General features: G+C 60.2%; 213 protein-coding genes, 2 tRNA genes, 5 pseudogenes and 1 riboswitch (2 of these 221 cut by a window edge). Of the genes and pseudogenes, 107 read left to right on the top strand and 113 right to left on the bottom strand.

Annotated elements, in window-relative coordinates:
- Together ACQY8Q_RS18465 and ACQY8Q_RS18460 are read right to left on the bottom strand one after the other, a co-directional pair.
- A protein-coding gene (locus tag ACQY8Q_RS18465) for a serine hydrolase domain-containing protein (RefSeq protein ID WP_428429814.1) crosses the window boundary here: on the bottom strand, nt 1-124 show its 5' portion. 1,109 nt of this gene lie to the left of the window's left edge; 124 of the gene's 1,233 nt are visible here — the first part of the coding sequence; the start codon lies at nt 122-124; the stop codon falls past the left edge of the window.
- Between the two features lie 67 nt (nt 125-191).
- On the bottom strand, nt 192-1,592 hold the full coding sequence (locus tag ACQY8Q_RS18460; RefSeq protein WP_428427905.1) for an alginate export family protein: 1,401 nt from the start codon (nt 1,590-1,592) through the stop codon (nt 192-194).
- Between the two features lie 328 nt (nt 1,593-1,920).
- On the opposite strand from ACQY8Q_RS18460, the gene ACQY8Q_RS18455 reads away from it, so the two are divergent.
- Nucleotides 1,921-3,882 carry an elongation factor G gene (locus ACQY8Q_RS18455; protein WP_428427904.1) on the top strand — a complete coding sequence of 654 codons (1,962 nt, stop codon included), beginning with the start codon at nt 1,921-1,923 and terminating at the stop codon, nt 3,880-3,882.
- A 71-nt stretch (nt 3,883-3,953) separates the two neighbouring features.
- A complete protein-coding gene (tsaA, locus tag ACQY8Q_RS18450) occupies nt 3,954-4,478 on the top strand; it encodes a tRNA (N6-threonylcarbamoyladenosine(37)-N6)-methyltransferase TrmO (protein ID WP_428427903.1) in 525 nt (174 codons plus the stop codon).
- A 7-nt stretch (nt 4,479-4,485) separates the two neighbouring features.
- On the opposite strand, the gene ACQY8Q_RS18445 is transcribed toward tsaA, so the two are convergent.
- The 5 genes from ACQY8Q_RS18445 to ACQY8Q_RS18425 form a co-directional block, all read right to left on the bottom strand.
- Nucleotides 4,486-4,698: a TOBE domain-containing protein gene (locus tag ACQY8Q_RS18445; RefSeq protein ID WP_428427902.1), complete on the bottom strand. Its 213-nt coding sequence runs from the start codon at nt 4,696-4,698 to the stop codon at nt 4,486-4,488.
- 116 nt (nt 4,699-4,814) lie between these two features.
- On the bottom strand, nt 4,815-5,414 hold the full coding sequence (locus ACQY8Q_RS18440; protein ID WP_428427901.1) for a YdeI/OmpD-associated family protein: 600 nt from the start codon (nt 5,412-5,414) through the stop codon (nt 4,815-4,817).
- A gap of 15 nt (nt 5,415-5,429) precedes the next feature.
- The gene (locus tag ACQY8Q_RS18435; protein ID WP_428427900.1) at nt 5,430-6,128 is read right to left on the bottom strand and encodes a gamma-glutamylcyclotransferase; all 699 of its coding nucleotides are present in this window, start codon (nt 6,126-6,128) and stop codon (nt 5,430-5,432) included.
- Nucleotides 6,129-6,316: 188 nt separating this feature from the next.
- Entirely contained in the window at nt 6,317-6,922 is a 606-nt protein-coding gene (locus ACQY8Q_RS18430) for a dihydrofolate reductase family protein (RefSeq protein ID WP_428427899.1), read from the bottom strand.
- Between the two features lie 51 nt (nt 6,923-6,973).
- Complete coding sequence (locus ACQY8Q_RS18425; RefSeq protein ID WP_428427898.1) at nt 6,974-7,870, bottom strand: LysR family transcriptional regulator; 897 nt, start codon at nt 7,868-7,870, stop codon at nt 6,974-6,976.
- A gap of 165 nt (nt 7,871-8,035) precedes the next feature.
- Between ACQY8Q_RS18425 and ACQY8Q_RS18420 the strand changes: the two genes are divergently transcribed.
- The gene (locus ACQY8Q_RS18420) at nt 8,036-9,217 is read left to right on the top strand and encodes an MFS transporter (RefSeq protein WP_428427897.1); all 1,182 of its coding nucleotides are present in this window, start codon (nt 8,036-8,038) and stop codon (nt 9,215-9,217) included.
- A 96-nt stretch (nt 9,218-9,313) separates the two neighbouring features.
- The gene (locus ACQY8Q_RS18415; RefSeq protein ID WP_428427896.1) at nt 9,314-10,147 is read left to right on the top strand and encodes an aldo/keto reductase; all 834 of its coding nucleotides are present in this window, start codon (nt 9,314-9,316) and stop codon (nt 10,145-10,147) included.
- A 287-nt stretch (nt 10,148-10,434) separates the two neighbouring features.
- On the opposite strand, the gene ACQY8Q_RS18410 is transcribed toward ACQY8Q_RS18415, so the two are convergent.
- Nucleotides 10,435-12,120, bottom strand: a complete 1,686-nt coding sequence (locus ACQY8Q_RS18410; protein WP_428427895.1) for a calcium-binding protein — start codon at nt 12,118-12,120, stop codon at nt 10,435-10,437.
- A gap of 253 nt (nt 12,121-12,373) precedes the next feature.
- Here ACQY8Q_RS18410 and ACQY8Q_RS18405 point away from each other — a divergent pair, with 253 nt between their 5' ends.
- On the top strand, nt 12,374-13,540 hold the full coding sequence (locus ACQY8Q_RS18405; protein ID WP_428427894.1) for an MFS transporter: 1,167 nt from the start codon (nt 12,374-12,376) through the stop codon (nt 13,538-13,540).
- Between the two features lie 4 nt (nt 13,541-13,544).
- Here the strand turns inward: ACQY8Q_RS18405 and ACQY8Q_RS18400 are convergent, their stop codons facing one another.
- Both ACQY8Q_RS18400 and ACQY8Q_RS18395 read right to left on the bottom strand, forming a co-directional pair.
- A complete protein-coding gene (locus tag ACQY8Q_RS18400) occupies nt 13,545-13,916 on the bottom strand; it encodes a DUF4440 domain-containing protein (RefSeq protein ID WP_428427893.1) in 372 nt (123 codons plus the stop codon).
- Between the two features lie 16 nt (nt 13,917-13,932).
- Nucleotides 13,933-14,331, bottom strand: coding sequence for a hypothetical protein (locus ACQY8Q_RS18395; protein ID WP_428427892.1), 399 nt, complete (start codon nt 14,329-14,331; stop codon nt 13,933-13,935).
- Nucleotides 14,332-14,614: 283 nt separating this feature from the next.
- Between ACQY8Q_RS18395 and ACQY8Q_RS18390 the strand changes: the two genes are divergently transcribed.
- Nucleotides 14,615-16,168: a helicase HerA-like C-terminal domain-containing protein gene (locus tag ACQY8Q_RS18390; protein ID WP_428427891.1), complete on the top strand. Its 1,554-nt coding sequence runs from the start codon at nt 14,615-14,617 to the stop codon at nt 16,166-16,168.
- A gap of 66 nt (nt 16,169-16,234) precedes the next feature.
- On the opposite strand, the gene ACQY8Q_RS18385 is transcribed toward ACQY8Q_RS18390, so the two are convergent.
- Entirely contained in the window at nt 16,235-18,163 is a 1,929-nt protein-coding gene (locus ACQY8Q_RS18385; protein WP_428427890.1) for a M10 family metallopeptidase C-terminal domain-containing protein, read from the bottom strand.
- Between the two features lie 309 nt (nt 18,164-18,472).
- On the opposite strand from ACQY8Q_RS18385, the pseudogene ACQY8Q_RS18380 reads away from it, so the two are divergent.
- Nucleotides 18,473-18,640: pseudogene (locus ACQY8Q_RS18380) on the top strand (helicase HerA-like domain-containing protein); the annotation flags it as partial.
- Between the two features lie 135 nt (nt 18,641-18,775).
- On the opposite strand, the gene ACQY8Q_RS18375 reads toward ACQY8Q_RS18380, so the two are convergent.
- Complete coding sequence (locus ACQY8Q_RS18375) at nt 18,776-21,064, bottom strand: beta strand repeat-containing protein (protein ID WP_428427889.1); 2,289 nt, start codon at nt 21,062-21,064, stop codon at nt 18,776-18,778.
- 346 nt (nt 21,065-21,410) lie between these two features.
- Entirely contained in the window at nt 21,411-21,833 is a 423-nt protein-coding gene (locus tag ACQY8Q_RS18370) for an organic hydroperoxide resistance protein (RefSeq protein ID WP_428427888.1), read from the bottom strand.
- 135 nt (nt 21,834-21,968) lie between these two features.
- Here ACQY8Q_RS18370 and ACQY8Q_RS18365 point away from each other — a divergent pair, with 135 nt between their 5' ends.
- Nucleotides 21,969-22,454 (top strand): MarR family winged helix-turn-helix transcriptional regulator, encoded by a 486-nt coding sequence (locus ACQY8Q_RS18365; protein ID WP_428427887.1) that lies wholly within the window; start codon nt 21,969-21,971, stop codon nt 22,452-22,454.
- Between the two features lie 316 nt (nt 22,455-22,770).
- Here the strand turns inward: ACQY8Q_RS18365 and ACQY8Q_RS18360 are convergent, their stop codons facing one another.
- Nucleotides 22,771-23,559, bottom strand: a complete 789-nt coding sequence (locus tag ACQY8Q_RS18360; RefSeq protein ID WP_428427886.1) for a L,D-transpeptidase family protein — start codon at nt 23,557-23,559, stop codon at nt 22,771-22,773.
- 196 nt (nt 23,560-23,755) lie between these two features.
- On the bottom strand, nt 23,756-26,062 hold the full coding sequence (locus tag ACQY8Q_RS18355; protein ID WP_428427885.1) for an EAL domain-containing protein: 2,307 nt from the start codon (nt 26,060-26,062) through the stop codon (nt 23,756-23,758).
- Between the two features lie 233 nt (nt 26,063-26,295).
- Between ACQY8Q_RS18355 and ACQY8Q_RS18350 the strand changes: the two genes are divergently transcribed.
- Together ACQY8Q_RS18350 and ACQY8Q_RS18345 are read left to right on the top strand one after the other, a co-directional pair.
- Nucleotides 26,296-27,669, top strand: coding sequence for a TIGR03808 family TAT-translocated repetitive protein (locus ACQY8Q_RS18350; protein ID WP_428427884.1), 1,374 nt, complete (start codon nt 26,296-26,298; stop codon nt 27,667-27,669).
- 104 nt (nt 27,670-27,773) lie between these two features.
- On the top strand, nt 27,774-28,439 hold the full coding sequence (locus ACQY8Q_RS18345) for a glutathione S-transferase family protein (RefSeq protein WP_428427883.1): 666 nt from the start codon (nt 27,774-27,776) through the stop codon (nt 28,437-28,439).
- Between the two features lie 3 nt (nt 28,440-28,442).
- Here the strand turns inward: ACQY8Q_RS18345 and ACQY8Q_RS18340 are convergent, their stop codons facing one another.
- Complete coding sequence (locus ACQY8Q_RS18340; protein WP_428427882.1) at nt 28,443-29,345, bottom strand: LysR substrate-binding domain-containing protein; 903 nt, start codon at nt 29,343-29,345, stop codon at nt 28,443-28,445.
- 92 nt (nt 29,346-29,437) lie between these two features.
- Between ACQY8Q_RS18340 and ACQY8Q_RS18335 the strand changes: the two genes are divergently transcribed.
- Together ACQY8Q_RS18335 and ACQY8Q_RS18330 are read left to right on the top strand one after the other, a co-directional pair.
- On the top strand, nt 29,438-29,635 hold the full coding sequence (locus ACQY8Q_RS18335; RefSeq protein WP_426228745.1) for a hypothetical protein: 198 nt from the start codon (nt 29,438-29,440) through the stop codon (nt 29,633-29,635).
- 66 nt (nt 29,636-29,701) lie between these two features.
- Nucleotides 29,702-30,073, top strand: coding sequence for an MmcQ/YjbR family DNA-binding protein (locus tag ACQY8Q_RS18330; protein WP_428427881.1), 372 nt, complete (start codon nt 29,702-29,704; stop codon nt 30,071-30,073).
- Here the strand turns inward: ACQY8Q_RS18330 and ACQY8Q_RS18325 are convergent.
- Both ACQY8Q_RS18325 and ACQY8Q_RS18320 read right to left on the bottom strand, forming a co-directional pair.
- Nucleotides 30,070-30,690, bottom strand: a complete 621-nt coding sequence (locus ACQY8Q_RS18325) for a glutathione S-transferase family protein (RefSeq protein WP_428427880.1) — start codon at nt 30,688-30,690, stop codon at nt 30,070-30,072. The genes ACQY8Q_RS18330 and ACQY8Q_RS18325 overlap by 4 nt on opposite strands.
- Nucleotides 30,691-30,774: 84 nt before the next feature.
- Complete coding sequence (locus ACQY8Q_RS18320) at nt 30,775-31,146, bottom strand: DUF4406 domain-containing protein (RefSeq protein WP_428427879.1); 372 nt, start codon at nt 31,144-31,146, stop codon at nt 30,775-30,777.
- Nucleotides 31,147-31,248: 102 nt separating this feature from the next.
- Between ACQY8Q_RS18320 and ACQY8Q_RS18315 the strand changes: the two genes are divergently transcribed.
- Entirely contained in the window at nt 31,249-32,001 is a 753-nt protein-coding gene (locus ACQY8Q_RS18315) for a DeoR/GlpR family DNA-binding transcription regulator (RefSeq protein WP_428427878.1), read from the top strand.
- A gap of 3 nt (nt 32,002-32,004) precedes the next feature.
- On the opposite strand, the gene ACQY8Q_RS18310 is transcribed toward ACQY8Q_RS18315, so the two are convergent.
- Entirely contained in the window at nt 32,005-33,009 is a 1,005-nt protein-coding gene (locus tag ACQY8Q_RS18310; protein WP_428427877.1) for an asparaginase, read from the bottom strand.
- Between the two features lie 75 nt (nt 33,010-33,084).
- Between ACQY8Q_RS18310 and ACQY8Q_RS18305 the strand changes: the two genes are divergently transcribed.
- Nucleotides 33,085-33,822 carry a DUF3750 domain-containing protein gene (locus ACQY8Q_RS18305; RefSeq protein WP_428427876.1) on the top strand — a complete coding sequence of 246 codons (738 nt, stop codon included), beginning with the start codon at nt 33,085-33,087 and terminating at the stop codon, nt 33,820-33,822.
- A 263-nt stretch (nt 33,823-34,085) separates the two neighbouring features.
- Here ACQY8Q_RS18305 and ACQY8Q_RS18300 read toward each other — a convergent pair whose 3' ends face one another.
- On the bottom strand, nt 34,086-35,084 hold the full coding sequence (locus ACQY8Q_RS18300; RefSeq protein WP_428427875.1) for an NAD(P)H-quinone oxidoreductase: 999 nt from the start codon (nt 35,082-35,084) through the stop codon (nt 34,086-34,088).
- Nucleotides 35,085-35,147: 63 nt separating this feature from the next.
- On the bottom strand, nt 35,148-35,414 hold the full coding sequence (locus ACQY8Q_RS18295; RefSeq protein WP_428427874.1) for a hypothetical protein: 267 nt from the start codon (nt 35,412-35,414) through the stop codon (nt 35,148-35,150).
- Nucleotides 35,415-35,652: 238 nt separating this feature from the next.
- Here ACQY8Q_RS18295 and ACQY8Q_RS18290 point away from each other — a divergent pair, with 238 nt between their 5' ends.
- On the top strand, nt 35,653-35,913 hold the full coding sequence (locus tag ACQY8Q_RS18290; RefSeq protein ID WP_428427873.1) for a DUF1344 domain-containing protein: 261 nt from the start codon (nt 35,653-35,655) through the stop codon (nt 35,911-35,913).
- Nucleotides 35,914-36,038: 125 nt separating this feature from the next.
- Here ACQY8Q_RS18290 and ACQY8Q_RS18285 read toward each other — a convergent pair whose 3' ends face one another.
- The 3 genes from ACQY8Q_RS18285 to ACQY8Q_RS18275 all read right to left on the bottom strand — a co-directional run bounded on the left by ACQY8Q_RS18285 (nt 36,039) and on the right by ACQY8Q_RS18275 (nt 39,070).
- Nucleotides 36,039-37,844, bottom strand: a complete 1,806-nt coding sequence (locus ACQY8Q_RS18285) for a GGDEF domain-containing protein (RefSeq protein WP_428427872.1) — start codon at nt 37,842-37,844, stop codon at nt 36,039-36,041.
- Nucleotides 37,845-37,990: 146 nt separating this feature from the next.
- Complete coding sequence (locus ACQY8Q_RS18280; protein ID WP_428427871.1) at nt 37,991-38,539, bottom strand: HdeD family acid-resistance protein; 549 nt, start codon at nt 38,537-38,539, stop codon at nt 37,991-37,993.
- A 93-nt stretch (nt 38,540-38,632) separates the two neighbouring features.
- Nucleotides 38,633-39,070 (bottom strand): EamA family transporter, encoded by a 438-nt coding sequence (locus ACQY8Q_RS18275; RefSeq protein WP_428427870.1) that lies wholly within the window; start codon nt 39,068-39,070, stop codon nt 38,633-38,635.
- A gap of 869 nt (nt 39,071-39,939) precedes the next feature.
- On the opposite strand from ACQY8Q_RS18275, the gene betI reads away from it, so the two are divergent.
- From betI to cysN, 8 genes are all read left to right on the top strand, one after another.
- Nucleotides 39,940-40,542: a transcriptional regulator BetI gene (gene betI / locus ACQY8Q_RS18270; RefSeq protein WP_428427869.1), complete on the top strand. Its 603-nt coding sequence runs from the start codon at nt 39,940-39,942 to the stop codon at nt 40,540-40,542.
- A complete protein-coding gene (betC, locus tag ACQY8Q_RS18265; protein ID WP_428427868.1) occupies nt 40,539-42,062 on the top strand; it encodes a choline-sulfatase in 1,524 nt (507 codons plus the stop codon). Before betI ends, betC begins: the two co-directional genes overlap by 4 nt.
- A gap of 2 nt (nt 42,063-42,064) precedes the next feature.
- A complete protein-coding gene (gene betB, locus ACQY8Q_RS18260) occupies nt 42,065-43,528 on the top strand; it encodes a betaine-aldehyde dehydrogenase (RefSeq protein WP_428427867.1) in 1,464 nt (487 codons plus the stop codon).
- A 216-nt stretch (nt 43,529-43,744) separates the two neighbouring features.
- Nucleotides 43,745-45,397 (top strand): choline dehydrogenase, encoded by a 1,653-nt coding sequence (gene betA / locus ACQY8Q_RS18255; protein WP_428427866.1) that lies wholly within the window; start codon nt 43,745-43,747, stop codon nt 45,395-45,397.
- 367 nt (nt 45,398-45,764) lie between these two features.
- Complete coding sequence (locus ACQY8Q_RS18250) at nt 45,765-47,672, top strand: methyl-accepting chemotaxis protein (protein WP_428427865.1); 1,908 nt, start codon at nt 45,765-45,767, stop codon at nt 47,670-47,672.
- Between the two features lie 294 nt (nt 47,673-47,966).
- Nucleotides 47,967-48,767, top strand: coding sequence for a phosphoadenylyl-sulfate reductase (locus ACQY8Q_RS18245; RefSeq protein ID WP_428427864.1), 801 nt, complete (start codon nt 47,967-47,969; stop codon nt 48,765-48,767).
- A gap of 41 nt (nt 48,768-48,808) precedes the next feature.
- Entirely contained in the window at nt 48,809-49,762 is a 954-nt protein-coding gene (gene cysD / locus ACQY8Q_RS18240; RefSeq protein WP_428427863.1) for a sulfate adenylyltransferase subunit CysD, read from the top strand.
- Complete coding sequence (gene cysN, locus ACQY8Q_RS18235) at nt 49,762-51,270, top strand: sulfate adenylyltransferase subunit CysN (RefSeq protein WP_428427862.1); 1,509 nt, start codon at nt 49,762-49,764, stop codon at nt 51,268-51,270. Before cysD ends, cysN begins: the two co-directional genes overlap by 1 nt.
- A gap of 133 nt (nt 51,271-51,403) precedes the next feature.
- Here cysN and ACQY8Q_RS18230 read toward each other — a convergent pair whose 3' ends face one another.
- Both ACQY8Q_RS18230 and ACQY8Q_RS18225 read right to left on the bottom strand, forming a co-directional pair.
- The gene (locus tag ACQY8Q_RS18230) at nt 51,404-51,649 is read right to left on the bottom strand and encodes a hypothetical protein (RefSeq protein ID WP_428427861.1); all 246 of its coding nucleotides are present in this window, start codon (nt 51,647-51,649) and stop codon (nt 51,404-51,406) included.
- 64 nt (nt 51,650-51,713) lie between these two features.
- Nucleotides 51,714-52,193: a DUF2938 domain-containing protein gene (locus tag ACQY8Q_RS18225; protein ID WP_428427860.1), complete on the bottom strand. Its 480-nt coding sequence runs from the start codon at nt 52,191-52,193 to the stop codon at nt 51,714-51,716.
- A gap of 377 nt (nt 52,194-52,570) precedes the next feature.
- Between ACQY8Q_RS18225 and ACQY8Q_RS18220 the strand changes: the two genes are divergently transcribed.
- Entirely contained in the window at nt 52,571-52,759 is a 189-nt protein-coding gene (locus ACQY8Q_RS18220; protein ID WP_428427859.1) for a hypothetical protein, read from the top strand.
- A gap of 193 nt (nt 52,760-52,952) precedes the next feature.
- Here the strand turns inward: ACQY8Q_RS18220 and ACQY8Q_RS18215 are convergent.
- Nucleotides 52,953-53,029 (bottom strand) — tRNA-Pro (locus ACQY8Q_RS18215).
- A 378-nt stretch (nt 53,030-53,407) separates the two neighbouring features.
- Between ACQY8Q_RS18215 and ACQY8Q_RS18210 the strand changes: the two genes are divergently transcribed.
- On the top strand, nt 53,408-53,818 hold the full coding sequence (locus ACQY8Q_RS18210) for a hypothetical protein (RefSeq protein WP_428427858.1): 411 nt from the start codon (nt 53,408-53,410) through the stop codon (nt 53,816-53,818).
- 84 nt (nt 53,819-53,902) lie between these two features.
- On the opposite strand, the gene ACQY8Q_RS18205 is transcribed toward ACQY8Q_RS18210, so the two are convergent.
- Together ACQY8Q_RS18205 and ACQY8Q_RS18200 are read right to left on the bottom strand one after the other, a co-directional pair.
- A complete protein-coding gene (locus tag ACQY8Q_RS18205; protein ID WP_113316089.1) occupies nt 53,903-54,079 on the bottom strand; it encodes a YegP family protein in 177 nt (58 codons plus the stop codon).
- A 270-nt stretch (nt 54,080-54,349) separates the two neighbouring features.
- Nucleotides 54,350-54,423: transfer RNA gene (locus tag ACQY8Q_RS18200), tRNA-Gln, on the bottom strand.
- A 385-nt stretch (nt 54,424-54,808) separates the two neighbouring features.
- Between ACQY8Q_RS18200 and ACQY8Q_RS18195 the strand changes: the two genes are divergently transcribed.
- The 5 genes from ACQY8Q_RS18195 to ACQY8Q_RS18175 all read left to right on the top strand — a co-directional run bounded on the left by ACQY8Q_RS18195 (nt 54,809) and on the right by ACQY8Q_RS18175 (nt 59,295).
- Nucleotides 54,809-55,105, top strand: a complete 297-nt coding sequence (locus ACQY8Q_RS18195) for a cupin domain-containing protein (protein WP_428427857.1) — start codon at nt 54,809-54,811, stop codon at nt 55,103-55,105.
- 11 nt (nt 55,106-55,116) lie between these two features.
- Nucleotides 55,117-56,049 (top strand): MBL fold metallo-hydrolase, encoded by a 933-nt coding sequence (locus ACQY8Q_RS18190; RefSeq protein ID WP_428427856.1) that lies wholly within the window; start codon nt 55,117-55,119, stop codon nt 56,047-56,049.
- Entirely contained in the window at nt 56,049-56,504 is a 456-nt protein-coding gene (locus ACQY8Q_RS18185) for a thiol-disulfide oxidoreductase DCC family protein (protein ID WP_428427855.1), read from the top strand. The genes ACQY8Q_RS18190 and ACQY8Q_RS18185 overlap by 1 nt, the downstream gene beginning before the upstream one ends.
- The gene (locus tag ACQY8Q_RS18180) at nt 56,501-58,195 is read left to right on the top strand and encodes a DUF4166 domain-containing protein (protein ID WP_428427854.1); all 1,695 of its coding nucleotides are present in this window, start codon (nt 56,501-56,503) and stop codon (nt 58,193-58,195) included. The genes ACQY8Q_RS18185 and ACQY8Q_RS18180 overlap by 4 nt, the downstream gene beginning before the upstream one ends.
- A gap of 203 nt (nt 58,196-58,398) precedes the next feature.
- Nucleotides 58,399-59,295 carry a LysR substrate-binding domain-containing protein gene (locus ACQY8Q_RS18175; RefSeq protein WP_428427853.1) on the top strand — a complete coding sequence of 299 codons (897 nt, stop codon included), beginning with the start codon at nt 58,399-58,401 and terminating at the stop codon, nt 59,293-59,295.
- Between the two features lie 10 nt (nt 59,296-59,305).
- Here the strand turns inward: ACQY8Q_RS18175 and ACQY8Q_RS18170 are convergent, their stop codons facing one another.
- On the bottom strand, nt 59,306-60,214 hold the full coding sequence (locus ACQY8Q_RS18170; RefSeq protein ID WP_428427852.1) for a DUF1499 domain-containing protein: 909 nt from the start codon (nt 60,212-60,214) through the stop codon (nt 59,306-59,308).
- Between the two features lie 294 nt (nt 60,215-60,508).
- On the opposite strand from ACQY8Q_RS18170, the gene ACQY8Q_RS18165 reads away from it, so the two are divergent.
- Together ACQY8Q_RS18165 and ACQY8Q_RS18160 are read left to right on the top strand one after the other, a co-directional pair.
- Nucleotides 60,509-60,892 (top strand): hypothetical protein, encoded by a 384-nt coding sequence (locus ACQY8Q_RS18165; protein ID WP_428427851.1) that lies wholly within the window; start codon nt 60,509-60,511, stop codon nt 60,890-60,892.
- A 39-nt stretch (nt 60,893-60,931) separates the two neighbouring features.
- On the top strand, nt 60,932-61,183 hold the full coding sequence (locus tag ACQY8Q_RS18160) for a hypothetical protein (RefSeq protein WP_428427850.1): 252 nt from the start codon (nt 60,932-60,934) through the stop codon (nt 61,181-61,183).
- A 94-nt stretch (nt 61,184-61,277) separates the two neighbouring features.
- On the opposite strand, the gene ppdK is transcribed toward ACQY8Q_RS18160, so the two are convergent.
- The 5 genes from ppdK to ACQY8Q_RS18135 all read right to left on the bottom strand — a co-directional run bounded on the left by ppdK (nt 61,278) and on the right by ACQY8Q_RS18135 (nt 71,004).
- Complete coding sequence (gene ppdK, locus ACQY8Q_RS18155; RefSeq protein ID WP_428427849.1) at nt 61,278-63,944, bottom strand: pyruvate, phosphate dikinase; 2,667 nt, start codon at nt 63,942-63,944, stop codon at nt 61,278-61,280.
- Between the two features lie 134 nt (nt 63,945-64,078).
- Nucleotides 64,079-65,701 (bottom strand): diguanylate cyclase domain-containing protein, encoded by a 1,623-nt coding sequence (locus ACQY8Q_RS18150; RefSeq protein WP_428427848.1) that lies wholly within the window; start codon nt 65,699-65,701, stop codon nt 64,079-64,081.
- A gap of 92 nt (nt 65,702-65,793) precedes the next feature.
- Nucleotides 65,794-69,258, bottom strand: coding sequence for a chromosome segregation protein SMC (smc, locus tag ACQY8Q_RS18145; RefSeq protein ID WP_428427847.1), 3,465 nt, complete (start codon nt 69,256-69,258; stop codon nt 65,794-65,796).
- Nucleotides 69,259-69,447: 189 nt separating this feature from the next.
- Nucleotides 69,448-70,374, bottom strand: a complete 927-nt coding sequence (locus ACQY8Q_RS18140; protein WP_428427846.1) for a DsbA family protein — start codon at nt 70,372-70,374, stop codon at nt 69,448-69,450.
- A gap of 117 nt (nt 70,375-70,491) precedes the next feature.
- Nucleotides 70,492-71,004, bottom strand: coding sequence for a DUF721 domain-containing protein (locus ACQY8Q_RS18135; RefSeq protein ID WP_428427845.1), 513 nt, complete (start codon nt 71,002-71,004; stop codon nt 70,492-70,494).
- An 82-nt stretch (nt 71,005-71,086) separates the two neighbouring features.
- Here ACQY8Q_RS18135 and mutY point away from each other — a divergent pair, with 82 nt between their 5' ends.
- From mutY to ACQY8Q_RS18110, 5 genes are all read left to right on the top strand, one after another.
- Nucleotides 71,087-72,214 carry an A/G-specific adenine glycosylase gene (mutY, locus tag ACQY8Q_RS18130; RefSeq protein ID WP_428427844.1) on the top strand — a complete coding sequence of 376 codons (1,128 nt, stop codon included), beginning with the start codon at nt 71,087-71,089 and terminating at the stop codon, nt 72,212-72,214.
- On the top strand, nt 72,214-72,831 hold the full coding sequence (locus ACQY8Q_RS18125; protein ID WP_428427843.1) for an HAD family hydrolase: 618 nt from the start codon (nt 72,214-72,216) through the stop codon (nt 72,829-72,831). The genes mutY and ACQY8Q_RS18125 overlap by 1 nt, the downstream gene beginning before the upstream one ends.
- Nucleotides 72,828-73,199, top strand: a complete 372-nt coding sequence (locus tag ACQY8Q_RS18120; RefSeq protein ID WP_428427842.1) for a nuclear transport factor 2 family protein — start codon at nt 72,828-72,830, stop codon at nt 73,197-73,199. The genes ACQY8Q_RS18125 and ACQY8Q_RS18120 overlap by 4 nt, the downstream gene beginning before the upstream one ends.
- A gap of 119 nt (nt 73,200-73,318) precedes the next feature.
- A complete protein-coding gene (locus ACQY8Q_RS18115; protein WP_428427841.1) occupies nt 73,319-74,419 on the top strand; it encodes a calcium-binding protein in 1,101 nt (366 codons plus the stop codon).
- Between the two features lie 595 nt (nt 74,420-75,014).
- Nucleotides 75,015-75,215 (top strand): hypothetical protein, encoded by a 201-nt coding sequence (locus ACQY8Q_RS18110; protein ID WP_428427840.1) that lies wholly within the window; start codon nt 75,015-75,017, stop codon nt 75,213-75,215.
- A 99-nt stretch (nt 75,216-75,314) separates the two neighbouring features.
- Here the strand turns inward: ACQY8Q_RS18110 and ACQY8Q_RS18105 are convergent, their stop codons facing one another.
- From ACQY8Q_RS18105 to ACQY8Q_RS18095, 3 genes are all read right to left on the bottom strand, one after another.
- Nucleotides 75,315-76,445, bottom strand: a complete 1,131-nt coding sequence (locus tag ACQY8Q_RS18105; protein ID WP_428427839.1) for a site-specific DNA-methyltransferase — start codon at nt 76,443-76,445, stop codon at nt 75,315-75,317.
- 171 nt (nt 76,446-76,616) lie between these two features.
- Entirely contained in the window at nt 76,617-76,979 is a 363-nt protein-coding gene (locus ACQY8Q_RS18100; RefSeq protein ID WP_428427838.1) for an antibiotic biosynthesis monooxygenase family protein, read from the bottom strand.
- Nucleotides 76,976-77,305: an NIPSNAP family protein gene (locus tag ACQY8Q_RS18095; protein WP_428427837.1), complete on the bottom strand. Its 330-nt coding sequence runs from the start codon at nt 77,303-77,305 to the stop codon at nt 76,976-76,978. Before ACQY8Q_RS18095 ends, ACQY8Q_RS18100 begins: the two co-directional genes overlap by 4 nt.
- Before the next feature lie 117 nt (nt 77,306-77,422).
- Here ACQY8Q_RS18095 and ACQY8Q_RS18090 point away from each other — a divergent pair, with 117 nt between their 5' ends.
- The gene (locus tag ACQY8Q_RS18090; protein ID WP_428427836.1) at nt 77,423-78,151 is read left to right on the top strand and encodes an ArsR/SmtB family transcription factor; all 729 of its coding nucleotides are present in this window, start codon (nt 77,423-77,425) and stop codon (nt 78,149-78,151) included.
- A gap of 82 nt (nt 78,152-78,233) precedes the next feature.
- A complete protein-coding gene (locus ACQY8Q_RS18085; RefSeq protein ID WP_428427835.1) occupies nt 78,234-79,448 on the top strand; it encodes a multidrug effflux MFS transporter in 1,215 nt (404 codons plus the stop codon).
- A 71-nt stretch (nt 79,449-79,519) separates the two neighbouring features.
- Here ACQY8Q_RS18085 and ACQY8Q_RS18080 read toward each other — a convergent pair whose 3' ends face one another.
- Together ACQY8Q_RS18080 and ACQY8Q_RS18075 are read right to left on the bottom strand one after the other, a co-directional pair.
- A complete protein-coding gene (locus ACQY8Q_RS18080) occupies nt 79,520-79,972 on the bottom strand; it encodes a DUF1284 domain-containing protein (protein ID WP_428427834.1) in 453 nt (150 codons plus the stop codon).
- A 154-nt stretch (nt 79,973-80,126) separates the two neighbouring features.
- The gene (locus ACQY8Q_RS18075) at nt 80,127-81,002 is read right to left on the bottom strand and encodes an aldo/keto reductase family oxidoreductase (protein ID WP_428427833.1); all 876 of its coding nucleotides are present in this window, start codon (nt 81,000-81,002) and stop codon (nt 80,127-80,129) included.
- Between the two features lie 96 nt (nt 81,003-81,098).
- Here ACQY8Q_RS18075 and ACQY8Q_RS18070 point away from each other — a divergent pair, with 96 nt between their 5' ends.
- The 3 genes and pseudogenes from ACQY8Q_RS18070 to ACQY8Q_RS18060 all read left to right on the top strand — a co-directional run bounded on the left by ACQY8Q_RS18070 (nt 81,099) and on the right by ACQY8Q_RS18060 (nt 83,223).
- Entirely contained in the window at nt 81,099-82,010 is a 912-nt protein-coding gene (locus ACQY8Q_RS18070) for a LysR family transcriptional regulator (RefSeq protein WP_428427832.1), read from the top strand.
- 147 nt (nt 82,011-82,157) lie between these two features.
- Nucleotides 82,158-82,853 carry an HAD family hydrolase gene (locus ACQY8Q_RS18065; protein WP_428427831.1) on the top strand — a complete coding sequence of 232 codons (696 nt, stop codon included), beginning with the start codon at nt 82,158-82,160 and terminating at the stop codon, nt 82,851-82,853.
- A gap of 95 nt (nt 82,854-82,948) precedes the next feature.
- Nucleotides 82,949-83,223: pseudogene (locus ACQY8Q_RS18060) on the top strand (GIY-YIG nuclease family protein).
- Nucleotides 83,224-83,374: 151 nt separating this feature from the next.
- Here the strand turns inward: ACQY8Q_RS18060 and ACQY8Q_RS18055 are convergent.
- Nucleotides 83,375-83,929, bottom strand: a complete 555-nt coding sequence (locus ACQY8Q_RS18055) for a hypothetical protein (protein WP_428427830.1) — start codon at nt 83,927-83,929, stop codon at nt 83,375-83,377.
- A gap of 333 nt (nt 83,930-84,262) precedes the next feature.
- Between ACQY8Q_RS18055 and thrC the strand changes: the two genes are divergently transcribed.
- The 5 genes from thrC to ACQY8Q_RS18030 all read left to right on the top strand — a co-directional run bounded on the left by thrC (nt 84,263) and on the right by ACQY8Q_RS18030 (nt 92,623).
- Nucleotides 84,263-85,669, top strand: coding sequence for a threonine synthase (thrC, locus tag ACQY8Q_RS18050; RefSeq protein WP_428427829.1), 1,407 nt, complete (start codon nt 84,263-84,265; stop codon nt 85,667-85,669).
- 16 nt (nt 85,670-85,685) lie between these two features.
- The gene (locus ACQY8Q_RS18045) at nt 85,686-86,987 is read left to right on the top strand and encodes a M16 family metallopeptidase (RefSeq protein WP_428427828.1); all 1,302 of its coding nucleotides are present in this window, start codon (nt 85,686-85,688) and stop codon (nt 86,985-86,987) included.
- 88 nt (nt 86,988-87,075) lie between these two features.
- Nucleotides 87,076-87,687: a GNAT family N-acetyltransferase gene (locus ACQY8Q_RS18040; RefSeq protein WP_428427827.1), complete on the top strand. Its 612-nt coding sequence runs from the start codon at nt 87,076-87,078 to the stop codon at nt 87,685-87,687.
- Nucleotides 87,687-90,599: an EAL domain-containing protein gene (locus ACQY8Q_RS18035; RefSeq protein WP_428427826.1), complete on the top strand. Its 2,913-nt coding sequence runs from the start codon at nt 87,687-87,689 to the stop codon at nt 90,597-90,599. Before ACQY8Q_RS18040 ends, ACQY8Q_RS18035 begins: the two co-directional genes overlap by 1 nt.
- A 377-nt stretch (nt 90,600-90,976) precedes the next feature.
- Complete coding sequence (locus ACQY8Q_RS18030) at nt 90,977-92,623, top strand: ATP-dependent nuclease (protein ID WP_428427825.1); 1,647 nt, start codon at nt 90,977-90,979, stop codon at nt 92,621-92,623.
- Between the two features lie 295 nt (nt 92,624-92,918).
- On the opposite strand, the gene ACQY8Q_RS18025 is transcribed toward ACQY8Q_RS18030, so the two are convergent.
- On the bottom strand, nt 92,919-93,995 hold the full coding sequence (locus ACQY8Q_RS18025) for a zinc-binding metallopeptidase family protein (RefSeq protein WP_428427824.1): 1,077 nt from the start codon (nt 93,993-93,995) through the stop codon (nt 92,919-92,921).
- 58 nt (nt 93,996-94,053) lie between these two features.
- On the opposite strand from ACQY8Q_RS18025, the gene ACQY8Q_RS18020 reads away from it, so the two are divergent.
- Nucleotides 94,054-94,209 (top strand): hypothetical protein, encoded by a 156-nt coding sequence (locus ACQY8Q_RS18020; protein ID WP_428427823.1) that lies wholly within the window; start codon nt 94,054-94,056, stop codon nt 94,207-94,209.
- On the opposite strand, the gene ACQY8Q_RS18015 is transcribed toward ACQY8Q_RS18020, so the two are convergent.
- Nucleotides 94,206-94,397 (bottom strand): CsbD family protein, encoded by a 192-nt coding sequence (locus ACQY8Q_RS18015; protein WP_428427822.1) that lies wholly within the window; start codon nt 94,395-94,397, stop codon nt 94,206-94,208. The genes ACQY8Q_RS18020 and ACQY8Q_RS18015 overlap by 4 nt on opposite strands.
- 117 nt (nt 94,398-94,514) lie before the next feature.
- Nucleotides 94,515-95,117, bottom strand: a complete 603-nt coding sequence (locus tag ACQY8Q_RS18010; RefSeq protein WP_428427821.1) for a YqgE/AlgH family protein — start codon at nt 95,115-95,117, stop codon at nt 94,515-94,517.
- 295 nt (nt 95,118-95,412) lie between these two features.
- Between ACQY8Q_RS18010 and ACQY8Q_RS18005 the strand changes: the two genes are divergently transcribed.
- Both ACQY8Q_RS18005 and ACQY8Q_RS18000 read left to right on the top strand, forming a co-directional pair.
- Complete coding sequence (locus tag ACQY8Q_RS18005) at nt 95,413-96,123, top strand: protein-disulfide reductase DsbD domain-containing protein (protein ID WP_428427820.1); 711 nt, start codon at nt 95,413-95,415, stop codon at nt 96,121-96,123.
- Between the two features lie 77 nt (nt 96,124-96,200).
- Entirely contained in the window at nt 96,201-96,686 is a 486-nt protein-coding gene (locus tag ACQY8Q_RS18000; RefSeq protein WP_428427819.1) for a peroxiredoxin, read from the top strand.
- A gap of 24 nt (nt 96,687-96,710) precedes the next feature.
- Here ACQY8Q_RS18000 and ACQY8Q_RS17995 read toward each other — a convergent pair whose 3' ends face one another.
- Nucleotides 96,711-97,595, bottom strand: coding sequence for a LysR substrate-binding domain-containing protein (locus ACQY8Q_RS17995; protein ID WP_428427818.1), 885 nt, complete (start codon nt 97,593-97,595; stop codon nt 96,711-96,713).
- Nucleotides 97,596-97,809: 214 nt separating this feature from the next.
- On the opposite strand from ACQY8Q_RS17995, the gene ACQY8Q_RS17990 reads away from it, so the two are divergent.
- A complete protein-coding gene (locus ACQY8Q_RS17990) occupies nt 97,810-99,150 on the top strand; it encodes an MFS transporter (RefSeq protein WP_428427817.1) in 1,341 nt (446 codons plus the stop codon).
- A gap of 61 nt (nt 99,151-99,211) precedes the next feature.
- Here ACQY8Q_RS17990 and ACQY8Q_RS17985 read toward each other — a convergent pair whose 3' ends face one another.
- Together ACQY8Q_RS17985 and ACQY8Q_RS17980 are read right to left on the bottom strand one after the other, a co-directional pair.
- Nucleotides 99,212-99,691 carry an SRPBCC family protein gene (locus tag ACQY8Q_RS17985; RefSeq protein ID WP_428427816.1) on the bottom strand — a complete coding sequence of 160 codons (480 nt, stop codon included), beginning with the start codon at nt 99,689-99,691 and terminating at the stop codon, nt 99,212-99,214.
- Nucleotides 99,692-99,693: 2 nt separating this feature from the next.
- Nucleotides 99,694-100,047, bottom strand: coding sequence for an ArsR/SmtB family transcription factor (locus tag ACQY8Q_RS17980; RefSeq protein WP_428427815.1), 354 nt, complete (start codon nt 100,045-100,047; stop codon nt 99,694-99,696).
- 156 nt (nt 100,048-100,203) lie between these two features.
- Here ACQY8Q_RS17980 and ACQY8Q_RS17975 point away from each other — a divergent pair, with 156 nt between their 5' ends.
- Nucleotides 100,204-100,500 carry a hypothetical protein gene (locus ACQY8Q_RS17975; protein ID WP_428427814.1) on the top strand — a complete coding sequence of 99 codons (297 nt, stop codon included), beginning with the start codon at nt 100,204-100,206 and terminating at the stop codon, nt 100,498-100,500.
- Between the two features lie 31 nt (nt 100,501-100,531).
- The gene (locus tag ACQY8Q_RS17970) at nt 100,532-100,933 is read left to right on the top strand and encodes a VOC family protein (protein ID WP_428427813.1); all 402 of its coding nucleotides are present in this window, start codon (nt 100,532-100,534) and stop codon (nt 100,931-100,933) included.
- A 3-nt stretch (nt 100,934-100,936) separates the two neighbouring features.
- Here the strand turns inward: ACQY8Q_RS17970 and rnhA are convergent, their stop codons facing one another.
- The 12 genes from rnhA to coxB all read right to left on the bottom strand — a co-directional run bounded on the left by rnhA (nt 100,937) and on the right by coxB (nt 110,702).
- Nucleotides 100,937-101,380: a ribonuclease HI gene (rnhA, locus tag ACQY8Q_RS17965; RefSeq protein WP_428427812.1), complete on the bottom strand. Its 444-nt coding sequence runs from the start codon at nt 101,378-101,380 to the stop codon at nt 100,937-100,939.
- The gene (locus ACQY8Q_RS17960; protein ID WP_428427811.1) at nt 101,377-102,357 is read right to left on the bottom strand and encodes a homoserine kinase; all 981 of its coding nucleotides are present in this window, start codon (nt 102,355-102,357) and stop codon (nt 101,377-101,379) included. The genes rnhA and ACQY8Q_RS17960 overlap by 4 nt, the downstream gene beginning before the upstream one ends.
- A 227-nt stretch (nt 102,358-102,584) precedes the next feature.
- Nucleotides 102,585-103,595 carry a 4-hydroxy-3-methylbut-2-enyl diphosphate reductase gene (ispH, locus tag ACQY8Q_RS17955; RefSeq protein ID WP_428427810.1) on the bottom strand — a complete coding sequence of 337 codons (1,011 nt, stop codon included), beginning with the start codon at nt 103,593-103,595 and terminating at the stop codon, nt 102,585-102,587.
- Between the two features lie 3 nt (nt 103,596-103,598).
- Nucleotides 103,599-103,964 carry a DUF1304 domain-containing protein gene (locus tag ACQY8Q_RS17950; RefSeq protein ID WP_428427809.1) on the bottom strand — a complete coding sequence of 122 codons (366 nt, stop codon included), beginning with the start codon at nt 103,962-103,964 and terminating at the stop codon, nt 103,599-103,601.
- A 33-nt stretch (nt 103,965-103,997) separates the two neighbouring features.
- Complete coding sequence (locus ACQY8Q_RS17945; RefSeq protein WP_428427808.1) at nt 103,998-104,768, bottom strand: SURF1 family protein; 771 nt, start codon at nt 104,766-104,768, stop codon at nt 103,998-104,000.
- Nucleotides 104,737-105,120 (bottom strand): DUF983 domain-containing protein, encoded by a 384-nt coding sequence (locus ACQY8Q_RS17940; RefSeq protein ID WP_428427807.1) that lies wholly within the window; start codon nt 105,118-105,120, stop codon nt 104,737-104,739. The genes ACQY8Q_RS17945 and ACQY8Q_RS17940 overlap by 32 nt, the downstream gene beginning before the upstream one ends.
- 164 nt (nt 105,121-105,284) lie before the next feature.
- Nucleotides 105,285-106,163: a cytochrome c oxidase subunit 3 gene (locus tag ACQY8Q_RS17935; RefSeq protein WP_428427806.1), complete on the bottom strand. Its 879-nt coding sequence runs from the start codon at nt 106,161-106,163 to the stop codon at nt 105,285-105,287.
- 65 nt (nt 106,164-106,228) lie between these two features.
- Nucleotides 106,229-106,837: a cytochrome c oxidase assembly protein gene (locus ACQY8Q_RS17930; RefSeq protein ID WP_428427805.1), complete on the bottom strand. Its 609-nt coding sequence runs from the start codon at nt 106,835-106,837 to the stop codon at nt 106,229-106,231.
- Between the two features lie 9 nt (nt 106,838-106,846).
- On the bottom strand, nt 106,847-106,987 hold the full coding sequence (locus tag ACQY8Q_RS17925; protein WP_113243049.1) for a hypothetical protein: 141 nt from the start codon (nt 106,985-106,987) through the stop codon (nt 106,847-106,849).
- Nucleotides 106,987-107,943 carry a heme o synthase gene (locus tag ACQY8Q_RS17920; RefSeq protein WP_428427804.1) on the bottom strand — a complete coding sequence of 319 codons (957 nt, stop codon included), beginning with the start codon at nt 107,941-107,943 and terminating at the stop codon, nt 106,987-106,989. Before ACQY8Q_RS17920 ends, ACQY8Q_RS17925 begins: the two co-directional genes overlap by 1 nt.
- 144 nt (nt 107,944-108,087) lie before the next feature.
- Complete coding sequence (ctaD, locus tag ACQY8Q_RS17915; protein ID WP_428427803.1) at nt 108,088-109,782, bottom strand: cytochrome c oxidase subunit I; 1,695 nt, start codon at nt 109,780-109,782, stop codon at nt 108,088-108,090.
- 35 nt (nt 109,783-109,817) lie between these two features.
- Nucleotides 109,818-110,702 carry a cytochrome c oxidase subunit II gene (coxB, locus tag ACQY8Q_RS17910; RefSeq protein WP_428427802.1) on the bottom strand — a complete coding sequence of 295 codons (885 nt, stop codon included), beginning with the start codon at nt 110,700-110,702 and terminating at the stop codon, nt 109,818-109,820.
- A 437-nt stretch (nt 110,703-111,139) separates the two neighbouring features.
- On the opposite strand from coxB, the gene ACQY8Q_RS17905 reads away from it, so the two are divergent.
- The gene (locus ACQY8Q_RS17905) at nt 111,140-111,679 is read left to right on the top strand and encodes an invasion associated locus B family protein (RefSeq protein ID WP_060636419.1); all 540 of its coding nucleotides are present in this window, start codon (nt 111,140-111,142) and stop codon (nt 111,677-111,679) included.
- A gap of 5 nt (nt 111,680-111,684) precedes the next feature.
- Here ACQY8Q_RS17905 and ACQY8Q_RS17900 read toward each other — a convergent pair whose 3' ends face one another.
- Complete coding sequence (locus ACQY8Q_RS17900; RefSeq protein ID WP_428427801.1) at nt 111,685-112,008, bottom strand: type II toxin-antitoxin system PemK/MazF family toxin; 324 nt, start codon at nt 112,006-112,008, stop codon at nt 111,685-111,687.
- Entirely contained in the window at nt 112,005-112,226 is a 222-nt protein-coding gene (locus ACQY8Q_RS17895; protein WP_428427800.1) for an antitoxin MazE family protein, read from the bottom strand. Before ACQY8Q_RS17895 ends, ACQY8Q_RS17900 begins: the two co-directional genes overlap by 4 nt.
- A 144-nt stretch (nt 112,227-112,370) precedes the next feature.
- Between ACQY8Q_RS17895 and tldD the strand changes: the two genes are divergently transcribed.
- Nucleotides 112,371-113,786, top strand: coding sequence for a metalloprotease TldD (gene tldD / locus ACQY8Q_RS17890; protein ID WP_428427799.1), 1,416 nt, complete (start codon nt 112,371-112,373; stop codon nt 113,784-113,786).
- Nucleotides 113,787-113,863: 77 nt separating this feature from the next.
- Here the strand turns inward: tldD and ACQY8Q_RS17885 are convergent, their stop codons facing one another.
- Nucleotides 113,864-115,126 (bottom strand): serine hydrolase, encoded by a 1,263-nt coding sequence (locus ACQY8Q_RS17885; protein ID WP_428427798.1) that lies wholly within the window; start codon nt 115,124-115,126, stop codon nt 113,864-113,866.
- A 426-nt stretch (nt 115,127-115,552) separates the two neighbouring features.
- Here ACQY8Q_RS17885 and ACQY8Q_RS17880 point away from each other — a divergent pair, with 426 nt between their 5' ends.
- Nucleotides 115,553-116,446, top strand: a complete 894-nt coding sequence (locus tag ACQY8Q_RS17880) for a hypothetical protein (protein ID WP_428427797.1) — start codon at nt 115,553-115,555, stop codon at nt 116,444-116,446.
- A 156-nt stretch (nt 116,447-116,602) separates the two neighbouring features.
- The gene (locus ACQY8Q_RS17875) at nt 116,603-117,634 is read left to right on the top strand and encodes a polysaccharide deacetylase family protein (protein WP_428429813.1); all 1,032 of its coding nucleotides are present in this window, start codon (nt 116,603-116,605) and stop codon (nt 117,632-117,634) included.
- A gap of 12 nt (nt 117,635-117,646) precedes the next feature.
- On the opposite strand, the gene pdxH is transcribed toward ACQY8Q_RS17875, so the two are convergent.
- Nucleotides 117,647-118,267, bottom strand: a complete 621-nt coding sequence (pdxH, locus tag ACQY8Q_RS17870) for a pyridoxamine 5'-phosphate oxidase (protein WP_428427796.1) — start codon at nt 118,265-118,267, stop codon at nt 117,647-117,649.
- Nucleotides 118,268-118,393: 126 nt separating this feature from the next.
- On the opposite strand from pdxH, the gene ACQY8Q_RS17865 reads away from it, so the two are divergent.
- The 4 genes from ACQY8Q_RS17865 to ACQY8Q_RS17850 all read left to right on the top strand — a co-directional run bounded on the left by ACQY8Q_RS17865 (nt 118,394) and on the right by ACQY8Q_RS17850 (nt 121,915).
- Nucleotides 118,394-118,843, top strand: coding sequence for an RT0821/Lpp0805 family surface protein (locus tag ACQY8Q_RS17865; RefSeq protein ID WP_428427795.1), 450 nt, complete (start codon nt 118,394-118,396; stop codon nt 118,841-118,843).
- A gap of 230 nt (nt 118,844-119,073) precedes the next feature.
- Nucleotides 119,074-120,168 (top strand): DnaJ C-terminal domain-containing protein, encoded by a 1,095-nt coding sequence (locus ACQY8Q_RS17860; protein ID WP_428427794.1) that lies wholly within the window; start codon nt 119,074-119,076, stop codon nt 120,166-120,168.
- Nucleotides 120,169-120,419: 251 nt separating this feature from the next.
- On the top strand, nt 120,420-121,238 hold the full coding sequence (gene fabI, locus ACQY8Q_RS17855; RefSeq protein ID WP_428427793.1) for an enoyl-ACP reductase FabI: 819 nt from the start codon (nt 120,420-120,422) through the stop codon (nt 121,236-121,238).
- A 92-nt stretch (nt 121,239-121,330) separates the two neighbouring features.
- The gene (locus tag ACQY8Q_RS17850; RefSeq protein ID WP_428427792.1) at nt 121,331-121,915 is read left to right on the top strand and encodes a histidine phosphatase family protein; all 585 of its coding nucleotides are present in this window, start codon (nt 121,331-121,333) and stop codon (nt 121,913-121,915) included.
- Nucleotides 121,916-122,011: 96 nt separating this feature from the next.
- Here ACQY8Q_RS17850 and ACQY8Q_RS17845 read toward each other — a convergent pair whose 3' ends face one another.
- Nucleotides 122,012-122,272, bottom strand: coding sequence for a DUF1344 domain-containing protein (locus ACQY8Q_RS17845; RefSeq protein WP_428427791.1), 261 nt, complete (start codon nt 122,270-122,272; stop codon nt 122,012-122,014).
- A gap of 250 nt (nt 122,273-122,522) precedes the next feature.
- Between ACQY8Q_RS17845 and ACQY8Q_RS17840 the strand changes: the two genes are divergently transcribed.
- The 3 genes from ACQY8Q_RS17840 (at nt 122,523) to ribB (ending at nt 128,073) form a co-directional block, all read left to right on the top strand.
- The gene (locus ACQY8Q_RS17840) at nt 122,523-125,702 is read left to right on the top strand and encodes a bifunctional diguanylate cyclase/phosphodiesterase (protein ID WP_428427790.1); all 3,180 of its coding nucleotides are present in this window, start codon (nt 122,523-122,525) and stop codon (nt 125,700-125,702) included.
- Between the two features lie 155 nt (nt 125,703-125,857).
- On the top strand, nt 125,858-126,955 hold the full coding sequence (gene aroC / locus ACQY8Q_RS17835) for a chorismate synthase (RefSeq protein ID WP_428427789.1): 1,098 nt from the start codon (nt 125,858-125,860) through the stop codon (nt 126,953-126,955).
- Nucleotides 126,956-126,972: 17 nt separating this feature from the next.
- Nucleotides 126,973-128,073, top strand: coding sequence for a 3,4-dihydroxy-2-butanone-4-phosphate synthase (gene ribB, locus ACQY8Q_RS17830; RefSeq protein ID WP_426228855.1), 1,101 nt, complete (start codon nt 126,973-126,975; stop codon nt 128,071-128,073).
- A gap of 162 nt (nt 128,074-128,235) precedes the next feature.
- On the opposite strand, the gene ACQY8Q_RS17825 is transcribed toward ribB, so the two are convergent.
- Nucleotides 128,236-129,390 (bottom strand): IS4 family transposase, encoded by a 1,155-nt coding sequence (locus ACQY8Q_RS17825; RefSeq protein WP_428426546.1) that lies wholly within the window; start codon nt 129,388-129,390, stop codon nt 128,236-128,238.
- A 281-nt stretch (nt 129,391-129,671) separates the two neighbouring features.
- On the opposite strand from ACQY8Q_RS17825, the gene ACQY8Q_RS17820 reads away from it, so the two are divergent.
- Nucleotides 129,672-130,319, top strand: a complete 648-nt coding sequence (locus ACQY8Q_RS17820) for a GNAT family N-acetyltransferase (protein ID WP_428427788.1) — start codon at nt 129,672-129,674, stop codon at nt 130,317-130,319.
- Here the strand turns inward: ACQY8Q_RS17820 and ACQY8Q_RS17815 are convergent.
- The gene (locus tag ACQY8Q_RS17815; RefSeq protein ID WP_428427787.1) at nt 130,316-131,506 is read right to left on the bottom strand and encodes a winged helix-turn-helix domain-containing protein; all 1,191 of its coding nucleotides are present in this window, start codon (nt 131,504-131,506) and stop codon (nt 130,316-130,318) included. The two genes, ACQY8Q_RS17820 and ACQY8Q_RS17815, sit on opposite strands and share 4 nt — an antisense overlap.
- A gap of 112 nt (nt 131,507-131,618) precedes the next feature.
- Between ACQY8Q_RS17815 and ACQY8Q_RS17810 the strand changes: the two genes are divergently transcribed.
- The 10 genes from ACQY8Q_RS17810 to dxs all read left to right on the top strand — a co-directional run bounded on the left by ACQY8Q_RS17810 (nt 131,619) and on the right by dxs (nt 139,717).
- The gene (locus ACQY8Q_RS17810) at nt 131,619-132,299 is read left to right on the top strand and encodes an energy-coupling factor ABC transporter ATP-binding protein (RefSeq protein WP_428427786.1); all 681 of its coding nucleotides are present in this window, start codon (nt 131,619-131,621) and stop codon (nt 132,297-132,299) included.
- Nucleotides 132,293-132,928, top strand: coding sequence for an energy-coupling factor transporter transmembrane component T family protein (locus tag ACQY8Q_RS17805; RefSeq protein WP_428427785.1), 636 nt, complete (start codon nt 132,293-132,295; stop codon nt 132,926-132,928). Before ACQY8Q_RS17810 ends, ACQY8Q_RS17805 begins: the two co-directional genes overlap by 7 nt.
- A gap of 68 nt (nt 132,929-132,996) precedes the next feature.
- Nucleotides 132,997-133,560, top strand: coding sequence for a biotin transporter BioY (locus ACQY8Q_RS17800; RefSeq protein WP_428427784.1), 564 nt, complete (start codon nt 132,997-132,999; stop codon nt 133,558-133,560).
- 6 nt (nt 133,561-133,566) lie between these two features.
- On the top strand, nt 133,567-134,559 hold the full coding sequence (locus ACQY8Q_RS17795) for a zinc-dependent alcohol dehydrogenase family protein (RefSeq protein WP_428427783.1): 993 nt from the start codon (nt 133,567-133,569) through the stop codon (nt 134,557-134,559).
- Nucleotides 134,560-134,622: 63 nt separating this feature from the next.
- Nucleotides 134,623-135,549 (top strand): histone deacetylase family protein, encoded by a 927-nt coding sequence (locus tag ACQY8Q_RS17790; RefSeq protein WP_428427782.1) that lies wholly within the window; start codon nt 134,623-134,625, stop codon nt 135,547-135,549.
- 2 nt (nt 135,550-135,551) lie between these two features.
- A complete protein-coding gene (locus ACQY8Q_RS17785; protein WP_426228862.1) occupies nt 135,552-135,818 on the top strand; it encodes an exodeoxyribonuclease VII small subunit in 267 nt (88 codons plus the stop codon).
- Between the two features lie 78 nt (nt 135,819-135,896).
- Nucleotides 135,897-136,163: a type II toxin-antitoxin system Phd/YefM family antitoxin gene (locus ACQY8Q_RS17780; protein WP_428427781.1), complete on the top strand. Its 267-nt coding sequence runs from the start codon at nt 135,897-135,899 to the stop codon at nt 136,161-136,163.
- Entirely contained in the window at nt 136,160-136,606 is a 447-nt protein-coding gene (locus ACQY8Q_RS17775; RefSeq protein ID WP_428427780.1) for a type II toxin-antitoxin system VapC family toxin, read from the top strand. Before ACQY8Q_RS17780 ends, ACQY8Q_RS17775 begins: the two co-directional genes overlap by 4 nt.
- 109 nt (nt 136,607-136,715) lie before the next feature.
- Nucleotides 136,716-137,639 carry a pirin family protein gene (locus ACQY8Q_RS17770; protein WP_428427779.1) on the top strand — a complete coding sequence of 308 codons (924 nt, stop codon included), beginning with the start codon at nt 136,716-136,718 and terminating at the stop codon, nt 137,637-137,639.
- 164 nt (nt 137,640-137,803) lie between these two features.
- Nucleotides 137,804-139,717 carry a 1-deoxy-D-xylulose-5-phosphate synthase gene (gene dxs / locus ACQY8Q_RS17765; protein ID WP_428429812.1) on the top strand — a complete coding sequence of 638 codons (1,914 nt, stop codon included), beginning with the start codon at nt 137,804-137,806 and terminating at the stop codon, nt 139,715-139,717.
- A gap of 146 nt (nt 139,718-139,863) precedes the next feature.
- Here dxs and ACQY8Q_RS17760 read toward each other — a convergent pair whose 3' ends face one another.
- Nucleotides 139,864-140,604 carry an SDR family oxidoreductase gene (locus ACQY8Q_RS17760; RefSeq protein WP_428427778.1) on the bottom strand — a complete coding sequence of 247 codons (741 nt, stop codon included), beginning with the start codon at nt 140,602-140,604 and terminating at the stop codon, nt 139,864-139,866.
- Between the two features lie 100 nt (nt 140,605-140,704).
- Between ACQY8Q_RS17760 and ACQY8Q_RS17755 the strand changes: the two genes are divergently transcribed.
- Nucleotides 140,705-141,313 (top strand): TetR/AcrR family transcriptional regulator, encoded by a 609-nt coding sequence (locus tag ACQY8Q_RS17755; protein WP_428427777.1) that lies wholly within the window; start codon nt 140,705-140,707, stop codon nt 141,311-141,313.
- A gap of 36 nt (nt 141,314-141,349) precedes the next feature.
- On the opposite strand, the gene ACQY8Q_RS17750 is transcribed toward ACQY8Q_RS17755, so the two are convergent.
- Together ACQY8Q_RS17750 and ACQY8Q_RS17745 are read right to left on the bottom strand one after the other, a co-directional pair.
- Nucleotides 141,350-142,453, bottom strand: coding sequence for an OpgC family protein (locus ACQY8Q_RS17750; RefSeq protein ID WP_428427776.1), 1,104 nt, complete (start codon nt 142,451-142,453; stop codon nt 141,350-141,352).
- A 131-nt stretch (nt 142,454-142,584) separates the two neighbouring features.
- The gene (locus ACQY8Q_RS17745) at nt 142,585-143,586 is read right to left on the bottom strand and encodes a DUF4424 domain-containing protein (RefSeq protein ID WP_428427775.1); all 1,002 of its coding nucleotides are present in this window, start codon (nt 143,584-143,586) and stop codon (nt 142,585-142,587) included.
- A 243-nt stretch (nt 143,587-143,829) separates the two neighbouring features.
- Here ACQY8Q_RS17745 and ACQY8Q_RS17740 point away from each other — a divergent pair, with 243 nt between their 5' ends.
- Nucleotides 143,830-144,636, top strand: coding sequence for a TlyA family RNA methyltransferase (locus tag ACQY8Q_RS17740; RefSeq protein ID WP_428427774.1), 807 nt, complete (start codon nt 143,830-143,832; stop codon nt 144,634-144,636).
- Complete coding sequence (locus tag ACQY8Q_RS17735) at nt 144,633-145,883, top strand: class I SAM-dependent RNA methyltransferase (protein WP_428427773.1); 1,251 nt, start codon at nt 144,633-144,635, stop codon at nt 145,881-145,883. The genes ACQY8Q_RS17740 and ACQY8Q_RS17735 overlap by 4 nt, the downstream gene beginning before the upstream one ends.
- A 130-nt stretch (nt 145,884-146,013) precedes the next feature.
- Here the strand turns inward: ACQY8Q_RS17735 and ACQY8Q_RS17730 are convergent, their stop codons facing one another.
- From ACQY8Q_RS17730 to ACQY8Q_RS17710, 5 genes are all read right to left on the bottom strand, one after another.
- Complete coding sequence (locus ACQY8Q_RS17730) at nt 146,014-147,012, bottom strand: carbon-nitrogen hydrolase family protein (protein ID WP_428427772.1); 999 nt, start codon at nt 147,010-147,012, stop codon at nt 146,014-146,016.
- 275 nt (nt 147,013-147,287) lie between these two features.
- Nucleotides 147,288-149,366, bottom strand: coding sequence for a methyl-accepting chemotaxis protein McpU (mcpU, locus tag ACQY8Q_RS17725; RefSeq protein ID WP_428427771.1), 2,079 nt, complete (start codon nt 149,364-149,366; stop codon nt 147,288-147,290).
- 282 nt (nt 149,367-149,648) lie between these two features.
- The gene (locus tag ACQY8Q_RS17720; protein WP_428427770.1) at nt 149,649-150,746 is read right to left on the bottom strand and encodes an extracellular catalytic domain type 1 short-chain-length polyhydroxyalkanoate depolymerase; all 1,098 of its coding nucleotides are present in this window, start codon (nt 150,744-150,746) and stop codon (nt 149,649-149,651) included.
- 314 nt (nt 150,747-151,060) lie between these two features.
- Nucleotides 151,061-151,813 carry a crotonase/enoyl-CoA hydratase family protein gene (locus tag ACQY8Q_RS17715; RefSeq protein ID WP_428427769.1) on the bottom strand — a complete coding sequence of 251 codons (753 nt, stop codon included), beginning with the start codon at nt 151,811-151,813 and terminating at the stop codon, nt 151,061-151,063.
- Between the two features lie 31 nt (nt 151,814-151,844).
- Nucleotides 151,845-153,626, bottom strand: a complete 1,782-nt coding sequence (locus ACQY8Q_RS17710; RefSeq protein ID WP_428427768.1) for an acyl-CoA dehydrogenase — start codon at nt 153,624-153,626, stop codon at nt 151,845-151,847.
- 204 nt (nt 153,627-153,830) lie between these two features.
- Here ACQY8Q_RS17710 and ACQY8Q_RS17705 point away from each other — a divergent pair, with 204 nt between their 5' ends.
- Nucleotides 153,831-154,823, top strand: coding sequence for a transporter (locus ACQY8Q_RS17705; RefSeq protein WP_428427767.1), 993 nt, complete (start codon nt 153,831-153,833; stop codon nt 154,821-154,823).
- A gap of 64 nt (nt 154,824-154,887) precedes the next feature.
- Here the strand turns inward: ACQY8Q_RS17705 and ACQY8Q_RS17700 are convergent, their stop codons facing one another.
- Complete coding sequence (locus tag ACQY8Q_RS17700; protein WP_428427766.1) at nt 154,888-155,370, bottom strand: BA14K family protein; 483 nt, start codon at nt 155,368-155,370, stop codon at nt 154,888-154,890.
- Nucleotides 155,371-155,585: 215 nt separating this feature from the next.
- Here ACQY8Q_RS17700 and ACQY8Q_RS17695 point away from each other — a divergent pair, with 215 nt between their 5' ends.
- From ACQY8Q_RS17695 to ACQY8Q_RS17685, 3 genes are all read left to right on the top strand, one after another.
- A complete protein-coding gene (locus ACQY8Q_RS17695) occupies nt 155,586-156,563 on the top strand; it encodes a glycoside hydrolase family 25 protein (protein ID WP_428427765.1) in 978 nt (325 codons plus the stop codon).
- A gap of 130 nt (nt 156,564-156,693) precedes the next feature.
- Complete coding sequence (locus ACQY8Q_RS17690) at nt 156,694-158,364, top strand: hypothetical protein (RefSeq protein ID WP_428427764.1); 1,671 nt, start codon at nt 156,694-156,696, stop codon at nt 158,362-158,364.
- 228 nt (nt 158,365-158,592) lie between these two features.
- A complete protein-coding gene (locus ACQY8Q_RS17685) occupies nt 158,593-160,215 on the top strand; it encodes a phosphoethanolamine transferase (RefSeq protein ID WP_428427763.1) in 1,623 nt (540 codons plus the stop codon).
- 28 nt (nt 160,216-160,243) lie between these two features.
- Here the strand turns inward: ACQY8Q_RS17685 and ACQY8Q_RS17680 are convergent, their stop codons facing one another.
- The 4 genes from ACQY8Q_RS17680 to ACQY8Q_RS17665 all read right to left on the bottom strand — a co-directional run bounded on the left by ACQY8Q_RS17680 (nt 160,244) and on the right by ACQY8Q_RS17665 (nt 163,527).
- Nucleotides 160,244-160,459, bottom strand: coding sequence for a hypothetical protein (locus tag ACQY8Q_RS17680; protein WP_428427762.1), 216 nt, complete (start codon nt 160,457-160,459; stop codon nt 160,244-160,246).
- Between the two features lie 171 nt (nt 160,460-160,630).
- The gene (locus ACQY8Q_RS17675; protein WP_428427761.1) at nt 160,631-161,728 is read right to left on the bottom strand and encodes a 2Fe-2S iron-sulfur cluster-binding protein; all 1,098 of its coding nucleotides are present in this window, start codon (nt 161,726-161,728) and stop codon (nt 160,631-160,633) included.
- Nucleotide 161,729: 1 nt separating this feature from the next.
- Nucleotides 161,730-162,980 (bottom strand): aromatic ring-hydroxylating oxygenase subunit alpha, encoded by a 1,251-nt coding sequence (locus ACQY8Q_RS17670; RefSeq protein ID WP_428427760.1) that lies wholly within the window; start codon nt 162,978-162,980, stop codon nt 161,730-161,732.
- 123 nt (nt 162,981-163,103) lie between these two features.
- A riboswitch (cobalamin riboswitch) is annotated at nt 163,104-163,302 on the bottom strand.
- Between the two features lie 3 nt (nt 163,303-163,305).
- A complete protein-coding gene (locus tag ACQY8Q_RS17665) occupies nt 163,306-163,527 on the bottom strand; it encodes a hypothetical protein (protein ID WP_428427759.1) in 222 nt (73 codons plus the stop codon).
- A gap of 128 nt (nt 163,528-163,655) precedes the next feature.
- On the opposite strand from ACQY8Q_RS17665, the gene ACQY8Q_RS17660 reads away from it, so the two are divergent.
- Complete coding sequence (locus ACQY8Q_RS17660) at nt 163,656-164,261, top strand: DUF6656 family protein (protein ID WP_113243100.1); 606 nt, start codon at nt 163,656-163,658, stop codon at nt 164,259-164,261.
- On the opposite strand, the gene ACQY8Q_RS17655 is transcribed toward ACQY8Q_RS17660, so the two are convergent.
- Nucleotides 164,262-165,323, bottom strand: a complete 1,062-nt coding sequence (locus tag ACQY8Q_RS17655; protein WP_428427758.1) for a diguanylate cyclase domain-containing protein — start codon at nt 165,321-165,323, stop codon at nt 164,262-164,264.
- Nucleotides 165,324-165,561: 238 nt separating this feature from the next.
- Here ACQY8Q_RS17655 and ACQY8Q_RS17650 point away from each other — a divergent pair, with 238 nt between their 5' ends.
- Entirely contained in the window at nt 165,562-166,536 is a 975-nt protein-coding gene (locus ACQY8Q_RS17650; protein WP_428427757.1) for an L-threonylcarbamoyladenylate synthase, read from the top strand.
- Between the two features lie 4 nt (nt 166,537-166,540).
- Nucleotides 166,541-167,971 carry an FAD-binding oxidoreductase gene (locus ACQY8Q_RS17645; protein ID WP_428427756.1) on the top strand — a complete coding sequence of 477 codons (1,431 nt, stop codon included), beginning with the start codon at nt 166,541-166,543 and terminating at the stop codon, nt 167,969-167,971.
- 11 nt (nt 167,972-167,982) lie between these two features.
- Here ACQY8Q_RS17645 and ACQY8Q_RS17640 read toward each other — a convergent pair whose 3' ends face one another.
- Entirely contained in the window at nt 167,983-170,586 is a 2,604-nt protein-coding gene (locus tag ACQY8Q_RS17640; protein WP_428427755.1) for a DUF1217 domain-containing protein, read from the bottom strand.
- Between the two features lie 349 nt (nt 170,587-170,935).
- On the opposite strand from ACQY8Q_RS17640, the gene ACQY8Q_RS17635 reads away from it, so the two are divergent.
- On the top strand, nt 170,936-171,502 hold the full coding sequence (locus ACQY8Q_RS17635; protein WP_037106261.1) for a DUF6101 family protein: 567 nt from the start codon (nt 170,936-170,938) through the stop codon (nt 171,500-171,502).
- A 355-nt stretch (nt 171,503-171,857) separates the two neighbouring features.
- Here ACQY8Q_RS17635 and ubiA read toward each other — a convergent pair whose 3' ends face one another.
- From ubiA to ACQY8Q_RS17620, 3 genes are all read right to left on the bottom strand, one after another.
- The gene (gene ubiA, locus ACQY8Q_RS17630; protein WP_428427754.1) at nt 171,858-172,817 is read right to left on the bottom strand and encodes a 4-hydroxybenzoate octaprenyltransferase; all 960 of its coding nucleotides are present in this window, start codon (nt 172,815-172,817) and stop codon (nt 171,858-171,860) included.
- Nucleotides 172,818-172,884: 67 nt separating this feature from the next.
- The gene (locus tag ACQY8Q_RS17625; RefSeq protein ID WP_428429811.1) at nt 172,885-173,679 is read right to left on the bottom strand and encodes a MipA/OmpV family protein; all 795 of its coding nucleotides are present in this window, start codon (nt 173,677-173,679) and stop codon (nt 172,885-172,887) included.
- A 270-nt stretch (nt 173,680-173,949) separates the two neighbouring features.
- Nucleotides 173,950-174,765 (bottom strand): AraC family transcriptional regulator, encoded by an 816-nt coding sequence (locus tag ACQY8Q_RS17620; protein ID WP_428427753.1) that lies wholly within the window; start codon nt 174,763-174,765, stop codon nt 173,950-173,952.
- Between the two features lie 111 nt (nt 174,766-174,876).
- Between ACQY8Q_RS17620 and ACQY8Q_RS17615 the strand changes: the two genes are divergently transcribed.
- The 5 genes from ACQY8Q_RS17615 to ACQY8Q_RS17595 all read left to right on the top strand — a co-directional run bounded on the left by ACQY8Q_RS17615 (nt 174,877) and on the right by ACQY8Q_RS17595 (nt 181,758).
- A complete protein-coding gene (locus ACQY8Q_RS17615; protein ID WP_428427752.1) occupies nt 174,877-176,076 on the top strand; it encodes an MFS transporter in 1,200 nt (399 codons plus the stop codon).
- A 185-nt stretch (nt 176,077-176,261) separates the two neighbouring features.
- Nucleotides 176,262-177,305: a polyamine ABC transporter substrate-binding protein gene (locus ACQY8Q_RS17610; protein ID WP_428427751.1), complete on the top strand. Its 1,044-nt coding sequence runs from the start codon at nt 176,262-176,264 to the stop codon at nt 177,303-177,305.
- On the top strand, nt 177,302-179,695 hold the full coding sequence (locus tag ACQY8Q_RS17605) for a putative bifunctional diguanylate cyclase/phosphodiesterase (RefSeq protein WP_428427750.1): 2,394 nt from the start codon (nt 177,302-177,304) through the stop codon (nt 179,693-179,695). The genes ACQY8Q_RS17610 and ACQY8Q_RS17605 overlap by 4 nt, the downstream gene beginning before the upstream one ends.
- A gap of 98 nt (nt 179,696-179,793) precedes the next feature.
- Complete coding sequence (gene purD, locus ACQY8Q_RS17600) at nt 179,794-181,065, top strand: phosphoribosylamine--glycine ligase (protein WP_428427749.1); 1,272 nt, start codon at nt 179,794-179,796, stop codon at nt 181,063-181,065.
- A gap of 165 nt (nt 181,066-181,230) precedes the next feature.
- Nucleotides 181,231-181,758 (top strand): plant virulence effector HPE1-like domain-containing protein, encoded by a 528-nt coding sequence (locus tag ACQY8Q_RS17595; protein ID WP_428427748.1) that lies wholly within the window; start codon nt 181,231-181,233, stop codon nt 181,756-181,758.
- 170 nt (nt 181,759-181,928) lie between these two features.
- Here ACQY8Q_RS17595 and ACQY8Q_RS17590 read toward each other — a convergent pair.
- A pseudogene (locus tag ACQY8Q_RS17590) lies at nt 181,929-182,419 on the bottom strand (DUF523 domain-containing protein).
- 216 nt (nt 182,420-182,635) lie between these two features.
- Between ACQY8Q_RS17590 and ACQY8Q_RS17585 the strand changes: the two are divergent.
- On the top strand, nt 182,636-183,115 hold the full coding sequence (locus ACQY8Q_RS17585; RefSeq protein WP_428427747.1) for a hypothetical protein: 480 nt from the start codon (nt 182,636-182,638) through the stop codon (nt 183,113-183,115).
- A 147-nt stretch (nt 183,116-183,262) separates the two neighbouring features.
- Here the strand turns inward: ACQY8Q_RS17585 and ACQY8Q_RS17580 are convergent.
- The 7 genes and pseudogenes from ACQY8Q_RS17580 to ACQY8Q_RS17550 form a co-directional block, all read right to left on the bottom strand.
- Nucleotides 183,263-183,778: pseudogene (locus ACQY8Q_RS17580) on the bottom strand (DALR anticodon-binding domain-containing protein); the annotation flags it as partial.
- 399 nt (nt 183,779-184,177) lie between these two features.
- A pseudogene (gene glyS, locus ACQY8Q_RS17575) lies at nt 184,178-185,776 on the bottom strand (glycine--tRNA ligase subunit beta); the annotation flags it as partial.
- A gap of 94 nt (nt 185,777-185,870) precedes the next feature.
- Nucleotides 185,871-186,170, bottom strand: coding sequence for a HigA family addiction module antitoxin (locus ACQY8Q_RS17570; RefSeq protein ID WP_428427746.1), 300 nt, complete (start codon nt 186,168-186,170; stop codon nt 185,871-185,873).
- 17 nt (nt 186,171-186,187) lie between these two features.
- Nucleotides 186,188-186,469 carry a type II toxin-antitoxin system RelE/ParE family toxin gene (locus ACQY8Q_RS17565; protein ID WP_428427745.1) on the bottom strand — a complete coding sequence of 94 codons (282 nt, stop codon included), beginning with the start codon at nt 186,467-186,469 and terminating at the stop codon, nt 186,188-186,190.
- Nucleotides 186,470-186,566: 97 nt separating this feature from the next.
- Nucleotides 186,567-188,510 carry a DUF2207 domain-containing protein gene (locus tag ACQY8Q_RS17560; protein WP_428427744.1) on the bottom strand — a complete coding sequence of 648 codons (1,944 nt, stop codon included), beginning with the start codon at nt 188,508-188,510 and terminating at the stop codon, nt 186,567-186,569.
- A 45-nt stretch (nt 188,511-188,555) separates the two neighbouring features.
- A complete protein-coding gene (aroA, locus tag ACQY8Q_RS17555) occupies nt 188,556-189,824 on the bottom strand; it encodes a 3-phosphoshikimate 1-carboxyvinyltransferase (RefSeq protein ID WP_428427743.1) in 1,269 nt (422 codons plus the stop codon).
- Between the two features lie 98 nt (nt 189,825-189,922).
- Complete coding sequence (locus ACQY8Q_RS17550; protein ID WP_428427742.1) at nt 189,923-190,471, bottom strand: LemA family protein; 549 nt, start codon at nt 190,469-190,471, stop codon at nt 189,923-189,925.
- A 201-nt stretch (nt 190,472-190,672) separates the two neighbouring features.
- On the opposite strand from ACQY8Q_RS17550, the gene ACQY8Q_RS17545 reads away from it, so the two are divergent.
- Nucleotides 190,673-190,870, top strand: a complete 198-nt coding sequence (locus ACQY8Q_RS17545) for a hypothetical protein (protein ID WP_428427741.1) — start codon at nt 190,673-190,675, stop codon at nt 190,868-190,870.
- A gap of 82 nt (nt 190,871-190,952) precedes the next feature.
- On the opposite strand, the gene ACQY8Q_RS17540 is transcribed toward ACQY8Q_RS17545, so the two are convergent.
- Nucleotides 190,953-191,939 (bottom strand): GGDEF domain-containing protein, encoded by a 987-nt coding sequence (locus ACQY8Q_RS17540; protein WP_428427740.1) that lies wholly within the window; start codon nt 191,937-191,939, stop codon nt 190,953-190,955.
- 269 nt (nt 191,940-192,208) lie between these two features.
- Nucleotides 192,209-193,171: a glycine--tRNA ligase subunit alpha gene (locus ACQY8Q_RS17535; protein ID WP_428427739.1), complete on the bottom strand. Its 963-nt coding sequence runs from the start codon at nt 193,169-193,171 to the stop codon at nt 192,209-192,211.
- Nucleotides 193,172-193,338: 167 nt separating this feature from the next.
- Between ACQY8Q_RS17535 and ACQY8Q_RS17530 the strand changes: the two genes are divergently transcribed.
- Both ACQY8Q_RS17530 and ACQY8Q_RS17525 read left to right on the top strand, forming a co-directional pair.
- The gene (locus tag ACQY8Q_RS17530) at nt 193,339-193,599 is read left to right on the top strand and encodes a hypothetical protein (protein WP_428427738.1); all 261 of its coding nucleotides are present in this window, start codon (nt 193,339-193,341) and stop codon (nt 193,597-193,599) included.
- The gene (locus ACQY8Q_RS17525; RefSeq protein WP_428427737.1) at nt 193,556-193,927 is read left to right on the top strand and encodes a type II toxin-antitoxin system RelE/ParE family toxin; all 372 of its coding nucleotides are present in this window, start codon (nt 193,556-193,558) and stop codon (nt 193,925-193,927) included. The genes ACQY8Q_RS17530 and ACQY8Q_RS17525 overlap by 44 nt, the downstream gene beginning before the upstream one ends.
- 2 nt (nt 193,928-193,929) lie before the next feature.
- On the opposite strand, the gene ACQY8Q_RS17520 is transcribed toward ACQY8Q_RS17525, so the two are convergent.
- The 4 genes from ACQY8Q_RS17520 to ACQY8Q_RS17505 all read right to left on the bottom strand — a co-directional run bounded on the left by ACQY8Q_RS17520 (nt 193,930) and on the right by ACQY8Q_RS17505 (nt 196,107).
- Complete coding sequence (locus ACQY8Q_RS17520) at nt 193,930-194,118, bottom strand: hypothetical protein (protein ID WP_113243126.1); 189 nt, start codon at nt 194,116-194,118, stop codon at nt 193,930-193,932.
- A 27-nt stretch (nt 194,119-194,145) separates the two neighbouring features.
- Entirely contained in the window at nt 194,146-195,012 is an 867-nt protein-coding gene (locus ACQY8Q_RS17515; RefSeq protein WP_428427736.1) for a S49 family peptidase, read from the bottom strand.
- Between the two features lie 94 nt (nt 195,013-195,106).
- The gene (locus ACQY8Q_RS17510) at nt 195,107-195,886 is read right to left on the bottom strand and encodes a tRNA1(Val) (adenine(37)-N6)-methyltransferase (protein ID WP_428427735.1); all 780 of its coding nucleotides are present in this window, start codon (nt 195,884-195,886) and stop codon (nt 195,107-195,109) included.
- On the bottom strand, nt 195,883-196,107 hold the full coding sequence (locus ACQY8Q_RS17505) for a DUF2007 domain-containing protein (protein ID WP_068957401.1): 225 nt from the start codon (nt 196,105-196,107) through the stop codon (nt 195,883-195,885). Before ACQY8Q_RS17505 ends, ACQY8Q_RS17510 begins: the two co-directional genes overlap by 4 nt.
- A 109-nt stretch (nt 196,108-196,216) precedes the next feature.
- Here ACQY8Q_RS17505 and ACQY8Q_RS17500 point away from each other — a divergent pair, with 109 nt between their 5' ends.
- From ACQY8Q_RS17500 to moaB, 4 genes are all read left to right on the top strand, one after another.
- Nucleotides 196,217-197,233 (top strand): polyprenyl synthetase family protein, encoded by a 1,017-nt coding sequence (locus ACQY8Q_RS17500; RefSeq protein ID WP_428429810.1) that lies wholly within the window; start codon nt 196,217-196,219, stop codon nt 197,231-197,233.
- 267 nt (nt 197,234-197,500) lie between these two features.
- Nucleotides 197,501-199,333, top strand: a complete 1,833-nt coding sequence (locus ACQY8Q_RS17495) for a tetratricopeptide repeat protein (RefSeq protein ID WP_428427734.1) — start codon at nt 197,501-197,503, stop codon at nt 199,331-199,333.
- 12 nt (nt 199,334-199,345) lie between these two features.
- A complete protein-coding gene (locus ACQY8Q_RS17490) occupies nt 199,346-200,278 on the top strand; it encodes a 4-(cytidine 5'-diphospho)-2-C-methyl-D-erythritol kinase (RefSeq protein WP_428427733.1) in 933 nt (310 codons plus the stop codon).
- Entirely contained in the window at nt 200,265-200,807 is a 543-nt protein-coding gene (gene moaB, locus ACQY8Q_RS17485) for a molybdenum cofactor biosynthesis protein B (protein WP_428427732.1), read from the top strand. The genes ACQY8Q_RS17490 and moaB overlap by 14 nt, the downstream gene beginning before the upstream one ends.
- Before the next feature lie 320 nt (nt 200,808-201,127).
- On the opposite strand, the gene ACQY8Q_RS17480 is transcribed toward moaB, so the two are convergent.
- Nucleotides 201,128-201,664 carry a glycosyl transferase gene (locus ACQY8Q_RS17480; protein ID WP_428427731.1) on the bottom strand — a complete coding sequence of 179 codons (537 nt, stop codon included), beginning with the start codon at nt 201,662-201,664 and terminating at the stop codon, nt 201,128-201,130.
- A 231-nt stretch (nt 201,665-201,895) separates the two neighbouring features.
- On the opposite strand from ACQY8Q_RS17480, the gene ACQY8Q_RS17475 reads away from it, so the two are divergent.
- The 3 genes from ACQY8Q_RS17475 (at nt 201,896) to ACQY8Q_RS17465 (ending at nt 204,385) form a co-directional block, all read left to right on the top strand.
- Nucleotides 201,896-203,053: a PA0069 family radical SAM protein gene (locus tag ACQY8Q_RS17475; protein WP_428427730.1), complete on the top strand. Its 1,158-nt coding sequence runs from the start codon at nt 201,896-201,898 to the stop codon at nt 203,051-203,053.
- Between the two features lie 132 nt (nt 203,054-203,185).
- On the top strand, nt 203,186-203,887 hold the full coding sequence (locus tag ACQY8Q_RS17470; protein ID WP_428427729.1) for a ribonuclease HII: 702 nt from the start codon (nt 203,186-203,188) through the stop codon (nt 203,885-203,887).
- A 186-nt stretch (nt 203,888-204,073) separates the two neighbouring features.
- A complete protein-coding gene (locus tag ACQY8Q_RS17465) occupies nt 204,074-204,385 on the top strand; it encodes a hypothetical protein (RefSeq protein ID WP_428427728.1) in 312 nt (103 codons plus the stop codon).
- Between the two features lie 178 nt (nt 204,386-204,563).
- On the opposite strand, the gene ACQY8Q_RS17460 is transcribed toward ACQY8Q_RS17465, so the two are convergent.
- From ACQY8Q_RS17460 to ACQY8Q_RS17400, 13 genes are all read right to left on the bottom strand, one after another.
- The gene (locus tag ACQY8Q_RS17460; protein WP_428427727.1) at nt 204,564-205,055 is read right to left on the bottom strand and encodes a F0F1 ATP synthase subunit B; all 492 of its coding nucleotides are present in this window, start codon (nt 205,053-205,055) and stop codon (nt 204,564-204,566) included.
- A 10-nt stretch (nt 205,056-205,065) separates the two neighbouring features.
- Nucleotides 205,066-205,674: a F0F1 ATP synthase subunit B gene (locus ACQY8Q_RS17455; RefSeq protein WP_428427726.1), complete on the bottom strand. Its 609-nt coding sequence runs from the start codon at nt 205,672-205,674 to the stop codon at nt 205,066-205,068.
- A 74-nt stretch (nt 205,675-205,748) separates the two neighbouring features.
- Nucleotides 205,749-205,976 (bottom strand): F0F1 ATP synthase subunit C, encoded by a 228-nt coding sequence (locus tag ACQY8Q_RS17450; protein WP_037106138.1) that lies wholly within the window; start codon nt 205,974-205,976, stop codon nt 205,749-205,751.
- An 81-nt stretch (nt 205,977-206,057) separates the two neighbouring features.
- The gene (locus tag ACQY8Q_RS17445; protein ID WP_428427725.1) at nt 206,058-206,819 is read right to left on the bottom strand and encodes a F0F1 ATP synthase subunit A; all 762 of its coding nucleotides are present in this window, start codon (nt 206,817-206,819) and stop codon (nt 206,058-206,060) included.
- 62 nt (nt 206,820-206,881) lie between these two features.
- A complete protein-coding gene (locus tag ACQY8Q_RS17440) occupies nt 206,882-207,247 on the bottom strand; it encodes an AtpZ/AtpI family protein (protein WP_428427724.1) in 366 nt (121 codons plus the stop codon).
- 290 nt (nt 207,248-207,537) lie between these two features.
- Nucleotides 207,538-208,716 (bottom strand): cell wall hydrolase, encoded by a 1,179-nt coding sequence (locus tag ACQY8Q_RS17435; protein ID WP_428427723.1) that lies wholly within the window; start codon nt 208,714-208,716, stop codon nt 207,538-207,540.
- 393 nt (nt 208,717-209,109) lie between these two features.
- Nucleotides 209,110-211,011: a potassium transporter Kup gene (locus tag ACQY8Q_RS17430; protein ID WP_428427722.1), complete on the bottom strand. Its 1,902-nt coding sequence runs from the start codon at nt 211,009-211,011 to the stop codon at nt 209,110-209,112.
- Nucleotides 211,012-211,028: 17 nt separating this feature from the next.
- On the bottom strand, nt 211,029-212,006 hold the full coding sequence (locus tag ACQY8Q_RS17425; protein WP_428427721.1) for a magnesium transporter CorA family protein: 978 nt from the start codon (nt 212,004-212,006) through the stop codon (nt 211,029-211,031).
- Nucleotides 212,007-212,425: 419 nt separating this feature from the next.
- The gene (gene apbC / locus ACQY8Q_RS17420) at nt 212,426-213,631 is read right to left on the bottom strand and encodes an iron-sulfur cluster carrier protein ApbC (protein ID WP_428427720.1); all 1,206 of its coding nucleotides are present in this window, start codon (nt 213,629-213,631) and stop codon (nt 212,426-212,428) included.
- A 439-nt stretch (nt 213,632-214,070) separates the two neighbouring features.
- The gene (locus ACQY8Q_RS17415) at nt 214,071-216,467 is read right to left on the bottom strand and encodes a methyl-accepting chemotaxis protein (RefSeq protein ID WP_428427719.1); all 2,397 of its coding nucleotides are present in this window, start codon (nt 216,465-216,467) and stop codon (nt 214,071-214,073) included.
- Nucleotides 216,468-216,791: 324 nt separating this feature from the next.
- Nucleotides 216,792-217,547 (bottom strand): LuxR family transcriptional regulator, encoded by a 756-nt coding sequence (locus ACQY8Q_RS17410; protein WP_428427718.1) that lies wholly within the window; start codon nt 217,545-217,547, stop codon nt 216,792-216,794.
- 112 nt (nt 217,548-217,659) lie between these two features.
- Nucleotides 217,660-218,400, bottom strand: coding sequence for a helix-turn-helix transcriptional regulator (locus ACQY8Q_RS17405; protein ID WP_428427717.1), 741 nt, complete (start codon nt 218,398-218,400; stop codon nt 217,660-217,662).
- A 217-nt stretch (nt 218,401-218,617) separates the two neighbouring features.
- On the bottom strand, nt 218,618-219,433 hold the full coding sequence (locus tag ACQY8Q_RS17400; RefSeq protein ID WP_428427716.1) for an IclR family transcriptional regulator: 816 nt from the start codon (nt 219,431-219,433) through the stop codon (nt 218,618-218,620).
- Between the two features lie 174 nt (nt 219,434-219,607).
- Here ACQY8Q_RS17400 and ACQY8Q_RS17395 point away from each other — a divergent pair, with 174 nt between their 5' ends.
- The 4 genes from ACQY8Q_RS17395 to ACQY8Q_RS17380 are packed head-to-tail and all read left to right on the top strand — an operon-like array spanning nt 219,608 to nt 222,846.
- On the top strand, nt 219,608-220,378 hold the full coding sequence (locus ACQY8Q_RS17395) for an SDR family NAD(P)-dependent oxidoreductase (protein WP_428427715.1): 771 nt from the start codon (nt 219,608-219,610) through the stop codon (nt 220,376-220,378).
- Entirely contained in the window at nt 220,378-221,295 is a 918-nt protein-coding gene (locus ACQY8Q_RS17390; protein ID WP_428427714.1) for a 2-dehydro-3-deoxygalactonokinase, read from the top strand. Before ACQY8Q_RS17395 ends, ACQY8Q_RS17390 begins: the two co-directional genes overlap by 1 nt.
- Nucleotides 221,296-221,326: 31 nt before the next feature.
- Nucleotides 221,327-221,959 (top strand): 2-dehydro-3-deoxy-6-phosphogalactonate aldolase, encoded by a 633-nt coding sequence (locus ACQY8Q_RS17385; protein WP_428427713.1) that lies wholly within the window; start codon nt 221,327-221,329, stop codon nt 221,957-221,959.
- A 2-nt stretch (nt 221,960-221,961) separates the two neighbouring features.
- On the top strand, nt 221,962-222,846 hold the full coding sequence (locus ACQY8Q_RS17380) for an SMP-30/gluconolactonase/LRE family protein (RefSeq protein WP_428427712.1): 885 nt from the start codon (nt 221,962-221,964) through the stop codon (nt 222,844-222,846).
- A 107-nt stretch (nt 222,847-222,953) separates the two neighbouring features.
- On the opposite strand, the gene ACQY8Q_RS17375 is transcribed toward ACQY8Q_RS17380, so the two are convergent.
- Nucleotides 222,954-223,331 carry a VOC family protein gene (locus ACQY8Q_RS17375; protein WP_428427711.1) on the bottom strand — a complete coding sequence of 126 codons (378 nt, stop codon included), beginning with the start codon at nt 223,329-223,331 and terminating at the stop codon, nt 222,954-222,956.
- Nucleotides 223,332-223,526: 195 nt separating this feature from the next.
- On the opposite strand from ACQY8Q_RS17375, the gene ACQY8Q_RS17370 reads away from it, so the two are divergent.
- A protein-coding gene (locus ACQY8Q_RS17370; protein ID WP_428427710.1) for a PRC-barrel domain-containing protein crosses the window boundary here: on the top strand, nt 223,527-224,118 show its 5' portion. It continues 8 nt past the right edge of the window; only the first 592 of its 600 coding nucleotides appear in the window; the start codon lies at nt 223,527-223,529; its stop codon lies beyond the right edge, outside the window.

Genomic DNA, 224,118 nt, shown 5'->3' with positions numbered 1-224,118 from the left:
CGGTCCAGCGCATCTTCGGAAAACTGAAATAATCCGGATCGGAAAAACGGATGATCTTGTCGGCCGGCGGTGGCGCGCCCACCATCCAGCCTAGCGCCTTCGGATCGGATTGTTCGGCCGTCATCGCTGCTCCCTGTGCATGACCCAAAGCCGGCATCGACAGGGTGGCAAGGGCGATTGCGGTGCTGATCCTAAAAATTGACGACCACATTGATGAAGCCTCCTGTCCAGTTCGGTGCTTTTTTGCCAATCGCGGCGTCCAGTCCGGCGCCCGGGAACGACACGCTGACCCCGGCGGTGAGGTAGGTATTGGCATTCACGACGCGATTGTATTCGAGATAAACGTCATCCGTGAGGTGTTTTTTGGTGACACCTGCGACCGGATTGGGAACACCGTTGGCAAGCTCGATGCGGGTGCCCTGACCAAACTGGATCGGGCTTTTCAGGTCGTTGGCGCTGACACGCGCATAGCGTAGCGTCAGCGTATCGCGCTCGGTCGGGCGGACGCTGAGGCTCACCTGATGGGCGTTGACGTTGGAATTGATGAAGACCATCGACGATTTCGAGCCGGTCGACCAGGCGCTAGGGCTTCCCTCGAAATAGAGGGGATCGAAGCGTTCGAGCTTCGAAGTCGACGGGTCGTCGCCGGAAAAGCTCTGGTAGCCATAGGCAAGGGTCGGAGTCCAGGAGAGCTCGGCAAAGGTGTAACCGGCCTGGACACGAAAGGCATAGGCCTGCATGTCGATGGCGTTGTTCCATTCATAGGCAAAATCACCGGCAACGAAGACATTGTCGAGCGGATTGGCGCGGCCATAGAGATTGACGAAAGTCAGGCCGTCACGGGCGCCCGGCAGGATCGACGGCACGCCGACACCGTTGGGAGCAGCCTTGGGATAAGGGGCGTTCGATTGCGGCACATAGCCGAAGGTGAGACCGGCATAGGTCTCCGATTCACCGTCATAGCGGATATCGCCGCCGACGATGCGAGTGCCGCTGTCGTTTCGCTTCAATTCGTTGGCATCGAGATAGAAGGCGGTGGCGGACACCGGACCGGCATCGAAGCGGGCAAGGGCTGCATCTTCCCACGCCTTGCGCGGCCCCAGCTTCAAGGCGCCGCGTTCAAAACCGCTGGTACCGCCATTGGCGATCAGCATGCCGGTACCGGCCTTGAATTCGCGCGGGCCGAGCGACAGGTCGAAGGCTGGGCCGCTGCCATCATCTTCGGAGCGGATACCGAGATAACCTTCCTCCAACGTCAGGCGGCCGGTATTGCCGACAGCGAAGGCATCGACGCCGATCGTGCCGGATGCGACAGCCGAGATCTTGCCGTAGATGGCAAGCCCGGCACCTACCTCCTGGGTAAAACTCAGGCCCGGCATCAGGTAACCTTCAAGCCAATCCGTATCGGAATCGAAATCCGCATCGGGGGCGAAGATATCTCCATAGTTCCAAAACAGGTTCTGCTCGGCCACGGCATTGACGCCGACCTGCAGATGCGCCCGCAGCATGAAACCATCGCGGTCGATCAGCAGCATTGGATCGTCTGCAAGGGCGGCCTTGGGAGACAGCAGCGCCACTGCCATGACAGCCATGCTGACCGGTCCGGCATGGCGGCAAGGCTGTCTCTGGCGCCTGCCCGTCTGGGAATGCGTCATCGTGTAGTGCCACTCCTACAGGACAGGGTCTGTGACGTGTTGTTCAGAACCCCGCCGTCCACCTCATCGGAACGGCTGATGCCGCCATCGGTTTTCAACCCGTATCACAGTCTGTCTATCCGATTCCCCGCCGGCATGCGCGCCACGATAACGCATTCGGCAAGATTACACGCCAACCGGACAATCAGCCCTCTGGCGCGCGGCCCCGGTTCAGGGCATCCTGTGGCCACAGAGAATTGTGCTTATGGCTGTTGGAGGACCGCCCATGCGCTGCTTTACTGTACTTGGACCGTCGCAGACCGGAAAATCGACGATCGTCGAAAAGCTCGGATCGCTGGAGGGCACCCCGAGAAAATCCATCTCTCCCTACGGACTGAACCTCACGGAATTCACCTTCGGCAACGAAGCCTGGTGTGCACTGGATGCGCCGGGGCTGAACGAGGCGATTGCCCATGCACAGCAGGCGCTTCTGGCCAGCGATGCCTGTATTCTCTGCGTTTCGCCCGCTCCGGAAGAAGCGGTGCTTGCGGCGCCCTATCTCAGGATGATCGAAGCATCGGGCACGCCCTGCATCCTGTTCGTCAACCGGATGGACGAGCCGAGGGGGCGGTTGCGCGACGTGATCGCCGCGCTTCAGGATTATGCCAGCCATACGCTGTTGTTGCGCCAGATTCCGATCCGCGAGGGCGACCGGATCGTCGGCAGCTGCGACCTGATTTCCGAACGGGCCTGGCGCTACCGCGAAGGCCAGACCTCGGCGCTGATCGCCATTCCAGACAGCGCCTCTGAGCGCGAGCATGAGGCCCGCACCGAACTTCTGGAGCACCTGTCGGAATTCGACGACTGGCTGCTGGAAGAACTGATCGAGGACCGCGAGCCGCCAAGCGATGCGCTCTACGTCATCGCCACGCGGGTACTGCGCGAAAACAAGATCATCCCGGTGCTGATCGGTGCCGCCAGCCATGGCAACGGCATGATGCGGCTGATGAAGGCGCTGCGCCATGAGGCGCCACCGGTGGATGCGCTGCGCGACCGTCTTGCTGCCGCCGGCAAGATCGACAAGACCAAGCTCAAGGCCGTCAGCTTTCACGCCTATCATCGCCAGAATATCGGCAAGACGGTTTTGGCCCGGGCGCTCAGCGATGGGCTGAAACAAGGAGCGTCTCTGGGCGGTTCGGGGCTGGGCGCCGTGCAGGCCCCCGCCAACGGCAAGGGAAATACGGCGTTTACCCCGGCGGCCGGCGATCTCTTTGCGACGGTGAAATCCGATCACCTGCCCGTGCCGGCACTGCTGACGGCTAATGCCGCCCTTGCCGCACCTGAATGGACGCAAGCGCCGACGCCGATGCTAGAAAGGATATTGGTGCCCGGCAGCGAGCGTGACGAGAACAAGCTTTCGGAAACGCTGGCAAAACTGTCGGAGACCGATCGCAGCCTTAAAATCCTGCAGGAAGAAGGAACCGGCGCCCAGATGGTCTGCGCCCAGGGACCGGTGCATCTGCGCGATCTGCTGCGCACGCTCTCCGACGTCTTTCACGTCACCGCGAGCGAGCGTGCACCGACCCCGGTCTATCGCGAGACGATCTCGAAACCGGCCGAAGTGCACTACCGCCACCGCAAGCAGACCGGCGGCGCCGGGCAGTTTGCCGATGTGAAACTGACCATCCATCCCAACGGGCGCGGCCAGGGCTTTTCCTTTGGCGAAACCGTCAAGGGCGGTGTGGTGCCGCGCAACTACATTCCGGCCGTGGAAGCGGGAGCCCGCGAGGCGATGGACAAGGGGCCGCTGGGCTTTGCGGTCATCGATGTCGGCGTGACGCTGACCGACGGCCAGCACCATGCGGTCGACAGTTCCGAACATGCGTTCCGCTCGGCGTCAAAGATGGGCGTGCGGCAGGCGCTTTCGGAAGGTGCGGCGGTGTTGATGCAGCCGGTGTTCCGCAGCGAAATCCACATCCCCTCGGTCTATTCCGGCAATCTGGTGCAGATCGTCTCGTCGCTGAAGGGACAGGTGCTCGGCTTCGACCGGGACGAGGCCGCCAAGGGCTGGGATATTTTTCGCGCCCTTGTTCCCGGCGGCGCGCTTGACGAACTGGCCCGCGCTCTGCGCTCGGCCACGCAAGGCATCGGCTATTTCTCAAAAACCTTCGACCATTTCGAGGAGTTGTATGGCAAGGAAGCGGATGCGATCGTCAGGGCACATGGGGCGCAGCGCACCGAGCGCTGAGACGGCCGAGACGATGGACATCGGCACCGCGCTTTTCTAGGAAGGATGAACAGCGACAGCGGGGGCAATCGATGGTTCGGGAAAACGAAATACGCGAGAACGAGGTTGCTGTGACCACGCCGCAGGATGCCGATGCGTCGCTGGTCTTCATCGGCCGCATCTCGACACCGTGGACATCGCGGCTGGAATGCCCCAGGCAGGGGCGTCACGATGGACCGCTCTGCCGCATCGAAATTTTCGACCTGTGGGTTCCGGCGCTTCAGGGTGTCGAAGCCTATGAGCGGCTGGAAATTCTCTATTGGCTCGACCGGTCGCGCCGCGATCTCGTGCTGCAGAGCCCGGCCAACAGCGGCAAGGTGCACGGCACCTTCTCGCTGCGGTCTCCCGTGCGCCCCAATCCGATCGGCACGTCGATCATCAAGCTCGAGGCGGTCGAGGGCAATGTCCTGCTCGTCCGTGGTCTCGATTGCCTCGACGGCACGCCGCTGATCGACCTGAAGCCGGATCGCACGCTGTTCACGCCGATCGCCCCACCGCAGCGGGGCGATTTCGAGACTGGCGATGCCGGAGAGGCCCGCCATTTCAAGACGTTGTAGGGAGAAGTTAGTCGTCGACCGCGACCATCACGTCGGATGCCTTGACAACGGCATAGGCCGATCCGCCGACCGTCAGTTCCAGTTCATCAACCGCCTGATTGGTGATCGACGCGGTGACGATAGCGCCATTGCCGATATCGATGCGGACATGCGCCGTGGTGGCGCCCTTGGTGATTTCGACGATTGTGCCCTTGAGGCGGTTGCGCGCGCTGATCTTCATGTGATTTCTCCCTGGTTCGAAGCAAGCTTATTATTACACAGGCTGCTGTTCCGCACGATATATCGCGGCAACCGACGGATGTCATCGTGCCGACACACGGAACACAGCGCACCGAACTACGCCTTGCTGCGGCGCGGATGGATGGTTTCGCCACGGCCCAGCATGGCGACCAGTTTTTCGATGATGCCGGCGCGGGTGTCCGGTTTCTTGGCGGTGTGAACGCGATAGAGAACGGCATAGCGGTTGGCGCTGTCCAGCGTTTCGAACAAGGTCTTGGCGCCCTCGTTTTCGTTGAGCGCCTGCTGCAGGTCGGCCGGTACGGTGATGGTGCTCTGGGACTGATAGGCAATCTCCCAGCGCCCATCGGCCTTGGCCCGTTCGATTTCTGCAAGACCGGCCGGACGCATGCGGCCCGCCTCGATCAGCGCCTCTGCCCGCTTGCAATTGATCGCCGACCACTTGCTTTTCGGCCGCCGTGGCGTGAAGCGGATCAGCCAATAAGTGTCATCAAACGGTTTCAGCTGGCCATCGATCCAGCCGTGGCAAAGCGCCAGATCGATGGCGTCAGGCTTTGAAACGGTCGCCACGCCCGACGCCTTCTTGGCGAATTTCAGCCACAGCCCGTTCGCCGATGGCGGCTGGCTGGCGAGCCAGCTTTCCCATTCGGCGGCACCGGCAAAAGCCAATACGGGCAGCTCTGTTTGATCTGCGGCCATGAGCGGTTTCTCCTGTCAGCGCGCCTGCGGCTCCAGGATCTCCTGATGAATGGACCTGATTTCTTCGGCGACGAGGTGTTGCAGGCGCCAGAGATTGCGGTCGTGGATACCAAAATCCTCCAGATGCGACACGGTGTTGTAGAGATATTCCGCCCCCGATCCGAAATGTCCGCAGGCCCGTGCCAGGATTCCCGCAACGTGGTCCAAAGGCTGGCGGGAGCGGATGCGCTCGCCGGTGGCGCCGACCCAGAAACCCAGTGCCCGGCAGGGGCCGCTTTCGGATTTGACCGGCAGCCAGCGGACGGCATCGATATTTTCAAAGGCGCTGACTTCACGGCGCAGCATACGTTCGATCTGGGCGGCGCGGTCATCGTCCGGCAGCCGGTAGATGACGCCGTCGCAGCGGCCGCCGCGTTCCAGCGCCATCATCAAGCCCGGCTGATCATGCGATCCGCGCCAGCGGTTGATATGCAGGCAGAACGACCGGTGCCAGCCGAAGGCCGTTGCCCGCTGCCGGTCGATCGCCTCGAATTCCGGTTTCCAGATCAGCGAGCCATAGGCAAATACCCAGAGCGGCTCGCCGTGGCTTTCCCGTTCAAGTGCTTCCGCAAGTTCGCGATATTGCGAATCACTGATCTCGGTCCAGCGCCCATCCGGCCCCGGATCAGTCACGTCCTTGTGGCAGAGCGCCACCAGATCCGGTGTCAGGGTCATTTTTCGGGATTGAGGCATATGATCTCGTCTCGCAGGACAGTGTCTGAAGAAGCATGTGGGGCCTGCGTGCCCAGACTGCCAGAGCGAATTCATCAGTCAAGCGGTTCGGCCGCCACCCGATACCTGCATTTTCCGTGCGGCAAGTAATCCGGCCAGCCGCCGCTCAACACACGCATTATCAGACATGGTCATGCAGGCCGGTAAATCTGCGCCACCGAGCCTCCCGGAAAAGCTGTTGCTCTGATCAGTTTGAGGCGCCTTGCCGGGGCGACCTCGGAAAAGATCGGCACGCCCTTGCCGAGCACCACCGGATGCACCAGCAAAACATATTGATCGATCAAATTCTTAGCGATGAGGCTGCGCGCGAAGCCGCCGCCGCCGTGGGCGATGATCGGCTTGCCGTCCCCGGTCTTCAGCCTGGCGATTTCCTCGACCAGATCGCCGCTGGCCACGTAGGCTTCACCCCAACTTTCCGCGCCGGGCTGCAGCTGCCCGGACTGAGTGCTTCCCGCGTGCGCCTTTGCGTCCTTCAGAACCACCGCCCCTTGTTTTGAAAACACGGCCTTCGGAATCTGGTTCATCGGCGGCGCGAACACTCCGGTGGAGGTCGGCCAGAAAGCGGCCATGTCCCGGAAAGTACGGCTGCCCATGATGTACAGGCTGGCGTTCGACACGGTCTCCACGCTCCAGGCAATGGCCTGCTGGTCGCCGCTGAACATCCATTCGTTTTTGCCGTCAGGGCCGCTGACAAAGCCGTCGAGCGACATGGACATTTTCAGGATCAACTCTCTCATCGTTTTCTCCTCGCGCTGGCCCCGCCTAAGACAAGCGACAGCATGCACGCATTAATCCACCTTTGCGGCAAGAAAATCGATGAAGGCGCGGATGCGGGCGGCCAGATGCTCGTGACCCGCAAAAACCGCATGCACCTGTTCCGGTTCGTGCGGATTGTAATCCGCAAGCACTTCCACCAGTCTGCCACTGGCAATATCCGGATCGACATCGAATTTGCCGATGCGGGCAATGCCGAGGCCAGTCAGGCAGAGGTTGCGGGCAATCGAGCCGCTGGAAGCCTGCACATTGCCGGGGGCCGGGCGCGTATAGCGCGCGTTGCTTGCCGGGTCGCGAAACATCCATTCGCCCGGATTGCGGCCGAAGGTGAAGGTGATGCAATTGTGCGCGCCCAGATCATCCGGCCGTTGCGGCGTCCCATGCCGCGCCAGGTATTGCGGCGTCGCCACCGTGATGCGGTGACTGTCGAGGAGCTTTCGCGCCTTCAGGCTCGAATCCCGCATCGACCCGACGCGGATGGCGATGTCGGTGCGCTCCTCGATCAGATCGATGACGCCGTCCGTCAACGACAGCTCAAGCCGGACCTCCGGATACATCGCCAGGAACTCGCCAGCCAGCGGTATGATGAAGCGCTCGCCGAAGCCGACAGTGGCGTTCACCCGTAAAAGTCCGCGTGGTGTTGCCAGCCCGCCGCCGGCAACGATCTGCTCGGTCTCGGCAATATCCGCCAGGATGCGCTGCGCCCGGGAGAGATAGATTTCTCCCTCGGGCGTCAAAAGCAGCGACCGGGTGGTCCGCACCAAAAGGCGGGTGCCCAGCCGGTCCTCGATGCGGGTGACCAGCTTGCTGACCGCAGAGGGCGACAGCTTCAACCGCCGTCCGGCCGCCGAAAAGCTCTTTGCCTCTGCCGCCGTGACAAACACCTCCATTTCGCCTGCCCGGTTGTCCATTCGTCCGCATCCTGTGAATTCAATTCACAGGCATTTATCCATTCCTATGGATTATCGCGCAAGTGCCTTTGGCCCATATTCCACTCAACGAAACCCATGACGGCCCGGATATCCGGTGCGCCGCCACCAACACGCCGGCCTCCCACCGGCGACAAAGGTGCTTCCATGCCTCTTGCCCTCTTTGCACTGACGATCGCGGCCTATGCGATCGGAACCACGGAATTCGTCATCGTCGGCCTGTTGCCGACCGTCGCCACCGATCTCGGCATCACCTTGCCGCTGGCAGGATTGATCGTTTCGATCTATGCGCTCGGCGTCACATTTGGCGCGCCGATCCTCACCGCGCTGACCGGCCGCATCGAGCGCAAGCCGCTGCTTCTCGGCCTGATGGCACTGTTCATCGCCGGCAATGCGATGGCAGCACTCAGCCCGTCCTATGAGACATTGCTGATCGCCCGCGTGCTTTCGGCCTTTGCGCATGGCGTGTTCTTCTCCGTCGGCGCCACCATTGCTGCCGACCTCGTCCCGGAAAATCGCCGCGCCTCGGCCATCGCGCTGATGTTCATGGGGTTGACGGTTGCCATCGTCACCGGCGTTCCGCTCGGTACTTTAATTGGCCAGACGTTCGGCTGGCGCGCCACCTTCTGGGCCGTGGCAGGTCTCGGCGTCATCGCACTGACCGCAATCGCCGCCCTGTTGCCCTCCACCCTGTCGAAGGCGGAACCGGCCAGCATTCTCGATCAGGTCCGCGTGCTGGGCTCCGGCCGCCTGCTGCTGGTGTTCGGCATGACGGCGCTCGGCTATGGCGGCACGTTCGTCACCTTCACCTTCCTTGCGCCGATGCTGCAGGATGTCACCGGCTTTGCCGCCTCCTCCGTCAGCCTCGTTCTGGTGCTCTATGGCCTGGCGATCGCTGCGGGCAATATCATCGGCGGCCGCCTTGCCGACCGCAATCCGGTCAAGGCGCTGGTCTGGCTGTTTGCCGCCCAGGCTGCCGTGCTGGTGATCTTCTCCTTCACTGCGGTTTCGACGATCCCTGCCCTGATCACGCTGGCAGCACTCGGCTTCCTGTCGTTCGCCAATGTGCCCGGCCTGCAGCTCTATGTCGTGCAGCTGGCCAAGCAGCACCGCCCCGGCGCCGTCGACGTCGCCTCGGCGCTGAACATCGCCGCCTTCAACCTCGGCATTGCCGCCGGCGCCTGGATCGGCGGCCTGGTGGTCGCCTCACCGCTCGGGCTTCAGGCAACGCCATGGGTCGGAGCGATCCTGGTCGCAGGCGCGCTCGTGCTCACCGTCATCAGCGGCATGCTCGACCGCAAGCCGGAGCCGATTGCTCAGGCCGCTTGACAAGCACGGCTTGACCAAATCGGCGTACGCCACATCTATCAGATATCATTCCAGGCCCGGCCATGTGCCGGGTCTCCTCCCTGAAAGGACATTTCCATGCAGACAGTCAGCGCCAACGGCGCCAACATTCCCGCTCTGGGCTTCGGCACCTTCCGCATGCCCGGCCCCGACGTACTTCGGATCGTGCCGCAAGCCATCAAGCTCGGTTTCCGCCACATCGATACGGCGCAGATCTATCGCAACGAGGCAGAAGTCGGCGAAGCGATCGAGGCATCTGGCGTTGCCCGCAGCGACATCTTCCTCACCACCAAGGTCTGGGTCGATCATTACAAGCATGCCGACTTCCTCGCCTCGGTCGATGAAAGCCTGAAGAAGCTGCGCACCGATTATGTCGATCTGCTGCTTTTGCATTGGCCCAGCAGCGGCGTGCCGCTCTCCGAACAGATCGGCGCACTGAACGACGTGAAAAAGACCGGCAAGGTCAAGAATATCGGCGTCAGCAATTTCAACACGGTACTGATGGCGCAGTCGGTGGAACTCAGCGAAGCACCGATCGCCACCAACCAAATCGAATATCACCCGTATCTCGACCAGGCGAAGGTTCTGGAAGCGGCCCGCTCCACCGGCATGTCGGTCACCGCCTATTACGCCATGGCCGACGGCAAGGTGCCGAACGAGCCGCTTTTGAAAGACATCGGCTCACGGCATGGCAAGACCGCTGCCCAGGTGGTGTTGCGCTGGCTGACCCAGCAGAAGGATGTGATCACACTCTCGAAGACGGCAACCGAAAGCCGCCTCAACGAAAACTTCGACATCTTCGATTTCGATCTCACCAGCGACGAGATGGCCGCCATCCACAAACTCGCCCGCCCGAACGGCCGCATCGTCAGCCCCGGTGGCCTGGCCCCAGACTGGGACCGGGCAGACTGATCAGTTTGGGACAACTGAGCCGTTTTCTCACGCGTGGCAGGTTACTGGGGAAATTAAGCGATAGCCAAATCCTCCGTCATTCCTGTGCCCGTCACAGGAATCCGACCAGCCTAAGTCTTTGGGATGAAATGTCTTTTGACCCGACAGACGTCGGGTTTCTGGATCCCCGCCACGAGGGCGGGGATGACGGAGAGTGGGGTGGCTCTCTCGCCAGACAATCGATTTCAGGGTTTGTCCACGGCGTGAGCCGCCGGGACGACCGGCGGCTTTCTCCCCCACCCGCGCCCTCAGACGATAAAGAAATCCGCCTGCGTCAGTGCGAGGTTCTTGGACAGAAGGGCAAACTGGATACCGGCTGCCGATCCGCTGCCATCGGCATCGTAGAACAGCTTGCCCGTATCCTTTTCGTAGATGATCCGGTCGCTTGCATCACCGGCCAGCCCCGTCAGGTTGCTGGCAAAGGCAGCGGCGGTCAGTCCGCCGGCTTTGGTCAGCGCTGTGAAAACAGCATTCTCCAGCCGGACCGTATCGTCAGCGACGTTAAAATCGCTGATCGTATCGATATTGGTGCTGCCAAGCTTGCTATCGAAAACGAAACTGTCCTTGCCTGCGCCGCCCAACAGCCTGTCGAGGCCGAGACCACCGTTCAATATGTCGCTTCCAGCCAGGCCGGACAGGACATTCTTGCCGACATTGCCGGTGAGGACGTTGTTCAGGATATTGCCAGCGCCAATGAGATCCGCCGCTCCCATCAGGGTCAGATTTTCGACATTGGCTGCCAGCGTGTAGTTTACGGTGGACTTGACCAGATCCGTGCCCTCACCGGCCGCTTCGACAATCGCGTCGCCGCCATCGATCACATAGGTATCGTTGCCGGTCAGCCCGGTGAGCGTATCCTTGCCGCCACCACCGTTCAGCGTATCATTACCGGAGGCACCGATGATCGACTGTGCGAAGGTGTTCCCCGTCAGCGTTACCGCCTTGACCGTGCTCGACAGGTTGGCAAAAACCAGCTGCTCTATCTCCTGATTGGCTGCAAGGGTATAGTTCACCAGCGTAACCACCACGTCGCTGCCGCCGCCCTTGGCCTCGACAACGCAATCCCTGACATTGTCGACCAGATAAAAATCGCCACCCGCGCCGCCGCTCAGGTAATCCGCCCCCGTGCCGCCATCGAGCGTGTCGGGATCCGCGCCGCCGTAGAGTTCGTCGTCACCCGCTCCGCCGGTCAACCGGTCCGTGCCCCCCTCGCCGGTAAGGATGTCGTTGCCGGCACCACCGTCCAGATCGTCGGCATCGGCACCACCGATGAAGTTATCGGCTCCCTTGCCGCCGATCATGTAGTCCTGCCCATCACCACCAAAGACCGAGCCGTCAATGGTGCCATAGGCGCCATCATAGCGGTCGCTGCCTTTGCCGAGCGCGATATCACCGAGGATTACGCCATCATTGACGATGGTATCGGCAGCCGTGCCTTGCGACGAGAAGGCGTAGGCGAGCCCCTCGATCGTACCGTTGTTGTAAAGATACAGCGCGTCCGTACCCCGGTTGACGATGGCAATATTGCCCTCGATCACGCCGCTATTGCTGATCTGGCTCAAACCGGACACACCCGCCGGCGCACTGGCGTTGATGTCGATACCGCTACCGGCGCTCCAGATCGAACCGCGATTGTCGATGTCTCCATTGTAGCTCGCCATGGAAATACCCGTTGCAAAGCCACTGACATCGCCGGCCTTGCCGATGAGAACACTGTTACCGTGATTTGCCGCAGCCCCGAACGTGATCCCGGCCGTTGCGCCGACCAGCGTGCCCTGGATATTCACTTTAATGCCGTTGCCGACCCCGTCGATTGCCGCGTTGTCGGTCGAGCCGACCAGAACACCAGCCCGGACATAGGCGATCTCTCCCGTAACAAGCGAAGCCTGAACGCCGACATCGACGGTATCAATATTGAAAATAGTGGACGGCATTGTGCAATTTCCGATCGATGGAATGAAAAACTGAGATCTATGCGTGTATGGCTGCAGCTTAGCCGCTACCGTGTAAATGTCTTGGCAATTTTGCTGTCCGGGAAAACTATTTCTGGGGTATTTCAAGCCGCACAGAAGCCTCGATAAGCAGGCTCTTAAGATTTCCTGCAATAAGCCTGGCTTGGCATTTCAACACCGCTGATGTTCGGATAAAAGAGGCCCGGGCCGCATTCAAATTGGCCGCGAGGGCCTCATGCAGTCATCACACATAACCGCCGATTTCATGCCCGACTGGGCGGCCATCGTTGCCGTCATTCTCGGTGCGTCGGCCTTTTCGGTGGCGCAGGGCATTACCTATCCGCTGATCTCGCTGACGCTGGAAAGCCGGGGTGTGACGCCGGCGGTCATCGGCTTCAATGCGGTCAGTTTCGCGCTCGGCCTTGCCACTTCGACACTGATGATCGGCCATCTGACATCACGGCTGCGCACCGACAAGCTGATCATCCTCAGCCTTGCCGGCTGCTCGATATGCCTTGCGACGTTTGCCGCGACAGACGCGCTGCCCGTCTGGTTTCTCGCCCGGTTTCTGCTGGGCTTCTTCGCCAGCCTGATCTTCATGCTGAGCGAGGCCTGGATGAACTCCGCCTGCCCCGACCGGCTGCGCGGCCGGGTGTCCGGCCTTTATGGCGCGGGCATCTGTGGTGGATTTGCCGCCGGGCCGCTGGTCATTCCGCTGATGGGAACCGAAGGCGGCTTCGGCTTTGCGCTGACCGCCGTCTATGTGGCGCTCGTCGCCTTTGCCACGGCGCTGTTGACGCTCTCGACCCGCACGACGCCGGAGGCTTCCTCCACCCATGACGTCTTCGTGTTCTTTCGCAGGGCGCCGGTGCTGATCGCCATGGTGCTGGCCTTCGGGTTTTCGGACATCGCTGCGATTTCGGTGATGCCGGTCTATTTCGTCAAGACCGGCCATTCGCAGGCTTTTGCAGCGCTCAGCGTCACGGTTCTGGCCCTGCCGACCGCGCTCGCCCAGCCGTTCATCGGCGTGCTGCTCGACCGGCTGCCGCGCCGGCGCGTGGCGATCGTCATGGGCGGGATCGGCGCCATCGCCTTCCTGATCATTCCGTTCCTGACCTCACCGATTGCCATTCTCGCTGATTTTGCGCTGATCGGCGCAGCAAGCTTCTCGCTCTATACCTGTGCACTGACCATGCTCGGAGAACAGTATCGCGGCAGCATGCTGGTGGCGGGCAGTGCCGCCTTCGCGCTGGCCTATGCGGTCGGCAGCGGCATGGGCTCGGGCGCAACGGGATCGATCATGGACATGTTTGGTCCATCGGCAGCCCCGATCAGCGTCGGGCTGATCCTGGTGATTTTCACGCTGTTCCTGTCTTTCGGCGCGCGGGCGAAAACGGCCTGAGGTCTCAGACCTTCATCGGAGTTCCCTGATGAAAAGCCATGCGCCAAATCCCATCGGTGTGGCGCCAGATCGATGATCGCAGAACACGCCGGTGTTCCGTTGCCGTTTCATAGGTGAGCAGCGCCACGGTTTCGGACAGACGCTTCAGCCGGTAGTTTTCCGATTGCACGGGTGGTCCGGCAAGCACAGCCTCGGTAACCAGCGCCGCGATCGTCTCGGCGCGGCCATAGGCCTGACCGGAGCTGCCGAATTCGGTAAAATCCTCGTCCAGCAGTGCACCGGTCAAAAATGCGGAACCGCGCACCTTCGGATCGTGGAGACGTTGCTCCAGTTGCCTCAAGTGCGCGGTCAGATCGTTGTCGGACAGATCGTCCATTATGTTTCTGCGGATATCAGATGAACTGGCTGAGGCCCGGAACCGAGGCGACGACCTCATCGACCACTTCAGCACCAGCGTGTTCCCTGGCGTAACCGATGGTTTCCTTGGCAAGTGCGGTGATTTCGCCCATACCGAGGCCTTGGCTCATCAGCTGCTGGCCGAGCGCCATGACGCCGCCACCGGCGCCGACTGCGCTGAGCAGACCGCCGAGCAGGCCACCGCCGCCGCCCGTGCCTTCGCCATTATACTGTGCAACCAGTGCTTCAGCGCCCGGAATGGCTTCGATCATCTTGGCAACCGGGCCGTCTGCCGCTTCGCGCTGCAGGAAGCCGAGCATCATGCCGATGGCCTTTTCAGCCGTTGCAGGGTCAATGCCGACATTTTCGGCAACGCGCGTAACCAGTTCGTTCATGGATGATTCTCCTCATTTAATTGACGTGAACGTCAAGGTAAATTATCTCGAATTGAAACTCAAGCACGTTCGGAACGGGTGTCCGCAGCGCGAGAACCCAATGATCGTTTCATGCCTTGGTGGCAATTACAATGCGGCCATCCAGCGCGCAAATGCTGTCTTTTGCATGACAATCCTTCTGTTGCCGGTGAAAGGCACTCCCCCTATAACAGTCATGGGAAAACAATGTGATGAAGGTTGGCGGACCGCCGGCTTTCATTGGCGAAACGGAGACAAGGCCCACATGCTTGAGGACGGTAAGCTCTATATCGGCACCAGCCGGAAACCGGACGACACGATCAACAAGGGCGAATATCTGGATTTCAAATTCGGCAACCGGCACGGGCTGATCACTGGCGCCACCGGCACCGGCAAGACCGTGACGCTGCAGATTCTGGCGGAAAGCTTCTCCAATGCCGGCGTGCCCGTTTTCTGCGCCGACGTGAAGGGCGATCTGTCCGGCATCGGCGCCATCGGTGAACCCAAGGACTGGGTGACCAAGCGGGCCGAGCAGATCGGCTTTACCGATTTCGCCTTCCAGGAATTTCCGGTGATCTTCTGGGATCTCTACGGCGAAAAAGGCCACCGTGTGCGCACCACCATGTCGGAGATGGGGCCGCTCTTGCTCTCCCGGCTGATGAACGCCACCGACGCCCAGGAAGGTGTGATCAACATCGCCTTCAAGATCGCTGACGAAGGTGGGTTGCCGCTGCTGGATCTCAAGGATTTCCAGGCGATGCTCGCCTATATGGCCGAGAATGCCTCGGCGCTTTCGGGCAAGTACGGCCTGATCTCCAAGGCCTCGGTCGGCTCCATCCAGCGCGAACTACTGATTCTCGAGCAGCAGGGCGCCAAGAATTTCTTCGGCGAACCGGCACTCAAGGTCTCCGACATCATGCGCACCACCCGCGACGGCCGTGGCGCCATCTCGGTGCTGGCCGCCGACAAGCTGATGATGAACCCGCGGCTTTACGGCACGTTCCTGCTCTGGCTGATGTCGGAACTGTTCGAGGAGCTGCCCGAGATCGGCGACCCCGACAAACCGAAGCTGGTGTTCTTCTTCGACGAGGCGCATCTGCTGTTCAATGACGCTCCAAAGGTTCTGCTCGAACGTATCGAGCAGGTCGTCCGGCTGATCCGGTCGAAGGGCGTCGGCATCTATTTCGTCACCCAGAACCCGCTCGACGTGCCGGAAACCGTGCTCGCCCAGCTCGGCAACCGCATCCAGCATGCGTTGCGTGCCTATACGCCGCGCGAGCAGAAGGCAGTGAAGACGGCGGCCGACACATTCCGCCCCAACCCGGATTTCGACTGCGCCACCGTCATCACCAATCTGGGCACCGGCGAGGCGCTGGTCTCGACGCTTGAGGGCAAGGGTGCGCCCTCGATGGTCGAGCGCACACTAATCCGCCCGCCGTCCAGCCGCGCTGGTCCGCTGACCGAGGCCGAGCGCGCCAATGTCATGAGCATCAGCCCGGTGGCTGGCCAGTACGATACGGATATCGACCGGGAATCTGCCTACGAGATCCTCGCCCAGCGCGCCGCCAAATCGACGCAACAGGCCGAGGAAAGCCGCGAGACAACGGAAGCACCTGCGCCGGCAGCACCCGGCAACAGCCGCTGGACCCTGCCCGGTTTCGGCGACGATGCAACTCCAGCCGAGCCCAAGCCAAAACCTCGCGCAGGCTACCAGCGCGAAAGCGTCGCCGAAGCCGCAATGAAATCCGTCGCCCGCACCGTCGCCTCCTCGCTCGGCCGCGCTCTAGTGCGCGGCATCCTCGGCAGCTTGAGGCGGTAAAACGCAATATGGACTTGAAACGGAAAACGGCGGTCCAAGATGGGCCGCCGTTTCTTTTTCGACAGCCTACAATATGAAATAGCCAGCCGTCAGCGTCAGCGCATCGTCAAGGTGGATCGCAAAGTCTGCCGCCTTGTCGCCGTTTATGTCGCCGTAAACGTAGGTATCAGAGGTACCCTTCACAACACGAAGTTCGCCCGCGATGCCGTGAAAAGCAGCCGCGCCAATGAAGGCGAAGGCTTGATTTCCCGCCGTTTTCGAGCTTGCATCTATGGCCGAAAGGCTTATGCGGTCGCCGCTGGCAGGGGAGAAGTCGAAGATCGTGTCTGCCGCTGCGACCGTGCTATCCGCCGCCGTTTTATAGACGAAGATGTCGGCGCCGCTACCGCCAGTCAGATCGTCGCGCCCGGCGAGACCGGTCAGGATGTCGTTGCCGGCTCCCCCGCTCAAAATGTTGCGAAGGGCGCTGCCTGTCAGATTATCGGCAGCGGAGCCTCCTGTCAGGTTCTCAAAGCCGGTCACGGCGAAAAGGCCGGCACCCGTATCGACAGCAGTCGCGTTGGACAGTGAGATATTCACGGCCTTGGTAAAGCTGGCGAAGCTGATCGAATCGTTATTTTTGCCACCATCCAAAACGACCGTCTGGGTCTTATCGGTCAGCATGGCGACTGAAACACTGTCATTACCGCCATTGACCGAGACGGAACCCGCCCCCTTTGCACCAATGGATACTTTATCAATGCCGTCATAGGCGACGATGGCACCGACCCAGCCGGCTGCTGTGACAGTGTTGTTCCCACTTCCGGCAACAACTGCACTTGCGCCGCCAGTGCCGATCTGGAACGTGTCATTGCCGTCATAGGCAACAATGGAACTGACAAAACCACTGCCGGTCTTGACCGTGTTGTTGCCCGAACCGAAATTGATGCTGCCTGCCTCACCCGATCCGGTAATGGTTACCTTGTCGTCATTGTCATAGGCGACCAAGGCGGCGATCCAGCCATTCTTGAGCGTGATGGTGTTGTTGCCGTGACCGACGTTGACCATATCGGCGCTTTCGTCACCGACAGCGACGACATCGTTGCCGTCACCGGTGTCGAGAAGTCCCACAAACCCAATCGCGTTGACGGTGTCGTTGCCATCACCAGTCCGTACGCTTCCCACGCCACCGCTGCCAACTGTAATCTTGTCGATGCCCTGGTAGGTGACAATCGCGTCCACAAAACCGCCGGTCGTCGTGGCCGTGTTGGTACCGGCGCCAAGATTGATGCTGCCGATGCGACCGGAGCCGGCGATCGCAACAGTGTCGTTGCCATCATAGGCGACCAGCGCTTCGACACTGCCGCCGCTGCCCACGGTCACCTTGTTGTTGCCATCGCTCACTCTCATCGTCTCGATGTGGCCGTTGCCGACATTGACGGTGTCGCTGCCGCCACCGGTGTCGAGCATCGCAACATTAGCGCCACTTGCCGTCACAGTATCATTGCCATTGCCCGTGGACGCGGCGCCGACATAGCCGGTTCCAAAGGCAAGCTGGTCATTGCCATCGCCGGTATTGATCGCACTGACGTCACCTGCGCCGGTTTTAACAACGTCGTTGCCGCCGTTTGTCGCTAGATAGCCCGTATATCTGCTACCGAGCGTGATCGTATCGACGGCGTCGCCGCCAACGATCAACTCCACGCTTGTCGTCTTAAGCGTCACGACGCTGCCGCCGTTACCGTTCAACTGTAGATAGTTGATGTGTCGCTCCGTGTCGGTGGCCGCGTCGTTGATCACGACCTTTAGATTTGCCTCGCCTGAAAAGCGCAGCGTCGCGATATCCCAGTTCGAGCCCGAGAGTGAAACGGTTGCCGTATAGGATTTGCCAACGTCGCCGGAATAGGTGGAAACATAACCGAGCCACCGGTCATCCCAGATATATTCGTCGCCGCCGATAAGGAAGCTGGACGTTCCGTTAAGAGTGAAGGTGACATTCGCGTGAATGGTCGACATGCGCTCTCCCCCTGTTGGCCGGGCGAGTTCTCAATTGTCACCCGGGAACAAAAACCGTTCCCCCCGGCGTTAATTTACGGATGAATATCGAATATTGAACAAATATCATGACTATCTAATTTAGATATCCATCAATAAGTACTGCGGCCGTACCGAGAAATGACGGTGTCATCGTGGATTGCCCTCAAAAGGAGACCCGGTGGATTTCTCCGCCGGGCTTTCGTCTGGATCGCCTTTAGCGCCTCAAGCGAGCTTGGCCGAAATTTCGCTCGAAGTCCGAAGGGCGTGGCTGTAGGGGCAGACGATGTGGGCGGCGGCGACGATGCGCAGGCACCGGCAGAGCCCAAGCCAAAACCCCGTGCAGGCTACCAGCGCGAAAGCGTCGCTGAGGCAGCGATGAAGTCCGTCGCCCACACCGTCGCCTCCTCGCTCGGCCGCGATCTGGTGCGCGGCATCCTCGGCAGCTTGAGGCGGTAAACGCCGGATAGACTTGAAACGGAAAACGGCGGCCCAAGATGGGCCGCCGTTTTTTTGTTTGTGCACCGATCCAATTCATAAATGACACTCAAACAAGCGTCACGATGGTGAACTCGGTAGGGGTATTGCGATCTCCTAGATGATGAAGAAATCCGCGTTGGTCAGCGCCAGATTGGCCGAGAGCGTCGCGAAGTGCACCGCGCCCCCGGCCGCATTGCCGTTGGAGTCGTAAAACAACTTTCCTGTATCCGTCTCATAGATCAGACGGTCATCGGCATCGTGGGCGACACCGCTGGCGCTCTTGTGAAAGGCGCCCGATGCCAGCACGCCGGTGTTCTTCAATGCCGTGAAGACACCGTTCTCCAGCCAAATGGTATCCGCGTCGAAATCGTTCATCCTGTGCGTACTGAAATCGGTAATCTTATCGACATTTGCCGTCGCACTGAGCGCGGTGTTGAACTTGAAGGTGTCCGCGCCGGCGCCGCCCTTCAGAGTGTCATTACCAGCACCACCGTTCAGCATGTTGTTGTTATCGTTGCCGATCAGCACGTTATTGCCATTGTTGCCAGTGGCGAAGTACGCATCCCAACCGGTCAACATCAGGTTTTCGATGCTACCGGCAGCCTGCGCTGTGTTGGAAAGATCGAAGCTGACGGAGGACTTGACCCAATCCGTGCCAGAAGATCCTGAAACCGATTCGTCGACGAAATCACCGTCGCCAACGACATAGGTATCATTGCCAGCAAGGCCGACGAGGGTATTGGCACCTTCGTTCCCGGCCAGGATGTTGTTCAGGGCGTTGCCGGTGGCACTGATCGCGGCCGAGCCGGTCAACATCACGTTCTCGATATCGCCGAGCGCCTGCAGCTTGTTGGTGAGGTTAAAGGTGACTGAGGATATAACCAGATCCGTCCCGGACGAGCCGGCTTCATTGACCTTGTCTCCGGCACCGACGACGTAGATGTCATTGCCCGCCCCGCCGCTCAACACGTTGGCGCCGCTGTTTCCTCTCAACACGTTGTTGCTCGCATTGCCAGTCGCGTTAATATTGTCGCTGCCGGTGAGCGTGAGGTTCTCTATAATACCAACCGCCTGCGCGGTGTTGGCGAGGCTGAAGCTGACCGAGGACATGACCAGATCCGTCCCGGACGAGCCGGCTTCATTGACCTTGTCTCCGGCGCCGACGACGTAGGTGTCATTGCCCGCCCCGCCACTCAACACGTTGGCGCCGCTGTTTCCTCTCAACACGTTGTTGCTCGCATTACCGGTCGCATTAATGTTAGCGCTACCGGTAAGCGTGAGGTTTTCGATAATGCCGTTCACCTGGGCCTTGTTGGCAAGATTGAAACTCACTGAGGATTTAACCAAATCCGTGTCCCATTCGCCTTCATCCCGCACGGTGTCACCAATGTCATCGACCACGTACGTGTCATTGCCCACGCCTCCCGCCATAACGTCCGCTCCAGCGCCGCCATCGATAAAGTCGTCCCCGTCCTGTCCGATGAGCTTGTTGACGTCATTGTTTCCGATCAGAATATCGCTGGTATTTGTACCGCGCACGCCTTCGATGCCCCTCAGCGTGTCACGATGTCCGAAACCGTCTGTGGCAGTGCCTGTCGCGAGATTGACCGTGACGCCACGCGAGCCTCTGAAGGAATCGTCGCTCTGATATTCGACCCAGTCGAACCCGCCGCGGCCGTCGATAATATCGCGGCCACCAAGCCCCCTGAACGTCTCGTCGGCGCCGGATCCATACAGCGTGTCGCCGAACTGACTGCCGTGGAAGGTCGTCATCCCGACGAAGGTTTCCGCATTGGCCCATGGATCGATGGCGGTGCCGAGATCGGCGTCGACCGTCACGCCCCGACGCGCGGAGATATCGCCGTAAGCATCGCTAAAGCTCAACGTATTGTTTTCACCGGCACTGGTGATGTAGGTGTCGATGCCTGCTCCGCCCTGGAAGACATCGCCGAGCTGCGAGCCGCCGCCAATCAGCGTGTCGCTACCGCCACCGCCCAGTAAATTATCATCGCCGAGAGTTCCCGCAATCGTGTCGTTGCCGGAAAAAAGCCACTGGTAAACGTCCGACCAACTATCGCTTGTCTCCAGAATCACGGTGAAATCCGCGAAGGTGATATTGTCGGCAGACAGATCAACTTTCTGAAAGAGTATTCCCTTCTCATCGCGCAACTCAATACCGGTTAACGTGCCGCCAGTACCTATCAGCTGATTTCCCTGATACTGAAGATTATCCCCCAGAAATTTCAGAACCGTGCCATTCCAATTCGCGAATGTAACATCGCTTGAGCTCATGGAAACTTCAGAATTCCCCCACATAGGGTCAAGATACCCTGCGAAATTTGGGTTCTTCTCTTCACCCGGAAGGTATTTTTTATCCGGCCAATAATAGGTATAGGTTGCCATTCTCTCGCCTTGCTCACATATCCGCACACGCCGATTCTCCCCAAGCGCTGCTTCTGGTTGCAAGACTTAGCAAACGGAATGGTTGAAGCCAATCCCGCTGGAAACAAGAAATAAGATTTGGTTAAGATGGCTCATCCATCAGGCGCCTTAGACCGCCTATCCCGTTGTATTTTTTAATATCACCAGTGTTTTCCGTCTGTCCGAGCGCATATCATTGGACCGGTACTTTTCCCCAAAGATGACGAGTACGCATCTTAAAGAATCCCGATCCACCGAGGCTTTCCACAACCAAAAAGCCCAGCGGATCGCTCCGCCGGGCTTTCGGTTTCAACATCACGCCAATACGTCAAGCGAGCTTGGCTACAACTTCGCTCGAAGTCCGCAGCGCGTGGCTGTAGGGGCAGACGATGTGGGCGGCGGCGACGAGTTTTTCGCCGACTTCGCGGTCAACGCCCGGCAGGCTGACGGATATCGACGGGCTGATGTAGAAGCCGGTGCCGTCTTCGCGCGGGCCGATGCCGACCGTTGCGGTGACCGTTGCTTCTTCCGGGATCTTGACCTTTTCCTTGCCGGCGACAAATTTCAGCGCGCCGAGGAAGCAGGCGGAATAGCCGGCTGCAAACAGCTGCTCGGGATTGGTGCCGGTCGCGCCGTCGCCGCCGAGTTCCTTCGGAACGGTCAGCGTCACATCGAGAACACCGTTTTCACTGACGGCGTGGCCGGCGCGGCCACCGGTTGCGGATGCCTTGGTCGTGTAAAGAATGGGCATGTCTGTCTCCTTGGTTTCTCAGCGGTTGATGGCGGGGCAAATGGTTGCCTGAAATTTAAATAGCGCATTATTTAATTGTACGCAATATAATTTTGCAAATTGCAAAATCGTCTCGGAACTGCGAGAATGTGCAGTATGACCCGCGATAAAGACATGCGTAAGGACGATCTGAAAGAAGGCGACGCCCTGGCGCTGGGCCAGCAACTCTGTTTTGCCGTCTATTCGGTCTCCCACGCCTTCAACCGGACCTACAAGCCCCTGCTCGAAAAATTCGGCCTGACCTATCCGCAATATCTGGTGCTGCTGGCGCTGTGGCAAAAGGACAGGACGACGGTGAAGGGAATAGGCGAGGAACTGGGCCTGGATTCAGGCACGCTTTCGCCGCTGCTCAAGCGGCTGGAAACCGCCGGCTTCGTCAGCCGTATCCGCGATAAAAGCGATGAACGCCAGGTGATCGTCACGCTGACACCGAAAGGCGAAGCGCTGAAGACCGATGCTTTCGGCATTCTGACCGAAATCGGCAAGGCGACAGGATGCAGCATGGCAGAGGCCGCCGCCCTGCGCTCGGCGCTGCATGATCTCAACAATCATCTTGGTGACAACCCGCCCTCCGGGGACTAGGATGCCGATAGGTGCCGGACGCGTGGGCGGCACAGACTGATGGCAAACCCTAAATGCGATTATCGGACGAGAGCGGCACCCCACTCTCCGTCATCCTCGCCTTCGTGGCGGGGATCCAGCGACCCGACGTCTGTTGGGTCAAAAGACTCTTTCAGCTCAAAGACTTGAGCTAGCTGGATTCCTGTGCCTGTCACAGGAATGACAGGGAATTTGGCAAACGCAATGTTTCCTAAGTGACCTGCAAAATGGTCAGAAAATGACTTTGTCGGCAGGCCGAGCCCGCCTTTCAGTCAGCGGGCCTTTTCAGAGAGCTCCTTCAGATGACTAGGATCGGTGCCTTGTCGCGCACGCGGTCATAGAGATCGATGACATCCTGGTTGATCAGGCGGACGCAGCCGGACGATACGGCCTTGCCGATCGACTGCCATTCCGGTGATCCATGCAGGCGGTAGAGCGTGTCTTCGCCATTCTGGAAGATATACATCGCCCGCGCACCGAGCGGGTTGTCCAGACCGGGTGCCATGCCGCCATTGGCGATCGAGTATTTTTCCAGATGCGGCTGGCGGGCGACCATCTCGTTCGGTGGCTTCCAGCGTGGCCATTTCTGCTTCCACTGGATGACGCCCCTGCCCGACCAGGCAAAGCCTTCACGGCCGATACCGACGCCGTAGCGCATCGCCGACCCGTTCGACAGGATGAGATAGAGGAAGCGTTCGCCGGTATCGACGATGATCGTACCGGGCTTCTCGCCGAACGTATTGTCGACCTGCTGGCGATAGAAACGGGCATCGATCTGCTGGTATGGCACCGCCGGAATGTTGAACCCGCCGTCGAACTTGGGGCCGTATATCTCGGTATAATAGGCCGATTGCAGCGGCAGACCCGTCGGGGTCATGCCGTCACCGACCGGACCTTCCAGCTGGGCGCCATAGCGCGGATCGGCAAACCGGCCTTCCTGGGACGGATCGCGAAAATAAGGTGCTGTTTCGGCGCGGAAGCGATCAGTGTTCATCGACGATGTGCAGCTTGCAAGGCCAGCGGAGGCGACCGCAAGCCCGGACATATTGAGGAACTGCCGGCGGGAGAGAGCTTTTGAAAGGGTCATTGAACTCTGTATATTCCGTTGACGCATATGGCGAAGACGCGGCTGATGTCCGCGCAGACATTCTATCCCGGCAAACAAATACCGATCTCTTGCCACAAGTATGGCAATTGCGGCTGGATCGGGGCTTGTGGCCCCTCCAGGCCATCACGACTGCGCGAGCGGGCGCCTGCGATGCAAAAACGACACAGAAAACCGGCTAGCCGGCCAGAAGCGAAACGAACGCCGCCGATCCGACCGGACGGCTGAAGAAATAGCCCTGGATGTCGTCGCAGCCGCTTTCCCGCAAAAAATCGACCTGCTCCTGCGTTTCCACACCTTCGGCAATGACCTGCATCTGCAGCTTCTGCGCCAGCGAGATGATCGCACCGGTAATTGCCCGGTCGTCAGCGTCGCCCGGAATATCCTGGACAAAGGAGCGGTCGATCTTCAGGCGGCGCACTGGAAAGCGCTTCAGCGCGCTGAGGCTGGAATAGCCGGTGCCGAAATCGTCGATGGCGAGGTGGACGCCGAGCGCTTCCAGCTCGTGCATGGTGGCAACAGCGGAAACGACATCCTGCATGATCAGGCTCTCGGTCAGCTCAAGCTCGAGATAACAGGCCTCCAGCCCGCTGTCCTCCAGCGCTTCGGCGACCTTCGACACCCAGTTGCGCTCCTTGAACTGCCGGGCGGATACATTGACGCTAACGACGATCGGCGCCAGGCCGGCATCCTGCCAGGCCTTGTTCTGGCGGCAGGCTTCGTTCAGCACCCATTCGCCGATCGGTACGATCAGGCCGGTTTCCTCGGCCAGCGGGATGAAGTCGCCCGGAGAAATCAGGCCACGCTCGGGATGCTGCCAGCGCAGCAGCGATTCCGCAGCGAAAATCCTGCCCGTTTTCAGGTTCATCTGCGGCTGATAATGCAGCACGAACTCGCTGCGGGTCACCGCATCGCGTAGCTCCTCGTGGCGCCGCAACTGTTCGTGCGCTTTGGCCGCCATCTGGGCGTCGAAGACCTGCAGATTGTTGCGGCCGACCTCCTTGGCCCGGTACATGGCCGAATCGGCATTGGCCAGGAGTTCGGTCGCGCTCTCGCCGTGCTCGGGATAACAGACGACACCCATCGAACAGCTGACCTGCAGGCTGCGCCCGGCGAGCACCACCGGTGCACCGATCGCAGCGCGGATCGCCTCGAGCCGGGACAGCATCACGCTGCTTTCCGGCGGCAGGCTGTTGAGCAGAATGATGAACTCATCGCCGCCGACCCGCACGATCATGTCCGACTTGCGCACGCAGGCGAGCATCCGGCCGGCAACGACGCGCAGAAGCTCATCCCCGGCATGATGTCCAAGCGTGTCATTGATCAGCTTGAAATTATCGAGATCAAGAAAGGCCAACGCCACCCATTGGCCGGTCATACGGGCCTGTTCCAGGGCGGTTGCGACGCGCTCGTCGAACATCGCCCGGTTCGGCAGCCCCGTCAGGGCATCGTGATGGGCCATGAACTGGATGCGTTCTTCCGATTGCCGCCGCTCGATGGCAATGCCTGCCAGATGCGCCGCCATCGAAATCAGATCTGTCTGCTCTGCCGACGGCGTTCCGGGCTGATGCGAATAAAGCGCGAACGTGCCGAGCACCTGCCCCTGATAGGAAAGGATCGGCATCGACCAGCAGGACCGGTATCCATGTGGCCGTACCATATCGGCATAGTCTTCCCAGAGCGGATCGGACTGGATGTCGCTGACAAACACCGGCTCGCCACGAAACGCTGCCGTGCCGCAGGAGCCGACCTTGGGTCCGATCGCAACGCCGTGGATTGCGGCACAATAGGCATCGTCGAGTCCCGGTGCTGCCCCCGTCAAAAGATGTCTCCGGTCGGGTGACAAGAGCAGGATCGAGCCGATGATGCCGGGCAGATGCGCCTCGATCATCAAGATCAGCTCGTTGAAGAAATCGGAGAGCGGCGTGCTGGTGGCAATCAGTTCCAGCAACCGGGCCTGTCCGAGCAGAAGCCGCTCGGCCCGTTTGCGATCGGTGATATCGCGCGAGATGCCGACAACGCCGATGGTAACTCCCTGCTTGTCGCGCAGCGGCACTTTCGATGTCAGCAGCCAGCGTTCATCCTTGCTGACGGCATTCAGCTCTTCGATACCAAATATCGGCTCGCCGGTTTCGATCACCCGGCGCTCGGCCTGTTCGAAATGGCGCGCGTTATCGGGGGTATGGATATCATAATCCGACTTGCCGACGATCTCGTGAGTTTCGCGAAAGCCGTTTTCCGTCACCGTTGCCTGATTGGCGATGAGAAAGCGTCCGTCAAGATCCTTGGCGTAGATGTAATCGGGAATATGATTCATCATCGTCTCGAGCCAGTAATGGCGATCGGCGATGTCGGGTTCGGGGCCGAACATGCGCGAGACTTCGGCTGCAAGCCGCTGGCTTGCCGCGATCAATCGCTGCGTGTCGTCATTGCTGGCAATTCTCGCCCCGCTGTCCCTTCGATAGCGGCTTAAATTCTTCGTCAAGCTGGCCTCCAAAGACGGATATACCGGTCTAGCCGTCTCTTCCTTGTTCCCCGGCCCGACTTCTAGCAGCCATAAGTTATTCTTCCCTAAAGATAGGACGGCAGAATAATCGCATTCCGTACAATAACGATACAATAATCAACCTATAATTGCTGCAAACCATCTCATATCGTACCGCTTTGGCACATCCCGCCCTGGCACGATCTGTGCTTGTCCAACACAAAGGATTTGCCATGCTGAATCGCCGCCTGCTTTTGTCCTCCATCGCCTCGATCGCGGTTTGTTCGGCGGCCACCCGCGTCTCCACGGCAGCATCAATGAAGCCGGCACAGCACGGCCTGCGCGGCACGATCGATATTTCCGGCTATGGCGTCGCCCCGAACCGTACCGGTGATCAAAGCCAGGCGATCAGCCGTCTTTTCAACGAGGCCGCAGAAAAAGGAATGCCGGTCTTCCTGCCGGCTGGCGACTACCGCATCTCCGGTATCACGCTGCCCGATACGCTGTGGGCCAGCGGCGTTCCCGGCCGCACACGGTTGATCCACACCGGCGGCGGCCCCTTTCTCACCGGCGAAGGGCTGGGCAAACTCACCCTATCGGATCTTGTCTTTGATGGCGGCGGCAAATCGCTGGGGAATGAAGCCGGTGGGCTGCTGCATCTACGCGGCATTGCCGATCTCACGATTGAGAACTGCACAATCACCGGCGCAACCAAGCATGGCATCCATGCCGAGCGTTGCGGCGGCCGGATCACCGGCAACAGCATTTCACAAGCCTCCGCCTCCGGCATCTACGCGGTGGAAAGCCAACGGCTGGCGATCACCGCCAACACTGTGTCCGACTGCGGCAATGGCGGTATCCTCGTGCATCGCTGGGAGGCGGGCGAAGACGGCACGATGGTCAGCTGCAACCGGGTGTTCAAGATCGCCGCAAAGGACGGCGGCACCGGCGAAAACGGCAACGGCGTCAACATTTTCCGCGCCTGGAATGTGATGGTAACCGACAATCACATCTCCGACTGCGCCTTCTCCGCCATCCGTGCCAACGCTGCCACCAATGTGCAGATCTCCGACAACCAATGCCTGCGCTCCGGCGAAACAGCCATCTATTCAGAATTCGGCTTTCAGGGCGCCATCGTCTCCGGCAACCTGGTCGATGGCGCCGCAAATGGCATCCTGATCGTCAATTTCGACGAGGGCGGCAGGCTAGCGACCGTTACCGGCAATATCGTCCGCAATCTGCATATCGACGGCCCCTATGTGCATGACGGCGCCGGTTTCGGTTTCGGCATTGCTGCCGAGGCCGACACGGTGATTTCCGGCAATGTCATCGAGAACGCACCGAAATGGGGCCTGATGCTCGGCTGGGGACCCTATATGCGCGGCATCGTCGCAACCGGCAATCTGGTGCGCGGTGCCGGTGGCGGTTGCGCTGTCACGGTGGTCGAGGGGGCGGGTACCGCGCTGATTGCCAACAACCTGTTTCAGGACGTCAAGGATGGTGCTGTCCTCGGCTATCGCTGGAACGACAAGGCGACGGGCGATCTTCTGACAGGCGGAAGCGAAGCCTTCGCACACCTGACCCTCACCGGCAACCGGCTGGCCTGATCCTTCTCACATCAAAACATTTCATGGCTGATATCACCGCCGTGCGCTTCAAGCCCCGGTCCGCTTGCCATAGTTTGCAGCGAAAATTCAACCGAGGAACAGACATGCTGACGATCTACGGAGTTTACTGCTCGCGCGCCTCGCGCAATTACTGGATGGCGGAGGAACTCGGCATTCCCTTCCAGTCTGTGCCGGTCATCCAGGCACGGCTGCTGGCCGATCCGCTGGCCGCAGATGCACGGATCAATACCAAGTCGGCCTCGTTCCTCGCCGTCAACCCGATGGGGTTGATCCCGGCGATCGAGGATGACGGGCTAGTGTTGGCGGAATCACTCGCCAACAACCTTTATCTCGCCCGCAAACATGGTGGCCCGCTGGCTGGAGCAAACGTGCGCGAAGAAGGCGAGATGACGGCCTGGACATTATGGGCGGCAACGGAGGTTGAGCCCTATACGGTGAAGATCGTGCTGACCTATGACAATGGCTCGGAAAATACCCAGGACGGCAAGGCGCTGATCGAGGCCTGCGTCAAGGGGCTGGAGCGTCCGCTGGCGCGGCTCGAACAGCATCTGCAGACACAGGACTACGTGGTCGGCAACCGCTTCACCGTCGCCGATCTCAACCTTGCGGAAGTGCTGCGCTATGCGATGAGCGAGACCTATCTGTTCGACAGATATCCCGCTGTGAAAGCCTGGCTGGGCCGCTGCCATGCACGGCCGGCGTTTGAGGCAATGATGGCCGCGCGGCGCAAGGAAGCGCAGGCCGCCTGACGCCTATTCGAAACCGAGACGCCGCATACTCTCGGCGATTTCGTCACGCACCCATTGCTTGAAGGCCGTCACTGTCTTGGTTTCACGGCGCGTGGGTGGCGTGACGAAATAATGCCCGAACCCCGTCGTCGCCCGGATCGGGAAAGGCATGACCAGCCGCTTCTCGATCAGCGAATAGGCGGCCAGCGTCTGCCAACCGAGCATCACCCCCTGGCCCGCAATTGCCGCATCGAGACACAGCGAGGCATCGTTGAAGACATGCCGCGTCACCATCTGCTTGCCCGACAGCCCGACCTCGCGCAGCCACATCTCCCAGATGACCGTGGAATGACCATCGATGACGGCCGGGATATTCAAAAGGTCCGCCGGCTGCTTCAGTTTTTCTGCAATGGCCGGGGAACAGACCGGAAAAATCTCCTGCGCCAAGAGAAGCTCGGCCTTGACGCCCGGCCAATCTCCAGAACCGACGCGAATGCCGATGTCGACACCGGCGTGCTCCAGATTGACCAACGCAGTCGTCGCATCGATACGCAGTCGGATATCGGGGTGTTTCTCGGTAAAACGATCCAGACGATGGACCAGCCACCGCGCCGCAAACACCGGGGCGACCGAGATCGTCAGGATCGTTTCGTCGCGCCGCTTTGCCGAAGCGACAGCCTGATCCAACGTGTCGAAACCGCCGGTCAGGCGGGGCAGAAAACTTTCGCCGAACGGCGTTGCCACCAGGCCGCGTGGGCTGCGCTCGAAGAGAACGCGGCCAAGCTGTTTCTCGGTCTTGATGATCTGCTGGCTGACGGCACCGATGGTGACGCCAAGCTCGCTGGCCGCCGCCTGCAGCGAACCGAGTCGCCCGGCAACCTCGACCGCCCGCAATCCATTGAGGTGAATGCTGCTCAGATCCTTCATATAGTTTTTCTATAGCACCCGCGCCACAATCTCAATTGAAATTGCTGTGAACTAGGAGGATCATGTGACCATCGAAGAAGGATGGTGATGCCATGTTGAAGATTTTCTCGATACTGGACCAGCTGCTTCCCGCCCCCGCAGACGATGACGCACCGGCAAACTGGAGCCGCGACCCGTTGCGCCACCCGGACATTGCCCGGATGGATACACGCGAACTCGGCGACCTGCCGTTTCCAGGCAATACGGTTCGCTTGTCGCCGAAACTGCCCTGCGAGGCATGCCAGGCCTGAGTTTACACCAAGGCTTGAAGCGGGTTCGTTTTAGGCGGACATTGATCTGCCTCAGCGGACAGGATCATGACCGGCAATCAGGACGGAGATTTCGAACGGGTAACACGGCTCGCCACAACGGCGGGCCTGCCCGAAGTCGCACCCGGAACCTCCTACGGGACCCCGGCGCTGCAGGTGTGCGGCAAGATGTTCGTGCGGATCAAGGAAGCAGGCATTCTCGTCGTCATGTGCGCGCTGGAGGAAAAGGCCATGCTGATCGAGCTGGCGCCCGAACTCTATTTCGAAACCGATCATTACAGGGGCTGGCCGGCCATGCTGGTTCGCCTGAATGTCATCGGCGACCGGGATTTGACAGAGCGGCTGATCGCCGCCTGGCGGCAGAAGGCGCCGAGGCGGCTTGCCGCCAATTTCACAGCACCTGCAACGCCTCGGCCTTAGCCCGCAGCGACGGACAGAACCTTTTTCACGGCCGGGCGCTCGGCCATGCGCTGGCTGTGTTCGTAGACTTTCGGAAAGCGCCTGGGATCGACACCGTCGCCTTCCAGCCAGCTGGTAAAGGTATAGAGGTAGGGGTCAGCGATCGAATAGGCCTCCCCCATAACCCACGGTCCGGAAAACATCGTGGTCTCGATCAGCTCGAAACAATCGCTCATATTGCTGGCGACCTTCAAGGTCATGGCCTCGATCACTGCCGGATCATCGGCCCAGCGGCTGCCACGGCGCTTGTGCGCGTGCGCGACATGCACAGTCGAACACAGATAGGCATTGAAAGACTGGATGCGCGCAAACTCGAATGCGTCCTGCGGGACACCGATCGGCGTGTCTGCAAATCTCTGGCCGATATAGGCAAGGATAGCGGGAGATTCGGTGATGACACCGCGCTCCGTCACCAGCGCTGGTACCCGGCCTTTCGGGTTGAGGTGCAAAAATTCGGCAGACCGTTGTTGCTGAATGCCAAAATCGACCCTTTCGGCCTCGTAGGCAGAACCAGTCTCCTCAAGGGCAATATGAGAGGCCTGCGAGCAGCTGCCCGGCGAAAAATAAAGCTTCAGCATGCAGGCATTCTCTCCATTGGCCAAATCCAAACCATGTTCCGGCGCGAACCATAGCAACCGCGCCGGAGGTTCGCCAGCCCGCGATCAGGCAGGCGTGGTCACGGCACAACCCGGCACGTCCTCCAGCCCGAAATAGATGGGAATGCCGCGCTCGCGGGCAATCCGCACGTCATTGTCTGCGCCCTTGCTCTCGCCCGGCAACCGCAGAACGGCATCGCAAAGCTGCAGGAGCCGCCCGGCAACGGGGTGGAAAATCTGTTCGTAGAGATCGTCGCCAACTTCACGCCCGCCCGCCGCATGCCAGATCGGCAGCGCCACCCATTCGCCGATCATCGGCACATGCCCAGCCTGAAACAGCGCATGCGACGGCGCCTCCAGCCGCTTGAGGTTTGCGGCCATCTTTTCAGCGTCGTCGCCGGTGCCGGATCGGTAGGGGCCAGCAATCAAAATCAGCATGGTTTTCTCCATTAATTTACACGAAAATTCCAGATTAATCTGGATATTTCACGATAAATCATGCAATATCATGCAGAGTCAAGATATGCTTTGGAGACCAAAATGCTGACTTCACAACGGCGGGCGTTGATCGCAGCACGACTGGCCAGTGACGGGCAGATCATTGCCGGTGAACTGGCACAGGAACTCGATCTGTCGGAAGACACGATCCGGCGGGATCTGCGCGACATGGCATCGGCTGGGCTGTTGAAGCGGGTGCATGGTGGCGCACTGCCGGTGACGCCGCTGCTTCCGGATCTCGAAACCCGTCAGACGATGTCCACCGATGTCAAGAAACGGCTGGGGCGCAAGGCGGCGGAACTGGTGCGGGTGGGACAACTGATCTTCATCGACGGCGGCACCACCAATGCCGAACTGGTGCGCTCCCTGCCGCGCGAGATGAACCTGACGATCGCGACCCACAGCCCGGCGATCGCCGCCCTTCTGGAAAAACACCGGGCCGAGGTCATCCTGATCGGCGGCAGGCTCTACAAACATTCGATGGTTTCGACGGGCGCTGCGGCCCTTGCGGCGATCGGCATGCTGCGGCCCGACATCTTCTTCCTCGGCGCCACGGCCGTCCATCCGGCGCACGGCCTTTCGACCGGCGATTATGAAGAAGCCGCCATCAAGCGCGCCATTGCCGCCCAATCGGCAGAAACGGTGACACTGCTGACGGAGGAAAAACTCGGCGCAGTCTCGCCACATCACATAACCGGTGTCGAGGACATGGCAGCCCTGATCATACCCGCCGGCATGGCGCCGGAGACCTGCGCGCCCTACCGGCAGAAAGCGGTGCGGATCATCGAGGCGTGAGGATCAGGCGAAAGCGCCGGTGACCCGGACATCGCCGACATGGATACCGTTCCAGTTTTTCATCGCATGATTAGCCTGCGCCATCAGACTGTCCTGCAACTCCGGCTCGCCGGTAAAGAAACGGGCGAGCGTGGCGGCGATCATGGCTTCGGCGGCGCGGGTGGTGCCGTCTTCGCATTTCAGCGCGATGGCGATGCCTTTTTCCGGAATGGCGGCACAGAACACGCCTTCGGCACCCGTCTTGGCGAAGATGCGGCCGGGGGCTGTCTGCATCAGCCGCGTGCAGGCGCGCTTGCTACCGGCGACGTAAAAGGGCTCAGCCATGCAGGCTTCGATCAGGCGTTTGGAAGCCTTGGCGCGCAGCGGCTCCAGGCCGTTGCCGGTCGCCATCTTGGCAAAGCCGTGGGCAAGCCCTTTCAATGGCACGGCGTAAGTCGGGATCGAGCAGCCGTCGGTGCCGCAATTGTCATGGGCAAGAACCGCGCCCGTCAGGCTTTCCATGGCGCCACGGATTTCGCGCTGCAACGGATGGTCATAACCGACGTAACCGGCGGGCTCATCGCCGCTATGGCAGCAGGCGCAGATGAAGCCGGCATGTTTGCCGGAGCAATTGTTGTGCAGCGCCGTCGGGTGTTCCAGCAAGCGCGCCTGGTTGACAATGGTGTCCTGATTGATCGACCAGTGGGCGCCGCATTCGAGCGTCGAGACATCCCGGCCCGCTGCCGCCAGCATTTCTGCGGCCAGCGCCACATGTTCCGGTTCGCCATTGTGGGAGGAACAGGACAGCGCCAAAGCCCGCTTGTCGAAGCCGTAGGCGTCGGCGGCACCGGTTTCCATCAACGGCAGCGCCTGCATGGCCTTGCAGGCCGAACGCGGAAAGACACCGGTATCGGTCTCGCCGAGCGAAAACACGGTATTTCCATCGCCATCGACGACGATCGCCATGCCGCGGTGACGGCTTTCGACCAGATTTCCGCGCGTGACTTCAACAAGAACCGGGTTCGACATGGTTGTGCCCTCAAAAATCCAACTTCTCCCCTGTCTTTAGACCAAGACAAAGCAACGCAAAACCCGGACCCACCCATGAAATTTGTTCGAAGGCTATTTCTTGCCATCCTGTTCGTTTATCTGCTGCCGGCGCTCGCTTCCGCGGGCTGGTGGTATGTCAAGGAAAGGCCGGCAAACTGGCGCGAGGCCGACTGGACGTCGGCTCATATCCTGCGGAAGCCGAAAGATGCTCCCGATGCGGCGATCTACATTTTCTCCGCCACGACGGGCGGCATGAAGGGGGCCGTCTCCAGCCATTCCTGGATCGTCACCAAGGGACAGGGCGACATGGCCTACAATCGCTATGACAAGGTCGGCTGGGGCTCGCCGATCCGCCGCAATGGTTATCCGGCCGATGCACGCTGGTACTCGAACGCCCCGAAACTGGTTGTCAGCATCAAGGGCGACGAAGCCACGCGGCTGATTTCGAAGATCGAGCAGGCGATCCAGTCCTACCCCTATTCGAAGCCCGGTGGCTACCGGATCTGGCCGGGGCCGAACTCCAATACGTTCGTCGCCCATGTACTGCGCTCAGTGCCCGAGCTCGGCGCAGTTCTACCGCCGGACGCCGTCGGCCGCGACTATCTGCCGGAGGGCAAGCTGTTTTCGGTCGATGCGGATGGAATGGATATGCACGCGACGCTCTACGGTCTGCTTGGTATTTCAGCCGGTGTTCGCAGCGGTTTCGAGGTGCATTTCATGGGACTGGTTGCGGGGATCGATGTGATGCACCCGGGGGTGAAGATCCCGGCGCTGGGGCGGTTCGGGGTGTAGACGACAAACAAAAAGGGCCGCTTCACAGCGGCCCTCCATGAGTTTTGGCCAGGTAAGAGGCCCGGACCGCATCTTCTCAAAGACACGACCCGTAGGAAGATGGTTTCAGATCGAGGGCTGCCCCGTTCCGATCACTACAACTCCCATGCCCGTTACGAGGTTTGAAATCTCATTAGACACTGGATCACCTTCCTTTCGTTCAATTGATGATGAAGTAAAGGTAATCCGATTCTTGCCGATTGCAAGAGCCGCTGCTTTAGACTTTAGAACGTCATGACGATCTTGCCGATATGATCGCCGGCCTCCATCAGGCGGTGCGCTTCGGCAACCTCGGTGAACGGCACGATCGCGTGCATGACCGGCGCGATGTCGCCGTCCTCCAGCAACGGCCAGACATTGTCTTCCAGATCGTCGCGGATCGATTCCTTCTCGACCGACGTGCGTGGCCGCATGGCGGAGCCCATGATGTGCAGGCGCTTGCCGAGGATGGCGGCGATGTTGGCCTTTTCGACCACGGCGCCGCCGAGGAAGGCGATGATCGACAGGCGGCCGTCCTTGGCAAGCGATGCGATGTTGCGGTCGAAATAGGGAGCGCCGACCATGTCGAGGATGACATCGACGCCACGTCCGCCGGTTTCCTCAAGGATCACCGACTTGAAATCCTCCTCGCGGTAGTTGATCGCCCGCTTGGCGCCGAGCGCAATGCAGGCGTCGCACTTGTCCTTGCTTCCGGCGGTGACGAAGACCTCGGCGCCGAAAGCGCGGGCCAGTTGGATGGCGGTGGTGCCGATGCCGCTGGAGCCGCCATGGATGAGGATTTTTTCGCCTTCGACCAGATCGGCCATCTGGAAGACATTGGCCCAGACGGTGAAGAAGGTTTCCGGAAGCGCTGCCGCGCGTGCCGCGTCAAAACCCTTCGGCCAGGGCATCGCCTGTGTGGCCGGAAGCGCGCAGAACTCGGCGTAGCCGCCGCCATTGGCAAGGCCGCAGACCTTGTCGCCGACGATGAAGCCTTCGGCCCCCTCGCCCATCGCCACCACTTCGCCGGCCACTTCCAGCCCAAGGACCGGGCTCGCACCGGGCGGCGGCGGATAGATGCCCAGCCGCTGCAGCACATCGGGACGGTTGACGCCGGCGGCCTCGACGCGGATCAGGATGTCGCCGGGCTTCAACTCCGGCAATGGCCCGCGTGCCAAAACCATCTTTTCCGGGCCGCCGGGGGACGGCAGGTCGACATAGGTCATTTTGCTCGGCAGGGTCACAGTGTTCTCCTTGAAAGGTGCTGACCGGTTATCTAGCGCGCCGGATGAAAACGGCAAAGCGGTTCAAACTGCTGACAAACTCTGAAATGATGATCTCGCGAGATCGGCACCCAATTCTCCGTCATCCTCGCCCTTGTGGCGGGGATCCAGCGACCCGACGTCTGTCGGGTCAAAAGACTCTTTCAGCTCAAGGACTTGAGCTGGCTGGATTCCTGTGACAAGCACAGGAATGACGGAGGATTTGACAATCGCAAATTTCCTAAGCGACATCCCAAATGACGAGAAAATAACTTTGTCTACAGTCTGAACGGCTAAGCCGTTGTTTTTCATCCGCCACCCGCACCGTTCCGACTCGGGCCGCCGAGCGGCAAACGCTGCGCCGCATCGTGGCAAAATTGCGCCGTCCTGGATCCCACAAACATTAAGTTTCTTTAATTTGAAGACGCCAAAAACCCAGCCTAGCGTTGCAGTCGAACCGGGAGCCGCCGGCGGTTCCCCAGCCGCGACGCGACGGGCTTCGGACGGTTTTGACGACCGGCCCCACGCGGGGACAAACAAGGACGACACCATGCGTGCTCTTCTGACCTCATTGACGATCCTTTCCGCCATCTCCCTGTCATCGGCCGCCTTTGCGGCGAGTACCACGACCGGCACCATCCGCGCCTATGACATGAAGGCGATGACCGTGACCTTGAAGAACGGCACCAAATACATGCTGCCGGCGGCCTTCAAAAATCCGGGCCTCAAGGTCGGTGAGAAAGTGACGATCGCCTATGAAACGATGGGCAAGAAGCATCAGGCAACGATGGTGACGCCGGTGATGAACTGACATCAATACCGTTCGCATGAGCGTACCCGATCGCGGCTAGACGCTTCGGGATCATGCAGAAACGGGCTGGAACCCATGACGGGTTTCAGCCCGTTTTCGTTTTCAACGCGCGGTGCAATCCGGGATCAGACCTGCACGGCGCCAAACGTCTCGAAGACCAGGCCGTCGTCGCTGTCCTTGGCCAGGGTCTTGATCTCGGCAATGCGGGCGCTGACGGCCTGGGCGTCGGAGAAGACAAAGCCTTCCGGCAGGATCAGTACGGCGATGGAACAGCGCATCAGCGGAAAGACGGTGGTCTCGCCGCTGCGGCCGTGGCCGGTCATATAGCCGGCTTCGCGGTGTTCAGGCGAATAAAGCTGGCGCACGTCGCTGCGGAATTCCGACAGAACGCGGGAGAGAACGGTCGTCACCTCCTCGCGCGTCCAGCCGCCGACGCCGATGAAGAAATCGTCGCCGCCGACATGGCCCAAAAACTTTTCCTCGCCGATGAAATGCCGGCGCATCAGGGCGGCAAACAGCGAGATCGCCAGATCGCCCTTCTGGAAGCCGTAGTGATCGTTGAACGGCTTGAAGCTGTCGAAATCGCAATAGCAGAAATAGCGCGCCTCGTCGGCATCGAGCACCGCACCCTGGACATAATCACGGATAGCGCGGTTTCCCGGCAGGCCGGTTAGCGGGTTCTGCTCCTGCGCCGTCTTCAGCTGTTTTTCGCTGATGATCTTCAGCAGCGACGAGGCCGACAGGATACCGGCATAGCGCATGTTTTCCGTCAGAATCACACAGTCGCTGCCGTCCATGCCGGCAAAGATTTTCAGCATTTCATCGGCCGGTGTCTCCAGATCGGCGATCGGCGCCGGGCTGACGAAATGCGAGATATGGCGTTGATAGAGGTGGTTCTTCAGGAGGTCGCGGCCGAAGGGATGATAGATCATTTCCTTGACGTGATATTCATGCAGCACGCCACGCGGCTCGCCATTGGCATTCAGCACCGGAAAGAAGCTGCGCTGCGGCGAGCGGCGGAACAGCTCGAACACCGAATCCAGATCGTCGTTCTCGCGCAGCGCCGGCACCTGCTCGACCTGCTTGCGGATGAGGATGCTGTCGAGCGAGGTGGACTGGCGCCGCGCACCCGCAGTCTGTTCCAGATGCGGATAGGCAGGCTGCAGATCGGCGAAATGCACGGTCGGGCGGGCGACGAAATAGCCCTGGACGAGATCGCAACCGAGATCGCGGCAGGTGGCGAACTCGGCCTCGGTTTCCACCCCTTCGGCAATCACCCGTGTGCCGAGCACATGGGCCGTGTTGACCGTGTGGCGGACCATATGGCGTTTGCGGGGGCTGGATTCGATGCCTGAGATGAAATGCCGGTCGATCTTCAGATAATCCACCGGCTGGTCGCAGAGCAGTTTCAGACCGTTGAAGCCGACACCGAAATCATCAATCGCCAGCTTGAAACCCGCCAGCCGCAGACGTTTTACCAGACCGGAGTAATCCGGCATCTTGCCGCTATCGAAGCGTTCCGACAGTTCGAAGCAGATCGACGATGGCGGAATATTTGACCGTTTCAGGTGCTTGCCAAGCCGCTCGACGAGATCGCCTTCGTGGCCGATCAACCGGCTGTCGAAATTGACGAACAGGGTACGTGCAGAAAAATCCGGCAGGCTGGCAAAACCGGCAAAGGCGCGGGTATTGATCATGTGCTCGAGCGCCAGAAGCTGCCCCGCCTCCTCGGCCTTGTCGAGCAGTTCGATCGGCGACTTGAAGCCCAGCCGCTCGAAACCGCGCATCAGCGTTTCGTAGCCGAACACAGCCCCGGTGGCGATTTCCGCGATCGGCTGGAAGGCATTCTCGATCGCGAGCTTGGCCAGCGTGAGGATCTGGTCATTGCCAAAACGGCGAAGCGACAGCATTTCGGCGGGGACGGCGGACATGGGGAACTCCGGAGGCGATATCAGATCGCGCCAAGGATCGTTCCGCAGGCCTGAATTTTCCGTTTCCCCAGCATGACAGTTTCATGAAAGTTCAATGACTGCCGAGAGTTAGTGGCACAACGCAGGTATGGTACCGCAACCTGCCGCTACCCTTTGGCGAGCACTCCGAAGGCGATGAGGGCAAGGCCCTGCATGACCAGATCGATGGCCAGGAACAGGCCGAGGATCCACAGGCTGTTGACCGGCCAGCCGGCTGAAATGATCAGGCCCGCAACAAGCGTGACAAGACCGCCGAGCGCAATCCATCCCCAACCGGCGAGCGGCCGCAGTCTGAACCCCGTCCATATGCGAAGGGTGCCGGCAACGATCAGGGCAGCAGCCATCAGCAAGGTCAGAGCGGCGGAGGCAAGCATCGGATTGAGAAAGGCAAAGACGCCGGCAACGGTGTAGCAGGCACCACTGAGGATCCAGTAGAACACGCTTTCCCATTTCTTGACGCGAAAAGCCTGCGCCAGGTGCAATATGCCGCCGATCAGCATGAGCATGCCGACAAAATAGACCGAGGCCACCGTCGCTGCCATGACATTGCCGAAGGCGATACCGCCAACCATGATCAGTGCCACGCCAAGGGCGACAAACCAGCCCCATTTTTCGCCAAGCGGCGGCCTGACAACGATGTCGGAACTCTGCGCCATAATACAACCCTCAATTCAATATGATAGGAGCGATGTAATCCCAGATAGAATAATAACGTTTTAACGTCCGATACCCCGATTGTGAAATTCGCGCTAGATTTTCAACGCCAAAAGCACTGCGCCGCAGCCGACCATGCCGACGCCGAGCCAATGGGCGGGAGAGAGCCGCTCGCCGAGAAAAAGGACGGCGAACATAGCGACGAGCACGACGCTCAGCTTGTCGACCGGCGCAACCTGCGCCGCATTGCCCATCTTCAGCGCCCGGAAATAGCAGAGCCAAGACGCTCCCGTCGCCAGCCCCGACAGAACCAGAAACAGCCAGCTTTTGCCCGATACCGTCGATGGCTCCTGCCAGTTTCCCGTCAGAAGCAGCATCAACCCGATGGCAAGCAGGATGACGATGGTGCGGATAAAGGTGGCGAAATCGGAATTGACGTTTTCGATGCCGATCTTGGCGAAGATGGCGGTGAGAGCAGCAAATGCCGCAGACAGAAGCGCCCATGCCTGCCAGGAGAGAAACAGGGATTTCATTGGTGTCTCCGATCAGTGAAAGCGAGCCTATCCGGAACTGTCTACCATGGGCGATCGGCTTTCAATGGGAAACGGATTGAGGGGCCGATAAGAGGGCGACCGAACGCGCTTGCTCCTGCCGCCATGAAGCCGGCTGTTCATCCGATCCGATGCAGAGGCAAGCATTGACCTTCCAATGATCTTGTTGATATTGAACGCCATCGTCCATTTGTGCGGCACACGGTGTCCGCTTTTCCGATGCAAATTCACTACAAGGTTTTATCTGGCCCCAGGGGCGGATTGACCTTCGATTTTATCCCTTGTGACCATTCTTTTTGCGACACCCAAGACTTTGATCGTTATCATCCCGGTGCTTTCAACGTCAGGGAGGAAGCTTTCCTCTTCATCGAAGGGATTGTTGCGCGGTCCTTCCCCGACTGGGGGACGAAGTATCGTCATTGGGGCGTCACCTGGGTCTCGCGAGAAACGTGGATCGAAATCCTGTCTCGATTTCCAGAATTGCGCCGTGATATTCGCAGGAATACCGGGTTGAGGGCAGTCGTTCGGAAGCATGTCGTAGCCCCTGGCTTGCTACCACGACGATACAGGTTTCATCAGAAGGCGCTATTAAGATTCCTCGACCAATTCGAAACCCGGGTTCGCAAGCTCCTTGAACGTCATCAGTACCTTGTCATTTCTGGCATTTGAGTTTGAAGCAAATTCATTGCCAACCAAACAGCTGCCGTTAAGGTCGCCGCCAGCTGCTGAGAGATGTTCGACTGGCAGGCTTCGCTGAAAACAGGCCCTCAAAAATTCCCGATTTTCGCTCAATTTTTTTATTGATTGATGAATCAATCAAAAATAAGCTGCAGGCAACAAGGGGATGGCGAATGCCAAAAATCGGAATGGAACCGGTGCGCCGCAAGGCGCTTGTCGATGCGGCGCTGCATGTCATCGGCGATCAGGGCACGCTGTCGGTCACCATGTCCGACATCGCCCGGCAGGCCGGTGTTTCGGCAGCGCTGGCACACCATTATTTCGGCAGCAAGGAGCAATTGCTGGTCGAGACCGTGCGCTCGCTTCTAAAGCAGCTGCGCGACGATACGGTGACGGCGCTCAATACCGCCGGAACACCCCGCGAGCGCCTGTCGGCGATTGTGCGCGTCAGCTTCCAGGCCGACCAGTTCGCGCCGGAAACCGTTGCCGCGTGGCTTGCTTTTTATTCCGAGGCGCAGCGTTCCGAAGAGACACGCCGGTTCCTGGTGATCTATGCGCGCCGGCTGCATTCCAATCTTGTCGCCAATCTCAAGCAGCTCTGTGTCGCAGATGATGCGCAGCGTATCGCTGAGGGTACGGCGGCGATGATCGACGGGCTTTATATTCGCAGGGCGCTCGGCTCCTCGCCGGTGACGGCAGATGCTTCGATCGCGCTGACCGACGACTATATCACGCTCAATCTCCATGCCCGCCAGACACAGGAAGATGCCGCATGACCCGGCCGAACATTCTCATCATCATGGTCGACCAGCTGAACGGAAAGTTCTTTCCCGACGGTCCGGCGGACTTCCTGCACGCGCCGCATATGAAGGCGCTCGCCAAGCGCTCGGCGCGCTTCCGCAACAATTACACGTCTTCCCCGCTCTGCGCCCCTGCCCGCGCCTCGCTGATGGCCGGACAGCTACCAAGCCGCACGCAGGTCTATGACAATGCCGCCGAATATGTCTCGTCGATCCCGACCTACGCGCACCACCTGCGCCGCGTCGGCTATTACACGGCGCTGTCGGGCAAGATGCACTTCGTCGGCCCCGACCAGCTGCATGGTTTCGAGGAAAGGCTGACGACGGATATCTATCCCGCCGATTTCGGCTGGACCCCGGATTACCGCAAGCCGGGCGAGCGGATCGACTGGTGGTATCACAATCTCGGCTCCGTCACCGGTGCCGGCGTTGCCGAAATCACCAACCAGATGGAATATGACGACGAGGTGGCGTTTCTGGCCAACCAGAAGCTCTATCATCTCAGCCGCGAACACGGCGATGATGCCCGCCGCCCATGGGCGCTCACCGTTTCCTTTACCCATCCGCACGACCCCTATGTCGCGCGCCGCAAATTCTGGGATCTGTACAACGACTGCGACCAGCTTCTACCGGAAGTCGGCGAGATCCCGGTTTCAGAGCAGGACCCGCATTCGCAGCGGCTGATCCATGCCTGCGACTACCAGAATTTTTCGGTGACCGAAGAGAACGTCAAGCGCTCGCGCCAGGCCTATTTCGCCAATATTTCCTATCTCGACGAAAAGGTCGGCGAACTCGTCGATACGCTGACGCGCACCCGTATGCTCGACGATACGCTGATCCTGTTCTGCTCGGATCACGGCGACATGCTCGGCGAGCGCGGATTGTGGTTCAAGATGAACTTCTTCGAGGGTTCGGCCCGTGTACCGCTGATGGTCGCCGGCCCCGGCATTACGCCCGGCCTGCATCTGGCGCCAACATCAAATCTCGACCTGACGCCGACGCTCTGCGATCTCGCCGGGATTTCGATGGACGAGATCATGCCCTGGACCGACGGTGAAAGCCTGCTTCCGGTGATCAACGGCGAAGAGCGCATCGCGCCGGTGCTGATGGAATATGCCGCCGAAGGTTCCTATGCGCCGCTGGTCGGCATCCGCGAAGGCAAGTGGAAATATATCCATTGCCCGCTTGATCCGGACCAACTGTACAATCTCGAGGCCGATCCGCTGGAATTGACCAACCTTGCCACCGTGCCCGCAAATGCGCCGACACTGCGCGCCTTTCAGGCGATGCGCGACAGCCGCTGGGACATGGAAGCCTTCGATTCCGCCGTGCGCGAAAGCCAAGCACGGCGCTGGGTGGTCTATGAGGCGCTGAGGAATGGCGCCTATTATCCGTGGGATCACCAGCCGCTGCAAAAAGCATCCGAGCGCTACATGCGCAATCATATGAATCTCGACAATCTCGAAGAATCCAAACGCTTTCCGCGAGGGGAATAAAGATGAAAGCCCAGCCACCAGCCTCCCATTTCATCGACGGCGAATATGTCGAGGATATCAACGGCGCCGCCTTCGACAGCATCTATCCGGCGACTGGCGAAGTGATCGCCCGGCTGCATGCGGCCACCCCTGCCATCGTCGACAGGGCGATCGCCAGCGCCAAGCGCGCGCAGGGCGAATGGGCGGCCATGAGCCCGACGGCGCGCGGCCGTATCCTCAAGCGCGCCGCAGACATCATGCGGACGCGCAACCGCGAACTGTCGGAGCTTGAAACGCTCGATACCGGCAAGCCGATCCAGGAAACAATCGTTGCCGATCCAACCTCCGGCGCCGACGCGTTCGAATTCTTCGGCGGCGTCGCCGCAGCGGCGTTGAACGGCGACTATATCCCGCTCGGCGGCGACTTTGCCTTTACCAAGCGCGTACCGCTCGGCGTCTGCGTCGGCATTGGCGCCTGGAATTATCCGCAGCAGATCGCCTGCTGGAAAGGCGCGCCGGCGCTGATCGCCGGTAATGCCATGGTGTTCAAGCCGTCGGAAAACACCCCGCTCGGCGCGCTGAAGATCGCCGAAATCCTGTTTGAGGCCGGTCTGCCGAAGGGCCTCTACAATGTCATCCAGGGCGACCGCTCGACCGGGCCGCTGCTGGTCAACCACAAGGACGTCGCCAAGGTCTCGCTGACCGGCTCGGTCGAGACCGGCCGCAAGGTGGCGGGGGCTGCGGCTTCCCAGCTCAAGCATGTGACGATGGAACTTGGCGGCAAGTCGCCGCTGATCGTCTTTGACGACGCCGATCTCGAAAGCGCCATCGGCGGCGCCATGCTCGGAAATTTCTATTCGACCGGCCAGGTCTGCTCGAACGGCACCCGCGTCTTCGTGCAGAAGGGCATCAAGCAGAAATTCCTGTCGCGGCTGAAGGAGCGCACCGAAAAGATCATCATCGGCGACCCGATGGTCGAGGAAACCCAGCTCGGGCCGATGGTGTCGCGCGCCCAGCTCGACAAGGTGTTTGCCTATATCGAAAAGGGCAAGGCCGAAGGTGCTACGCTTCTGACCGGCGGCGGCATCCCGAACGACGTGTCCGCCGAAGGCACCTATATCCAGCCGACCGTGTTTGCGGATGTCACCGACGAAATGACAATCGCCCGCGAGGAGATTTTCGGGCCGGTGATGTGCGTGCTCGATTTCGATAATGAGGACGAGGTGATCGCACGCGCCAATGGCACCGAGTTTGGGCTTTCAGCCGGTGTCTTCACGTCCGACCTCACCCGCGCGCACCGCGTCGTCGACCGGCTCGAGGCCGGCACGCTGTGGATCAACACCTATAACCTCGCCCCCGTCGAAGTGCCGTTCGGCGGATCGAAACAGTCCGGTTTCGGGCGGGAAAACTCGCTGGCGGCGCTCAATCACTACACGGAGCTGAAGAGTGTCTATGTGGCGATGAGCCCGGTTCAGTCGCCGTATTGATAAACCGCCCTGTGGCAAGGGCATGAAAATATCTCCGTCATTCCTGTGCTTGTCACAGGAATCCAGCCACGCGACGTCTGTCGCGTGAAAGGAGTCCTTTAGCGGCGCAGACGCGCCGCTGCTGGATCCCCGCCACAAGGGCGAGGATGACGGGAGGAAAATAAGCAGACACCAAAAACCGGCCAGCGGACGCGAGAGCAGGAAAGAACAACCACCATGCAAAGCGCAGATTTCGTCATCATCGGTTCGGGCTCCGCAGGCTCCGCACTCGCATACCGCCTCTCCGAGGACGGCAAGAACACGGTGCTGGTGCTGGAGTTTGGCGGCAGCGATTTCGGGCCGTTTATCCAGATGCCGGCGGCGCTTGCCTGGCCGATGAGCATGAGCCGTTACAATTGGGGTTATCTTTCTGAACCCGAGCCGCATCTCAACAATCGGCGCATCACGGCACCGCGTGGCAAAGTGATCGGCGGATCGTCGTCGATCAACGGCATGGTTTATGTGCGCGGCTCGATGGAAGACTATAACGAGTGGGAAGAGCTTGGCGCCCGTGGCTGGGGTTATGCCGACGTGCTGCCCTATTTCAAGCGGATGGAAAATTCGCATGGCGGCGAGGATGGCTGGCGCGGCACCGACGGGCCGCTGCACGTGCGGCGCGGCTCCTACAAGAACCCGCTGTTCAAGGCCTTTGTCGATGCCGGACAGCAAGCCGGCTTCGAGCTGACCGACGACTATAATGGCTCCAAGCAGGAAGGTTTCGGCCTGATGGAGCAGACGGTCCACAACGGCCGGCGCTGGTCGGCGGCATCGGCCTATCTGAAACCGGCACTCAAGCGCGCCAATGTCGAAATCATCCGCTGCTATGCCCGCAAAATTGTCATCGAAAACGGCCGGGCCGTCGGTGTCGAAATCGAGCGTGGTGGCACGATCGAGGTGGTGAAGGCCAATCGCGAGGTGATCGTCTCGGCGTCGTCTTTCAACTCGCCGAAACTGCTGATGCTGTCGGGCATCGGGCCGGGCGCGCACCTGAAGGAGATGGGTATCGAGGTGAAGGCCGACCGGCCGGGTGTCGGCGCCAATCTGCAAGATCATATGGAGTTCTATTTCCAGCAGGTCTCGACCAAACCGGTCTCGCTCTATTCTTGGCTGCCGTGGTTCTGGCAAGGTGTTGCCGGTGCGCAGTGGATGTTCACCAAATCCGGGCTCGGTACGTCAAACCAGTTCGAAGCCTGCGCTTTCTTGCGCTCCGCACCGGGCATCAAGCAGCCGGATATCCAGTATCACTTCCTGCCGGTCGCCATTTCCTATGACGGCAAGGCGGCGGCAAAGAGCCACGGCTTCCAGGTGCATGTCGGTTATAACCACTCGAAGTCGCGCGGCTCGGTGACGCTGCGCTCGCCGGACGTGAAGGCGGATCCGGTCATCCAGTTCAACTATATGAGCCACCCAGAAGACTGGGAAAAGTTCCGGCACTGCGTTCGCCTCACCCGCGAAATCTTCGGCCAGCAGGCGTTCGATCAGTATCGCGGCCCGGAAATCCAGCCGGGCGAGAGCGTCCAGACCGACGATCAGATCGACGCCTTCCTGCGCGAGCATCTGGAAAGCGCCTATCACCCCTGCGGCACCTGCCGGATGGGTGACAAGAATGATCCGATGGCAGTGGTCGATCCGGAAACCCGCGTCATCGGTGTCGATGGTTTGCGTGTGGCCGATAGTTCGATCTTCCCGCATGTCACCTACGGCAATCTCAATGGCCCCTCGATCATGACCGGCGAAAAGGCCGCCGATCACATTCTCGGCAAGCAGCCCCTGCCCCGTTCCAATCAGGAACCGTGGATCAACCCGCGCTGGGAGACCAGCGACCGGTAATGCTTGGGGCAATAAGGGCAGACTATCAAATGGCAAATGCGCAGGGATAAGGCGTTCTCGAACCCTGCGCATTATCCTGCGTTAGCCATACGATTTGCACGAATTGCGACTTTTTGCCTAGAAAACGTGCACTAAACCGCGAATGCAACTTATAATTTAATCATTTTTAATCTTCAATTGTTAATTCTGTTGACAGAGCGGACACTTGGCGGCGGCCCATGATGGGACATCGCCCTCTGTTTCCGGTGTCCCGCCCGATCGTCATAACCACCTTGCCAAGGCCAATCGTTTGTCGCGTGCCGGTGCGTTCGTTTGCGCTGTCATCGCCTGCGGAGGCGTGCCTTGCCGGCAACCGAGAAGTAGACCCATGACAATCAAATCACGCTTGCTCACCTGCCTGTTTCTGATCGCTCTTTCCATGGTCGTGATGATCGCAACGGCTTTCAACGCGATGACCTCCATCTCCAAGCGCACCGAGTCCATCGTCGCCGATCGGCTGGTGCCGGTGGCGCAACTGAAGACCGTTGCCGACATGTACGCCGTCAATATCGTCGATACCGCCCACAAGGTGCGCAGCGGCGCGCTCGACTGGACCGCCGGTGCCAAGGCCGTCGCGGATGCCCTTTTGACCATCGAGGCCAAATGGTTTGCCTATGAGGCAACCAAGCTGACCGAAGCTGAAAAGATGCTGGCCGATGCGTTTGATGCAGCGCGTGCTGCCAGTGCTGCAGCGATACAGAACCTGCAGGACATCATGCAGCAGCGTGATCGCCCCGCCTTCGAACAGTTTATCGACAAGGAACTCTATACCGTCATCGACCCGCTCAGCCTGCGGATCGGCGAATTGATCGAGTTGCAGCTGACAGAGGCCAACCGCGAGCTGGTGGCTGCCAAGGCGGAAAAAGACAGTCTCATCCTGTCGAAAGCAATCATTGCGGCGTTTGCAATGGCAGCGCTTGCAGCCACGGTCTGGTTCGTCATCGCCGGTCTGTTCCGGCCGCTGACGCGGCTGCGTGAAGCCATGCGTCAGCTGGCGGGCGGCAATCTCGATGTCGCGATCTTTGGCGAAGGCCGCCGCGACGAGATCGGCCAGATGGCCGGCGCCATCGCGGTTTTCCGCGACAATGCCCATGACCGCCTGCGTCTTGAGAAGGAAGCAGAGAGCAACCGTTCGCTTTCCGAGCGCGACCGGCAAGAGCGCGAAGCCCAGAAGGCTGCCGAGGCGGCAGAGGTGCAGTCGGCAGTCTCCGCGCTCGCCTTCGGCCTCGACAAGCTGGCGGAAGGCGACCTGACCTACCGGATCGATACCGCCCTTGCCGCCCATCTCGATGCGCTGCGCAGCAATTTCAACAGTTCGGTCGGCAATCTTGAGGATGCGCTGCGATCCGTCGGTGAAACCGCCCGTGGTATCAGCGCCGGTGCATCCGAAATCCGCTCGGCCGCCGCCGATCTGTCCAAGCGCACCGAACAGCAGGCAGCCTCGGTCGAGGAAACCGCCGCAGCGCTCGACCAGATTTCGGTCACTGTCTCGGATGCCAGCAAGCGGGCGGAAGAAGCGGGCTCACTGGTGGTGCGCACCCGCAGCGCTGCCGAACGGTCCGGCCAGATCGTCGGCAATGCCATCGATGCGATGAGCGGCATCGAAGCTTCTTCGCGGGAAATCTCCAACATCATCGGTGTCATCGACGATATCGCCTTCCAGACCAACCTTCTCGCCTTGAACGCCGGCGTCGAGGCTGCCCGTGCCGGCGATGCCGGAAAGGGTTTTGCCGTCGTTGCCCAGGAGGTGCGCGAACTTGCCCAGCGTTCGGCCCAGGCCGCACGGGAGATCAAGACGCTGATTGCTGCCTCCAGCGGCCAGGTTCGGTCCGGTGTCTCGCTGGTGCGCGAAACCGGCACGGCGCTTGAAGGCATCATTGCCGAGGTCCAGGAAATCAGCACGCATGTGACCGCGATCGTCGAAAGTGCACGCGAACAGTCCTCCGGCATCAAGCAGATCAACACTGCCGTCAACACCATCGACCAGGGCACCCAGCAGAACGCCGCCATGGTCGAGGAATCCACCGCAGCGAGCCACAGCCTTGCCAACGAGGCCGGCGCGCTGACGCAACTCCTGACCCGTTTCAAGACCAGCGGCGGCCGCGAAAGGGTGGCAAGCGGAACACGTGCCAGCCCGCAGAGCGCAAGCCGCGCAGCGCCTCTGCATGCACCGCACACGGCCAAGGTTTATGCTGTCGGTGGCAGGGCACAGGGTGGCGACTGGGTGGAATTCTAAGACCAGAACCTGTCTTTCCGTTAAGAGCCGTCACACCGGAACATGAAAGAGCCGGGCCTTGTGTCCGGCTCTTTCATGTTTCAGCATAGCAAAGCGAAACCACCGATGCAGAGCGGGGATAAACCATAAAATTCATAGATTTTATGCCTAAAACACGGCATTCTGGCGCTATTCTGCGTTATTTGCCGATCTGAGAGATATTTGCTCTGATCGGCCAACATTAGAAATCCGTTTTTCTGTCTTTTGTCGCACACGGCTGCGATATTCCGGGGCAACAGAACAGGATATCCTCCCATGACATCCGCATCGCTTGAAAACCGCGCCACAGCGCTCAACAGCCAACTGGAAAATCTCGATCTTTCCGGCCGGCTGGCGCTGATCGCGGCGCTTGAGGGCAAATCGGTCTTCACCACCAGCCTCGGCATCGAAGATCAGGTCATTACGGCTGCGATCGGCACCGGCAAACATGGCATCGAAGTCTCGACGCTCGAAACCGGCCGCCTCTTCAACGAGACCGTGGCGCTGATCGACAAGACCGAAGAAACCTACGGCATCCTGATCAAGCGATTTCATCCCGAACAGGACGATATCGACGCCTATGCCGCCAAATATGGCCTGAACGGCTTTTATGACAGCATCGAAGCCAGGCATGCCTGTTGCGGCGCGCGCAAGGTCAAGCCGCTTGCGCGTGCCCTTGAAGGGGCATCCTTCTGGATCACCGGCCTGCGCCGCGGGCAATCGGGCAACCGCGCGGAAACGCCGTTTGCCGAAGCCGATACCGACCGTGGACTGATCAAGATCAATGTGCTTGCCGACTGGGACATCGAGACGATCCGTGCCCATGTTGCGGCCGAAGAAATACCAGTCAATCCGCTGCATGCGCGTGGTTATCCGTCGATCGGCTGCGAGCCCTGTACCCGTGCCATCAAGCCGGGCGAGCCAGAGCGCGCCGGCCGCTGGTGGTGGGAAAACGACGAGACGCGCGAATGCGGCCTTCATGTCGCAGAAACCGCAGCCTCGGCGATCCCGCAGACACCCTCGATCTCAAGCGCCCCCCTTTCCAGCAGCCCCCATTCAAGCGGCAGTGCGCGATAATCCGCGCAGGCTCGCATCACAGACACTCCCGGAGACTTGAAATGCCCAGTACTCTTCCGGAAACGGAACTGCACAATCCGCAGACGGCCAAGACACCGCTCGATCCGCATCTGAAGGCGCTCGAAAACGAAGCGATCCACATCTTTCGTGAAGTGGCCGCCGAATTCGACAAGCCGGTCATGCTCTATTCCGTCGGCAAGGATAGTTCCGTCCTGCTTCATCTGGCGCGAAAAGCGTTCTATCCCGGCCGCGTGCCGTTTCCGCTCTTGCATGTGAATACCGGCTGGAAATTTGCCGAGATGATCGCGTTCCGCAATGATATCGTCAAAAAATACGATCTCGACTTCATCGAACACATCAATCCGCGCGGCAAGGCCGAGAACGTCACGCCGTTTACCCACGGTTCGGCGCTGTTCACCGACATCATGAAGACCGAAGGCCTGCGCCAGGCGTTGGATGCCGGCGGTTTTGACGCCGCTTTCGGCGGTGCCCGCCGCGACGAAGAGGCAAGCCGCGCCAAGGAACGCATCTACTCGTTCCGCACGCCCGAGCATCGCTGGGATCCGCGCGCGCAGCGGCCTGAACTCTGGAACGTCTATAACGGCATGATCCGCAAGGGCGAAAGCGTGCGCGCCTTCCCGCTGTCGAACTGGACCGAGGTCGATATCTGGCGCTACATCCAGGTGGAAGACATCCCGCTGGTGCCGCTCTACTATGCCAAGGAGCGCCCCTATATCGAGCGCGACGGCATGATGATCCTCGCCGAAGATCCACGGCTGGAACTGCTGCCCGGTGAAACCGTCCAGCATGGTTCGATCCGTTTCCGCACCCTTGGCGACTTTCCCCTGACGGGCGCCATCCCCTCTAAGGCCACCAACCTTGAAGAGGTCATTGCCGAACTGGAAATCGCCACGGTTTCCGAACGGCAGGGCCGCGCCATCGACCGCGATCAGTCCGGCTCGATGGAAAAGAAGAAGCGCGAAGGATATTTCTGATGACCGTTTCCGCAACCGCTCAAGCGACTGAGGTTACCACCGGCACCGTGACTGCTTTCCCGGCGGTCGAGCCCACGCGCGCAGTGCGCGACACGCGCCCGCTGCGCCTCATCACCTGCGGCAGCGTCGATGACGGCAAGTCGACCCTGATTGGCCGTCTGCTCTGGGACACCAAGGCGGTCAAGGAAGACCAGGCGGCAACGCTGCGCCGTGACAGTGGCAAGCAGAACGACCTCGGCCTGCCCGATTTCGCGCTTCTGCTCGACGGCCTGCAGGCCGAACGCGAACAGGGCATCACCATCGATGTCGCCTACCGCTATTTCGCCACCGACAAGCGCTCCTTCATCGTCGCCGACACCCCCGGCCACGAACAGTACACCCGCAACATGGCAACCGGCGCCTCGACCGCCGATCTGGCCGTACTGCTTGTCGATGCCCGCACCGGCCTTCTGGAACAGACACGCCGCCATGCGACCATCGCCTCGCTGATGGGCATCAAACAGTTCGTGCTGGCCGTCAACAAGTTCGATCTCGTCGGTTATGACCGCGCCCGTTTCGAGCAGATCACCCACGAATTCCGGGAACTCGCCGTATCGCTCGGCGTGCGCCAGATCACCGCCATCCCGATGTCGGCGCTGAAGGGCGAAAACGTCGTTTATGACGGCAAGGCCGCCATGCCCTGGTATGAGGGCCAGACGCTGGTCGAGGTGCTGGAACTGGCAACGGTCCGCTCCGCCCAGACCGTTGGCTTCCGCCTGCCGGTTCAGCGCGTCTCGCGTCCCGGCGAAAGCTTTCGCGGCTATCAGGGTACGGTTGCCGGCGGCTCCGTCAAGCCCGGCGACTCGGTCGTCATCCTGCCGTCGGGCATGGTGGCCAATGTCACCAAGATCATCACTTTCGATCTCGTGCGCAACGCCGCCGTTTCCGGCGATGCGATCACGCTGGTGCTTGACCGTCAGGTTGATGTGTCGCGCGGCGACATGATTGTTTCGCTCGAAAGCCAGCCGCAGGTCGGCCTTGATTTCGAAGCTCACCTCGTTGCCCTGCAGTCGGAGGGCATTCAGCCGGGCCGGCGCTACTGGCTCAAAAGCGGCTCGCGGCGCCAGCGCGTCACGGCCAACCCGTTCAGCCAGCTTGACCTGAAGACCGGCAATTGGCACCAGCGGACGGGCGTCCTGGCGATGAACGGCATCGGCAAAGTCCATCTGTCCTTCGATGAGAATGCCGTTTTTGACGCCTATGAGCAGAACCGCACCACCGGCGCCTTCATCCTGATCGATCCGGACACCAACAACACGGTGGCCGGTGGCATGATCACCGCCAAGCGCTCCTCGGTGACCGGCCTTCGTTCGGACGAGACCCGCGTGGTCCTCTCGCTACCGGCTGATCTGGCCGACCAGCTGATGGCAACCGAGCTGTTCTCCCGCCGCCGCGACGAAACCGACCTGCTGCGGATGACTGCCAGCGAAGCGTCGCAGATCTTCGAGGATGCTGCCGGCGGCATCTGACATGGCTCTATCGCGCGAGCGCTGCCGCCGGCACAAGATCGGCGGCAGCGCTCGCGGCATTTCTACCAAACGTTCGAAGGATCTGCGGCCTCGTGGTCTCAGCGGCCGTTGAACCGCTGCGGGTTTGCTGTGATCAAGCCCCGCCAGCCTCGACGATGGCCTTCAACCGCTCAAGGTCTGCTGCCCTCAACGCATCCAGCTCCATGTCCCGCAAGGGGCGAAACCACACGGCGGCAGCGCTCAGCGGCTCCGCATATGGCTCCGGATAGCCGCCGAGGCCCAGCACCCATTCGCGCACGGTTTCGCGCTCCATACGGCCTGCCTTGTAGCGGTCGTGGATGCTGGTCACGGAAGCGATCAGGTCGTCTATCTTTTTCAAGTCATGTCCTCAAACGGCATTCTGCTCGCTAGCCATAGCACGCCGGTGGCAGGAAACATCCTGCTTAAGCCAGGAGCAGTGCCGTGCCGTACATACCGGCGGCAAAAACCGTGTGCGAGAGGAAATTCAGGAACCGCACCTTGTTGGCATTCGGCAGCTTGGAGGCTGCCCAGCCGATGCCGAGGCCCGGCTGCAGCAGGAACCAGCCGGCGCCGATGGTGACGATGCCGACGATCCAGGCCGGCAGGAAGGTGGGTGCTGCCAGCCAAACAGGTCCGGTTATGGCGACCAGCAGGATACCGTAGGCGATGCCGACGGCATAATGGCTGATCCAGCCCAGCGCCTGCTCATGGGCGTAGGGCTCAGCCGTGCCGATATTGTCATGAAAGACTTTTCCGGTGCGCAGGTGCCAGAACCAGCGGCCGACCGGCGCCCAGTTCGGCTTGCCCTGGCCTGCGAGAAGCCACAGCAGGACTGCCCAGAGGTCCATCAGCACAGTTCCGCCCACGCCGATTGCCACACTGCGCCATAAGATATCGAACATCGGCGGGAATTCCTGCTGAGAAGCCGGGTGACCGCCGGGACAGCGGGCGCGGGATATGATGGGGACTGCAACGCTGCAGAAGTCAGCCTTTGTAATTCACATTTCGTTTTTCGGTCAAGCAAGACTGCGGTGCGATACAGGGTGGATCGCCAGCCCGGAGACAAGATGCCTGATACCGGCAGCCGTGGCGGTGCAAACGCAGGCGCGCAGGTCATCAACCGGTAACTATCCCTTGCATCTCCTGCCCTGATGGCGGCCGAAATACGACGGATGCCGTATGTCCCTTGACAGCCAGTGGGGCTAGGCACGGATTCTCCCTGCGCATGCACGGGAGACACGCTCCGCACGGAGCCTGTGAGCACCCAAGGAGACAAATCATGAAGTTCATTTTTGCTGTCGCGGTATCGTGCACCCTGGCAGGTGCGGCATTTGCCGCTACTGTGCCATCGCCCATGAAGAAGCCATCCGTCGTGACCCATCAGACGGGATTTGAAGTCGCTAAAGGCGGCGCTCGGTCCAATATATCCCTCCCCAAGGATAAGAATGGCAGGAAGTACAAAGCCTGAACCAGCCCTCCCCTCGGTCACAGGCTGGGGGGAGGACTTACCTGCGGTCGGGATGCTCCGCGCTCACCCTATGCCCCTGAGCGCGAGCAAACAACGCACACAGCCAACTTCCGCACAAACGGAAGATCCATTTTGAGGCAATCCTAAAAATCTGAGATAAAGGGAAAAAAGGCACTGAATGCCTTGAACAAGCTGGTCGGAGTGAGAGGATTCGAACCTCCGACCCCGTCGTCCCGAACGACGTGCGCTACCAGGCTGCGCTACACTCCGTGACCAGCGGCGCCTCTATAGAACAGCATTTTCCTTTCTACAAGGCGCAATTGCGAAAAATCGGCAAGCGGCCTGAAAACAACAGGATAAGCCGCGCGACAACACCGGAACAGACACTGCCCCGCCCGTCCCGCCAGGCTGCAACAAGACGGTTTCATCGCCGCTGGCGCCGGGTTTGGGCGGCCATCCGCCGTCCGTGCTGGGACCTTTCGGCAACGCTTGCAAATTTATGCGCCTGACCGCGCATATAAGTCGTTCCGCTGATTTTCTTTCAATCGGTTTAGCGCTAGAGGCTGAGGCGACAAGCCTTGGCTACCAGCGCTTTGCGCCGCCGGGGCGACCGATGTTTCAGAACGAAAGCCAAAGGGACGTGACCAGATGAATTTCCGCTTGATGACTGTGGCTGGCCTTGCGCTGGCGCTTGCCGGCTGCACCACCGTGGGCCCGGCCCGCAATGCCGTCGAAGCCCGCTGGAAGGGACAGCCCGCCGGCGTCTTCTTCGCCGCCTTTGGCCCGCCGCAGTCGGACGTCTCCAGCGGCGACATGACCGTCTATTCCTGGAAGGGCGGCTACAAGAAGCGGACGATCCCGGCGCAGTTTGCCGAAGGTGAAAACGGCAAGAAGGGCAAGAAGACCGCCTCTGCCCGCACCGAATTCCTCTCCTGCTCGGTCCAGCTCAACGTCTCCTCCGACTACGTCATCCGCTCGATTCAGGTGCTCGGCGACGTCAAGAAGTCATCCGGCCCGAGCTGGTGCGATGAGTATTTGGCGAGCGACAAAGCGAAGTAAGTTTTTTTTGGCACCGACTGTGCCGATACAGCAAAGCCCGCCGATCTTCACCGGCGGGCTTTGTTTTGTGGCATTGAATGAGATTCAGCTATTATCCTCAACGGGCGCAACGGGGCCATTTTTCTTGATCGAATCGATGGCATTCTGCGCACTCGCCTTGCTGGAATAACCTTCCGTCGCAAACATCACTTCGTTGTTGTATTTGAAGCGAACGCGAAATTCGCCAGCCTTGTCTTTGTAGATTTCAAACTTGTGAGCCATCTGCTCCCCCTGTTCTCAGCGTGAATCAAGCCCGTTTAACGTGGCAGTTGCAGTCGGCGTTGGCAAGTTTGGACCTGATGAAAAGCGAACAGCCAGCTGGTGAAGATCGGCGAGTTTCTCTTTTTCGGCCGCCAAACCAACGCGCAAGCTCCTGCAACTTTCTGAGCGTCAGGTATAGCCCGTTCAATGTTCACGCAGAACAGTCACCAAGCCGCCATACCCAGTGGCCCTGGATGTGATCTACAGATCTGAAAATAACGAGAAATAAAGTGGCTGGGGCGCCTGGATTCGAACCAGGGGTGCCGGTACCAAAAACCAGTGCCTTACCACTTGGCTACGCCCCAACGTTTGGCGCGAACAAATTGCCCTGCCAAATCGAGAGCCGGTTTAGCAAAGCCGCACGTCTGCGACAATGTCTAAGTTTGGGTTTTGCGTGGATTTTTCGCGGGGGTGATGTTGGGAAGGCTAAGGGCGTAGGCGGCGTTACCGGTGACCGCCCCTCATCCGGCCTGCCGGCCACCTTCTCCCCGCAAGCTGGGAGAAGGGATATGCGGAACGCTCTGTCGTCCCCTCTCCCCGCGTGCGGGGAGAGGGCTAGGGTGAGGGGCAAGTGCGCGAGAACAAACGGCGACGGTACCAGCGCTCAAAAGATGCAAGCCGCACACCGGAAAGGCGTTTTTGTCATCACCTTTATAGGCTAGGGTCAGCTGATAAAACCCGGAGACCCTCATGAGCATTTTTCGTGCCCGACCGCCTGCCAAGCCGACCGTTCTTCTCGATGACGATGTGGTCAAAATTACCCGCTGGGATTTCGAGCCGGGGGCCGATACCGGGCATCATGTGCATGGCATGGGCTATGTGGTCATTCCGATGACCGATTGCCGGTTTCTGCTGGAGGAACCGGGCGGCGAGCGGCGGGTGGATATTGCCAAGGGGCAGGCCTACCGGCGCGAGGCGGGCGTCGAGCACAATGTCGTCAATGCCGGCAAGGAGTTCATGTCGTTCATCGAAGTCGAGTACAAGTGAAGAGACGGCGCATGGACGGTCCGGATTTCGACCTCGACTTCAAGCCCGCCCATGGGGAAGCGGTGACGGTGGCCGACGGGGTGCAGCGCATCACCGTCAACAATCCCGGCCCCTTCACCTTCCATGGCACCAACAGCTACATCGTCGGCGGCACATCGGTTGCGGTGATCGATCCGGGGCCGGAGGACGAGGCGCATTTCCAGGCGCTGATGGCGGCGCTGAAAGGCCGTGAGGTCAGCCATATTGCGGTGAGCCACACGCACCGCGACCACTCGCCGCTCGCCCGGCGGCTGAAGGCGGAGACCGGGGCGCTGATCGTGGCTGAAGGGCCGCATCGAGCGGCACGGCTGCTGCATGCCGGCGAAATCAATCCGTTCGCCGAAAGCTCGGACATGGATTTCGCGCCGGATATAACGCTGGCCGATGGCGACAGGGTTACGGGCGATGGCTGGGCGCTGACGGCGCTTCTCACACCCGGCCATACCGCCAACCATGCGGCCTTCGCACTCGGCAATCCCGGCGAGACCGGCATCGTCTTTTCCGCCGATCATGTCATGGCCTGGGCGACCTCGATCGTCGCGCCGCCGGATGGATCGATGACCGATTACATGGCGTCGCTGGAAAAGCTGCTTGGCCGCGACGACCGGCTCTATCTGCCCGGCCACGGCGGCCCGGTGAGAGAGCCCGCGGCGTTCCTGCGTGGCCTGCGCGCCCACCGGCGGATGCGCGAGCGCGCCGTTTTGGAGCGAGTGCGGGCCGGTGACAGCCACATAACCGAGATGGTCAAGGTGATCTACGCCACCACCGATCCAAGGCTGCATGGCGCTGCGGCACTGTCGGTGTTTGCCCATCTGGAGGACCTGCTCGAGCGCGGACAGGTCGAGACCGATGGGGCACCCTCACTCACCGGCACCTTCCGACTGGCACCAGGCGGGGCAAGCTGATGCAACCGAGACAAGCCTATAGCTACCGCAACGATCCGTCCGTGCCGGATTTTACCGACGATCATCCGATCATCGTCTTTGATGGCGAATGTATCTTCTGCTCGGGATGGGTGAATTTCGTTCTGCGCCATGACCGGCAGGGCCGCTATCGCTTCATCACCGCGCAATCGCCGCTCGGCGAGGCACTTTACCGTCATTATGGTCTCGACAGCCGCAATTACGAGACCAATATCCTGCTCGATGCCGGTATCGCCTATCTGAAATCCGAAGGGTCGTTCCGCATGGCGGCCGGCCTCGGCTTTCCGTGGACGCTGGCGTGCGTTTTCCGCGTGATCCCGAGACGCATCCGCGATCCGCTCTACGAAGTGGTGGCGCGCAACCGCTACCGGATCGCCGGCCGCCGCAACAACTGCTTCGTGCCGACACCGGAACACCGTGCCCGGTTTCTCGCATGAGCGCGGAGCGGCTGCGCGTTCTTGTCCTCGGTGGCTATGGCACATTCGGCGGCAGACTTGTCCGGCTGTTGGCCGATGAACCAAGGCTGATACTGCTGGTTGCCGGTCGATCGCTGGAAAAGGCCAACGCGTTCATCGGAAGCGTCGAGGCGAAAGCCATGCTCGAGCCCATCTTGATGGATCGTAACGGCGATGCGGACGCCGTGCTTTCCGCATTGAAACCCGATCTCGTCGTCGATGCTTCCGGCCCGTTTCAGGATGCCGGTCCCGATCCCTACCATCTGGTCAAAATCTGCATCGCGCGTGGTATCTGCTATCTCGACCTTGCCGATGCGACTGCCTTCGTGACCGGCGTTTCCAGTCTCGATGCCATGGCGAAGGCTCAAGGTGTCTTCGCCCTCTCCGGTTGCAGCAGCTTTCCGGCGCTTTCCTTTGCAGCGCTGGAGGCGTTGAAACCGGGATTTGCCAGTATCGCCACGGTGACATCAGGCATCGCCCCCTCGCCAAAAGTCCGCATGGGCCTCAACGTCATCAAGGCCGTATCGAGCTATGCCGGCAAGCCGGTGGCGCTGATGCGCAATGGCCGACAGGCGACGGGTTACGGCTTGATGGACGGCATCCGCCGCACCATCGCGCCGCCGGGCGGCATTCCGCTGAACAGCCGCCGGTTCGCTCTTGCCGATGCACCTGACCTTGCCCTTCTGCCGGACGCCCTGCCCGGCCTGCAATCCACCTTCACCGGCGCCGGAACCGAGCCACAGGTCTTGCAATGCCTGCTGGCTCTGGGTGGCTGGCTGGTGCGGTTGCGGCTTTTGGCATCGCTTTCGCCGTTCGCTTCGCTGTTTCACCGGGCATCGCGCCTGCTCGCCTTCGGCGAACATCGCGGCGGCATGTTCGTTGCCATCACCGGCCGGGCCGAAGATGGCGGGCCGCTGGCGAGATCCTGGCATCTGGTGGCCGAAGGCGACGATGGCCCATTCATTCCGGCGATGGCGGCGGAAGCGACCATCCGCAACTGGCTTTCAGGGCGGAAACCAGTGTCCGGCGCCCGCCCGGCTGCCGGCGAACTGACGCTTGCGGATTTTGAGCCGCTGTTTTCGCGGTTTGCCATCCGTACCGGTATCCGCGATGACAGCCCGTCACAGGAAGACGCACCGCTCTACCGGCGTTTGCTGGGCCGCGCCTGGACGCACCTGCCGCCCGCCGTGGCCGCGATGCATGACAGCACCATCTCCCGTACCGTCGAAGGCCGCGCCAAAGTCGAGCGCGGCACCGGCCTGCTGGCCCGCTTGACGGCTGCGGTCATCGGCTTTCCCGCTGACAATGCCGATATTCCCGTGCGTGTCCGTTTCGAATACGATGGCGGCCGCGAGACCTGGATCCGCACGTTCGGGATAAAATCCTTTCGCAGCGTGCAATCCGCAGCCTCCGGCCGTGATGCCTGCCTGTTGGCCGAGGATTTCGGGCCGTTCCGGGTGCTGATCGCGCTGGTGCCCGACAACGGCCGCTTGCGGCTGGTGATCCGTGGCTGGCGTCTTTTTGGTCTGCCGCTGCCGCTGTTTCTGGCGCCCGGCGGCGAGACCTTTGAGGAGGAACGGGACGGCACCTTCCGGTTTCATGTCGAAATCACCAGTCCGCTGACCGGCCTGATTGTTCGTTACACCGGCTGGCTTCGTCCGGTCTCCGGCTGAACCGTTCGGCGCTGCCGTCAAGGAATGTCAGGCGCCCGGCGTTGCTCTGCAGCGTTACGAGCAGGATGACATCCATCCAAAGCCTCAGGATCGCATTCATGACATCGTCCTTTTCACAGTCATCGATGCCTGAATGTGATCCCGCTTGCCGGTTGGCGACAAACGAGCTTATTGTCATCTTCGAATGACTTGAGGTTATGCAAATGAAGCGCGGACGTTTACCACTGACCGCCCTGCGCAGTTTCGAGGCGGCGGGAAGGTTGGAGAGCTTTACGCTGGCGGCGGACGAACTGTTCGTCTCGCAGGCCGCCATCAGCCGCCAGGTGCGCGAACTGGAAGCGCTTCTGGGAACGGCACTGTTTACGCGGCATCACCGCAAGGTGCGCCTGAGCGCTGAGGGTGCACGGTTGCTCGAAACACTGGCTTCCGCCTTTGATGGCATCGATGCGCGGCTGGAGGAAATCCGGGCATCCAAGGCTCCTGCGCTTTTGACCATCGATGCCGAACCGGCATTTGCCAGTTGCTGGCTGGTGCCGCATCTCGCCGATTTTCGGGCGCTTCATCCGCAGATCGACGTCTCGGTCGAATCCGAGGCCCGGCTCGTCGAGTTTCGCGGCAGTGCGACAGAACTCGCTATCCGCCACAGCGCCAAGGCAACCGCCTGGCCGCGTTCCGAGGCCCGCAAACTGTGTGAGGTCGCGATGATACCGGTCCTCTCGCCAACAATCCTGACCGGGCCGCCGCTTCTGACACCGCAGGACCTTTTATCCTACACCCTGCTACACGAGGAAAACCGTGATGTCTGGACCCGCTGGTTTGCGACAGCCGGACTGACGCCCGGCACTGAGGCGATGCGTGGCCCGATCTTTGCCGATTGCGCGCTTGCCCTGCAGGCAGCAATGCGCGGCCATGGGATCGCGCTGGTCGATACCATTCTGGCGCAGGATGACCTTGACGCCGGGCGGGTCGTCCAGCCGTTCGATTTGTCGATTCCCAACGGAGCCTATTTTCTGGTGGCGCGCGACTTCGCCCAGCTGTCGCCGGAAGCCCTGGCCTTTGTCGCGTGGATTGCCGGTCGCTTTGCTCAGGCATCCAGCTGACGGCAAGGGATCAATCCCCGGCGATCCCCAGCAATTCCGCATCAAGCGCGTGCAAAAACTGGTCGGCGAAATCGGCACCGAGGCCAAGATCGTGGCCGCCGTAACGCGAGGCGACGCGCATGTCGACAAAAGTGGTTTCGGCCTCTTCGCGCAGCCGGATCAGCACATCGAAACGAAGGCCGACGATCAGGGTGCGCCATTCGCCCTGCAGCAGGATATCGGAGGAGCGCCGGCCTGGCGGCATTTCGCCGGTGACAACTTCGGGGCGCTGCAGCGGGATCGGCACGTCGTCGGGATCGCTATCGGCCGGGGCCGCATCCGAAGGTTTTACGGCCATGTCTTCAAGGTCGGCCTCGGCATTTTCGACGCCTTCCTGCGCAACGATGGTGATGCCGCTCTGCTCGGCGACAGTCTTCACGCCCTGAAACACCCGGTCGAGCGCGCCCTCGTAACGGCGGCCTGTGAGGGCGGGATAGGCAAGCACCTGCGCCTCCCGGTCTGCCGGCGTGATCTCGGCCGATCGCTTGAGCCAGCCTTGCGGCGCATTGGGGGACTTGATCCACGGCGGCGGCGTGACCGGGTCTGTACTCACATCGTAGATCGCCGGCTTGGAGAAATATTCACTGAGCGCAAAGCCCGCAGCCGCAATCGGGACTGCCGCATAGACAAGCGCCACGAACGAGGCAATGCCGCCGACGGCTGCGATCTGCCAGAAGCGGATGAAACCGGCAATCGCAAGCACCACCGCAACCACAGCCAGAGCCGCCGACAACACCATCAGCGCGACGAAATTCGGCGTGACCAGTGGGCCGAAACGATGCGCCAGCAAAGCCCCGATAAAGAGACCGAAGGCAAAGCGGGCGATCCGGCGCGCCCAGCGGGCGGCAACAGATGTGGGGCGCTCATACTTGATCATCATCTGGCAGAATCAATCCCTTGGCCTGATACGGCAACCACCTCTCCTGTTTAGAGCATGATGGCGAAAGCTGTGAAGTGGTTTTCGCGAGATCACCGTGGAGGCACGGCCATGTAACGCGCAAACATCTGCAACGTCTAACATGCCGCAAATTCGCCATTCTCCTTGATCATGTCTTAATGACGGGGATCTGCCGTGTTTCCCGGTTCATCCAGCTTTGGACCGGTTTGCACACACATCGGAATTTCCAGGTACGCGGGAAGACCTGTCTTCCTGCGGCTTGAAAGGAGAGTGAGCATGCTATCATCCGACATGGCCGCACCGGCCACCCAAACAGGAATGCCGGCGTCCGACATCAATCTGACCATGGAACTGCTCGAGCTCGAACTGTCGCTCGATGGCTTCACCACCGGCCCGGACGGCTTCGCCGCCCATGTCCGTGCAGCTGCCGCCGCCATTGACGGCGCCCTCCTGTTCGAGCTGCCTGCCTCCGGCCTGATCGCCGATTGCGATCGCATCGCGGTGCTGCGCATTCCCAGGGACGGCAGCGCTGTCATGGCGACGATCTTTGCCTGCCTGGAAACCGGCGGCAACACGATCCGCATCGAGACGCCGGACGAAACGACGGCGGACCTGAAGAGTTTTGCCGAAGCCTTTGTGGATGTGTTGCAACGTATCTGATAGACAAATTGAAATCTGCAATCGTTTCAAGGTCTCAGCATGTCTATCCGGAAGATCCTGTCGTTTGTCGCGCTTGGCGCAATCCTTGGCGGTTGCACCACACTGACGCCGCAAGAACGCCGCGCCGCTGACGAAACAACCTGCCTGTCCTACGGTTTCCGCCGCGGAACCGATGCGCTTGCCACCTGCCTGCAACGCATCGACCTCGACCGCCGTGCCGAGTCGCGCTCGCTCAGATATGACAATGACCCGATGCTCTGGGGCTGGAACCGGCCGGTCATCGTCCGGTAACGGCACGGGCCTTTCGCAAGGAAATCGCCCACCGACCTCAATAAACTCCAGGAAAATCTACAGAGACTTTGCCGGCGCCGGGCAAATGACCTCCTCACCCCTTGCCGTTGATGGCCGCCTGGGCGGCCGCCAGCCTTGCGATCGGCACGCGGAAGGGGGAGCAGGAGACGTAGTCGAGGCCGGTTTCCTCGCAGAAACGGATGGAGGCGGGATCGCCGCCATGTTCGCCACAGATGCCGAGTTTCAGGCCGTTCTTGGTGCGGCGGCCCCGTTCGGCAGCGATCTGGATCAGTTCGCCGACACCGTCGAAATCGAGCGAGACGAACGGGTCCTTCTCGACGATTCCCTTCTGGATATAGGTATTGAGGAACTGGGCCGCGTCATCACGGGAGATGCCGAAGGTGGTTTGCGTCAGGTCGTTGGTGCCGAACGAGAAGAAATCGGCGCTTTCGGCGATGACATGGGCGCGAAGGGCGGCGCGCGGCAGCTCGATCATCGTGCCGACGAGATATTCGATCTCGATGCCGGCTTCGCCAATGACTTCCCTGGCCACCGCATCGATGCAGGCCTTCACATAGTCTAGCTCGGATTTGAGGCCGACCAGCGGCACCATGATTTCCGGAACTACGGGCGCGCCGGTTTCTCGGGCGGCCTCGACGGCGGCTTCAAAGATGGCGCGGGCCTGCATTTCGCAAATTTCCGGATAGGAAATCGCCAGCCGGCAGCCGCGATGGCCGAGCATCGGGTTGAACTCGTGCAGCGCATCGACGCGCTGGCGCAGTTCCGCGGGGTTCATGCCGAGAACGGCCGCAACATCGGCGATCTCCTCGTCGGTCTTCGGCAGGAACTCGTGCAGCGGCGGATCGAGCAGCCGGATGGTGACCGGCAGACCGTGCATGATCGAAAATAGCTCGGTGAAGTCGGAGCGCTGCATCGGCAACAGCTTGGCGAGCGACACCCGCCGTCCCGCCTCGTCGGCAGCCAGGATCATTTCGCGCATGACATTGATGCGCTCGCCCTCGAAGAACATATGCTCGGTGCGGCAGAGCCCAATGCCTTCGGCGCCAAAGGAGCGGGCAGCCCGCGCGTCGGCTGGAGTTTCGGCATTGGTACGCACCGTCATGCGGCGGCTGGCATCGGCCCAGGCCATGATTTTGCCGAAGTCGCCGGACAGTTCCGGCTGTAGCATCGGGATTTCGCCCTTCAGCACCTGACCGGAGGAACCATCGATGGTGATCACGTCGCCTTTGGTCAGCGTCATGCCAGCGCAGATCAACAGTTCGTTGCGGGCATCGACACGCAGATTGCCGGCGCCGGAGACGCAAGGGATGCCCATGCCGCGCGCAACCACGGCCGCATGGCTGGTCATGCCGCCGCGGCAGGTGAGAATGCCTTCGGCCGCGTGCATGCCGTGAATGTCCTCAGGGCTGGTTTCAACGCGAACCAGAATGACCTTGCGGCCTTCTTTGTTGGCCAGCACCGCCTCTTCGGAGGTGAAGACGATCTCGCCGGTCGCAGCGCCCGGCGAGGCCGGCAGGCCGGAGCCGATAATGTCGCGGCGGGCGCGCGGGTCGATGGTCGGGTGCAGCAGCTGGTCGAGCGAGGCCGGATCGATGCGGGTGACGGCCTGGTCCCTGGTGATCGTACGTGCTTCGGCCATGTCGACGGCGATCCGCAGTGCCGCCTTGGCAGTGCGCTTGCCCGACCGTGTCTGCAGCATCCAGAGTTTTCCGCGCTCGATGGTGAATTCGAGATCCTGCATGTCGCGATAATGGCCTTCCAGCCGGGTACAGATCGCCTGGAATTCTTCAAACGCTTCCGGCATCAGCTTTTCCAGCGATGGCTTGTCGGAACCCGACGCGATGCGGGCGGCTTCGGTGATGTTCTGCGGCGTGCGGATACCGGCCACGACATCCTCGCCTTGCGCATTGACGAGGAATTCGCCGTAAAGCTCGTTTTCGCCGGTGGAGGGATTGCGGGTGAAGGCGACGCCGGTGGCGGACGTATTGCCGAGATTACCGAACACCATCGCCTGGACGTTGACGGCGGTGCCCCAAGCGGCGGGGATATTGTGCAGGTGGCGATAGGTGATGGCGCGCGGATTCATCCAGCTGGAAAAGACGGCACCGATCGCCCCCCAGAGCTGGACTTCCGGATCCTGCGGAAAGGCTTCGCCAAGTTCTTCCTCGATCACCCGCTTGTAGAGCGAGATGATCTGCTGCCATTCGACGGCGGAAAGCTCGGTATCCTGCTCATGGCCGAGACGGCCCTTTTCGTCCTCGAGGATTTCCTCGAAGACCTCGTGGTCGAGCCCCATGACGACATCGGCATACATCTGGATGAAACGGCGGTAGCTGTCCCAGGCAAACCGGGCGTCGCCCGCATCATGGCCGAGCGCTTGCACGGTTGCGTCATTGAGACCGAGATTAAGCACGGTATCCATCATGCCCGGCATCGAGGCGCGGGCGCCGGAGCGGACCGACAGCAGTAGCGGACGCTCGGTATCGCCGAACACGCGGCCGGTGATCGCCTGCATCTTGTCGATGCCGGCCGAGACCTGAGCCTTCAACTCGTCGGGAATGCTGCGGCCATCGGCATAATATTTGCCGCAGGCCTCGGTGATGATCGTCAGGCCGGGCGGAACCGGCAAACCGAGATTGCACATCTCCGCCAGATTGGCACCCTTGCCGCCCAGGAGATCACGATCGCCCGCATTTCCTTCAGCTTCTCCCCCGCCGAAGGTATAAACCCACTTTGTCATGCCATTTCTCCACCCATTCGGCTCCCACCGCAGGCTACAGTATCCTTTTTGGCTTTAAAATGCATCGGTGGCGGAATTTTGCTGCATTGCAGCAAAATCACGATAAAATCTGTCACAAAATAGAAAAACGGCGCTCACGCAGCCGTGCGGCTGCGGCGCCAGGTGCTCTTGCCCGAGGCTTTCGCTTGATACAGCGCCGTATCGGCGGCGCTCATCAGCTCGTCGGGGTCAAACCCGTTGTCGGGCGCCACCGCAATGCCGATGCTGACGCTGATACCGATCTGGCGGTCTGCGATGCCAAAGGGTTTGCCAAGCGCCAGGATACAGCTGTCGGCGATATCGGCGACCTTGGCAGCGGAGGCATGCTGCAGAATGGCAAACTCGTCGCCACCGAGCCGTGCCACCAGATCGCCATTTAGCAGCACGGATTTCAGCCGCTCGGCCACCTGCTTGAGCAGCATGTCGCCGGCGGCATGGCCGAAGGTATCATTGACCGGCTTGAAGCCGTCGAGATCGAGGTAATGCACGGCCAGCTCCTGCCCGTCACGCGCTGCCCTGACCAGCGCGGATTCAAGCTTCTGGCGAAACTGCATGCGGTTCGGCAGGCCGGTCAGCGGATCATGATGGGCAAGGTGGGTGGCATGCGCTTCGGCGCGGATGCGGTCGCTGACATCGGCGATCGTCAGTAACAGCCGCCGTGACGGCCCCTCGTTGATGATACGCACATAGATCAACACATGATGTTCGGTGCCGTCGGCCGCCTTCTGATGCCAGACGGTGCGTGCCTCGCAATCCCCCTCAAGCCCGCGCAGCATGGTGCCAAGCCGCTCGCCTTCGCCGCCCGCATGAAAGTCGGTGACGCTCTTTTGCAGCATCGCCTCGACGGGGAAACCGTAGAGCCTGACCGCCGCACTGTTGACCGCGACGATATCGAGCGTTGCGGCATCGCAGACCATCATCGGCATAGGATTGGCATCGAACAGCAGCCGGAACGATTCCTCGCGGCGCTTGAGATCGGTGATATCGATGCGCATGCCGATAGCGCCGCCATCCGGCGTGCGGCGGTCGTCGTGGCGCACCCAGCGACCATCCCGCAACATCTGCTCTTCCTGCGAGACCGGAAGCCTGTGCTTCTTCATCCGCTCTTCGATCCAGTGTTCCGGATCCGTGATCAATTCGGGCATTTCGCCACTGGCCAGGCTGATTTCGAGAATCTCGCGGAAGGGCATGCCGGGGCGCAGATGACCGGCGATTTCCGGATAGAGCGCTGCGTATTTCTCGTTCCAGAGGATGTAACGATCCTGCGCATCGAACACGCAAGCCGCCTGCGGCAGCATGTCGATAAAGAAGCCGAGACGCCGGTGGGCAGCCCTCGCTTCCAGCAGCGCCTCGTCATTCTGCCGCTCAAGCTCAAGCCGCATCGATTCCAGCGAGCGTTCATCGATGAGATCGCGAATGACGATGCCGATCAAAGCATCGCTGAACCGCACGACCGAAAGCTCGACGGGTATGACGCTGCCATCGCCTCGCAAAAGCAGCGTTTCACGGCGGAAGGATTTGGCAGAAACGTTAGAAACTGCGTGCCATTCAGGCAGAAGACGCGACACCGGTGTCCGCGCCAGAGCAGAGCCTGCGCCGGACATCGCGCTTAACGCCTCATTGGCAAACACGATGGCGCCGCCCGCATTCACGCACAGGGACGCCACGGGAACAGCTCCCAAAAGCATCAACGCATCTGCGCCCGTGAAATCCGTCAAGCGTCATACCCTCCGGCAATCCAGCTCAGCCCTTTACAGGCCTGTCGTCGAAAGTGTGCGCCCAGATATGAAAGATATCCTTACTGAATTTTTTAGACAGCTTCGCGCAGCTGTTCCGCCATCTGCAGGTCAACGGAGACGAGCTGGGAGACGCCCTGCTCGGCCATGGTGACGCCGAACAGGCGGTTCATGCGGGCCATGGTGATCGGGTTGTGGGTGATGATGACGAAGCGGGTCTCGGTCGAGGCGGCCATCTCGTCCATCAGGTTGCAATAGCGCTCGACATTATGGTCGTCGAGCGGTGCATCGACTTCGTCGAGCACGCAGATCGGCGCCGGGTTGGTGAGAAACACCGCAAAGATCAGCGCCATCGCCGTCAGCGCCTGCTCGCCGCCCGATAGCAGCGTCATCGTCTGCGGCTTCTTGCCCGGCGGGCGGGCGAGGATTTCGAGGCCGGCGTCGAGCGGATCATCGCTCTCAATCAGCTGCAGTTCGGCCGTGCCGCCGCCGAACAGGTGGGTAAACAGCCGCTGGAACTGGACGTTGACGATGTCGAATGCGGCCAAGAGCCGTTCGCGGCCTTCGCGGTTGAGGTTCTGGATCGCCGAGCGCAGTTTGCGGATCGCATCGATGATGTCCTCGCGCTCCTTCAGCATGGCGTCGAGCTTGTCGGACAGTTCCTTCTGCTCTTCCTCGGCGCGCAGGTTGACGGCACCGAGCCGCTCGCGCTCGATCTTCAGGCGGTCAAGTTCGCGCTCGATCTGGCGGACGTCCGGCAGCTCGGCATCGACGGCAAGGCCGGTGAGCCGCATTACCTCATGCGGGGCGCAATTCAGTACTTCGCGGATACGGGCCTCGCCTTCGAGGCGTTTCTCGCGGGCGGAAACAAGCCGTTCCTCGGCCCGGCCACGCTTTTCGCGGGTCTCGGCCAGTTCCGACAAGGCGGTGACGGCGATGCGGTCGGCGTCGCGCTGGCGGGTTTCGGCGACGGTCAGGACATCGGCTGCCTGGCGGCGCGCCTCTTCGGCCTTCGACAGTTCGTTCATCAGCGCCCGGCGCTTCTCGTCGAATTCGTCGGGAGCCTCAAGCAGCTCTTCGGCTTCCTCGCGCGCCTCGCTTTCGCGCTCGCGCAGGGTCTCGATATGCTCCTGCGCACTCGCCGCCCTAGTATTCCAGGTCTGCCGCTCGGCAGCGATGGCCCGGATGCGGCGTTCGCGGGCTTCGTTTTCGCGGGCAAGGCCATCGTTGATGGCACGGGCCTCGGCGACCAGCGCCCGGTCTGTCGCAACCGTGGTCATCTGGCTGTTGAGTTTTTGCTCCAGCCCGGCAACGTCGGGGGCGTCCTCGAGCGCCTCGCGGCCCGCTTCTATCTGCTCGCTAATTTCCTCGACCTGCAGCGCAAGCTGGCTCGAAGTTTCGGCCAGAACCGCGCGGCGGCGGACGAGATCGCCGGATGCACGCTCGGCGGCGGCAAGCGCATCGCGGGCTTCGGCAAGCTTGCGCACCACCATGCGCTGGGTTTCGCGCGACAGCCGCAGGCGTTCGTCCTCGGCACGAATGCGAGCCGCAGCAGCAGCAAGCTCGGCTTCGCGCGCGGCCAGCTGATCGCGGGCGTCCGTGAGTTCACCTTCGAGTTCGGCGAGACGGTTCTTCTGGGCCAGTCTCAGCGCTGCAGCACTCGGCGCATCGGCGCCCGTGACATGGCCATCCCAGCGCCAGACGGCACCGTCGCGGGTGACCAGCCGCTGTCCGGTTTTCAGCAGCGGCAGCAGGCGCTCCGCCGTCGCGTCATTCTCGACAATGCCAATCTGGCGCAGGCCACGATCCAGCGTTTTTGGCGCACGCACATGTTGGGTCAGCGATATCGCGCCATCCGGCAATTGCGGATCATCCGAGGCATCGCCGGGCGCACGCCAATGGGCGGGCGCATCGGGGTCCAGCGGGGACTCCAGATCTTCGCCAAGCGCGGCGCCCAACGCCGTCTCGAAACCGCGATCGACCTTCATGTCATCGACGACAGGCGGGGCAGCGCCCTGAACGGCGGAGGCCTCCAGCATGCGCCGGATGGTGCGGGCCTCGGTTTCGATACCGTTGACCCTTGAGCGGGCTGCATCGACGGATGGGCGGGCGGCGGCTTCGACTTGCCGGGCAGCAGCCAGCGCCTCCTCGATGTCGGCAACGGCATTTTCCGCCTGCTCAAGCGCCGACTCGGCGGCCTCGACCTCTTCCTGCTTTTCGGCCGGATCCGGTAGCGTTTTAATCTGCCGGTCGAGTTCGTCGAGATCGCGGTTCTGGTCAGACAGCTGGCGGGCCAGGCGCGCCTGCCGCTCGGCAAGATCGCGAATGGTCTTTTCAAGCTGGTTGCGCGATGCCTGGGCCTCGGCCTTTTCGGCCGTCAGCAGACCAAGCTGCCGTTCGCTTTCCGACAATCTTTCGCTTGCATCGGCAAGCCGTTCACGGGCTTCCTCGGCACGCTCGCCGGCTTCGGCCAGCATATCGGCAAGCTCTGTCTCTTCCTCGTCCAGTCGCGCCAGAATAGCGGCATTGTCGGCGACCATCCGCTCCTCGCGAACAATATCCTCGCGCAACTGAGACAGGCGGCGCTGCAACTCGTCGCGGCGGCGCAGAATACGGCCGGCGTCCTCCTCGAGCTGCGACTTGGCGATCTGCAGACGTTGCAGCGCGGCGGCAGCCCTTGCTTCGGCTTCGCGCAATTCCGGCAGTTTCAGGCTGGCAACGGCCTGTGCTTTCGCCGCCTCCATCTGCGCTTGCGCCTTTTCGGCCACCAGCGATGTCGCCTGGTTCAGCTGGCTATCGGCTTCGCCCTCGGCTTCCTTAGCCTGCACCCAGCGGATATGCAAAAGCATTGCCTCGTGGCGGCGGATATCCGACGACAGCATCTTGAAGCGATTGGCCTGACGCGACTGCCGCTTCAGGCTCTCGATCTGGCTTTCGAGCTGCGAGGTCACGTCCTCCAGCCGCTCGAGATTGGTCTCGGCGCCCTTCAGGCGAAGCTCCGCCTCATGGCGGCGCGAATGCAGCCCGGAAATGCCTGCGGCTTCTTCGAGCAGCTGGCGCCGTGCCTGAGGCTTGGCGGCAATCAGCTCGCCGATCCGGCCTTGGCCCACCATCGACGGCGAACGCGCGCCGGTCGAGGCATCGGCAAACAGTAGCTGCACATCCTTGGCGCGGGCTTCCTTGCCGTTGATCCGGTAGACCGAACCGTTCTCCCGCTCGATCCGCCGCGTCACCTGGATTTCGTCGCTATCGTTGAAGGCGGCCGGCGCTGTGCGATCGGTATTGTCGAGATAGAGCCCGACTTCGGCGGTGTTGCGGGCGGGACGATTGCCGGAACCGGAAAAGATCACGTCGTCCATGCCGGACGCCCGCATGTTCTTGTAGGAATTCTCCCCCATCACCCAGCGCAGCGCTTCGACCAGATTGGACTTGCCACACCCGTTCGGCCCGACAACGCCCGTCAGCCCGCGCTCGATGACGAATTCGGAGGGTTCGACGAAAGACTTGAAGCCGAGAAGGCGGAGTTTGGTGAATTTCATGCCGTGTGCCCCTTCTTCTCCCCAGCGGGGAGAAGGTGGCCCGAAGGGCCGGATGAGGGGGTGGATCCGCGCCCGGGGTTCCCCCTCATCGCCTCGCGATGCTCGGCACTTCTCCCCGCGGGGGAGAAGAAAGAAAGAAAAACGGGCGCACTGAGGCGCCCGCTGGTCGTTTTGTTAAAACGCTGGGGATCAGAGCATTGAGTCGATAAGGGCCGACATGGTGTCAACCGACATTTCTCCGGAATACTTCTTGCCATTGACGAAGAAGGTTGGGGTGGCCTTGACGCCAAAATCCTTGTCACCCTTCTGCATCGTTGCCTGCACATCATCCAGAAGTTTCTGGTTCGTCAAGCAGGCCTCGAAGCTCTCCTGTGTAAAACCGGCCAGTTTCGACATCTGCAACAGTGCATCGCGGCCATTCGGTGCGGCAGCCCACTGTTCCTGCTGCTTGAACAGCATGGAGATCATCGGGAAATACTGGCCTTCCGGGGCGCAGCGCGCCAGCATGAAGGCGGCAGCCGCACGCGGATCGAACGGGAATTCGCGCACAACGAAGCGAACCTGGCCGCTATCGACATACTTCGCCTTGATGGCGTCATAGGTTTCGTTGTGGAAACGGGCGCAATGCGGGCAGGTCATCGACATGTATTCGACGATCGTCACCTTGGCGTCGGCCTTGCCGATCGACATTTCCGGCAGCGGGCCAGGCGCCATCAGCTTGGCAATATCGACTTCGCCTTCCGACTGCGGAACTTCGACCTTGGCTGCGGGCGCTGCGGCCTGGGCCACCTGCGTCTGGCCGGCCTCAGCCGTTGCCGGCGTTGCAGCCGAAGACATGGTCGAGGATGTCGTCGTGCTATCGACCGGCTTGGCCGTATTGGCAGCCATCATCGAGCCCCCCTCAGCCGGCTTCATCGCCGTGGAGGACGACATCATCGAGCCGCCGTCAACTGGCTTGACTTCGGTCTTGGCCGCCGTTTCGGTATTTTCCGTCGCAGGCGCTTTTGCAGCCTCGTCCTTCTTCTCGTCGCTGCAGGCGGCGAGCGTCACAGCGATAGCAGCCACGGCAACGCCGCTCAGGAGGCGCTTGAAAGGGCTCAGTTCAGAAAGGGACATGGTTTCACCTATGTGAGGGGATGAACGAAAACGGTCGAAAATTCGATAACTTGCCTTGTTCAAGGCGACAAGGGGCTGTTGCTCACCAACGTTCAAACAATTGTGACCGGCTGATGGTCACGGTGATTTTTTTCCCGGTGCAAGCACGGCTGTGCCAAGCCGGGTCAGCGCCGCCTTCAGGGCATCATTCTCGATACCATCGACCAGCGTCTCCAGATGCCGGGCACGCTCACCGGTCAAGGGTCTCGGTTTACGATAGGGTTTTGGCGGGGCAGAGACCGGTTTCTGCACGATGCGCATCTGGTTGATCGCTGGAAAACCGAAGAAACCGTTGATCCGCTGGATCAGTTCGCCCTGCGCATGGGTCAGGAACAGGGCGCGAGCACCTTCGCAGGCAATGGTGAGCACACCGGGCTGGTAACCGCCCTCACCGGTCATCTCCGAGGCGCGGCGCGGCCAGGCGATCTTTTCCGGCCGGGTGCAATCGGCAAAGTCCTCGCCGGCAATTTCGTCCCAGGAACCGAGCAGCAGCGTGTTGATACCGGCCCGCTTGGCAAGCACCGGATCGATCATGCCATTGGCGATCTCGCTGATCTGACGGCCGCCCTTGCGGGTATAAGGTTGTTTCAACAGATATCTTTCGGGTTGCGATTCCGCCTTGAAGGATGGCGAACAGTTCGCCAAGTATAGGACCCAACCAACCTTCCGGCAAATGATGCAGCAGATAATGAAAATGGCCAGTGCGGCCGATGCGGCCAAACGGCTTCTTTCCTGGTACGACCGGCATCATCGCGATCTGCCCTGGCGGATCTCGCCGCCGATGGCACGCGATGGCGTGGTCGCAGACCCCTATCACGTCTGGCTGTCGGAAGTGATGCTGCAGCAGACCACCGTGCAGGCGGTCAAACCGTATTTCCAAAAATTCCTAACGCTGTGGCCAAAGGTGACCGACCTTGCGTCTGCCGATACCGAGGAAGTGATGAAGGCCTGGGCGGGTCTTGGCTACTATGCCCGCGCGAGAAACCTGAAGAAATGCGCCGAGGCCGTCGCGCGCCAGCATTCCGGTGTCTTTCCCGATACCGAAGACGCACTGAAGGCGCTGCCCGGGATCGGTGATTATACCGCCGCCGCCGTCTCCGCCATCGCCTTCAATCGCCAAAGTGCAGTGCTCGACGGCAATGTCGAGCGGGTGATTTCGCGGCTGCACGCAATCGAAACGCCGCTACCTTCCGCCAAGCCGCAAATGCGAGCGCTGGTGAGGGACATGACACCGGCGGACCGGCCGGGCGATTTTGCGCAGGGGATGATGGATCTTGGCGCGACGATCTGCACCCCGAAACGGCCTGCCTGCGCGCTCTGTCCCCTGAACGGCGACTGTCTGGCCTTGAAGAGGGCAGATCCGGAAACCTTTCCGCGCAAGGCGCCGAAAAAGGAAAAACCGCTGCGGCTTGGCGCCGCTTTCGTTGCCAGCGGCATCGATGGGGCGGTCTACCTGCAGAAGCGTGGAGAAACCGGGTTGCTCGGCGGCATGACGGAAGTGCCGGGTACGCCATGGACCTCGCGCATCGACGGCGACAACACAATTTCCGCCCAGCCTTTTGCCGCGCCGTGGGAACCCTGCGGAATAATCACACATGTTTTTACGCATTTTGAGTTGCGCTTGTCGATCTATCGGGCCAAGGTCACCAATGAGAACAAAACAGGAAACGGCTGGTGGGAACCGCGCGCCTCGCTCGAGGCCCAGGCTCTGCCGACCGTGATGAAAAAAGCAATCGCCCAAGCCATACCGGATGCTTTCGGAAGCGGCACGGCCAGTCAGAAAAACGTAAGGAACGCCTGATGAGCAGCGTCGAAATCCGTCACATCGTCTTCGACATCGGCAGGGTGCTGATCCATTACGATCCGCATATCCCGTTTTCCCGAATCATTCCCGACGATGCCGAACGCAAGTGGTTCTTCGCCAATGTCTGCACCCATGACTGGAACATCGAGCAGGATCGCGGCCGCGGCTGGCGCGAGGCCGAAGAGCTTTTGATCGCCGAGCATCCTGATCACACCGACAGCATCCGCGCTTTCCGCAAATACTGGCACGAGATGGTGCCGCACGCCTATGTCGAAAGCGTCTCGATCATGGAAAGCCTGATCGCCAAGGGCTATGACGTCACCATGCTGACCAATTTTGCCTCCGACACATTCAAGGAAGCGCAAAAACTGTTTCCGTTTCTCACCCTGCCCCGCGGCGTGACTGTGTCGGGCGACATCCAACTGATCAAGCCGGACGTGGCGATCTACCAGACCCATGCCAAATCCTTCGGGCTCACTCCGGCAGCAACACTGTTCATCGACGACAGCATGCCCAATGTCGAAGGCGCGCGCGCGGCCGGATGGCAGGCCGTTCACTTTACCGATCCGCAGACGCTGCAGTCCGACCTTATCTCATATGGAGTGGCAGTATGACCATGAGCATCCTTTCTGTTGATCCCGTCGCTGCCGCCGCACGCTTCCATGCCGCAATCGAAGCGCTTGATTTTGCGACCATCGACGACTTCTTTGCCGATGACGCAACTTACATCTCCGGCAAGGTCGGAGGCCTGAAGGGCCGCGCCGATATCCTGGCAGCATTCCGGCGCTATTTTGCCGAATATCCCGACCAGGTGGCTGAAAACAGCCTGATCGAAAAAATCTCACCGCTCGCCGCCCGGGCCGTCTGGAGCCTTCGCGCCACCAGCGCCACAACCGGAGATCCGCTTGTCCGCCAGGGTGAGGAAACGATCACTTTTAACGGGCAGGGCAAGATTGTCAGTGTCGATGTCACTGACTACTGACAAAAAGCCTTTTTGAAATCACCAAAACGCCGCAATTGGTTCAGCTGTCGTTCACCTTCTCAGCGGCATGATCTGCGTCGAAACATACAACCGCAAATCACCGGGAGGACCGCGTTTCCATGGCAAGACTCATTATCGATGGCACCAATGGTAGCAATTACATTGTCCAGGGCGACTACAGCGGACGCCCCGTTGAAATTTATGGCTATGGCGGCAATGACACCATCTACCTCAACGTCACCAGCAGCTATGGCGGCGACAACTATGTGAACGCCGGCACCGGCAACGACAAGGTCGTCAACTATTTCGAAGGCGGCAACGACATTTTCCTCGGTGACGGCAACGATGTCTACATCGCCGATATCCGGGCAGGCGACAGCAACGACTATGACGTCGTTTCCGGCGGCAACGGCAATGATCGCTTCGAAGTCGATACGGAAGTCAGCAAATATTACGGTGATGCCGGCAACGACACCTTCCTGTCGTGGGGCGCTGACAACTATTTCAACGGCGGCAGTGGCACCGACACGATCAGCTACCAGCTGCAGGACAACTACAATTCGCAGCGTGGCAAGGGCGTCGATATCAATCTCGGCAAGCAGTGGGCCTCCACGATGAGCGGCCACAAGGAAACGCTGATCAGTATCGAAAATGCCATTGGCACCAACAAGGGCCATGACAACATTACCGGCAGCGAAGGCCGCAATATCCTGCAGGGCCTTGGCGGCAATGACAAACTCTATGGCCTCGGCGGCAACGATGACCTTTATGGCGGCGCTGGCAATGACGATCTCTACGGCGGCAACGGCGACGACGACCTGGTCGGTGGTGCGGGCGATGACGACTTGATCGGCGGCTCCGGCGCTGACTACCTTCTTGGCGGTTCCGGCTTCGATTTCCTCAGCGGCGGCGCGGGCGCCGACGTCTTCGATTTCGACTTTGCCAGTGATTCGGCCGTAGGCAGCAGGCGCGATGTCATCAGTGATTTCCGTGCATCGGAAAACGACGTTGTCGATCTGAGGTCGATCGATGCCAATGAATTGAGTGGTGGAAACCAGAGCTTCAAATTTATCGGCGGCGCTTCGTTCAACGGCACCGCAGGTCAGCTGCAGTTCAAAAACGGCATCATCTCCGGCGATACCGATGGCGATGGCCGTGCCGACTTCCAGATCAAGATGAACGGCGTCACCAAGATGTATGCCGACGATTTCTTTCTTTAAGCCGGCCGGATTTCGGTCAGCAAAGAGGAGTTCCGCCCCGGCGGGGCTCCTTTCTTTTTGATCGGCATACGGACAAACAGAAACGCCCAGGATCATCGCTGATCCTGGGCGTTTAAGTCTTCGGCCGGGACTGAAGGTACGAAACCGGACGAAAACTATCTCTGAACCGGGCGGCTTTCACTGCCGGTCAAGCATTCTACGGGCTGGCCCGCGCGCCTCGCATGGTTGATCACACGGTCGTCCTGCTTGCGAGAATATTACCGCCGGGATGGTTAAATTGTTCTAAAAGGCAGGCACGCCCGGGATGGTTTCAAAGGATGATATTGGGGATAAGACATAAGCAGCAAACGCCGTACGGTCCGATAGCGAAACGGCAAGGATCATCTGTCGTGGCGGTTATCCGGATGCCGATACAACCGGCGTTCTTGCATCCAGCGATCAAGCGGGGCACATAGAATTTGAATTCCCTGCATGCGATGATTCTCGACCGAATAGCCGCTGTCCGAGCTACGCCGATGCCCGAAAAATTCGCCACATTCCGAAACTTGTTTTTTCAGGAACTCGTTCCCGTCCGCAGACGGGAAAGGCAGACCATATGAACCAGAATACCGAGATTTCGAAAAAAACTGCGGAGGGGCAACTTAGCCCTGAAAACAATTCCGAAAGCCCTGCCCGCTGGGTCATTCACTGCATCTGCTGCGAAGAGCCGGTCGAGCCGTGGCAGACCAGCGGCTATCAATTCGGCTATTGTGCCCACTGTTTCGATGTCCTGATGGAACCGGCGGGGACATCTTGAAAACGCATTTTCTGCGCTGACCGCAGTGATTTTAACAAGCAAACGCCGCGCAACCTGATGAGGTACGCGGCGTTTGGCATTCAGTCATGATGCGGCTGATCAGTTGACCTTTGCCATGTCGCTGCGGATGACGGCGCGCAGGTCGTCGATCGGCCTCAGCGATGTGCCGTCTTCATAGTGCCAGAACGTCCAGCCGTTGCAGGCATCCAGACCTTGCACCTTGGCACCGAGGCGGTGGATCGAGCCGGCGTCGCCGCCGCTTGCCACCGTTCCATCGGCGCGTACGATGGCGCTATAGCGGCGCTTGGCGTCGGTCAGCACCGTGCCCGGCTTGATCATGCCGCTTTCGATCAGCGTGTTGAAGGCGACGCGCGGTTCGGCCTTCTTGCCGGTCATGACCGTCAGCATTGCCTTGCCGAGCGGCTCGACTGCAGCAATCCGCTCGGATGCAGCGTCGATATAGGCCTGTTCGCGTTCGATGCCGACGAAATGGCGGCCGAGGCGCTTGGCAACGGCACCGGTCGTGCCTGAGCCGAAGAATGGGTCGAGCACGATATCGCCCGGCTTGGTCGAGGCCATCAAGATACGGGCGAGCAAAGCTTCCGGCTTCTGGGTCGGATGCGCCTTCTTGCCGTCTTCGCCCTTCAGGCGCTCGCCGCCCGAGCAGATCGGAAACAGCCAGTCGGAGCGCATCTGCACGTCGTCATTCGATGCCTTCAGGGCATCGTAGTTGAACGTGTAGCCCTTGCCCTTGGCGCTGGGGCTTGCCCAGATCAGCGTCTCGTGGGCGTTCTGGAACCGGCGGCCCTTGAAGTTTGGCATCGGGTTGGTCTTGCGCCAGATGATGTCGTTGAGGATCCAGAAATTCAGGTCCTGCAGAGTGGCGCCAACGCGAAAAATGTTGTGGTAGGAGCCGATGACCCAGAGCGTTCCAGTCGGCTTCAGGACGCGGCGGCAGGCGAGCAGCCAGGCGCGGGTGAAGGCATCGTACGCCTCGAAGGAAACGAACTGGTCCCATTCGTCGTCGACGGCATCGACCAGCGACTGGTCGGGCCGGTGCAGCGAACCGCCGAGCTGGAGGTTGTACGGCGGGTCGGCGAAGACGACATCAACGGAGTTATCCGGAAGCGCTTCAAGGGCGGCGACGCAATCGCCTTTGATGATGGAATCGAGCCAGCCTGCAGGGCTGACGCCGCGGGAGATTTCGGCCAACGAAACAACTGATGACATGGACACTCGCACCTACGCTTACTCGGAACTGATTAGCCCTTATGGTTACCGAACTTGGTTACCAAATGCTGAAGGCGGCTGCGAAATTCGTGAAATGATACAGGAGGATGCTGGAAAAGCGCCGATATGCCGCGTTCCCGTCATGCTTAACGGGAACGCGTCTTGTGCCGCTTATTGCCTCTGTTCGCTTGCCGCGTGAAACACCCGGCTGTCCTCCGGTGCCTCGTCCCGCTCCGTCATGCCATAGTCGCGGATGACGCTGGCGATGCGCAGCCGGTAGTCGGCGAAGGTGCCGTTGCGGCCGGCATGCTGGGCGGCGCGATGTTCCGGGCCGTTGCGCCAGGTGGTGATCGCCGCCTCGTCGCGCCAGAACGATAGAGACAGGATCTTGCCCGGCGTCTTCAGGCTTTCGAACCGCTCGATCGACAGGAAGCCGTCGATCTCATGAAGCCGGGTATGAAGTTGGGCCGCAAGATCAAGATAGTCCCTGCGCCGGTCATCGGCCGGCGTCACCTCGAAGATGACGGCGATCAAAATGACACCCCTTTTGCATGCGGGCCGGAGACGTTCTTGAGGAAAATCCGGTCTTCCTTGAGGATGAATTTTTCTCTCCTGGCGAACTGATAGTTTTCGGCACCGAGCGGATCGGCAGCCAGCCGCGCGCGATAGGCTTCGTAGGCCGCCAGGCTCTCGATGTTATAGGCGGCGTAAGCGGTCGTTGCAGAGCCCTCGTGTGGGGCGAAATAGCCGATCAGGTCGGCGCCGTTGCGCGGGATCGCCTGTCCCCAGTTGCGGGCGTAAGTGGCGAATTCCTCGCGCTTGAACGGGTCGATTTCGTAGCGGATGAAACAGGTGATCATGGGTCTCTCCTTGGTTTGCGGATGCCCCTTTGTGCCATTTTACAGCGATGCGATGCTTCGATGACGATCGAAGTATGAGGCCTTGCCGAGGGCAAGCGTCGCGGTTACCATCGCGGCATGAAGGAAGGCCCAGATATCGCTCTCATCGGATCGCTGATCGGCGATCCCGCCCGTGCCAACATGCTGACAGCGCTGACCAGCGGCAAGGCACTGACCGCAACGGAGCTTGCCGGGACGGCGGGGATCACCCTGCAGACCGCCAGCTCCCACCTGTCCAAGCTCGAAGCCGGCGGCCTGATCGCGCAGCGAAAGCAGGGACGCCACCGCTATTTCACCCTCGCCGACGACGATGTCGGGCTGATGATCGAGGGCCTGATGGGCTTTGCCGCCTATCGCGGTTTTACCCGCCATCGCACCGGCCCCAAGGACCCGGCGCTGCGCAAGGCCCGCGTCTGCTACAATCACCTGGCGGGCGATTATGGCGTACGCATGCTCGACAGCCTCGTGGCGGAAGAAGTGATCGTCGGTGTCGGTGACACGCTGCATTTGACGCCATCCGGTGAAGGCAAGATAACGGCGCTCGGCATCGACCTTACAGCCCTGACACGATCGCGCCGGCCGGTCTGCCGTGCCTGCCTTGACTGGAGCGAGCGCCGCTCGCATCTGTCCGGTTCGCTTGGCCAAGCGCTGCTGACACTGTTTCTCGACAAGGGCTGGGCCAAGCGCGAACCCGACAGCCGCGCCATCCGCTTTACCGGCACCGGCGAGACTGAATTCGCAAAACTCTTCCCCCTGCCCGCACCGTCACCGGTCGAGCTACGCCACGAGCACACCGTCGAAGCCTGAGCCGAAAGCCCGCTGCCGGGCATGGGATTTTACAGCAAGGCTGCTATAGGTCGGATCAATCCTGTCTATGCGAATACGGCCAATGACATCCCCAACCAGTTTCCGCGAACGCATCATCCTCTATGCCTGCCTGACCTCGCTGACGTCGATCAGCATCGATGCACTCTTGCCGGGGTTGCGCCAGATCGGCGCGGATGTCGGCGCAGCACCTCCACTCTCCACCCAGCACATCATATCGCTGTTCATCCTCGGCATGGCGTGCGGAGAATTGCTGCTCGGGCCACTATCCGATGCGCTGGGACGAAAGAAGGCGCTGGTACTCGGCCTTTGCGTCTACGCACTGGGAACGGTAATCGCCATGACGGCCGGATCACTCGAAATGGTGATTGCCGGGCGTGTTATTCAGGGGATCGGCGTCTCCGGCCCGAAGATCGCCACACGGGCGATGATCCGCGACCAGTTCGAGGGCGATGCGATGGCGCGCGTCATGTCGTTCATGTTCACGCTGTTCATTCTCGTGCCGATGCTGGCGCCTGCCCTTGCGCAGGGCATCATCGCTGTTGGCGGCTGGCGCAGTGTCTTTGCTGTTTATCTCGGGGTGGCGGGCGTTCTCGGCCTCTGGCTGGTGATGCGGCAACCGGAAACCCTGCCACCTGCCAAGCGCATTCCCTTTCGCCCCCGGCTGCTCGTGCTCAACGGATGGCGCATCCTGTCGAACCGGGGCGTGACACTGCTGATCGTGGCAACCGGGCTCGTCTTCGGCGCACAGCTCGTCTATCTCAGCACCGCCGCTGACCTTTTCTTCGATGCCTATGGGATAAAAGAAACCTTCCCCTTCTATTTTGCGGCTCTCGCCACCGGGATCGGGCTTGCTTCATTCCTCAACGCCAAGCTGGTGCAACGCTTTGGATCGGACGCCATGGCACGCTGCGGCTTTGCTGGGCTCGCAGTGGCGGGTTTGATGATGCTGGCGGCATCCGGATTCTGGGAAGGACGACCGCCTTTGGCCGTGCTGATGCTGCTCGCCTTTTCGGCGTTCTTTGCAATCGGCGTGCTGTTCGGTAACCTCAACGCCATGGCCATGCGCTCGCTGGGACAGGTTGCGGGGCTCGGTGCGTCGTTGATCGCCTCCGGATCCAGCCTGATCGCCACCCTGTTTGCGATCACTCTCGGCGCGTTTTATGACGGCACGACGTTCACGCTATCAGCAGGCTTCCTCGTCGCCGGCGTCAGTGCGCTGGTGCTGGCCGAGCTCGCAGCGCGGGGAGACGCTGCGCCGGTCGAGGCTGTACGATAGGCGGTCCGCAAGAACTCGGGGCGGTTTCTCATGATCTCTGGTTACCATGGACCATGGCATTGCTGCTCGATTTAGCCTGCGCCATACGCTGGCTGACAACCCGGCGCTTCAACGAGCACACCGTCGAAGCCTGACGCTGCAATACCGGTGCAGAGCGGCGACCATTCGCAGCGCTGGCAGGCTTCGCGGATCGAGCCGTCGCCAAACGCCGCGCGCATCCGCTGCAGGAAGTTCACATCGGGCGAGAACAACGCGCCAAGACCGGCAGGCAGTTTGAGCAAAGCCTCAACTGCTTCGCTGGCCGTGATATCGCGATCAGTCACACTCTCGTTCAGACAGTGCATATCCGCCTCACCCAGCATCGGCGCGCAGATATCGTCCGGTCCCTCGACCACCAGAATATCCTCGCCAGCAGAAAGACGGGCGGCGATGCGGATGTAATTTTCGGTGAAAGCAGCTGTGTATCCCTTGCCGACGAAGGTCAGCATGCAGAGCAGATGATGCGGGCGCAGGCGGACGGTCATGGGGGCCTTGGCAGGGTCAAAATCCGGTTTTACCCGGCAATACCGCCAACGGCAACTGATGGCCCGATGGAGGCCACCAGCCTCAAACTCCGGCCTTCCACTACACCACCCACAAGGCGCGGCGTAGCGGATTGATTGCGATGTCCAAATGCCTTTAGGCAGCGATACCGGCGACCTGATCCAGTTCCCGGACAGCATCATCCGGCAGCACCAGTCCCGCTGCGGCAAGGTTTTCGCGGAGATGGCCGACGGATGAGGTGCCGGGGATGAGCAGAATGTTCGGCGAACGGCGCAGCAGCCAGGCGAGCGCCGCCTGCATCGGGGTAGCGTTGAGGCGTGTTGCGACATCCGACAGCGTCGATGACTGCAGCGGGCTGAAGCCGCCGAGCGGAAAGAACGGCACATAGGCGATGCCGTCGCGGGCAAGATCGTCGATCAGGGCATCGTCATCCCGATGGGCCAGATTATACTGGTTCTGGACGCAGACGATTTTGGCGATCCCACGCCCCTCGGCGATCTGCGTGGCGGTGGCGTTGCTCAGCCCGATATGACGGATCAAGCCTTGCCTTTGCAAATCCGCGAGCACGGTGAGCGGCGCTTCCAGCGATCCTTCCGCCGGACCATGCACGCTGAACATCAGGCGAAGATTGACGACATCGATGACATCCAGGCCCAGATTGCGCAGATTGTCGTGAATGGCGCTCGTCAGTTCTTCGCGGGAGAAAGCCGGGGCCCACGACTTATCCTCGCCACGCCGGGCGCCGACCTTGGTGACGATGACCAGATCGTCGCGATAGGGATGCAGCGCTTCGCGGATAAGCTGATTGGTGACATGCGGGCCGTAGAAATCGCTGGTGTCGATGTGATCAACGCCGCTTTCAACAGCCGCGCGCAACACGGCGAGCGCCGCTTCGTGATCCTTCGGCGGGCCGAAAACGCCGGGGCCAGCAAGTTGCATGGCGCCGTAACCGAGCCTTTTGACCTTGCGGTCACTGAGGGTGAACGTACCGGACTGATCGACAGTTGACATGATCTGGTTCCTTTCAAGAGACACGTTCAAGATAGGCGTTGTCGGCACGCATGAAAACGGGTCATAATCCGCACAGCGTGTGCGGGATGGCGAACAATGAAAACCGATCTGGGTAATCTGAATGCGTTCGTCGCGGTGGCACGCGCCGGTGGTTTTCGCGAGGGCGCGCGCACGACTGGCACCAGCGCCTCCTTCCTCAGCGAAGCCGTGCGCCGGCTGGAGGCTCAACTGGGCGTCAGGCTGCTCAACCGGACGACACGAAGCGTGGTTCCGACCGAAGCCGGCAAGGGCTTACTGGAGCGGCTGGGGCCGGCATTGACCGAGGTGGAGGCGGCGCTTGACGTGGTCAACGGCTTTCGCGACCGGCCGGCCGGCACGCTGCGCCTGAATGTGCCGGTCAGCGCGGCGCGGCTGGTGCTGCCGGCAATCATACCACCGTTCCTGTCTGCCTATCCTGATATAAGGCTGGAGATCGTCACCGACGACAGTTTTGTCGATGTGCTTGCGGCAGGCTGCGACGCCGGCATCCGTTATGACGAAAAGCTGGAGCAGGACATGATCGCGGTACCGATCGGGCCGCGTGTCCAGCGTTTTGCCACCGCAGCCTCCCCCGCCTATCTCGACCGCCGTGGAAGGCCGCAACATCCGCGTGAACTGCTCGGTCATGCCTGTCTGCTCGGCCGCTTTGCAAGCGGTAGGACCACGGCACCGTGGGAATACGAACTTGATGGCGAGGTCGTGCGGGTCGATCCCGTCGGGCCGCTGATCGTCAGCGTCGGTGGATCGATCGATCTCGCCGTCGATACCGCAATTGCCGGAACAGGGATCATTTCCCTGTTCGAGGACTGGCTGCGCCCGTATCTGGACACAGGCGCGTTGGAACCCGTTCTTGAGCCCTGGTGGCAATCCTTCCCGGGGCCGTTCCTCTACTATCCCGGACGGCGGATGGTACCCGCCCCGCTCAGAGCCTTTATCGACTTCGTCAAGGCGCCGGACAACCGGACCTGACGCTGCTTGTGGACGACCTACCCTTCATTTGAAGCGTGAATTTCGACCGTTCCGCCTCTCGCGCATGGCAGGTTTCCACTCCGCGCGGTTGAGCTTTTGGCAGGCATCGTGTAAACGGCCAGCATCTCCCCAAAGGATTATCCCGGCATGACCAGCATTGATCTCATCATCTTCGACTGCGACGGCGTTCTCGTCGATTCGGAAATCATCGCCAGCGAAGTCGAAGCGGAGCTTCTGACGGAATCGGGCTATCCGATCAGCACCGAAGAAATGGCCGAGCGCTTTGCCGGCATGACTTGGCACAACACGCTGCTGGCCATCGAGAAGGAAGCCGACATTCCGTTTTCGGCCTCGATGCTGAGCAAGGTCGAAGCCATCCTCGACAAGCGCCTGGCCGAAGACCTCAACATCATCGACGGCGTCAAGCCGATGCTGGCGCAGCTGACGCTGCCGCATGGCATCTGCTCGAACTCGACCTCGGCGCGGCTCGCCTCGATGTTGGCCAAGGTCGGCATCAAGGATCATTTCGGCAAGCATATCTATTCGGCCCGCGATCTCGGCGAAGACAAGGTCAAGCCGAAGCCGGACATTTTTCTGCACGGCGCCAAACAGTTCGGCGTCCATCCGTCGCGCGTGCTGGTGATCGAGGACTCCGTCCACGGCATCCATGGCGCCATCGCCGCCGGCATGCGCGTCGTCGGCTTCACCGGCGCATCGCACACCTATCCCTCGCATGCCGACAAGCTGACCGAGGCCGGCGCCGAAACGGTGATTTCGCGCATGAGCGCCCTGCCGGGCGTCATCGCTGCCCTGTCGGAATGGTCGGAAACGCTGACGGCATAACGAATTTGAGTTGGTGTCTCAGCGAGAGCCAGCACCACCCACCTCCGTCATCCTCGGGCTCGACCCGAGGATCCACTCCCGAGCATCATTCTGCGATGGCGGGCTATGTCTATATCATCACCAATCACAAGCGATGTACGCTCTACATTGGCGTGAGCTCCGTTCTCAAACGCCTTATGGGCGAGCATTGTGAAGTCGTTTCACCTGGCTTCGCCGCCAAATATGGCTGTAAGCAACTCGTCTGGTACGAAGAACACTTGTCAATCGGCACGGCAATCCAGCGCGAGAAATCACTCAAGCGTTGTACCGACAGTGGAAGATCGAATTGATGAATCCCGAATGGCGGGATCTTTATCACGAGCTTTGGTAGGCTTGGCAGTGGATCCTCGGGTCAAGCCCGAGGATGACGGAGTGGTATTTGCGTCTTTCCGATAAAAACAGCTAAAAATCCGGTCGCGCCAGACAAAAAAAGCCGGCACGAAACCTCGCACCGGCTTTTTCGATCAAGCAAAAAATCCCGCTTATTTCTTCTTCTTGCCCGCAGCCGGACCTTCGTCGAAGCCGACATAGATCTTGGCGAAGGCGCCGGCGCCGCCGGGCAGTGCGATGTTGGTCTTGGTGAAGATGAACTGGGCCGAGCCGGTGCCGCTCTGGACATCGACCGGGTACTGCGTCAATTCCGAATAGAGCGTGTTCTTGCCGTCGGTCGCAGCGACGCGGATCGGCAGGTTGACGGTACCAGCACCACCGGCCGGGCCTGAAACGACGCGGCCCTGGACGACGACGGTCATCACCAGCTGGCTCTCGTTCTGGACGCACTGGCGGGTCGTATCGGCGAGCGACGCCTGGTAAACGATCTTGGTCGGATCATCCTTGGCGCCCTTGGCGTAGGTCCGGTAGTTGGCGGTGCCATCAAGCAGGTAAACCTGCGGGCAAGAGCCCTGGATGACGGCCGGTGTCGGTGCAGCGGCACTGCCGCCTGCGTCGATCGCGCCGCCAGTATCCGTTTTGTTGCAGCCCGCGATGACCACGAGAAGTGAAATTCCGAGAAGACGGATGGAAACTTTACCCAACACCTGACTTGACCCCCTGCCTTGCACAAATTGATGCCGCAGGCGTGACTGACCGTAAAATAAGGTATTTTTCGGTTTTCACCCCGGCAACTTGAGCCTTTCAAGACCCTTGGCGATGGTCTATAGCAGCGACGCATTGAAAAATCGATTGGAGTCTGATGCCGGAACGCCAATTTTTCCGGACGCGCTGAATTGGCCGATGCCAGACGAAAGTCCGATATTTCCGTCAGCTTTGCCAATGGCTGACGCAAAAAGAACCGTGATTCCCGTCCGGTTCGAATAGGGTGCCAGTCAATTCCCGCCGCAACGTCTGCGGCAGCAAACAGACGACGAAGGATGGTCACGGTGAAGTATATCTCGACGCGGGGCGAAGCCCCTTCGCTGGGTTTTTGCGATGCGCTTCTGGCTGGTCTCGGCCGCGACGGCGGCCTGTATGTGCCGGCGGAATGGCCAAGCTTCACCAAGAAGGAAATCCGGGCGATGCGCGGAAAATCCTATCAGGAGATCGCGTTTACCGTCCTCACCCCCTTCATCGACGGTGAAATCCCCGACGACAAGTTTCGCGCTATGATCGACGAGGCCTATGCGACCTTCCGCCATCCGGCGATCGCTCCGATTGTCCAGACCGGCCCGAACGCCTTCATCATGGAGCTTTTCCACGGCTCGACGCTCGCCTTCAAGGACGTGGCGATGCAGCTTCTCGGGCGGCTGATGGACTATGTGCTGACCGAGCGCAACGAGCGCGCCACCATCGTCGGTGCCACCTCGGGCGATACCGGGGGTGCTGCCATCGACGCCTTTGCCGGGCGCGACCGCACCGATATCTTCATCCTCTTTCCGCATGGCAAGGTCTCGCCGGTGCAGCAGCGCCAGATGACCACATCGACCGCCAGCAACGTCCACGCGGTGGCGGTCAACGGCAATTTCGACGACTGCCAGAGCCTCGTCAAAGAAATGTTCAATGATGTCGCCTTCCGCGACAGCGTCGCTTTGTCCGGCGTCAACTCGATCAACTGGGCCCGCATCATGGCCCAGATCGTCTATTATTTCACAACGGCGCTGGCGCTCGGCGGTCCGGACCGGATGGTGTCCTTCACCGTCCCGACGGGCAATTTCGGCGATATATTTGCCGGTTACGTGGCGCGCCAGATGGGGCTGCCGATCGACAAGCTGGTGGTTGCCACCAACGAGAACGACATTCTCGCACGTACGCTGGAAACCGGCCGCTACGAGATGCGTGACGTCAAGGCCACCACCTCGCCGTCGATGGACATCCAAATTTCTTCCAATTTCGAGCGGCTGCTGTTCGAGGTCTATCACCGCGACGCCTCCAAGGTGCGCGGCGCCATGGCCAACCTCAAACAATCCGGCTCCTTCGAGATCGAGGACGATGCGCTGAAATCGATGCGCAAGGTGTTCCGGGCCGGCCGCGCCACCGAGAAGGATGTGGCGAAAACCATCGCCAAGACGCTGGAGACCACCGGCTACCTTCTCGACCCGCATACGGCGATCGGCGTCTTCGTTGCCAACAAGCATGAAACCTCGAGCGTGCCGATGGTGACGCTTGCCACCGCACACCCGGCAAAATTCCCGGCTGCAGTAAAATCGGCCAGTGGTATTGACCCGGCGCTTCCAACGTGGCTTGCTAATCTGATGGTCAGGGAGGAGCGTTTCGACGTTCTTGACGCCGAGCTAAAAGCTGTTGAAACCTATATCAACGAGCGGGCCCGCATCCGGAAATAAGGACGCAGAAAGACGTATGATGAAAGTTGAGTGCACCCGGCTGCAATCCGGGTTGACGGTCGTCACCGAGAACATGCCGCATCTTGAAAGCGTTGCCCTCGGGGTCTGGATCAAATCCGGTTCACGCGATGAAACCACGGACGAGCACGGAATTGCCCATCTGCTGGAACATATGGCGTTCAAGGGCACCGCGCGGCGAACTGCCCGCGATATTGCCGAACAGATCGAAAATGTCGGCGGCGAAGTCAACGCCGCGACATCCACGGAAACCACCTCCTACTACGCCCGTATTCTCCAGGACGATGTTCCGCTCGCTGTCGACATCCTTGCCGATATCCTGACGGAATCCTCCTTCGACGAGGACGAGCTGCAGCGCGAAAAGCAGGTCATCCTGCAGGAAATCGGCGCCGCCAACGACACGCCCGACGATGTCGTCTTCGACAAGTTCGCCGAAACCGCCTTTGCCAACCAGACGATCGGCCGCCCGATCCTCGGCACGCCGGACACGGTCTTGTCCTTCACGCCTCAGCAGATCCGCACCTATCTCGACCGCAACTACACCACCGACCGCATGTTCGTCGTCGGTGCCGGTGCGATCGATCATGATAGCTTTGTGCGACAGGTTGAAGACCGCTTTTCCAGCCTGCCGCAAAAGCCGGCCGCATCTCCGGTTGCCGATACCGCCCATTATACCGGCGGCGACGTGCGCGAAAGCCGCGACCTGATGGACGCGCAGGTGCTGCTCGGTTTCGAGGGCAAGGCCTATCACGCCCGCGATTTCTACTGTTCGCAGATCCTTGCCAATATTCTCGGCGGCGGCATGTCCTCCCGGCTGTTCCAGGAAGTCCGCGAGCATCGTGGCCTGTGCTATTCGGTCTATGCCTTCCATTGGGGCTTTTCCGACACCGGTATCTTCGGCGTTCACGCCGCAACCGGTGGTGAAAACCTGCCTGAACTGATGCCTGTTATCATCGATGAGCTGCGCAAGTCGTCGATGAACATCGAGCAGCAGGAAATTGACCGTGCCCGGGCGCAGATCCGTGCCCAGCTGCTGATGGGCCAGGAAAGCCCGGCCGCGCGTGCCGGCCAGATCGCCCGCCAGATGATGCTCTACGGCCGCCCGATCCCGAATGAAGAACTGATGGAGCGCCTATCCGGCATCACCGTCGAACGCCTGACGGATCTTGCCGGCCGGCTGTTCTTCGATACCGTGCCGACGCTGTCGGCCATCGGACCAGTGGAGAAACTGGCGCCGATGGACGATATTCTGGGTGCGCTTTCCAACAAGGCTGTCCGGGCTCGGGCTGCCAACGGCTAATTCTTTTTTTGATGAGCGACCTCCGGGCGTTCGCCGAGCGCCCGGCACTCTCGCATATGGTATCAACCCATCCACTGCGGAGGCTTCGATGACACGATCGGTCTTTCGGTTTCTGTCACGGCAGCCGGGCCCGATCGAGATTGGCAATGCGACGCATATGCTGCGCCTGCCGAAATCAACCGATTATCGCCAATGGTACCAGCTGCGCAGCGAAAGCCGCGCCTTTCTCGAGCCCTGGGAGCCGACCTGGCGGGCCGACGAGATGACCGAAAGTGCATTTCGCACCCGCGTCATCCGCAACGAGCAGGAATTTTCCTCCGGCCAGGCTGTGCCGCTGTTCATCGTTTCACGGGCAGAAGAGCAGCTGATCGGCGGCCTGACCATCGGCTATATCCGCCGGGGTGCCGCCCAATGCTGCATGATCGGCTACTGGATGGGCGAGCGGTTTGCCGGCAACGGACATATGGCACAGGCCGTTAAACTGGCTATCCCCTACATCTTTTCGAGCCTTCAGTTGCACCGTATTGAAGCAGCCTGTATTCCGGAGAACCACAGAAGCGTCCGGCTCCTTGAAAAGGCCGGGTTTCAGCGCGAAGGTTATTTGCGGGAATACCTGAAAATCAACGGGCAATGGCGGGATCATCTGATGCTCTCGCTGCTCTCGCAGGACAGCATGCAACATAAGAATTCGAGTGATTGATGTTTTTGACCCGCCTGCCACTTTCCCCGTCAGCACGAAGGCTCTTGGCGCTTCTTACCGCCATGATGACCGCATTCTGCCTGATCGGTAGCGGCGCGGCGTTTGCCACCGAACCCGTAAAGATTTCCCGCGAGGACACGGCGCTTGATCTGACGGCGACGACGGAAATCTATACCGGCCGCGGTGAAGCCTTCCAGGTTTCGACAGCGCCCGGCACCGACGGCATCGTGCGGCGTATCGAGGTGCGCTCCAGCGCTGAAAACCACCAGGGTGACTGGGCCGTATTTGCGCTCGCCAACGTTTCGGAAGAGCAGCTGGAGCGCGTCATCGTCGCTCCGCATTTCCGGCTGGTGAATTCAAAATTGTTCTGGCCGGACCTCGGATCGCAGCGGATCCTGTCGATCACACCCTCGGAAGGCTTTGCGCTTGACCGCCAGCCGAGCGACGAGGCGGACGTTTTCCGCATCACGCTTAACCCCGGCTCGGTCATCACCTTCGTCGCCGAACTCGCCGGTCCCGACCTGCCGCAGATCTATCTCTGGGAGCCGGACGCCTACAAGGACACGGTTAACGCTTTCACACTCTATCGCGGCATCGTGCTGGGCATTGCCGGCCTGCTTGCGGTGTTCCTGACCATCCTGTTCGTCGTCAAGGGAACCTCGATGCTGCCGGCGACGGCAGCACTCGCCTGGGCGGTGCTGGCATATATCTGCGTCGACTTCGGCTTCCTGTCGAAGCTGATCTCGATCACCGCAGGCGATGAGCGCATATGGCGCGCCGGCAGCGAGGTGTTTCTTGCGGCCGGGCTTGTGATCTTCCTGTTCACCTATCTCAACCTCAATCGCTGGCACCAGCACCTGAGCTACGCGACGCTCGCCTGGATCCTCGGCCTTGGCCTTTTGTTCGGCGTGGCGATCTATGACCCTGCCATCGCCTCCGGTATTGCCCGCCTCTCCTTCGCGCTGACCGGCACGGCCGGTATCGTGCTGATCGCCTATCTCGGCTTCAACCGCTACGACCGCGCCATCCTGCTTGTGCCGGCCTGGCTCTTGATCCTCGTCTGGCTGTTTGGGGCATGGCTGACCGTCACCGGCCAGCTCGCCAATGATATCGTCCAGCCGGCACTCGGCGGCGGTCTCGTGCTGATCGTGCTTCTGATCGGCTTCACGGTGATGCAGCACGCCTTTGCCGGTGGTGCCTATAGCCAAGGGCTGTTCTCCGATCTGGAGCGCCAGTCGCTGGCGCTGACCGGCTCCGGCGATACAGTCTGGGACTGGGACGTGGCGCGCGACCGCGTCGTGACCATTCCCGACATCTCTGCCCAGCTCGGCCTGTCGCCCGGCACGATGCACGGCGCTGCCCGCAACTGGCTGCCGCGCCTGCACCCCGACGACCGCGACCGGTTTCGCGCCACCCTCGACGTGCTGCTTGAGCATCGCAAGGGCCGGCTGAACCACGAGTTTCGTGTGCGCGCCGAAGACGGGCATTACCACTGGCTGTCGATCCGCGCCCGGCCGGTGCTCGGCGCCAACGGCGAAATCATCCGCTGCGTCGGCACCATCGTCGATATTACCGAGCAGAAGAATTCCATCGACCGGCTGCTGCACAATGCGCTGAACGACAATCTGACCGGATTGCCGAACCGGCAGATCTTTCTCGACCGGCTGCAATCGCTTCTGTCGCTGGCGCCGGGATCAAGCGCGGTACGCCCCACCGTCATCACCATCGACATCGACCGCTACAAGCAGGTCAACGACATGCTCGGCATCGCTGCCGGCGACAATATCCTGATCGCCCTCACCCGCCGCCTGCGGCGCCTGGTCAAGCCGCAGGACACGCTGGCGCGTCTTGGTGGCGACGAATTCGGGCTGATCCTGATGTCGGAGCGCGATACCGCCAAAGTCGCCGATTTTGCCGATGCCGTCTCCAAGGCGATCATGGTGCCGCTCAACTTCGGCAATCGCGAAATCAACCTGACGGCCTCGATCGGCCTCGTCTCCTGGGTCGATCAGCAGGAAAATGCTGCGGGGCTGCTCGATGATGCGGAGCTTGCGATGTTCCGCGCCAAGAAGGCCGGCGGCAATCGCGTCGAACCTTTCCGCCCGGCTTTCCGCGCCTCAGGCACCGATCGCCTGCAACTGGAAACCGATCTGCGCCGCGCCATCGAGCGCAAGGAACTGAGCCTCGTCTACCAGCCGATCGTCCGCCTGGTCGATGCCGAAATCGCTGGTTTCGAGGCGCTGATGCGCTGGGAGCATCCCAAGCGCGGCAGCATTTCGCCGTCGGAGTTCATCCCGATCGCGGAAAATTCCGATCTGATCAACGAACTCGGCATGTTCGCCTTTGAGCGGGCGACCAGCGACCTCATCGAATGGCAGATCCAGACCGGCGAACTGCCGATCTTCGTTTCCGTCAACCTGTCGAGCGCGCAGCTGCTCAACAACGATCTCTATGACGACATCCGCGCGGTGCTGAACAAGAACCATTGCGATCCGCGCAAGGTGAAGGTTGAACTGACCGAATCCGTCGTCATGGAAAACCCGGAACAGGCCCGGCTTGTGCTGGAAAAGCTGAAGGATGCCGGCCTGAAACTGGCGCTCGACGATTTCGGCACCGGCCATTCGTCGCTGGCCTACCTCACCCGCTTTCCGTTCGACACGATCAAGATCGACAAGTCACTGGTTAGAGACCCCAGCGACAAGCGCTCGATCCTCCTGCGTTCGGTCATCACCATGGCCCGCGAACTCGAGATGCAGGTGGTTGCCGAAGGCATCGAATCCGAGGAAGACGCCATCCAGCTCGCCCAGATGGGCTGCGACTTCGGCCAAAGCTTCCTCTTCGGCCCCCCGATCGGCTCGGAGTCGATCCAGCGGCTTCTGAAGGAACGCTTTCCGCTGATGAAGCGGGCGTGAGTGGGCCGATTTTTATATCTTGTAGCTAATTCGATGGGCGTCTGCTTGCGAGCCCGAAGCGGACAAAATCGCAATCGATACGTTAACGGCAGCCTAGCGCACGCGCGCCGTACTCTTTCGCTCGCACCCAGACGTATGAACCGAGTTTCGTTTCTCTGGCCAACCCGTCCTAGGTGGGACAGCGAAAGTGCGTCTTAACCGATGCGGCAGCAGTTGTTGAGAGTTTCTCAACTCCTGTACGGTCGCCCATAGTCAGCCCGAAGATAGAGAATACAAAAAAACAGGCCTTTGGCCTTGGCTTATCGTTCCGACGCGAGATTTACCTCCGCGGGCAGCTATGCAATTGTAGAGCGAGTCGGAAGCTTGGGGGACGATAGATGCGTCTTGAGTCAATAACTGTAGAAAAGTTTAAGCGGATCGACACCATCGAATTGCCCCTCGCCGACCTTAACATACTTGTTGGATCGAACGGCAGCGGAAAATCGTCAATACTACAAGCGCTGCACCTAGCGTCCTGCTTGATGCGTCAGGCTGACCGAATTCGCGCGGGCTCGACTGTGATGGTCCGTGTGAGCGACCTCGACTACCTTCCGACGGACGAATACTCGCGGCTTGGTCATGGCGCGGACTGGGGTAACCGTTCTAACAGTCCTTCCTCCAAGGTCTTTTTTAAGTTCCGGGCTGACGACGGGGCAGAAGAGACTGCAGAGCTTGAAATGCGGTCGGCGCGAAACGCAGGGATTTCGGTGCAGGGGGAGCTCCCCGAACCAGTTAGAACGCAATTTCGCGGAGTTGAGACTTTCTTCAGCTGCTTTATCCCTGGAATATCTGGCATTCCCAATGTAGAGCAGAAGAACTCCAAGCGAGTAGTGCTCAAGGCCTGCTCGTTCGGCGATTCCAACGTTTACCTTCGTAACGCCTTGGACCTCCTCTCGTCAGAGGATCAGGCTCAAATCGAAGGCTGGCTGGAACCGCTTCTGGGCCAAATCAAGCTGAAGGTGAGATTCGATGAAGCCACCGACTTCGACATTCACGCCGAAACCGAAATAAATGGCTTGGTGATGCCACTCGAGCTACTCGGCACCGGATATCTGCAGTTGATACAGATATTCTGCTATATTCTACTGTTCAAACCGAAAATTCTATTGGTTGACGAGCCAGACATTCATTTGCACCCAAGCGTCCAAGAAAAGTTAGCGCAGAGCCTGCTACAAATCGCTCGTGCTCAGGGTATCAAGATAGTAATGACCACACACTCTCCTTTCATAGTGCGCGGTGCCCCGGCGGACACTAACGTTGTATGGCTAGCGGATGGTCAGAAAAAGACTGATGACCGGGAGGTGGTCGAACTGGCACTAGGATGGGGAGCTTTCGGAAAAAAGGTGATTGTGGTCAGCGAGGACGCTAAGAACGACCTGCTGAAGAAGCTTATCCATCAGTGGCCGGAAATTGAGCGAGCAGTGACCGTGCTTCCGGGCAGGGGCTACAAGCATCTTCTGACCAAAGAGGAGGCTCAGGAACTGAGGGCGTCCTTAGGCAACAAGTTCAAGGTGCTGGTGCACCGGGACCGGGATTCACTGACCGACGACGAGGTCGTCAGCCTGAAGGACTCCTACGCCAGCGACGGCATCCGGCTCTGGCTGACCGACCAGTCCGACCTCGAAGCAGAATTCTGTGATCCGGCGTTCCTCGCGGCCCTGACCGGGCAGCCGATACACACGTGCGAGGCCTGGCTGTCTGAAATCATGAATCAGAATCAAGTGCCGATTAAGGAGCAGTTTGCCTCTCAGCGCGGGGCGCACAATGAGGAGCTGTACAAGGCCGGCGGCAGCCCCCCCAACGACGATGTATGGGTCGCTTTCCAAGCCCGTCCCCTCAAGGGCGCCAAAGGCAAATTCATCTTCAACCAATTGAAGAACAAGGTTCCGGCGAACGCTTTTTCCGGGGTCACGGTCGAGTCCTTTGCCGCTTATCCCGAACGCGCGAACAGCCTTAAGGCTAACCTGGAAGACCTGCTCGCATAGTATCCCTACACCAAACGCCCACGCTGACGGCCGCTTGCCCAAAGAGTAAGCTGAGAAACTGCGCCTGCGATTGATTGCGAAACTGGCGCTGGTATCAATCGGTGGTGCACTTTAACTCCACAGCTGCCGCGTTCCATTGGTCCATTCCGCTCCCAAAGCAGTCCTTAGTCAGACCGAATTATTGTCCGCTACGGGCGCAAAGCAGCCGACAGCAATACCTTACGTGCGGCTGGCCGCATCCGCGAAGTAAAATCGGCATCTTTCGGCCGCTGCTCAACGAAGCCGTGACCACGCACTACTGCCCGTACACCGCCCCCGCCCGCCTGATCAGCCGATTGATGAAATCGAGTTTTTGCACCACCGGCGGCGAAAGCACGAAGGGGTAGCTGTCGGGCTGGCCCATGCTGCGCTGAATGCTGTTCAGCGCGACGCTGAGGGGCACCCAGGCATCGAGGAGCGTTTGCGCGTCCACCGCCCGGTAGGGATCGAAATCGACTTCGGCGGCCATTTCCTCGTGGCGGCGCGGCTCGGTCGTCAGGCCGAACGCGCGGGCGGTTTCCAGCGTATCGACGATGTGGAAGAAATGCGCCCAGCATTCGGCGAAATCCTCGGCCGGATGGGCGCTGGCGTAGGTGCTGATGAACCTCTCCTGCCAGTCGGCTGGTGGCCCCTGTTCATAGTTGCGTTTCAGAGCCTCGGCATAATCCTCGCGCTCGTCGCCGAACAGCGCCCGGGCTTCATGAAGCGTCTGGTCGTCGCGCAACAGTTGCGCCCAGTAGAAATGGCCGACCTCATGGCGGAAATGACCGAGCAGCGTCCGATAGGGCTCATTCATCGACACCCGCACGCTTTCGCGGGTTGCGTCATTGGCCTCGGCCGCCCGAAGGCTGATCAGGCCATCCTCGTGGCCGGTCATAGCCGGGACGATATTGCCGTTGGCATCGACCTCATCGGCAAGGAAATCGAAGACGAGGCCGCCCTGCGGATCGGCATCGCGGCCGGGGCGCGGCAGGTTCCAGCGCAGCAGGGAATAGAACAGGTGACGCTGGGCCTGGCCGATCTTCTGCCAGCGCGCCAAACCTTCCGGATTGTCGGTCACCGGCACAATGCGGTTATAGCGGCAGGCCTGGCAATAGATGTGGTCGTCGTTGGTCGAAATCAGCCAGTTGCAGATGTCAAACGCCGCGTTGGCGCAGAAGCGGACATCCGCCACCTGACGCGACGACGCCTGCCAGAGATTATCACCTGCAGGCGTCAAACCCTGTATTGCCATCGCCTCGGGGAGAAAACCGAGCTGCGATCCGCAATTGATGCAGACGCGATTGTCGAAGTGAACGGGATTACCGCAATTGCCGCACTCATAAAGTCTCATGGCCCGCCCGCTCTGTCTCGATGTAGGGGATGCTGGCGCAGCGGATGCCGGCCATGACATGGTTTCATTCACAGAGAAATGCCCGCCGGCACAAGGCGCAGCGGGCATCGGCGCTGAAATCGTCCATCCAGTTGAACCCGTCAGGACAGTCGATCCGCGCACTTCGGAGCCGCCGGAACCTCTCTTCAAGAAGTCCGGCGGCAAGCCGGATTAGAGGCGATCAACAGTGCCCTTGACGGCATCCTTGGCCTTGCCAGTGGCGGTCTGGACCTTGCCCTTGACTTCCTGGCCCTTGCCTTCGGCCTGCAGCTTTTCGCTGCCGGTTGCCTTGCCGGCGGCCTGCTTGACCTTGCCTGCTGCCTGATTGGCGGCGCCGGAAATCTTGTCGGAAGTGCTACCCATGATCAGTCTCCTTGAGAGGTTGAGGGCAGGAACGGATCGTCCTGTCCTTGCGACTGGAAAACGGAGAGCGGCTGAAATTGTTCCGGCATAAGACAACAAAGTCAAAAATAGATTTGCTTATGCGTGACCCGCATCGACCGACAGCATCGCCGGGGCAACACCCATCAGTGCCAGCGCCCGGTCGTATTTGTCGCCGAGGTCGCGATCGAAGATCAGTTCTTCGCTGGCCGGGCAATTCAGCCAGCCGTTGTTGGCAATCTCGTTTTCGAGCTGTCCGGCACCCCAGCCGGCATAGCCGAGCATCATCATCGCCTTTTCAGGCCCCTCGCCGCGCGAGATGGCCCGCACGATATCGAGCGTTGCCGTCAGGCAGATGTCATCGTTGACGGGAATGCTGGACTGGCTGAGGTAATCGTCGGAATGCAGAACAAAGCCGCGCCCGGTTTCAACCGGGCCGCCGGTCTGGATCTGGAAATCGCGGGTAACGCCGGGCAACCTGATTGCCTGGTCCTGATCGATGATGCGCAAATGCAGAAGCACGTCCGGGAATGTCAGTTGCTGCGGCCGGTTGAGCACGAAACCCATGGCGCCATCGGCCGAATGGGCGCAGACGAAAATGACCGTGCGGGCAAAATTGCTGTCGAACATGCCGGGCATGGCGATCAGGAACTGACCATCCAACACGCCGCGTTCGCGTTTTTTCTGAAACGTTGCCATCATGGTCTTAGCCTATCAACTCAGGTTCAAATGAAAAGCGTTTCCACCCTGGTCTTTTGTCTGGACGATTTCCATCGGTCCTTTGAGGTCGTGCCATCAAGATAAAATGATCGCGAGAGGAAAGCCGGCATCTTTCAAGCCTGCCCCAAAACCGATAAGCCTCAGCTTCATGAAACATCATCGCCTGTTAGAGAATGTGCCTCATTTGGCTGCGCTGGCAACCCTTTCAGCGTATTTTTTTATTGCCCCTGCCGCTCATGCCGCGCAGAGCCAATGGGTACAGTCGGAGGGCGGCGCGGTGCGGATCGTCGCTGACAGGCCCGAGCCGGACGGCACGATCCCGGCCATTCTCGACATCCGGCTGAAGCCCGGCTGGAAGACCTATTGGATCGATCCCGGCGCCAGCGGGATTCCGCCGCAGATCACACTTGACCCGCAGGACGGCGTCTCCTTTTCCGGATTGCGCTTTCCGGCACCCAAAGCCTTTCACGACGGCATTGCAAGCTATACCGGCTACGACCATTCGGTGGCATTTCCGCTGTCCCTGAAGCGTGAAAAAACCGGAGATCTCGACCTGAAGATCTCGGTTTTTCTCGGCGTGTGCAAGGATATCTGCATTCCGGTGCAGGCCGATCTCCACCTTTCGCTGCCGGACGGGCTTGCCGAAAACCCGCTCGACCGGGCGCGGATCGACGATGCCGTTGCGGCGCTGCCAATGCAGCCGTCCGACACGTTCAAGGTGACGGCCGCCTCCTTCGATACAGCCGGAAAACGCCTGCATCTGTCGCTGATAACACCGATTGCGGCAATGCCTCCGGAACTGTTCCTGTCCGGCCCTCCCGGCTACAGTTTCGGCAAGCCGGAAAATGTCAGGGCGGACAACGGCAAGGTCACGGCTGAAATCCCCGTGCGCGTTCCGGCAAAGGGCGGCGCACTGAAAAGCGGCTCGGTGGTACTGGTCGCCCGCGCTGGCGAACAGAGCATCGAAACCCCGCTTGCCTTTGACTGAACCGAATCTATATTCCCATCCGACGCCACGGAGCCATCGCGCTCCATCTTCCCGAACAGACTTTTAGGAGTGAGACCGTGACCATTTCCGTCGGAGACAAGCTGCCTGCCGCCACATTCAAGGAAAAGACCGCCGATGGCCCGGTCGAAATCACCACCGAGCAACTGTTTGCCGGCAAGAAGGTCGTGCTCTTCGCCGTTCCCGGCGCCTTCACGCCGACCTGCTCGCTCAACCACCTGCCGGGTTACCTCGAAAACCGCGACGCGATCCTTGCCCGCGGCATCGACGATATCGCCGTCGTTGCGGTTAACGATCTGCACGTGATGGGCGCCTGGGCGACCGCATCCGGCGGCATGGGCAAGATCCACTTCCTGTCCGACTGGAACGCCGCCTTCACCAAGGCGCTCGGCATGGATATCGACCTGTCCGCCGGCACGCTCGGACTGCGTTCGAAGCGCTATTCGATGCTGGTGGAAGACGGCGTGGTGAAGACGCTCAATGTCGAGGAAAGCCCGGGCCAGGCGACTGTTTCAGCTGCTGCGGCGATGCTTGAGCAGATCTGAGACGAACAGGCGCTGCCCAGCCGTTTAATTGTCCGGCCGGGCGCGCATCTGTTGCATTAGCCAGCGTTCCAAAGCCAAGGCGTCCGGCCTCCCGGCCAGATGCGGCGCAATCCACAGCACCAACCGGCGTGGCCCGGGACGGAAGCCGAAGGGAGCAACGAGCCTCCCCGAGGCAAGCTGATCAAGTACCAGCATTTGCGGCACGGTCGCAACACCCAGCCCGCAGGCAGCAGCATGGATCAGCAGATAGAAATGATCGAAGCTCGATCGCGGCTCAAGCAGCAGATCCGTTTGTCCGGCGACAACCTGCCAGTCGTGCCAGGCCTGCGGCCGGGTGCGAGTAGAAAGAAGCAGTGCAGCCTCCAGATCCTTCGGCTGTGAAAGCTGCACCTGCGCCAGATATTCCGGTGAACAAACCGGCCCGATGGCCTCGCCACCCAGCTCCCGGATCACTGCATCAGCGGGTGGCTCGATGATGCTGGAGCGGATCGCCAACCCGATCTTGTCGCGCATGAAATCGATCCGGTCGTAGTTCATATTGAACTGCAATTCGATCTGCGGATGGCGTTCGTGGAACTGGCCGATGCGCGGAATGATCCAGCCCATCATGATTGACGACGAGCAGGATAGCGTCAGCGGCCCCGGCCGCACACGTTCGACGCTCGCCTGGATCAGCGAAAAGGCGCTCGCCAACCCTTCAGCGAGACGTGTACCCTCCGGGGTGGGTTCCGTCGACCGCGCCTTCCTATTGACCAGCAGGACGCCCAGCGTTTCTTCCAGCGACTTGATATGCCGGCTGACGGCGCCGTGGGTGACGAAGAGCTCATCGGCGGCGAGCGTCATCGACCGATGCCGGGCTGTGGCCTCGAAGGCTTTGAGGGCGTTCAACGATGGCAGCGTCTTGTTCACAATCAGACCCCCGGCAAGCTGTGACTTTTTCTCACGCGACCGCGAGATTAAATCGATTGCCGGTAACCTATACATTCCTTTAGGACTTGCGGCAATTTGAAGGCGCATGCGTATCGAGGACGGGTCATGGAAAGGGACATGGGCTTTCGACTCTGTCATCAGCGCTGAGAGACGGTTCTGCTGGAGAAACATTGCAACCAAGAGAGGAGCCCTTATGCATTCCAAAACCCAGGAAATGTCACAAGTCGAACGTTCGGCCATCGCCAAGGTGTCGATACGGCTGGTGCCGTTCATCGCCTTGATGTTCTTCATCAACTTCCTCGATCGGACGGCGATTTCCTTTGCCGGCCCGAATGGCATGACGGCAGACCTTGCGCTTACGGCCGCCCAGTTCGGCTTTGCCGCCGGCGTCTTCTTCTTCGGCTATATCGTTCTCGAAATCCCCAGCAATCTTGCGCTTCACAAATACGGCGCCCGGCGCTGGCTTGCCCGCATCATGGTCACCTGGGGCATCGTGGCGCTTCTCTTCACATGGGTCAGCAGTGCGACGGAACTCTATGTCCTGCGTTTTCTGCTCGGCGTTGCCGAAGCAGGCTTCTTCCCCGGAGCAATCCTCTTTCTCAGCATGTGGGTGCCTGCCCGCCATCGCAACAAGATCCTGGCGCTGTTCTACCTGGCCCAACCCCTGACAACCGTGATCGGTGCACCGCTCGCGGCCATGCTCATCCAAGCGCATGGCGCTTTCGGGCTTGAGGGCTGGCGGATCATGTTCTTCGGCGTGGCGATCCCCGCCATCGTCGTCGGCATCGTCGCCTGGTTCTATCTCGTCGACCGGCCGGATGACGCCAAATGGCTGACACAGGATGAAAAGAACTGGTTGAACAGGGAACTGGCCAGCGAGGACCGGGCAAAGACCGCTGCCCATGGCCGTATGACACGCCTCGCCTTCACCGACGGCCGCGTCTGGTTGCTGTCTGTCATCTATTTCGGCTTGATCTACGGTCTCTACGCGCTCGCCTTCTTCCTTCCGACAATCATCGCTGGTTTCGAGGCGAAATTCGGCACCAAGTTTGACGTGTTCGACAAGGGCCTGATCACCGCCATTCCGTATCTTCCGGCAGCAGTAGCGCTGTTCTTCTGGAGCCGCGATGCCTCCAAGCGCGGCGTCAAGGCGTGGCATATCGGCATCCCGGCGCTGACCGGCGCGGTCAGCATCCCGATCGCGCTTTATATGGGCTCACCAGAGGCGACCATTCTGGTCATCACCGTCACGGCTTGCTCGATCTTTGCAGCACTGCCGAACTTCTGGGCGATCCCCTCGCGCTTCCTGACCGGCCCAGCGGCCGCCGCTGGCATCGCCCTGATCAACACGATCGGCAATATTGCGGGCTTTGCGGCTCCCTACATCACCGGTCTCGTCAAGGATTCGACCGGCGTCTACGAACTGCCAATGTTCATCGTCGGCGGCCTGCTCCTACTGTCGGCGATCCTCGCCTTTTCGCTCAGTGGCCGCTTTCAGGAACCTGTCGCTACCGCCACGGCTGCAGCGAGATAGCCTCATACAGCGATGAAACAGCCCGCGTGACCGGAAGGCATGCGGGCTGTTGCGTTCAAGCCTATTGCACGCGCTGTTCCACCAGCCTTGCAAGCTGACCGATGACCGTGCCCCAGCCGTCGTAGAAACCCGCCTCCTCGTGGATGTTCCGGTCGGCGTTGCTCTTGTGCATGACATGGGCGTGATAGTCGGTGCCCTGCGGATGATCCCTTAGCGTAAGGATGGCTGTCATGAAAGGCTGTTCGGCTGGCCGCCAGCCGCCGGTCAGGGCATTGGTGAAGACGATCTTTTCGCCATCCTCGACGGCAAGGAAGCAGGCGGAGAGATGCGGCTGGAACGCGCCGCCGTTTTCGCTGATCTGCGTGGTGAAGGCGCCACCGGGGCGCAGCTCCATCGCGACGACCTTGCATCTGGCCGGCTCCGGGATCCACCATTGCTCAAAGCGCGACGGATCTGTCCAGGCGCTCCAGACCAGCGATCGCGGCGCCTTGATGATACGGGAAATCGTCAGGTCGAGTTCGGGATTGGGTGATGCGGTCATTTTCAATCTCCTTTTGCCTGCGCCTTGGCTGCCTGTGCCTTGGTAACGAATTTTTCCAGCCTGTCGGTGCGGCCTTCCCAGAGCGAGCGCTGCGCTGACAGCCATGCGTCGACAGCGGCGAACTGCTGCTTCTCGAGGACGCAGGTCCGGACCCGCCCTTGTTTGCGGGTCTGGATCAGGCCGCTGCCTTCGAGAAAATGAATGTGCTTCATGAACGACGGCAGGGCCATGTCGAATGGCTCCGCAAGGTCGCTGATACTGGCAGGCCCGCTGCCCAGCCGCGCCAGGACGGCGCGACGGGTGGGGTCTGCAAGCGCCTGGAAAATTCCGTTGAGCTGCACTGAATACTGATCCATAAGGCTAAGTATCACCACCGGACAGTTAGCGCAAGAGCTAAGTGTTTCGACGCAGTCCCATCCACGTTCTTGACTTGAGCGGACATCCTGTCAGGCTGGGAGTGCCGCAGCTTGCGGCTTACTTTCTGCATCCGATCCAGCATTCGGGAGATCACGATGAAGACGTTTCTGGGTATTGTTGTCGCTGCCGCTGCCATCACGGTCGCCGGACAGGCGGCGGCCAAAATTCCGCTGGTCAATGCCACCTGCCCCGGCAACATCGAGGTTCACGCCGATCAGGGCGGGCCGATCTACATCAATGGCAAGGAAGGCAAGCTCAAGGTCTTCAACGAGAACTACTACGAAGCCAAGGGCGGCGGCGTCACCATCTCGCTCACCATCAATCCCGATGGCACTGCCGATGTCAGCTATACCGGAAAGGGCGGCGCCAATGGTGTCTGTACCGTAAAATAATGTGCGAACGCCGACGCCGTCCAGAGGTATCATGAACCAGAGCATCGCCCTGATCGCCCTCGTCGTTGCCGACTATGACGACGCGATCGATTTCTATGTCAACACGCTCGGCTTCGTGCTGGTCGAGGATAGCTACCAGCCGGAACAGGACAAGCGCTGGGTCGTCGTCAGGCCGCCCGGCGACGGCGGCACGTCGCTGCTTCTGGCACGCGCGTCTTCCGAGCATCAGGAAACATTTGTCGGCAACCAGGCCGGCGGCCGGGTCTTCCTGTTTCTGCAGACCGATGATTTCTGGCGCGATCATGCGAAGATGGTCGCGAGCGGCATTCGCTTTACCCGCGAACCAAAAGAGGCCCCCTACGGCATCGTCGCCGTGTTCGAGGACCTCTATGGCAACCTTTGGGATCTGGTTCAGTTCACCGACGGACGGTAAACATCACCGCTTCTTCTTGAACGGCTCCATGCCCTTGCGGGCCAGTTCGTCGGCGCGTTCGTTTTCCGGGTGGCCGGCATGGCCCTTGACCCAATGCCAGGTGACCTTGTGGCTCTGGTTGGCGACGTCGAGCGCCTGCCAGAGTTCGCCATTCTTCACCGGCTTCTTGTCGGCGGTCTTCCAGCCATTCTTCTTCCAGCCATGAATCCATTTCGAGATGCCGTCCATGACGTATTTGCTGTCGGTATAGAGATCGACCTCGCATGGGGTTTTCAAGCTCGTAAGCGCAGAAATCGCGGCCAGCAGTTCCATGCGGTTATTGGTGGTTTCCGCTTCACCGCCGCACAGGTCCTTTTCGGTTTCGCCATAGCGCAGCACAGCGCCCCAGCCGCCCGGACCCGGATTTCCGGAGCAGGCGCCGTCGGTGAAGATATCGACATGTTTCATGCGGGTATTGTCTCGTGGGTCAGGCCGTATTCGGCAGCAGTTGCGATGGAACAGTGAAATTGCAGCTTCTTCAGATATTCGAGCGGATCTTTCTTGACCACCAATGCGCCAGCCGGCGTCATCAGCCAGTCGTAGAGCCGGGTCAGGAAGAAGCGCAGGGCCGAGCCGCGGGCAAGCAGCGGCAAGGCCTCGATCTCGGCTGCGGTCAGCGGCCGCACGCTCTGATAGCCTGCCAGCAGCGCCATGCCCTTGGTGATGTTATAGGCGCCGTCCTTTTCGAAGCACCAGGCGTTCAGGCAGACGGAGACGTCATAGGCGAGCAGGTCGTTGCAGGCGAAATAGAAGTCGATCAGCCCGGACAGGCCGTCTCCGAGGAAGAAGACGTTGTCTGGAAAGAGATCGGCATGGATGACACCTTCCGGCAGATCCTTCGGCCAGTTGGCTTCGAGGAAATCCAGCTCGGCGGCAATCTCGGTCTGCAGCCCCGGCTGCACCTCGTCGGCGCGGTCGCGCGAATTGTTCCAGAGCGGCCGCCAGCCACCGACCGACAGTGCGTTGGGGCGGCGGATCTCGAAATCCTCGCCTGCCACATGCATGGCGGCGAGCGCCTTGCCGACTTCGCGGCAATGGCTGGCATCGGGCTTGCGCAGCCACATGCCCTCCAGAAATGAAATCACGGCAGCCGGACGGCCGGACAGATGGCCGAGCAGTTCGCCATCGGCGCGCGGCAAGGGCAGCGGGCAGGACAGCCCCTTGCCGGCAAGATGGTGCATCAGCCCGAGGAAAAACGGCAGGTCGTTCTGGTCCACCCGCTTTTCGTAAAGCGTCAGGATGTAGGCGCCCTTGGTGGTGTGCAGCAGGAAATTGGTGTTTTCGACACCTTCGGCGATGCCCTTGTACGATGTCAGGGTGCCAACGTCGTACTGCTTCAGGAAGCCATTGAGATCGTCTTCGGTGATGTCGGTGTAAACTGCCAAGGTCGGATCTCGTGTTTTGAGCGGAGGCGGATGGTCTGAGGTCGAGGAGGCCTACCCCCCTCTGTCACTATCGTGACATCTCCCCCTCAAGGGGGGAGATCATTCTTTTTCCTTACAGGCTTTCCGGTAAGGCGGGCAAAAGCTTGCGGTCAATCTCCCCCCTTGAGGGGGAGATGTCCCGGAGGGACAGAGGGAGTACCCTCGGCAGAACGAGAACAGTGAAACCGTTACTCCCCATTCACAAACGCCATATCCTGCGCCGTTAGCGGCACGTGGCGAAGCTCGCGATTGACGAGGAAGTTTTCGGTTTCCTCGACCGTATCGGCAAGCTCCACAGCAGCTTCGTAGCGTTCGCGAAAAGCCTCGATGATCTCGTTGACGATGACTTCCGGTGCCGACGCGCCTGCCGACAGGCCGACTGTAGAGATATCGGCAAAGTCATCCCAGTCGATTTCCGACGCGCGCTGGACAAGCACCGATTTTTTCGCACCGGCCCGCAGCGCCACTTCGACCAGGCGCTTGGAGTTCGACGAATTCGGCGCACCAACGATGATGAAATGGTCGCAGCCGGGGGCCGCCTGCTTTACGGCTTCCTGGCGGTTGGTCGTGGCATAGCAGATCGAATCGGCAGCAGGTGCCGTAAGATTGGGAAAGCGTTCGTGCAGCCGCTTGATGACGCCGGCAGTATCATCAACGGACAGCGTCGTCTGGGTGACGAAACCCAGGTTTTCCGTATCCGGCGGCATATAGATTTCGGCGTCCTCAACCGTTTCCACCAGCGACACCGCGCCTTCGGGAAGCTGGCCCATCGTGCCGATCACCTCCGGGTGTCCGGCATGGCCGATCAGCACCACATGGCGGCCGAGCTTCTGGTGGCGCATGGCCTGCTTGTGGACTTTGGAGACCAGCGGGCATGTGGCGTCGAGGTAAAAGAGATTGCGCTCCGTCGCATCGGCGGGCACAGATTTCGGCACACCATGGGCGGAGAACACCACCGGCTGCTTGCGGTGCTCCGGCGGGATTTCATCGAGCTCCTCGACGAAGATCGCGCCCTTGGCCTCAAGTCCTTCGACGACGTAGCGATTGTGAACGATCTCGTGGCGGACATAGACCGGCGCGCCGTATTCCTTCAGCGCCAGAACGACGATCTGGATTGCCCGGTCAACGCCGGCGCAAAAACCGCGCGGGCCGCAAAGGCGCAGGGTAATCGGTGTCTTTGCTGGAAGGGACGTCGCCATTGATCAGAATGCCAGTAAGGTGAACACGAGGGCAAGAATTGCCGGGCCGCCCTGCACAAGCAGGATGCGCGGCTTGACCGACCATGCGCCATATATAGCGGCAACGATTACGCACACAAGGAAGAACAGCTTCAACTGCACGGCAAATTCCGGCGGTGAAGCGATCAGCGACCAGACAAGGCCGGCTGCAAGAAAGCCGTTATAAAGACCCTGATTGGCCGCCAGAACCCTGGTCGCTTCCGCTTGTTCCGGCGTCATCCGAAAGACTTTTCGGCCCTGCGGCCCGGTCCAGAGGAACATTTCAAGCACCAGAAAACCGGCATGCAGGAGAGCCGTCAGGGCGATCAGGATAGTTGCAAGAATGGCCATTCGATTCTCCCCGGCGGCGATACTGCGCCGACCTTATGTCTTCCGCCGGAAGATGAAAATGCCGCTGATGACAACCAGTGCTCCGGCAAGCCCATACCAGGTCAGCGCATATTGCAGATGGCTGTTGGGCAGGTCGAACTGGGTGACGCCGCCGATCGGCATGCCACCCTCATGCGGCGTTGCGTCTGCATCGATGAAGAACGGCACGACCTTGGCCGGGTCGAGGCCGACGCTCGACGCCATGACATCGAGGTCTTTCCAGTAAAAAATGTTCTTGGCGATATCATTGTCTGGCACCGCCCAGGACGGTTTCTCCAACAGCTTGGCCCGGGAAAGCCCAGTGACGGTCTGCTCGCCAGTCAGCTGGCCCTGCTTGCGCATTTCAGGCTCTTTGGCCTCGAAGGTAACGAAGCCGCGATTGACGAGCACGATCTGGCTGTTGGCCAGTTGCAGCGGCGTGTAGACGTAATAGCCGGTGCGGCCACCGAAGGTGGCAAAGAAATGCCGTTCCTTGTTGTTGAGATAGGTGCCGGTGATGCGCACGGTGCGATAATCGACGTCCTCGCCGGCCTTGGCCAAAGCCTCGATTGCCGAGAGGTCGGCAGGCGGTGCTGCGCGGCGCTCGGCAATCGAGGCGAGAAGCCCCTCCTTCCAGGCAAGCCGCTCCATCTGCCATGTGCCAAGCGCCAGGAGGATCGCCAGCGCCACCAGAACCACAATGATGCCAATGATGCGGCTGGCGAGCCCGCCGCTTTTCTTCTCCGATACGGTATCAGCCACGATCGATCTCGCCTTGATGTGCATTGTTGCGGAATTGCAGCGTGATCAGGATGCCCTTGAGCATGCGCATGAGGACCAGGCTGAAGACGATGGCGAGCGGTATCCACAAAAGGAAATGCACCCAGAGCGGCGGATTGATATTGACCTCCATCCAGAGTGCGGCCCCGACAACGATGAAACCGACGATCAGGATGACAAAGACCACCGGACCATCGCCGGCATCGGCAAATGAATAATCCAGGCCGCAGCTGGCACAGGCAGGCTTCATCGTCAGGAAGCCGTCAAACAGCTTGCCCTCGCCGCATCGCGGGCAAAGCCCCCTGATCCCGGCCTTGACCGGCTCGACCGGCGGGAAATGTGCGCTGTCTTCGTTCATACCGTCTTCGTTCCTTCTTGCGCTGCTGCTTCATAAACCATTCGCACCAGCAACGATATATCGGCCCCCGCGACGTATAGGCCTATCAACGCGCTGTCACACGAGCAAAGAAAAAGGCGGGCGCTCATGCACCCGCCTTTAAAATTCTTCATTTCAGAAATCGATCACATATGAGCGATCGGAGCACCCCAGCCGCCCCAGATATAGATCGAGAAGAACAGGAACAGCCAGACCACGTCGACGAAGTGCCAGTACCAGGCGGCAGCTTCGAAGCCGAAATGCTGCTTCGGGGTAAAGTCGCCCTTCAGCGCGCGGATCAGGCAGATCGCCAGGAAGATCGTGCCGACCAGAACGTGGAAACCATGGAAACCGGTCGCCATGAAGAAGGTCGCGCCGTAGATCGAATCCTTGAAGGCGAACGGTGCGTGGATGTATTCGTAGACTTGAACGTAGGAGAACAGGGCGCCGAGCAGCACGGTCAGTGTCAGACCGCTGATCAGGCCCTTGCGGTCGCCGTGCAGCAGTGCGTGGTGCGCCCAGGTGACCGTCGTGCCGGACAGCAGCAGGATGACGGTGTTGTAGAGCGGCAGGTGCCAAGGATCGAGAACCTCGATGCCCTTCGGCGGCCATACACCGCCGGTGAAGACCGTGCGCGTTGCCTGGATGGCTTCGCCCGGGTACAGGCTGGCATCAAAATAGGCCCAGAACCAGGCAACGAAGAACATCACTTCCGAAGCGATGAACATGATCATACCGTAGCGCAAGTGCAGCGACACGACGCGGGTGTGGTGGCCCTCATGCGCTTCCTTGATGGTGTCCGACCACCAGCCGTACATCGTGTAGAGAACGACGGCGAGACCGATGAAGAAGAACCACGGGTGCGCCCAGTCGAGACCGAACAGGTGCAGCGTGCCGCCCGACAGGTATCGCATATAGCCGACACCGCCGAAGGCCATGACGAAGGCGCCGATCGAGGCGATCAGTGGCCAGGGGCTCGGATCGATGATGTGGTAGTCGTGATTTTTCTGATGCGCATCGGCCATGTGGACTATCCCCGAAAAGTCTTTCTCATGTCGTCATTTCCGGCATAGCCGAAAACTGTGATCTGTCAAAGTTTGTTGTCAGTTTCGCCAGGCTTTACCGTCAGCGCCGCAACCGGCTTTGACGGCTCGCGTGCGTAGAACGTGTAGGACAGCGTCAGCGTGTTGATCCCCTTGGTCTCAACCGCCTTGACGATTTCCGGGTCGACGAAGAACACCACCGGCATCTTCAAGTCTTCGCCCGGCTGCAGCGTCGTTTCTGTAAAGCAGAAGCACTCGACCTTGTTGAAATAGGCCCCGGCCGCCATCGGCGTCACGTTGAAGACCGCCTGACCGGTCGTCGCCTTTTTCGCCATGTTGGTTGCTTCGAACTCAATCTGCACGGTTTCGCCGATCTTCAGTTCGATCTCGCGCTGCACCGGCTTGAAGCTCCAAGGCAGGTCGGATGCGATATTGGCATCGAACGTTACCTTGATCTTCTTGTCGAGGATGACCTCAGAGGCCTGCTCGACGCGCTTGGTCGTGCCGTTATAGCCGGTCACCCTGCAGAACATGTCGTAGAGCGGAACGGCCGCATAGGCCATGCCTGTCATACCGACGACGAAGGCGATGCAGGAACCGACGATGACGCCGTTTGCCCGTTCCTTCTTCTGCTCTGGAGCTTTGATCGGTGCCATGATCGTTCCTTACTGAACCATGCCGTTGCTGAACTTGATCAGCGTGACGACATAGAAAATGGCAACGAGGCCGAAGAGCACGATGCCGAGCGCGATATTGCGGCCGCGGCGCGACTTCTTCTGGGCGTCCGTGAGTGTCACGAGTTCCATCAAGCAACCTTTCCTGCAGTAAGCCACAGCGTGGTAATCAGGTGATCGACCATCAGCGCGGAGAAGATCGCGAAGAGATAGACGATCGAAAATGCAAACAGCTTCTTGGCCGGTACCATCTTCTCGTCACCCTCGGGCATGCGGTGCACGCCGATCGAGTACCAGATGAAACCCAGACCAAGCGCGGCAGCGAAAACGCCGTAACCGATGCTCGAAAAGCCGAGGATGGTCGGCACGACGCCGATGATTGCCGTCAAGACGGCGTAGATGACGATCTGCGTCTTGGTGGTCGCTTCGCCCGAAACATTCGGCAGCATCGGCACGCCGACGGCGCCGTAATCGCGCATCTTGAACAGAGCCAGCGCCCAGAAATGGGCCGGCGTCCAGAGGAACGTGATGAGGAACAGCACGATGCTCTCTATGGCGATGCCATTGGTGACACAGGCCCAGCCGATCATTGGCGGGAAGGCACCGGCAGCCCCGCCGATGACGATGTTCTGCGGCGTCGAGCGCTTCAGCCACATCGTGTAGATCACCACGTAGAAGAAAATCGTAAACGCAAGCAGACCGGCCGACAGCCAGTTGACGACGATGCCGAGAATGCAGACGGAGAACGCCGACAGCGTCAGGCCGAAAGACAGCGCCTCGTTCGGCATGATCTTGCCAGCCGGGATCGGGCGCTTGGCCGTGCGCGTCATGATCGCGTCGATATCCGCGTCGTACCACATGTTGAGGGCACCGGAAGCTCCAGCACCCACGGCGATACAGAGTATCGCAATGAAACCGATGAATGGATTGATGTGCCCGGGTGCCATCACCATGCCGGCGAGGCCCGTAAACACCACCAGCGACATGACGCGCGGCTTCAGCAGCTCGAAGTAATCGCGCGCAGAGGCTTCAGAGAGACGAACGCCGCCTTCCGTGCCGATCGCTTCGTGATTGTCGATAACCTGCATGTCCAGTCCTTGGATTTGTCCGGCGCATCCATGGCGCCGTGTTGCCGGGCGTTCCCGGCTTTGAGAGAAGCCGCTATTCGAGCGGCTTCGGCCCTGCGTTGAACGAAGCCGCCGTTTCCGGCGGCTTCGGATTGCGTGCGGCGCTTACTTGATGCGCGGCAGCTGTTCCCACTGGTGGAACGGCGGCGGCGAAGTCAGCTGCCATTCGAGCGTGTTTGCACCCTCGCCCCATGGGTTGTTACCGGCAACGCGCTTCTTGGAGAAGGCTTCGAAGACGCCGAACAGGAAGATCAGCACGGCGAAGGCCGAGATGTACGAACCGTAGGACGACACGGCATTCCAGCCTGCATAGGCATCCGGATAGTCGATGTAACGGCGCGGCATGCCAGCAAGGCCAAGGAAATGCTGCGGGAAGAACACCAGGTTCACACCGATGAACATGACCCAGAAGTGCAGCTTACCGATGAATTCCGAATACATGTAGCCGGTCATCTTCGGGAACCAGTAGTACCAGCCGGCGAAGATCGCGAACACGGCGCCGAGCGACAGAACGTAGTGGAAGTGGGCAACCACGTAGTAGGTGTCGTGCAGCGAGCGGTCGAGGCCGGCATTGGCGAGCTGAACACCGGTGACGCCGCCAACGGTGAACAGGAAGATGAAGCCGATCGCCCAGACCATCGGCGTGGTGAAGCGGATCGAACCGCCCCACATCGTCGCAATCCAGGAGAAGATCTTCACACCGGTCGGAACCGCGATGACCATCGTCGCGAAGACGAAGTAGCGCTGCGTGTCGAGTGACATGCCAACGGTGTACATGTGGTGCGCCCAGACGATGAAGCCGACGGCGCCGATGGCGACCATGGCATAGGCCATGCCGAGGTAACCGAAGATCGGTTTGCGCGAGAAGGTCGAGACGATGTGGCTGACGATGCCGAAGCCGGGCAGGATCAGGATGTACACTTCCGGGTGACCGAAGAACCAGAACAGGTGCTGGAACAGGATCGGGTCGCCGCCGCCTTCAGGTGCAAAGAAGGACGTGCCGAAGTTGCGGTCGGTGAGCAGCATGGTGATGCCGCCTGCCAGAACCGGCAGCGAGAGAAGCAACAGGAACGCAGTGATCAGCACCGACCACGCAAACAGCGGCATCTTGTGCAGCGTCATGCCCGGAGCGCGCATATTGAGGATCGTGGTGATGAAGTTGATCGCACCGAGGATCGACGAGGCACCGGCAATGTGCAGGCCAAGGATCACGAGATCCATGGAAGGCCCTGGTGTTCCGGCCGTCGACAGAGGCGGATAGATCGTCCAGCCACCCCCGGAACCATAACCACCGGCCGGGCCTTCGACGAACATCGACAGAAGTACGAGCAGGAAGGCCGGGATGATCAGCCAGAAGGAAATGTTGTTCATGCGCGGGAACGCCATGTCCGGCGCACCGATCATGATCGGAACCATCCAGTTGGCAAAGCCGCCGATCAAAGCCGGCATGACCATGAAGAAGATCATGATCAAGGCATGGGCAGTGGTGAAGACGTTGAACATCTGCTTGCCGCCATCGATGGCAGCGTCGCCCTCGAAGCCGTAAACCATGGAGGCCAGACCGTGGAAGATCTGGATACCCGGTTCCTGCAGCTCGGCGCGCATGAAGACCGACAGCGTGCCGCCGATGATGCCCGCGAAAATCGCGAAGATCAGGTACAGCGTGCCGATGTCCTTGTGGTTGGTCGAGAGAAACCAGCGCTGAAAGAAAGTCAGCGGCTTGTGGGCGTGATCATGGTCGTGCCCGTGATCGTGGGCATGGTCATGAAGGTGGTCGTTTTGCGCGGTTTTTCCGGCCATTGGGTCGAGCTCCCCTTCGAATTCTGTAGGGCGAATTACTGTGCGGCGTTTTCAGCGACGTCTACGGTCTTAGCCGCGCCGTCGATGGAAGCCATGAGTGCCTTGTTCGCATTGCCAACATTGGTGGCGGCAGCAGCAAGCCAAGTGTTGTACTTGTCTTCGCTGACGACGCGGATGGCGATCGGCATATAGGCATGGTCCTTGCCGCAGAGCTCGGAACACTGGCCGTAGTAGAGACCTTCGCGCTCAGCCTTGAACCAAGTTTCGTTGAGACGGCCAGGAACCGCGTCGATCTTCACGCCAAAGGCCGGCATGGCGAAGGCGTGAATAACGTCGGCTGCAGTCACCAGAACGCGGACAGTCTTGCCGACGGGAACGACGACTTCGTTATCGACGGCGAGAAGCCGCGGATATTCGTGCTTGTCTTCCTTGCCGAGCGAGGCGCGGTCTTCTTCCTTCATCATCAGGCTGTCGAAGGAGAGCGGCGTTTCGCCGACTTCATATTCGTAGGACCAGTACCACTGGTTGCCTGTCGCCTTCAGCGTGATGTCCGGATTTTCCGGCGGCGTCAGCTGCGCGGTCAGAAGCTGGAAGGACGGGATCGCCAGAAACAAAAGGACGACGACCGGGCCAAGCGTCCAGACGATTTCAATTGCCGTGTTGTGGCTGGTCTTGGACGGGACCGGGTTCTTGCTTTCGCGGTACCGGAACACGATCCACATCAGCAGCGCCAGGACAAAAAGCGTGATCGGAATGATGAACCAGAGCGTGTAATGCTCGAACCATGTAATTTCTTCCATGATTCCGGTTGCTGCGGTCTGAAAGTTGGTCTGCCATGCGACCGGCTTGTCAGCCAAAGCATTCGAAGCAAAGAGCAGACAGGCAGTCGATGCCAAAACTGCAAAAGCCTTGTTTTTCACTATAGTGTCTCCCTGGGCGCTTGATCAGGATCAAACCGTAACGCAGAATCCTTAGCCATACTGAAGCGCTTCAAACCACAGTTTGATGAACGCCGCAACATCTGTCCATTCAAGCCCATGCGGCATTTTGCGCAAACGACGCTTTTCACACAAACTGTTAAGGCCCTGCGGGCCTTACGGATACCGGCAGCGCGAAAAGCGGCGCTGCCGGTATCCGGTATTTCACGCCACTCTCCCCGCCCCTATACCATATATAATGCAGGCCCGGCACTCCACCGGCGGTGTCTTACAGCATGGATTAACGCCGGCCTGACGTTTTCAGCCTGTTCAGGAGCCCCATTTCCGCCACACCGGGCTGGAATGTACCGCGCGGGGCTTTTCATTTGCGGCTACGCGCTTCAAGAATAGCCAGACTGATTCTTAAGTTTGAGGTTTACATGGGCCTGTCCCTCCTTTCCCGGCTGCCGATCGCGGCGTTCGGACTTGCTGCCACACTCTTTTCCTATACGGCAGCAGCCCAACAGCCCGGAGCACAACAGCCAGGTACACCCGGTACCGTGAAATCCAACCATGGCGCATGGTCGATCGTCTGCGACCAGCCGGCGGGCGCAACTGCAGAGCAGTGCGCTCTGATGCAGAACGTTATTGCCGAAGACCGGCCTGAAGTCGGCCTCTCGGTCGTTGTCCTGAAAACGGCGGACCGTAAAGCGAAGATTCTCCGCGTTCTGGCCCCGCTCGGCGTGCTTCTGCCGAACGGCCTTGGCCTCAACGTCGATGGCAAGGATATCGGCCGCGCCTACTTCGTCCGCTGCTTCTCCGACGGCTGCTATGCCGAAGTGGTTCTGGAAGACGAACTGTTGAAAACCTTCCGGTCCGGCGCGCAAGCGACCTTCATCGTCTTCCAGTCTCCGGAAGAAGGTATTGGCATTCCGGTCGACCTGAAGGGCTTTGGCGAAGGCTACGACGCACTCCCGTAAGGCATTCAGGCAAATCCGAGGAATACCGCCAGTAGGCGGTTTACCGAAACCATCGTTTCCGCGTTGAGTTGACCGAACGGCGCTCCGATTTTGTCCCTGCGCATCGTCATGACCTTGTCCACCATGATCTGTGATGGCTTGCGCAAGCCGTTTTCGTCATCCGGCTGGACGGTTATGCGTAAAAGTGGCGCGTCCTGAAGTGTTCCCGAAACGAGCAGTACGGTCGCTGTCGGTGCCTGGTCGAAGAGATCGGATTGAATGATCAGCGCGGGACGCGGCTTACCGAAATCCCCTGGCAAAGCGATGGTGACGAGATCACCCCGCTTCATTCATCGACCTCACTGATATCGGCAAAAGCGGCATCCATGAAGCCCGCCAGGTCGTCATCTGTGGCCTCGGCCCGCGCAATGATCAGGGATTGGCGCCGGCACTCGGCTGCAAAACCTGCCTTTCGGGAATCCGGCACCCAAATCTGCAATGGACGAAGACCGGCCGCCCGCATGGCGTCCCTTCGCTGCTGAACACGCTCGTTCAAAGCCTTTGCCATCTGCGTCAGCTCCTATTCGTTACATGTAACATAATCTCCAGAACCGGCCTGTCAATAATAACACCAGACCGCAAACTCAAAACTTGCGGCCATAGTGACGCGTCTCTACATGAGAATAAACAGACACATTCCGGAGCTTCGCCCATGAACACCGATCTCATCAAACTGTTCGACAGCGACGAGGCTGCCATTCGCGAGGTTCTGGCGCAGACATTGGCAGGCGCCGATGACGGTGAGCTGTTTATCGAACACAGCCAGTCGGAATCGCTGTCCTTCGACAATGGCCGCCTGAAGGGTGGCAGCTTCAACACCGACCAGGGGTTTGGCCTGCGGGCGGTTGCCGGTGAAGCGGTCGGCTATGCGCATGCGGGCGATCTGTCGCTTTCCGCGCTTAAGCGGGCGGCCGATGCGGTCGGCGCCGTCACACGCGGCTATTCCGGCACGTATGCCGCCGCTCCGCAGCGCACCAACAAGAAACTCTATGGCGACGAGAACCCGATCGGCGAACCGAGCTTCGAGGCCAAGGTTTCGCTGTTGCAGGAGATCGACGCCTATCTGCGCGCCAAGGATCCGAAAGTCCGCCAAGTGACTGCCTCGATCGCCGCCAGCTGGCAGGTGATCGATATCCTGCGCGCCGATGGCGAGCGCATGCACGATATCCGGCCGATGACGCGTCTCAACATCTCCGTTGTGGTTGGCGAAGGCGACCGGCAGGAAGCCGGGTCCTACGGTGTCGGCGGCCGTCGCGGCTTTGGCGATTTCGTCGCTGTCGACAACTGGCAGCGCGGTGCTGACGAGGCCCTGCGCCAGGCATTGGTCAATCTCGGAGCCATCGACGCACCGGCCGGCACCATGGACGTGGTGCTGTCCTCCGGCTGGCCGGGCGTCATGCTGCATGAGGCGGTCGGGCACGGGCTGGAAGGCGACTTCAACCGCAAGAAGACGTCGGCCTTTGCCGGGCTGCTCGGTCAACAGGTTGCGGCTAAGGGCGTGACCGTTGTCGATGACGGCACGATCGAAAGCCGCCGCGGTTCGCTCACCATCGATGACGAGGGAACACCATCCGCCTATAACGTGCTGATCGACGACGGCAAGCTGGTCGGCTACATGCAAGACCGTCAGAATGCCCGGCTGATGGGCATGAAGGCGACCGGCAACGGGCGGCGCGAATCCTACGCGCATGTGCCGATGCCGCGCATGACCAACACCTATATGCTCGGCGGCGACAAGAGCCCGGAAGAGATCATCGCCTCGGTCAAGAAGGGCATCTATGCCGTCTCGTTCGGCGGCGGCCAGGTGGATATCACTTCGGGTAAATTCGTCTTCGGCTGCACCGAGGCTTACCTGATCGACAACGGCAAGATCGGTGCACCGGTCAAGGGCGCGATGCTGATCGGCAACGGACCGGATGCGATGCAGCGGATCACCATGATCGGCAACGACATGAAGCTCGATACCGGCATGGGCAATTGCGGCAAGGGCGGCCAATGGGTGCCCGTCGGCGTCGGCCAGCCGCATCTGCGCATGAACGACACAACCGTCGGCGGCACGCAGGCCTGATTGGTTTTGGAAACAACCTGTTTTTTGAGACCCGGCAGCGATAAGCGCCGGGTGCCTGACTTGAGATGCCCCTTTCCTCAGCCGCGCGCCGGCAGCAGCATGCAGTCGTAGGAGTGCCGCTTCAGCCAGTCGCAGGCGGCATCGGCCTCGTCGCGGCTGTCGAACCCAACGAACCGGGCGCGGTAGATGGTGCCGGCACCGTTCCCGACAGCTTCCGTATAGGGAGAAGCTGATTTCAGCGTATGGCCCGCAACCGACCGTGCCTGCGCCAGCAGCGCTCGTGCTGCCTCCTGCGTCGGTGCCGCCGAAATCTGGATCTGCCAGGCGCCCGCGGGTAGGATGTCTGCGGTATTCTCAAGCTCGTCCATGACAGCCGGACGCTCGGCCGGGATTGTCGCCTGCGACGACGCGATCAAGGCAGCAACCGCATCGCCGCGCTGTCGTTTGGGCGCAGCAAAGGGCAATGGGACATCGGACGCGCCAAGCGCTGCCACCTCGACAGTGCCACGGGTCTTGGCTGCAGCCACCAGCGCGCTGTTGCCCCCGTTTGAGGCCTTGCGCAGATGGCGGTCCAGAAGGGCAGCCATCTTGTCGTCGCGGCTTCGCGCGGTGCGGCCGCCAAGCACGACGCCGACCACCCGCCGATTACCGTCTCTGACAGCGCTAACGAGGTTGAAGCCCGAGGCGTTGGTATAGCCGGTCTTGATCCCGTCCATGCCGTCATAGCGATACATCAGGTTGTTGTGGCCGCGAACCTTGCGGCCGCGAAAGACGAAGCTCTGGGTGGCAAACAGTTTGTACTCCCGGGGAAAGTCGCGCATTAGCGCGATCGCCAGTGTCGACATGTCGCGTGCCGTGGTTACCTGGGCACCGGCGGGCAAGCCGGAGGCGTTGATGAAGACGGTTCGGCTCATGCCCAGCTGGCGCGCTTTCCGTGTCATTGCCTTGGCGAAATTGGCTTCCGTGCCCCCGAGCTTCTCCGCCATGGCGGCGGCGGCGTCATTGCCCGAGCGCACGATCATGCCGAGAACCGCCTCGCGCACGGTCAGCTTCATTCCGGCCTTGAGCCCCAGCCGCATCGGCGGCTTGGCCGCCGCGCTCTTCGACACCTTGATCGTGCTGTCCCAGTGGATAGTGCCGCGATGAAGAGCCTCGAAAGTGAGGTAGAGCGACATCATCTTGGTCAGCGAGGCCGGATGATTGAGTGTGTCGGGATTTTCCGCCGACAGCACCTTGCCTGTGCGCGCATCAAGAATGATCGCGGCACTGCCGGCCCAAGCCATAGCCGGTCCGAGGGCGAAGGTGAGCACCGCCAAAAGCAGGCAACGGAAGGTCATCATGTCGGTCCCCATGCGATGGCACCCGGAAGGGCGCGCGAACTTGCATCATTTCGCAACAGAGCCGTGTCTTTGCTGCAACTTTGCGGCGGATTGTGTTTATACGCGACGACTTTTGCCGCAGTGGTAAACGAAGATTTAACATTGCGGCCGTTCGGCAGGGCAAAGGCAGCGGCATACCGGACTGCAGAGCAGCATCCGGGCCGACCGGCATTTTTGCCCAAATAACGCGACCTTGCGCGACGTTCATTCGTCACGGAACCAAAATCCCTTACCTGCGTTTACCGGACACGCCGCATAACTGCTTGAAAATGCGGCCCGTTCATTGCAAGGGAGTTACATCATGGGACGCGGAATTCTGCTCTGGCTGCTGGGGGTTCCGATCCCCATTATCATCCTTCTCGCCCTCTTCTTCCGATAGGTGGCGCGATGACAATCCCGGTTTCAACGGTACCAGCCGGTACCACCATCGAATCATCGGATTCCGCCGTCAGCTGGGGTGCAATCATCGCTGGTGCCGTGGCTGCGGCGGCAATCACGGTTGTTCTGTCCCTGCTCGGCTCCGGTATCGGCCTGAGCATGGCCTCCCCTTTTTCCTCGCAAGGCGCGTCTCTGACGACCTTTGCCATTACCACGGCGATCTGGCTGATCATTGTGCAATGGGCGTCTGCCGGTTTCGGCGGCTATATCGCTGGCCGCCTGAGGACGAAATGGACTGGGGTCAACCGTGACGAAGTGTTCTTCCGCGATACCGCACACGGCGTTCTCGCCTGGGCGCTTGCAACGTTGATCGTCGCCGGTGCACTCGGTTCGGCCGTATCAGCCACAGTTGGTGCCGGTGTCCAGGCAACTGCAACCGTGACAGCCGGTGCAACAGCGGCGGGTGCTGCGGCAGCGTCTTCGGATGCGGGTAGCAACGCAACATCCTACTTTGTCGATAGCCTGCTGCGGCCAACCACACCCTCGACCGCTCCTGCCGGTACCGCTGCCGATGATACGGCAGGCCAGGTCTCGCGCATCCTTCTTACCAGCGCTACGAATGGCGAAATGTCAGCTGGTGACCGCACCTATCTCGACCAGCTCGTCGCCTCCAGGACGGGCCTGTCGGAAGCGGATGCCAAGGCCCGTGTCGATGGCGTTTTGAAAAGCGTCGACGATGCCAAGGTTGCGGCAACGCAAGCGGCTGAGACAGCACGCAAGACCAGCGCGTCTATCGCCCTGTTCGGCGCCCTGTCGTTGCTGATCGGTGGTTTTGTCGCCGCTGTTGGCGCAGCCCTTGGTGGCCGCCAGCGTGATGAAGTCGACGGCGTACTGGCCCGTTAACAGCATGCAGTGACTGAAACTGGCGAAGGCGGATCGTGAAAGCGGCCCGCCTTCTTCGTTTTTCAACCACCCTGCCAATCTCCCCTTCAGCCGGCGTTAACGCCGCAGCAGCTAATGTCGCGTCGGATATTGCGCTGGGGGATAATCTTGAAAAACATGCTGCGACAGGTGGTCAAACGCACGGCCATTACCGGTGGCCTGACGGTTGCGGGACTGCTGCATGCCAGTGGACTGATGCGGCAGGCGCGTGGGCGCGGCGCGATCTTCACACTGCATCATGTCCGCCCGAAACATCCGCGCACCTTCGATCCCAATGCACATCTGGAGATCACTCCGGAGTTCCTGGATATTGCGATCACAACGTTGAAACGCGATGGCTACCGGTTCATCGCGCTGGATGCGCTGCCCGCCCATCTTTCCTCGGATGATCCCCAGCCAGTTGCCGTTTTCACGCTGGATGACGGCTATCGCAACAATCTCGATCATGCCGCCCCGGTTTTCGTGAGGCATGGCGTTCCCTTCACCGTCTTTGTCGCCGGCGGCTTTATCGACCGCACCCATACGCTCTGGTGGGAAACACTCGCCGATCTTCTTGAACGGCAATCGGGCCTGACCTTCGATTTTGGCGCAGGTGATGAAACTGTCGCGCTCGATAGCGTGCAACAGAAACAGGCCGCCTTCGACCGGTTTGTGGCCTTGCTTCACTCCATCAACGAAGCCACCGCGATTGACCGGCTGAACCGGGTAGCGCAGGCATCCGGCATCGATGCCTTCGGTATCACCGCCGCTTTGACGCTGAACGATGCCGGCCTCAAAACGCTGGTCGAAAATCCACTCGCCAGCCTTGGTGCGCACACCATCAGCCATCGTTCGGTGACGCGCCTGAACGACGAAACGGCGCGCGTGGAAATGGATCTTTCAGCTCGCAGGGTGGAGCAGATCACTGGAGACCGGCCGAAATCGCTGGCCTACCCGTATGGCTTTGCCACCGCCGTCTCGGTCCGCGATCACCGGCTGGCCGCCAGCCTTGGCTTCACCACTGCGGTCACGACGCAGCCTGGAACGCTGTCCGATACCGTCAACACCGCCGCCCTGCCGCGCATCTCGCTGAATGGTCACTTTCAAAAGGCCGGCCACGTCAGCGCACTTGCATCAGGTATCGCCTTCAAATTGATGGGCGCGCGCTAACGCGCGCTCCGGTCAGGGATACATCCGTACCTTGTTCCAATCGCCTTCTGCCTCATCGCGGCGGAACTCGATCCGGTCGTGCAGGCGGAAGGCGCCGTCCTTCCAGAACTCGATCGAGGTTGGCCGGATGCGGAAACCCGACCAGTGATCGGGGCGCGGAATCTCGCCAATGGCATATTTCAACGTGTATTCGGCAACGGCCTTCTCCAGCGCAAACCGGCTTTCGAGCGGCCGTGACTGCTTTGACGCCCAAGCGCCGATGCGGCTGCCCCGCGCGCGGGTCTTGTAATATTCGTCGGCCTCTTCGTTGCTGACAATCTCCACCGGACCACGGACCCGGACCTGACGGCGCAAGGTTTTCCAATGAAAACACATCGCGGCCTTCATGCTGCCGAGAATTTCCTGTCCCTTCTGGCTTTCGAAATTGGTGTAGAAGACGAAACCGCGCTGGTCGAAGTCCTTCAACAGCACCATCCGTACATCCGGCAGGCCATCGGCATCCACAGTCGCCAGTGCCAAGGCATTGGGATCATTGATTTCTGCGGCCTGTGCCTCTTTCAGCCACGTGCCAAAAAGGGAAAAGGGCTCATTCTCTTGCGTGAAGTCACCAGTTGTTAACCCAGTCTCGCTCATATTGCCATCCAATGCCGTAATGTGTGGCGCGGACGCAGTTTCCGCCCGCCGATCAATAAATGTCAGAGCTTGCACGTCGCGTCTTAGGACCTTGAAGCCGCTCTTTCCAGTCTGACAGGTATGCCATTGCAAGACATAGCAAAGTGGATAGAGGACACAAAGGTTTTATCCCGATTGAGTGGGATTGCCGCAGTGTGCCTGGCCACGACCAGCCTTTCGGGATGCCTCGGAGGTCTCGATTTTTCCGGAACACCTGATGTCGACAGGACGGTTGCGACAAGTTCCGTGCCGTCTGCCCGCAGTGATGAAGACAATTCGGACGCGATGACTGTGCGAAACGCCGTGTCCTCCGCCGATGTGACGCGGATTGCCGGAAACCCCATCCCCTGGGCGAATTCAAGCTCGGGCAGCGCCGGTGTGATCAGCAGCATCTCCGAGGAACAGGTCAACGGCACCACCTGCCGCCGGTTCACCACCACCCGCCATTCCTATCAGGGCATCGCCAAGTTCGACGGCAATACCTGCCTGCTCGGCAATGGCCAATGGTATCTTACCAGCTTTGGCCCACGCAGCTGAGTGACCGATTGCCAGACTTCGCTACCGCGCATTAACCACGCTGCAACAAAGACGCGGTGGCAAGCCATTTACACAACCGCCGCACGCCCGCAGCTAACCGGAATTTAAGCAGCTGCTTCTCATCATCACCAGCAAAGGGAAAAGACCGCCAGGAAGCGGCTTCCCGATTGTTTCAACAGGCTGAAGGACCGCTGGATGCGGCGCATCAGTCTTCAAGGGCGGTGACAGGCATGCGTGATCCCTATTCAGTGCTCGGCGTCAGACGCAATGCCGGACCGGATGAGATCAAGGCTGCATGGCGGTCCGTGGCAAAAGCCGTACATCCCGATCAGAACCAGGATGATCCGCTGGCCACCCAGCGTTTTGCCGAGGCCGGCCGCGCCTACGAGGTCTTGAAGGATCCGAAGCTGCGCAACCGCTACGACTATGCCCGCCGCGAGGCGGAACTGCGCCGCATGGAAGAGATGAAGCGCAAGGCACGGGGCACGGAAGACGAGACCATCGATCCGGAAACTGCCGAAGACATGATTTCGCGCATTTTCGAGACCAAGGATCGCGCAAAGGCTCAGAACGCCCGCCCGCCAGAGAAAAAGCCGGCGGCGGCACCGCAGGCAAAGGCCGAGCCGAAACCGGAACCCCGGCCAGAACCAAAGGCCGAAACGGTAGCGGAGCCGGAGGCCAACCCGGAAACAAAGCCCGAGCCATCGGACAAGATGCCGATCTTCGGCGGCTTTCCAAGGGCCGCAGCACCAGCTGCGGACCTTGTCTCGGCCATCGTGCGGCGGATACGCGGGGCTGCCAGCAAACCGGCGCCTGAAAAAGTGCCGGACATTTTCTGCGACGTCACGGTTTCGATCGAGGATATTTTCCGCCGCGAAAAGGCAACGGCAACTTTGCCCGACGGCCAGACGCTGAAGGTCGCCCTGCCCGCCGGCACCACCGATGGCAGCATCGTTCGCCTCAAGGAGATGGGCTACCGGTTGAACGGCATGCAACGTGGCGATGTCGTCGTTGCGGTGCGGGTGCTCCAGGATGGCCGCTTCCGCACCGACGGAACAGACCTGCGCACTACGCTGCCCGTCAATATCCAGGATGCGATCCTTGGATGCGACATGACGGTGGAGACACTGACTGGCCCGGTCAACGTGACCATTCCGCCCTGGTCCGGGTCTGACCATGTGATCCGGCTGGAGGGGCACGGCCTGCCGACAGCAGACGGCAAACGCGGCGATCTTTTGGTGGAGCTGCGGCTGATGCTGTGGGAAAAGCCGGATGAAAAGGTCACCGACCTGATGCGCAGCCTCCGCAACGGCCTATTCCTGTAAAGGTTTTGCGACAAATCCCGTGGACGGCTGCGGGCTTATTGGCTGCTGACCCAATATTACGGGGACTAACAGTTCCTGATCTCACCCGCGCTTGAACCACCGGGACGGCTATGTCATAGCCAAAGCTCGAAAAATTCCGAGCCGACGCGACCGCAAGGGGCGCGAAGGTTCCGGCAGGTTCAACATATGCGAGTTTCCAGTCGGCCAAGCCTGACTGATGAAAGCATAGGCTTTATTGGGGGCATAACATCATGTCGCAAACATCGGGTCTGATGACGGGCAAACGCGGCCTCATCATGGGTGTCGCAAACAATCGCTCGATCGCATGGGGTATTGCCAAGGCAATTCACGCGCAGGGCGGCGAACTGGCATTCACCTATCAGGGCGACGCCTTGAAGAAGCGGGTCGAACCGCTGGCCGAAGAACTCGGTGCAGTCATGGCCGGCCACTGCGACGTCAGTGACGAATCCACCATTGATGCCGTCTTCGAGCATCTGGAAAAAACGTGGGGCAAGATCGACTTCCTCGTGCACGCCATCGGCTTTTCCGACAAGGACGAACTGACCGGCCGCTATGTCGATACGTCGGCTGCGAATTTCGCCCTGACCATGAACATCTCGGTCTATTCCTTCACCGCTGTTGCACGGCGCGCCGAAAAGCTGATGACCGATGGCGGCTCGATGCTGACCATGACCTATTACGGCGCCGAAAAAGTGATGCCGAACTACAATGTCATGGGCGTTGCCAAGGCTGCACTCGAAGCCAGTGTCAAGTATCTCGCCGTCGATCTCGGCCCAAAGAACATTCGCGTCAACGCGATCTCGGCTGGCCCGATAAAGACTCTTGCAGCCTCCGGCATTGGCGACTTCCGCTATATTCTGAAGTGGAACGAGTACAACGCGCCGCTGCGCCGCACCGTCACCATCGAGGAAGTCGGCGATGTCGGCCTCTACATGCTGTCGGACCTGTCGCGCTCGGTTACCGGTGAAATCCATCATGCCGACAGCGGCTACCATGTCATCGGCATGAAGGCCGTCGACGCGCCAGATATCGCCGTCGTCAAGGACTGATCTGCATCTGAAATTACTCCGGGGCTCTCGAATAGTCGGGCGCCCCGGCTCCTCGCGTCGGGCTCCTCAGCCCCCTGCCCCGGAGTTTCTCCGTGACCATCTATGTGATCCGCCACGGCCAGACCGACTGGAATGCGCAAATCCGCATGCAGGGCCAGAAGGATATTCCGCTCAATGATACCGGCCGCAGCCAGGCCAGCGGCAATGGCCGCGCGCTTCTGGCTCTTCTCGGGAATGAGACAAACAAATTCGATTTCGTCGCAAGCCCGCTTCACCGCACCCGCGAGACCATGGAACTCATCCGCGACGCCATGGGGCTTGCCCGCACCGGCTACCGGATGGACGACCGGTTGAAGGAAGTTTCCTTCGGTGACTGGGAAGGCTACACGATGGCCGAACTCGAGCGGGAGATGCCCGAGCGGGTGGCGGAACGTGAACTGTCGAAATGGGACTTCATTCCGCCGGGTCCGGATGCCGAAAGCTACGAGATCCTCTCGTGGCGCGTCGGTGCATGGCTGTCCAGCGTTTCCGGACCGACTGTCTGCGTCAGCCATGGTGGCGTCATCCGCACGCTGTTCAAACTATGCGGCGCCATGGATGCGGAAGAGGCAGCGCTTGGCGCCATTCCACAGGATCGAATCTTGAAGATCGAGAACGGCACGATCGGCTGGCTCTAAGCCTCAGCCCTTGCCGAAGATGGGACGGCGGCCGAATGTTCCGTCAGTCCCGCCACCCAATTGACGCGGCACCGTTGCGGTGCCGCGAACGCAGATTTACTGCACGATTTCCAAATCATTGATGACGCGCTTGCCATCGACCTCGGTGTAGAAAACCAAAACCTTGACGCCTTGCTTCAGGCCATCGAAGTTGAATTCTTCCGGCGCCTGGTAGTTCTTGCCATCGTCCAGCGACAGACTCAGTTTGTCGGTATCGACGCCGGTGATTACGGCTTCGACATCGGCACTTTCGGCGAAGGCGGCAAGCGGCGAGAAGAAACCGGCTGCGGCCATCAATGCAGCAACGATGAAACGCATCTCTCTTGCCCTCTTCAGTGATTCATTCAAATTTATTGTGCCCACTGTTTGACCTCCGATTGTGGCAAAAATCGCCCGTTGCCGTGTCATTTAAAATTTTATCGAATTTGGGCCGCTCATGGTTAACCAAATTCTAATCGACAGCGTTCCTCCCCGTCGAAGCGGCGATTTCATAGCAGGAACAGCCTCTAAAGCCAATCTTAAGACTCGGCCTCTACCGTGAGGCCGGGGAATATGGGGTGCATGGCCGTTGACTAAAAGCGCTACAATCCGTCATCGCGCCTGGACGCTTGCCAGGCTGGCGAAACCGTCGCTTTTCCCCGCTTTCATCGCCGCAGCGGTCGTCTTCACGGGCGGCTATTTCTTCGAGCAGCAGAACCGCGAAAATTTCCGCAGCGAGCTGAAGAGCAACGTTCAAAACGAGCTCAACCTTGTCTCTCTGCGCCTGCAAAGCGAGATCAACAACAACATCACCGCGCTGCGCGGCTTTGCCAACAATTTCTCCGTCGATCCGGCGATGGGGCAATCGCTTTTTGACCAGCTGGCCACCAAGCTACTGCTGCAGAACCCGCAGATGGTGCGCGTCAGCGCCGCCCCCGATGCCGTCATCCGCATGACGTTTCCGCTGAAGGGAAACGAGCGGATGATCGGCACCGATTTCAAGAAATTCGGGTCCTCACGGGTGGCCATCGACCGTGCCGCATCAAAGGCCAAGCCCATTCTGGCGGGCCCGGTCAGATTGCCGAGCGGCCGGACCGGCTTCAACCTGTTTTCGCCGGTCTTCACCCGGATGGATAACAGCCTGGTCTTCTGGGGCTTCATGGAAGCCGTCATCGATGAGCGGGATATCTACGCCAACGCGGGCCTCATCGACACGGGTAAGCATCATGACGAAGCCGACGGCGGCCACCGGCATACCAATATCCAGCTGGCAATCCGCGATGTCTCGGTGAAAACCAGCATTCAGGATGCGTTCTTCGGCGATACCGACCTGTTCGAGAAATCCCCCGTTATCCGCCAGCTGCAACTGCCCGGCGGCACCTGGGAACTGGCCGCGATCCCGGCGGACGGCTGGGCGCAGGAGCCCGCCAACAGCACATGGCTCGAAATTGCCATTCTGGTCGCTGCAGCGGTCATCATCATTCCGATCTTTCTCACCGGCGGGTTCGTCAACGAACGCCAGCGCAACATCGCAAAACTTCGCTCCCGCGAGCGGGAACTGCTGACCGTCTCGCACCGGCTGAACCTGGCGCTTGAGTCCTCCAAGATCGGCATCTGGGAAATCGACCTCGATACCCAGACCCGCTCCTGGGACGAGCGCATGTACCATCTGCATGGCCTGCCACCCGGCAGCGGCGATCCGAGCTATGCGGAATGGCGCGGCTCCGTGCATCCAAACGATATCAAGGCGGCATCGTTGACATTGTTCAGAGCACTGGACGAGGATCTGGAATACCGCTCGCAGTATCGCATCGTCATGCCCGATGGCAGCATCCGCCACGTCCGCAATGCCGGCTCCACCCATGCGGGCGCCGACGGCAAGGCCAAGATCACCGGCATCAGCTGGGATGTGACCGACGACGTGATGATGACGGAGCAGTTGCGCACCGCCAAGGCTGTTGCCGACCAGAAGAACGCCGAGCTGGAAGAGGCGCTGACCGGCCTGTCGGAAAGGGAACAGCAGCTGGAGGCGATGACCAAACGGCTCGACCTTGCGCTTGGTTCCTACCAGTGCGGCATGTGGGAGGCAGACCTTGCTGCTGGGGTCACCTATTGGGACGAGCGCATGCACCAGCTCTATGGGCTGACCTATAGCGATGGCATCACGACACACGAAACCTGGATCAATACGATCCATCCGGATGACCGCGCAGAGACGCTTGCGAACGTTGACCGGACCGCCTCGCAAGGTACTCCCTATGTTCAGGCATCCCGGGTCCAGCTGCCGGACGGAACGATCCGGCATGTCCGCTCCGTTGGCAAGGTCCACGAGACACCGGGCGGCGGCCGTAAACTGATCGGCATCGCCTTCGATATCAGCGATGACGTGCTGTTGACGGATGAGCTGCGCGCCGCAAAGGCGATGGCGGAGGCCAAGAACGATGAACTCGCCGATGCCAAGGACCGTATCGAGCACAACGCGCTGCACGATCCGCTAACGGGGCTTGGCAACCGTCGCATGCTCGACAAGGCGCTTGAAACGCTGTCGAATGCCCGCAAGGACGGCTTGCAGAACATCGCCATCCTGCACATCGATCTCGACCGCTTCAAGCAGATCAACGATACCCTTGGCCATGCTGCCGGCGACGCGATGCTGGTGCACGCATCGAAAATACTGCGCTCCAGTGCGCGGCCCGGCGATATGGTGGCGCGCATCGGTGGCGACGAATTCGTCGTGCTGGTCGCCAATCCGCCGAGCAAGGCTTTCCTGTCCGGTCTTTCCGAACGCATCATTGTCCAGATGCGCCAGCCTGTCGATTACAACGGCTTTCCCTGCCGCTTCGGCGTCAGTATCGGCATTGCGTCCGCCGGCGACATGGCGATCGACGAGCGCCAGCTGCTGGTCAATGCCGATATCGCGCTCTACCGGGCTAAGGAAAGCGGACGCAACCGCCATGAATTCTTCACCGAGGCGCTGCAGGCCGAGATCATCACCACAAAACGCATCGCCGACGAAATTCTCGAAGGCATCGAAAAGAACCAGTTCGTCGCCTGGTATCAACCGCAGTTTGACGCAGGCACCCTGCGGCTCTCTGGCGTCGAAGCTCTGGTTCGCTGGAACCACCCGCGCGAGGGCATTCTGACGCCGGACAAGTTCCTGCATATCGCCGAGGAACTGGATGTGGTGGCAACGATCGACCGCATCGTGCTTGACCGGTCGTTGATTGATGCGATGCGCTGGGCAGCCATGGGGATCGACGTTCCGAAGATCTCCGTCAATGTGTCGGCCAAACGGCTGAGCGACGAGACGCTTCTCAACTCTTTGAAGGGCCTGTCTTTCAAGCCCGGCCAGCTATCGTTCGAACTGGTGGAATCAATCTTCCTCGACGAAAGCGACGACATCGTCACCGCCAATATCGAGGGCATCAAGAAACTTGGCATCGATATCGAGATCGACGATTTCGGCACCGGCCATACCTCGATCGTCAGCCTGCTGAAAATCAAACCGAAACGGTTGAAGATCGACCGGCAGCTGGTCGCACCGATCCTTAATTCCCGCAACGAACAGGCATTGATCCGCTCGATCATCGAAATCGGCCGGTCGCTTGGCATCGAGACGGTGGCCGAGGGCGTGGAAACCATGGCGCATGCGGAAATGCTCGGCCTGCTCGGCTGCGACCTGTTGCAGGGCTATGCCTTCGCCAAGCCTTTGAGCTTCGACAAGTTCGTGGCATTTGCCAGCAAGGAAGCCCTGCGGCTGGCCTCCTGATTAGCCTTTGCGGCGAGACAGACTGTTCACGCGGCAATCATGATATTTCGCCAGAAAGGTTTTCCCTTTCCGGCGTTTTCCACTATGAGTGCGCCTACTGAATGGCGCAGCGGCTCGCCCGGATGCGCTTGGCCTCATATCCGGTTGCCTGATCCATGTCGCACAATACTTTCGGTCATCTTTTCCGCGTTACCACCTGGGGCGAAAGCCACGGCCCGGCGCTCGGCTGCGTCATCGACGGCTGCCCTCCCGGTATCCGTTTCACCCTGCCCGAGTTGCAGGCCTGGCTCGACAAGCGCAAGCCCGGCCAGTCACGCTTCGTCACCCAGCGCCGCGAGGACGATCTGGTCAAGATCCTCTCCGGCGTGATGCTGGACGGCGACGGCGAGACAATGATTACCACCGGCACGCCGGTCTCGATGATGATCGAGAACACCGACCAGCGCTCCAAGGACTATTCCGAGATTTCCAAGAGCTACCGGCCGGGCCACGCCGATTATACATATGACGTCAAATACGGCATCCGCGACTATCGCGGCGGCGGACGCTCATCGGCGCGCGAGACGGCGGCCCGTGTTGCAGCCGGCGGCATTGCCCGCAAAGTCGTGCCGGGACTTCTGGTTCGCGGCGCGCTGGTGCAGATCGGGAAGCACAAGATCAACCGCGACAACTGGGACTGGAACGAAGTCGGCAACAACCCGTTCTTCGCGCCGGATCCGGCCATTGTTCCGGTCTGGGAAGAATATCTCGACGGCATCCGCAAGTCCGGGTCCTCGGTCGGCGCCGTCGTCGAAGTCATAGCCGAAGGTGTGCCGGCCGGTATCGGCGCACCGATCTACGCCAAGCTTGACCAGGACATCGCCTCCAACCTGATGTCGATCAACGCTGTCAAGGGTGTGGAGATCGGCAACGGTTTTGGCGCTGCCGAAATCACCGGCGAAGAAAATGCCGATGAAATGCGGATGGGCAATGACGGCCAACCGATCTTCCTGTCGAACCATGCCGGCGGCATCCTCGGCGGCATCTCGACCGGCCAGCCGGTGATCGCACGCTTTGCCATCAAGCCGACCTCCTCGATCCTCACCGAACGCCAGTCGATCGACAGTGACGGCAACAATGTCGATATCCGCACCAAGGGCCGTCATGACCCCTGCGTCGGCATCCGCGCTGTCCCCATCGGTGAAGCCATGCTTGCCTGTACCATTGCCGATCACTACCTGCGCGACCGTGGCCAGACCGGCCGGTTGAAGTAACATCCAAGGAAGAACCCATGCCCTTTGACCAGAAGCGCGTTGCCGATGCCATCCGGGCCTTCGAGGCCGGCGAAATCGTTGTTGTTACCGATGACGACGGCCGCGAGAACGAAGGCGACCTGATCGTCGCAGCTGTGCATTGCACGCCGGAAAAGATGGCCTTCATCGTGCGCCACACATCCGGCATCGTCTGCACGCCGATGCCGAAGGAAGAGGCCAAGCGCCTCAACCTCAACGCCATGGTGGCGGAAAACGATTCGGCTCACACGACGGCCTTCACCGTCACCGTCGATTTCAAGCACGGCACGACGACAGGCATTTCGGCCGAAGACCGGACGCTGACGGTGCGCAACCTTGCCAACCCGAACGTGGGGGCAGCCGACTTCACCCGCCCCGGCCATATCTTCCCGCTGGTCGCCCGCGAAGGCGGCGTGTTGATGCGGTCCGGCCATACGGAAGCCGCCGTCGATCTCTGCCGCCTTGCCAGCCTGCCGCCGATCGGCGTCATCTGCGAACTGGTCAACGACGACGGCACGGTGACGCGCGGACCGCAGGTGACTGATTTTGCTGAAAAGCATGGTCTCAAGCAGGTCTCGGTCGCCGATCTCATCGCCTACCGCCAGCGCAAGGAAACGCTGATCAATCTGGAGGCGACCTTCGACGTCGACACCCCCTATGGCAAGGCCAAGGCGCATGCCTATTCGCTACCCTGGGACCCGATGCAGCATCTCGCCGTCACCTTCGGCGACATCCGCGACGGCGTCGATATCCCCGTCCGCCTGCATCTGGAAAATGTCGCCGCGGACGTGTTCGGCCGCGATTGCCAGCTCGATCCGATCATGAAGCGCATGTCCGAACAGGGCCGCGGCGTCATCGTCTATCTGCGCGAAGGCTCGGTCGGCGTCGGGGTCTCAACGACCGCACGCGCCGGCAAACATGAGCGCGAAGAGCACAGCGAAGCACAGGCGCGCGAAAGCGAATGGCTGGAAATTGGCCTCGGCGCCCAGATCCTGAAGGATCTCGGCATCACTTCGATCCGCTTGCTCTCCTCGCGTGAGCGCCACTATGTCGGGCTGGAAGGTTTCGGCATCGAGATCGCGGCGACGGAAATCATCTGAGGGGCAGGCGCCCGCATGAACATTCAAAGGTCGCCGGTTCCATTGCCACCGGTGGTCTAAGACTGCAGGCAAACCTTAAACCTTAGGGTTTGGGCTTTCCGTTGATTCTCTGGGCACCTCATCTCCTGCGTCATGCTCGCCCTTGTGGCACTGCTGTCCGGTTTAAAATCCCAACCCGCTCAAGGTCATCTGTCCTGTGTCGTTTGATGGGCTGGGTGGTGGCTTTGTGAGGCTGTCGGTTCGGCGGCGATGCATGAGATTGGCGCGCACGAGGCGGGCGAAGGCGAGCGGACTCTGGACGTTTGTCTGATCGGCCTGGGCCATGCGCAACAGCAGATAGGCGATGAGGGCGGCGGCAATCTGGATACGGACCGCGTTCTCGCTATTGCCGAGAAAATGCCGGATCTTTAGCGTCTGCTTGACCCAGCGGAAGAACAGTTCGATCGCCCAACGGCGCTTGTAGAGATCGGCGATCTCGTCCGCTGGCGCATCGAGATCGTTGGTGAGCAACCGCAAAACCTTGCCTGTTTGTGTCCTGACACTGATCTCGCGCACGGGATCGCCAAACGGGTTCTTGCGGTTTTTCGCCTGGCGGGCTGGCAACAGGCCGATGCGGTCGGACAGGATGGTGCCGTTGCTGTTGAGCGGTTGTTCGCGCGTTACGGCCAGCGGCGTATGCGACTTGAACCGCGTGACGATCCGGCATCCGGCCTTGTCCATTCTGGCCCACCAGCCGAAATCATAATAGCCGAGATCGAAGACATGGGTGGCGCCCGCTTCGATCGGCATGACCTTGGCTGCGGTGATGTCATTGACATTGGCAGGCGTCACCGCCGCGTAGATCGGCCGTTCGGCCAGCGCATCATAGACGATATGGACCTTGGCACCGCAGGCCTGATGGGAAAACTGCGCCCAGTCGCTTCCCGCTCCACTCAGGCGGACCCCAGTCGCGTCGATCAGATAGGTGGCCTCACCGGCCGCCCGGCGCAGGCCGCGTCCTGCCCTTGCCACCAGTTCAGCAAACAGGCCGGCAAACACCGCGCTTGAACGCTTCGCATTGGCGTCGGCAAGCGTCGAGCGCGAGGCCGGACGCGCACCGAGATGGTAAAGACGCGCCGCATGACTTTCCAAACCGCCGGCGATCTCGCGCAAACTCACCGCACCGGCCAATTGGCCGTACAAAAGGGCGATCAACTGTGTCCGCGTCGAGAGCCGCCGAACATGTTTGTCGGCCCCATGTTCCTCCACAAGCCTGTCAAAAGCCGACCATGGAACGCGCTTCAAAAGATCATGAAAGACGCTATTGTGATGCCGCACGGGGTTGCTCCTCCTTCGTGTTCGAGATCGTCGCCAAACGCTCGAATACGAGTAGAATCAACACCGTGCACCATGTCTACAAAATTTAAACCGGACAGCAGTGCCCTTGTGGCGGGCATCCAGCCAGCTCAAGTCTTTGAGCTGAAATAGTCTTTTGACCCGACGGACGTCGGGTCGCTGGATCCCCACCACAAGGGTGAGGATGACGGAGCTTGAGGCTTCCAATCTGCCAGAGCGAACATCCGCAGAGTTTGTTAGCAGTCTGAAACCACGGTCAGGGCATGACCGTTGGTCTTTTGTGTTTACTGGGAGAAAGAGCGACACCGATTTGCCTTGGCCTGGAACTCCGAAAAAATCAGGGCATAGTTGCCAAGGCGCGGGAGGGATGTTCGAAAATGGCCGTTTTGCAGACAACGCGACTGACGCTCAGTCCTTGCACACCAAATGACTGCGCTGATTTCATCGACCTTGAGCGTGATCCGGAGGTCATGCGTTTTCTGAATGGCGGCCACGCCGTTGATCGTGAGACGATAGGTCCGGATGCGACGTTCCTCACGCCCAGAGGAACGGAGCCCTACATTTGGACGGCGCGCCGGACAGCCAACGGTGCGTTCGTCGGGTGGTTTTGCCTGTGGCCGGAGAGCGAGGGCTTGGCCGAGCTCGGATATCGCCTGCGCAGGATGGATTGGGGCCAGGGGCTGGCTTCGGAGGGCGCGCTGGCTCTGGTTAATTGGGGCTTTGAAAGCGGTCAGTACGACAAGATCGCGGCAACGACGATGGCAATCAACCTCGGATCGCGCCGCGTGATGGAAAAGATCGGCCTGAGCTACGCACGTACAGTCATGTACGACGGACCGGATCCTATTCCCGGCAGCGAAAATGGCGAAGTGTGGTACGCGTTGACGCGCTCGGACTGGAAAGGCGTCTAACCGTCCCATCCCGCCAGAAACACCACCCGCTCTACCCCCGCGAACTTTGCCACACGGGCCAACTCTGCCTCCAGCCGCTCCATCCGGCCCGACGATGAGCGGACGCCCTTTTCCCACCAGAGCCGCTTGACGTTCAGCGCGCCGGTCTTGCGCTCGGCCTTCATGTCGATGCGGCCGACGATGCGGTCGCCTTCGAGCAGCGGGAAGACGTAATAGCCGTATTCGCGTTTCGGCTCGGGCACGAAGATTTCGATGCGGTAGTAGAAGCCGAACAGCCGTTCGGTGCGGTTGCGGTCGCGAATCAGCGGATCAAAGGGGCTGAGCAGCCGAAGACGCGCCGGTGGATCGATGAGATCGCCAAGGTTGTCGGGGAAGCCGGTGAAGGCATAGGAGAGGCGCGGCTTGTCACCGTCGGCAGGCTCGATCATCACCTCGCACAGTTCATCGCGATGATCGCTGACCCAGGCCTTGGCTTCCTCCGGCGAGATCAGCGCGAAAAAGGCCGAGAGTTCGCCGTGCGTGGCAAAGCCGAGCCGGGTCAGTGCCGCGCGGCAGCACCAGTCGACGAACTCCTCGTGGCTGACATCCGGCTCGTGATGATGGCCGGGGATGACCCGCTCGGTCAGATCGTAGACTTTTTGGAAATTATCCCTCCGGGCGATTGCCACCTTGCCGGTGCGCCAGAGATATTCGAGCGCCGTCTTGGACGGATGCCAGTTCCACCAGCCGCCGGATACCCTGCCCTCAAACTTGAAATCGCGCGCCATGACTGCGCCTTCGGCGTGAATTTTCGCATAGATTTCGTCAAAAGCCTCTTCGAAACCTTCCTCGCGCCATTTGCGCCAGCGCTCGATGATGGTTTCGCCTTCGCGACGAAAACGGTGTTTCCAGTAGACGAAGAAACGGCTCGGGATGATCGAGGCGTCGTGCGTCCAGTGCTCGAACAGCGCTCCGTCCTTTTCCAGAAGCTCGGTCAGGTGCTCGCGCTTGTAGGTCTGGTTGCGGGAAAACAGGATCTGGTGATGGGCGCGCTCGACGGTCGAGATGCTGTCCACCTGAACGAAACCGATCTCATGGATGAGATCGAGCAGACCCTGCTTGCCGAGCGCCCGGTTGGGGGCTGCGGCCAGGCCTTGCTTGTTGAGGAAGATGCGCCGGGCATCGCGGTTGGAAACGAGAATCGCCATTCGACAATCTAGGCAAATGTTCACACTTTGTTCAAGTCAAAACCGGAGCCTATTTCCATCCATCAGGAAATCGTCCTATAGAGCCTCGACATTCGAACGCGGGGGACGCGGATTGGACATACGCTTTTCCGGCGCATCAGTGAGATATGGCGAGCGCGCGGTTCTTCAGCCGCTCACGCTGTCGCTGACCGAGCGGCGCATCGGCATTATCGGGCTGAACGGCTCCGGCAAGACCACATTCGCGCGGCTGATCAACGGGCTGGTCAAGCCGACCACCGGCACCGTGACGGTCAACGGTCTCGATACCGTGCAGGACGCCAATGCGACGCTGGCTGAAGCCGGCTTCATATTTCAGAACCCGCAGCACCAGATCATCATGCCGATCGTGCACGAGGATATCGCCTTCGGGCTGAAGAACCGTGGGCTGAAGGCGGACGAGATCGAACGCCGGACAGCCGCCGTGCTCGAACGCTTCGGCATCGCGCATCTGGCGAGGCGCCGCGTGCACGAGCTTTCGGGCGGCGAGACGCAGCTGGTCGCCATCGCCAGCGTGCTGGTGACCGGGCCCGGCATCCTCATTCTCGACGAACCAACCAACCAGCTGGACTTGAAAAACCGGCGTCTGGTGGAAAATACCATTGCCGGATTGAGCGAGCACACCATCGTCATTAGCCACGACCTACCGCTGATCGAACGGTTCGACCGGGTATTGCTGTTTCATGACGGCAGGCTTGTTGCCGATGGCCCGGCAGAGGAAAGCATTCGCACCTATCACGAGGTGGCCGGATGCTGAACGGGCTGAATATCGAGGGCACGACGCCGCTGCACCGGATGTCCGTCCGGGCTAAGCTCGCCATCCTGCTGGTCTGCGGGCTGGCGCTTTATGCCGTTTCGTCCCTTTATATTCTGATCCCCGCCTTCATCATCGCCGCCTTGATCTATTTCACCACCGGCCTTTCCTTTCGCGAGGGCGTGTCTCGCCTGCAGCCCATCCTGTTCACCATTCTCATTCTGCTGATCGCAACCGCCTATCTCACATCGCTGCGCGAGGCAGCCGAGAGCTTCTTCCGGCTGATGGCGATCGTGCTGTTTGCCGGTGCGGTGACGGCGACGACGGCGACCGGTGCCTTCATCGACGAAATCACCCGGCTGCTGCAGCCGCTCGATCGCCTCGGTCTGGTGCGGGCCGCCGATGTCGGGCTCGCCTTCGGGCTGGTGCTGCGCTTCGTGCCGGATATCTTCAACCATTACCAGTCGATCCGCGAGGCGCACCGGGCACGCGGGCTGAAGGTGCGGCCGTTGACGATCCTTGCGCCGTTGATCATCCTGACACTGAAAGAAGCCGACACGATCGCCATGGCGATTGACGCACGCGGCTTCCGGCGGCCACGCGAAAAAACAAAACTGACGGTGGAGAGCTAATTCACCTCTGACCCTTTTCCGGCCTTGGCCAACCACATGCACAAATATCGATCGACAAAGGACCTGCCATGACCACCAGAGACCTCGTTCTCATTGCCCTCTTCACCGCGATCATCGTCGTTCTCGGCCTCATTCCGCCGGTGACGCTCGGCTTCATTCCGGTGCCAATCACGGCCCAGTCGATGGGTGTGATGCTGGCGGGCTGCATCATCGGCGCCAGGCGCGGCGCGCTTGCCTATGTGCTCCTGGTGCTGTTGGTGGCGATCGGGCTGCCGGTTCTCGCCGGTGGCCGGGGCGGCCTTGCCATCATTCAGGGCCCGACCGGCGGCTTCGTGCTCGGCTGGATCGTTGCCACCTTCATTACCGGCCTGATCGCCGAGCGACTGGTCAAGGAAGGGCAGAGCGAGGTCAGGCAGTTCGCCGGCTTCTTCATCGCCTCGGTCGTCGGCGGTATCGGCGTGCTCTATGTTATCGGCATGCCATGGGTGACCGCAGTCATGGGTACGCCACTGACGGAAGTGGCAAAAGGTTCGCTCGTCTTCATTCCGGGCGACATCGTCAAGGCCGTGATTGCAACGCTGGCCGCCCGCGCAGTTCTCGCCGGTTATCCGCTTCTGCACGCACGCGCCTGAGCGCCTGTGGCGGATCATCTTGCAACCCTTGTGGCGGAGTATGGCAGGCCGGAGGATGTGATCCGGCTTGCCAGCCTGCCCCGCCCGGCGCTTGAACCGGGCATGGTCGAAATCACAGTCGAACGCGCGGCGATCAACCCGTCAGACCTGATCCCGGTGACGGGCGCCTACAACAATCGCACCATTCTGCCGTTTGTTCCCGGCTTCGAGGGTGTCGGCACTGTCAGCCGCGTCGGCGCTGGTGTGACCGGCCTGAAACCCGGTGACCGCGTCCTGCCGCTCGGCGCAAGCGGCCTGTGGCAGGCCGCTCTGCAGCGGCCCGCCGATTGGTGCTTTGCCGTGCCGGATGATCTGTCGATCGAACAGGCGGCGACTGCGTACGTCAATCCGATGACGACGCTGCGGCTGATCGCAGCGTTGAAGGATCATTTTGGTGTCTCCTCCCGGCTTACAGGCCGCAGGATCGGGGTCACGGCAGCCGGCTCCGCAATCGGCCGGATGCTGCTGATGGTGCTGTTGGCCGAGGGTGCCGAAGTAACCGCCATCGTGCGCAGCGAGGCAACGGCTGCTCGCCTGCCGGCCTTGCCGGGTCTTCAGACACTTGTGACCGGGCAACGGCCCATCGGCAAGGATATGGTTTTCGACGCGGTGGTCGATGCCGTCGGCGGCGTCACCGGCGGTGACCTGCTCCAGAACAATCTGTCGGCCGGCGGTGTCTTTCTGCAATATGGCGCGCTCAGTGGCATACCGATTACGCAAGAGGCTCTTTCGGCTCGGCCGGATGTGCGCTTTGCCTTCCTCTGGCTGCGCTCCTTCGTCCATTCCGCCGGCAGGCAGGCGCTCTCCAGCGCGCTTGCACACTGTTTCGACGGCCTGCGCGATGGCACGTTTGCGAGCGAGATCGCAGCCACCTATCCGCTGTCGCGTATCAAGGAGGCGCTCGCCCTTCATCATTCCCCGGACCGCATCGGCAAAGTGCTGATCGACCCGCGCTGTTGAAAACATAGCAAACGCCCTACCTAACGCATGGACCTCGAACCCCTGAAGCCATAGGTTCCCGCCATGACCACGATCCTGTTCGAAAACCCGATCTTCCTGGAACACAAGGTTCCCGAAGGCCACCCGGAACGGCCCGACCGGCTGAAGGCGCTGAACCTTGCGCTGGAGCATGAGCGGTTTTCACCGCTGTCGCGGCAAATGGCGCCGCAGGGCAACGAGGATCTCGTGCTGCTTGCCCATCCCGAACAGCACCTGCGCACTGTGATGTCTGCCATTCCCGAGGAAGGCATCAACTCTGTGGAGGCCGACACCTATGCCAGCCCCGCCAGCCTGCAGGCCGCCTTGACCGGCATCGGCGGCGCGGTTGCGGCCGTCGATGCGGTATTTTCCGGTAAGGCCGACAATGCCTTCGTCGCCTCGCGGCCGCCCGGCCACCATGCCGAGAAGAACAAGGCGATGGGCTTCTGCTTCTTCAACAATATCGCCATCGCCGCCCGCCATGCCCAGCAGAAATACGGTGCCGAACGGGTCGCCATCGTCGACTGGGACGTGCACCACGGCAACGGCACGCAGGATATTTTTTGGGACGATCCGTCGGTGCTGTTCTGTTCGACGCACCAGATGCCGCTCTACCCCGGCACCGGTGCCAAGACCGAGACGGGCGCCGGCAATATCGTCAATGCGCCACTGTCACCCGACACCGGCAGCGATCATTTTCGCGAAGCCTTCAAGTCGCGCATCCTGACGGCGCTCGACGATTTTCGCCCGGATTTCATCCTGATCTCGGCCGGCTTCGACGCCCATCACCGCGACCCCCTGGCGCAGATCAATCTGGTTGCCGAGGATTTCGACTGGGCGACCGGGCGTCTGCTTGACGTCGCCGGGAAAACCGCCAACAACCGCATCGTCAGCCTGCTCGAAGGCGGCTACGATCTCCAGGGGCTGGCCGAATCGGCAGGAACCCACATCTACCGCCTGATGAGAGGATGACCATGACCACCACCCCGCAAACGGGCGCCGCCCCGATCGACGTATCCGCCCTCTCCTTCGAAAAAGCCGTCGAGGAACTCGAAGCCATCGTTTCGGCGCTGGAGCGTGGCGATGTGGCGCTCGACAAGTCGATCGAAATCTACGAGCGCGGCGAAGCTTTGAAGAAACATTGCGAAGCGCTTTTGGGTGCTGCCGAAAACCGCATCGAGAAGATCAGGCTCGACCGGGCCGGAAAGCCGCAGGGCGTCGAACCGCTCGACGGGGAGTGAGTGGCTATGGCTGTTCTTGATTTTCGACCGGCGAAAGCTTAAAAGGGTCATATATGACCTTTTTTAAGGAATATTGCCATGTCCACGATCAGCTTGAAAGATGCGAAAGCCTCGTTTTCCCATGTGATTGATAAAGCCGCATCAGGCGAGTTCGTGACGATTACGCGACACGGCCGTGCTGCTGCAGTGATGGTCAGTGTTGGGGCGGCAGAAGCAGCAAAGAAAGCGCTTGGGGCCAATCAGCCGAGTCTTGTGCACTATCTGAAAACATTCCCGGCCGATCTTGACGCTGGCGACGATGTTTTCGTTCGAAATCCGGCGCCATCGAGAGACGTGGACCTGTGAACGGGTTTCTGCTGGATACCAATGCCATCTCGATGTTTGCACCATCTCGCGCCGAGCCCTCCCAGGCTTTCGCGGCATGGATGGATGAGCAGGAGCGGTCAAACACCATCTACCTCTCTGCCGTCAGCATCCATGAAATCGAAAAGGGCATCAGGATCCTGGAGCATAGGGGAGCCACATCAAAGGCCGACACACTGGCACTCTGGCTTTTTGGTCTCACATCCGCCTATGCCGACCACATCCTGCCGCTTGATACCGATGTGGCCAGAATTTCCGGAGAGCTAGAAGCAGGTGCGATATCGGCTGGCCATAACCCAGGTGCGGCGGATGCCATGATCGCGGGAACGGCAAAGGCCCATGGTCTCATCGTGGTCACCCATAATCTCAAGGATTTCGAGCCGTTTGCCGTGACTGCCAGATCGCCGGATCAGATTGCCCGTTGATTTTGGCAAACAACCGTTGACATGATGCGACGGTGTTCGAACATCCTGATAGCGAACCCGCTTTCAAACGATAGTCGCTCCAATCCTGCCTATCAGAAAGGATTACCCCATGTCCTTCTTTCCCGGACCAGACCCCGAAGCCGGTGATGCGCCGGCGTGCGATGCAATCGAGCATCTGATCATTCCGCGCACCAGCGACATCGGCAATCTGCAGGTGCGCCGGGCACTGCCGACCGCAAAGCGGCGACTGGTGGGGCCGTTCATTTTCTTCGACCGCATGGGACCTGCCTTGCTCAAGGCAGGCCAGGCGCTGGACGTGCGGCCGCATCCGCATATCGGGCTGTCCACCGTCACCTACCTGTTCGACGGCGAGATCAAGCATCGCGACAGCCTTGGCACTGAAATGGTCATCGCGCCCGGCGACCTCAACCTGATGACGGCGGGACGCGGTATCGTGCATTCGGAACGCTCGCCGGAAAACCTGCGCGGCAAACCGCAATCGATCTCCGGGCTGCAGACCTGGCTGGCCCTGCCCGATCAATATGAAGAGATCAACCCGATATTTGCCCATACCGAAAAGCGAGACCTGCCCTCCTTCACCATCGACGGACTGGAAGGCCGGGTCGTCATCGGCCAGTTCGAAGGCATGAAGTCGCCGGTTTCCGTGTTTTCTGACACGATCTATGTCGACTTGAGGATCGAGCCAGGTAAGAGCGCGCCGTTTGCGGCCGAATGGGAGGAGCGGGCGCTCTATATCCTCGAGGGCGAGGCGATCATTGCAGGCGATCATTTTGCCGACAATCAACTGCTGGTTTTCCGAGCAGGCGACGCGATTACCGTCACGGCGGGACCGGCTGGCTGTCATATCATGCTATTTGGCGGAGCAGCCCTTGGCTCGGCCCGGCATATCTGGTGGAATTTCGTGTCCTCATCCAAGGAACGGATCGAGCAGGCCAAGGAAGAATGGCGAACCGGCCGTTTCGACATCGTTCCGGGGGATGAAGAAGAGTTTATCCCTTTGCCGGAACGGTAATATTGGTTAAACTCACAGCTGTGCCGCCAGAAAACCTGTTTTTGCAATCTATAACGATTCTGTTTAAGACGCGGCTCCTAGCGGACACCAAACACCAGAGATCGCGGCTCTCTTGAAGGCGCGAGAACGAAGGCCTTAGCGTGACACAATTGCCAGTCCATCCAATGCCGGCGACCCCTCTTCTCGATCAGGTTATCTATCCCGACGATTTGAAGAGGATCGACGACAAGGACTTGCCGCAACTGGCAGCCGAACTGCGCTCCGAGATGATCGATGCAGTGTCGCGCACCGGCGGCCATCTGGGTGCGGGTCTTGGCGTCGTCGAACTGACCATCGCCATCCACAAGGTCTTCAATACTCCGCATGACCGGCTGATCTTCGATGTCGGCCATCAATGTTATCCGCACAAGATCCTCACCGGCCGCCGTGACCGCATCCGCACGTTGCGCCAGGAAGACGGCCTGTCCGGCTTCACTCGCCGTGCGGAAAGCGAATACGATCCCTTTGGCGCCGCCCATTCCTCGACCTCGATTTCCGCAGGCCTCGGTATGGCCGTCGCAGCCGATCTCTCGGGTGAACATCGCAATGTCATTTCCATTATCGGCGACGGCGCCATGTCGGCCGGCATGGCCTATGAGGCGCTCAACAATGCCGGTGCGCTCGATGCCCGGCTGATCGTCATCCTCAACGACAACGACATGTCGATCGCACCGCCGACCGGCGCCATGAGCGCCTATCTGGCCCGTCTTGCCTCCGGCCGTACCTATATGGGCTTCCGTGATCTCGGCAAGAAATTGACGGCCTATCTCGGCAAGAAGGTCGACCGGGCGATCACCCGCGCCGTCGAACATGCGCGCGGTTATGTCACCGGCGGCACCCTGTTCGAGGAGATGGGTTTTTATCATATCGGCCCGATTGACGGCCATTCCTTCGAGCACCTGTTGCCGGTGCTGCGCAACGTACGCGACAATTCCAAGGGCCCTGTGCTGATCCATGTGGTGACCCAGAAGGGCAAGGGCTATCCGCCGGCCGAAGCTGCTGCCGACAAGTATCATGGCGTCAACACGTTCGACGTCATCACCGGCGCGCAGGCGAAAGCCAAACCGAATGCGCCGGCCTATACGTCCGTCTTTGCCGAGGCGCTGACGCAGGAAGCGGGTTATGACGACAAGATCGTCGCCGTCACCGCCGCCATGCCGTCCGGCACCGGCCTCGACAAGTTCGCACTGGCTCATCCCTCGCGCTGCTTTGATGTCGGCATTGCCGAACAACATGCAGTGACCTTTGCCGCCGGTCTGGCGTCCGAAGGCTACAAGCCGTTCTGCGCGCTCTATTCGACCTTCCTGCAGCGCGGCTATGACCAGGTGGTGCATGACGTGGCGATCCAGGGATTGCCTGTCCGCTTCCCGATCGACCGCGCCGGTTTTGTCGGTGCTGACGGCCCGACCCATGCCGGTTCGTTCGACACGACTTATCTCGCTACCCTGCCCGGCTTTGTCGTCATGGCAGCGGCCGACGAGGCGGAACTCAAGCATATGGTGCGCACTGCGGCGGCCTATGATCAGGGTCCGATTTCGTTCCGCTATCCGCGCGGCGAAGGTGTCGGCGTCGAGATGCCGGAGCGCGGCCAGATTCTTGAAATCGGCAAGGGCCGGGTGATGAAACAGGGCTCGAAGGTGGCGCTGCTGTCGTTCGGTACGCGTCTCGCCGATTGCCTGCTCGCCGCCGAAGACCTCGATGCCGCAGGGCTTTCGACGACGGTCGTCGATGCGCGTTTTGCAAAACCGCTCGATCACGACCTGATCCGCCAGTTGGCCAAGCACCACGAGGTGCTGATCACCATCGAGGAAGGCGCTGTCGGCGGCTTCGGCAGCCATGTGCTGCAGTTCCTCGCCCATGAAGGCCTGCTCGACAACGGCCTAAAAATCCGGCCATTGGTTCTGCCCGATATCTGGATGGAACAGGCCAAGCCCGAAGCGATGTATGCCAAGTCGGGCCTCGACCGCGCCGGGATCGTTTCGACGGTGTTCAAAACGCTCGGCCAGAAGCAGCAGGTCGGCTCCAGCGTCGCAGGCTGAGGTGCAAGATTTTCCCATCGGCATTGATCAACGTTGCCAACCCCGTGCGGCGGCACGGGGTTGGCAAATGTTTATAAACTGAGCGCATCACTGATCCGCACCATTGAGGTGCCCGACCCGCAGCGACCTTCTATGGGCTGCGGCGGTCAGATGTTGGCGCCGCCATCGATGGTGATGCTTGAGCCGGTGATGAAGCGGCTTTCCTCTCCGGCGAGAAACGCCACGAGGGCGGCGATGTCCTGCGCCTTGCCGAAGCGGGGAATGGCCATCAGGGCAAGCTGCGGTTCGGCATGCTCACCCTCTGCAGGGTTCATGTCGGTGTCGGTGGAGCCGGGCTGAACGATATTGACGGTGATCTCCCGTGGACCGAGATCGCGAGCCAACGCCTTGGTCAGACCGACCAGAGCGAACTTGCTGGTCGAATAGATGCTGAGGCCGGGAAACGGCACCTGCTCGCCAAGATTGCTGCCGATGAAGATGATCCGGCCACCTTTTCCCATCACCGCCGCTGCCGCCTTGGAGGCGACGAAACTGGCGCGGACGTGAATGGCCATCACCCGGTCAAACTCCTCAAGCGTCGCCGTATCGATCGTATCGACCGAAAAGACGCCTGCGCTGTTGACGAGAATATCGAGACTGCCAAACTTGGCGTGAGCTTCACCGACTGCGGCCTCGACGGCTGCCGCATCGAGATTATCGGCCTTGATGGCAAGCGCCCTGCGGCCGAGTTTCTCAATCGCGCTGACGACTTCCTCCGCCTTGCCCGGAGCGCTTGCGTAGGTGATGGCGACGTCGGCGCCCTCCTTGGCAAGCGCCAGCGCGATGGCCGCACCGATACCCCGGCTGCCGCCGGTAATGAACGCAACTTTGTTGTTCAAGCGAGACACGACATTTCCTTTTTCTGTAGTGATCGATACAGATATCCTCTCAGCATTGCCTCAAAGCGTCAATTGAATTATGTATCGAACGATACAGAAAGGAATTCCGATGTCTCCACGAGGCCGACCCCGTAGCTTCGACAGCGATGCGGCGCTGAGGCGGGCGATGCTGGTCTTTTGGGAAAAGGGCTATGAGGCGACATCGATGGCCGATTTGACGGCAGCCATGAAGATCGGCGCGCCGAGCCTCTATGCGGCGTTCGGCAACAAGGCCGACCTGTTTGCGGCGGCGCTCAAGACCTACAAGGCCGAGATTGGGCGAGAGATCTGGGATGCCTTGTCAAAGGCCGCGACGGCGCGGCAGGCCTTTGCCGATTTTCTGCAGCAGACAGCAGTCGCCTATGCGCGCTCCGACCAACCACGCGGCTGCATGATCGCGCTTGGTGTCCTCAACGGTGACACGGATGCCATTCCAGCCTGCGAGCTACTGCGGGGCTGCCGCCTGGAAAACTCCACCCTGCTGCGCGCGCGGCTGGAGCAGGGTGTGCGCGACGGCGAGATTTCGCCTTCAGCCGACTGCCGGCAGATCGCCGATTTCTACGCCACGGTCCAGCATGGCATGTCGATTACCGCGCGCGACGGCGCAACTCTGGCTTCGTTGCAGAGCACTGCGGATGCGGCCATGACCGCCTGGGATGCGCTGACCTCGCCACGATAAGGCGCAGGTTTCCGCATTGTCCGACAGGCGTTGATCTCAGGCGGCGCTGCGCAAGCCGTAGGAGATGGCCTCCGCCTTGGCAGTCTTTCGCGCTTCAAGCATCCAGCCGATGACCAGCTGCAGCGCGCAGCCGCCGGCAAGCAACAGCATCTGCAGCACGATCGGCATGTCCGGATCGAGTGTCATCAACACCACGGCAGCGAAGGACAGCAGGATTCCGGCGGAAAAAACGGCAAGGCTATGACGCCCGGCAACGCAGATGAGCCGCAAGCCTGGATGGTCGGCGGCGGCTTTCACGGCGGGTATGTTCCAGGCGAGATAGAGGATCGCCAGAACATTGATAATCCGCAACGGGCCGCCATTGGTCTTCGACACCAGCTGGTGATGCAACGCGCCAAAAGGCGAATCCACGACGCCCAGATGAAGTGCCAGATTGAGCGGGATGGCAGCGGCGGCAAACACGGCAGCGGCGGCAAAGACAGCCTTGTTGTAAGGCAAAACGGGCTGGCCACGTTTCATACGTACACCGAGATAGATCCCGATTACGAAGATGAACTGCCACGACAACGGATCGAAATACCAGGTCCGCCCTTCGAGGGCCGCATTCGGGAAATTGATATGTCCAAGCCCTGCAACGAACCAGATGAAACAGGAAAGCCCCAAAAGGGTGCTCTTCGACCAGTCGTGCAACAGGAAGGCGAAAGGCGCGAACAACAGGAGGACGACATACATGGGCAGGATGTCGAGATTGCCGGGCATATAGCTGAGCGACAAGGCCTGAAGCCCCTGATAAAACGGGTCCTGCCAGAAATCCGCCATGTCGGCAGCCAATGCCGTCTGGCCGAACGCCATCACGACAAGGGCGGATATGATCGCCATGACCACAAAAAGCAGCAGGTGCACCAGGTAGAGACGCAAGGCCCGTTTCCATGGCCGCTCCAGCCGCAATCCGGTATCCGGACGATAATAGGCGAGCGCGCAGGACATGCCGGCCAGAAGCACGAACATCTCGGAAGCATCGCAAAAGCCGCGCGATTGCTGGAATGTCAGCGAGAACGTGAACTGCGCATGGCCGATGAAAATGAGCAGAAGCGACAGGCCCCGCAGAAGGTCTATTCTGTTCTCCCGTTCGCCGTTCATCTCTGGTTTCCAGGTTGCCATTCTCGCGGCAGCCGCGATCCAGACCGTTCTAAAGCAAAAACGTTACTTTCCCGCCCGACGTCACCGATACAATTTTAGCGATCGGTGATTTTCGTGCGACACGCTGGCGCCTACTCTTCCTGCGTCCGTTGCAGGATCAGGATCTCCAGGTCCTTCCCGGGGTAAAAATCCTGGGCCTTCATCTGGAAGGTCGTCGGTCCGGTTTTGGTGACGCCCGCACCACAGAAGCTGATCAGATTGCGCGGATCGCCCTTGTCGACGGTCAGCGTGAAGGATTTGATCGGGCCGCCCCAATTGTTGCCGGTCGTCAGGATGTAGGAAATCCAGGCTTCGGTGTAGAGCGCGCTGCCGTCATCGCTGGGCGGCGGCAGTTTCTGAACTGCCTTGACGAAGCTGTCGTCGATGCAATAGCGCGCCTTGTACTCTTCAAACCGCTCGCCCTTTGGCTTGCCGTCCTCCAGCATCGTCACCGCCACGGTTCCGCCGACACTGGGCTTGTATCGATGCGAGACATGGATATCGCGGCCGGGCGCAAAGATCGCCCTCCACCAATAGGCGGATCGCAGGGTCCACAGCGGCGTGCGATGATCTTTCATGCCGCCGCCGTCATCGTAGCTGTTGTCGAAGAGCACGCCACGCTCCTTGAAATCCTGCGCAACCTTGGCATCCAGTCTAGCCAACGCATCGGCCGTCGCATCGGCAAATGGCAACAGCGGCACACCCTGCTTGACCAGATCGTCGGTGACATCGAGGCTGTTTGCGATGGCGCGCTGCTGCAATTCGACCTTCACCGGCTCACCGTCCTGCGTTGCCGCAAAACCGAGGAAATTGTCGGCCTGCATATCGTTCATGGCAATATTGCCCTCCGGACTGCCGGTAATTTCGGGCATCGGGAAGGCGACGATACCGGAGACCGACTTGTCGGTGGTGTTGCGAAAAATGTAATCGACCCGGACTTCCTTGCTCGAAATGAACAGGTCTTCCTTGACCATCTCGACATCGAGCGTCTGCACATAACTCAAGCCGCCAGTCTTGAGTTCGGCCATCGTATCATTGGCAAGCGCAGCACCCGGCAGCAGGAGCGCAGCGAAAAGACAGAAACGCAGCAACATCGATTTTCTCCCCATAGGATGCCATGCTTGCCATGGCACGCAGGGCGCGCCAAGCGTCAACCTGTGACCGGACCGAAAATGGAGCGCGAAAATCAAAATCCCGGCGATCCGTCATCACGGATAGGCCTCGGCCTGCTGTCCGGCACGCCCCATGGCCTGGCCAGGCAGCCTGTTTCGGCACTATTTGAACGCGCCCGGCCGCATGGCCCTTGCCATCACGGGCCCGACGCGCCATGAGAACCCATGTCCAACGAACCAAAAACCTCCGTCCGCCTCGATCAGCTGCTTTTGAACCTGGGGCTTGTCGCCAGCCGTTCGCGCGCCCGCGATGCGATCCAGCGTGGCACCGTCACCGTCAACGGCAAAGTCGTCACCAAGGCGAGCTCGACCTTTCCCGAGGATGTGACCATCGCCATCGACGATCCGGTCCAGCCCTATGTTTCGCGCGCGGCGCTGAAGCTGAAGGCCGGCCTCGAGCATTTCAAGCTGTCGCCCGAAGGACTGGACTGCCTGGACATCGGCGCCTCGACCGGTGGCTTCACCGAAATCCTGCTGCACAATGGTGCCGCCCACGTCATTTCCGTCGATGTCGGCCACGGCCAGTTTCATCCGCGCCTGGAGGCCGATCCGCGCGTTACCAATATCGAGGGCCTGAATGCCCGCGTGCTGGACGAGGATAATCTCGACGGCCGCGAGATTTCCTTCATCGTGTCCGACGTCTCGTTCATCTCTTTGAAATTGGCGCTGCCGCCGGCGCTGGATCTTGCCGAGCCAGGCGCGCATTGCATCCTTCTCGTCAAGCCACAGTTCGAAGCCGGCCGCGAGGCAATAAGCAAGGCGGGCCTGCTGAAAGATCCTTCGACGGCGCCTGCGGTTGCGGCCGAACTGGAACGCTGGCTGGTTGAGGACATGGGCTGGACAAGCCTTGGGCTCATCCCCTCGCCGATCTCAGGCGGTGACGGCAACGAGGAATATCTGCTGGCCGGTCACAAGCCGCTGGATGAAGACGACGCCTCGGACGACGATACTGCTGAGGACGAAGCCGTATGAGCACCGAGACACTAACGATCGAGAAGATCGGCCAATCCGGCGACGGCATCACCCGCGGTCCGTTCGGGCCTGTCTATGTGCCCTTCACGCTGCCCGGCGAAACCGTGGCGCTGGCCGTCAACAAGGACAAGGGTACGGTCATGTCGATGACCGATGTCTCGCCCGAGCGCGTCGAGCCGAAATGCCGGCATTTCGGACCGGACGGCGAGAACGGCACCTGCGGCGGCTGCAGCCTGCAGCATGCCAGCGACAGCCTCTATCAGAGCTTCAAGCGGCAGCTGGTTCTCGATGCCTTGAAATCGAAGGCGTTGCAGGCCGATGTGGGGGCCCTCATCCTTGCCCATCCCGGCGAGCGCCGGCGCACGGTATTCACCGCACGTCGGACCGAGAAAGAGTTGCTGCTCGGCTATAACCAGCCCGAGACCCATCACATCGTCGCCATATCGGAATGTCCCATCGCAAGCCCCGGCATCGTGTCGCGGCTTGCAACCATCCGCACAGTCGCCAACGCCATGGCAGTCAATGCCGAACCGTTCCGCATCACCGTGCTGGAAACATTGTCCGGCCTCGATCTGTCATTCGAGGGTATCAAGGCGATGGACGACCGGCAGCGGCGGATGGCGGTCGAAACCGTTCTCGGCCAGAAAAGCGTTGCCCGCCTCAGCCTCAACGGCGAAATCCTTGTCGAGCCGATCAAGCCGGTGATCGATTTCGGCGGTGTCTCCGTTTCACCGCCGCCCGGCAGCTTCACGCAGGCAACGAAGCCTGCCGAGGAAGCGATGGCGGAACTGGTGATGGCGCATCTCGGCAAGGCCAAGCGTGTCATCGACCTCTTTGCAGGATCCGGCACCTTCTCGCTGCGCATCGCCCGCAAGGCGCGTGTGCATGCCGTGGAAAGCGAAGACAAGCCGCTGAAGGCACTGGATTTTGCCGCGCGCAACACGCAAGGCCTGAAGCCGGTCACCGTTGAAAAGCGGGACCTTTTCCGCCGGCCGATGATGGCCTCGGAGCTGAAGGTTTATGATGCCATCGTCTTTGATCCGCCGCGCGCCGGCGCCGAAGTCCAGACCAAGGAAATGGCTCGCTCGGGCGTCAAGAAGATCGTCGCGATCTCCTGCAATCCGGTGACGCTGGTGCGTGACCTGCGCATCCTCGTCGATGCCGGCTACCGGATTACTTCGGTCACCCCGATCGACCAGTTCCTCTGGTCGTCACATGTGGAAGTCGTGGCGACGCTGGAGAAGTAGCCAAGCTGGAGTCGCTTCCGTTTGAGAGGAAACTCGCCTTTCAGGGTTGGACAGCACTGTCGCGAACCATCCTGGGATTTTGCGGCACGGGCACTCAGGGGGTAAATCGCCCCCTGATTTTCACCACCCCTCAGAACAGGTTGCGATCTTCGCTCCTTGGATCACTCGTTATCTGATGAGGCTTGTAAAGATCGCCGCGGGCCTTTCGCCTCCATGGCCGTGCAGGATGCTCCGGATCGGTCCGGATGTCCGCGACTGCGATAGCGGGTAAACCGTTCATAGGGCATTGCGCTGCCCACTGACCATCTGGCGCGGCTATTCCCGAAGGGGCTACCGTACTCTGAGGTGCAAGGGTGGAAAAACTGACCCAATAAGTATTGCTTGCTGCATGCCCTAAGACCTCAGCGGCAAATGCTGGAGCGTTCGAAGGAGAAGGGCTCTCTCCCGCTGTCGAGAATAGGACACAATCGACATCGAGCCTTTCGTACTCGGTGAATATTTCCGGATAGTGCGCCTCCATACCGAGCGCGCAGCCGAAACGGAGACCATCCACCTCAAAAGTCACGGGGATTTTTCCCGGCGAGTACATGAACGAGATTTTCGTGTTCGATAGGAGGCGCTCATCATATCGCGTCACCAGCTCCCCACGGTCGGATATTACGTAAAGGCTGTTATGCGGTCGATGCGGCGAAGTAAGCTGATGGACGGAACCGAATATCGTCCAAAGTTTAAGTTCTCCCGCAAGTCTTTTGGTTGTTTCCAATTCCTCGCGCAAAGCACCCCATTCGAAGCGCGTCCAGTCGGAAGGCCCAATTTCTGCGGGCCCGACTTCGGACATGATTCGTTTATGTGGCCAGCAGGTTGTTCCTTCTGGGAAATGTAGGAGGCGAGCCCCGGCTTTATGGGCCTCACGCATGAGGTGACGCATTTCCGCCCCACTGGCACGAAGCGCTGAAATATCACGGGGATCATTGAATAGCGACGTTTGCGCGACGGCCAACCGCAAGGATCTAATAGTAGGCTCGTCCGGCAATGTTTGGTGAATATGTCTGAGGGCTGCTGTGTAGGACTCGCCGGTTTTGGCTGCGCGCGTGCGCACACGACGTTTGAAATTTCCATTTTGCGTCATTGTCAGGCCTTTCACGTCCCGGACGCAAGTCCCCCAGCAACCACGCCCGAAACGATCGGACCAGGATAGCAACCCGAGACTGAAGTCCCTTTGCCTCCTTTTAAGACCATGCTGGGGAAGGTCTTTGGAGGTTAGGCGCAGGCCACGCCAAAATCAGGATGTCGATCTGATCCCGATTCGTCAAGCGGCGCAAACGCGCTTCTCCCTTCACCGGCAGCTCCAAGAAAAAGGCCCGGTTTCCACCGGGCCTTTTTCTGTTCCTGTATTTCCGCCGATCAGGCCGCGCGACGCCCATAAGCCTGCTGCCGTGCAACTGGCGCCTGGCTGTCGCCGATGTTGAACTGGGCGAGCAGGTCGTTCAGCGCTGCTGCTTCCGAGGCAAGACCATGGCTGGCGGCGGTCTGTTCCTCGACCATGGCGGCGTTCTGCTGGGTGCCCTGGTCCATGGTGTTGACGGCCGTGTTGATCTCCTGCAACCCGGTTGATTGTTCGCGGGTGGAGGTGACGATGGCGCTGATATGCGTGTTGATCTCCTGAACCTCGGAGACGATCGCCTGCAGCGACTGGCCGGTTTCGCCAACCAGCGTCACACCGGCGCGGACCTGATCGCCCGAAGTGGTGATCAGCGCCTTGATCTCCTTGGCGGCATTGGCCGAGCGCTGGGCAAGCTCGCGCACTTCCTGGGCAACGACCGCAAAGCCCTTGCCGGCATCGCCTGCGCGCGCTGCCTCGACGCCAGCATTCAGCGCCAAGAGGTTGGTCTGGAAGGCGATGTCGTCGATGACGCCGATGATGTTGGAAATCTCGCCGGAGGACTTTTCGATGCCCTGCATGGCGTTGACGGCATTGCGGACGACTTCGCCGGATTTTTCGGCACCGGCGCGGGTGCGGGCAACGAGCTGGCCGACCTCTTCGGCGCGGCGGGCGCTGTCCTTGACCGTTGTGGTGATCTGTTCGAGGGCGGCGGCCGTTTCTTCTACGGACGCTGCCTGCTGCTCGGTGCGGCGGGCAAGATCATCGGCGGCGGTGCGGATTTCCATGGCGCCGGCATCGATGGCGCGGGCATTGGCGCCGACGGCCTGCAGCGTCTGGTGCAGTTTTGTCACCGAGTTGTTGAAGTCGGCGCGCAGGCGGTCCAGGTGCATGACGAACGGCACCGAGATGCGGTAACCGAGATCGCCATCGGCAAGACGGCCAAGACCGGTTGCGAGCGCCTCGACGGCCTGCTGGATATCGGCGGTTTCCTTGGCCTTCAATGTTTCGCGCTCACGGCGCTCCTGCTCGGACAGCGAACGGCCGGTTTCGGCTTCACCTTCGAGACGGGCGCGCTCGATGGCATTGGCGCGGAACACGGCGACAGCGGCGGCCATCGAGCCGATCTGGTCGCGGCGTTCCTGGCCGGGAATTTCGGCCTTCAGGTCGCCGGCAGCCAAGCGTTCCATGGCACCAGTCATATCGGTGACCGGACGGATGACGAGGCGGCTGAGCAGGGTTGCGAGGAAGGCGATCATCACGCCGACCGCGAGAAGCGTTGCGATCGTGGCGGCGATCCGGAACTGGCCGATTGCGGAATAGGCAACATCGGCATCGACAACGAAGCCGACATACCATTCCACCGTCGGCAGGCCTGCAACCGGCACGAAGCTGACCAGCATCGGCTTGCCGTCAAGCTCGGTCTGCATGATCGTTGAACCGATCGACGGCGTCTCCGTCGGGAAAGCATCGGCGAGCATCTTGGTCACCAGCTTGGCATCCGGATGCACGAGGATCTGGCCGGACTTGTTGACGAGGAAGGCAAAGCCTTCGCCGCCGACATCGATATCCTTGACCATCGACACCAGCGTCTTCAGCGAGAAATCGCTGCCGGCAACGCCGGCCAGCTTGCCGTCCTTCATGACCGGCGCTGCAGCGCTGATAATCAGATCGCCGCTCGACGCATCGATATAGGGGTCTGTCAATACGCTACCGCCGGCCTTGACCGCGTCCTGATACCAGGGGCGCTTGCGCGGATCGTAGCCTTCCGGCATCGGGTTGATCGGCCAGGTGGTGAATTTTCCGGCTTCGTCGCCGACATAGGTGCTGATGAATTCCTTGACGAGCACATCGTTGTTGAGCGTGGCTTCGAGCCCGGCCTGATCGGCGGCAGCTCCTGCGGCATCGGCCACCATCGCCGTCAGCGTGACGCGGCCGTTCAGCCAGTTGGCAACGCTCTGGGCGGCCTGCTTGCCGGAGGAGGAAATGTTCTGCTCGACGGCGCGGGTCGTCGTGTCATGCTGGAGGCTGTCGATATAGACGGAAAAGCCGCCGAACGCGGCGACGACGACAAAGGACGCGGCAACAAGAATGCGCGTCATGAGATTGGATCTTTTCAAGGCAGACTTCCCTAATGCGCACCGGCGATGACGCCGGGCGGAGGCTTGAACGTATCCGCGCACGGGATCGGCGGCAGGCGCTAGCGCGAGACCGTTCCAGATTGCGGGTATGGGGATGACATGCCACGGGGGCGTAGACGGCGCGCCTCATGCGCCCGGCAAGGCCGGCAGACCGGCCTCTGATCGTCCGGACCATACGGGCGGCCACTTAAAGCAGGGTTAAATTTTCATTGCCGGAAAAGTGAGGGTTTTAACGGCCTCCCCCTATTCGGCTGCCTGTTTCACAGCCGAAACCAATGGTGACTTCTTCAGGCCCCAGGCGGTCGCCAGATGCATGGACGAGGAAATGCCGGCATCGAGCATGTAGGGACCGGGTGTATCCGCCTTGACCCGCGATGCCGGCCTCGGCTTCAGCGGCGTGCCGTGGCCCATGCCGTCGATCAGGTAGAGCTCGATCGCGGTCCGGCCTTCGGCATCCTTCCAGACGCGGTGGACATGGCCATCGACTTCGTTCTGCGTGTAGGCGTCGCTATCAAGACCGTGCACATCCAGCCATTGCTGCAGCAACGCATCTGCGTTGGACAACGAGACAGTATGATCCTTCGTGCCGTGCCAGATCGATACCGTCGGAAAATCGCGCTTCACCGGCGATGCGGCCCGCACCAGATCGCCCCATTCCTGCCCTGCCCGTTCCGGCGTGGACTTCATCGCAGACAGCGCGCGGTGAACATCACGGGCGGCACCATAGGGCAACCCGGCAATGACGCCGCCGCCGCGAAAAACGTCGGGATAGGTCGCAAGCATGGCCGCCGCCATCGCGCCGCCTGCGGACAGGCCTGTAACAAAGACGCGCTTGCGGTCGATGCCGTGTGCAGACGCCATCTTGGCGACCATCTGGCGGATCGACATCACCTCGCCGCGATCGCGGGTGACGTTGCTCGGACGAAACCAGTTGAAACAGAGATTGCCGTTGTTGGAGCGCTTCTGCTCGGCATAGACGACGGCAAAACCGCGTTCCCGCGCCAAGGTCGACCAGCCGCTGCCGAGATCATAGGCTTCGGCAGTCTGCTGGCAGCCGTGCAGCACGACAACCAGCGGCGATTTTTTCGGCAGATCGGCCGGGACATAGCGCAGCATGCGCAGGCGGCCGGGATTGCTGCCGAACGCCTTGACCTCCTGCAACCCTGCAGCCGGTCTTGTGACAGAGCGGGACTTAGCCGCTGGCTTTGATACCGGTGATTTTGTGGCAGCAGTGGCAACGAGCGCCTTGCGTGTCACCTTGACGGCTTTGGCGATGGTCTTTCCCCACCGCCGATGCTGCTTGAACATATCGGACAGGGAAAAAATGAAACGAGACCGCATGGACGAATCCTTGGTTGGCGGCATACTTCAAATGCCGAAATTCCTCCACACACCCGGCAGTATATGGGTCTCTCCAGCGTTCCGGCAAGGTCGGGTTGGACTATTCTACGGTCAGCTTCAGCCGCGTAGGCCCCCCTCTGTCACTTCGTGACATCTCCCCCACAAGGGGGGAGATCATTCTTGTCCCTTATTACCATCAAGTAAGTGACGCAGCGTGCAAACGACCAACCTCCCCCCTTGTGGGGGAGATGTCGGCGTCGCCGACAGAGGGGGGGCCGCAGGCTCTCAACTCATGTCAAGCAAACGACCGCCAATCAACGGCGCATAAAAGCCTCGAAGGCGGCGCGGGCTTCGGCGCTTTTCAACTGCGCGGCGAAGTGTTTTGCCTCTTCGTCGATGCGCGCAAGCACGTCGGAGCGGTCACCGCGAATGAGGTCGCGGGCGATGCGCAGGGCTTCCGGTGGCTTCTTCGCAAGGCTTGCGGCAAGCGACAGCACCTCTTCCTCGATGGCGTCAGCACCGGCGATCTTCCAGATCAGCCCGGCCTCCTGCGCCTCTGCGGCCGTGAATGGTTCGCCGGCGGCCAGAAGTGCAAAGGCGCGCTGATGACCGGCGATGCGCGGCACGATCAGGCTGGATGCCGCTTCCGGCACCAGCGCCAGATCGACGAAGGGCGTCTTGAAGGTCGAACGGTCAGAGGCGATCGTCAGGTCGCAATGGAGATGGATGGTGGTGCCGATGCCGATTGCCAGACCATCGACGCCGGAAACGATGGGCTTGGCCGCACTTGCCAACGCCTTGAGGAAGTCGATGACCTCCTGCCCCATCGATCCCCCCATGGCAAAGGCCATGAAATCAGCCATGTCGTTGCCGGCCGAAAAGCAGCCTTCGGTGCCGAGAAAGGCAGTGACGCGGATGGCATCGTCGGTTCCGGCGACGGTGAGCGCGTTGGCCATCTTGGCGTACATCGCCCGGGTGATGGCATTCTTCTTGGCCGGCCGGTTGAAGCGGATGACCTGAACGCCGGGATAGGCTTCGGGGCGCTCGATCAGAACATCATCGGTCATGGTCGTCTCCTTCGATCAGGCAAGTGTTCAATCAAGCAAGTGCGATACGGGCGCTGGCAAGGCTTGCAGCACCGGAAACGATGCTTGTCTTCAACGCCGCCGTTTCGGCCAACAGGTTTTCGGCGGCGAAACGGCACAGCGCGACGCGGACATCGCGGCCACCGTCCCCCACCTCAGCCAATCCACCCCTGGCGAGATAGACGCCCGTCAGGGTCAGGCCGAACAGCCGCTGATAGGCGGTGGCACCGGCAAGCGCGTCTGCGGATTTGCCTTCGGCAAGACGTGCCAAAAGCCATTCGGTCGTTTCCTCCAGATCGGCAATCGCATCGTCGAGACGGCTGCCGGTTTCGCCGAAATCGGCAAGGTTGGACGACCCGACCTCTTCGGCCACCGCCTTCAATTCGGCGATGAAGCCGCGCACATGGCCGCCGTCGGACAGCGGCAGCTTGCGGGTGACGAGATCGATCGCCTGGATACCATTGGTGCCTTCGTAGATCGGCGCGATGCGGGCGTCGCGCAGATAGCGCGCAGCACCAGTTTCCTCGATGAAGCCCATGCCGCCATGCACCTGGATACCCATTGAGGCGGCATCGACGCCGACATCGGTGCCGAAGGATTTGGCGATCGGGGTGAGCAAGCTGGAGCGCTCCTGCCAGTGGCGGGCCTCATCGCCTTGCGACACATGCGCCCGGTCGACTGCACGAGCACATGTCAGCGCGATGGCGCGGGCGCCCTGCGTCAGGGCCTTCATGGTCAAAAGTGTGCGGGCAATATCCGGATGCTCGATGATCGGGCTCATGCCGGTGCCCTTCCGGCCGGGCGCCTTGCCCTGCGTGCGCTCGCGGGCATAATTCAGTGCGTGCTGGGTGGCGGCATCGGCCATCGCCACGCCCTGTATGCCAACGGCAAGGCGAGCATTGTTCATCATCGTGAACATGCAGTTGAGACCCTTGTTCTCCTCGCCGACGAGATAACCGATGGCACCCTTCTCATCGCCGAACCGGCCATCACCATAGACCATGGTGCAGGTCGGCGAGGCATGGATGCCGAGCTTGTGTTCCAGTGAATGGCAGAACAGATCATTGCGGGCGCCAAGCGAGCCATCGTCATTGACGAGGAATTTCGGCACGAGGAACAGCGAGATTCCGCGCGTTCCCTCTGGCGCTCCGGCAATCCGCGCCAGCACCAGATGAACGATATTATCGGTGACCTCGTGGTCGCCCCAGGTGATGAAGATTTTCTGGCCGAAAATCCGGTACGTGCCGCCGTCGCGGCGCTCGGCGCGGGTCTTCAGCACGCCGAGATCGGAGCCGGCATGCGGTTCCGTCAGATTCATCGTGCCGGTCCATTCGCCGGAAATCATCTTGGCAAGGAAGGTCGATTTCAACGCTCCGGACCCATGTTTCTCAAGCGCATCGACGGCGCCCATGGTCAGCATCGGTGCCAGTGCAAAGGCCATCGATCCGGCGTTCCAGAACTCCATGGCGGCGATATGCAGCATATGCGGCAGCGCCTGGCCGCCGAACTCTTCCGGCGCCGTCAGGCTGTTCCAGCCGCCGGCCGCCCAGTTGCGATAGAGATCGGCCCAGCCATCCGGAATCTGTACCTTGCCATCGACGAGCTTTGCGCCCTGCCGGTCGCCGATATCGGCCAGCGGTGCCACCTCTTCGGTGGCAAAACGGCCGGCTTCACCGACGATCGCATCGACCAGATCCTCATCGAGGTCGCCAAACAGGCCTGCGGCCAGATCCTCACCGAGCCCGGCCACGTGCTTCAGCGTGAACAGAATTTCGTCAACCGGCGCTTTGTACATCTTGGTCTCCTCCCGCACTCACATGATAACATTGCCGTTCATCCGTCCAGCAATGGCTTGTTCGTTGATGTCGAAATTATTGATTTTTACGTAAACGTCAATATTCGATTGGGTGTCGTCATCACGGCTGGCAGATAGGCCTGTAACAAAACTGTCATGAAACCCGCATACAGCGAAGTCTGGCTTCTCCCGGAACAATGCCGCATGAATCTGATCTCGTCCGAAATACCGGGGCTCGTCTGGGCCTATCGTTTCCTGCCGGGCGAAAGCCGCTGCGTGCGGATCGCCGCCGATTCGTCGATCGACGCTCTGATGGAGGGGGATGGCTGGATCTGGCTGCATCTGGCGCTGAGCGATGCGCGCACCCCTGCCCTGATCGAGCGCATCACGACGCTGCCGCAAAGCGCGCTGTCGACGCTGACCAGCCATGACACGCAGGCGGCAGTGACCATTTCCGATGACATCGTCTATGGCACGCTGGTCGATTTCGAGCGCACCTTCGACGCCGAGACTAAAACCATCGGCTGGCTGCATTTTGCAGTCACCGAAAAGATCATCATCACCACGCGGCTGCATCCACTGCGCAGCATCGACCGGGTCAAGGCCGCCGTCGAAAAGAATGCCCGCTGCGCCCGGCCAATCGATCTGTTCGAGATGATGGTGGTCGAATTCCAGCGCACGCTGATCAGCCTGGTGCTGGAGCTGACCGAAGAACTCAACGTCATCGAGGACGATGTCTATGGCGAGGCGGGACACAACCACCAGCCGCGGCTGGCGCCGCTCCGTCGAACCGCCGTTCGGCTGCACCGGCACCTGCGCACATTGCTGGCGCTGCTGCGGCGGGCTGGAACCTCGGAAGAGGACGAAGTGCCGGAGGGCTTTATCGACGTCGCAGAACGCCTATCGGACAGGCTCGAAGCCGTCGACCGCGATGTGTTCGCGTTGCAGGAACGCGCCCGCCTGCTGCATGAAGAGATCGACAGCAAGCTCTCGTCGGAGACAAACCGCCATCTCTATATTCTCTCGCTGATGACAGCGTTCCTCTTGCCACCGACGCTGGTCACCGGCTTTTTCGGCATGAACACCAGCGGCCTTCCTTTCGCCGAAGGCATTCACGGCACACTGCTGGCGGGTTTTCTGATCATGATGTCGATGGGGGTGGCCTGGACGATCCTGAAGCGGATCGGAATTCTCTGATGCATAAAAAAATGGCCGGAGACAAAGTCCCCGGCTTGAAGTTCGTGCTGGTCAGTTGGTGACGTCAGTAGGGTGAATTGCACTGCCGGCGCGGACCATTGTTCGGCTGGTAGGTATTGTCGTAGGCACGATAGCTGCGATAGCGGTTGGCGCACCATTCGACATGGCTGCCACCGTAGCGGACGGGAGGCTGGGCAATCGCGCCGCCTATGATCGCACCGGCGGCAAACGCGCCGAGCGGGAACCACAGACCGTTATATTCGCGGTAACCGGGACGGTAGCGGTCATAGCCACGATGGCCGTTGTAATAGGAATATCCACCCCGGCGATAATAGCCGTTGCGATCATTGTTGTAGTGACGCCTGTTGTTGTAGCGGGGCCTGTACTGGCCATCGCCACGGCGGGTATATTGCACGGGTTCAACATTGGCCCGTTCGGCCTTGACCGGGATAGGGATCTGGGTGAAGGCCTGCGAAGGCGTAAACGACGTTGCCAGCAACAAGGCAGACAACGCGAGCGATGCCACCTTTAACTTGAAAACACCCATAGGGGCTCCTCCATCAATTGCTATCGGACAATATTGTCTTGGCGATGGAACGATTTGCAGGGGTCTTTGTTCCACGGCCACCACAACTAACCACGTCCAGGCAATACGCGCCAGACGTGTTATGCCGAGGATTGACGATAGACCACCATAGATGGCTCCAATCATCGCCCCTCGGTCTTAATCCTCCATTAACCATCTTTCCGCACCCTCTTCTGATGGAAAAGCGCCAGCGCATAGGATTGGGCAAGTTTTTCCGCCTCGCCGCGTTTCTCGGCGTCGCGCTGATCCCGAACGTAACATCGGCACGCGATGTCATGCCGTGGAAATCACCGGACCACGCACTGGTCATCGATGCCTACGAACTCAACATCATCGACTGGGATGCAATGCTGACGGACAAGCGCATTGCCGGCTTCATCTCCAAGGCATCCGACGGCCTGCCGGAGAGCTTTGATTGCACCGGCGATCACGCCGGCGACACCGTCGCGCACTGCAAGACGATGTGGCGCAAATACGCTGTCAGCCGCGAACTCTATCAGACACGCCGTCTGATCGCCCGGGCTAGCGGCCTGCTCTGGGGAGCCTACCATCTTGCCCGCCCCGGCAATCCTGTCGACCAGGCCAATCACTTTCTCGACTATGCCCAGCCGCGCGACGACGAACTGATGGCGCTGGACATCGAGGGCATCGATCCCGAAAAATACATGTCGCTCGAGGACGCCGCCATTTTTGCCGGCCATATCAAGACCCGCACCGGCCGTTACCCGATCCTCTATACCAATCACACCACCGCCAGATATGTCGCCGCCAACCGCGACCGCTTCCCGATCCTGTCGCGTCTGCCGCTGTGGTATGCCCGCTACAAGCCCGGCATCCGCAACGTCTTTCCGATGGGAAACTGGGATGATTATGCACTCTGGCAATTTTCCGCCGGCCCCAACTGCGGCAAGCAGCGCTGCCCTTACCGCGTCGCCGGAACGCTCCCGGATATCGATGTCAATGTCGCGGCCATGGATGCAAAGGCGCTGAAGGCCGTCTGGGCCAAAGGCGAACTGCTACCGGAAAAACCGTTCGACAAGCCTCTGCTGATCGCCTCGGGCAAAGCGGTATCCTTCTCGGGCGCCGGCATAGACGTTGACATGACTGTAACCGGATCGGTCGCCAAAATATCAATTCCGCTCGGCGTTCGCTAGAAATCGCCATTGCGGTGTCACCGTGAATTTACCATAAGGGCGGAAATGCCGTGTCCGGGGTGACCCTGTTTACCCGTTTTGCCGTATGAGACCGTAACACCAAGGCAATGACACTGCACATGATGGGCAGATGACCAAAAAGATCGAGATCAGCAGCAACCGCACCACGCCGGTGTCGGTACTTGAGACGGACAGTGTGTTTATCCTGAACAAGGGGATCACGCTCAGCACCTCTGCGACTGCCATTCTGGCCACCGGCACGGCAACGGCGCGCGACTTCTACGTCAACGGCACGGTGCTTTCGGCGTCCGGTTACGCTTTCCAGTTCGGCACGACGGCAGTGGCCGACAGCAAGAGCGAATTCGTCGTCAGCAAGTCCGGAAAGATCTCCGGCAAGGACTACGGCCTGAAGATCGACAGCGGCAGCCTGGAACTCGTCAATGACGGCACGGTTGCTGCGCGTCTGACAGCGATCACGGCAGCCGGGAAGGCAACACATCTCGTCAATACCGGCCTGATCGAATCCTCGGCTGGCATCGGCATCGCCTCATCCGGCAGCAGCGCCGTCATCATCAATCATGGCACCACCCATGCCGCCCTGAATGCCGTACAGCTGAGTGGCGTGTCAGTAGTGTTGACCAACAATGGCGAGCTGCGCTCCGACAAGGCATCGGCGATCTTTTCGAGCGGCAAATCAGCGATCTTGACCAATCACGGCACCGCGACCGCCTCTGGAACAACCATCGCCTCCTCCGGCGCCAATGCCAAGATTACCAATGACGGCGCGGTCATCTCGACAAAGGGCGGCGCCATCCTGGCAACGGGCGCCGTGGCGATCATCACCAATAGCGGCACGATTACAGCCCTCAAGAACGCCATCACGCTGACTGGTGATGATGGCAAGATCACCAATAACGGCCTGATCAAGGCTTCCGGCTACGCGATCTCCGTGTCCGCCGACGATACGATCATCACCAACAACAAGACGATCACGGCCGCCGGCGGCATCAAGGTGGCTGGCATAGGCGAAACGGTGACCAATTACGGCACCATCACCGGTACGCTCGCGTCACTTGCAACCATCGATTTTTCCGGTGCGAGCAAGGCGACCCTGCACAATGGCGGCCTGATCAAATCGGCCGGAACCGCGTTTCTGGGCGGCAACAGTGCCGATTCGCTGTTCAACCGGGGCACCATTACCGGCACGATCAACCTCGGCAATGGCAACGATTATTTCGACGGCACCGGCGGCAAGGTCAACGGCACGATCTACGGCGGCAAGGGCAACGACGTCTATGTGATCAGCGATGCGACGATCAAGCTCTCGGAGGCTGCCGGTGGTGGCACCGACCTCGTCAAGACAACGGTGTCCTTCACGCTCGGAAACAATTTCGAGAACCTGACGCTGAACGGCACGGCAGCCATCAACGGCACCGGCAATGCGCTGGCCAACCAGCTGCACGGCAACAGCGGCAAGAACATCATCGACGGCAAGGCTGGTAACGACATCATCTGGGGTCATGGCGGTGCCGACATCCTGACCGGTGGTGCAGGGGCCGACCAGTTCGTCTTTGCCACCAAGGACGGCAAGGACACGATTATCGACTTTACTGCTGCCGGTTCAAACCACGACATCCTCGACCTGACCGGCCTTGCCAGCATTACCGACTACAAGGACCTGGTTCAGAACCATATGAAACAGGTCGGCAGCGACGTCTATATCGATGGACTGAACGGCGACAGCATTCTCCTGAAGAACATCAAGATGGCGGCACTGCACGCCGGTGACTTTCTGTTCTGAGAGTGATCAGGGGCGCTGAACAGCGCCGCAGCTTCAACCTACACAGCACACCAAAGCGATACGGCTGCGCCTTTCATCTGCGCATTTGCAAGTGTTTTCAACCGAAACGCTACGCGACAGACGTTCAGCCTGCTGTCAGCCAATGAGCGCATGAGAAGGCACGTGTTGCCATCCCTGCCTTGATTGCCGGAGCCTGTGTTGAATTTTCGCTCTCTCAAGCGGCCTACCATGGGCAGCGTACCGCTGAGCCTGTTGGTCGCCCTCTTCATTCTGTGTCTCCAGAACCTGACGTTCTGGAACGAAGCCTTCTATGTGTTCGGCGGCTTCCATCTGGGCTTCTACACGTTTGTCGCGGCAGTGGCCCTGCTGGTCTTTGCGGGTATGGTGCTGTTTTCGGTCAAGTACCTGATCAAGCCGTTTCTGGTCTTCCTGCTGATCGCCGGGGCGATGTCCTCCTACTACACCGATTTCTTCGGTGTGGTGATCGACAAGGAAATGATCCGCAACGCGGTGGTGACGACGCCGCAGGAGGCCGGTCCTCTGATCACCGGCACGTTTCTGCTGCACATCCTCCTCTACGGCATTCTGCCATCGGTTCTGGTCTGCTTGGTCCGGATCAGACATCGTCCCTTCATCAGCAAATTCTTCGTGAATGTCGGGGTTATTGCGATTTGCCTGTCCTTGTGCATCGGGCTGATCCTCTCGAACTATTCGGGGATATCCTCGAACATCCGCGAGCATCGCGACATGATGGCCAAGCTGACGCCATTTTCCGCCCTCACCTCGGCGATCAGTCTGGGGGTCAGCGCCTATCGTGAGATCGGCATCGTCCGCGCACCGCTCGGCACAGACGCCAAACTCGGTCCCCTGTATGCACAGGCGAAAAAACCTGTCGTCACCATTATCGTCGCCGGCGAAACCGCCCGGGCCATGAACTTTTCCCTGAATGGCTATGACAGGGAAACCAACCCGGAACTGAAAACGCTGGGTGTCACCAACTTCACCAAAACCACCAGCTGCGGCACCGCGACGGCCGTATCGTTGCCCTGCATGTTTTCAGTCTATGGCAGAAAAGACTATTCCGACCGCAAGGCCCGCTCCACCGATACACTGATGGACGTTTTGCGCCGCGCCGGTGTTGACGGCTATTGGTGGGACAACAATACCGGCAGCAAGGGCATCGCCGACCTCATCAACTTTGCCAGCCTGACCAAGCAGAAGGATAGCCCGCTCTGCAAGGAAGACGGATGCCTGGACGACATTTTCCTCGGCAAGCTCGATGAAAAACTTGGCGGCTTGACCAAGAATACCGTCATCGTGCTGCACCAGCTCGGCAGTCACGGCCCGGCCTACTACCTGCGCTATCCGGAGGAGTTTCGGCGCTTCACGCCCGATTGCCGCACACCGCAGCTCTCCGATTGCTCGCGCGAAGAGATCGTCAACGCCTATGACAACTCGATCCTCTATACCGACCACAATCTCTCCGAGGTGATCAAGCTTCTGAAGAAGCATCAGGATACTGTCGATGGGGCGATGATCTATATGTCGGATCATGGCGAATCGCTCGGCGAGAACGGATTGTTCCTGCATGGCGCGCCCTACATGTTTGCGCCCGCAGAGCAGACACATGTGCCGTTCATCGCCTGGTTTTCCGACCAGTATGCCCAGTTGACGGGCCTCGACCGAAGCTGCCTTCAGACCTATGCCGACGCGCCGACCTCGCACGACAATCTGTTCCACACCGTGCTTGGGATGATGAACGTCGTCACCAAGGTCTACAATCCGGCGCTCGACGTGTTTGCCGCCTGCCGCTCGACGGCGGTAGCGAGCCCGGTCGTACCGGAATCGTAGAACCACAGTTGCGGCAATCCGGCCAGGTTCACGTGTTTCCGATGTCGATACGCGATTTTCCCGATCGGGGTATCTGGGGAATGTGGACCGGATGGGCGCGTTTGATATCTATGGTTGGCGGCATCGACAGTTCCGCCTCCAGAAGTGCCATCTCGATGAGGAACACAAGCATCTTCTTGTCGCTGCGTTCGGCGCTCATCTTCGAGGCTTGGAGAAGCTCATAAGTCAGATCTTTGGTTCGCATATGTCACGCCCCGTATCGATTGCACCTTGAGGCTAGGCCCCGCAACTTACGCGAAGCTTGCTACCGTGAAACATCCTATGATGGTGAATGCCCTTTTGCCGGGCTGCGGTTTGCTGGAGGTAGCGGGCGGCTATGCCGGGCAACTGTCAGCCGCCCGGCAATTCCGGCACATCACGCCTCGATCTGTACGTCACCGATCGGCCGCGAACAGCATGCCAAAATGTAGCCTTCGTCGATTTCGTCATCGAGGATACCGCCGTTGTGGTTCATCTCGACTTCTCCGGAAATCTTCATCACCCGGCAGGTACCGCACAGTCCGCCCTCGCAGGCAGCCCCGATGCGCACGCCAGCCAAGCGTGCCGTCTGCAGGATGGTCTGGCCGGGCTGACACTTGGCGTCCTTGCCGGCCATGGTGAAGGTCACGGTGGAGACCGCTGCCGCATCCGCTTCGCCAGCGCCAGCGCGAATGGCAAGTTCTGCCGGATCGGGCGCATTGGCCGGCTGAAAGCTCTCCTCGTGATAGCGGTTCATGTCGAAACCGACGCTTTCCAGCATTGATTTGACGCCGCGCATGAACGGTTCGGGGCCGCAGCAGAACACGGTACGCTCGCGGAAATCCGGCGCCAGCAGCGCCAGCTTCGACGTCTCGATACGGCCGCGCAGCCCGTGCCAGCTGTGACGCGGCGCATGGGTCTCGACGATGAAACCGAGATTGAGGTTCGGCATGTTACGGGAGATGTTTTCCAGCTCGTCGCGGAACAACAGATCGTCCGGCTGGCGGGCGCAGGAGAGGAAGGAAACATCGGTTTGCGGGGCGCAATCGGCCATCCAGCGGGTCATCGACATCATTGGCGTGATGCCGGAACCGGCCGAGATGAACAGATATTTTTCGCCGGGATGACGCACGAAGGAGAAATCGCCGAGCGGGCCGAAGGCCTTCAGCTTCATACCCGGCTTGAGGTTGTCGAACATCCAGCGTGTGCCGATGCTCGATGCCTGCGCCTTGACGGTGACGGCAACCGAAAACGGCCGCGATGGCGTCGAGGACAGCGTGTAGGTGCGCATCACCGGATCGTCTGGCGTCACCGGCAGTTCGAGCGTGACGAACTGGCCTGGCAGATAGCGGAACCAGCTGTCTTTGTCGGCCTTGAAGCCGAAGGTCATCACATCCGGCCCTTCGGCGGTGACGGAGATGCATTCCAGCAGTTGCTGCCGGTCATTAAACGGCTGCAACTCGTCGAAGTGCCGGAAGGATGAAGCAATCGTCATGTCAGGCGACCCGAACCAGAGGGGTGGAGATGGAGCTGCCCTGCAGGCGGTCCGCCAGGAAGTTGGTGTACCATTCGACGAACTGCATCACGCCGCCTTCGTGTTCCGGCGAATAGGGGCCGGGCTGATAGGCGGGCGAGCGGATGCCGAAGGCATTTTCCTCGACGATCTGGCGATCCTGGTCGTTGGTCTCGGTCCAGACATGCGTCAGTTCTTCAATATTGTAATCAACGCCTTCGACGGCATCCTTGTGCACCAGCCATTTGGTCGTCACCTGGGTGAGTTCGGGGCCAAGCGGCAGGACGCGGAAGGTGATGGCGTGATCGGCCAGCACATGGTTCCAGGTGCTCGGATAGTGGAACAACAACAGCGTGCCGATATGGCTCTGGCTGACATCGTCGGACAGCTGGCGCTGGACGGCGCGCTTGCCGGACATGGTGTAGCTTTCAGCCCCTTCGATCAGCGGCATGCGGGCGACGCGGAACTGGCCTTTGTGATCGATCTTGAACTCGCTCGGCAGGCCTGAGGCTTCGCAATGTGCCCAATGGGCGGCGATGACCGGATCGTCCTTGGCACCCTGCACGCCGGTTGCTGTTGGGGCTTCCGGATAGGTGCGGCAAAGTTCGGGGTGGTTTGCGGCGCAGTGGTAGCACTCGCGGTTGTTTTCCCAGACGAGTTTCCAGTTGCCCTTCTCGATGATCGTGCTTTCAAACGCGACCTTGGTGTCTTTCAGATTGTGGGGCGTCACATAGGACGACACCATGTCGCGCACGGGCTGGAAATCCATCGCCTCTTCCGCGAGGCAGATAAAGATATAGCCGCCGATGGTTTCGCAGTGGATCGGTTTCAGACCATGCTGGTTCTTGTCGAAGTCCTCGCCCATCTGGCGGGCGAACAGCAGCTTGCCATCCAGCTCATAGGTCCACTGGTGATAGGGACAGACGAGCTTGGCAGACGAGCCCTTGGCACCGGCGCAGACGCGCGAACCGCGATGGCGGCAGGAATTGTGCAGCGCCCGCACAGTACCGGTGCGGTCACGGACGATGACGACCGGATATTCGCCGACCTGGACGGTGAAATAATTGCCGGATTTCGGGATTTCGCAGTCATGGCCGATGAACAGCCAGTCCTTGTACCAGATCTCCTCCATATCGAGCCTGTAGAGATCGGGATCGGTGTAGAAGGCCTGTTCAAGGCTGTGTGTATCGCGCCGGTTCTTCAATGTGCGGAGGACTTCACTGCGGAGATCCATGGTCATTTCCTTGTGCTCGCCAACTTTTTTGAAAGTTGCAGCATACAGGAAAGGAACCGCCGGCGCGCCGGGAGAGCGCGTGGTTACAGTGGTTCTCCTTCCGGCTGCCCGCCGCAACCCAGATATCAATTTCATCACAAGGCTGGTTTCCGGGCTCTGGAGCTGTCCTTGCGGACGATCCCGGCGCCTTCCCGGATTTCTCCAGTGGCCTTTTGCCGAGGTTTCGCTCCACCACCGTTGCGGGGGCAGCGCCGGATTTCGACCGGCTTCCCAATTCTCCGCCCTTCCCTATAAAGACGGCACCTTGAGTGTCTTCATCTAATCCTCACGCCCGGAAAAACAGCCGCCAATTAACGACATCCGATTCCAGAAAGACGACACGCAACATATTGCTTGAGACCACAGTCCATCTGGCTATTTTATAAGCATAAACAACGTGATCTTCTGAATTTTCAGCAAAAGCCCGGTTTTCCGCGCAACGCTTCGGCAATCGGCTGCAATGCGGCCTCTTTGCGACATCGAACAGCGCCAATACTGGCGCAGTCATGCGCATATTTCGCGGCAAAAGGTTTAAGCTTGGCAAGACTGCATTAACCATAACACGTTAGCGTCATCTCACGAGCGATTACGCCCCGGAGTGCTTCGTCCGCATTCTGCGCATTTTGGTACAGGCCGATGTCAAACTTGAGATATTTCGATGCCGCCGCAGTCAAGAAGCCGGTTCCGGCGGCGAAGGCCGCGATCTATACCGAATTCCTGCGCACCGGGCGGATCAACCGGCACCAGCAGGAATGGAGTGCCGCTGAAAAGCGCTATCTGACCCACCAGGAGGTCGCCACCCGCACCGGCAAGAAGCTTGAAGCGGCCGGGACCGTGACGCATGACCGGATCAACGGCTTCCACCGCTCGATCCGTTTCCCGAAACTGCTGTTTCACCGCACGCTCGCCGATAGCCCGCATCTCGGCTACTGCCACGTCACCGCAGCGCGGACGAAATTCGCCAAGTTCGAGGACGTCCGCTGGTCGTTCTACATTGCCAACTTCTTCTCCGACATCGGCGACGACCAGCACTTTTTCGAGAAGATCAAACTCGGTTATTCGCGGATGTATTTTGCCGTCGCAACCGAGATGGATGCCGAGGCAGGCAAGCTGACTGTCAATCGCGCCGTGCACGACAATGGGCTGTTGTTTCGCACCCGTGACCCAAAGGAAGCACTGAAGAACGTGCTTCTGCTTGGCGCCCGCAACGAACAGCTTCGCAAGATCATCGGCAGCCTCTGATCACTGCTTGTAGATCAGCCAGTCGCGCCCGGGCGGCTGCTCGCTTTCGGCCCCATGAACGATCGTCTGGTCTCCACCCTTGCCCTGCGCCCTGCCGAGCGCCTTTTCCGCCGTACCGACAAGATCGAAAGCGTTGCTGGCATCATCCGACATGCATATGCCGACCGAAAGCGTGACGCAGCCGAGATCGCGGCCGGTTTTCGGATGTTTGAAATGCGTGCCGCGCAAGGCCGAGCGCAAAAGCGCCACAAGCCGCACCACCTCCCGCTCCTCGCCCGCGGTAACCAGAAAACCGAAACGGGTGCCGTCGAAACGGGCGACCAGTTCGCTTGACGGAAACGCCTGCTGGATAATCCCGCCGATATGCTTGGCCAACGGCTCCGCCAATGCGGCCGCCTGTTCGCCGGACAATCGCCGGCTGGTATCGGGTTCGGCAATGGCGATGCCGCAGGCAAGCGGCAGGTCGGGATCGGCGTAGACCTTGGCGAGCGCCTTGTTGAAGGCGCGGCGATTGGCAAGCCCGGTGACCGTATCTGAGAATTTCCGCGCTTCGAAGTCGGCAAGGTCCTTCTGGACACCGGCGATGACGGTGGATTGCGCGATGACGCTCTCTCCCAATTCGGCATTGTGCGACACCTGCCGTTCGGTGGCCCGCTTCAGCGCCTGGATGGAATTGGCAAGCGCCGCCTGGCTTGCGTCATCGGACACCACCAGCGCTTTCGTCGCCTCGCTGATCAACCGTCCATAATCATCAAGCTGGTCCTTTTCCCGCGACAGAAGGTTCATGAAATTGCTCATCTCGTCGCGCACGATCGTTGTCGATCGCGCCAGCACACTCGCCTCGTGATGATGCGGCAGATATTTGCGGCCAAGTTCGTCAAGCGCCGTTTGCGACTTGTATTTGCCGAGTGCGATGAACTCGCGGACCAGATCCGGATTGGCGCCGCCATAAGCCTCGTAGACAAGTTCATAATTCCTCGGAATGGCATCGATGCCCATCTGGTGCATGGCGGTGGCGATCCGCAGGGCAAGGTCGTTCGGCATGGATTTCTTGTTGGCCATAAGGGCTCCGGCTGAGTGCAGGATCGGACAGCTAACATGGCTGGCTTTCTCTGCCGCTAACCGGACCTGTCGCATTTTAGGAAACCTTAATTCCGGCTTTCGCGAAGCGGCACATGTGATGCCACTCTTCAGATCGCCAGCGAATGCGCTTGGCAACGTCCAGCTTCCCCCTGTAAAGGAAACCCCGGAGCGCCTGCCTGGCTTTTCAAAGACGGGCGCATTGACGTTTGGAAGCTTGATGGCGCTGATCATAGACACACGAACCGAGCCGGACCGCGCCTTGGCGGTCGCCTGCGAAACGCTCGGTGAAGGCCTGCCGGTCGCGATCCCGACAGAGACGGTCTATGGGCTGGCGGCCGACGCCACCAATCCCGATGCGATCAGCCGCATCTATGAAATGAAGGGCCGCCCGCGCTTCAATCCGCTAATCTGCCATGTCGCCGATTTTGCCATGGTAGAGGCACACGTCACCATCGATCCCCTATCTCGAAAGCTGGCCGAGGCCTTCTGGCCGGGGCCGCTGACGCTGATCCTGCCGATCAAACCGGAAAGCAGCGTGCATCCCCTGGCCTCCGCCGGTCTCGATACGCTTGGCATCCGCATGCCCGATGGTTTTTCACGAGAGGTCATCAAGCGCTTTGGCAGGCCCCTGGCAGCACCGAGCGCCAATACCTCCGGCAAAATCAGCCCGACCAGTGCAGCCCATGTCGAAGCCGATCTCGGCGACAAGCTGGCATTGATCCTTGATGCAGGTGCTGCCGAAATCGGGCTGGAATCGACTATCATCAAGGTCGAGGGTGATGAAATCCGGCTGCTGCGTCCAGGGGGCCTGGATATCGCCGATATTGAAGCCTTGACCGGCAAGAAGGTCGCAAGACCGGAAACGGCGGGCGCTGTGATCGAAGCGCCGGGCATGCTGGCGTCGCATTATGCGCCGGGTGCGGCAGTGCGGCTGAATGCTACCGACGTCAAGGACGGTGAAGCGCTTATCCGCTTCGGCGGCAAGCCTTTGCCGGGCGAGGAGAACGCCGTCGTCGTCCTTGATCTCAGCCCGTCAGCAAACCTGCGGGAAGCCGCGGCCAATCTGTTTGCCTTCATGAAACAGGCCGATGCGTCCGGCGCCAAAACCATTGCCTTCGGCACGATCCCCAACGAGGGTCTGGGCGAAGCAATCCTCGACCGGATCGAACGGGCTGCTGCCCCACGGGAATGACCCTATGACCAACGCCCTGCCCTCCACCGATCTGATCGCCCGCTTCACTGCCATTGTTGGCGCCGCAAATGCGCTGACAGATCAGGCCGACATCGCGCCTTATCTCATCGAATCCCGCGGCCTCTACAAGGGCGATGCGCCACTGGTGCTCAGGCCCGGCAGCGTCGAAGAAGTCTCGCAAATCCTCAAGCTTGCCAACGAGACCGGCGTCGCAATCGTGCCGCAGGGTGGCAATACCGGACATGTGGCGGGACAGATCCCGCGCACCGGGGCCGCCGATATCGTCCTGTCGCTGCAGCGGCTGAACCGCATCCGCGATATCGATCCGGTCGGCAATGTCATCGTCGCCGATGCCGGCTGCATTCTGGCCGATATCCAGAAGGCGGCGGAAGCGCACGACCGGCTGTTTCCGCTGTCGCTCGGCTCAGAGGGCTCCTGCCGGATTGGCGGCAATCTCTCGACCAATGCCGGCGGCACCGCCGTGCTGGCCTATGGCAATATGCGGCAACTCTGCCTTGGCCTCGAAGTCGTTTTGCCGACCGGCGAAATCTGGGACGGGTTGCGGCGGCTAAAGAAGGACAATACCGGCTACGACCTGCGCGACCTTTTCATCGGCGCGGAAGGCACGCTTGGCATCATCACTGGCGCGGTGTTGAAACTGTTTCCGCAGCCGCGCGGGCATCAGGTCGCTTTTGCCGGCTTGAAAAGCGTCGAGGATGCGCTCAGCCTGTTCGACAAGGCCTCCAGCCTCTGCGGTCCGGCATTGACAGGTTTCGAACTGATGCCGCGCCTCGGCGTCGAATTCACCGCAAAGCATATTCCAGGCGTACGCGATCCGATGGAGACGGTTCATGCCTGGTATGCGCTGATCGACATCTCGACCTCGGATTCGGCCGAAAGCGCCGAACGGATGATGTCAGCGCTGCTCGAAACCGAAATCGCCAGCGGCCTCATCGAGAATGCCGTTGTTGCCACGAGCGAAGCGCAGCGCAAGAGCCTTTGGCACATGCGTGAAAGCATGTCGCCGGCGCAAAAGCCCGAGGGTGGATCGATCAAGCACGACGTATCCGTGCCGGTCTCCAGCATTCCGGCATTCATGGCGGAGGCTGATGCTGCGGTGATGAAAGCCATTCCGGGTGCCCGCATTTGCTCGTTCGGGCACATGGGCGACGGCAACATTCATTACAATATTTCGCAGCCGATCGGTGCCGACAAGGATCAGTTCATCGGCCGCTGGCGCGAAATGAACGCCATCGTCCATGGCATCGTGCTGCGGTATAACGGCTCGATCTCGGCCGAACATGGCATTGGTCAACTGAAGCGTGACGAACTGGCAGAGGTGCGCTCGCCGATCGAGATCGACCTGATGCAGCGGATCAAACACGCCTTCGATCCCGCCGGGATCATGAACCCCGGCAAGGTGCTAAAGGCTTGACAGCCCAATGTTTAGAAGCCTCCCATGCGCAACTGTGACAGGCTGAACAACGTGTCGGCACTGATGCCGCCGCCACCGCCCGACAGGATCAACTGGGCACCGGACACGTCGACATTGTTCTCGACATCATAGAGTGCGGTAAAGCGCATAAGCAGCTTTTCCAGCTTTGCCGGATCCTGCAGATCCTTCACGTCGAGCAGGCGGTTGATATAGGCATATTGTATATCGACATCGGCCCCCGACATCGCCTGGGGGATGCTGAACGTCGTCTGGATAACCTGCAGCAGAGCGCTGTCAGCCAAAAGATCGTAAGCCGTGTTGATGCCGGTCGCCTGCCGCCGGAAATACAGCGCAAGGCGTACACCGGCATTGTCCTCACCCTTTTGCTGCTCAAGGGTCTGATTGAGGTAAAGGTCTTCAGTCTCAAGCAGGCCACGCTTGGTCTGGATGCCAAGGTCCGGCCGAACCAGATCGCCCTTGTTATCGAAGTTGTAGGAGGCGACAAGCTCCTTGTAGATCGTCGTGTTCGGCTCTTTGTTGATGAAGCTGTTCGGGTCGTTGGGATCGGATTCAAACATCTTGCGCAGATAGTCGGTGGTCACCGTTTCCGGATCGAGCTTGGCAGCGACGAGCACGAAATCAACCAGGCGCCGGTTGGACAGGAGATCGTCGAGCGATTTGATCTTTTCGACTTCGGCACTGTAATATTTCGCTTCCGCAGTCGCCTTGGTCTTTTCATCGTCCGTGGCGAAACGGCTCTTTTCGATGACATAGGATTTGGCGGTGTTGAGGATTTCGGATTCGGCCTGCGCCAGCATCGGTACGCCGGCCGACCCGTCCGCATTGAAGTTGAACGCCTTTGCCAGCTGAAGATACCGGTCGTCCTTCAGCGTATAGACATAGCTTTTCGGATCGGTGAGATCGCTGGTCAGTACCTTCTTCATCTTGCGCACCGTGTCGCCCTCGTTTTCGAGGCCAACGGCGGTCAGCGCCAGTTTCATGATCTTGGTGTCGGAGAGCAGATCGTCGACGTTGGAGACGATCTTCATCAGGTTCTTGAAGGAATTGATCAGGGTCTGATCGGCAGCCTCGTCGGCATCGTTGTAGCGCACCATGTAGTAATCGGACGTCACTTTGGTCTGCGCCGCCGTCTGCGGTTTATCGCCAGCCGCCAGTGTTCCGTCAGTCTTGAAATTGAAGGCTGCCCTCAACTCCTTATAGTTGACGTTGAATTCCCCCCCCTTGGTATTCACAAAGCTCGTCGGGTCGTTCGGGTCGCTGGTCAGGATGCTTTCGAGTGTCGCAACCGTGGAGCTGGATGGCAGACCGAAGGCTGTGAGGATGTAGGAATAGAGCCGGCTATCACCCTTGATCTGCGCAACCGTCGTAATGGTTCCGATCTTATCCTCGTAATAGGACTTGTGCAGCAGGGCGACCGATGTCGTGGCGCGCGGCGCCTTGTAGGCATATACTTCCATGGTCGCCTTACGGCTGTCTGCCGCCTGCGCGCTTCCACCGGCAGGTACGGAGCCATCCGCCGCGAAATCATACATCAAGGCCAGATCCTTGAAGACGGCGAGTTGCGCGATCGTTGCAGAACTCTCTGAAACCTTGGCATTCAAATCGGCAGAATAGAAACTCGCGCTTTTCATGGTCTTCAGCGCAGTCTGCCGCTGTTCGATCTGCGCCTGAAACGCAGCCCGTTCTGCCTCGGTGATATCCGGCTGGGCCATCTGTGCCTGAAGGCCAGCGATTTCAGCCTGGACGCCGGCATAGGCGTCGATATTGCTGGTCATTTCCGGGAATGCGTTGTTGATCGTGGTGATGTTGTTCGTCAGGGTGGTTTTTTCGGTCTGCAACTTCACCTTGTCTTCATCCGATGTCTCGGGAAGCGCCAGCAGGGCATCGATCTGGGTGATGCGCGCCTGCGACAGGCCCCGGCTCGTCAGAGCTGAAAGCGCCTGCTTCGATGACGCACTGGTCGCCTCTGCAGCCGCCAGCTTGGGCGCAAAATTTATGCCATAATAGCTATTCGGATCGTTGGGATCGCTGACCAGCGCACCGCGCACCTGTTCATAATTGAAATATTTCTCGTCAACGCCGAACACCCGGAACGCGTAGGATCGTAATCTGTCGTTCTGCAGGAACTGATCGACGTTGGTAATCTTGTCGAGCATTGTGTCGTAGTAGCGCGTCTCCTCGGCCATCCGCGTATCGACGTTGGAGACGCTGCGGTTATACAGACCGATCAGCGCGTCTTCCTGTGCATCACTTTGGACCACCTCGGTCGACTGGGAGAAGCTGAACGCTCTCGCGAAATTTTGGTAGCGCTCGTCCGTCAGCATATTGGCGTAGCTGTTATCGTCGCTGAGGTCGCTCTCCAGCACCTTTCGCATGAAGGCCTTGGCATAAGTCATGTCTTCAAGGCCATGCGCCTTCATGGCATAGGCATAGAGCCGGTAGTCACCGAGAAACTCGTCGATCGAGGTGACATTGCCGATATTGGCCTTGTAATACTCGGTTTCGCGGGCGACCAGCGTCTGCTGCGACGTGCGCTGAAGGCTCGTCTTCATGTCGCGCGTGAGGAGATTGTAGTCGATGTATGTGGAAACCATTGCCGCTCTGCCGATCGTCTGAAATTGCCCGACGCTAAGGCGTCCGGATGGACGCAATGCCGCGCAGTGCGGCCATAATCAGCGATACAATCGCTGGTCATGCTTGTGCGTGGCTTTTCCTCAACCCGGCGGCGCGGGATCGAAGGGCCGGCAAAATGCGGACGATTTTCTTCAGATTTCAGAAACCCTGCTGCGTTGGCCTTTGCTAACCATCAGGAAATGCAAAGTTTTTTAACTGCGATTTTTAAGTGGTCTCAAACCCGGCCCGCCTATCCTTGGCTCACAGAGGACGAAAAGTCCCGACGAGAAGACCGGGAACCGGCTCTCAAGGAAAACAAGGGCGATTGAAATGCTGAAGACACTTTCACAACCGGCTTGGGTTGAAACCACACTGCGCATGGATCCGAAACGCTTTCCCCAGCAGGCAAGCTACACCTTGCACGGACAGTCCAGCAATGTCACCATAAGCCTGGATGAGCGTGGAGCGGTTCTGCGCAAGGTTCTGCCATCCAGCGGCTTGCCACTATCGATTGCGCTGCCGGCCCGCGCCTTCAAGGGTGTTGCCGCCCGCGCCATTGACCATGGAGACGGAGAAGTGACCGTGACGCTTGAACTGCATCATGACGACCCGGATCTCTGCATCCCGCTTCTGGTCGCCCACGATCTTGCCGACATCGCCGCCGATTGGCGCACCTGGTCGGAAGCCTACCGGATCCCGATGCTGATGGTCGAAGCCGATGGCGTCGCCCGCCCGTTGGAAGATCATCTCGGCGAAGTCCGGACCCGCGATATCAAGCCACGCCGCCGCCACTCGCTGTTTAACGACCGCCGCCCGCGCTTCCTGATGCGGCGCGCCACCGGCAGCCTGGGTGTCAACATGAAGATCGACGGCCGCGAAATCATCGCCCGCAACTGATTTCCGACACAATCTCCGAGCCTTCCTCCAGTGCAAAAGACCGGCTGTCCCTGCAGTCGGTTTTTTGCTTGTTTTTTCAAAGCCTTATCGAGCCTTTGGAAAACCTTGGAAACGCCTTTTTGATGCCACAGGCAAATAGCACATTGCCGGCACGAGAAGGAGACAGATCATGCGCACATTCATCTTCGCGGCGATTGCCGCCTTTTCCACCCGCTTTACCCGGACAAAGAAGAACCGGAACAAGGAAATGAGCTGGGCTTGAGGCTTTTAAGCCCGGTCCCTTGGCACTGAAAAGCGTTGGCCAGTGAATATCGACCGACATGAACCCTGCCCTCCGGCCATCCGGAGGGTTTTTTTATGCCACCCGAACCAGCAGTGCGGCGCATAGGCTGGCAAATAGGATCAATCCAACAACGTTGTTGAACTTGAACAGGGTCAGGCACTGAGCGGCATCGTGAATATCGAGAACCAGGATCTGATAAAACAGCAAAACGGCTGCGACCAACAGGCCGGCATAGGCAAGCAGTCCGGCACCCGCCAATGCAAACGAGACAAACAGCAGCAGGATCGTCAGTCCATAAAGAGCAAAGAGCCACGGGCGCGGGCGCTCGCCGAACCGCCGCGCGGTCGAGCGCACGCCGATCAGTTCGTCGTCTTCCCTGTCCTGATAGGCATAAATCGTATCGTACCCGATCGTCCAGGCGATGGCGGCGGCATATAGCACGATCGATGCTAAGCTGATCGTTCCGAACTCCGCCGACCAGCCCATGATCGCGCCCCAGGAAAAGGCAAGGCCCAGAAAGAACTGCGGCCAGTCGGTAAAACGCTTGGCGAAGGGATAGACGGCGACGAAGACCAGCGAGAAGACGCCGAGGAAAATCGAAAAGTCATTGAACTGCAACAGCACGATCAGACCGGCGAGCGCCTGCAGCACCATGAAGATCTTGGCCTGCAACCGGGTGACACGCCCGGACGGCAAAGGCCGAGAGCGGGTACGCGCCACTTCCATGTCGATGTCGTGGTCGACAATATCATTATAGGTGCAGCCGGCGCCGCGCATGGCGACAGCGCCGATGAAGAACAGGATGAGGTACCAGACGAAACGGCCCGGCGAAAACGTGCCAGCCAGGGCTGCCGCATTGGCCGCCAGTGCTGCCGACCAGAAACAGGGCCACATCAGCAATTGCCAGCCGATCGGCCTGTCCCAGCGGGCAAGCTGCGCATAGGGCCAGAGCGGCCTTGGCAGCACGCGGTAAACCCAGTTGTTGGACGGCGCATCGTGGACGCGCCCGGAATCGGCTGGACGAGTGTTCATGCCGTTTGTTTGCAGCGGCAGCGGCCGCCGGTCAAGCCGACAGACCGCCGCACGGGCAAGCCGGTGACTATTCCAGCGTGAAATCGAAACGGTAGGTGGCGGCGAGGCCAACCAGGAACTGGTTGCGGCTACCGCCTTCCTTGACGAGGCTCGAGTCTGCCGCCGGACCCATCAGCCGCTTGTATTCGGCAAAAGCGCTGGCTTCGATTTTTTCGGTGGCCTGCCAGGTGATGGCAGCGCCCGCGCCGATCGAGTTCAGGCCGCCGGACGGCTTGTATTTCGAATAGCCGGACTTTGCCGCTTCCGAAGAGTTGACACCGTAATAGGCATCAAAATAGTCGCTGGTGGCGGCCGACAGGCGTGGACCGGCCGAGATACGCACATTATCGCTGACATCGACGAACCCGTCGGCCGCGACATCGGCAACGAGACCGTGATGGCTGCGGATACCCTGGCGTAACTCGGCGCGGATGCGCAGCCAGTCGGTCGGATAGACCTCGGCAAAACCACCGAGTTCGCCGCCGAAGCGGACGGGATCGAGGCCCTTGAGATCGGAAGACGTATCGCCATCCCGCTCGAAGATCAGCTTGCCGACAACACCGGCGCGAAAGGCCCCTTTGTCGACGAAGGCAAAGGCCGGATTGTCGTTGCGCGATGAAAACCGCACCGTGCTACCGGCACGGCCAAGCGAAATCAACGGCGCTGCCTGGAAAAGACGATCGGATGAGCCATCATATTTCGCGCCGATAAAGCCGGTCGCGCCGACTTTCAAATACCAGTCGCCGGACCAGAAATGCCGGCGCTCCTGCGCCTGGGCGGAAAAGGAGGCGGCAAAAAACAGCCCGGCCGAAAGGGCAAACAAGGATCGGTTGAACACGTCAGAACTCCACACACATAAGAACGGTTCGTTTCCCGGCGGTTATAGGCCCGCCTCACTACCATCTCGTTAACCAGGAGATTTCAGCCATTATTTTCCATGCGGCACTGCTGTTTCAGTGGGGATGATTATAGATTACAGCCGCTTAGACAAATCCACAGAGTGAAATCTGCCGGAAAATCCGGCCGGAAAACGCCGATTTGGAATGTATTTTCACCCGAACATTACGAAACCGGGCGTCAAACCCGTCTACGATCAGGACATCCGCGATTTCAGATAGGTACTGGGCGAACTCCCCAGCATCCGCCGGAACATCGTGGTGAAGGCGGCGATGTTTTCATAACCAGCATCGAGCGCGACATTGGTTACCGGTTCGCCTTCGGCCAGACGCGGCAACGAGGCGAAAATACAGGCCTGCTGGCGCCAGGTGACGAAACTGACGCCGGTTTCGGCACGAAACAGCCGGGTAAAGGAGCGGCGGCTCATTCCCAGACCACTCGCCCATTCGTCAATGCCAGCGTTGGCGTCCGGTGATTTGAGAAAATGCCGGCATAACCGCCCAAGCCGTGCATCAACTGGAAACGGCAGCCCGAGCGGCCGCTCCGGCAACTGGCTGATTTCGTCCAGCAGAAGCTCGATGATCAACCGTTTGCGGCGCGGGGTCAGCGGCTTCTCCTGCGACATCACCAGTTCCTCCATCAGGCTGGAGGCAAGCGGCGTCACTTCCAGCACACGCGGCTGATCTGCTGATATCACCGAGGGATCAGCATAGATCGAGTGCATTTCGACATCGCTGATCATCTCGCTGAAATGCTCGAGACCGGCGGGAATGAGCAAGCCGTGACCGGGCGGGATCATCCAGCGTCCACTGGCGGTATTGACCAGCACGACACCCCGGCGGGCACACCAGAGCTGCGTCTTGGTATGGCTGTGCGGCAGTCCGCGCGAGCCGGCCTGATAGCGCCGGCCGAGCGCCGTGATGGGATCATCGTTGAGATCGATCCATCGCAGGTTCTCAAGATGGGTATCATCGCCGGCAGGATCGCCCGATTTCGTGTCGTATTTCTGCATTTGGCCCACTCACGAAAGAATGCGACCAGACCACAAAAGCAGGCCAACATCAAGCGATGTAGAGACAGCGCATATTCTTACTTACAATATTTGTCCGGCGAGGAAGACAGCATGGCGAGCATCACATCACCCACAGGCATCAGCCCGGAAAAGACTGCGGTCTCCGTCATCGTGGCCGTCAGCTTTTGCCACATGCTGAACGATATCATGCAGTCGCTGCTGACCTCGCTCTATCCGCTGCTGAAGGAAAACTATGCGCTCGATTTCGTGCAGATCGGCCTTCTGACCTTCGCATTCCAGGTCACGGCGTCGCTGCTGCAGCCTGCCATCGGCGTCGTCACCGACCGCTGGCCAATGCCGTTTTCGCTGCCGGCTGCGATGCTGTCGACTTGCGCTGGCCTGATCACGCTTGCCAATGCCCACCATTTCTATGTGCTGGTCATCGGCGCCTGCCTGATCGGCATCGGCTCGGCGATTTTCCATCCGGAAGCATCGCGCGTGGCGCGGCTTGCCTCGGGCGGCCGCCATGGTCTTGCCCAGTCGCTGTTCCAGGTCGGCGGCAATACCGGCACGGCAATCGGCCCGTTGCTGGCCGCCTTCATCGTCATTCCGCAGGGACAGGGGAGCCTGAGCTGGTTCTCCGTCATTGCACTGGCCGGTTTCATGGTCCTGTCCTGGGTCAGCGTCTGGTACACCCGTCACCGCCGCAGTTCAGCCGGCCGCAAACCCGTCAGCCGCACCTTGCCGCTGCCGCGCAATCAGGTCATCTGGACACTGATCGTTCTCGTCATCCTGACGGCGACGAAAAACGCCTATCTCTCCAGCCTGTCCAGCTACTTCACCTTCTTCACCATCGAGAAGTTCGGCGTCGGCGTTCAGGAAGCGCAGATGCTGCTGTTCCTGTTCCTCGGCGCATCGGCAGCAGGCGTGATCTTCGGCGGACCGATCGGCGACCGTTTCGGCGCACGCTTCGTCATCTGGTTCTCGATCCTCGGCGTCATCCCCTTCGCGCTGCTGTTGCCCTATGCCAACCTGTTCTGGACGGCAGCACTGGTGGTTATCATCGGCTTCATCTTCTCCTCGGCATTCTCGGCCATCGTGGTGTTCGCGCAGGAACTGGTGCCGGGCCGCGTCGGCCTGATTGCCGGCATGTTCTTCGGCTTTGCCTTCGGTTTCGGTGGCATCGGCGCTGCGGTTCTCGGCGTCTTTGCCGATCGCAACGGTATCGAGTTCGTCTATACGCTTTGCTCTTACCTGCCGCTGCTGGGCCTCTTGACGATCTTCCTGCCGAAGCTTCCGAGCCACCGGTAAGAATACGCGACGATTTGATGAGGGGCGGCGCGTCCCTCATCAACCGCAACAGCGAAATGCCCCTTTTTGACAACGGATTCCAGTCAGTGGCATTTCAACCCAATTGCAACCAGCGCATTCCATTGTAAGTATTCATCAAGCATTGAGCGCTAAGGTTCGGCCCGGGGACTATCGGGGTGAATTCGATGCGCAACACGTTAATTGCCGCTTCCACCGCGCTCGGCGTATCGATCGCGTCAGCGCCCGTGCACGCGGAAACGCTGAACCTGTTGATCTGGGAATCCTATATCGACCAGAAGATCCTCGATCGCTGGACCGAGAAGACCGGCGTTGGCGTGCACCAGGTCTATTATGACAGTGGCGACGCCCGCGATGAGGTGCTTTCCGATCCGAGCAGCAATATCGACATAGCCGTTATCGGCGAAAACGGCGCCGAGCTGTTTGGCAAGCGCGGCGTGCTCGAGCCGATGTCGGACAAGAACGTCGCTGCGATGAAAGACTACAAGCCGGAGTGGACATCCCGCTGCGCCGGCTATGCCATGCCCTATCTCTGGGGCACGATGGGCATCGCCTACCGGTCAGACATGGTCAAGACGACGCCGACGTCATGGCACGACCTGATGTCGCCTGATCCGGCCCTGTCCAAACATATCGCCATGTATGACGATCACAACGAGGCCTTCGTCGCGCCATTGGCGATGCTGGGTAAATCCATCAACGCCAACGATAACGAGACGCTGAAAGCCGCCTTCGAGGTCATGAAGAAGCAGGCGCCGTTCGTTCTCACCTATGATTATGTGATCACCTCGATCCAGAGCCCTGAAAACGGCAAGAATATCTATATGGCACTGGCCTATAGCGGCGATCAGCACGTGCTCAACGACAAGGCCGGCACACCCGGCATCTGGCGCTACGCGGTTCCGAAGGAAGGCACTCTTTCCTGGCTCGATTGCATGGCGGTTACCGCCGCCTCACCACGCAAGGCGCTTGCGCTGCAGCTGGTCGATTTCATCGGCTCGCCGCAAAGTGCGGCTGACAACGCCGAGATGCTGGCAATGCCCACCGCCAGCGAAACCGCGCTCGAACTGATCCCGGCCGCGATGCGGTCCGATCAGGAAATATATCCGCCGGCCGACATCCTGGCGAAAAGCCAATACCAGAAGGAATTGTCGATCCAATCGATCCAGACACGCCGGCGCATCATCAGCTCAATGGCAAACTTCCAGTGACACTTGGCAAACGCGCATTTTTCCTGATCTTTCCGGTCGTTCTGGCGGGCTATCTGCTCGCCGCTCTGTCGGTCTATTTTGTCCAGGGTCATTCCGTTCTGGCTCTGGAGCGGACGCGGCTTTCGCAACAGCTCGACCATATGGCCGCGTTGTTCCGCAACGAGGTCAGTCAGAGCCGGGGCTTTCTCTATTCGATCCTCGAAGGCAACGCCGTCCGCCTGTTCGTCTCAGAGCCGGATGAGGCCTACCGCAACAACGCGCTGGGCCTGCGGCTGCAGCAGAGTGTGCGCTCGCTGTCCGACGATCCGAAGAAATTCATCTCTTTCGCCATTCTCAACCCCGACCTGACACCGGGCTATTATTTTGAGAACAGCGATGATCCGTTCGCCGAGATCGGTGCGCCGCAATTTGCCTTGGCAAACCGGCTCGCCGGCGGCAGCCAGTTGCGCGACTGGACTTTTCTGCACGATGCCGAGACACGCCAGCTGATCGTCTACTCGGAGTTCATCGACCCCGTCACCTTCAGCCGCCCACTGCCGAGCGCAAAGGCAGACGCGCTTTTAGTTCAGGTGGCGATTGAGCCGACACAGTTCCTCAGCATGCAGCGCGCCCTGCAGCACGAATATGAAACCGATCTCAGTTTCGATACCGCGCCGCAGGCGCAGCCACACGGCGGCGTTTCCGCATCCGTTCGAATGGCACCTTCCTTGTTTGCCACACTGACGGTCCCCCCATCCAGCGGCTCCGGCAATATGGAGCAGCTGAAACTGCTGCTGATTTTTGGCGCGCTAGTGATGAGCTTTGTCTCCGTCGGCCTGATGATCGCGCTGATCCGACGGTTCATCACCAACCCGATTTCGGTTCTCGACCGGCAGGTGACAGCGGTGATGAGCGGTGAGAACGAAGACATCAGGGAAACCGGCGCCGAAGGCGAAATCGGCCGGTTGACCGGCAATATCAAGCAATTGCACGATCAATCGCAGCGCGCCTTGAAACTGGTGCAGCAGGCGTCCTGGACCGATACACTGACCGGCATCAGCAATCGTGCCCATTTCAACATGCTTGCCGCGGATGTCATCCATCACGTCACTACGCAGGCCGGCCATTGCAGCCTTCTGTTCATCGACATCGATCACTTCAAGTTCGTCAACGACAAATATGGTCACGATGTCGGTGACGACCTGTTGAAAACGCTGGCACTGCGCATCGAGGCCGCAATCAGCGGCATCGCCACGCGCCGGCGGATGGCGCCGGCCGTGTTTGCCCGCCTGTCTGGCGACGAATTTGCGGTTCTCGCACAATCAAAGCCCGGTGACGGCACGATCCGGGAAATGTGCGCCGCGATCCTTGCGCTGTTTTCCAACGGTTTCGAAGTACGCGGCAAATATTATCCGGTCACGGCAAGCATCGGCGTCGCCATCTGCCCGACGGATGCCACCAACCTTGCCGAACTGATCTCCAATGCCGATGCGGCGATGTATCAGGCAAAGACCAACGGCAAGAACCGCTCGTCGCGCTTCTCGCGGGAACTGCAGGACAAGCGCGACCGCATCCGCCATATCCAGGAAGAATTGCGGCTGGTCGATCCCGACGAGCAGTTTCACCTCGTCTACATGCCGATCGTCAATAGTGGCGGCAAGGTGATCGGGTGCGAGGCGCTGCTGCGCTGGTTGTCGCCGACGCTTGGCAACATCACGCCCGACGAATTCGTGCCGATCGCCGAAAGCACCGGCCTGTTCACCAAGATCGACTGGTGGGTGATCAACCGGGCGATGTCGGAACACAATAGGCTGAAGCAGCTGTTTGGGCCGGAAACCATCCTTGCGATCAACATCTCGTCGGCGGAACTGCATTCCAAATCGATCAGCGATTATTTCTCCGACTGCGTGGCGCGGCACGGGCTGGATGCGCGCACCATCGAGATCGAACTGACGGAAACCTATGCCGTCAAGCTTGGCGATCAGTTGCACCGGAATATCGAGACCCTGCGCGAACGCGGCTTCCGGATCTCAATCGATGATTTCGGTGCCGGCTATACCTCCGTGCAGCAGATCATCGAATACACCGCCGACACCATCAAGCTTGACCGGGCACTGGTGCAAAACCTTGCAAACGAGGGATCCTTGCCGGCCCTGAAGGCTATGGTCGCCCTTTGCCACGCGCAGGGCATGACCGTGGTTGGCGAAGGGGTCGACACCCCCGAGAAGCTTGTGATGCTGACGGCCGCCGGCTGCGATCATTTTCAGGGTTACCTGATCAGCAAACCGCTGACCCTCCCCGATCTGACCATCTGGGCATTGAAGCAGACAGCGAAAATTGCCAGCCTCGCGGACGGCCGCGTAACTTTCCCTGCGCAGAGTTTGCTTTCAGCCTCCTCAAGTTCGCTCTGAAGCGCCTGTATCGCGGGCGTTGTGCCGATTTTGCCTTGACCTTAGTGCGCCCTCGCCTTAACCGCACCTCAACACTGCGGATTGTGCGGGAGTAGGCGATGAAAGTTCTGTTGATCGGGTCGGGCGGGCGCGAACATGCGCTGGCATGGAAACTGGCACAATCGCCACGACTGACGGCCCTCTATGCCGCCCCCGGCAATCCCGGCATCGCCGAAGAGGCAATCATCGCCGATATCGATACATCAGACAATGCCGCCGTTCTTGCCTTCTGCCGCAGGCAAGCGATCGATTTCGTCGTGGTCGGCCCGGAAGCTCCGCTGGTCGCTGGCCTTGCCGACACGTTGCGCGACGCCGGTATTGCAGTTTTCGGCCCGTCTGCCGCCGCTGCCCAGCTTGAAGGCTCAAAGGGGTTCACCAAGGACATCTGCGCCAAATACAACATCCCGACCGGCGCCTATCAGCGCTTCACATCCACTGAGCCGGCGAAAGCCTATATCCGCGAACAGGGCGCGCCGATCGTCATCAAGGCCGACGGGCTTGCCGCCGGCAAGGGCGTGACCGTTGCCATGTCGCTGGATGAAGCGCTCGACGCGGTCGACAGCTGCTTTTCCGGTGTCTTCGGCGCTGCCGGTGCCGAGGTGGTCGTCGAAGCCTATCTCGATGGCGAGGAAGCAAGCTTCTTCTGCCTTTGCGACGGTAAAACGGCTCTCGCTCTGGCCTCGGCGCAGGACCACAAGCGCGTTGGCGACGGCGATACCGGTCCGAACACCGGCGGCATGGGCGCCTACTCGCCTGCACCGGTGATGACACCTGAGATGGTCGAGCGCACGATGCGCGAGATCATCGAGCCGACAATCGCCGGCATGGCCGATAGCGGCCATCCCTTCACCGGCGTGCTGTTTGCCGGCCTGATGATCACCGCCAAAGGCCCCGAACTGATCGAATACAATGTCCGCTTCGGCGACCCGGAATGCCAGGTGCTGATGATGCGGCTGAAAAGCGATCTCTTGCCGTTGCTGCATGCTGCGGCAACCGGCACGCTCGCCTCAGTCAGCGCAGAATGGCGCGACGAGGCGGCCTTGACCGTGGTGATGGCCTCGAAGGGTTATCCGGGCGCTTACGAGAAGAACACACCGATTGCCAAGATCCCGCAGGCGGACGCAGGCACCAAGGTGTTTCATGCCGGAACGGCATTGAAGGACGGGCAACTGATTGCGACCGGCGGCCGCGTGCTCAATGTCACCGCGATGGGCAGCACCGTCGGCGCGGCCAAGGACAGCGCCTATGCAGCCCTTGACCAGGTGGAATGGGACAACGGCTTTTGCCGCCGCGATATCGGCTGGCAGGCGGTCGAGCGCGAAAAGGCCTGACCGGGTCACGGCCGGTCAAGGGAAAAACTCACTCAATTTTTACCAATTCTCCTGACGGGAACGTAACGGAGAACGGCTATTTTCCTCTTCTGAATAAGTGCTGCAGCGACCTTTGTGCGTCATGAATGACCTGCGGCGCTGTATCGATCTCAGAGGAGAAAGCTGATGCGCGCCGTTTTGTTGACATTCGCAAGCCTGGTTGCTGCCAGCACAGCCGGCGCGTCTTCACTTGAAAACGTCATCTCCGGAGAAAAAGTCAACAGGAGTATCTCGCAGCTTTCCTGCGGCCAGTGCCCGCCTTTGGTGGTCAAGAAGAAAACCGGCTATATCGTGCCGGACGTCGCCCTCGGGACTGAACGGGTCGAGCTGAAGAAGATCAACGGCGAGATGAAACTGGTTCGCACCGAAGCCTGGCTTGGCGGCTCACCGGTCGTCTTCATCAGCAAGGCGTCGGACGCAGACATCAAGCAGGCGCAGGCCAAGGAGCCACATGAAGCCGACATGGCGAAGGCTGCAACAGTGGACGCGCTGCCAGCGGAAGCCCAGGCAACTGCCACTGTCGAGATCGTCGATATGGCTGCGAAAACGGCTTCGCTTGACGTTGCATCAACGGCTGCAATCACTGCAGTAACGCCACAAGACACTCCGTCACAAGAAGTTGATCTCGAAAACTTCCAACTTCGGCTAAATTGACACGGAACTTCCTGTCCCTGCCCTAACCAGCCGCAGATAGAAGGCTGACCGGGTATTCGCCCTCCAGGCGAAAGATTGCGCCCCTGAGAGAAGCAGGGGCGCAATTTTTTGTTGTGGGGATAGCGTCAATCCGGGACCGCCCATTCTTTTCGGACGCTGCCTCAGCATAGTCAGTGCGCGTCGATCAGCGCCGCCAGTGTTTCGATCTCTTTGTCGGAAAAAACCCGGATACCGTTGGCCCTGAGCAAGGCGGCCGTCACACCCTCGCCCTTGAGGCGGCGGCCGGTAAAACTGCCATCATAGATAAAGCCCGAGCCGCAGGACGGGCTGCCGTCGATCAACAAGGCATAAGAGCAGCCGGTTTCGCGCGCCAGCGCAAGCGCATTTTCGGCGGCTTGGCGAAACAAATCCGTGACATCTCCGCCCTGGCTTTCCAGCACGCGCGCCGCCCCGGATAGGACGTCGGCACCCGCCTTCCCTCCGCGATCTCCGCCGGCAAACGCGGCACCGGCATGCCCGCCGACATTTCCGGACAGATCGTCACCAGCCGCCCCTCCTCGCGCCAGCGGTCAAGGGCCGGATGCAGCAGAGGCTTGGCCTGCCCGTCATAACGGACGGCATGGCCCATGAGGCAGGCGCTGACGAGTATTTTGGCGGTCATGGGTTTGGATAGCGTGGTCGGGGGTGGATTTCCAGAGCCATCGATGCATCGTCAAAGGGCAACGTGACCGCCGTACTGTATACGACGGGATAGTTGTAATGAAATTCGGATGGGCGGGCAAGATTGTTTGCGGCACTATGCAGCCGATGCTGTCAACGGTGGCGATCACAAGATGGCTGTCCTGCAGCTGGAGCGACTTGGGGATGGCGCCTCGATATGGAAACTGAATTTACCCAACTGGCCTTCAGAATGCGCTGCTTCATGGAGCCGATCTGGCTTCGCTGGCATACGGCATGGCGGGCGGTAGACGGAGACGCCATTCCGGATGTGCCCTCCCGATTTACCTGCGGCAGAACAAGCCTGTTCATATGCCGGGTGCTTCAAGCCAAGGGCTATGACGCCGCCTGGGTAAACGGTGTGCCGCGCTGCAAGGAGGACGGCCTGGAACAAGGCCCCTATGGCTTCTGGAACGGGCGGCGATGGGAAAGCCATGCCTGGGTCGAATGTGCCGGCTGGATCATCGATATCACCGCCGATCAGTTTGGTGCACCTCGCGTGATCGTTGTGCCTGCCGATGACCCTCGCTACGGAAAACACCTCCACGACACGGCTCTGTCCACATTCGTGGCGGCCAGGGAGCAGGCGGTTCGGGACATCTGGTCCGAATGGTTGGTGTTTGAACGGCAGGAAGCATGACTATCGACAGCCTGTGCGCGCTTCTTTGATACAACACGCGCCGGAGCGCGAAGGCCTCTATCACGCGACAGACGTCGCGTGACTGGCTTTGGCATGACGGGTGCGGATGATGGCTGGATAACATCCCAGACCTTCAAAAGACCCGCATCATCCCGAAATCTTCGAGAAGTCCGCAACCGTTCCCGTTGCCGCCCGGATCAGGCCAAGCAGAGCGAGGCGATTGGCGCGGACGGCCGGGTCGTCGTCGTTGACGAGGACATCGGCGAAGAACTGATCGACCGGGCCGCGCAGCTTCGACAGTGCCTCCATGGCCGATCGGAAGTCTTCGCCTACGATGGCGGCACTTGCTTCGGTAGAAGCCTGCGTGACGGCGGCATAGAGCGCTTTTTCGGCATCAAGCGTCAGCAGCGCCGGATCGACGTTGGTTGCGACGTGCGTCCCCTTCTTTTCCTCGGCCGCCAGCAGCTGCGTGGCGCGCTTGGTGCCGGCCAGCAGGTTGAGGCCTTCTTCCGAGGTGACAAAGGCGGTCAGCGCTTCGACGCGGCGGGCGACCATCAACAGATCGTCGGCATCCGGCGTCAGCACGGCGTCAATCAGGTCGTGGCGGGCGCCGAGATCGCGCAGATAGACTTTCAGGCGATCCTGGAAGAAGGAGAGCACGTCACGTATATCACCTGTACGTTGTTCCGCTATCTCCAACTGAACAGCATTTGACTTGCCAAGATACTCTTCATAATCTTGTTGATCATCATCCAAGTTTTCTCGGCGCAAGAACTCAAAATTGAGCATTTTTCCGAGCATCATCTGTGTGTAAGAAACAAAATTACCCAGATCAGCGTTTTGGTAATTTAGCAAAAAGTCAGCATTTCGCATCCGACGCTTGAGGCTATCAAGATCAAACCCTCTGCCGAAAACTACTTCCCAAGGAGATTTGTCGATTGAGTCCAAAACCTGATCCACAAATTCAGGGAAGGAAGAGGATTCTGGTCCACCCCCAACATCAAGATTGTAATGCATATCGGAGATGATTTTATAAGGCATTACCTGATGGGCGTTCACCATGGCGGTTTTTATTACGCTTAGCAGCGGCAGCCTGATCTTCCGCTCCAGCATTATACGGATCACACCAAGTGCGGCACGGCGCAGCGCATAGGGGTCCTTGGAGCCCGTCGGCTTCTCGTCGATGGCCCAAAATCCAACGAGTGTGTCCAGCTTGTCGGCGAGCGCGACTGTGATCGCGACCTTGTCATCCGGTACGCGGTCGGAGGGACCGTTCGGCTTCCAGTGGTCCTCGATCGCGGCGGCGACGGAGGCGTCTTCGCCCTGCAGGGCTGCATATTTGCGGCCCATGATGCCCTGAAGCTCCGGGAATTCGCCAACGGCTTCGGTGCGCAGATCCGCCTTGGACAGCACGACGGCGCGATCCACCAGCTTCGGGTCGGCGCCGGTCATCTTGGCCAGTTCGGCAGCCAGCGCGCGGATGCGCTGGACGCGTTCGCCCTGCGTGCCGAGCTTGGCATGGAAGGTGACGTTCAGCGCGTCGAGCTTGGCCATGCGCTGGTCCAGCGGCTTTTTCAGGTCGAGATCGAATTTTGCAGCAGACGCTTCCAGCGTTTCGAGATCCGGCAGGTTGCCCTGGTCGCGGGTCCAGAAGTGCTTCGCATCTGAGAGACGCGCCCGAACAACCTTGCCGTTGCCGTGGACGATTTCCTTGCCGCCGTCCTTCGCCTCGATATTGGCGACGAGAATGAACTTGTTCGACAGGGTCTCCTCGCCGGGGCGGCGCGTGACGAAACACTTCTGGTTGGTCTTGATGGTCAGCCGGATGATTTCCGACGGGATCGCCAGATAATCTTCCTCGAACGAGCCCATCAATACCTGCGGCCATTCGACGAGGCCGCAGACTTCCTCGAGCAGGCCTTCGTCCTCGACCAGTTCAAGGCCATTGGCAAAGGCGATATTGGCAGCATCGGCGGCGATGATCTGCTTGCGGCGCTCGGCATCGAGAATGACCTTGGCCTTTTCGAGCTTCTCGATGTAATCGGCAAAGCGGCGCACGGTGATGGCTTCCGGTGCATGGAAGCGGTGTCCATAGGTGATGTTCGATACGGTGATATCACCGACCGTAAACGGGACAACCTGGGTTTCCTCGTGTTCCGGGCCGAACAGGCAGACGATCGACTGCAGCGGCCGCACCCAGCGCAGCGCGCCCGGCTTGGCGGACGCTGCGCCTGAGCGCATCGGATTGCCCCAGGGGAAATTACGGATGATGCCGGGCATCACCTCGGCGATGATTTCTTCAGCGGGGCGGCCCGGCTTGACGATGTGGGCGACGTAGAAATCGCCCTTCTTCGGATCGCTATGCACATGCGCCTGATCGATCGACGTGAGACCGGCACCGCGCAAAAAGCCTTCGATCGCCTTTTCATTGGCATCGGTGCGCGGGCCCTTGCGGTCTTCGCGCACATCGGCGGAGCGGGTTTTCAGACCGCGAATATCAAGCGTCAGCCGGCGCGGCGTCCAGTATTCCCTGGCACCCTCATAGGTCAGCCCAGCCTCGACCAACGCATCGGTCAACAGCTTCTTCAGATCACCGGCAGCCTTGCGCTGCATACGGGCCGGGATTTCCTCGGAGCGGAGTTCAAGCAGAAGATCGGGCATGGAATGAATGCTTTTCTAAGTGATCGATTGACTGCGGGGGATTTAGCAAGCCCGGCGGCAAAAGTCATCCATTCAATGGCGGAAAACTCAGTGCTCAGGCGGCATCCCGAACCGGGATGCGTTCAATCTCGGCGCGTTTACGTTCTGCTTCGATCTTGAGATCATAACTTACCTGCAGATTCATCCAGAGTTCCGGCGTGGTATCGAAGAATCTCGCAAGGCGCAGGGCAGTGTCCGAGGTTACACCGGTCTTGCCCGTAACGATACGTTCGATGCGGGTCCTTGGAACATTCAGTTGTTTGGCAAGTGTGCCGGCACTCATGTCCAGCGGGTCAAGATAAAGATCTTTCAGAATTTCACCCGGATGGATGGCCGGCAGGCCGATATCACTCATCTGATCAGTCCTTACTCTCAATGATAATCGACGATTTCCACGTCATCGGCGCCGCCGTTCGTCCATTGGAAACAGACACGCCACTGCTGGTTGATGCGGATCGAGTACTGGCCTTCCCGGTCTCCCGACAATTTCTCCAGCCGATTGCCTGGCGGCGAGCGTAAATCCTTCACGTCGGCTGCCGCGTTCAAGAGAACCAGCAATTGCTGCGTCCGGCGAACAAGATCAACCGGAAAACCCTTTTTCACGCTGCCGTCTGCCACGGACGGAGACAGTTTGCCTTTGAAAGAACGGATCACCTCTCATCTCCAGAGCGTATCAAATAATGATACATCGCACGGGGCGCGTCAAGTATCATCACATGATACAAAGGCCTTGGCGCGGGTCAGCTAAAAATTACCACCCGCCTCCGCCGCCGCCGCCTCCGCCGCCGCCGGAAAAGCCGCCGCCGGTGGAGAATCCGGAGGATGAGGAGCTGGGTGGTGGCGGTAGCGAGGAGGACATGGTGCTGGCCATGGAGCCTGCGAACCCGCCCATACGATCACCGAAGGAGCCGGCGGCGAAATTATTGCCGCTGTACCAGGCCGGCTGGTAGGCGGCAGCCCCTGCGGCTGCGGCCAAAAGCCAGCGGTCGAACGTTTCCGACCAGGGTTTTTCGACGCCCAGCGCCACGGCATAGGGCAGGAGCTTTTCGAAATGCTGCGGCGACATCTCCGGCGCGCCGGCCATGTTCATCCGCTCTTTTTCGGCGAGCGTCAGATATTGCCGCAGGCCATCGATACCATCCATCATCTTCGAACCGATCGGCGTCGGCGCGCCCATCAGATGGAAGAACAGCATGTTGACCAGCACGATGCCGCCGACGCCGATCAAAAGCGGCACCTGATGCGCCTCCAGCGCCATGCTGATGACCACGGTTGAAACGCTGAGCGCGGCTGTGACAACAAAAAAGGTCAGGAAGGCGGCGGTAATCAGCGAGCCGATGCGCACAAAAAGGCTGCCGCGCTTGTTGAACAGCCGGCCGATGGCCAGCGAAAACAGCGAGATGACTACCGAGGCAACCACAGGCAAGATCACCAGCGCCACCGTCGCGCCATCGAGAAGGCCGAAGATGAAAATAGCCAGCAGAAACAGCGCTGAGATGGCGATGCCGCCAACCACGTAGCCGGTGTTGGCGTGGTAATATTTGTTGCGGTGTTCTCTTTCCATAGCAATACGGAAATCCGCACCGGCCTTCTGCACCGCCGGGCCATTGTCCTTGTCGATCGTCAGTTCGCCGCCATTGCGCTGCACGGCGGCCAGCACCGTCGCCTCGCCGGTCGGCAGCGACGGCGGCTTTGGCTTGTCCGTGCGGGTAATGACCAGCGAGTTTTTGAAGTCCTTCAGCACGACATAGCCTTCGACCGCAAGATTGAGGGCGGCGGCGGAAAGCGCTGTCCAGCCCTGGCCGGAAAAGCCCTTGTTGTCGATATAATTGACCAGCGCCGGGGAAATTCCGTCCGGGGCATCCCAGCGTGGCACGATGACGCCGCGAGCCGGATCGCGGCCGACCTTCAGCCACATGCGCGAATAATAAAGTGCGGCGATTACGAAGCCCGCGATGGCAAGGATCGGTGGAAGGTGATCGTAAAACCACCAGACCCTTTCCTGCGATACCGAGGGCGGATCGATGCTGCCCTTCGGCATCTTGACGGCGATGGTCAGACCCTCGTTGGCGTCGAGACGGCGCGTGGTGGTGAAAACCAACCGGTCGCCATCCTCCAGCGCGCGGGCATTCTTGTCGGTCGAGCCCTGACTGCCGGTAAAGACATCCAGCGCCTCTGCTTTCACGCCCGCAGGCAAGGTAACCGTGGCGGACGCCTCCTCGATCGGAAATGCCCATTCGTTGCCGGTCACGTTCCAGTAAAGTTCGTCGTGATCGGGAAAGAAGCGGATCTGCCGGGCGGTCTCATAGGTGAACTGGAACGTATGTTCGCCATCGGCCAAAAACACGTCCTTGTCGCCGGTATAGATGCGGATACCGCCGCTGATGCTTTCGGTGCGATACGGTTCTTGCGCACCGTCCCGCTCGACAGAAATGAGCTTGAAATCGACCTTGACGACGCGACCGTCCGCATCGGTGACGGTCAAGGGGAAATCGCGGTAGATGCCGCGCTTGATGCGATCTCCCTCGACATTGGCGGTGATCGTTTCAGTGACGCTGAGCACACCGCTCCTGGCGACGTCGATGGCCGAGCGATAGGCGGTGAAAACCTCCTCTGCCCGCACAGGCCCGCTGACAGTGAGCAGCAGGGTCAGAACAAGGGGGAGCCATCCCAGCGCCGCGAAAACACGTCTCATGCGATCGATCCCTCCCCGGCCCCAACAGCCGAATATGTCTGCCCGTTAAGGCCGGTCGCCTTCAAGCCCGACGCCCAGCGAAGCGAGCTCATCCCAATAGCGCGGATAGGTTTTTGCCACGCAGCCGGGGTCGAGAATGGTGATGCCTTTGATCTTCAGGCCAGCCAGCGCGAAGCTCATGGCAATGCGGTGATCGGCGAATGTATCGATATCGGCCGGCAGCGTCTGGCCGGCAAGCGCCGGATCGGAGGCGACCAGCAGATCGTCGCCCTCCTCGATGGCGAGACCGGGGCGGATGTTCGACAGGCCGGTGGAGAGAGCACGGGTGCGGTCGCATTCCTTCACGCGCAGGTTTTCGATGCCGACGAAACGCACCGGTGTTTCGTTGAAGGCGGCGAGCACGGCAAGGGTCGGAATGGCATCCTGCATCTGCGAGCCATCGATGATCGCCGGCATATGCGGGAACGTGGCGATTACCTCATAGGCTTTCGCATCCGGCTGGGAGAAGGATGCTGCCGCGACGCCGAGATCGATCCGGCCACCGGTCAAGACTTCCGCCGCCCAGAGATAGGTTGCGGCGGATGCATCGGGCTCGATCAGATAGTCGGTGGCGTGATAACCGGTCGGGGCGACCTGCCAGATCGACGGGCTGACCTGGGTGACCTCAGCGCCAAAGGCGCGCATCGCGGCAACCGTCAGATCGATATAGCCGCGCGCGCCGATCTCTTCGCCGGCAAGCTCGATATTGACCGGGTGGGAAGCGCCGGCGGCGGCCATCAGCAGGGCGGACACATATTGGCTGGAAAGGCCGGCATCGATGGTGACGTGATCCTTGGCGAAATCGCCGGTGCCGTTCACTGTGACCGGCGGGCAGCCGGTTTCGGCCTCGACAGTGACGCCGAGCGAGCGCAGCGCTGTTACCAGCGGCGCGATCGGCCGCTTGCGCATATGCTGGTCGCCATCGACCACCACGGTTCCGTCGACAAGAGCCGCAGCAGCCGTCAGAAAGCGCGTCGCGGTGCCGGCATTGCCGAGGAACAGCGGCTTTTCGGGCGGCAGGAGCTTGCCGGATCCGGTAACGATGAATGTCGTGTCGTCCGGCTCGGAAATCTCCACGCCCATGGCGCGCAGGGCATCGGCCATGTAGCGGGTGTCGTCGCTCTTCAGCGCACCGGTCAGGCGGCTGGTGCCCTTGGCAAGGCCGGCCAGAAGCAGCGCCCGGTTGGTGATCGATTTCGAGCCGGGTGGACTGACACGGCCTTCAAGCGGATGGCCGGGCGGAAGGATGGTCAGTTTCTGGTCTGCGGCGTTCATGCTCTTGTCTCTTCATGCCTTCAGCACCGCCTGTCCTTGGCTGTGCGCGCTCTCGATTGTGGATAGCCGTCTACGACGGAATACCGTTTCGGGCTAGATTAAAACTTCACCACCGGAACAGTGCGGTCAGCCTCGTTGGTAATCTCGAAAAAGGCCGCCTTGGTAAATCCGAAGGGGCCAGCGATGAGGTTTGACGGGAAGCTCTCGACCTTGACGTTCAAGTCGCGGGCAGCACCGTTGTAATAGCGGCGAGCCATCTGCACTTCGTTTTCGATGCTTTCCAGCGACTGCTGCAACTCGGAAAAGTTCTGGTTGGCCTTAAGGTCAGGATAGGCTTCGGCCAGGGCAAACAGTTTGCCCAGCGCCTGGCTCAACATGCCTTCTGCCGCTGCGCGTCCGGCCACATCGCCAACCGGCAACGCCTGCGCCTTGTTTCGAAGGGCGACGACCTCTTCCAGCGTGCCCTTTTCATGGGCGGCATAGCCTTTGACGGTCTCTATCAGGTTGGGGATCAGGTCAGCGCGGCGTTTCAGCTGCACGTCGATGCCGGACCACGCCTCCTCCTTCACCTGCCGCGCCTTGACCAGGCCGTTATAGACGAAGATCAGGTAGAGGATCACGACCGCAGCAATGGCCAGAGTAATCATCGGGGTTCCTTCCGCGCTCAATTTTGCCGCAGCTTAAGGATCGAACGCCGCCGTTGAAAGATAAATTTCAACCGCCCGCTTCACCCTGCCGGTTTTCCCGTTTCATCCATACCAGCCTGTTCCGCCGGGAACCGCGCGATGGTGGCGTTTGGCCGATAGTCGGCCATCAGATCAACGCCGAACCCGCAAAGCACCGCCCCCATGAAAACGCTCGCAGCCCTCATCAACGTCATCGCCTTTTCGGCCTTGTTCTTTGCCTATGCGAACATCGGCACCGTTGAAAAACCGGCAGGCGTCCGCCGTGCCTTGCAGACCTATGCCGGCCAGCTGTCGACCGGCGCGTTTCCGGCCCAGAAGCCGGTCTGGCAGGTTGGCGCAGAAGTGAGCGATCTGATTTGAGTATTGTTCTCTGCGCCAGACGTTTAGCCGTGTTCGCCGACATGTCCGCGCATAGAAGCGCCAAAGCTTTCGCACTTCCCTTTTAGGAGCGGCCTAATTTTCCCCATTCTGCCGAGTCTTCGGGCGAAGGGACTGCCTCGAGGATCTGCCCGAAACAGACGACGGCGACGCGCTGTTCGCTGGTCTTGGCGATATACATGTACTCGTCGGCCCTGCGGACGAAGGATGCGACGGTATCGTCCGGCTGCAGGAATGTGACGCCGACAGCCGCGCCGGTATAGGTGACTTTTCCCTCTATCGCGATCGGCTTGAAAACCCGCTCCATCGCATCCTGGACATTCTGCTGCACATCGGCCGCCAGCTTCAGGTCGATATCGAGCAGGACGACGAATTCGTCGCCGCCAATTCTGGCAATGAAATCGGTGGCGCGAAAGCTTTCGCGCAGGCGGCTGGCGATGGTTCTCAAGACCTCGTCGCCGGCAGCATGCCCCAGCTTGTCGTTGACCGTCTTGAAGCCGTTGAGGTCGATGAAGGCCAGCGCGAGCTTGCGGTCATTCGACATGCTGCGCTCGACGGCTTCGACGACGACCTCGTCGAAACAGGCCCGGTTCGGAAGCCCCGACAGGGCGTCGGTGCGGGCTGACGCCCGCAACGCATTCTCGATTTCGCGCTGCTGCCGGACACGCGCCGAGACGTCAACGATAACCTCGACATCGAAGGAGACGCCATCGACCAGGGTCCGCTGCGCCGAAATCAGCGTCGGGATGATCGTGCCATCGGCATAGACGAGATCGACCTCTTCCAGCTCATAGGACCCCACTTCCGCCAGCAGCCGGTGGCGGCGATCCCGGGCCGGATTATCGATCGCAGCACCATCCGACGTCAGTTTCCTGCCCCGAATGTTTTCCCACTTCAGACCCGTCAGCTTCAGATAAGCGTCGTTGACCTTGGCATAGCTCGAGGTTTTGGTATCGCTGGTGGTAATCGCCATCGCAATCGGTGCGAACTCGAACATTCGCATCAACATCGAAGCCAAAACTTCCGGGGGCAGAATATCCTCGTCGTCCATTGCGCGTCCTGAACTCAATCACTTGGACAAAGCTTAGAACAAACTCCTTAAACGGTTACTGAACAACCGGTCAGGCTATAGCAATTGAATTTGCATTCAAAAAGAGAACGCCACAAAATTACTCTTTATGGCTGTAATTTTGTGACAATTCGCCCTGTGACATCGGCTTGGAGCTTTAAAGCCCGCGCGAGCGCACAACCAGAAGCCCGGCTTCCGCCACCCGTCGCGACCGATTTTCTGCAACAAACTAAGTAGACCCGTTATCCGGTTCAGGCAGCATCTTTTGCGAGATTGATACCACCGGCATCCGTCAGCAAAAATGCCTCGCCGCAGGCAATCGCCAACGTACGAACGCGCAAAATGTAGCTTTGGCGCTCGGTCACGGAAATCACGCCGCGTGCATCCAGCAGGTTGAAGACGTGGCTGGCCTTGATGCATTGATCATAGGCCGGGAAGACGCATTTGTGCAGGATCGCATTGGCGCCGGTATCGGGCGCACCGGCCGCCAGAAGCGCCACGCATTCCTTTTCGGCATCAACGAAATGCTGCTGCAGCATCGCCGTGTTGGCATATTCGAAATTATGCCGCGAATACTCCTGCTCTGCCTGCAGGAAGACATCGCCATAGCTGATCTTCTCGTCGCCCTCGCGGCCGTTGAAGTTCAGGTCATAGACGTTATCGACACCCTGAACATACATGGCGAGGCGTTCAAGACCGTAGGTCAGTTCGCCGGAGACAGGCGAGCATTCGATGCCGCAGACCTGCTGGAAATAGGTGAACTGCGAGACTTCCATGCCATCGCACCAGCATTCCCAGCCGAGCCCCCAGGCGCCCAGCGTCGGGCTTGCCCAGTCATCCTCGACAAAGCGGATATCGTGCAGCAGCGGATCGAGACCGATGGCCGCCAGCGAACCGAGGTAAAGCTCCTGCAGGTTCGGCGGATTGGGCTTCAGGATGACCTGGTACTGGTAATAGTGCTGCAACCGGTTGGGGTTTTCGCCGTAACGCCCATCGGACGGGCGGCGTGACGGCTGCACATAAGCTGCCCGCCAGGGCTTGGGGCCAAGCGCGCGCAATGTTGTTGCCGGATGAAAGGTGCCGGCGCCGACTTCCATGTCGTAAGGCTGCAGAACCGCGCATCCCTTGTCCGCCCAGTAGGCGTGCAGCGTCAGGATCAGCGCCTGAAAGGAGCGCTTGGGGTTCATATGGTCCGGGAGAGCGGCGGCGGTCATGGCATCAGTCCAGGTTGAAGGTATATGGCTGTCTGGTGCCATGATGGGCGAAGAGGGTCAAGGGGCGTGCCGGATTGGCGAAACAGAAGTATCTTCGTGCGCGCGCTGTCGCGTTGCAGGCAATTCGCCCCATGTGGTAAGGTTATGCGGAAACAAGGGATTGGCACATGACCGTCAAGATCGCGATTGAACTAGACGACACCCACCGCGAATTTGCGGAGAAAATGGTGGCGGATGGGATTTATCCATCCGTTTCCAGCGTCATTCAGGCCGGGATCGAGCAGATGATGCACAATGACGCCGATCCACTGGCTGGAATGGCGGACGAGATCCGGAGACGAATGGAACTGCCGAAGGATCAGTGGATCTCGATGCAGGACGATAATGTCTTCGATCGTGTTCGCGCTCGTTTGGCGGCGAGAAAATAGCGGCCTCGTTGTGGTTTATGAGATCAAATACCATTCTGAAATCGAACACGACCTGTTCGATATTTTCCTGCTCATAGAAGGCTATGCGGGCGCGCATATCGCACACACCAAGCTAAAGGAATTTGAAAAGGTCTTTGATAATCTCGCAGACTTTCCACACATTGGTTCGACACGAAATGACTTGCGATCCGGTCTACGCGCGATTCCGGCCGGCGAAAAAGGTGTGGTTTGTTTCACCGTCGATGACCGCGATCAAAGCGTCTTCATCATCTGCGTCAGCTATGCAGGCGCCGATTGGATGGCGCGAATAAAAGAGCGCGAAGAATAACATCACTCCGGCTTCTTCAGCCGGTACTCCCCCGTCACCGGATCCTTGACCAGCGTACCTTGCGTGCCGGTTTCCTGCTGGCGGCGGGTTTCCTGCTGGCGTCGGCTCAGTTTTTCGGCGTCGGCCACGAATTTGCGATAGCCCACCCAGGCGATGGCTGCAAACACCAGCAGTAGAATCAATTGCGGCATGCGCCCTCCCCCATTTCCGTCAGACTATCAAAGCCCGAAGCGGCCCCATAATGCCTTTTCCTCTGCCACCTCGGCAAGGCCCGAAACGGCGGAGACCGCAAAACGCTCGGCTATGCCGCTGGCCATCGACGCGCCTGGCTGGCGGCGGCCGAACAGGCCGCGCGAGGCGGAAACCAGCTGCAGCTGGGTCTTTGCGCCGAACCGCTTCTTCAACTCGCCGCGCATGTCGCCGAGGCTATCGACCAGCCCAAGTTCCTGACCACGCTTGCCAGTCCAGAACAGACCGGAAAAAATGTCGGGCGTATCGGCCAAAAGATGACCGCGCCGCGCCTTGACCATACCGATGAAGATGTCGTGGATTTCGAGCTGCAGCCCCTTGAGGAACTCGATATCCTTCTCCTTTTCCGGTTGGAACGGATCAAGCATCACCTTGTTGGAGCCGGCGGTATAGACACGACGCTCGACGCCGATCTTCTTCAACAACTCCGGAAAACCGAAGCCGCCGGACACGACGCCGATGGAACCGACAATCGAGGTCGGGTCAGCAATGATCTCGTCACCCGCCAGCGCGATCATGTAGCCGCCGGAAGCCGCGACATCCTCGACGAAGATGATGACACGCTTCTTCTTGTCCTCCGCCAGATCGCGGATGCGTTGATAGATCATTCGCGACTGGACGGGAGAGCCGCCGGGAGAATTGATCGAGATGGCAACGGCTGGGGCGTCCTTCATCGAGAAGGCTTTTTCAAGCACCGGCGCAACCGTCGCCAGATTGAGCGCCGGGCGAAACTGGCTGCCGCCTGCCATGATCGCGCCATGCAAGCGGACAACCGGAATCGTCACGCCGTCCTTGCGAAAACGCTTCGGCAACAGTTTCCTGAACAGTCCGGCCATCTGAACTCCCTGCATTCATTGTACGTATTGGCAATCATTATGCGTGTTGGCATGTATGCATTGGCGCGGCAAACACAATGGCACATCATCAAAATCATCGATTGCGATGGTAGGCGGTACGGCCGTTGTTCATGTCATCGACAGCAGTTACAAACTTGTGCGTCTCTGCCTCATGCACGATCAGTGGCGCCCGCAGCGTCAGCCGCGCCCGGCTCTGCTTGATTGCCGTGACCAGGATGCGCACGGCATTTTCCCCGGCGCGCGGGTGCAAGGGCGTGATCTCGATGCCGCCGAAACGGCGGCCGCAGGCGGAGATGATCTCGGCAATCGATTCCGGCCGGGCGATCAATGACAGTTGTCCGCTGGGCCGTGCGATAGCGCAGGCCATCTTGATCCAGGTGTCGAACAGGCCATCGGTCATCGCATGCGCCTCGGCCTTCAGTGCATCCGGCGTCTTGCGGTCCGAGGCATCGTTGAAGGGTGGGTTCATGATGACGTGATCGAAACTGTTGTCGGCAAGACCGGCTGCAACCCTTGCCCGGCCGGTCAGCGATACGTCGGCTTCGAGAACGGATATCCGGCTGCCAAAACGGGCATTTTCCGCAAGTGCCAGACTTCGCCTGGCAAAATCCGCCATCAACGGCGACCGCTCGACCAGGAGCACTTCGGCATTGTCCAGCCGCGAGGCAACGGCGAAGCCGGCGGCACCGGCACCGGCACCGAGATCGGCGACACGGCAGGGTTTTGCCGAAGCGACCAGCGAGGCCAGCAGCATCGCATCCATGCCGGAGCGATGCCCCTGCCCCAAGGGCTGGATCACCTGAAATTGACCGCGGTGAAAGCTGTCGATGGTTTCGGCCGCCGCTGTGGTCATGCGTCTCGCAATTCCGCCTCGAGCCCGGCATCGATCAGCACCTGCCGTGCCTCGTCGGCATCGTCCTCATCGACCAGAAAACGGCGGGGCAAAAGGCCGAGCGACCCTTCAAGTATGCTCATGCCCTGATCTGCAATGAAGCAGCCGATGCCGGCATCCTTCATCAGACTTTCGGCAAACGAGAGCACGACAGCGTCGTTGGTACGGATCAATTCCTTCATTCCGGGTCGTTTTCCTGCCTTATTCGAGCAAGCGGGACAATTCGCCTCTTGCCGCCACAAGCCCCCCTTTCTATTGTCCGAACTGGAGTTTGAACAGGAGTCGCTTGTGTTGGGCGTAGTGATACCGCTGGAAGACAGCAAAAACAAACAGGCATCGGTCAAGCCGCTCGTCGATCTGACGAAGGCGGACATGGAGCGCGTCAACCAGCTGATCCTGTCCAAGGCCGGATCCGACGTCCAGATGATCCCGGAGGTGGCCAACCACCTGATCTCATCCGGCGGCAAGCGCCTGCGCCCGATGCTGACGCTGGCGTCTGCCGCCATGTTCGGCTTTACCGGCGATGCGCATATCAAGCTTGCGACTGCGGTCGAGTTCATGCACACGGCCACGCTTCTGCATGACGACGTGGTCGACGAGAGCGACCTGCGGCGCGGCAAATCGACGGCACGGATGATCTGGGGCAACCAGGCCAGTGTTTTGGTCGGCGACTTCCTGCTTGGCCAGGCATTCCGCATGATGGTCGATGTCGGGTCGCTCGACGCGCTCGACGTGCTGTCCACAGCCGCGTCCGTGATTGCCGAAGGCGAAGTGCTGCAACTGTCCGTCGCCAAGAACATGGAAACGACGGAGGACGACTATCTGTCCGTCATCCGCGCCAAGACAGCCGCCCTGTTTGCAGCCGCGTCCGAAGTCGGCCCGATCGTCGCCAAGACCGACAAGGCCAGCCGCAACGCGCTGAAATCCTACGGCATGAATCTGGGCCTTGCCTTCCAGCTGGTCGACGATGTGCTTGACTACGGTGGCAAGGCTGCCGATCTCGGCAAGAATACCGGCGACGATTTCCGCGAAGGCAAGATCACCCTGCCCGTCATTCTGTCCTATCGCCGCGGCACGGCCGAGGAGCGCAGCTTCTGGCGGCAGGCCATCGAAGGCGGTGAGAGCAGCGACCAGAACCTGGAAAAAGCGCTTGGCCTGATCACCCGTTACGGCGGCCTGACCGACACCATCGCCCGGGCCCAGCATTACGGCACGATTGCCCGCGATGCGTTGGCGCCGTTGCCGGAATCGCCCTGGAAGGACGCCCTTCTCGAGGTCATCGATTTCTGCATCGACCGGGTCAGCTGACCCGCCATTGCAAGGATCGGCTGTGCCTTCGAGTAATTTCTTGCCGCAATGCGCCAAAAAAGCCATTCTATTCATTCATGTTCCGGCTGCCGTCGGGCGGTGCTCGCGATCGAGTGAGCAGAAGTTGACGGCGGTATATCGAATTGCGTTTTGCCTTGCGTTCAAACCGATTCCGGTTTGCCGGGTTATGCGTTATTGATTTGAGACTGATTCCGCGCGAATCCGGTGTCGGCGCCAAGGGGTGCCGCTCGTAACGAAAGGCTTGTCATGCGGCAAAAACACCTTCTTCGCCTGCTCAGCGGCGCTGCCTTCCTGGCCCTGGCGTCGTTTTCCGGCGTGGCCCCGAGCTTTGCCGAGGAAGCCAAGCCAGCGGTGGAAGAAAACAAGCCCTTCGATCTGAATTCGGTCAACAGCTTCTCCGGCGCGTTTCTCGCAGCCCGTACGGCCGATGTCGATCACGATCTCGACACGGCGACCAAGCTCTACCGCACCGCGCTGGAATTCGAACCGGACAATGTCGACGTCAAGCAACGCCTGATGATCACCTCGCTGATGAACGGCGACTTCGACGGCGGCGCCAAGATTGCCGAAGAGTTGAAGACCGACAGCTCCGTCGAACGTATCACCACGATCACCCGCGCTGTCGAGGCCATCCGCAAGCGCGAATACCGCAACGCGCAGAAAATCCTCAATTACCAAGGCCCGAACGATCTTGACCGGCTGATGAACGGCCTGTTGCTCGGCTGGGCAAAGGCTGGCGAAGGCAAGCCGAAGGATGCCATCGCCGAGATTCAGGCGATGGAAGGGCCAGAATGGTTCCGCATCTTCAAGTCCTACCACCAGGGTGCCATTGCGCTGGCCGCCGGCGACAAGTCCACCGCCCGCTCGAAGCTGAACGACGCCGTTCTCGACCGCGAAGGTGGCGCCGCTGCCCCCGACACCTTCATGCGCGCCGTCGTTGCGCTGGCAAAGCTTGAGGCCCGCGACGGCAACAAGCAGAAGGCGCTCGACGCGGTTTCCGTCGGTGAAGGTTTCATCAGCAATTACGCACCGCTGAAAGCGCTGCGCACCAGCATTGAAGAGGGCAAGCCGCAGGAACAGCAGGTCCGTAGCGCCACACAAGGCGCTGCTGCCGTTCTGTTTTCGATCGGCGCAGCGCTCAACCGCGACGGTGCGGAAGACATCGTCTCGCTCTATCTGCAGACCGCCCGGGCACTGGATCCGGAAAGCGCCGATATTCTCGTCATGCTCGGCGGTATCGCCGAAAATCTGAAAAAACCTGAGCGGGCCATCGCGCTCTACAAGAGCGTGCCGGAAAATTCGCCGATGCGGCGCCTGTCGGAAATGCAGCTCGGTCTCAGCCTTGCCTCGATCGGCAAGGTCGATGAAGCCAAGCAGCACCTGAAGGAACTGATCACGCTCGATCCGAAGGACGTGCGCAGCTACCTTGCCTATGGCAGCGTGCTGTCGGACGCCAAGGACTACAAGGAAATGGGTCTGGTCTACGACCGCGCCGTCGAAGCCATCGGCCCGGTTCCGCAGCGCAGCGACTGGACGATCTTCTTCCAGCGTGGCATTGCCTATGAGCGCCAGAAAATGTGGGACAAGGCAGAGCCGAGCTTCAAGAAGGCGCTGGACCTCAACCCCGACCAGCCGCAGGTGCTGAACTATCTCGGCTATTCCTGGGTCGATATGAACATCAACCTCGAACAAGGCCTCGGTATGATCCGCAAGGCCGTCGATCTGAAGCCGGATGACGGTTACATCGTCGATTCGCTCGGCTGGGCCTATTTCCGGATGGGCCGTTTCGATGACGCCGTTGGCGAATTGGAGCGCGCCGTCGAACTGATGGCCGGTGATGCCACCATCAACGATCATCTCGGCGATGCCTATTGGCGCGTCGGCCGCAAGCTGGAAGCTGTGTTCCAGTGGAACCAGACGCTGGCGCTGAAGCCCGAGGAAGCGGAAATTCCGAAGATCAAGGCAAAGATCGAAAGCGGCCTGCCGCCGGTTGAAGTCAGGGTTCCGGCTGCCGCAGAAGCCGGTGACACCCAGCCGAAGAAGGTGGCGCCGGACGTTGCTGCCGGCAAGAAATCCTGATCCTGCCTGTCCATGGCACATGAGGATGGTATTTTGGGTTTTTCGCTGACGCGGATCGCGCCGGCGAAGATCAATCTGGCCTTGCATGTCGTTGGCCAGCGCGCTGACGGCTATCATCTACTCGAAAGTCTCGTGACCTTTGCCGATGCGGGAGACCGCATCGGCTTTTCCCCTTCCAATGAAGACCGCTTCACCCTCTCCGGCCGCTTTTCCGTTGATCTGCCACTTACGGGCGATGCTATCGCAGGGAACCTGGTGCTGAAGGTACGTGACCTGTTGCGCGCGCATCTGCGCGAAAAGGGCATCGAGGCCGCACCGGTCCATCTCCATCTCGAAAAAAACCTGCCGGTCGCCTCCGGCATCGGCGGCGGCTCGGCGGATGCCGCCGCAGCGCTTCTCGGGCTGCTGGGTTTGTGGGGCGCTTCCATCGATTCCGAGGACCTGCAGGAAATCGCGCTAAAACTGGGTGCCGACGTGCCGATGTGCCTTTATGGCCAGCCGCTGATCGCCCGAGGCATCGGGGAAGACATCCGGACGGTGAGTGGTTTTCCGTCTTTTCCGATGCTGATCGTCAATCCGCTGAAAGCGGTGTCGACACCGGTGATTTTCAAACTGTTGAGGGACAAGACCAAGCCACCGCTGCTGATGCCTCCGGGCAAGCCATCGCGTGACGGCTGGATCGATGTGCTGAAAGGCCTGCGCAACGATCTGGAGCCGCCTGCCCGCGAACTTGAGCCAGACATCGCAGCAGTCTCCAAGGCTCTTGGTCTGACGGACGCTGTGTTCGTGCGGATGTCCGGATCGGGTGCTTCCTGCTTTGGCCTTTATGGGAACGCCGAGACACGTGACGCGGCTGCTACCGTTCTTTCACGGCAGCATCCGAACTGGTACGTTCTGGCCTGCAACAGTGTCCATGGAGAGGAAGATCGCGATGACCGAGACTAAGGAACCGAGACCCTTCGTTCCGGTTGGCATCGCGGTGCTGACGGTTTCCGATACCCGCACGCTCGCCGACGACCGCTCCGGCGATACGCTGGCCGCCCGCATCACCGATGCCGGACACAGGCTTGAGGCCCGTGCCATCGTACCGGACGACGCGCAAAGAATTGCGGCACAGGTGAAGGCCTGGACGCTTACCGACACGATTGACGTGGTGATCACCACCGGCGGCACGGGCTTTACCGGACGCGACGTGACACCCGAGGCGCTGGAGCCTTTGTTTGAAAAGCGCATGGACGGCTTTTCCGAGGTCTTCCACCGGATTTCCTACGACAAGATCGGCACCTCGACGATCCAGTCGCGCGCCACCGGTGGCGTTGCCAATGCCACCTTCATCTTCGTGCTGCCGGGATCACCCGGTGCCTGCAAGGACGCCTGGGACGGCATCCTGAAGCAGCAGCTCGACTACCGGCACATGCCCTGCAACTTCGTCGAGATCATGCCGAGGCTGGACGAGCACCTGAAGCGCGGCTGACCCTTTCCGTTTGCGGGAACCCCAATTCTTCCTGTTCCATTCGTAACAGCGCGCCACGATGCAGCATTGTAGAACTGTGCTCATCGGGAGACGGAATGAGGCGGACGGAATGGCAAGCTGACCTACCGATGGCACGTCCGGTTCCCCATCCAGATCACGACCGACAGCATGAACGCGGCGGATTTCATGTGCTGAAAACCGCCACGCAAAGCGATACGACGCGGTGGCTGGGTTCACGCGGCAAGCCATTTTCACGGTCGATTTTTCAATGAAGACAGGGCAGGTCCGAAAGGGCCTGCTCTTTTTATGGTGAGTTTCGGCTAAAGGTTTTCCGCACCCGGACGGTTGGCGATCGCAACCCAGGCCGGCACGAGTTCGCTTCCAAGCTTGCGCACGGCTCGCCCGTTGGCGAAATCGCCAAGCAGCATGGAGGATTTGGCAATCACTGCTGCCTGCTGCTTCGACAGCAGCAAGCCCAACTCAAGTGGTGCGGGCCGGTTAACGATGCGCTGCAGGAATGGCCGGCGATACTGCCGGGAGGGCGAAAAGCGCGCCGGCATCTTGTTCAGCGACATATATTCCGCCACGTCGTCGATCCAGCGTCCCACCGGCCGCGCGCCAGCTTCAAGCAGGAGCAGCCAGTCGCCCCGCGCTGACCGGACGATATCCGTCATATCCCAGCTCGTGCAGAAACGCGCACCGGCGGCGTCTGCCACCCGGCTCGACCCATCCTGCGAGGCATGATCGAGAACGATCACATCGCTCACCAGACCTTCTACGGCACCCGACACCAGCGCCGACAGCGTCTGCGCCAGTTCAGCCTCATTGTCGCGGGTTTCGATGATAATCGTCAGCATCGCCGTCCATACCGCATTGCACACAGAATTTCCATAAGCCCATCGTTGCCGGCCGATTAACTTTTCATTCATGATGAATGCCCGAACGCCCGGAGCATGAAATTGCCTTTGGCAGAACGGCACCAAAAGCCCGCCCTTGATTTTTGTTCTTGCATTGTTCTCTTTTTCACGATAGGAAAATAATCAGAGGATGTCGGAACGTCCGCAAGGATTTGTCCCCCGGAGAAACCCATGAACGAGCTGTCTCAGATCAGGCGGGGTGCTTTGGCGCCTGCCAATACGGCAGATATGGCCGAAGCGATGATTGCCAGCTCCGGCTTGCGCATCGAGATCGACCGGCGGCGTGGCCGGGGTGCTGCCATCAATTCGTCCGGGCGGTTCGAGCCGGTGTCGCGGCAACTCGAGGATGACGGCTGGGATTCGCTGGAGGATCTGCCGGTCTTCAAGACCGAGGTTCAGATCGAAAAGCCCCGCTCGATCATCAGCCGCAACGATTCACCCGACATTCCCTTCGATCGCTCCGTCAATCCTTACCGGGGATGCGAGCATGGCTGCATCTATTGCTTCGCCCGCCCGACCCACGCCTATATGGGCCTGTCGCCGGGGCTCGATTTCGAGGCAAAGCTGTTTGCCAAGCCGGACGCTGCAAAGCTTCTGGAGCGCGAACTGGCCAAGCCCGGCTACAAAGTCCGCCCGATCGCCATCGGCACCAACACCGACCCTTACCAGCCGATCGAGAAGGAATGGCGGATCATGCGCCAGATCCTCGAAGTGCTGAAAGCCGCCGATCATCCGGTGATGATCGTCACCAAATCGGCGATGGTGATGCGCGATATCGATATCCTGGCGCCGATGGCAGAGAAGGGCCTGGCCAAGGTCGGCCTGTCGGTGACAACGCTCGACCGCAAGCTCGCCCGGCTGATGGAACCACGGGCCTCGACGCCATCCAAACGGCTGGAAGCCATCAAGGCGCTGAAGGAGGCCGGCATTCCCTCAACCGTGATGATGGCGCCGGTCATTCCCGCCCTCAACGACCACGAGATCGAACGGGTGCTGGATGCCGGCAAGACCGCCGGGGCTTCGCATGCGAGCTACGTACTGCTGCGCCTGCCGATCGAAGTCAGCCCGCTGTTTCGCGACTGGCTCCTGCGCAACTATCCGGATCGCTACCGCCACGTCATGTCGCTGGTCCGCTCGATGCGCGGCGGCAAGGATTACGATGCCGAGTTCGGCAAGCGGATGAAGGGTGCCGGTCCCTATGCCTGGCAGATCGGCCGCCGTTTCGAGCTCGCCGCCAAGCGGCTGGAACTGAATGTCGCGAGGCGACCGCTGAACTGCGATCTGTTCGTCCCGCCTCTCGGGACCGGCGTCCAGCTGTCATTGCTCTAACGGGGCGCTCCAGGGTTTTTTCGGGATCACTCCCGGATATCGCAATACCGATGCTGTTTCTTGCCCCGATGCAGCAGCGGTCATCCTCCGGCAACCGCCTCATTGCCGAAGGACTTGCAGGGAATCGGGCATGTGTGCGAGTTTCGCCGCATGTCACGACGCACACAGCCCGATTCCCCCTTTCTTTTCGACACCATTGAAGGTCCCGACTTCAGCTTCGAGCTGGCCGGGCGCCGCGATGGGCTCTGGCCGGTCGCAGGCACCGATGAGGCCGGACGCGGTCCCTTGGCGGGACCTGTCGTTGCCGCTGCCGTCATCCTTGACCCGGACAATATTCCGGACGGGCTGAACGACAGCAAGCAGCTGTCGATCGCCCGCCGCGAGGAATTGTTCGATCTCATCCTGTCGTCATCCATCGTCTCCATCGCGTCGTCCGGAGCAGGCAGGATCGACGACACGGATATCCGCAAGGCAAGCCTCGACGCGATGCGGCGGGCAGTCTTTGGCCTTTCTGTGGCTCCGGCTCTGGTGCTGGCGGATGGCCGCGACATACCGCCCGGACTTGCCTGCATGGGCAAGGCTGTGGTCAAGGGCGACGCCCGGTCATTATCGATCGCAGCCGCCTCGATCATTGCCAAGGTGGCGCGTGACCGGATGATGACCCGTGCGGACCTGGTTTTCCCGGCCTACGGCTTTGCCACACATGCCGGTTACGCCACTCAGCGCCACCGCACCGCCATCGGCGACCACGGCCCCTGCCCGCTGCACCGCATGAGTTTCAGGCCATTGCGGCAGGACGGCGCTGAAATGCCGGATGAGGAGCTGCCGGCCTGAAACCGGGACTGCGCTGCTTTGGAACAACACCGCGTATACTGCGTTTAATACACCGGTCATTGACATCAAAAGACACAGCTGCGGTTTTTCTTGTGTGCGGCGTGCCCCGGGTAACAAACAACCAAGCGGACGGGCTATAGAATCAAAAACAATATACACCCGCGATTCCCGTGAAAGGTTCGAACCGTGTTTTTTGGGCTGATTTTCATCGCTGCCACGACAGTCGCCAGCATCCCTGCTGCGCCGGAGCCGACTGCGGATGCCATGCAGTCGGATCTGCAGACCGCCTATAGCTGCAAGGATATCGACGGCCGCAAGGTGTGGAAGGGCGGACTTGCCTATTACATCCAGTCCTTCGTTTACGACGACGAGACAGCGGATGATGCAGGCAATATGGCGACCGACGCTGTCCTGCCGCAGGACAACACTGTCGAGACGATGCAGGAATTCGAGCAGGCCTGCCTGACAATGGCGCCGACTGCCAGCACGAACAATTAAACCCGTTCCATCCTTAAACTTTGGTCGGCCGGCTCAAGGCTTCTTTGGCGGGCTTGACGATGGCAGTTGCGCGTTCACCCCGCATCACGACTTACGCACCCCACCGATACACACAAAAAGACAGACACAAAAAAGGCCGGCGCGAGCCAGCCTTTTCAAATCTTTATAATGCAGTCGATCAGTTCAACCGGGTCTTCACGTCGCTGATCGCCTTGGCGAACAGGGCTGCCTGGGTGGCTGCATCCGACTTTGCCGTGATGACGCTTTCGGCGGCAGCAATTGCGATATCGACGGCAGTGGCACGAACCGAATTGATGGCATCGGTTTCGGCCTGCTTGATCTTCTGTTCCGACAGAGCCGTGCGGCGAGCGACGAATTCGTCGGTCTTCTGCTTGGCTTCGGCTGTCAGCATTTCAGCTTCGCGTTCAGCAGCGGCAACGATGTTGGCGGCTTCTGCTTCGGCTTCCTTGCGCTTTCGCTGATATTCGACGAGCAGAGCCTGGGCTTCGGCGCGCAGGCGCTTGGCTTCGGCCAGTTCGTTGGTGATGCGGCCAGCACGCTCATCGAGCGATTTTGCCAGCATGCCCGGAACCTTGAGGTACACGATGAGAGCGAGGAAAAGCACCAAGCCGACTGTGGCCCAGAATGTGGCCAGTGAGGTCAAATCCATGATGCTCTCCTTACTTCGCCGATGCTTTGACCGCGGATGCGATCTCGGCCTTCGATACCTTGCCGCCGATCAACTGCTCGACAACGGCGGTCGCAGTTTCCTCGGCGATCGCGCCAACGTCGGCCAGAGCCTTCGTCTTGATATCGGCGATACGGGCTTCGGCAGCGGAAATCTTGTTGTTCAGGCTGACTTCGACCGCAGTGCGATCGGCAGTTGCCTTTGCCTTTGCAGCTTCGCGCGCAGTCGATGCGATCGCGTTGCCCTTGGCCTTGGCGGCAGCCAGTTCCTGCTCGTAGGCAGCAATGGCAGCATCTGCCTCTGCTTTTGAACGGGCCGCATCGTCGAGGTCGCGTGCGATCGTGTCGTTACGCGTTTCGAGAATGCCACCGATGCGCGGCATGACGACCTTCGACATCAGAAGGTAGAAAAGACCGAAGGTAATCGCCAGCCAGAGAAGCTGCGATGCAAATGTCGAAGTATCGAAGGGCGGGAACACTCCCGAGCCATGTCCGCCTTCTTGGGCTACACCGGTTTCGGTGTGGACCTCGCCGGCAGCGGCGTCGTGGGTCACTGCGCCTTCGATGGTGGTTGACTGGGCATATGCCGCGGTCACAAACATGCTCACCTCCAGGTGCACTCAGAAAGGATGCGGGCCGCGACTTTGAAACCGCGGCCCTGCCTTCAAGCCGGTTATTAGACGGCGAAAAGGAGAAGCAGAGCTACGAGCAGCGAGAAGATGCCCAGAGCTTCCGTAACGGCGAAGCCGAATACGAGACGGCCGAACTGGCTGTCTGCTGCCGACGGGTTGCGCAGGGCGCCCGACAGGTAGCTACCGAAAATGTTGCCGAGGCCGAGAGCCGTGCCGGCCATACCGAGGCAAGCGAGACCTGCGCCGATGTACTTTGCTGCTTCCGCGTCCATGATTTTCTCCTTCGAAAGGTTGTTGCGGCTAACTTTGGTGCCTTGGCCGGTCGAAACCGGCTAGGCCCACGACTTTATTCCTTAGTGTCCGCCCGGATGCACTGCGTCGTTGAGGTACATGCAAGTCAGCACCGCAAAGACATAGGCCTGGAGGAAGGATACGAGGAATTCGAGACCCGTAAGGGCAACGGTCATGATGAGCGGAAGGATCGCACCACCGATACCCAGCGCGCCGAGGGTTCCGAGCGAGGCGACGAAGCCTGCGAACACTTTCAGCGTGATATGGCCGGCCAGCATGTTCGCAAAGAGACGAACGGAAAGGCTGATCGGTCGGGACAGGAAGGAGATCACTTCGATTGCAATAACCAAAGGCAGAAGGATACCGGGTACGCCAGAGGGCACGAACACATTGAGGAAGCCAAAGCCGTGCTTATAGAAACCGTAGAACAGAACAGTGCCGATGACGAAGAGCGCAAGCGCAAAGGTCACGACGATCTGACTGGTCACGGTGAAAAAGTAAGGAACCATGCCGAGCATGTTTGCTGTCAGGATGAACATGAACAGCGAGAACACCATCGGGAAGAATTTCATGCCGTGTGAGCCGGCGCCTTCGCGCAGCATCGAGGCGATGAATTCATAGGAAATCTCGGAGACGGACTGCATGCGGCCGGGAACCAGGCTGCGCGTCGACGTCGTGAAGTAGAGGAATGCCGTGGCCACGGCGAGCGTTGCCACCATGAACAGAGATGCATTGGTGAAAGAGAAATCAATACCGCCAATTTCGATCGGAATGATCTTGTTGACCACAAACTGGTGTACCGGATCTACCTTATCGCCTGCCACAGCTGCTCTCTCTCGTTACAAACCGCCAACGGCGGATATTTCAACCTGCGACAACAGCGTGTTTACGCGTCGTCACTCTTGTTCTTGATGCCCTTGCCCAGCTCGTCTGCCGGGTGAGGCGCTGCCACCATGCCCGCCGAACGCAGAACGTTCAGCACACCGGCACAAAAACCGAGCAGGAGAAGCACAATCATCCCCCACGGCGCTGTACCCGCAAAATGGTCCAAAAGATAGCCCAGAAGTGCACCGACAATGATCGCCGCCACAAATTCGCTCGAAAGCTTGATAGCGACCTGATAGCCCTTGCGGTTCTGCGCAGCGCGCGCTTCATCCGCAGCGTATTTCGGGTCTTCCTTGCGCTTTTCAGACAGCTCGGACCCGAGGCGTTTCAGCCGATCTTCCAGACCCTCTTTCCGGTTATCCGTCATGTGGCACCCTCCCTTTTGTTCCCGTCACGGTGATAAACCATGAGCTTGGTCACACAAAGGCCGGATTTGAAGCCACCGCACGGCCCGTTCTGAAGTCGGCCGCAACATAGTTTTAGGGGCCTTCATAGTCAAGGCACCTAAAGCCCTTGTTAGGGCACAATATTATTGAATAAAAACATTTACTTACGTGATCAAAGCGAAGGCTTAGCCGGATTCACCGGGAATCACCTGGGGCTTTGCCGGACCATCACAGGAACGAGTCCGCCCGGCCGCTGCCAATCGGCAGGCTATCAGCTCCAGCCGCCGCCATAGGTGCGGTAGAAGATATGCTTGCCGATCTGGGAGACCCGCTTCATCGTCGGACCCCAGTCGGGCTTCACGTAAGTCGCGTGATAATGCGTCGCGGAACCGACTTCAGGGAACCAGATCTTGCCGGCGGTCACCGCAAGGGCAATCTCTTTGGCTGTCGCCCAGGCGGAACGCGACCAGACGATGTCGGGAATACGGTCGCAGGCAAACGAGAACTGGCAGCGGTTGTACCAACCCTTGTTCTGGTAGACGACGCCGCAGATCGTCGACGGATAAGCGGGGTTGCGGACCCGATTGAGAATGACCTGGGCGACAGCCGCCTGGCCTTTCACCGTTTCGCCACGCGATTCGAAATAGATACCCGAGGTCAGACATTTCTGTTCAGCATCGGAAAAGACGGTGGCAGGCAGCGGGTTGGCGGCCCAGGCGTGATCTTCAGGGGCGATATCGGGAATGAAGCGGCCGCCGGTCTTGTCTTCCCGCAGGATCGAATCAAATGGCGACTGGCGAGAATAGTCAGGCTCGGCCGGCGCGTAGGCGGTGGCCAGAATATCGGCCGACTGGTTTGTCACCAGGCTGGCCAGCATCGGCGACATGCCCGGATCGATCTTCGGAGCCTTCTTCTTGTAGAAGGCCGTGGCAATCTTGATTTCCTTGCCCTTGATCTCGGACTTGGAAAACACCATCCGCTCTTCGACGTCAAACAAAGGGTCGGTCAGCGAACTGGTGCGTTGCAGGATCGATCCTGCGGTAAAATCCTTCGGCGGCGTGACAGGCGCAACGGCAATGATGCGGCCCTTCTTGTCCTTGCGGTTGACCCGGTCTTCGTCCGTGCGCGGATCGGCCTGCTTCTGCTCGGCGGTCAGAGAGACCTTGCCGCCGCCCGGCATGTCGATCCCTGCCCCGTCACCGATTGCCCCGGTAACAACCGGATCGTTGAAGGCCATTTCAACCTGATGCAGCGAGCCTGCCGGCGAGCGGGTCATGTGCATGCGCCAGCGTTCACCGCCGCGGTTGATGCCAGAGAGGAAGGTTGCGAGATCGGAATGGGCCGCGACCGAGGGGAAACCGACGAAGAGACCGATGCCCAGCATCAGGGGAACAGTCCAGCGCGCGGATGGCAAACCGGACGGAAAACGCAACACTTTACTCTTACGCACCAACCGTACTCCACGCACTGACAGACGCGGGTCTCCATCCGGCAAAAATACCCGGACCGTCTATCCCCGCGGAAGTGAATCGGACGAGCGGTGACATCGCGTTCAATCGCGTGTTTACCGCTTCAACTGCCATGACAATGAAGCATTAACCTTGATGGTTGGTTAATAACGCCGGCCACTCTCCGTCTTCCTCGCCCTTGTGGCGGGGATCTAGCGACCCGACGTCTGTCGGATCAAAGGACCTATCAGCCCAAAGACTTGGGCTGGCTGGATCTCTGTGACAAGCACAGAGATGACGGAGATTTGGGTGTCGCTGGATTTCCCAAGTGACCCGCCAGATGAAGAGAAATGGCTTTGTCCACAGTCTGCTGGAACGCAAAATTCCAACCGCGATCAGATGATGACGTGCGAGCCCAGTTCCACCACCCGGTTGGTCGGCAGGCGGAAATAGTCGGACGGATCGATGGCGGCATTGGCAAGGCCGATGAAGAGCCTGTCCTGCCAGTGCGGCATGCCCGACTGCGCATCCGGCACCAGCTTGCGCCGTCCCAGATAGAATGAGGTCGACATGATGTCGAACTTCAGGCCAGTCTTGCGGAACAGCCCAAGCGCCTGCGAGACGTTCTGGGTTTCCATATAGCCGAAGCGCATTTCCAAGAGGCTGAAGCGTTCCGACAGGCTGCTTGCCGTGACACGCTGGTCCTTCGGCACCACCGGCGTATTCAACGTGCGGATCGTCAAGATGAAGTTCTGCGCGTGCAGTACATGGTTGTGCTTGATATTGTGCAGAAGCGCTGCCGGTGTCGATTCCGGATCGCTGGTCAGGAAGATCGCCGTTCCCGGCACTGAAACCGGCGCGTGCTCGCTCTTGCGCTCGATCGATTTGACGAAGGAGGCGAGCGGAATGTCGGTATGGCGTGTCTTGTCGTGCAGAATCTTGGTGCCGCGCCGCCATGTCCACATGATGACGATGATCGCTGCGGCGATCAGTACCGGCACGTAACCACCGTCATGGATCTTCAGCATATTGGCGCCGAAGAAGATCATTTCGAGAGCGAGTAGCGGCAGGAGCGTGCCGATGGCCAGATAGAGCGGCCACTTCCAGCGCACCCGCACGAACTCGTAGGCGAGGAACGTATCGACGACCATCGCGCCGGTGACGGAGATACCGTAGGCGGTTGCCAGCGATTCGGACGAGCCGAAGACGAAGACCAGCAGCATGACGCCGAACATCAGCAGCATGTTGACGTTGGGGAGATAGATCTGGCCGGTCTGGGTTTCGGACGTGTGGAAGATCGCCATGCGCGGCAGGAAGCCGAGATGGATCGCCTGGCGCGTCAGCGAGAAGGCGCCGGTGATGACGGCCTGGGCGGCGATGATCGTGGCGCAGGTGGCAAGGATGACGATCGGCAGCAACGCCCATTCCGGGAACATCAGGTAGAACGGATCGGACATTGCCTCGGGGTTCTTCAGGACGAGAGCGCCCTGCCCCAGATAGTTCAATGCCAATGCCGGGAAGACCAGGCCGATCCACGCCCACTGGATGGGTTTGCGGCCGAAATGGCCAAGGTCGGCGTAAAGCGCTTCGGCACCGGTGACTGTCAGAAAGACAGCGCCGAGCACGACGATGCCGACATAACCGGCATGAAACAGGAAATGAACGGCGTAATAGGGGTTGAACGCGGCCAGAATGCCGTAGTCATCGGTAATGTGGCTGATGCCGGCGACCGCAAGGACGATGAACCACAGGGCCATGATCGGGCCGAAGAACTTCGATACGGCTGCCGTGCCGCGTGATTGCACGGCAAAGAGCAACAGCAGGATAACCACCGAGATCGGCACCACATAGGGCGACAGCGTCGGAGTCACGAGCTTCAGGCCTTCGACGGCCGACAGAACCGACAGCGCTGGCGCAATGATCGCATCGCCGATGAACAGGGCGGCACCGGCAATGCCGAGGAAGAACAGCCGGTTGGCGCGCTTGCTGGAATATTTCATCAAGAGCGCCAACAGCGACAGCGTGCCGCCTTCGCCATTGTTGTCGGCCCGCAGCAGGAACAGCACGTATTTCAGCGTGACGATGATCGTCAGCGTCCAGATCATCAACGAGATCAACCCGACGATTTCCAGGCGCGTCACCCCGTCGGCGGCAACCGGACGCAGGGCTTCGCGGAATGCGTAAAGCGGGCTGGTACCGATATCGCCATAGACAACGCCGATCGAACCAAGGGACAGAGCCAGAAGCTTCCGTATTTCCTTGTCGCGCGTCTCCGGTTGAGCTGCAGAATGAGACATCTGAATATTTCGGGCTCCTAGAGCCAGCCTTTCCAACGAAAGAAGTAGTAGGGGACGATTGCCGAAATCACCATGCCGATCACGGCCATGGGATAACCGAACGCCCATTTCAGTTCAGGCATGAAATCGAAGTTCATGCCGTAGAGCGAGGCGACCAGGGTCGGTGGAAGAAACACCACGGCCGCGATCGAGAAAATCTTGATGATGGCATTCTGCTCGACATTGATCAGTCCGAGAGAAGCATCCAGAAGGAAAGTGATATTTCCCGAAATGAACGAGGCATGCTCCGACAGCGACTGGATATCGCGCGAAATTGTCCGACAGAGCTCCTTGGTCTCCCTGTTTTCCTGTACCGACGGCACGGTATAGAGAAACGTCAGGACACGGGAGAGCGAGGCAAGGCTATCGCGGGTCTTGGCCACCAGCCGGTGATGCGAGGCCACATCCATGAGCTTGGCTTCGAGATAATGCGGCGGCCGGCGCTTACCGACGGGCCGATCGCCGAAAACCTGCAACGACAGGCCGTCGATCCGGGCAACGGCGATCTCGAGGATCTCAGCGGTACGGTCGACGATGGTCTCGAAAAGCCGCGTCGCAAGAACCGTTCCCGTCGTGCAACCGCCGGGGATGCGGTGCATCGCGGCCGTGAACAGATCGAAAGCCTTGGGCTCGTCGTAGCGGATGGTGATCAACAGGCCCTTGGTCAGAACAAAGGCGATATCGGCCAGTTCCGGATGCCCGCCCTCCGCCTTGCAGACCAGCGACGCCGTCATGAACACGGCATCCTTAGCAGTATAGAGACGGCTCGACGGTTCGATATCCTTCAGGTCGTCGCGGGTCGGCACGTCGATGCCGAGAAAGCCTTCGACCAGATGGTCTTCGGCCTTGTCCGGACGCAACATGTCGATCCAGACCACATCGGATGGCAGCGACGCGGGTGGCTGCACCGCGCTGATAACCACGGCTTCGCCATTGTGACGATAGGCAGTGATCATGCTGCAGACCTTGTGCAGACACCACCGGCGCAGACGCGCGCAGTCGCCACATCACGGAGGCGATGGGTGATAACAGGAGCCGGACTATGGCGAACCGGAACCAACCGGCCGTATGACATTAAAGCTGCGCGCGGCAGATCCATATGGAAACTCTCGTCGTTTACGACAAACCCTCAAACGGTCATCACAGTCATGCGGAGCCCGACGGAGGGCAGCACCGCTGGTGCAGCCTTGCGGATGCGGGGAGGCATATGGAACAAGGCACGCTCAAAATCAATGCAGAAAGTGGCAAAGCGCCACAATGTCGCCTAAAGACTTAACGACGCTCGCCGCCCGAATGTCAACAGCGAGCGTTTGCGGCCCCCATTTTCCGCAGCTGGCGCAGCAGACATCAGGGGCCGATCGGTTTCTTCGGCGGTTTATTCGAACACGATGTTCGGCATGGTCCGGGCCTTGTCTCCCTGATGGGCACCGACCTGCTCCCAGACCTTCCGTGCGATCTCGCGATAGACGCGGGCGATCTCGCTGTCGGGCTCCGACGCGACAACCGGCGTTCCAGCATCGGATGTCTCACGGATGCCCATGGTCAACGGCACTTCGCCAAGGAACGGCACGCCGATCCGCTCGGCCTCCTTGCGTGCGCCGCCATGGCCAAAGATATCGTAGCGATTGCCGGTATCGGGCGCGATAAAATAGCTCATGTTCTCAACGATGCCGAGGACCGGCACCTCGACCTTGCGGAACATCGCCAGCCCCTTGCGCGCATCGATCAGCGCCAGGTCCTGCGGTGTCGAGACGATGACGGCACCGGCCAGCGGCACCTGCTGCGCCATGGTCAGCTGCGCGTCGCCCGTGCCTGGCGGCATGTCGACGACGAGCACGTCGAGATCGCCCCAGGCGACTTCGCGCAACATCTGCAACAGCGCCGACTGGATCATTGGCCCACGCCAGATCATCGCGACTTCCTCATCGACGAGGAAGCCCATCGACATGACCTTCAGGCCATAATTTTCCATCGGCCGGATCATCCGCCCTTCGATCTGCTGCGGCCGTCCGGAAATCTTCAAGAGGCGCGGCATCGACGGGCCGTAGATATCGGCGTCGAGAATGCCGACCCGCAGGCCGTTGGCCTTCAGCGCCAGGGCAAGGTTGACCGATGTGGTCGACTTGCCGACACCGCCCTTGCCGGAGGCAACCGCAATGATTGCGCCAACGCCCGGAATACCGGCTTTTGCCGCAGCTGTGGGTGTGCGTGGAGCGGCCGCAGCTGCGGGTGCGTGGCTGTGGCCCGCGTGGGAATGACCGGCGTGCGAATGGGCCGCCTGGGATGGGGCGGCGGCAGGACGCTGAACCGGCGCGGAGGACGAGGCGCCCTTCTTGTCGGCGGTCAGCGCCACCATGGCGCCCTTGACGCCCGGAATGTCCTTGACCACCCGCTCGGCCGCAGCCCGCAACGGATCGAGTTCGCGGGCGCGTTCGGCCGGAACGGTGATCGAGAAATAGACCTTGGAATCGGAAATGAAGACATCCGAGACCAGCCCCATATCGACGATATTGCCGTCCATATCCGGTCCGCGAACACCCCTGAGCTTGTCGAGAACCTGTTCCTTGGTCACGTCGGTCATGTCATTCACTCCTGCCGCCAGCGCGGCTGGTTTGCCCTGCTGTCTCTGCTATGCGCATCATGCTGGTATTAGATAATCGAGCCGACGTGTTTCGCCAATGCGGCGGGTCAGAAAAACCCGCACAAAAGAAAAGGCCGCTTTCTGCCGATGGTGTCCGTACATCCGGGATCACCTTTGGCTGAGAGCGGCCTTACCTGTCGCGACCTTCTTGGGCGCAGTCTTTATTATAGTCCCCTCTGGACATGCCTTTTACAAAGCAGGAACCGTGCCAGTTTGGGAAAATCGTTGAAAACCGGTGGTTGGCGACCCGCGCCAGTGCAGCGCAACATCAAATCCGACTAGTTATTGTGCAGTTGCGTCGTCTACGTTTCGGGATTGCCGGATTTTGCGACATGAGCCTTGGCAGAAGGGCGCCGGCAGGCGGCGCCCTTGTTCTTGCTTAGAATTCGTCCCAACCGTCATTGGCCGGGGCTGCAGCAGCGCTGCCATGTCCCTGGAACGCACCCGCAAGCTTCTGGCCGAGCGACCGGGCCGGCGACTGGACGGCTGGTGTGGTCACCGAGGCCGACCGGATGCCCGGTTTTGACAGGGAAGAACTGCGGACGGGAGCAGCGGGTGCCCGGTGCAGGCCGGTCTCGACCGGCGCACGGTGCATGCTTGCCTGCGACGTGTCGCCAAGCTGGAAGTTCGCCAGCAACGTTGTCAGCGCAGAGGCTTCGGCGGCAAGCGTGTGGCTGGCAGCGGTCGATTCCTCGACCATGGCCGCATTCTGCTGCGTCCCCTGATCCATGACGTTGACGGCGCGGTTGATGTCGTTGAGGCCAATCGACTGTTCGCGGGCTGCCTCGACGATCGAGGAGACGCGCAGGTTGATTTCATCGACTTCGTGGACGATGACTTCTAGCGCCTTGCCGGCCTGACCGACCAGTTCGACACCGGTCTTGACCTGCTGTCCAGACTTCGAAATCAAGGCCTTGATTTCCTTGGCGGCATTGGCCGAGCGCTGGGCGAGTTCACGCACTTCCTGGGCAACGACGGCAAAGCCCTTGCCCGCATCGCCGGCACGCGCGGCTTCGACACCGGCGTTGAGGGCGAGGAGATTGGTCTGGAAGGCGATTTCATCGATGACGCCGATGATGCTCGAGATTTCCTGCGACGACGTTTCGATCTGACCGACGGCATCGATGGCACTCTTGACAACGGCGCTTGATGTCTGCGCGCCGGATTTTGCCTTGGCGACCAGCTGGCCTGCCTCTTCAGCACGCACCGTCGAGTCCCGCACCGAAGCGGTGATCTGATCAAGGGCTGCGGCAGTTTCCTCGACGGAGGCAGCCTGCTGTTCGGTGCGCTTGGCCAGATCGTCGGCCGATGTGCGGATTTCGGCCGAACCGGCCTGAATGCCGAGCGCATTGTTGCCGACCGATTGCAAGGTCTGCTGCAGGGTGGTCATCGAACTGTTGAAGTCTTCGCGCAGTGCATCGAGCGAGCCGATGAATGGGGTCATCAGACGGAACGTCACGTCACCATCGGCGAGACGCTGCAGGCCTGTGCCCAGTTCAGTGACGGCGAAGCGCATCTGGCGCTCGTTTTCCTGGGTCTCTGCAGCGCGGCGCTGGCGTTCTTCTTCGCCAAGCGTGCGGGTTTCTGCGGCTTCGGCTTCAAGACGCTGTTTGGCGATCGTCGCGTCACGCAGAATGGCAAGCGAGCGGGCCATGTCGCCGATCTCGTCGTTACGTTCGGCATCGGCGATGGCGATGCCGGTATTGCCTCTGGCGATTTCGCCGGTGGCATTGACGATGGCTTCGAGGCGGCGGCGGAACCGGTTGGAGATCAGGACACCAAGCAGCACCAGCAGAACCGAGGCGACACCGATGATACCGACGGAAATCCAGGCCATCTGGGTCAGGTAGGAGAAGACTGTTGATTTCGGAACGGAGACGATCGCGTACCAGGCCGTATCCGGCAACAGCTGCACCGGAACGGCAACGGAAAGGAAATCGGTCCCATCCTCGCCGACGACCTCGACCGGCTTGCCCGGGTTTTCAATCATCTGCTGCCAGGCGGCAGCATCGACGGTGCTGTCCTTGAACGCCTTGCCAAGATTGGCGGCGTTGACATGGCTGAGGAAGTGTCCGCCTTGCGAAACGAGAGCGACATTGCCGTCACCCAGCGGCTTCATGCCGGCCAGTTTCGATGTCAGGCTGTCGAGCGCGATGTCGATGCCGGCGACACCGAGCGGCTTGCCGTCCACGGTGACCGGCGCAGCCAGGGATGTCATCATCACATCCTTGCCATCGACCACGTACTTGTATGGCTCGATAACAACCATTTTCTGCGCCTTGAAAGGCTGCTGGTAATAGTCGCCAGGGCCTGGCTTGTCGTAATCGACCAGCGGTGTCACGTCGATCTTGCCACCGGCGCGCACCCAATACGGCACGAAACGCCCTGTTGCGTCATGTCCCGGCTTGTTGACGTAGTCGGCATCCTTGCCGTCGAAGGCGTTCGGCTCCCAGCCGCTCCAGACACCAAGCGCAAAGGGGCTATCTTCCAGCGCCTTCTTCATCATCGCATCGGCGGAGGTACGGTTTGCGGCCCCGGATGTTTCAAGCGCTGAAAAAACACTCTGGAAAGTCGCGACAAGCTGCAGCCCTTGCGACATCTGCGCTTTCAGGTCGGCGGCCGTCAGCGCGGCTGCGGCGTTCATCTCATCGACGCTGCGGCGTTTGACTTCGGCATAGGAGATCCAGAACAGTGTGCCCGCAGTCACCACCGTGGCAAAGAGCCCGGTAGCCACTACGGAGAATATATTACGGGAGGTCGCAGTCTTGAACAGCATCTCGTATCCTCGCAAGCGCGACGGCAACGGGCGAATGCCACACGTGTTGCTGCGTCACATGAATATCATTTTTGGAAAAAGGTGCGGAGGATAGCATTCATGCGGCAATGCAATGCGTCTTTGCAGACGAACGATGCCAGCAATGTAAAAAGCGTCTCACGATCCCTCCCCGATAACGATCGGAGACAGGAGTGTTTACGCACCCTCCCAGTGAAATCATTTCACCGGCAGTAAAGGTGCGCTGCAAATCTTAATGTTCATCTAAAATGCCAGCAATAATCGCAACGGCTGCTTAATTCTTTACCGGAAAGCGAAGAATTGCACTCAGCTGATGTAACCCTTCTTCATTGCCTTGACGACAGCCTGCGTGCGGTTGACCGCATCCAGCTTCTTGCTGACATGATTGAGGTAATGATTGACGGTATGCTCGGACAGGCCAAGTATCCCGGCAATCTCCGAACTTGTCTTGCCGGCGGCGGTCCAGTTGAGACATTGGATTTCCCGCTCCGACAGAGCAACCGGGGCGCCCTTCCAGAACGAGCCGATTTCGGTCAGGCGATTATACACATGGATGGCGATCATCTGCAGTTCCATCATCGCAGACATCGGCAGATCGGCGCGCCGTCCCATCCAGATGACGGTCGCCCGGCTACCATCGGCGTCGTGAACCGGGAAATAGTTCGCTTGCAAAATTCCATGCTCGCGCAGCATGGCGATATACTCGTTCGTCTGCGGCAGACGGCCGCTCTCTTTTTCCCAATCCTCAAGCGTCAACTGGAACGGCGTGGTGGTTTCCCTCAGACGTCGGATGCCGGTCGAATGCTTTAAAAGCGAGATGCTGTCGTAGGTATTGACCAGCTCAGCGGGCATATTGGACAGGATGGAGGCGCTTGAGAGCTTTTCTGCATCGAAGGACGGAACCGTGCAGACAAGAAAGGCCTTGAAGCCGAAGGCCTGTGTGATCTTCTTCATGTAGCGGATCGCATCGAACTGGGTTTCCAGTGCTGCGATTTCCGTAGCGAAATCTCCGCCGCGCGACTGCTCTTTTTCGATCGGTTCGGCCATCAACGTATCGCGCATTCACAAACTCCACCGCACAGCCGAGCGCGTTGCCGGCCAAGCGCTTCAAGGCTTGTCCGATATTTCACTCTACACATCATGCCGGTTTCCTGCTTGCATTCATAAACATTTCTCAATTGATCAACCCGGCACGTATCGCTTTTGCCACAGTCTGGACGCGATTGACAGAATCCAGCTTGCGGGTGGCGCGGCTGAGGTAGTGGTTGACGGTATATTCCGACAGATCGAGGATTTTCGCCATTTCAGTGGTTGTCTTGCCGGCGGCGGCCCAATGCAGGCATTCGACTTCGCGCCGCGACAGCACTGCGGGCATGGGTGTGCGGATGCCCCTGATTTCACTCAGCCGGCCAAACAGTTGACCCGCCTTGTAGGTCAGCTCCTTCAATTCAGCCGAATTGACCAGTTCGCGATCGCCGCCGAAAGCGATCGCACCACAGGTGCCGTGCACATCATGGACAGGAATATAGACACCGCGCCGCAGGTTTACCCGCTCGAACAGGCTGAGGACTTCACTTCCCCTGCCGTCCGAGCGCCTCGGGGAATCAAGGGTGGTATCATAGGTGAAGGGAATGGTGCTCTTGCGCAGACGGGCGATGACCGGGCTGCCCGCCATCATATTGGCCGCGTCATAGTTGATCAGGAAATCCTTGGGCCAATTGGTCATGACCACAGTGTCGGACAGGCTACAGCAAGTTTTCGCCGGCACGACCATCACCATGAAGCCGTGAAAGCCGTAGATATGCGAGACTTTCTCCAAAGCCTGACGGACATCCGCTTCCCGCGTCATCGCCTCGGTGCCCCGTTGATCGGTGGCAACCGCGCCGGGTGATAGATGTCCGCTGAAATCCACCATTTTCTACCTCTTCCAGGCTCGTACCCCCGGATTCGACGTCACGAAACCCGTTCCGCCGCACCCCAGGCCTTCTTGCCGGTTTCAATTCCGGCAACCCCGTCTTCGAGGCGGGAGTTCGAACGTCGGCAGGCGCAGAATCTGATATATTAAAACTACAGCTCCGATTTCCCCACGTCCAGTCGATTCACCTAATTCACCGTAAAGGTATCACGAAAGTCTAACGGCCAGGACCGAGACGGATTTCGATATCCTCGCTGATGGCAATCGCCACTTGGCGAACCGGGCGCGCCCAGTTTTCCAGCTGTTCCATCGTCACCCGATATGCCGGCCCCGTGACAGATATACCGGCGACAAGATCGAACCCGGCATCATGGATTGGAGCGGCAACACATCGGATTTCCGTTTCGTGTTCCTCGCGATCAAAGGCATAGCCCTGCAATCGGGCCTCGTCCAGATCACGCGTCAAAGAGGCGACGGAAAGATGTGTATTGGCGGTAAAACGATGGAAACTCAGCTGCCCGAGCGTCTCGGCGAGCCGGACCGGCGGCAGCACGGACAGCGCCGCTTTCCCAAGGCCTGTGCAATAAACCGGGGAGGCATTGCCGATCTGCGATTGCATCCGCACCGTCTGGCAGCTTTCCACCTTGTCGACATAGATGATCTCGGTGCCGCGCAGCACACCCAGATGCACCGTCTCGCCGGTTTCTTCATGCAGACGCCGCAGATGCGGTGCGGCAACAGCGCGGAACTGGTTCTTCGACCAGGACCGGTAGGCGAATTTCAACAGGCGCAGGCCGGGCTCGTAGCAGAGATCGCGCCCCTGCGTCAGCAGTCCCTCTTCCACCAGATGGGAGAGCTGCCGGTGCAAAGTGCCGCGCGGCTGGCCGGACAAAGCCAGAATATCGCTGAACCGCAGCGGCCGGTCGGATGTCACGACAATCTCCAGCACGGAAAGAACCTTGCCCAGCGTGCCGGTCCCGCTATGGTGCGCAGAAGTGGGCGAAGAAATATCCGGTTGATCCTGTTCCATCATGCCTGTCCATTTGCCGCACGCCCATTTGGCGAACGCGGGGGGCTTCGACCTTGACAAGCCAACAGCTCCAGCGCGATAATTCCAAATAATAAGAGTCAGTTCCAAATAATGGAACATCAATAATCCAAAAGCAAGCGGACGTTAAATAGCTTGCATCCGGGAGAGCACACCATCATGGCTTTGCCAGCCGCCCACTTTCACGACCTCAATGGGCGTGGCGTCCTGATTACCGGCGGTGGATCGGGCATCGGCGCCGCCTTGGTCGAAGGCTTTTCCCGTCAGGGTGCGCGGGTTGCCTTTATCGACATTGCCGAAACCGGCAGCCTTGCGCTGGTGGAACGGCTTGCCGCCGTTGTCGATCATGTCCCGGTTTTCATCCAGGCCGACCTGCGCGACATTGCGGCGATAAAGTCCGCCGTCGATCAGGCGGCCAGCACGCTGGGTTCTCTCAGCATTCTCATCAACAACGCTGCGCGCGACGATCGGCAACAGCTCGAGGACGTAACCGAAGCGAGCTGGGACGAAAGCCAGGCGGTCAATCTGCGCCATGTCTTCTTCACCTGCCAGGCCGCCGCCCCGCATATGCGACAAGCGGGCGGCGGTTCGATCATCAACTTCTCGTCGATCGCCTTCATGCTCAACATGGGCGAGATTCCAGCGTATGCGACCGCCAAGGCCGGCATTGTCGGGCTGACCAAATCGCTGGCCGGCAAGCTCGGCCAGGACAATATCCGCGTCAACGCGTTGCTGCCGGGCATGGTGGTGACCGAGCGGCAGAAGAAACTCTGGATCAGCGACGCTGCCATTGCCGATATGATTCAAAAACAATGCCTGAAGCACATGCTCGTCGCAGACGACATGGTTGGCCCCTGCCTCTATCTCGCCTCCGACTGTTCGGCACGGATGACGGCACAGGCCATGATTATCGACGGAGGAATATTCTGATGACGGCAGCATCCTATGCAGCAGTGGATTGGGGAACCTCGAGTTTCCGTCTCTGGATCATCAGCGAGAGCGGCGCTGTTCTGACTGAGCGCCGCAGCGGCGAAGGCATGACCACCGCCGCCAAGATCGGCTTTTCCGGCATTCTAGAATCCCATCTCGCCGCTGCTGCAGCACCACCGCATCTGCCGGTGATCGTCTGCGGCATGGCGGGCGCCCGCCAGGGCTGGGTCGAGGCCGGTTATCTCGATACACCGGCCCCGCTCAGCGCTATCGTCAAGGCGGCCGTGACCGTGCCCGATACCAACCGCGATATCCGCATTCTGCCCGGCCTTGCCCAGCGCAGCGAAGATGCGCCGGATGTGATCCGCGGCGAGGAAACCCAGCTGCTGGGCGCGATCTCGCAGCTCGGCAACGGCAGCCATCTCGTCTGCATGCCCGGCACACACAGCAAATGGGTGCGCGTCACCGGCGGCATCGTCGATGGCTTCTCGACCTTCATGACCGGCGAACTGTTCGACGTCATCGCCAAGCACTCGATCCTCAGCCATGCTGTTGCCGATGCAGGTTCCTTTGCCAATGATGACCCGGCCTTTCTCAGCGCGGTTGCCAAGGCCGTCAAAACCCCGGCTCTTGCCACCAATCTGGTTTTCACGGTACGCAGCGGCCAGTTGCTGCATGGGCTGTCGGCTGTTGATGCCAAAGCTCGCCTGTCCGGCACCCTGATCGGCCTGGAAATCGCCGGTGCGCTTGCCACCGCCAAACCCGGCAGCGGTGTCTGCCTGGTGGCGTCGGGCGGCCTTGCCGCGCTGTATCAATCCGCGTTGTCGGCGCTTGACCTTGCCCCTGTCACCATCGATGCCGATGAAGCCGTTCGCCATGGCCTTGCTGCCGCTGCCAACGCCATCTGGCCTGCCTGAAGCCATCTGCCTGTTTGAAGAAAGAGACCTCATGACCCGCATCCCTTTCCCGCCGATGAAATATCCGCTGATCGCCATCCTGCGCGGTCTGAAGCCTGAGGAAACGCAGAGCGTGGTCGGCGCACTGCTCGAAGCCGGCTTTACCGCCATCGAGATCCCGCTCAACTCGCCCGATCCGTTCCGTTCGATCGAGATTGCCGTCAAGATGGCGCCCGCCAACTGCCTGATCGGCGCCGGGACTGTCTTGACCACCGAGCAGGTTGAAAAACTCGACGGCGTCGGTGGCAAGCTGATGGTCAGCCCGAATGTCGAGACCGACGTGATCGCGCTTGCGGCGGCCCGAGGCATGGTCACCATGCCCGGCGTGCTCACCCCGACCGAAGCACTGGCCGCAGCCCATGCCGGCGCAACGGGCCTCAAATTCTTTCCAGCCAGCGTGCTTGGCCCGGCCGGCATCGCCGCCATCCGCACCATCCTGCCGCCGGACCTGGAGATAGCAGCCGTCGGCGGCGTTTCCGACACCAATTTCGGCGACTATGCCAAGATCGGCATCAAGAGCTTCGGCCTCGGCTCCAGCCTGTACAAGGCCGGCATGAGCGCTGCCGAGGTCGCGGAACGAGCACGGGTCACCATCAAGGCCTATGACGCAGTGTATGGGGCATGAGCATGAGCGAGACAATTCCCTTTTCCGGCCGGATCCTCAGCGACCTGCCCCTCGAACTCGGCGAAGGCCCGACCTTTGACCCGGCCACCGGCACCGCCTGGTGGTTCAACATCAAGGGCCGCGAGCTGCATGAACTGCATCTGGAAAGCGGCCGGAAAACCCTGCATGTCCTGCCGTTCATGGGCAGTGTGCTGGCAGTCATCGATCCGCTGCGCCAGCTGATCGCGTCGGATCGCGGCCTGTTTATCCGCGATACCAAAACCGGGGAACTGACCGCCTACGCAGCGCTGGAAAGCAATCCGAACAACCGTTCCAACGACGGCCGCGTCCATCCCTCCGGCAGTCTGTGGGTCAGCACCATGGGCCGCAAGGCCGAAAAGGAAGCCGGCGCGATCTATCACGTTGCCAAGGGTGAGGTGACACGGATCTACGGCAGTATCAGCATTCCCAACGGCATCTGCTTTTCGCCGGACGGCAGCATCGGTTATTTCGTCGATTCCGCCATCAATCACATCATGCGGGTCGATCTCGATCCGGCCACAGGCCTGCCGACCGGCGAGGCCACCGTCTTCAGCGACCAGAGCGGCAATCCCGGCGATGTCGATGGCTCGGTCTGTGACGCGGACGGCCGGATCTGGAACGCACGCTGGGGCCAGGGTGCCGTCGATGTCTACGCGCCCGATGGCACACGGGTTGCCCGCCATTCTGTCCCTGCCACCCAGTCGAGCTGCCCCGCTTTCATCGGCGCCAAGGCGGACCGCCTCATGGTGACATCCGCCTGGCAGGATATGGATGATGCCGCCCGCAAGGCCGATCCGAATGCTGGCAAGACGTTTGAGCTTGGTCTTACGGTCAATGGCCGTTTCGAATCGGCCTATAAGCTCTGAAGGCTGGGTGCGGCTGCACAAAAGCCAAAATTGACAGACGGATGAAAAAGCAGGGTTCAATGCCCGGCTTTTTCATCCGTCATTTATCGCTCCGTAAGTTGGCGCCGCTACGCATCAACGACCCGCCACGGCGGGTCTTTTCTGTTTGACCCGGCAAAATAGAGCAGTATCCGGTTGCAACCGGGATCGAGCAGCTCAGCCTCGCGCCAAAGCCAGCTTTTGTCTTCCGGTGGTCCAGAGAACGTCACACCGGACTGGGTCAGACGACGCACCGTTTCGTCCAGATCGTCGCACTCAAAGTATACGGTCGTTCCGCTGCCAGCGTTTGCGCCCTGATGCAGGGAAAACGTGCTGTCGCCATCCGGGCACGCAAAACGAATATAATGCGGCCGTGCATCGACGATCGGCTTCAGCCCAAGCGCTTGATAAAAGTGCCAACCGTCATCGAGATCCGGCATCGTCACTGTCACCTGGTTCAAACGCATCGCTGAATTCCCCTTCCGCTTTGCCTGCAGCAGCTTCCGTTACATGCTTATAAACCGAAAAGTTCCCTCGAAAATTGCACATTTTTTTACGGAACCACTCCCAACCTACCACGTTGTGTCTGCATCACCGGTGCGGCGGCAAAGATTTGAAGGCCGCGCTTGATCGACAAAAAGAACGAAAAAGGTAGGTTTACAATGACCAAGAAACTCGTAGCTTCTGTCGCCGCAGGTGCACTTTTTGCAGGCGTAACCATCTTCGCACCGCTGAGCTTCGCTCAGGAAGCCACCCAGCCTTCGGCACAGCCGCAGACCATGGAAACGCCGATGACCGGCGAACAGCCGGCTGATGCGATGAAGAAGCCGATGGATCAGGCAGCGACTGCTGCTCCTGCATCCGGTTCCGGTTACCTGACTGAACAGGGCGCGGACCAGATCGCTGCCAGCACCTATATCGGCCAGTCCGTCTACAATTCTTCGGATGAAAGCATTGGCGAGATCAACGACGTGATCTTCACCAAGGACGGCTCGGTTGAAGCAGCCGTGATCGGCGTTGGCGGCTTCCTCGGGATTGGCGAAAAGAACGTCGCTGTTCCGCTGGATACGATCACCGTTGCCGACGTGCCGAACTCCGACGACCTGAAGCTGACCACGGCCGAAACGGCTGATACGCTGAAGGCTGCGCCGGAATTCAAGACCAAGTCGCAGCAGGTCGCCGAAAAGAATGCCAATGCCACGGTCGACACCACAACCACGTCGTCCACGGCTCCGGCAGCAGACGTAAAACCGG

The organism is Pararhizobium sp., assembly GCF_965279435.1.
Lineage (GTDB): Bacteria > Pseudomonadota > Alphaproteobacteria > Rhizobiales > Rhizobiaceae > Pararhizobium.
This window is presented reverse-complemented; position numbering and strand designations above follow the sequence as displayed.

What these genes read in the sequence shown, in the direction of transcription:
- ACQY8Q_RS17380 (WP_428427712.1), top strand. Translation starts at nt 221,962, where the DNA reads ATGAGCGAGACAATTCCCTTTTCCGGCCGGATCCTCAGCGACCTGCCC.
- betC (WP_428427868.1), top strand. Translation starts at nt 40,539, where the DNA reads ATGACCCGGCCGAACATTCTCATCATCATGGTCGACCAGCTGAACGGA.
- ACQY8Q_RS18420 (WP_428427897.1), top strand. Translation starts at nt 8,036, where the DNA reads ATGCCTCTTGCCCTCTTTGCACTGACGATCGCGGCCTATGCGATCGGA.
- ACQY8Q_RS17845 (WP_428427791.1), bottom strand. Translation starts at nt 122,272, where the DNA reads ATGCGTTTCATCGTTGCTGCATTGATGGCCGCAGCCGGTTTCTTCTCG.
- ACQY8Q_RS17645 (WP_428427756.1), top strand. Translation starts at nt 166,541, where the DNA reads ATGACCAACGCCCTGCCCTCCACCGATCTGATCGCCCGCTTCACTGCC.
- ACQY8Q_RS17560 (WP_428427744.1), bottom strand. Translation starts at nt 188,510, where the DNA reads ATGAGACGTGTTTTCGCGGCGCTGGGATGGCTCCCCCTTGTTCTGACC.
- ACQY8Q_RS17460 (WP_428427727.1), bottom strand. Translation starts at nt 205,055, where the DNA reads ATGGATTTGACCTCACTGGCCACATTCTGGGCCACAGTCGGCTTGGTG.
- purD (WP_428427749.1), top strand. Translation starts at nt 179,794, where the DNA reads ATGAAAGTTCTGTTGATCGGGTCGGGCGGGCGCGAACATGCGCTGGCA.
- ACQY8Q_RS17620 (WP_428427753.1), bottom strand. Translation starts at nt 174,765, where the DNA reads ATGCAGAAATACGACACGAAATCGGGCGATCCTGCCGGCGATGATACC.
- apbC (WP_428427720.1), bottom strand. Translation starts at nt 213,631, where the DNA reads ATGACCGACGTGACCAAGGAACAGGTTCTCGACAAGCTCAGGGGTGTT.
- ACQY8Q_RS18295 (WP_428427874.1), bottom strand. Translation starts at nt 35,414, where the DNA reads ATGAAAAACAACGGCTTAGCCGTTCAGACTGTAGACAAAGTTATTTTC.
- ACQY8Q_RS17785 (WP_426228862.1), top strand. Translation starts at nt 135,552, where the DNA reads ATGACCACCACCCCGCAAACGGGCGCCGCCCCGATCGACGTATCCGCC.
- ACQY8Q_RS18460 (WP_428427905.1), bottom strand. Translation starts at nt 1,592, where the DNA reads ATGGCTGTCATGGCAGTGGCGCTGCTGTCTCCCAAGGCCGCCCTTGCA.
- ACQY8Q_RS17415 (WP_428427719.1), bottom strand. Translation starts at nt 216,467, where the DNA reads ATGCTGTTCAAGACTGCGACCTCCCGTAATATATTCTCCGTAGTGGCT.
- ACQY8Q_RS18185 (WP_428427855.1), top strand. Translation starts at nt 56,049, where the DNA reads ATGCAACCGAGACAAGCCTATAGCTACCGCAACGATCCGTCCGTGCCG.
- ACQY8Q_RS17895 (WP_428427800.1), bottom strand. Translation starts at nt 112,226, where the DNA reads ATGGCAAAGGCTTTGAACGAGCGTGTTCAGCAGCGAAGGGACGCCATG.
- ACQY8Q_RS17950 (WP_428427809.1), bottom strand. Translation starts at nt 103,964, where the DNA reads ATGGCCATTCTTGCAACTATCCTGATCGCCCTGACGGCTCTCCTGCAT.
- ACQY8Q_RS18120 (WP_428427842.1), top strand. Translation starts at nt 72,828, where the DNA reads ATGACCATGAGCATCCTTTCTGTTGATCCCGTCGCTGCCGCCGCACGC.
- ctaD (WP_428427803.1), bottom strand. Translation starts at nt 109,782, where the DNA reads ATGGCCGGAAAAACCGCGCAAAACGACCACCTTCATGACCATGCCCAC.
- ACQY8Q_RS18390 (WP_428427891.1), top strand. Translation starts at nt 14,615, where the DNA reads ATGCTTGAGGACGGTAAGCTCTATATCGGCACCAGCCGGAAACCGGAC.
- ACQY8Q_RS18180 (WP_428427854.1), top strand. Translation starts at nt 56,501, where the DNA reads ATGAGCGCGGAGCGGCTGCGCGTTCTTGTCCTCGGTGGCTATGGCACA.
- ACQY8Q_RS17975 (WP_428427814.1), top strand. Translation starts at nt 100,204, where the DNA reads ATGAAGACGTTTCTGGGTATTGTTGTCGCTGCCGCTGCCATCACGGTC.
- ACQY8Q_RS18435 (WP_428427900.1), bottom strand. Translation starts at nt 6,128, where the DNA reads ATGACCCTGACACCGGATCTGGTGGCGCTCTGCCACAAGGACGTGACT.
- ACQY8Q_RS18140 (WP_428427846.1), bottom strand. Translation starts at nt 70,374, where the DNA reads ATGTCCCTTTCTGAACTGAGCCCTTTCAAGCGCCTCCTGAGCGGCGTT.
- ACQY8Q_RS18045 (WP_428427828.1), top strand. Translation starts at nt 85,686, where the DNA reads ATGATGAAAGTTGAGTGCACCCGGCTGCAATCCGGGTTGACGGTCGTC.
- ACQY8Q_RS17675 (WP_428427761.1), bottom strand. Translation starts at nt 161,728, where the DNA reads ATGACGATTGCTTCATCCTTCCGGCACTTCGACGAGTTGCAGCCGTTT.
- ACQY8Q_RS18025 (WP_428427824.1), bottom strand. Translation starts at nt 93,995, where the DNA reads ATGAGACTTTATGAGTGCGGCAATTGCGGTAATCCCGTTCACTTCGAC.
- ACQY8Q_RS17945 (WP_428427808.1), bottom strand. Translation starts at nt 104,768, where the DNA reads ATGCACATCAAGGCGAGATCGATCGTGGCTGATACCGTATCGGAGAAG.
- ACQY8Q_RS17540 (WP_428427740.1), bottom strand. Translation starts at nt 191,939, where the DNA reads ATGGACGACGAGGATATTCTGCCCCCGGAAGTTTTGGCTTCGATGTTG.
- ACQY8Q_RS18430 (WP_428427899.1), bottom strand. Translation starts at nt 6,922, where the DNA reads ATGAGAGAGTTGATCCTGAAAATGTCCATGTCGCTCGACGGCTTTGTC.
- ACQY8Q_RS17570 (WP_428427746.1), bottom strand. Translation starts at nt 186,170, where the DNA reads ATGAGTGATATCGGCCTGCCGGCCATCCATCCGGGTGAAATTCTGAAA.
- ACQY8Q_RS18175 (WP_428427853.1), top strand. Translation starts at nt 58,399, where the DNA reads ATGAAGCGCGGACGTTTACCACTGACCGCCCTGCGCAGTTTCGAGGCG.
- ACQY8Q_RS17690 (WP_428427764.1), top strand. Translation starts at nt 156,694, where the DNA reads ATGACCAAAAAGATCGAGATCAGCAGCAACCGCACCACGCCGGTGTCG.
- ACQY8Q_RS17875 (WP_428429813.1), top strand. Translation starts at nt 116,603, where the DNA reads ATGCTGCGACAGGTGGTCAAACGCACGGCCATTACCGGTGGCCTGACG.
- ACQY8Q_RS18275 (WP_428427870.1), bottom strand. Translation starts at nt 39,070, where the DNA reads ATGAAATCCCTGTTTCTCTCCTGGCAGGCATGGGCGCTTCTGTCTGCG.
- ACQY8Q_RS17860 (WP_428427794.1), top strand. Translation starts at nt 119,074, where the DNA reads ATGCGTGATCCCTATTCAGTGCTCGGCGTCAGACGCAATGCCGGACCG.
- dxs (WP_428429812.1), top strand. Translation starts at nt 137,804, where the DNA reads ATGCCGGCGACCCCTCTTCTCGATCAGGTTATCTATCCCGACGATTTG.
- ACQY8Q_RS17610 (WP_428427751.1), top strand. Translation starts at nt 176,262, where the DNA reads ATGCGCAACACGTTAATTGCCGCTTCCACCGCGCTCGGCGTATCGATC.
- ACQY8Q_RS17615 (WP_428427752.1), top strand. Translation starts at nt 174,877, where the DNA reads ATGGCGAGCATCACATCACCCACAGGCATCAGCCCGGAAAAGACTGCG.
- ACQY8Q_RS18070 (WP_428427832.1), top strand. Translation starts at nt 81,099, where the DNA reads ATGAAAACCGATCTGGGTAATCTGAATGCGTTCGTCGCGGTGGCACGC.
- ACQY8Q_RS17670 (WP_428427760.1), bottom strand. Translation starts at nt 162,980, where the DNA reads ATGGATCTCCGCAGTGAAGTCCTCCGCACATTGAAGAACCGGCGCGAT.
- ACQY8Q_RS18410 (WP_428427895.1), bottom strand. Translation starts at nt 12,120, where the DNA reads ATGCCGTCCACTATTTTCAATATTGATACCGTCGATGTCGGCGTTCAG.
- ACQY8Q_RS18035 (WP_428427826.1), top strand. Translation starts at nt 87,687, where the DNA reads ATGTTTTTGACCCGCCTGCCACTTTCCCCGTCAGCACGAAGGCTCTTG.
- ACQY8Q_RS17655 (WP_428427758.1), bottom strand. Translation starts at nt 165,323, where the DNA reads ATGGCCAACAAGAAATCCATGCCGAACGACCTTGCCCTGCGGATCGCC.
- ACQY8Q_RS17635 (WP_037106261.1), top strand. Translation starts at nt 170,936, where the DNA reads ATGCTGAAGACACTTTCACAACCGGCTTGGGTTGAAACCACACTGCGC.
- ACQY8Q_RS18065 (WP_428427831.1), top strand. Translation starts at nt 82,158, where the DNA reads ATGACCAGCATTGATCTCATCATCTTCGACTGCGACGGCGTTCTCGTC.
- ACQY8Q_RS18395 (WP_428427892.1), bottom strand. Translation starts at nt 14,331, where the DNA reads ATGAACGAACTGGTTACGCGCGTTGCCGAAAATGTCGGCATTGACCCT.
- ACQY8Q_RS18445 (WP_428427902.1), bottom strand. Translation starts at nt 4,698, where the DNA reads ATGAAGATCAGCGCGCGCAACCGCCTCAAGGGCACAATCGTCGAAATC.
- ACQY8Q_RS17430 (WP_428427722.1), bottom strand. Translation starts at nt 211,011, where the DNA reads ATGTCTCATTCTGCAGCTCAACCGGAGACGCGCGACAAGGAAATACGG.
- ACQY8Q_RS17790 (WP_428427782.1), top strand. Translation starts at nt 134,623, where the DNA reads ATGACCACGATCCTGTTCGAAAACCCGATCTTCCTGGAACACAAGGTT.
- ACQY8Q_RS17495 (WP_428427734.1), top strand. Translation starts at nt 197,501, where the DNA reads ATGCGGCAAAAACACCTTCTTCGCCTGCTCAGCGGCGCTGCCTTCCTG.
- ACQY8Q_RS17705 (WP_428427767.1), top strand. Translation starts at nt 153,831, where the DNA reads ATGAATCTGATCTCGTCCGAAATACCGGGGCTCGTCTGGGCCTATCGT.
- ACQY8Q_RS17530 (WP_428427738.1), top strand. Translation starts at nt 193,339, where the DNA reads ATGACCGTCAAGATCGCGATTGAACTAGACGACACCCACCGCGAATTT.
- ACQY8Q_RS18385 (WP_428427890.1), bottom strand. Translation starts at nt 18,163, where the DNA reads ATGTCGACCATTCACGCGAATGTCACCTTCACTCTTAACGGAACGTCC.
- ACQY8Q_RS18330 (WP_428427881.1), top strand. Translation starts at nt 29,702, where the DNA reads ATGACCGGCAATCAGGACGGAGATTTCGAACGGGTAACACGGCTCGCC.
- ACQY8Q_RS17940 (WP_428427807.1), bottom strand. Translation starts at nt 105,120, where the DNA reads ATGAACGAAGACAGCGCACATTTCCCGCCGGTCGAGCCGGTCAAGGCC.
- ACQY8Q_RS17735 (WP_428427773.1), top strand. Translation starts at nt 144,633, where the DNA reads ATGAGCACCGAGACACTAACGATCGAGAAGATCGGCCAATCCGGCGAC.
- ACQY8Q_RS17450 (WP_037106138.1), bottom strand. Translation starts at nt 205,976, where the DNA reads ATGGACGCGGAAGCAGCAAAGTACATCGGCGCAGGTCTCGCTTGCCTC.
- thrC (WP_428427829.1), top strand. Translation starts at nt 84,263, where the DNA reads ATGGTCACGGTGAAGTATATCTCGACGCGGGGCGAAGCCCCTTCGCTG.
- ACQY8Q_RS17480 (WP_428427731.1), bottom strand. Translation starts at nt 201,664, where the DNA reads ATGCTGACGATTATCATCGAAACCCGCGACAATGAGGCTGAACTGGCG.
- ACQY8Q_RS17980 (WP_428427815.1), bottom strand. Translation starts at nt 100,047, where the DNA reads ATGGATCAGTATTCAGTGCAGCTCAACGGAATTTTCCAGGCGCTTGCA.
- aroA (WP_428427743.1), bottom strand. Translation starts at nt 189,824, where the DNA reads ATGAACGCCGCAGACCAGAAACTGACCATCCTTCCGCCCGGCCATCCG.
- ubiA (WP_428427754.1), bottom strand. Translation starts at nt 172,817, where the DNA reads ATGAACACTCGTCCAGCCGATTCCGGGCGCGTCCACGATGCGCCGTCC.
- ACQY8Q_RS17400 (WP_428427716.1), bottom strand. Translation starts at nt 219,433, where the DNA reads ATGATGGAACAGGATCAACCGGATATTTCTTCGCCCACTTCTGCGCAC.
- ispH (WP_428427810.1), bottom strand. Translation starts at nt 103,595, where the DNA reads ATGGCGACGTCCCTTCCAGCAAAGACACCGATTACCCTGCGCCTTTGC.
- pdxH (WP_428427796.1), bottom strand. Translation starts at nt 118,267, where the DNA reads ATGAGCGAGACTGGGTTAACAACTGGTGACTTCACGCAAGAGAATGAG.
- ACQY8Q_RS17820 (WP_428427788.1), top strand. Translation starts at nt 129,672, where the DNA reads ATGACCGTTGGTCTTTTGTGTTTACTGGGAGAAAGAGCGACACCGATT.
- ACQY8Q_RS17520 (WP_113243126.1), bottom strand. Translation starts at nt 194,118, where the DNA reads ATGCCGCAATTGATTCTACTGCTGGTGTTTGCAGCCATCGCCTGGGTG.
- ACQY8Q_RS18225 (WP_428427860.1), bottom strand. Translation starts at nt 52,193, where the DNA reads ATGTTCGATATCTTATGGCGCAGTGTGGCAATCGGCGTGGGCGGAACT.
- ACQY8Q_RS17880 (WP_428427797.1), top strand. Translation starts at nt 115,553, where the DNA reads ATGACAATCCCGGTTTCAACGGTACCAGCCGGTACCACCATCGAATCA.
- ACQY8Q_RS17595 (WP_428427748.1), top strand. Translation starts at nt 181,231, where the DNA reads ATGCGCGCCGTTTTGTTGACATTCGCAAGCCTGGTTGCTGCCAGCACA.
- ACQY8Q_RS17545 (WP_428427741.1), top strand. Translation starts at nt 190,673, where the DNA reads ATGAAAACGCTCGCAGCCCTCATCAACGTCATCGCCTTTTCGGCCTTG.
- ACQY8Q_RS18190 (WP_428427856.1), top strand. Translation starts at nt 55,117, where the DNA reads ATGGACGGTCCGGATTTCGACCTCGACTTCAAGCCCGCCCATGGGGAA.
- ACQY8Q_RS18425 (WP_428427898.1), bottom strand. Translation starts at nt 7,870, where the DNA reads ATGGACAACCGGGCAGGCGAAATGGAGGTGTTTGTCACGGCGGCAGAG.
- ACQY8Q_RS17900 (WP_428427801.1), bottom strand. Translation starts at nt 112,008, where the DNA reads ATGAAGCGGGGTGATCTCGTCACCATCGCTTTGCCAGGGGATTTCGGT.
- ACQY8Q_RS17920 (WP_428427804.1), bottom strand. Translation starts at nt 107,943, where the DNA reads ATGCAGGTTATCGACAATCACGAAGCGATCGGCACGGAAGGCGGCGTT.
- ACQY8Q_RS17680 (WP_428427762.1), bottom strand. Translation starts at nt 160,459, where the DNA reads ATGCGAACCAAAGATCTGACTTATGAGCTTCTCCAAGCCTCGAAGATG.
- ACQY8Q_RS18105 (WP_428427839.1), bottom strand. Translation starts at nt 76,445, where the DNA reads ATGTCATCAGTTGTTTCGTTGGCCGAAATCTCCCGCGGCGTCAGCCCT.
- ACQY8Q_RS17930 (WP_428427805.1), bottom strand. Translation starts at nt 106,837, where the DNA reads ATGGCACCGATCAAAGCTCCAGAGCAGAAGAAGGAACGGGCAAACGGC.
- mutY (WP_428427844.1), top strand. Translation starts at nt 71,087, where the DNA reads ATGATGCAGCAGATAATGAAAATGGCCAGTGCGGCCGATGCGGCCAAA.
- ACQY8Q_RS17650 (WP_428427757.1), top strand. Translation starts at nt 165,562, where the DNA reads ATGGCGCTGATCATAGACACACGAACCGAGCCGGACCGCGCCTTGGCG.
- ACQY8Q_RS17515 (WP_428427736.1), bottom strand. Translation starts at nt 195,012, where the DNA reads ATGGCCGGACTGTTCAGGAAACTGTTGCCGAAGCGTTTTCGCAAGGAC.
- ACQY8Q_RS18095 (WP_428427837.1), bottom strand. Translation starts at nt 77,305, where the DNA reads ATGATCACCTGTTTCATCCGCTACGAAATCGACCCGTTCAAGCGCGAG.
- ACQY8Q_RS18315 (WP_428427878.1), top strand. Translation starts at nt 31,249, where the DNA reads ATGCTGACTTCACAACGGCGGGCGTTGATCGCAGCACGACTGGCCAGT.
- ACQY8Q_RS17425 (WP_428427721.1), bottom strand. Translation starts at nt 212,006, where the DNA reads ATGATCACTGCCTATCGTCACAATGGCGAAGCCGTGGTTATCAGCGCG.
- fabI (WP_428427793.1), top strand. Translation starts at nt 120,420, where the DNA reads ATGTCGCAAACATCGGGTCTGATGACGGGCAAACGCGGCCTCATCATG.
- ACQY8Q_RS17410 (WP_428427718.1), bottom strand. Translation starts at nt 217,547, where the DNA reads ATGCGCGATACGTTGATGGCCGAACCGATCGAAAAAGAGCAGTCGCGC.
- ACQY8Q_RS18245 (WP_428427864.1), top strand. Translation starts at nt 47,967, where the DNA reads ATGACATCCGCATCGCTTGAAAACCGCGCCACAGCGCTCAACAGCCAA.
- ACQY8Q_RS18310 (WP_428427877.1), bottom strand. Translation starts at nt 33,009, where the DNA reads ATGTCGAACCCGGTTCTTGTTGAAGTCACGCGCGGAAATCTGGTCGAA.
- ACQY8Q_RS18220 (WP_428427859.1), top strand. Translation starts at nt 52,571, where the DNA reads ATGAAGTTCATTTTTGCTGTCGCGGTATCGTGCACCCTGGCAGGTGCG.
- mcpU (WP_428427771.1), bottom strand. Translation starts at nt 149,366, where the DNA reads ATGACGCGCATTCTTGTTGCCGCGTCCTTTGTCGTCGTCGCCGCGTTC.
- ACQY8Q_RS18305 (WP_428427876.1), top strand. Translation starts at nt 33,085, where the DNA reads ATGAAATTTGTTCGAAGGCTATTTCTTGCCATCCTGTTCGTTTATCTG.
- ACQY8Q_RS17800 (WP_428427784.1), top strand. Translation starts at nt 132,997, where the DNA reads ATGACCACCAGAGACCTCGTTCTCATTGCCCTCTTCACCGCGATCATC.
- ACQY8Q_RS18160 (WP_428427850.1), top strand. Translation starts at nt 60,932, where the DNA reads ATGTCTATCCGGAAGATCCTGTCGTTTGTCGCGCTTGGCGCAATCCTT.
- ACQY8Q_RS17755 (WP_428427777.1), top strand. Translation starts at nt 140,705, where the DNA reads ATGTCTCCACGAGGCCGACCCCGTAGCTTCGACAGCGATGCGGCGCTG.
- ACQY8Q_RS17970 (WP_428427813.1), top strand. Translation starts at nt 100,532, where the DNA reads ATGAACCAGAGCATCGCCCTGATCGCCCTCGTCGTTGCCGACTATGAC.
- ACQY8Q_RS17750 (WP_428427776.1), bottom strand. Translation starts at nt 142,453, where the DNA reads ATGAACGGCGAACGGGAGAACAGAATAGACCTTCTGCGGGGCCTGTCG.
- ACQY8Q_RS17475 (WP_428427730.1), top strand. Translation starts at nt 201,896, where the DNA reads ATGAACGAGCTGTCTCAGATCAGGCGGGGTGCTTTGGCGCCTGCCAAT.
- ACQY8Q_RS17720 (WP_428427770.1), bottom strand. Translation starts at nt 150,746, where the DNA reads ATGCGGTCTCGTTTCATTTTTTCCCTGTCCGATATGTTCAAGCAGCAT.
- ACQY8Q_RS18400 (WP_428427893.1), bottom strand. Translation starts at nt 13,916, where the DNA reads ATGGACGATCTGTCCGACAACGATCTGACCGCGCACTTGAGGCAACTG.
- ACQY8Q_RS17710 (WP_428427768.1), bottom strand. Translation starts at nt 153,626, where the DNA reads ATGTACAAAGCGCCGGTTGACGAAATTCTGTTCACGCTGAAGCACGTG.
- ACQY8Q_RS18090 (WP_428427836.1), top strand. Translation starts at nt 77,423, where the DNA reads ATGAAGGAAGGCCCAGATATCGCTCTCATCGGATCGCTGATCGGCGAT.
- ACQY8Q_RS17535 (WP_428427739.1), bottom strand. Translation starts at nt 193,171, where the DNA reads ATGACCGCCGCCGCTCTCCCGGACCATATGAACCCCAAGCGCTCCTTT.
- ACQY8Q_RS18080 (WP_428427834.1), bottom strand. Translation starts at nt 79,972, where the DNA reads ATGACCGTCCGCCTGCGCCCGCATCATCTGCTCTGCATGCTGACCTTC.
- ACQY8Q_RS18280 (WP_428427871.1), bottom strand. Translation starts at nt 38,539, where the DNA reads ATGGCGCAGAGTTCCGACATCGTTGTCAGGCCGCCGCTTGGCGAAAAA.
- ACQY8Q_RS17730 (WP_428427772.1), bottom strand. Translation starts at nt 147,012, where the DNA reads ATGACGCAAAATGGAAATTTCAAACGTCGTGTGCGCACGCGCGCAGCC.
- ACQY8Q_RS18165 (WP_428427851.1), top strand. Translation starts at nt 60,509, where the DNA reads ATGCTATCATCCGACATGGCCGCACCGGCCACCCAAACAGGAATGCCG.
- ACQY8Q_RS17405 (WP_428427717.1), bottom strand. Translation starts at nt 218,400, where the DNA reads ATGGTGGATTTCAGCGGACATCTATCACCCGGCGCGGTTGCCACCGAT.
- ACQY8Q_RS18370 (WP_428427888.1), bottom strand. Translation starts at nt 21,833, where the DNA reads ATGCCCATTCTTTACACGACCAAGGCATCCGCAACCGGTGGCCGCGCC.
- ACQY8Q_RS17455 (WP_428427726.1), bottom strand. Translation starts at nt 205,674, where the DNA reads ATGTTTGTGACCGCGGCATATGCCCAGTCAACCACCATCGAAGGCGCA.
- ACQY8Q_RS18010 (WP_428427821.1), bottom strand. Translation starts at nt 95,117, where the DNA reads ATGATGGCAACGTTTCAGAAAAAACGCGAACGCGGCGTGTTGGATGGT.
- ACQY8Q_RS17385 (WP_428427713.1), top strand. Translation starts at nt 221,327, where the DNA reads ATGACCCGCATCCCTTTCCCGCCGATGAAATATCCGCTGATCGCCATC.
- smc (WP_428427847.1), bottom strand. Translation starts at nt 69,258, where the DNA reads ATGAAATTCACCAAACTCCGCCTTCTCGGCTTCAAGTCTTTCGTCGAA.
- ACQY8Q_RS18125 (WP_428427843.1), top strand. Translation starts at nt 72,214, where the DNA reads ATGAGCAGCGTCGAAATCCGTCACATCGTCTTCGACATCGGCAGGGTG.
- moaB (WP_428427732.1), top strand. Translation starts at nt 200,265, where the DNA reads ATGACCGAGACTAAGGAACCGAGACCCTTCGTTCCGGTTGGCATCGCG.
- ACQY8Q_RS17510 (WP_428427735.1), bottom strand. Translation starts at nt 195,886, where the DNA reads ATGACCACAGCGGCGGCCGAAACCATCGACAGCTTTCACCGCGGTCAA.
- ACQY8Q_RS17490 (WP_428427733.1), top strand. Translation starts at nt 199,346, where the DNA reads ATGGCACATGAGGATGGTATTTTGGGTTTTTCGCTGACGCGGATCGCG.
- ACQY8Q_RS18015 (WP_428427822.1), bottom strand. Translation starts at nt 94,397, where the DNA reads ATGGGTAGCACTTCCGACAAGATTTCCGGCGCCGCCAATCAGGCAGCA.
- cysN (WP_428427862.1), top strand. Translation starts at nt 49,762, where the DNA reads ATGACCGTTTCCGCAACCGCTCAAGCGACTGAGGTTACCACCGGCACC.
- ACQY8Q_RS18350 (WP_428427884.1), top strand. Translation starts at nt 26,296, where the DNA reads ATGCTGAATCGCCGCCTGCTTTTGTCCTCCATCGCCTCGATCGCGGTT.
- ACQY8Q_RS18455 (WP_428427904.1), top strand. Translation starts at nt 1,921, where the DNA reads ATGCGCTGCTTTACTGTACTTGGACCGTCGCAGACCGGAAAATCGACG.
- ACQY8Q_RS18375 (WP_428427889.1), bottom strand. Translation starts at nt 21,064, where the DNA reads ATGGCAACCTATACCTATTATTGGCCGGATAAAAAATACCTTCCGGGT.
- ACQY8Q_RS18020 (WP_428427823.1), top strand. Translation starts at nt 94,054, where the DNA reads ATGGTTTCATTCACAGAGAAATGCCCGCCGGCACAAGGCGCAGCGGGC.
- ACQY8Q_RS18415 (WP_428427896.1), top strand. Translation starts at nt 9,314, where the DNA reads ATGCAGACAGTCAGCGCCAACGGCGCCAACATTCCCGCTCTGGGCTTC.
- ACQY8Q_RS17990 (WP_428427817.1), top strand. Translation starts at nt 97,810, where the DNA reads ATGCATTCCAAAACCCAGGAAATGTCACAAGTCGAACGTTCGGCCATC.
- tsaA (WP_428427903.1), top strand. Translation starts at nt 3,954, where the DNA reads ATGGTTCGGGAAAACGAAATACGCGAGAACGAGGTTGCTGTGACCACG.
- ACQY8Q_RS17815 (WP_428427787.1), bottom strand. Translation starts at nt 131,506, where the DNA reads ATGGCGATTCTCGTTTCCAACCGCGATGCCCGGCGCATCTTCCTCAAC.
- ACQY8Q_RS17885 (WP_428427798.1), bottom strand. Translation starts at nt 115,126, where the DNA reads ATGATGACCTTCCGTTGCCTGCTTTTGGCGGTGCTCACCTTCGCCCTC.
- ACQY8Q_RS18110 (WP_428427840.1), top strand. Translation starts at nt 75,015, where the DNA reads ATGAACCAGAATACCGAGATTTCGAAAAAAACTGCGGAGGGGCAACTT.
- ACQY8Q_RS18075 (WP_428427833.1), bottom strand. Translation starts at nt 81,002, where the DNA reads ATGTCAACTGTCGATCAGTCCGGTACGTTCACCCTCAGTGACCGCAAG.
- ACQY8Q_RS18250 (WP_428427865.1), top strand. Translation starts at nt 45,765, where the DNA reads ATGACAATCAAATCACGCTTGCTCACCTGCCTGTTTCTGATCGCTCTT.
- ACQY8Q_RS17935 (WP_428427806.1), bottom strand. Translation starts at nt 106,163, where the DNA reads ATGGCCGATGCGCATCAGAAAAATCACGACTACCACATCATCGATCCG.
- ACQY8Q_RS17440 (WP_428427724.1), bottom strand. Translation starts at nt 207,247, where the DNA reads ATGACGGATAACCGGAAAGAGGGTCTGGAAGATCGGCTGAAACGCCTC.
- ACQY8Q_RS17640 (WP_428427755.1), bottom strand. Translation starts at nt 170,586, where the DNA reads ATGGTTTCCACATACATCGACTACAATCTCCTCACGCGCGACATGAAG.
- betB (WP_428427867.1), top strand. Translation starts at nt 42,065, where the DNA reads ATGAAAGCCCAGCCACCAGCCTCCCATTTCATCGACGGCGAATATGTC.
- ACQY8Q_RS18285 (WP_428427872.1), bottom strand. Translation starts at nt 37,844, where the DNA reads ATGTCCGCCGTCCCCGCCGAAATGCTGTCGCTTCGCCGTTTTGGCAAT.
- ACQY8Q_RS18030 (WP_428427825.1), top strand. Translation starts at nt 90,977, where the DNA reads ATGCGTCTTGAGTCAATAACTGTAGAAAAGTTTAAGCGGATCGACACC.
- ACQY8Q_RS17925 (WP_113243049.1), bottom strand. Translation starts at nt 106,987, where the DNA reads ATGGAACTCGTGACACTCACGGACGCCCAGAAGAAGTCGCGCCGCGGC.
- ACQY8Q_RS17715 (WP_428427769.1), bottom strand. Translation starts at nt 151,813, where the DNA reads ATGACCGATGATGTTCTGATCGAGCGCCCCGAAGCCTATCCCGGCGTT.
- ACQY8Q_RS17780 (WP_428427781.1), top strand. Translation starts at nt 135,897, where the DNA reads ATGTCCACGATCAGCTTGAAAGATGCGAAAGCCTCGTTTTCCCATGTG.
- cysD (WP_428427863.1), top strand. Translation starts at nt 48,809, where the DNA reads ATGCCCAGTACTCTTCCGGAAACGGAACTGCACAATCCGCAGACGGCC.
- ACQY8Q_RS17525 (WP_428427737.1), top strand. Translation starts at nt 193,556, where the DNA reads ATGTCTTCGATCGTGTTCGCGCTCGTTTGGCGGCGAGAAAATAGCGGC.
- tldD (WP_428427799.1), top strand. Translation starts at nt 112,371, where the DNA reads ATGAACACCGATCTCATCAAACTGTTCGACAGCGACGAGGCTGCCATT.
- ACQY8Q_RS18320 (WP_428427879.1), bottom strand. Translation starts at nt 31,146, where the DNA reads ATGCTGATTTTGATTGCTGGCCCCTACCGATCCGGCACCGGCGACGAC.
- ACQY8Q_RS17905 (WP_060636419.1), top strand. Translation starts at nt 111,140, where the DNA reads ATGGGCCTGTCCCTCCTTTCCCGGCTGCCGATCGCGGCGTTCGGACTT.
- betI (WP_428427869.1), top strand. Translation starts at nt 39,940, where the DNA reads ATGCCAAAAATCGGAATGGAACCGGTGCGCCGCAAGGCGCTTGTCGAT.
- ACQY8Q_RS18345 (WP_428427883.1), top strand. Translation starts at nt 27,774, where the DNA reads ATGCTGACGATCTACGGAGTTTACTGCTCGCGCGCCTCGCGCAATTAC.
- ACQY8Q_RS18290 (WP_428427873.1), top strand. Translation starts at nt 35,653, where the DNA reads ATGCGTGCTCTTCTGACCTCATTGACGATCCTTTCCGCCATCTCCCTG.
- ACQY8Q_RS17665 (WP_428427759.1), bottom strand. Translation starts at nt 163,527, where the DNA reads ATGACTGCGCCAGTATTGGCGCTGTTCGATGTCGCAAAGAGGCCGCAT.
- ACQY8Q_RS17585 (WP_428427747.1), top strand. Translation starts at nt 182,636, where the DNA reads ATGGAAACTGAATTTACCCAACTGGCCTTCAGAATGCGCTGCTTCATG.
- ACQY8Q_RS17395 (WP_428427715.1), top strand. Translation starts at nt 219,608, where the DNA reads ATGGCTTTGCCAGCCGCCCACTTTCACGACCTCAATGGGCGTGGCGTC.
- ACQY8Q_RS18340 (WP_428427882.1), bottom strand. Translation starts at nt 29,345, where the DNA reads ATGAAGGATCTGAGCAGCATTCACCTCAATGGATTGCGGGCGGTCGAG.
- ACQY8Q_RS18115 (WP_428427841.1), top strand. Translation starts at nt 73,319, where the DNA reads ATGGCAAGACTCATTATCGATGGCACCAATGGTAGCAATTACATTGTC.
- ACQY8Q_RS18440 (WP_428427901.1), bottom strand. Translation starts at nt 5,414, where the DNA reads ATGGCCGCAGATCAAACAGAGCTGCCCGTATTGGCTTTTGCCGGTGCC.
- ACQY8Q_RS17770 (WP_428427779.1), top strand. Translation starts at nt 136,716, where the DNA reads ATGTCCTTCTTTCCCGGACCAGACCCCGAAGCCGGTGATGCGCCGGCG.
- ACQY8Q_RS18335 (WP_426228745.1), top strand. Translation starts at nt 29,438, where the DNA reads ATGTTGAAGATTTTCTCGATACTGGACCAGCTGCTTCCCGCCCCCGCA.
- ACQY8Q_RS18360 (WP_428427886.1), bottom strand. Translation starts at nt 23,559, where the DNA reads ATGACCCTTTCAAAAGCTCTCTCCCGCCGGCAGTTCCTCAATATGTCC.
- ACQY8Q_RS18210 (WP_428427858.1), top strand. Translation starts at nt 53,408, where the DNA reads ATGAATTTCCGCTTGATGACTGTGGCTGGCCTTGCGCTGGCGCTTGCC.
- ACQY8Q_RS18365 (WP_428427887.1), top strand. Translation starts at nt 21,969, where the DNA reads ATGACCCGCGATAAAGACATGCGTAAGGACGATCTGAAAGAAGGCGAC.
- betA (WP_428427866.1), top strand. Translation starts at nt 43,745, where the DNA reads ATGCAAAGCGCAGATTTCGTCATCATCGGTTCGGGCTCCGCAGGCTCC.
- ACQY8Q_RS18325 (WP_428427880.1), bottom strand. Translation starts at nt 30,690, where the DNA reads ATGCTGAAGCTTTATTTTTCGCCGGGCAGCTGCTCGCAGGCCTCTCAT.
- ACQY8Q_RS17740 (WP_428427774.1), top strand. Translation starts at nt 143,830, where the DNA reads ATGTCCAACGAACCAAAAACCTCCGTCCGCCTCGATCAGCTGCTTTTG.
- ACQY8Q_RS17700 (WP_428427766.1), bottom strand. Translation starts at nt 155,370, where the DNA reads ATGGGTGTTTTCAAGTTAAAGGTGGCATCGCTCGCGTTGTCTGCCTTG.
- aroC (WP_428427789.1), top strand. Translation starts at nt 125,858, where the DNA reads ATGTCGCACAATACTTTCGGTCATCTTTTCCGCGTTACCACCTGGGGC.
- ACQY8Q_RS17985 (WP_428427816.1), bottom strand. Translation starts at nt 99,691, where the DNA reads ATGACCGCATCACCCAATCCCGAACTCGACCTGACGATTTCCCGTATC.
- ACQY8Q_RS17745 (WP_428427775.1), bottom strand. Translation starts at nt 143,586, where the DNA reads ATGTTGCTGCGTTTCTGTCTTTTCGCTGCGCTCCTGCTGCCGGGTGCT.
- ACQY8Q_RS17805 (WP_428427785.1), top strand. Translation starts at nt 132,293, where the DNA reads ATGCTGAACGGGCTGAATATCGAGGGCACGACGCCGCTGCACCGGATG.
- ACQY8Q_RS17695 (WP_428427765.1), top strand. Translation starts at nt 155,586, where the DNA reads ATGGAAAAGCGCCAGCGCATAGGATTGGGCAAGTTTTTCCGCCTCGCC.
- ACQY8Q_RS17685 (WP_428427763.1), top strand. Translation starts at nt 158,593, where the DNA reads ATGGGCAGCGTACCGCTGAGCCTGTTGGTCGCCCTCTTCATTCTGTGT.
- ACQY8Q_RS17550 (WP_428427742.1), bottom strand. Translation starts at nt 190,471, where the DNA reads ATGATTACTCTGGCCATTGCTGCGGTCGTGATCCTCTACCTGATCTTC.
- ribB (WP_426228855.1), top strand. Translation starts at nt 126,973, where the DNA reads ATGCCCTTTGACCAGAAGCGCGTTGCCGATGCCATCCGGGCCTTCGAG.
- ACQY8Q_RS17375 (WP_428427711.1), bottom strand. Translation starts at nt 223,331, where the DNA reads ATGCGTTTGAACCAGGTGACAGTGACGATGCCGGATCTCGATGACGGT.
- ACQY8Q_RS18040 (WP_428427827.1), top strand. Translation starts at nt 87,076, where the DNA reads ATGACACGATCGGTCTTTCGGTTTCTGTCACGGCAGCCGGGCCCGATC.
- ACQY8Q_RS17505 (WP_068957401.1), bottom strand. Translation starts at nt 196,107, where the DNA reads ATGAAGGAATTGATCCGTACCAACGACGCTGTCGTGCTCTCGTTTGCC.
- ACQY8Q_RS18085 (WP_428427835.1), top strand. Translation starts at nt 78,234, where the DNA reads ATGACATCCCCAACCAGTTTCCGCGAACGCATCATCCTCTATGCCTGC.
- ACQY8Q_RS18170 (WP_428427852.1), bottom strand. Translation starts at nt 60,214, where the DNA reads ATGATGATCAAGTATGAGCGCCCCACATCTGTTGCCGCCCGCTGGGCG.
- ACQY8Q_RS18195 (WP_428427857.1), top strand. Translation starts at nt 54,809, where the DNA reads ATGAGCATTTTTCGTGCCCGACCGCCTGCCAAGCCGACCGTTCTTCTC.
- ACQY8Q_RS18205 (WP_113316089.1), bottom strand. Translation starts at nt 54,079, where the DNA reads ATGGCTCACAAGTTTGAAATCTACAAAGACAAGGCTGGCGAATTTCGC.
- ACQY8Q_RS18405 (WP_428427894.1), top strand. Translation starts at nt 12,374, where the DNA reads ATGCAGTCATCACACATAACCGCCGATTTCATGCCCGACTGGGCGGCC.
- ppdK (WP_428427849.1), bottom strand. Translation starts at nt 63,944, where the DNA reads ATGACAAAGTGGGTTTATACCTTCGGCGGGGGAGAAGCTGAAGGAAAT.
- rnhA (WP_428427812.1), bottom strand. Translation starts at nt 101,380, where the DNA reads ATGAAACATGTCGATATCTTCACCGACGGCGCCTGCTCCGGAAATCCG.
- ACQY8Q_RS17390 (WP_428427714.1), top strand. Translation starts at nt 220,378, where the DNA reads ATGACGGCAGCATCCTATGCAGCAGTGGATTGGGGAACCTCGAGTTTC.
- ACQY8Q_RS17660 (WP_113243100.1), top strand. Translation starts at nt 163,656, where the DNA reads ATGTCAAACTTGAGATATTTCGATGCCGCCGCAGTCAAGAAGCCGGTT.